The organism is Flavobacterium aeripolare (assembly GCF_013294025.1).
In the GTDB taxonomy this organism is placed as follows: domain Bacteria; phylum Bacteroidota; class Bacteroidia; order Flavobacteriales; family Flavobacteriaceae; genus Flavobacterium.
In genome coordinates this window covers 115,344-346,029 of sequence record NZ_JABSNL010000002.1, presented here as the reverse complement: position 1 = coordinate 346,029, position 230,686 = coordinate 115,344, and the positions used below count along the sequence as shown (strand labels likewise).

The following is a 230,686-nucleotide window of genomic DNA, read 5'->3' as shown; positions in this document are numbered from 1 at the left end:
ACCTTTTCAGTAACAATGCGTTTTGGAATCCCGTTGCTTACCCTACCATTCCTATCTTCATAATCCATACGTCCCGATTTAAATCCTGCCACAGTGGCTTTATTCATCTTAGTTTTTAAAGACAAAAACGGATTTAATCCAGCAGCATATCCTTCTAGGTAATCTTTTCTATAAGTAGCGTTAAATATTTTTTTCATGACTGTTAGGGAGGAGTTTTCAATAAAGATGCAAAAATACGCAGCAATTAGCAGCGCTCCCATTAATATCGTTTAAATGAAAATAAACTCTACAAAATACATAAATAGTAGACTCGACTCGTTATGTAGGATTAAATTTATACTTGAAGCACTGATAAAATAGGACTTTAGCTCTAAATTGAAAATAAAAAAACCCCTTTCTTACTATTGTAAAAAAGGGGGTACTGCTATTTTAAGATTGCCTATTTTAATCCCGAAAGACTATTTTCAATCGTATCTATTTTAGCTAATGCATCTGCTTCTTTTTGTCTTTCGTTTGCCAAAACTTTTTCTGGCGCACCGTTTACAAATTTCTCATTTGCTAACTTGTTTTGCACTGATTTTAAGAAACCTTTTGTGTACTCTAATTCAGCTGTCAGTTTTGCGATTTCTTCTTCTACGTTAATATTCCCAGTAATTGGAATAAAATACTCGTTTGAATTCACACGGTATGATAGGGCGCCATCTACTTTCTCTGTAACATATTCTAAGGTGGTGATATTCCCTAATTTGGTTACTACCGAATCAAAATAAGTCGATACCTTATCATTATTTATAGCTTTTAATTCAATCGCATCTTTAAACGGAATATTCTTGTCCTTACGAATCGTTCTTACTCCAGAAATCACTTCCATCGTGTTTTCAAAATCAGCGATTAAAGCGGCATTAAATGGCTTCATTTCTGGCCAAGTTGACACAATAAGCGCCTCTTCTTTTGTTCTTGGAGCTAGTATTTGCCAAATCTCCTCTGTTAAGAATGGCATGAATGGATGTAACAATTTCAGGTTATTTTCTAGCATTTCAATTGCTTTCGCAAAAGTTACGCTGTCAATAGGCTGCTGGTATGCTGGCTTGATCATTTCAAGGAACCATGAGCAGAAATCATCCCAAACTAATTTGTAAATTCCCATTAATGCTTCTGAAATTCTGTACTTCTCAAAGTTATCTTCGATATCCACTAATGTTTGTTGCAACTTAGCTTCGTACCATTCGATGGCTACCTTAGAAGATTCTGGTTGCGGTATCGCATCTGAAACTTCCCAACCTTTAATCAATTTAAAAGCGTTCCATATTTTATTAGTAAACCCTTTTCCTTGATTGCATAATTCTTCATCAAACATGATGTCGTTTCCTGCAGAAGCACTTAAAAGCAATCCTACACGAACACCATCGGCACCAAATTTTTCAATTAAATCTAATGGATCAGGTGAGTTTCCTAACGATTTAGACATTTTACGTCTTTGTTTATCACGAACTAAACCAGTTAAGTACACATTTGTAAATGGTTTTTTATCAGTGTACTCATAACCTGCAATAATCATTCTAGCTACCCAGAAAAATAAAATATCTGGACCAGTTACTAAATCGTTTGTAGGGTAATAGTATTTAAAATCTTCGCTTTCTGGATCCATGATACCACCAAAAACTGACATTGGCCACAGCCAAGAAGAAAACCAAGTATCTAAGGCATCCACATCTTGTCTCAGATCTTTTGTTTCAAGTTTAATGTTTAAAGTTTTCTCACGTGCTAACTTTAAAGCTTCTTCAATATTCTCAGCAACTACAAAATCTTCTTTTCCATCTCCATAGAAATAAGCTGGAATTTGCTGTCCCCACCATAACTGACGAGAAATATTCCAGTCGCGTATGTTGTTTAACCAGTGTGCGTATGTGTTATTAAAACGCGCAGGATGCAATTTAATATCTCCATCAACTAATACAGATTGAATTGCTGGTTTAACCAAGTCCTCCATTTTCAAGAACCATTGGTCAGATAATCTTGGTTCGATTACCGCCTTAGTTCTTTCTGAGGTTCCTACTTTATTTAAATGTGTTTCTGTTTTTGCAAGAGCGCCAATAGTTTCTAATTCTACTGCAACTTCTTCACGTACAACAAAACGATCTTTTCCTTGGTAATGCATACCAAAACTATTCATTGTAGCATCTTCATTAAAGATGTCGATAATTTCAAGGTTATGCTTCTCTCCTAGCGTTTTGTCATTCATATCGTGAGCAGGAGTCACTTTCAGGCACCCTGTTCCAAATTCGATATCAACATACTCATCTTTGATAATAGGAATTACTCTACCGCAAATAGGTACGATCGCTTTTTTACCTTTTAAATGTGCAAAACGTTCGTCATTTGGGTTGATACAAATAGCACTATCTCCAAAAATAGTTTCAGGACGTGTTGTTGCAATGGTTAAAAAGTCGTCACTACCTTCAATTTTATATTGGATAAAATATAATTTACCTTGTCTTTCTTCAAAAATTACTTCTTCGTCAGATAAAGTAGTTTTTGCTTCAGGATCCCAGTTTACCATGCGGTAGCCGCGATAAATCATTCCTTTATTGTATAAATCAACAAAAGATTTAATTACAGATGCAGACATATCAGGATCCATTGTAAACTTAGTACGTTCCCAGTCACAAGATGCTCCTAGTTTTTTTAACTGCTCTAAGATGACTCCTCCATATTTGTCAGTCCAGTCATAAGCATGCTTCAAAAACTCTTCACGAGTCAAATCGGCTTTATTGATTCCTTCTGATTTTAATTTGGCCACAACCTTAGCTTCTGTAGCAATTGATGCATGATCTGTACCAGGTACCCAGCAAGCATTGAACCCTTTAAGACGTGCACGACGAATTAAAACATCTTGAATAGTGTTGTTCAACATGTGCCCCATGTGCAAGACTCCTGTCACGTTAGGTGGCGGAATCACAATGGTATACGGTGTTCTATGGTCTGGCTCTGAGTGAAAATAGTTATTTTCCATCCAGTAGTCATACCATTTATTTTCTATCGTTTTAGCGTCAAATTGTGCAGGGATTGTCATTGTTATCTTGGATTCGATTAATCATTAATTTGTCGACCTGTCATCTCGCTATATCACTCAACGACAGTAAAACAAACACTATACATGACGTGCTATTTTACTTTGGTCTAATTATTGTAATTCTTATTGGGAACAAAAGTAAATAATTAAGTACACTATAAAAAGAGAAATAAAAATTTGTGCAGTAATTAAAACAAACTATATTTACTATATAAACACAATGAAAATGAAAAAAATAGCCACAGTAATAGCAGTAGCATTATTTAGCGGTATTGGATTTGCACAGAGCGGAGCTAAAATAGAATTTAAAGAAGATAACAATACCCTTGATTACGGAACCGTTAAAAAAGGACAAGACAGCGGAGTTCGCTCTTTTATATTTACAAACACAGGTAATGCGCCACTTTTAATTTCAGGAGTACAATCAACATCAAGTTGCACCATATTATCAAAGCAAAATGATACTATACTACCTGGAAAATCAGGAAAGATTGAAGTAAAATACAACATGGTTCCCGGACCAATAAGAAAAACAATTACAGTAGAATCTAATGCTGTCAATTATCCAGAAGGGAGAATTCCTTTAAAAATTAAAGGAGAAGTTGTCGCTAACTAATCGTAAGGAATTAACAATATAAAGCTCTTTGAACACCAATTCAAGGAGCTTTTTTTTATAATAAATCTTTTAATTCTATATTGAAATGATACAACTGATTGTTTCTACTTACTTCTACTGCCAGCCATTTTTCTTTTTGCGTTTTAATCAATGTACTCAATTCTTTTAAAGAGTAATGATTACTTTTTTTACCATTGATTCTAACTAAAATATCTCCGGGGAGGAGTCCACTATTTGCTGCGGGAGAATTTTTACGAAGCGCACTCACAACATAAATAGGTTTTAAGCTAAATTTAAATTTGTAATTACCGTCCTCGCTTTTGATTGTTTTGTAATCAGAGGTCGTCGATTCAAATTTTAAATGGACCGTCTCTTTTACCCACTCCATTCCAATATGTTTAATTTCGATACCGCTTTTATTATAAAAAAAAGGCAAGTTAAAATTACCGTTCTTTTTTAAATACATCGCATTATTTTTATAATCGAATACAACTTTAAAACGCTTAAATATTTCTCCACCGATGGATCCCATTCTATCTGCAACCATCTTTACATGTTTGGTCGAAAGGCTATCTGGGAAAGCGACTACAGGTGTTTTAAATGTATAGCCCGCCATTTCAAAACTACTAATTTTTGCTAGCTTACCAGTAATTTCTCCACTAAAGCCTTGACCTAAGTAATCGTCATAATTTTTATTAGGTAACGTCACTTGGTTATTGGCATCTTGAAACAACCACAAGGCATCACTATTACCTAAATCGGCAAGCAATTTTACGGGAATTTCTTTATTATTCAAGGTGACATTTTCATACAAGTATGGTTTTGAAGCTTCTATATTCAGCGGGATTTCAGTATATCTTTTGGCTATTTTTATACGGCGTTTACTACTTTCTTTGTACAGGAAAATTTTCTGCTTTTTATAGTTAATTTCGACCAAATGATTTTTTAAAAAAGAATAGCCAATAATACCATTTACAGGAATACCCACATGAGATGACAAGTTAAAATCCTGATTAAGTATTACATACACTAAGTGGTTAGTAGAACGTAAATTTTTAGTTTCAATAGTATTCCCTATAGATTTTAGTCCCTCTATTTCTTCATCGCTGCCTAATCCTACTAGGCGAATCGTTTTTTTATTCTTGAGCTCAACAGCTTTGTCTTCGAGGCTGAACAATACCGTTTCTTCAACCCCTGAGTCTACAATAAATGTGAGTTCGACACCATTTACAATTAATGGAATAAAGATGAGATTGTCTATAAGCTGGAACGGTATGGCAACGCGACTGTGAGCGTTTTTAAAAACAAAATCTGATTGTGCTTGCAAAGAGGTATGTGCTAGAAACAACAAAACAGTTAAGGCAAGAAGTCTCATAGTAGTTGATTTTCATAAAGTTAACAAAAAATAACCTTATATATTTTATTTTAACAATATTTACATCGATTGCGAATACTTAGTTCAAAAAAAAATTCGCAAATTTGCAATTCAACAATTATAACTATGCCTAAAATATCAAACAAAGGTGCTCAAATGCCTGAATCACCGATACGTAAATTAGTACCTTACTCAGAAATCGCTAAGAAAAAAGGAAACAAAGTATACCACTTGAACATTGGTCAACCGGATATTAAAACTCCTGAAGTAGCTATTGAAGCGGTAAAAAATATTGACATTAAAATATTAGAGTACAGCCATTCTGCTGGTTTTGAAAGCTATAGAAACAAGCTGTCTCAATTTTACAAAAATACAGGTTTACCTATAAACCCTGAAGATATCATTATATCAACAGGTGGTTCAGAGGCCTTACTTTTTGCTATGGGAAGTACCATGGATCAAGGTGATGAGATTATTATACCAGAACCATTTTACGCAAATTATAATGGATTTTCTACAGCATCAGGTGTAACAGTTGTTCCCGTAATCTCTTCTATAGATACTGGTTTTGCTTTACCTCCTATTGCAGATTTTGAAAAACTAATCACTGCTAAGACTAAGGCTATTTTAATTTGTAATCCAGGAAACCCAACAGGTTATTTGTATTCGAAAGAGGAAATGATGCAGCTTGCAGAAATCGTAAAGAAGCATGATTTATTTTTAATTGCTGATGAAGTATACAGAGAATTCACTTATGATGGTGATGTACACTACTCAGTGATGAATATTCCTGGATTAGAGGAAAACGCAATCATGATTGATTCGGTTTCTAAAAGATACAGCATGTGTGGAGCTAGAATAGGTTGTATTGTTTCTAAAAACAAAGAACTAATGGCGACGGCAATGAAATTTGCACAAGCAAGACTAAGCCCACCTACATTTGCTCAAATTGCAAGTGAGGCCGCATTAGACACACCACAAAGTTATTTTGACGAAGTAATTTCTGAATATAGAGAACGTAGAGACACTCTAGTAGCTGAATTAAATAAAATCGAAGGCGTCAAAGTAGCGAACCCTAAGGGAGCTTTTTATTGCATCGCAGAGTTACCAATCGACAATGCAGATATTTTTGCACAATGGTTACTTGAGAGTTACGATTTTAATGGTGAAACTGTTATGGTAGCTCCTGCTGCAGGTTTTTATTCGACACCAGGTGTTGGTTTAAACCAAGTAAGGATTGCCTACGTTTTACAAAAAGAGGACTTGATCAAAGCTGTCCAAATTTTAAAAGAAGCAATCGTAGCTTACAATGCTAGATAATTACAGTTTTAGCTTATAACAAGAGTGATGATTGCAAGTAATTACTAATAATCATCATTTGTCCCCACTTAAAAGGCAGTAGCAAGAAATTTGTTACTGCCTTTTTCTATGTTTTTAAGCTTGTTGTTGCCCCAATTCAACGGCAATAAAAAGACCTTATTAATTAATAAAACCTTTACAAATTGTTTGGTTTTTATTAATTATCTTTACGCCTTAAAAATATCCACACAATAATAGTAGCTTTTAATGATAAATAATGACGAATTACATGATGAAATAGGTGATAACCATATCGCTTCATGTGCAACAAATCCAGTAAGAGACGACGCATTTGACATTACTGATGATGAAAAAATTGAAAAAATAAAAAAAGACGTTGAAAGCATTCTATTGACTTTAGGTATGGACCTGACAGATGATAGCATGAAAGGAACACCTAATCGTGTTGCTAAGATGTTTGTAAAAGAAATATTTGGCGGTTTAAATCCTGATAAAAAACCAAAGGCTTCTACTTTTGAAAATAATTATAAGTATGGAGAGATGTTAGTCGAAAAAAACATCACCTTGTACTCTACTTGTGAGCACCATTTACTACCTATTATAGGAAGAGCACACGTGGCTTACATTTCTAGCGGAAGAGTTATTGGTTTATCTAAGATGAATCGTATTGTAGAATATTACGCAAAGAGACCACAAGTTCAGGAGCGTTTAACAATGCAAATTGTTCAAGAGTTACAAAGAGCTTTAGGTACTGATGATGTTGCTTGCGTAATTGATGCAAAACACCTTTGTGTAAATTCTAGAGGAATCAACGATATTGAAAGCAGCACCGTAACATCTGAATTTGGAGGAAAGTTTAAGGAACCGCAAGCTAGAAGAGAATTTTTAGACTATATCAAACTAGATACAAAGTTCTAAATAGCTATTTAATTGTCAATTTGTTTACTTGGTTAAGGCAAATCTCTGCCACGTTTTTTCGTTTAAATAACTTAATTTTCGTGCCATTCGAGAGCATTAGTTTTAGCAAGAATCAAATTGACAATTAGGTTTAAGTAGAGTCAAATCCACACTATAACTTCATAATGATTAGGAAGTTTATCATCAACTGCAATAAATGATACTATCGTTTATTTATTTAGTAGTAAAGTAACTAAACAGATAAACAATTCAAATAATTAAACGAATAAATACATGCCTTTATATACAAGTCAAACACTAAAAATATACAACTCTCTTTCGGGAGAAAAAGAAACATTTGTGCCCATCAACGAAGGAAACATTGGTATGTATGTTTGCGGACCTACCGTTTATAGCAATGTACACTTAGGTAATGTGCGTACTTTTATGTCGTTTGACGTTATATTTAGATACTTATTACATTTAGAATATAAAGTACGTTATGTTAGGAACATTACAGACGTTGGTCATATTGTAGATGATCAAGAAGACGGTGAGGATAAAATTGCAAAAAAAGCAAGGTTAGAACAATTAGAGCCAATGGAAGTAGTACAACGCTACACTATTGATTTTCATGACATTCTAAAAGCTTTTAATTTTTTACCACCAAGTATTGAACCAACAGCTACTGGACATATTATCGAACAGATTGAAATTATCAAGAAAATAGTAGATTCAGGGATTGGATATGAAGCAAATGGATCAGTTTATTTTGATGTTGTTAAATTCAATAAGACTAATCACTACGGACGTTTAAGTGGTCGTAACATCGAAGACATGCTAGCCAATACGCGTGATCTAGACGGACAATCTGACAAGAGAAACCCGCAGGATTTTGCGCTATGGAAAAAAGCCGAACCGCAACACATTATGCGCTGGCCGTCACCATGGAGCGATGGTTTTCCTGGATGGCACCTTGAATGTACTGCAATGAGTACAAAATATTTAGGGAATCACTTTGATATTCATGGAGGCGGAATGGATTTAAAATTTCCTCATCATGAATGCGAAATTGCTCAAAACGAAGCTTGTACAGGTCAAACTCCAGTAAATTACTGGATGCATGCTAATATGCTTACCTTAAACGGTAAGAAAATGGCAAAATCTACTGGTAATAATATCTTACCAAGAGAAATCTTAACAGGAGAAAATGCAATTTTAAGCAAAGCATTTTCTGCATCTGTGGCTCGTTTCTTTATGCTACAAGCACATTATAGAAGCATACTAGATTTTTCTGATGATGCAATCGTTGCCGCAGAAAAAGGGTACAAACGATTAATGGAGGCGCTTGATACAATGAAGTCATTGCCTAGTAGCGCTACAAGCTCGCTAGCAATCGAGGAATGGAAACAAAGCTGCTACGATGCCATGAACGATGATTTTAACTCGCCTATTTTAATTGCTAATCTATTTGAAGGTGTTCGTTTTATCAATCTAATCAATGATAAAAAAGAAACAGTGACCGCAGCTGATCTTGTAACATTAACTACGGCAATGCAAGCATTTGTATTTGACGTATTAGGATTAGAAGATGAAAAAGTTGCCGATAGTAATACTGACAAGCTAGAGGGAACTGTCAATATGTTAATTGCAATGCGCAATCAAGCTAGAGCAGATAAAAACTTTGCCCTGTCTGACCAAATTAGAGACCAATTAATTGTATTAGGAATTCAACTAAAAGACGGCAAAGAAGGTACTACGTTTTCGGTATAACGATTATTGAATTTAAAAAAAATGCTGAAAAAAATTCTCATTTTTCCATTCTTAGTGATCGTGCGCTTTTATCAGCTTGTCATATCACCATTAACGCCTGCTTCCTGTAGATTTGAGCCTACTTGCTCGACCTATATGATACAAGCATTGAAGGAACATGGATTATTTTATGGCGGCTATTTAGGGTTAAAAAGGATTGTAAGTTGTAACCCTTGGGGAAGAACTGGATATGATCCCGTACCTAAAAAAAATTGCAATCATTAGCATTGTCGTTTTATATGAAGCACTTAACTTTTTATAGTACTAAGACTTCAAAATGGATTCAAAAAATGTATTTTTACAAAAATTAAAAAATAATGACACACGCTTTAAATATTGTTTGGAATCCAATGGAGGGAATTGATTTAGGTTTCTTCGTGATTCGTTTTTACAGTCTCATGTTCGTAATTGCTTTTGGACTAGGCTGGTATATCATGAAAAACATCTTTGAACGTGAGGGTGAGTCAATAGAAAAATTAGATTCGTTATTTATATGGACTGTTCTTGCTACTTTAATAGGAGCTCGATTAGGACACGTGCTTTTCTACGATTGGGAATATTTTAGAAATCACTTAGTCGAAATCTTTTTACCCATTAGAGAAAATGTAAACGCTACATTATTTGGTTTCATCGATGGCTGGGAGTTCACCGGTTTTCAAGGTTTAGCGAGTCATGGAGCGGCGATATCAATTATATTAGCGATGTATTACTTTAGTAAAAAAGTATTACACAAACCGCTATTGTGGATTTTAGATAGAGTAGTAATCCCTGTAGCAAGTGGTGCAATATTTGTTCGTTTAGGAAACTTCTTTAACTCTGAAATAATCGGTAAAGAAACAACTTCTTCTTTTGGGATTAAGTTTTTACGTGAACAGTTTTCACCATTAGAAGCAATGAAACTAACACAAATTTCAGACTATAATGCGGCTTACGCTGCTATTGCGCACGACCCGAAATTTTCAGCAATTTTAGCTCAAGTACCCGTAAGGCATCCAGCACAATTATACGAAGCATTCTGCTATATTTTCGTTTTTGCGACTTTGTTCTTTTTATACTGGAAAACTGATGCTAGATTAAAATCTGGTTACTTATTTGGATTGTTCCTTACATTACTATTCACAGTTAGAATCGTTGTTGAATCAGTAAAAGAAAGTCAAGGTGGCTTTGAAAGCGACTTAGGAAACATCCTTTCTACAGGACAGTGGTTGAGTATTCCTTTCATAGTAATTGGACTTTACTTTGTGTTTTCGGCAAAAAAGAAAGCATAATTAGCATACAAAACCAAAAATCATAAAGGACGATAAGCATTTACTTATCGTCCTTTTTATTTAAGTGAATATAATCCTTCGATAATTAAAACACTTTTATTGAGCCCGTAAATAGTTGAAACAACTGTTAACTAGCTTAGCTATTATTATCGAAATCAAATCAAAGAGCAACATTCTAGCTAGCTCAAAAAACAGAAATGATTTCAGATTGCAGTACTCTAGTAACGACCTGTTTTTATTCTAATAATTAGCTGAATTTTCTCTTTCTAAAACTTGCTAAAATTCTATTACATTCTTTTTAGAACTTATAATCATCCAATGAACAAACTATTAATCGTATTAACATTACTCTCATTTAGCGGTTTATTTGCTCAAGTGAAATTGCTTTCTTGGAACATTGAAAATTTGGGTAAATCTAAATCTGATGCTGAAATAACGTATATCGCTGAAACAATTCGCAACTATGATGTAGTAGCAATTCAAGAAGTGGTAGCTGGTTACGGTGGTGCGCAAGCAGTTGCTAGATTAGCAGCAGCTTTAAATAGAAAAGGTACCCAATGGCAGTACGACATAAGCACTCCTACTGTGAGCAGTGCTTATAAAACAGAACGATATGCTTTTTTATGGAAACCGAGTGCAGTTAAAAAAATAGGGAAGTCTTGGTTAGAAATTAAATATCAAAACCAAATTGACCGCGAACCTTATTTTGCCACGTTTAGTTATCAAGGAAAATACTTTACAGTTGTCAACTTTCATGCTATTACAAAAAGCAAGCAACCCGAAACAGAAATAAAATATTTTAAGTTTTTACCACAAGAGTATCCAACATTAAATCTGCTATTTGTAGGGGATTTCAACTGCCCGCAGTCGCACAGTGTTTTCAATCCGTTGAAAAAAATGAACTACAAACCTATTTTTACCAATCAAAAAACATCATTAAAGCACCGCTGCATTAATAAAGACTGTTTAGCATCTGAGTTTGATAACATATTTTACAACTACAATCGAGTACAGCAAATTCAAGCAGGAGTTCTACCCTTTTATACCGATTTTAATTCGCTACAGCTTGCCCGTCAAATATCTGATCATACTCCTATCTGGCTATCTTTTAAACTACTTTAATGATTTTTTAATTATTTACACCACCTAAAACTGCCTGACGTTATATCTTATTAATTTTTAAATACAAATCAATAGGATGCCTTTTCTACAGGAGTTAATAACTAGAATATCGACATTTCGGTTTTTGTGGTTAGTAATTCTAAAGCTTGCATTCCTAGTTCTGAATTCCCCTTTTTATTTAGTTTGGGAGACCAAGTAGCCACCACAAAATTCTTAGGGTACAAAGCTACAATTCCGCCTCCAATTCCGCTTTTGCCCGGTAATCCTACCTTATAAGTAAATTCTCCCGACTCATCATAAAATCCACAAGTCTGCATAATAGCATTTAGTCTTTTTACTTGGCTGGTTGTCAAAATTGTTTGTCCTTCTCTAGTTTTACCTTCATTTGCAAAAAAGAAAAAAGCTGCCGCTAGTTCACTACAATTCATTTCAATCGAACACTGATGAAAGTAAAAATCTAGCACTTCGTCGACGTCATTTTCTATATTTCCAAAAGATTTTAAAAAATTAGCCAAAGCTGCATTTCTAAAACGAGTATCCTTTTCTGATTGCGCAACTGCAAGATTGAAAGTAATGTCTGGATTACCAGAAATCATGCGTATGAACTTTAAGAAATCTTCTTTGGGATTATCCAAGCAAGATACTAGCATGTCAGCAATCACAATAGCACCTGAATTAATAAATGGATTGCGAGGAATCCCTTTTTCGTATTCTAACTGTATCAATGAATTAAAAGCTGTTCCTGACGGCTCTACGCCTACTCGTTTCCATATCTTTTCGCCACCATGAGAAAAAGCGAGCGCTACTGTCAAAGCCTTTGAAATACTCTGAATCGAAAATCGATCTTGGCTATCACCTACTCCGTAGTTTGCTCCATCGATTGTAGTGAGATGCATACCAAATTTAGTAGGATCAACCTTTGCAAGTTCTGGGATTGTATTTGTGACAGCACCTGTAGAAACATAATCTTTTAGTTCGGTGGTAATGTCTCTTAATATATTTACGTAGTCCATTATCTAAAATTAGTTAAAGCATGAAAGCGCTATGTTTTTTGTTTCTTTTTTCGTGCGGCTGGAAAAAGCACATTATTCAATATCAAACGATACCCTGGTGAATTAGCATGTAGATCTAGTACGGTAGGTGAATCACCTACTCGATGCTGAAAATCTTCCGGGTCATGACCACCATAGAAAGTGAACATTCCTTTGCCTTTTTCACCATGAATATAGCGAGCCTCGCCGTTAAGTTCACACTTACCCATTACAAGTACATTCGACTTAATTCGATCTGGATTATACGCTGTGGTTTGCCCCATGAAACCTTTTACTAATTGGGTATGATTTTGACAAAGCATGCTTGAAATAGGATCCCATTTTGCTGAATATTCCATTAAGGTAAAATAATCTTTATCTGGGGTTACTAGCCTACTATCAGTATCATCAATATCTGAAAATTCATATTTTTCAGGGCGACGTTCGAGAATAAAATCTTTGAAAGCAAAGGAGTTATTGTAATCTAATTTAGATTGATAGTTAGGATCACTGCCATCACCATCAAACATAGGTTCGCAGATGTCTACTCCATCAGCCGCTAAGGATATATCAAAACTATCAGTAGCCGAACACATTGCAAACATAAAGCCTCCACCTATAACAAAATCTCTAATCTTTTTTGCAACTGCTGTTTTTTCTTCAGACACTTTACTGTAACCTAATTTTTGAGCAAGAGCTTCACTTTCTTTTTTTTGCTCTACATACCAAGGCGTATTGCGATAGGCACCAAAAAACTTACCATATTGTCCTGTAAAATCCTCATGATGCAAGTGTAACCAATCGTATAGTACCAATTGATCACTAAGAACCTCTTCATCATAAATAGCGGTAAAAGGTATCTCTGCGTACGTTAAAACTAGTGTAACTGCATCATCCCATGGTTTCTTTCCTTTTGGGGTGTAGACTGCTATTTTAGGTACGCGCTCTAGTAAAACAGTCTCCATATTTTGTGATGGACTCGCTATTTCATTGCTAATTTTCTCTTGCTCCGCGTCAGAGAGGATTTCGAAACTAACCCCTCTTATTTGGCATTCTTTCCTAATTTCGCTAGCATCAGGTAGCAAAAACGAACCGCCACGATAATTGAGTAACCAGCTTGCTTTGTAATTTTTAGACAAACTCCAAAAAGTTATCCCGTACGCCTTTAAATGATTTTTTTGAGAGCTTTCATCCATAGGTAGTAAAATGTAAGATGCGCGCACTGAAAAAGAAAATAGTATCAATAATAAAATCGTTAATCGTGTCTTCATTGTCGTCATTTGTTTAATATAGAGAAAGATACTAATTAAGCTACTCTCCCATTTGTTTAGCACGTATTATTTTGCAAACTATTAGAAAAATTAAATCACAATAGGGTATAAATACGCTTACACTATAGCAAGGGAAGCAGTAGATTTGAATATTACTAAAGTAGACCAAGGGCAAATGGAAAATTACAGAAATAATTTAGAAAATAAATATGTAAAATTATTTAAGAAGGGAGCTGTATGCCTTCTCGTTATTTGTATTATAACGTACTTTGCACTTGCAATTCACTTCATGTTAAGTTAAACCACTAAATAAGCACCACCTTATTTTGAATTGCATATACCACTAATCCTGCAATATTCTTAGAGGCTGTTTTCAATAATAAATTGTTACGGTGCCCCTCAACTGTGCGCGGACTTAAAAAAAGTAGATCAGCAATTTCGGAAGTAGTTTTTTGATCACAAATCAATTGTAGGATTTCACTTTCTCTTGTAGTCAGGTTGATTTCTAATGATTTTATATTAAGATTCTTATTAACCGTATCTTTAATAATTTCCATTACATAGCTGTTGTAGTAAAAACCCACGTGATATACTTCTCTGATCGTTTTTAAAAGTTCCTGTGGCGTGGCGTTTTTAATGAGATAAGAAACTGCGCCTACATCAATCATATTAGCCACAAAAGACTTACTATCGTAACTAGACAATGCGACAATCTTTATGTTAGGAAAGTGAGTATGAATATATTTTGTTGCCTCAACACCATTAAGATGTGGCATTTTTAAATCAGTAATAATCACATCAGGGTGCGTATCGTTATTTTCTAAAAACGATATAAGCTCGACTCCATCTGCTGCTTCATGTAAAATCGCAATATCTTCCTCTCGCTCTAAAATGAAACGAACCCCTTTTCTAAACAAGATTTCATCATCAACTAAAAGTACTTTTATAGTCTCTGCCATATTTTAATATTTAAAAATAACCTGAACTCCTTTTTTTTGTTCAGAGTGAATTGTAATCACTCCTTTTAAAAAACCTATCCTACTAGATATATTCTTCATTCCTAGGCCGTGCTGGTTTCGTATATCTAAAGCATCAAAACCACAACCATCGTCACTGTAGTTACAAACATTTAGTGTTCCTTCACGATCAAAGACGATTTTAATATGAGTCGCTGATCCGTGACGTATAGAATTATTAATCAATTCCTGCAAAACTCTAAAAACGTGCAAGTGTTTGTCTTTATCAGCAGCATCAAACTCAATATTATTTTCATACAATACTGTTACTTGTTTACTACTATTAAAATCCGCACACAGCTCTTCTATACCCGCATGCAAACCAAATTTATCTAATACTGCAGGCAGTAAATCGTGTGCAATCCTTCTCGTGCTTTCAAGCGCCTTTGCAGTCAAATTTACAATATTTGCAGTGATTTCTGTTGTTTCTGAGGCAGTTAAATTAGGACTATTTAGTAAATGGCTATTTAAAGAGACCACATTAAGCTTAGCACTAATATCATCATGTAAATCTTGTGCAATTCGTTTGCGTTCTTCTTCTTGCGTAACAATTACTGCATAGAGCTGTTGCTGCTGAAAATGCAGTTCTAAATCCTTTTTTTCTAGTTCATTTTTAATAATTCTTTTTCTCGAATAGTAAAAGAAAATGATCAACCCTACTGATAGAATTACAAAAAAGAGCGAAGTGTATAAAATTGCGGCTACAATTTCGGTTTCATAAGCGTGACTTACTTTCATGATAGACTGTTATTTTTTTTATTGTAAAAACTGACCTTCCATTCGAATAGAATAAAAAGATGATAGATCACAACCATACAAGCATTTAAGGTCCAAGGTAAGAGTTGGTATTCCTTACTTAAAAAAACAGTAAGATTACCCACAATAAACAACACGGTGCTACTGAACAAATAGAACAAGATACCAATGGTACAGTAATAGTACTTTTTATCTGTGGTGAGCATATTGAATAAATGCATGGCTGCCAATACAATTGTTAGAAATGCCGTTACGAAGATTTCGAATAAATTAAATCTAAACCATACGTCAGGCTGGATTGCATATTGAATAGCAAGTACAGCCAACCCCAAATACAGTAAATAGTTGGCTATTTTTTGTTGCGACCTTGACGGAAATAAACTTTTGAAAAATAAGCTCAATGCAACAAACTGCCCAACGAAATAAAAATGGGATAAAAATAAATTAGTCAAATTTATTTCAACTAAAACTTTTGAAATAATTTGGATTACAGCAGTACCTAATAAGTAAATCGTAAACAGCTTATAGGATTTGTCACCATGGACATACCCTTTACTATAAACTACAATGTTGATAAACAATAATAGGTAACCAAAATCAATGATGTAAAAATGCAAGGCGATACTTAGTTTAAGGGACTTTTATTATCTCCTTTACCTGGAGGATTAGGTTCTGAAAAATCAAAAACTATATCTGAATTTTCACCCTCAACACAGCTTTCATCGGTACCAAAGACATCTCTGTAAATAGCTGTTTTTTCTTCTAATTCAGCACCCACGAAAATTAAGGTATTTTCTTTTTTGTCGTTGACGCCAACATATACTCGCACCTTTGAAGTGTTTAATTGCAATACCTTTTCTAATGTCTCTCGATTTACTAGGTACGAATTAACTTTTTTATTTGGGCGATTACTACTTACATCATCTCGATAATTTTTTGTCCATACCTCAGCGGTTGTCAAAGGGACAGAAACATTCTTAGGTTTTTTTTCTTCAGCCATTACGTGGTTAATTTAACTGGTTAGAATACGTGTATAATTTGTTCCGCTAAGCTACAAATTTTTAAGGCTACTACCAGACGTATAAGTAGTAAACAATTGACCATTTACATATCTTCAAAAAAAAAGCCTGCATAAGCAGGCTAAATATTGTTAAAAAGGCATTTCGTCATCATCATCGTCATTCAGATTACTACCAAATGCTTCATTTGCAGAAGGAAGATTTTTAGTAATGAACGAATTGTCATCCTGATTCATCGAAGAAGGCAAATCATCGTAGCCTCCTGTAAAGTCCTCTAAGTTGTCAAATTTACCAAGATGTCCTATAAATTTAAGTCTCACGTTTTCAATACTACCATTACGGTGTTTTGCAATCATGATTTCAGCTTGACCTGCTGTAGGTGATGCTTCATCATCATCCCATTCATCAATTTTATAGTATTCTGGACGGTATAAGAACGATACAATATCGGCATCTTGCTCAATTGCTCCAGATTCACGAAGGTCAGACAGCAAAGGTCGTTTACTAGATCCACGCGTTTCTACAGCACGTGATAATTGTGAAAGTGCAATTACAGGCACATTCAATTCCTTAGCTAGCGCCTTTAAATTTCGAGAAATCGTCGAAATCTCTTGCTCACGGTTTCCGCCACCTTTTCCATTTCCTCCAGCTGTCATCAATTGCAAGTAATCTACAATGATAATCCTGATTCCGTGTTGTGATACTAAACGTCTCGCTTTTGCTCTTAAATCAAAAATGGACAACGAGGGTGTATCATCTATAAATAATGGTGCTTTTTCTAAGTTCTTAACTTTAGTACTTAGTTGCTCCCATTCGTGTTTTTCTAATTTTCCTGTACGTAATTTTTCTGAAGATAGTCCAGTCTCAGATGAAATCAAACGCGTAATTAACTGCACCGATGCCATCTCTAGAGAGAATAATGCTACTGGCATCCCAAAATCAATTGCCATATTACGTGCCATCGATAGTACGAAGGCCGTTTTTCCCATCGCTGGCCTTGCCGCGATAATAATTAAATCACTTGGCTGCCATCCGGAAGTAATTTTATCCAGTTTCTCAAAACCAGTCGCTACACCACTCAACCCTTCTTGACCAGCAATTTCTTCAATACGTTTCTTTGCTTGCAATACTAAACTTTGTGCCGTTTCAGAACTACGCTTGATGTTTCCCTGTGTAACTTCATATAACTTCGATTCAGCCTTGTCTAGTAAATCAAATACATCGGCAGAATCATCATAAGAATCTTCGATAATTTCAGATGAAATACGAATCAAACTACGCTGAATAAATTTTTGTAGAATAATACGAGAGTGAAATTCAATGTGAGCCGAAGATGAGATCTTTTGCGTAAGCTGAATCAGGTAAAAATCACCCCCAGCCAAATCTAATTTTCCATTTTTCTTTAACTGTGCAGATACGGTAAGTAAATCAATAGGTTGCGTCTCTGTAAACAGTTGCACAATTGCTTCAAAAATATGCTTATGTGCATCTTTATAAAAAGCGTCAGGCTGTAAGATATCAATGACATCATCCACCCCTTTTTTATCAATCATCATTGCTCCAAGAACTGCTTCTTCAAGCTCTAACACTTGTGGTGGCAATTTTCCTTTTTCTAGGCTGATTATTGTTGTTTTATCGACCTTTACAGGATTTATATTTTTGAAGTTTTCCATGTTGCGAAAGTACTATAAATTTAAAAAATATTACTCTTGAGTTATCACAAAAAATTGTTTATAAAGCGCTGTTTTTTGTTAACAACCCAAAAAAAAATCCGAAACTGTTAGGTTTCGGATCTATTTGTAATTAATAAGAATTTACTCTTTAAACTCACCCATTTTACTGTATTTGTCCATTCTTTGAGCGATTAACTTCTCTGTTGATAAGTCTTTCAATTCTTTGTATCCTTTTAATATATATTCCTCTACAGACTTAAAAGTAGTCTCTCTATCGTAGTGCGCTCCACCTAATGGCTCAGGAATAATATCATCAATTAATTTTTGTCGTTTCATGTCTGAAGAAGTCAATTTCAACGCTTCTGCAGCCTGTTCTTTGTACTCCCAGCTTTTCCACAATATTGACGAACATGATTCTGGAGAAATTACAGAGTACCACGTATTTTCTAACATGTAAACGCGATCTCCTACACCTATTCCTAATGCTCCACCAGATGCACCTTCACCTACAATAATTGTGATGATTGGTACTTTAAGGCGAACCATTTCAAAAATGTTTCTAGCGATAGCTTCCCCTTGTCCACGCTCCTCAGCTTCTAATCCTGGATAGGCTCCCGGAGTATCAATCAAAGTAAGTACAGGAATACCAAACTTCTCTGCCATTTTCATTAAACGCAAAGCTTTACGGTATCCTTCAGGATTTGCCATCCCAAAATTTCTATATTGACGTGTCTTAGTATTGTATCCTTTTTGCTGGCCTACAATCATAAACGATTGCCCACCTATTTTACCCAATCCACCTATCATGGCTTTATCATCGGCAAAACCTCTATCCCCATGCAGTTCTAGAAAAGTATCACCACAAATAGCTTTGATATGATCTAGTGTGTAAGGCCTACTTGGATGTCTTGATAATTGCACACGTTGCCATGCTGTCAAGTTCTTATAAATTTGTTTTTTGGTATCTATAAGCTTCTTGTTGATTTGTTTACAGGTATTAGAAACGTCAACATCTGATTCTTGACCAATAACAAGGCATTTATCTAACTGATCTTCTAGTTCTTTAATTGGAAGCTCAAAATCTAAATATTCCATAGTATTGTGCGTTTTTGTTTTTTATTTGGACTGCAAATATAAAATATTAAATGATTTACAACCCGATATTTTTCATTTTAGTAAAAGGACATAAAGGTACAATCTAAATTGAACTTTGATGTTAAAAGAATTTAAAAAATGCAATGCTTTTAAAATCAACTTAAAAGCAGGAGAACAGCAGGCTATTTTTGACCTTTCATTTTGTATTTTCTCTCCTGATACAAGTAGGAAGCGGCCGTTATATGTCCCAGCGCATCTTTTGCCATTTCAGGATTCAATTTTGTTGGCAATAACACGGTATCATTTTGCATTTTAAATTGCAATGGCTCTTTATTAGGCTGTAAAATCACTACTTCATTTCCTACCCTAAAAGCATTGTTATTATGAAATTGCATGATTGCTCTTCCAGGTGTAGCTGCTGGTAATTTCATTAAATTACGCCCCGGCATAGGGTTTTGCACATCCATACCTATGAAGTTCAATACTGTAGGTGCAATATCAATTTGGCTACACAGTTTAGCATAGTCAATTCCCTTAGGGACATTAGGTCCAATCAACAAAGCAGGAATATGAAATTTATTTATCGGCACTAGATTTTTTCCGTAGGTACGTGTATTGTGATCTGCAATTACTAAGAAAATAGTATTCTTAAAATAAGGCTCTTTCTTTGCCATTTCGAAAAATTTACCAATCGAAAAATCAGCATATTTCATCGCGTTGTTTACCGTATTTTTCTCTTTATCATATAACTTAATTCTACCATCAGGAAACTCAAAGGGTTCATGATTAGAAGTAGAAAACATCAGTGAAAAGAAGGGTTTTGAACCTTTAGACTTAAAATAAGCATTTGCTTTTACAGCAAGATCCTCATCAGAATAGCCCCATGTACCCTTGAATGCCGTTTTGTCATTTTTATAACTACTCTCATCAATAATAGTTTTGAATCCATTCCCATTGAAAAAAGCGGCCATATTATCAAAATTTGCCATTCCTCCATAGATGAAACTAGTATCGTAGCCGTGCTCTTTTAAATTTTGCGCAAGCGTATAAAAACCCGTTTGTGAATTACTCAACTTTACTACACTCTCTGATGGAGACGGTAAAAATCCGGTAATTACTGCTTCAATACCACGCACACTGCGCGTTCCTGTCGCATATAAATTTGTAAACAGTAGTCCTTCCTTAGTTAATTTGTCAAATTCTGGTGTTAAAGGTAAACCACCCAAACTGCCTACATACTCTGCTCCTAAACTTTCTTGAAGAAAAACAACCACGTTATAAGGTCTCTCCAGAATAGTATCGGCTTTTTGAAGGTGATACAATGGCAACTCTGGATCAGTAAAGTCTGTAGCCGCTACGTTCATGTATTTTTTAACACGGTCCAATGCTTCCTGAGGATCCATTTTACCATACATCTTTTCGGCATTTCCTTCATTTTTGATCGAATACAAAGCAAAACCAACAGTGTAAAGCGAATTCAATCCCAAATTATTTGTCAATTGATCTGTAGAAAAAATAGCATTACTCGCATTTATAGGTCGTTTTGAAATTAAACTAGAGCGCGCGCCAAAGAAAAGTAGGAAAGCTATTAAAGGAAACAAAATCAGTTTTGTTTTATACTTAGTATACTGCGGATAGAACAATAACGGTGCTTTCTTAATACTAATGTATAATGCAAGTCCAATTAGTACAAACGAAAAAATCATTGAACTAAGGTAGCTCTTAAACAAAGTACCTAAAACTTCTTTAGGATAGATTAAATAATCAATGAATAATTTATTAGGTCGTGTATCGTATTCATTAATAAAATCGTGACTTGCCAACTCCATAAAGAGTAATAAGAACAAGAAAGTTAAAAAATACCACGCAAAGAATTTCTTCATTTTAAGCAGGTAATCTTGTGGTACCACAGATAATAACAATCCCGGTAAAAAACCAATATAAGAGAGTAAGATTAGGTCCATACGAAGCCCTATTGGAAAAATCATCCAATAATCTTCTGTTTGCACCACTCTATCTTTATAAATTAGAAAAAGGATAAATCGGCTTATTGTTGTAATCAATAAACCCAAGAAGAAAAAATTAATTAAAGGCTTTAAGTAGCTAAGTTTTTTCATTTTTTTATTCGAAAATTAAAAAGGTAGTAGAAATAAATAGGAAACTACAAGATATCTGCAGCTGCTTGTTCTTTAGCGACAGCGGTTTCCTTCGGGGTCATTTTGTGCTTGATTATTCCATTTAAAACAACCGTGATAATGATAATAACAGCACCCACATAAAATGAAAAACTCATTTTTTCTTTTCCGCCAATGATAAAATAAGCAAGTACAATTCCATATACAGGCTCTAAATTTGTAGTCAACATTACGGTATAGGGACTCAGTTTCTCCATTACTTTGACTGATGCTGTAAAGGCATAAGCAGTACAAATCGAAGACAATATTAAAAGCAACACCCAATTGCGCATTGTTAATTCAAAAAAGTCCATTGTGAATTTTTGCTGTATTAGATAGTAAACAGTAATAAAAAATACTCCTGACATGAACTCATAGAAAGAGATTACCGAAGGATCGTGTTTGTGGATTAATTTGCCGTTCATTAAAGTAAACAACACACCTAGAATAATCGAAATAAGTGCAAAGACCATCCCTTCATAATAATTAACCTCAACTTTCATAATCATGGCTAAACCTGCTATGATTACGGCACCAAAAAAGACTTCGTACCACAGTATTTTTCTACCGTAAAACAGCGGCTCTAACAGCGAGGCAAAAAATGCTCCTAGTGAAAATATAGAGAGTGTTATGGAAACATTAGACACTTGAATAGCATGAAAAAACGTGATCCAATGTAATGCGATGAGCAAGCCCACAAAAACCAATTTTAACAAAGCAGTGGTAGGAACTTTAAATGATTTCTTTTTAAAAATGATAAATCCCCCTAAAAAAACTCCTGCTAAAAGCATGCGATACCATACAATAGCATCAGCTTGAACAGTTAGTAAAGCGCCTAGAATGGCGGTAAAACCCCAAATAAAAACTATTAAATGTAGGTTAAGGTAGCTCTTCAGCTTATCGTTTTGCATTGCGTAGTAAAAATATTGCGAGTACACCAAAAAACATATTAGGAAACCAAACAGCTAGAAAAGGTGAAAATGTCGATTTCTCAGCAATGGTTCCAAAGATCTTATCAAAAAACACGTAACCAAAAGCAATCGCGATCCCAATTGTCAAGTTCATTCCCATTCCTCCTCTTCGTTTCATTGCTGAAACTGACACGGCAATAATGGTTAAGATAAATGCCGATATTGGCACACTAAACTTTTTATAAAGCACTACCATATAGACGTTAATATCTGAGGATCCGCGCTTTTTTTGTTTATCAATAAAATCAATTAACTTATTTAAACTAAGGGTTTCTGCAATATACACCACCGGAGTCAAATCTTCAAGATCAAAAGTAAACTTAGATACCTTTTCTGTTTCTTTTTCGATTTTATCGTTGAGCACACCTACCGTTCTTTTACTGTAGTCGTACATGGTATACGTACTATCTTTAGGATTCCACTTAATTCTACTAGCAGTAATTTTAGAAACTAACTTGTCTTTTTCAAAGCGCTCTAGCACAAAGTTAAAGGCAACTTTAGATTCAGTATTAAAACTATTTACATAAATAAACTCGTTAGCATTAATCTGTCTGTAAACATCGGTATTGTTGCCCATCATGGCTTGCTTTCCACCACCTTTTAAATAGGTATACCTGAAATAATTAAATCCTTCACTGGATTTTGGGACCACATAAAACCCCATAATTAAAACAAATACAGATATAATGGAGGCCCCAATAATATAGGGCCTTAAAAAACGTGTGAATGAGATACCCGAACTCAATATTGCAATAATCTCTGTATTGTTAGCCAGTTTTGATGTAAACCAAATAATGGATAAAAACAGAAATATAGGAAACAGCGAATTAGCAAAATAAATAGTAAAATGGTAATAGTAAATTGCGATTTCGATAAAAGGTATGTCATTAGCGATCATTTTATTGATCTTCTCTGACACATCTATAATAATCCCAATAGGAATAAACATTAACAGCATAGCCGCAAATGTAGCCAAGTAACGCTTCAAGATATATAAATCTATAATCGTCAAGCCTAAAAATCCCCTACTGGGCAATTTGCTATTTGTTTTTTTTGTCATATTACAGTTTTACCAGTCTACTATTCCATCAATGAACTAGAAAGCTTATAAACGTTGGTTCATGTTCTTTACCATCATGTCTTTCCATGCTCTAAAATCTCCAGCTATAATACGTCTTCTTGCTTCACGTACTAACCACATGTAGAACCCTAAATTGTGAATTGTAGCAATTTGCTTTCCTAAATACTCATTAGCAGCAAACAAGTGACGTAAATATGCTTTTGTATATTCTGTATCAACAAAGGTATGCCCCATTTCATCTATTGGTGAAAAATCAGCTTCCCATTTTTTATTTTTAATATTGATGGTTCCATTTGCAGTAAATAACATACCATTTCTAGCATTACGTGTAGGCATTACACAATCAAACATATCTACTCCTAACGCTATATTTTCTAATATATTGATAGGTGTACCTACTCCCATTAAGTAACGTGGTTTGTCCTCTGGTAATATTTCGCACACAACCTCAGTCATGGCATACATTTCCTCAGCAGGCTCCCCTACAGATAAACCACCAATCGCATTCCCAACTTGATTAGAATTTGCAATATACTCTGCTGACTGCTGGCGTAAATCTTTATAACAACTTCCTTGAACAATAGGAAAAAATGCTTGATCGTATCCGTATTTTACCGGTACTTTCTCTAGGTGATTTACACAACGGTCTAACCAGCGGTGCGTCATTTTCATCGAGCGCTTGGCATAATTATAATCGCAAGGGTATGGTGTACACTCATCAAATGCCATGATAATATCAGCACCTATCGTACGCTGAATTTCCATTACATTTTCAGGAGTAAAAAAGTGGTAAGATCCATCGATATGCGACTTGAACTTTACACCTTCTTCTTTAATTTTTCTATTTGCAGAAAGCGAATACACTTGGTATCCACCTGAATCAGTCAAAATATTACGATCCCAATTCATAAATTTATGCAATCCACCTGCTTTTTCAAGAATTTCAGTTTGTGGACGCAAGTATAAGTGGTACGTATTCCCTAAAATAATATCAGGGTTGATGTCTTGTTTCAATTCTCGTTGATGCACTCCTTTAACAGAGGCAACAGTACCCACAGGCATAAAAATAGGTGTTTCTATAACTCCGTGATCTGTTGTAATACTTCCCGCTCTGGCTTTAGATAGCGGATCTTTTTTTAATAAATCAAATTTCATAATACCATTTTTCTACCGATTGTTCGGCGGGCAAAGATAGGTTAATTTGAAAACTAGAGAATTAGATAATTCAAAAAATTAAATAACATTTAGTATTTATTAGAATAAACAGCATCTAAATTGAAAATCTGCATTTAATTTATACCAGTTGGGCATGCCCTTCCCTGATTAGCATCTGGGCCGGTCAGGCTATTCGCTGTATTCCCGCTAAGATAAATTAGGGCTAAAAAACCCTATTTTTCTAAAGCGCACGATGCCGCTACTATCCTTCATGCAGTAAAAAGACCGTTGCCTACTCCCTACAAACTAGTCCAAAATCTTATTTGTAAAAAATCAAACATAAAATAGCGCGATTACAAGTAAATCCCGTTTTGGTTGTAGATATTTGCATAAAATTATAAACGATGAATTGGATTATATTAATTATAGCTGGATTATTTGAAGTTGCTTTTGCGTTTTGTCTAGGGAAAGCAAAAGAAACTAGTGGAGCAGAAACAATATGTTGGTACATAGGATTTTTACTAACGCTAACTATGAGTATGACCTTATTGATTAAAGCAACCCAAAACCTACCCCTGGGAACAGCTTATGTGGTCTGGACCGGTGTGGGGGCAATAGGGACAGTGCTGGTAGGGATTTTCTTTTTTAAAGACCCGGTTCACTTTTGGCGTATCTTTTTTCTAATCACCTTAATTGGATCTATTATCGGATTAAAAATGGTGTCTCATTAATAAGGGACAGACTCTCTTTAGCGAAAGCGTTACCATCTTCTTTCAAATTTTAAGCGTAATTACTTGAAAAAATAGTTACCTTAAAACCTTCAAAACTAACAAACAATGCCACATACAAAAACCACTTTGTACTTAAAAACCGTTTTCTTACTACTAGTACTGACTTTGATTTCGTGCGAAAAAGTAAGAAAAGCCGACTTAATAGTAACCAATGCAGTTATCTGGACTGGAAACGAAAAGCAGCAGACAGCGCAAGCGATGGCAATTGATAGCGATACTATTGTGGCGATAGGTACAGTTGAAGAAATTAATAAATACAAAGGCAAAAAAACGAAGATAGTAGACGCCAACGGAAAATTTATTACTCCAGGTTTTATCGACTCTCATGTACACTTATTGCAAGGAGGAAATAGTTTATCGAGTGTGGCGTTACGAGATGCTAAGACACCGGAGGAATTTGCAAAACGCATAAGCGATTATGCTAGAAAGCTACAACCAGGAGAATGGATTCTTGAAGGAAACTGGGATCATACTTTATGGGGAGGAACACTTCCTACAAAAGAATGGATTGATAAATACACCCCCGATAATCCCGTAGTCGTTTACCGCCTGGACGGACACATGATCCTAGCAAACTCAGCTGCAATGAAATTTGCTGGTATCGATAAAAATACGGCTGATGTAAAAGATGGCACCATTGTAAGAGATAAGGAAGGCAATCCTACCGGAATCTTTAAATCTAATGCGATGCCATTAATGCTGAACAAAATACCGGAGTTAACAAGAAAACAAAAAGAAGCAGCATTAACAGCAGCGATGAAATATTTTGCGGCAAATGGCGTAACTACAGTTCACGACTTAGATAGTTTATCAAGCTATAAAACTGCAAAAAGATTGAAAAAAAAGGATCAATTAACATTACGAATTTATAGTTCGCGCCCATTGAACAAATGGATCGAGCAAGCAAATGCCGATTTGAAAAATAGTAAATGGTTGAGACGAGGCATACTTAAAGGCTTTGTAGATGGCTCTTTAGGTTCGCACACTGCTGCTTTTATAGATAGTTACAGTGACAAAGTAGGAGACAGAGGTTTCTTGATAACTGATCCTAAAACTTTGACCGAATGGATTACGAGTGCAGACAAAGCCAACTTAAACATTACTGTTCACGCTATAGGAGATCGAGCAGTACGCTCTATTCTATCAATTTATGAAAAGGTAATTAACACAACTGGAAAAAGAGACCGAAGATTTAGAGTTGAACATGCGCAACACATTGCTGTCAGTGACATCCCTAAATTTGCAGAGCTTGGCATAATTGCTAGCGTGCAACCTTACCACGCTATTGATGATGGTAGATGGGCTGAGGGAGTTATAGGAACAGAACGCATTAAAACTACTTATGCTTTTAAATCATTGCTTGATGCAAATACTATTGTAGCCTTTGGTAGTGATTGGCCAGTAGCGCCAGGTTCTGCCATATTGGGTATTTATGCCGCCACTACTAGACGTACATTAGACGGTAAAAATCCAAACGGTTGGAATCCTGAACAAAAAATCACCGTAGAGCAAGCGTTAACAGCGTACACAAAAACGGGGGCTTACGCCTCATTTGACGAGAAAATCAAAGGAACCTTAGAGGTAGGTAAATTAGCTGATTTTGCTATTCTTAGTCAGGACCTAACTAAGATTGAACCTATAAAAATTAAAGATGTATACGTTCTTAAAACCTATGTGGGCGGAAAAAAAGTATACGATAGATCAAACAAAAAGAGCTATTAGTTATACTGGTAAAAAAAAAGAGAGAGCGATTTAATAGTAAATCGCTCTCTCTTTTTTTATTTTTTATTCTTTCTTATAAAATCGATTGTTTCCTGAAAACGGTCGCTGTATGGCCAGAAATATTGTGTCACCATAGGCACGTGTTTTTTATCAATATGAATCAATTCTACTGAGGGCTGGAACGGTTTCAACGCTTTTAAAAAGCGGTCGTTTGCTACGGTAATTGATGGATAAGTCTTATCTCCTACATAAATTAAAAAAGGAGGTGTATTTTTATTTAAGAAATAAATAGGAGACGCGTCTTTCCATTTTGCTGGATCTGCAGTCCAAGTAGCAAGGTAATCATCTTTTGTAGTTGGCGGATATTGCTCTAAATAATTATTCATATCTAATCCTGCAGCATCATTTAATATAATTCCAGCTATGCTTTTTTCGTCGATTCCGTATTTAGGATTCATTACTGCTAAGGCTGCTAGGTGTCCTCCCGCTGAGTGACCAGTCACATAAATTTGATTCACATCACCATGATAACTTTTAATATTAGCTTGCACCCACTTAATTACTGCAGCTACTTCTTTAGCCATGTCATTATAATTAGCTTTTGGACTCAAAGTATAATCAGGGATTACCGTTACCACTCCTGTTCTAGCAAAATTACGCCCTAATAAATTATAAGTATCCTTGTTTCCGCTATTCCAGTTTCCTCCATGTATAAAGATTAAAACTGGTGCAGAAACACTTTTATTTGTAGGTTCAAAAATATTTAATTTTGGCAATACAGCCGAGTCGACTACTGCAGCGGTAAGAAATGATTTGTCTTTAATTTTCTTTGAACTACAACCGGTAAAGAAGGTAAGTCCTAATAAAGTAAGTATTGTAAATGTATAGCGCATGATTTTTTTTTTAACAAATGTATCGATAATGATAAAAAAACAGCGAATGGCTCCTTTTAAATTATAGAACAATTAACATCTGTTGCAGATTGAGAGTTATTCATTATTTTTACCATAGAAATACAAACTAATCTTAATACTCATAATGGAATACACCCTATTAATCGTTCCTGGACTTGGAAATTCTGGAGTGCAACATTGGCAAACATACTGGCTTAAGTTATTTCCAAATTCGCAAAAGCTAATTCAAGAAAATTGGGACGAACCTAAACTAAAAGATTGGCTGGATGCCTTAAACAAAAAAATCGCTTCTATTGAAGGACCAATTGTATTAGTTGCTCACAGTTTAGGCAGTATACTCGTCAATCACTGGACTAAAACTAGCTATGATAACAAGGTAATTGCAGCACTACTTGTGGCACCCGCCGATGTAGATTCGATTACACATACACCTCCTGAAACATGGAATTTTGCTCCCATACCACAAACTCCTCTACCCTATCCTAGCATGGTAATAACTACAGATGATGATCCCTATATTGCTACGGAAAAAGCAAAACTACTAGCAGATGTATGGGGAAGTAAATTTGTGAATGTAGGGTTAAAAGGCCATCTCAACACCGCTTCTAACTTAGCATACTGGGAGGAAGGTCAGTTGCTGTTTCAAGAATTAATAGCTACTATAACGACATAAAAAAAAACAGTCTTAGATATGAAACTAAGACTGCTTTTTAAAGATTAACTGTAAGAACAGTTAATCCTCCCTTTTCAATTAACATACTAAAACTAACTAAAACAATTCAATAAGATTGCTACTAAATAATTAGCTGGTCGACAAACTCAACGTTACCGTAGCGCACCAAATTATAACTTCAAAGCTTGTATACATTTATAAAAATAACCAATTAAAATAAATATTTGAGCTTTTGATACTTCAAAGATACTACAACTAAACATCTAACAAATAATCATTTAGACTAAACCAAAGTAAGTAACGTCGAACGTCTTGTTTAGTGTAGACGAATGGTAAATTCACATCTTAATCAAACCTTAATTTATCGTATGCTGTTTTCCCGCTACATTTGATACTATATTTTATGTAGCACTAATAGCAACTGCGTTATGATAGAAAATGGCAATAAAGTAGCCGAAATAACTTTTTTATTTTGGGTAATGAAAATCGTAGCTACTACGCTAGGAGAAACTTTGGGAGACTATCTGGCGCAAACACTTAATTTGGGATATGCTGTAGGACTAGCGATTACTACTTTGTTTTTTATATGTGCTTTGTCTGTACAAGTACTGCAACAAAGATATAGCGCAGCAATTTACTGGATCGTAATTATTGCTACAACTACTTTAGGCACAGAAATATCTGATTTCCTAGATCGAAGTTTGCATTTAGGATACAGCCTAGGAAGCGGTTTGTTACTAATAGCGCTGCTCGCAACTCTAGGAATCTGGCAGGCAACTTTTAAAGCCATTACTGTGTATCCTTTGTATGGTCAAAAAAAAGAACTCTTTTACTGGATTGCCATTTTATTTTCGAATAGTCTAGGAACGGCTTTTGGAGATTTTTTAAGTGATATTCTGGGATTAAGTTATCTTACAGCAGCAATAATAACAGCTTCAGTTATTCTATTTATTATGCTGCTACACTATACAACTAGAATCAATGCAACTCTTCTTTTCTGGATTGCCTTTGTATTTACACGTCCTTTTGGTGCCACCTTTGGAGATTTTCTAACAAAGTCAACTAGCAAAGGAGGATTAGCAATAGGAACTAGTACCGCTAGTATCATTTGTGTGCTGTTAATGATTACTTTTGTTTTGATTTCGAGACAAAAAAAGAATCAGGTTTCTATATAGACCTTTGCTTTTTTTTGTGCGTTATTTTATTATTCGAAAATAAATCAAACACAAGCATAACTATGTTAAAGACTAAAAACTGGCACCAAAAACACCGAGAGGACTTAGATTACGGTAGCCGTATCGCAGATTCAGTAGCTAAAGGAATGGGGTCTTGGAAATTTATCATCATTCAAACAATCCTTGTAGCACTGTGGATGGGATTAAATTTGGTGGCCTTTGTACAGCACTGGGATGTGTATCCTTTTATTCTACTTAATTTACTATTTTCTACACAAGCCGCTTATGCTGCGCCCATTATCATGATGTCTCAAAACAGACAAAATGAACGTGATCGCGTACAAGCACAAGCAGATTACCAGACTAATATTGACGCAAAGTTAGAAATCGAGGCACTTGCTGCTAAATTAAATAGCATAGAAGTTGAGAAATTAGATAAAATTATGCGCATGCTTGAGGAGATGAAGTCCTAATTATTATGCTAGTAATTAGTAAAAAAAAAGTAATTGCTTCTTGTGTAACATATGTTACTGTAGGTCCTTTAAACAATAATTACCTTTGACCTATGGTTCAAATAAATTAACCCGTTTAAAAATAAAGAAAAGATGACTGTAGAAGAAATTATAAAACAAAAACAAGTAACAATTATCGATGTTCGTTCTTATGGTGAATTCATGGGCGGTCACGTTGTTGACGCTATAAATATCGCGTTAGACGAAATACCTGCACGAATAGACGAAATAAAAAACCTAAAAACACCCCTAATTCTTTGCTGTGCATCAGGAAACAGATCAGGTCAGGCACAGCAATTCCTTTCTCAACAAGGGATTGAATGCTACAATGGTGGCTCATGGCTTGATGTAAACTATTTTAAATCAAAATAAAAACCCATTATATGATCGCGTTATTAAAAAAAATATTGGGATTTGGAGCTGCTACAAACTACAAAGAATTGATGCAGCAATCAGCAGTAATTATCGATGTGAGATCGCCAGCAGAATTCAAGCAGGGACATATTAAAGGAGCCGTGAATATGCCTTTGAACGAAATAGTAAATCAAGTTTCTAAGATAAAAAAAGACCGCATAATTATCACCTGCTGTGCATCAGGAATGCGAAGTGCATCTGCAAAAAACCTGTTAAAAAATTCAGGTTATGAGAAAGTCTACAATGGCGGTAACTGGAGCAGTCTTGAACGTAAAATCTAATTAAGTACTAGCTTTAAAGCAAAAAGTCCCAACAAATCGTTGGGACTTTTATATTTTAATGAGATTTATAACTTTGTAACTTCCTGTTGCATTGCATCACAAACATTAGTTTACAAATAAAATCTCATTCACAAATTAAATTTCTAATTATTCCCCTAATTTAGGATAGTCATTGTACCCTTTGTCTGTAAAGGTGTAGAAAGTACTTCTATCTGCTTCATTAAGCGGCGCGTTTAATTCAAAACGTTTTACTAAATCAGGATTTGAGATAAATGGTACACCATAAGCAACCATATCTGCATCTCCATCTTCAATTACTTTATTACCTGTTTCTCTTGTAAACCCTTTGTTAATCATTAGCAATCCATTGTACATAGGTCTAAAGTGCTTAGCCACCTCAGTTACAGCATACGGCACTTCGCTTACATCAGTAAAAGGTTCTGTAAGGTGTAGGTAAGCCAATCCGTAGTCATTTAATCTTTTTACAATGTACTCATGTGTAGCTATTGTGTCTTTATCAAGCGTAGTCCCTTGTGCATTATGCAAAGAAGGATTTAAACGAACACCCACTCTAGAGTAGCTAATAACATCTTTTAAAGCATCTAAAGTTTCAAATAATATTCTAGCTTTATTTTCAATGCTTCCTCCATACTCATCAGTACGAACATTAGAAGTTCCTGTAAAAAACTGTTGGAATAAATACCCGTTTGCAGCGTGAATTTCGATTCCATCAAAACCAGCATCAACAGCGTTTTTTGCACTATTTTTAAAATCTAATACTGTTGCTTTGATTTCGCCTATAGTCATTTCCTTAGGAGTTACTGTATCAATAAAACCACTTTCTACATAAGCTTGAGCATGAGGATCGATTGCTGATGGTGCATGCGGTAATTCACCATTATGCAAGTCTGGGTGAGACAATCTTCCAGTATGCCACAATTGAACAAAGATTTTTCCTCCTTTATCATGAACAGCTTTTGTTACTTGTTTCCATGACTCTGTTTGTTCTTGACTGTAAATTCCAGGTACATTTATAAAACCTACCGCTTTTTTACTAACTACGGTACCTTCACTAATTAATAAACCAGCATCTGCACGATCAGCATAATAAATAGCCATTTGTTCTGTCGCTAAATTCCCTTCATTACCTGCGCGGCTTCTAGTCATAGGTGCCATCGCGATACGATTGTTATATTTTTCTGTTTGAAATGTATATGGCTTTAATAAAATAAGATCACTCATAATTTTTTGTTTATTTTTTTAATTGATTTGAGAAACGTATGTGTTGAAACCTATGCCTTCAAAAATACTTGAAACAGTATCTAAAGCATAAGAGTCGTGACCTTCAAGCAAGAATTCTTTTTCAACTTGATCGTCTGTACTTATATTGATAACTTCGATAATTCTAGAGTGTGGAAACAACAAGTCAAAACTCACTTGGTGGTTTATTGATTTTGTAAACTCATCATCATTTTCCATGATTACGATGATTTTTGCAGTAGCAACTTCCTTAATTGTTCTAACTATATTTTCGTCATTTATGCAAAAACCAGATAGAATAATCATATCGGCCTCCCAACTTGCATCTGTAGCGCAAGGCATTATTTCGATAGAAGCATAACGATTCTCAGCCAAAAGAGATTGTTGAATCTTATTGACATCGCTTGCATTTTTATCGAATAATAAAAGTTGGTATCGAGTAGACAACTCATTTAATACCGGAAAATTTCTTTTATCTGAGGCTCCAATAACGGCTATAGTTTTTATGTTTTGCATTTTTATCAGTTTTAATACTGCAAAGATACAAGCACATGCTATCGCTATCCATTGAGCTAAGTTAAGAAATGGTATTGATCTAGATCAATTATCTTTTCAAGCTAATTTGTTTTCTAACTCTACTTAGGGTTTCAGGAGTTAAACCTAAATAAGAGGCAATCATGTGCTGGGGTACACGTGCGACAACTTCAGGGTAGGCGCTAGTTAGTTTCAAATACTTCTCTTCGGCAGATGCGTTGAGCGCGGCATTAACGCGAGACTGAAATGAGATATACGCATTCTGTAATAAAATACGCTGGTAGCTTTCAAAAACTGGCAACTTTTTCATTAGATCCTCTCGAGCATTGTAGGTCAATAAAAGCAATTCAGAATCTTCAATAGCTTCAATTGTTTGCGTAGAATTTTTGGCCTGTAAAAAACTAGCCAAATCGCCTATCCACCAACCTTCAAATGCAAACTGAATTACATGCTCATTGCCTTTTTCATCGGTTGTATAGGATCTTAAAATCCCTTTTTCGATAAAAGCATTGTACGTACAAATATCCCCTTCAAGAAGTAAGGTTTGTTTTTTTCTTAATTTCTTAGGAATAAAAAATGCCTTACAGATTTCGAATTCTTCTGGAGTCATTTTGATTTTTTCTCCTATACTTAAAGCGAGTTGTTCATACATGATGGCAAGGTAATACTTCACCAGAAATTAAAAAAATCTTATTGTGAAAAACAAACTCTTTTAGCTAAAAACACCCCTAAAATCGTGGCGTGACCTGTTCTAGAAGCATACTATAAAGCACGAACTTGAGCTTATAACAAAATCAAAAATCATTTGTCTTACGGCAAAATAAAAATTACATTTGTAACAGTTTAACTTTTACACACAAAATGAAGCCTAACACACAACAATTAAACGATTTAACTATCCAAGTAAGAAGAGACATTCTTCGAATGGTACACGCTGTAAATTCAGGACATCCTGGAGGATCATTAGGCTGTACTGAATTTCTAGTCGCTTTATACCAAAACCTAATGGAACGCAAAGAAGGATTTGATATGGACGGAATAGGAGAAGATTTATTCTTCCTATCAAACGGACATATTTCTCCTGTATTCTATAGCGTCCTTGCAAGAAGTGGGTATTTTCCAGTTTCAGAATTAGCTACTTTTCGTTTAATCAACACGAGATTACAAGGCCACCCAACAACTCACGATAATTTACCTGGAGTTAGAATCGCATCTGGTTCACTAGGTCAAGGATTATCTGTAGCTATTGGTGCTGCTCAAGCAAAAAAATTAAATAATGACAACCATTTAATTTACACACTTCACGGTGATGGTGAATTGCAAGAAGGTCAAAACTGGGAAGCAATTATGTATGCCTCTGCTAAAAAAGTAGACAACTTAATTGCAACTGTCGATCTTAACGGAAAACAAATTGATGGTACTACTGATGAAGTATTAGCAATGGGAAGTATCCGTGCTAAGTTTGAAGCTTTTGACTGGGATGTTATTGATATCAAAGAAGGAAATAACCTAGAGGCTATTTTAGCAGGTATGAATGACGCTAAATCTAGAACAGGAAAAGGAAAACCAGTTTGTGTATTATTACATACTGAAATGGGTAACGGAGTTGACTTCATGATGCACACACATGCTTGGCATGGTAAAGCACCAAATGATGCACAATTAGAAAATGCATTGGGTCAAAATCAATCAACTTTAGGCGACTATTAATAATTTTAAATTTTGAATTGCAAATTTTGAATTACCACTCAAAATCTTTCAATTATTAAATTTTTAAATCTTTGAATTTAAAAAAATGAAAAAATATACAAATACAGGAAGTAAAGATACTCGTTCAGGTTTTGGAGCGGGAATGACTGAATTAGGTCAAAAAAACGAAAAAGTTGTTGCCTTATGTGCTGATTTAATTGGTTCATTAAAGTTTGATGATTTTAAAAAAAATCACCCAGAGCGTTTTTTCCAAATTGGTATTGCTGAGGCAAACATGATTGGAATCGCTGCAGGATTAACTATTGGTGGTAAAATTCCTTTTACAGGAACATTTGCTAACTTTTCTACAGGAAGAGTATACGACCAAATACGTCAATCAGTTGCTTACTCTGACAAAAACGTTAAAATTTGTGCATCACACGCAGGGTTAACATTAGGAGAAGATGGTGCTACACACCAAATCTTAGAAGACATTGGGTTAATGAAAATGTTGCCTGGAATGACTGTAATCAACACTTGTGACTACAATCAAACTAAAGCAGCTACATTAGCACTTGCTGATCACCATGGTCCTGCTTACTTGCGTTTTGGACGTCCAGTTGTGCCTAACTTCATGCCAGCTGATGAGCCGTTTGTAATAGGAAAAGCAATCCTATTGAGTGAAGGTAAAGATGTTACTATCATCGCTACAGGACACTTAGTATGGGAAGCACTTATTGCTGCAGAAGCATTAGAAGCTAAGGGAATCTCTGCTGAGGTTATCAATATTCACACAATTAAACCTCTTGATGAAGAAGCAATTCTAAAATCACTAGCTAAGACTAAATGTGTAGTTACTGCCGAAGAACACAATATACTTGGTGGTCTAGGAGAAAGCGTTGCTAGAGTATTAGCATTAAACACTCCTGCTCCACAAGAGTTTGTAGCGGTTAATGATAGCTTTGGAGAATCAGGAACTCCTGCTCAATTAATGGACAAATACAAATTGAACAATGAAGCAATTGTTGCTGCTGCTGAAAAAGTAGTTGCAAGAAAATAACAAAACTTCAATATCTAAACACAAAGCCGCTAAATCAATGATTTAGCGGCTTTTTTAATGGCTATATTGAAAAGCACCACTGTAATAAAAGGATCTATAAGTAGTGAATAAACATAGCGTATCTACCGTACTCTATATCGACAACCAAAGATTACTTTAAATTATTGTATTTGAAATAGCATTTTCTAGCATACAAAAAGTATAACTAAACATTGGGAAGTACCAATAATTGATAGAACAAAAAAAATCTCATTTCGATCGAAATGAGATTTTTATATAGCATAACAAATTCAGTATTAAGGATGACTGTTTTTATCAAGGTAATTAGTTCCCGCAGCAAGCTCTGCTTTAGTTGTGAATCCGTCGCCATCATCATCAACATCTAAAAAGTCTGGAACACCATCTCCATCAGAGTCATCTGGATTAACAGCATCTGTAGGCAGCTCATCTGCTCTCCATAAATAACCATCTCCATCAATATCTTCTAAGTAAGAAAGCACACCATCAGGATCTGAAAATATGTTCACTCCAACATTTTTTATTTCTAGATCGGACCTTACAAGACCATACAATTTAAAGCTAAACACTAACGGAGCATAAGACGGAATTATACCTGTAGATTGTGAAAAATAAGCTAATCCCGAAGGAATAAATATCATTCCTGCACCAAAGTCATTATACGAGACTGTTCCATCTGCATTACCTTTTGAAGTACCTATCCTAAATTGTGGAAAAACTTCTTTCCATCCTCTAATTGCTGTGTACAAGCTAAGTGTACTTTGAGGGAAAATTTGTTCTTCAAAATCTGTCGTTGTTAAAGTAGACACAGCATCTGTTCCTGTTACTCTACTTAAATACACTCCCTTGTAAGATGTTAATACAGCATCAACATTAGTAGGTCTATCTCCAGCACCTTCTCTTAAAGCCAGATAATACAATTTATAGGTTAAGTCGTGTAGCTTTACCTCTCTAACCAATAATTTAGGAAACGTACTTTTATTTAAATAAGACATTATAGAAGGCTGTGTACCTCCTGTTGGTATTTTAGTGATTGTAACATCTTGATCATCAGTAAAACCAGGATGATTAGTTACAGTGATATAATTAGAAGTCAAGTATTCTTCAATATCAGTAAGATCTGTAGGATATTGTACACTGTATTCTCTTGGAGGAGTCAATTCTATCGTATCATCACTTTTCGAACATGAAAATAAAGAGAGTGTTGTAATTGATAAAATAAAATAATACTTAAATTTGTTCATTATAGCTGATTTTTAAGTGCGCAAGATACAATATTGATTTATTTTTGTAAACTATTTAACTCTGATTTTATATTTTTTATGCGAATAGATAAATTTTTATGGTGTGTCCGATATTACAAAACTAGAAACATGGTTACTGAGGCCTGCAAGAAAAATCACGTCACAGTAAACGGACATGTAGCAAAGCCTTCTAAAGAGGTTTTTCCTACTGATAAAATCACCTTTAGAAAAGACCAAATCACCCAAATAATAACCGTCTTAGATATTCCTGACAACCGTGTAGGTGCGAAACTGGTGGATATGTATCGAAAAAACGAGACGCCAGCAGAAGCGTACCAACACTTAGAATTATTAAAACTATCCAAGGAACATTATCGCAAAAACGGAACCGGAAGACCTACCAAAAAAGACCGTAGGGACATTGACGAATTTGGAAACGAAATACATTCTGACGAAGACGAAGTAGAATAAATCAATAGCAATCGCTAAATAAGCAACACATGAGCAAGAATATTATATTGACGCATCAAGAAATCGAGCATAAAATTACCAGAATTGCTTACCAAATTTACGAAACCTTTGTAAATGAAGAAGAAGTCGTTCTAGCAGGAATTGCGGTAAACGGATATATTTTTGCCGAAAAAATAGCTGCAGAGTTAAAAAAAATATCATCACTCGAAGTACTACTATGCAAAGTATCGATTGATAAAACACATCCTGAAAATCCAATCACCACTTCTATCACAAAGGAAGCGTATGCAAATAAAGGATTAATCTTGATTGATGATGTATTAAATTCAGGAACCACACTTATATATACAGTACGCCATTTTCTAGACGTACCATTAAAGAAATTTAAAACAGCCGTCTTAGTAGATCGCAACCACAAGAAATACCCTGTAAAAGCTGATTTCAAGGGGATTTCCCTTTCTACATCGTTACTTGAACATGTACAAGTGGTTTTTGACGAAAACGATCAAAATTACGCTTATTTAAGCTAGAACATTCTCGATATCATTAACTGTGTCTGCAACTGTTTTATCATCTACTGATACAACATGTTTGGCTTGGTTATAAAAATAGCTTCTCTCAAAAAGATGCATTGCAATAAACTCCTTCATCTGCTCATCATTCATGGTAGCGATAAGGGGTCTTTTGCTTTTATTAGGAGACAGTCTATTAAATAGCGTAGCGATAGAAGCTTTTAAATAAATCGAAGTCACACCTTCTTCAGCTAATAGTAAATGATTATTAGCATAACACGGCGTCCCTCCTCCTAGCCCAATAATTAATTCCTCTTTAGACTGCAATAATTCAACAAGTGATTCGTGCTCCATCCTTCTAAATTTGATTTCGCCCAATTGCTCAAAGATATCTTTTACTGATAATTTAGCCTTGTTCTCTATATATTCATCTAAATCCACAAAGGGTATTTGTTTTTTTTGAGACAAACTTTTTGCGATTGTAGACTTTCCGCACCCCATGTATCCTAATAACACAATTTTATTCATATAATAAATAGCTATAAGTTAGACCGTTATAATTAATTGATAAAAAAAGACAAATTTAAAGCAAAAAACTTTGGAAAACATCAAATAAAGTCCTTATATTTGCACCCGCATTCAAGCAAAGAAATTATGACTCGATAGCTCAGTTGGTAGAGCACATCACTTTTAATGATGGGGTCCTGGGTTCGAGCCCCAGTCGGGTCACAAATAGTGATCAAACACATAATTTACTTGAAAGCAAGACTCGATAGCTCAGTTGGTAGAGCACATCACTTTTAATGATGGGGTCCTGGGTTCGAGCCCCAGTCGGGTCACAAATAATGGTCGAGTATCAACTACTTGACCATTTTATTTTCACGGCCACGTGGAGAAACGGTAGACTTGCCATCTTGAGGGGGTGGTGCTCGCAAGGGCGTGTGGGTTCAAATCCCACCGTGGTCACAAATACTGTTGATTATCAAGTAGTTACAGCTGTATTGTTTTACATTTGTTTTACATCTTGAAATTTTTATTAAAATAATGACTCGATAGCTCAGTTGGTAGAGCACATCACTTTTAATGATGGGGTCCTGGGTTCGAGCCCCAGTCGGGTCACAAGCATAAAAAAACCGCTCCAATAATAGGGCGGTTTTTTGCGTTAAATAAGATATCTTTATTTGATCCTTTTAATGTAATCGGCTAATTCACGTGTATTAACTCTTACTGCGGGCTTGTCTCGATTATGTCCAGCAAATAAGCGGTGCATCTCGTGAATGCCGTTAACATTCAAATCCAAACCTAATTCCTTTAATCGGTTCAGATCATCAACAACACGGTGTACAATCCCATAAACCTCATTTTGTGCCTCGCTAGTTGTATAAACTTTTACATTTTCTGTAATTTCCTGCTGCTCCTCCTCCGTAAAAGGTTCGAAGCGATAAAACGAACCGAAGCGGGAATAGTGTTCTTTAGCCTCGTTGTACTCCTGCTCAATTCCTTGCGCTTGAATGTTGAATAATAAAGTTGCTTTTGGATAAACTTGTTTTAAAGTATCTTCTATCTCGCTCCAGCTCGTGAAGCCGTCAAATCCTAAAGGTTTGATTAATGATAGGAATTTTTGCGCTGCAGCGATTTTCGTTTTCTCGGTCTGAATTAATTCGTTTGCTACTTTGGTATTTTCTGATAAAATATATTTTTTCATAATTTTAGTTTTTAATTGTTAATTGTTTTGTTTGTTGAAATGCTTTTGCTCTTGCAATAAGTTCATCGGTTGTTAATCTTGTCAAGTCTTCTTTATAAATTACCGTAAAGCCTGTATAATTGTTTTTTGTGGGGTTCGTGCGAATTTCATTAATTAGCCGCTTCATATTCTCAACCAACTTATTTTGATGGTCAACAATTTGATTTTGATTTTCATCTTTCACAATTACGACATAAAAACTAAAATCTTTTAAGGCTTCATTAAACACATCGAAACGATGTTCTTTGTTTAGGGCTTCATCTGAAATAAAAGCCTCTAAATCATTAAGGTTATTAATTTTTAATGTCTTCATACAGGTTTAGTTTTAAAGGTTCGGGCGGTGCTTGAATGTTGATAATTAAAGGCGTGAAACGCTTTTCTTCAATATCAATTTCGATTTTCGTTTGCTTGGGAACTACAAAGCTCATTAACTTAATCACTACGTCCAAACGGTCTTTGGGTTTTAATTTATCTAGTAATGCGGGAATCCTTGCAATTTCAGCATCTACGACGCTCCGAATTAACTCTTTAGCTTGTCCGTTTACTTTATTGGGTGTGTTGGCGGCTCGACCGCCTGTCTTTGTTCTTTTCATAATATTCTACTTAGTTCTACTTTTAGACAATTGTAAATCCTTTATTATTATTCTTAAAGCCTTGCACCTGTCCGTTTAATTGGCTGTACTGCTTTTGCCTGCTCTCTAAATCCTTTTTATTAAGGGCGTCGGTCAAGTCCTTTTTTAAGGCTTCCAACTGCTGCACCGTTAATTTATCTAGCTGCTGCCTTGTCGGTGGTGTAAAAGCTATAAAAATTGTACTGTTGTGCTTTTTATCGTTTAAAGCTAAAATGTCGTTAATCAAAGTTTGTTTTAAATTGTTCATTGTGTTTGTGTTTTAAATTCCCTACTCTAGTTTAAGCCTTTTGGGGTAACTGCTGTTATTAATTTTTTCAAAGTGCACAAAATGCAAGTAATGCAAAGTGCAAGCGTGTAAATAAGATTTTATATAAATTATCTTTTCATTTTACTAATATCATATAACTACTTAATAATTAGATAGTTATATATTTTAAAAATACTTATAGTAAAAATTTACATTTTTGCATTTTATATATACACTTTGCACTTCTTTCATTATGTGCATTATTGGCATTTAAGATAAATTCCGTGTTTGACTTTCTTAAATAGGCTGCTATCGGTCAGATAGTTTTTTACAGTTCGTTCAATCATTTCCAAACTCGCACCCGCTGCAATTGCTTCGGCTGTGGTAAACTGTTGATCCAGTCCATTAAATAACTGCTGTTTGTCCTGCGGTAATGATAAAAGATAACTTTCTTTATTCTGAATCTTTGCAAGAACCTTAAAAGCGCAATTCAAGTAATAATCACATAATGCCTTTGCAGCGTGGACGGCTTCAATTTCTATTTGGTCGTTGCTGCTATCGGTCATAATTTGCACTAATAGAGCCAGCCTTATAAAATGGTTGTCGTATTTGCTTAAAATTTCCCCTTTGATGCTGTTTTGATGCTCGTTTACCTGGTCGCAATTGTTAGACTGCCATTCATAAAAATAAGTCTTTGCCGCTGGGCTAAAGGTTAACGTCTTTGGCTCATCAATTTTAAATAGACCATTAATAAAAGCTTCATACTTTTGCGCTAAATGCGCATTAGCTACGTTATCATTCAGAGGCTCTTTTTTAGCGTCGTCAGGGTACGCAAATAAAAATCTTTGAAAGAACCCATTATTTAATTTATCGGGCGGGAATGCCTTGTTTAACGCTCTAGGCTGCAGCCCTCCAATAATTGACAAATAAGGGTTTGAAATAAATAACGGTATTGCATTACCAACACGGTCAACTGTCGTGCTTTGGTTGCTCCAAACAGATAAATAAAAGCCTATCTGATCGCTTTTGCTATAATTATTCATTCCCTCCAAAAAGCTTATTAATTCATCACTTACAACCGTGCAACCTCTCGGATTTTCAGATAGTCTTTTAAAAAGTATCTCAGTTGTAAAATTGCTTAAAATACTTTTTTCTAAAGTTGGTGCAAAAACGTTGTCAAGCGCTTCTTTATCTTTTTTAGATAGTTTATCATAGCTCGCATAAATATCATATTCAAATTTATAGTTGTCGTGCCTATCCTTGTCAATTGCTTTAATTGGTGCAAAAATTGTATTAATTGGGTGCGTCTTATTTGCTCCAGCGTTACCAAGTAGGCAACAAAATATAGAACCTTGCTCAATCCAGCCGCTTTTTACAATTACTTTTAAATTTGCGCCTGCTGCGGTGGCGGTGGCTGCTAACATAGCGGTTCCCGTGTAATCAATTGGATAATTTACCGTTTGTTTCAGATCGTTTGCATAATCTCTAAAACGTGGCGGGAAAACATCAATAGGAAATAGGTTTTTATTACTTTCAATGAATTTGCCAAAATTTAGAACACTAAGCCGTTTTGATGCTTCATAATCCGTTAATCCTGCTAATTCCTTGTATAGTTCGTAACAGTTATAAACATCTTTTAAAAGTCCCGTATTCGAGCTAAAGACTTGGAATTTAAAAATACCCTCGTTGTTGAAGCAAACCATACTTCTTAATTTGCCTCCTGGTCTTTGATACTCAAATAAAGCGGGAGTTTTGCCCGCTGTGATTGTGTAGCCTTGTTGCTCTAAAAGTTCGTTAATAACCTCAATACTTTTAGGATCATTATTAAAAGCCTGTGCGGGTGTATTTCCAGCTAGATCAAAATTATCTATTTGTTTTACAACTGGTTCGGGTTCTACCTCCTGCACAAATTCGTTATACACTCCAGCATTCCAATTGATATATGTGTTTTCATCAAAAGTATCTATTCGAAGACGTGCAACATCTTTAAGATCATCAAGCTTAATACCTAAAGTAAATTCTAAATCACTCTCGATATAGTCAAAGACGGCTTTTAGGTCATTATCTAAATTGTACCTCATAATAATAAATGCCCCGTCGCCACCTATTGACGTTGAGCCAATTAAAACAGGGTAATATTTACAAATAAGCTGTATGACTTCCTGCGGTGTTTTATTGTAGGTTTCTTTTATGTGGTCAATATCTAAAGTTAGTAAAGCCGTTAATTGATCGTTAACATCAATACTAATTGAATAAGCTTTAAATTTTGTAGTCTTTAAATTAGCTTTTTTTACTGGGTCGGTTAAGCTTCTTAAATTGTCAAACGGTTTTCTTTTTGCTTCATCTTTGAAGCCGTTAACCATATCAAACAAAGATATATTTGTTGCCTTATCTCGATTAGATTTTACATTAGGTAAAGACTTTAAAATGATTTGTTTAGGGTCAAAAGTATCTTTATATTTGGTGCTGAGGTTGTGGGCAATTGCGCTGTCCATAGCCTTATCTTTTTAAAGGCGTAACACTCGCCAAAACTTCGGATCGTTTATATAGCACTCGTGCCCCGATACCGTACGATTTTAACCGTCCCGATTTGGTATGTTTGTGTAATGTAGTTTTGTTGAAATTTAGCAATTTGCAAACTTCTTCACGGGTTATAAGTTCCGCTTCGGTTGTTGTGTTTGCTGGTTGAGTTGCACCGCTAAGAATTGCGGCTGTCGCCTCTGCTAGTTGCTGGAATGTACAGCCTTGGAATAAAATTTGTGCGTCCATAATTGTCAATATTTAAAGTATATTGGCAAAGGTGCAACTACATGAATGTTACTGTTTTGTGATACTGTATCAACTCAGTATCAAAATTCATTTGGGTACTTTTCAGTACATTCTTTCATAAATCTATCATCTATTGCAATACTTTTATCATTACAATAATCGATTATTATTTTAAGTCTTTCGAAGTATTCAAAGATATTTTTAGCCCCTTTTGAACTATTACCAATTGACTCTGAAAAATAAACGCCGTCGCTGCTTTTAAAACCTAATTTTACCGCAATATCTCTAAAACTCAATTTATCTTTTCTTAATTGGTAGGCTTTACCATTGGCAAGCTGCACGCCCGCTAAAAACCAAACATCTGTTTTATAGTCTTTCTTTAAATTATCTTTTTTCTCAATTACTAGCGGCGTTGGGTTTAAAAGTTGGTCCTGCTTTTCTTTTAAAAAATCTAATTCACTTTTCCAAAAAAACCAATCGGAAGCCGTCCCCGTTTTGGTAGTGATCAAATTACCGTTAACAAGCTCCATACCGTCCAGCTCCTCGCCTAAAAAATCAAAATCCGCTGTTTCCTCGCATTCATTAACAACCTTTGTTAAAAGCTTTATTTTAATTTCAAGATAATTTAATTCAGTTGCAGACGGGTTTTTATATCCAAACTCGATAAAGTCCGCTTGGTATTGCTGGTCTTTTTTTTGTGCTGCTGTCATTTGGTTCTGTCTAATTGTTAACTTTACAGTATTGCTATTTTTCATTTGATCCTGTATTTCTTATTACTTCCATTGCTGGACTTTCTTTTACTTTTGGTGCTAATTTATTGAAGTACTCCACCATTTGAAATGCGTTATCGTATGTAGTTTTACCGATATAAGATAAAAACATCCTTTCTGTTCCGTGGGCGGTTATGTTCATTAATACGGGCGTTGGAATGCGTCCGTAAAAATTAGTTGCAAAGCTCCTGCGGCAAACGTGCGAACTAATAACCTGCCATTTTGGGAATATATCTTTTGTATGCGGTGTTCCTTTAGTTTGTTTGATCCTTGCCTTTGTTGGTCCATCAATTCCAGCCGCTTTGCAAACGTCTTTAATGTATTCATTGAAACGGGACAAAGATATTTTATAAGGTAAACCATCTTTGATAATTTCCAACGCCTCAGGAAGTAAAGGAACTGCAACTAGTTTACCCGTTTTTTGCTGCTTTAATTCAATGATTTTTACGCCTCCAATCTCTTTTATATTTTTCTTAGTAATGTTCAGCAAATCGCCTGCACGCTGCCCGATTAAACAACCTAATAATAAAAATTTGCGTGCATTAATTAAAGCCTCTCGGAACAGTTCCGCTTTTTTGATTGCCTCCTGTTCGTCTTCATTTAATGTAATTATGTCCTCAGGTTCTCGGCTCTCTGAAATTCCCTCAAAGCTTTTGACTTGTGTGGAAATTTCAAAATCATTTTTTCCAGCATCTCGGCAAATAGTTCTAAAATTAGCAATGTTTTTACCGACGTAATTTGTCGAATAACCTTTGCCAAACATCCACATTTTATAATTTTCAAGAAATTTTAAATTAATCTCTTTCAATACTACGCTTTTACCTTTTAACTTTTCTTCTTCATACTTTAAAACTGTATTTTTAAAAAGCTTTAAATTTTGAATGCGCCCTTTGCTTAATCCTAATTCTTTTTTTGCATTCTTTTTGTAGGGTGCTTCATCAATATACTTTTGAATGTAGGTAGTCAAAATATCTAATTCTACTATCTCAGATTTTCCAAAATAAAAATTTACTTGGTCCTGCAGCCAGTCGGCTGTAATTTCAATTCCTGCAGGTTCATCTTTATCAAATCTTTCATTAACTGCAATTCTTAATTTTTCAAGATCAGTTTTAAGATTTTTAATTTCATCAGTCTTACCTTTAGGAAGCCCTTTTACATCGTCCCAAAATTCAAGATAAATTGTTTTACCCGTCTTTCTCTTAAATGCTTTGCCACGTCCAGCGGAAAGTGAAATATAAATATTAACAGGATCGCTTTTGCTTCGGATTTCGTACCTAATTTTCATACAGTTGATTTTAATACAAAGATAAGCATTAAATCAATCTTGTTTTACATTTGTTTTACATATTATGTATTTATGTGCATTTATTCGTACTTGCTTATTTTACCAAAACACTAATAATCAATAGTTTAATAATTTTAAGCTATAAGTAAATTCACATAAATACACGGGTTTTGTCCCCACCGTGGTCACAAAAGAATAAAATTAAATTACAAGAAGGAAAACACCAAGTATCCTTTTTTAGCAATACATAATGACTCGATAGCTCAGTTGGTAGAGCACATCACTTTTAATGATGGGGTCCTGGGTTCGAGCCCCAGTCGGGTCACAAAATGGTTAAGTATTTTACTTAGCCATTTTTTTTTGGCTTAAAGCCAAAGAAAACAATAAAGCACAAGAAAGGAATAGCTAAAAAATCCTAGAAATTCTCAATAGAAGAACACACCTAGAATTACCACAAACAGCTCAGCAGACCTCAACTCAAGACCAGCGAGATCGAAATACCTCAATGATAGAATCGCTCCTTAGTGAACACGTTTTAAACTTAAAAACGCTAGTAAAACAGAATCACCCTAGACAATAGAACAAGCTGAAGAGCAACGCCAATGTCAAGCACGCGCTAAACATCAATCTTCAAAACCACAAAGACTGTAACCTCTATTTCTAGCCTCAGCTACACTAACTTTTTCAATTTTGTGCGAACAACGGTTCAATCCATTGCACGACTCAGAATAATGGTATTTAGAAGCTGTTTTACTGACACAAATATAAACATCAACACTTTTTACTGAATAACCAATTTGAAAGCCAGGAAAACCACCCAAGGCTGACCAAGCGCACAACGAAATGACAAGTATAAAATGTCTCATATATAAACTGATTTATGCAGTAGCAATTACGATTCCTTCATTAGTATCAATCTTAAAGATCTTAAAAAAGCAAATAAACCCAACAATGCTTTACACGAACTTTTCTAAACACCATAACAGACTAATGATGGAATTTTCTAAAAAAACAAGGCACAAAAAAAAAGCCTTTCATTTCTGAAAGGCTTCCCCAATATTGCGGTCTGGACGGGACTCGAACCCGCGACCCCCTGCGTGACAGGCAGGTATTCTAACCAACTGAACTACCAGACCCACTGCTCTATTGCGGTGGCAAAGATACAACAGAAGTCGGATATCACAACTACTTTTTCCAAATAATTATTCGTTTTTTTTGCTTTAAAAACCAACTAACTGATTCCTAATACTAAGCAAACAAAAATATTTTACAGCTCTATCAGTATTCGTAAGAATTTACTACAAAAGCACATTTTCAATAATTATTTATCCGATTAATAAAGCTATATCTTAGTCAAAATAGCCGTAGTATAGCTACCATTCGACTATAAAACGCCAATTTTTTTACTAGTACCCCAATCTTTTTTAATGTAAAAGAAATACAACCGCTTTAAAATTGTGATGCTAAAAATAAACCCCATAAAAAACCCGACTCTCATTGAAAGTCGGGTTGATTAAATAACATTATTTGCTAATCATTATTTTGCTTTGCTCACATTTTTTAGATCAAGACCACCAGGTATCTTAATTTTATCTGTAAGGACTGAGAGTTCGTTTAAATTGAAATTACCAGTCAAAGACATTAAAACAGTTTCTTCACTACTATCTGTACCATCAATAAACATCAATAATTCATTTATCGATGTACCTGCACCTGATTTGACAGATATTTTTACGTTTTTTCCATTTTGATTTACTAGCATCAACTCTTCTAATCCCGCGCTACTAACATATTTATCTGCCGTAGCTTTCATGTCTTGCGTTCTCTTATTGCTAGTTGTAGTATATACCTTTAAATTGTCTAACTTTTTAATCAAAGCCATGTATTTTTGAGTTTCGACATCACTAGCATCAACTTTAACCTTGCTCATCAAGTCAAACATTTTTTTATTAACCACTACAGTTTTAATATCATCTTGATCATTATACTTATCAAAATTAGCTTGTGCAAAAAAACTACCACTATATAATAGAACGGTAAATAACACTATATACTTTTTCATTTTTATTTATTTAGTTGTTTTAAAAATTATATTCTTTGATTTCTCATATTCGTTTATATACAATACACTTTCTATGCCAGTGTTGATATTAGTAGACAGTAACCCTAAGGCCTGCTTGGTTTCTTGTAATGCTTCCTCAGGAGTTTGACAGGTTCCTAAATCTTTCTCTGCCCTTGTTTTTTCTTTGTTGCAACCAGCAACACCACAGCATAAAGCAAGCGTGAGCACTACAGTGGCTAACGTAAATAGTCTCTTAGTATATAGTGTGCTGCAATTCATAAATTAACTGATTATTTATCGAAACAAAGCTACTAAAATAATACGTGCTATAATTTAAAATAAAAAACATACTAGATAGGCCATGCCACCACTTACAGAAGTATCAGCTTACTTTTCCCCTACTAATAACAAATAGGTAACAAATAGGTAACAAATTTATAATTATTTTAATAATTCGTGATAACTGTAAAAACTAAACAACCTATTTTTACGTTACTATAGTTATAAAATACCACCTATGAAAAATACCTACAAATTTACCATACTATTTCTTTTAAGCGGACTATTGCTTCAAAGTTGTCAAGATGATAATGATGACGTTATCAAAACTACTGACCTAGAAGTACAAGACTTTATCTGGAAAGGCATGAATCAATATTATTTATGGCAAGCAGATGTACCTAATTTAGCCGATGACCGCTTTGCTAATCAAGCTGGACTAGATGCGTTCTTACAAGGATATTCAGAACCAGAGAACTTGTTTAATGCACTACGTGTTGACAAATCTATTGATAGATTTAGCTGGATCGTTGACGATTACCGCGATCTTGAAGGCGCACTAGGCGGAATCACAAAAAACAACGGTTTAGACTTTCAATTAGCCTACATAGCAAAAAATAGTGAAGATATCTATGGCTATGTACGTTATATTTTACCTAACTCTGATGCTGCTGCAAAAAATGTAACACGCGGAACTGTTTTTTATGGCATCAATGGCACACAATTAAATGTGAGTAATTACACTTCTTTATTATCGAATGATACGTACACGTTAAATCTAGCTGATTATAATGACGGGGTAGTAACTCCAAACGGAAAATCAATTACGTTAACAAAGGCTGTTGTCGCTGAAAATCCTATTTTTATTAAAAAGGTATTAACTGTTGGCACTCATAAAATAGGCTACTTAATGTATAATGGTTTTTTTAATGAATACGATCTTGAATTAAATGACGCTTTTGGGGAATTTAAAAGTGCGCAAGTAACTGATTTTGTATTGGATCTAAGATACAATGGCGGTGGATCTATATTGACAGCTACACGATTAGCTAGTATGATTTATGGAGAGGGTAAAGGAAAGATTTTTGCCAAGCAAGAGTGGAATGCAAAACTTAACGACTATTTTAAATCGAATAACCCAGAGCAACTTAACAACTATTTTACAGACAAAATTGACAAAACTACAATCAATAGCTTGAACCTAAATAAGGTATACATATTAACATCACCAAATACTGCTTCTGCGAGTGAGTTAGTGATTAATGGTTTAAAACCTTTCGTGAACGTAGTACAAATAGGGGGTACAACAGTGGGTAAAAATGTTGGATCTGTAACTATATATGACAGTCCTACTTTTGGCAAAACAAACATTAACCCAAATCACCGTTATGCTATGCAACCTCTAGTTTTAAGACTTGTGAATGCAGCTGGTTTTGGAGAGTACACAAGTGGCTTATTACCAAACATTGCAATTAGTGAAACAGCGTCAAATCTAGGTGTACTTGGGGACAAAGAAGAACCTTTCTTAAAAGCGACCATCAATGTTATAACAGGAGGATCTACAGCTAGAACTAGCGCTCCTAATAATGAGAAAGCAGCAATATACTTTAAGGATACTAAAACTATGAATGGTCAAAACCAAATGTTTATAGACAAAGCTCCAGAAGGATTACTAAAAGCATTGTAAGACACAACTATTTAAAGCAACAAAGAAAGCCAGTGAAGATTTTCACTGGCTTTTCAATTATCCTTTAGAAATACCACTTTCAAAGAACAGAAACAGGACTATGAACCTGTTTATTAGTTATTAGCATAAAAACCATTTGGTCCCATACCTACAGTAACCGTTTTCAAAACTGCTCCAGTAGTTGAGTAAACTACCACTTTACCATCGTTGATAAATCCTGCAGAATCAGCTGTATAAATTTGGCCATCGATTGCAGCAAAACCATATAATGCCGACCAGCTATTTGCTGTAACATCAAATAAAGGAGTTTCTGTAAAGGTAGTTGCTGTTAAATCCATGACATAAACACCTGTTCCGCTCGTATAATAAATTTTAGAACCATCGATATCCATCTTGACAGAATTTGTCAAAGTAGTAGTTTCAAATGATGTAGCAACATCTGTTGTAGTGTTGATCTTGAATAATTTACTTTTAGTATCATTTCCACATAATACATAAACACTACCATTGCTAGCTTCGATTGAATTAATTCCTTCTTCTACTGTGATTACTTTAGCAACCTTACCAGTAGTTACATCAATAACTGACACTTCATTTCCTTCACCATAACCACCATTCATTACATATAGTTTACCGTTTGCTTCAATAATACGTTCAGCCGTTTTACCTACTGCAATAGTTCTTACATAAGTATACGTTGAAGCGTTATAAACAGTCACAGCTTTAGAAATTGCATTTGTAACATATAACAATCCTTTATAAACTACACTATAACGAGGGTTTTTTAAGTTAGCAGTAATAGTAGTAATATTTTCTAAAGTATAACGATCTACAACTCTTACTTCATTAGAATTATTAACCACAATAAATGCTTTATCATTAAAAAATGACATTGACTGCGCTACATCTCCTAAAGTTTCATTAGGGTTCATTATTGCAAAAATCGAATTTTGAAAAGTAGTCAAATCATTCGATAAAAAAGAAATTGAAGCATTAGGGGTACCAAAGTTTCCTTCGTTCAAAATGAAGACCCCATTATCATAAGTACCCGTGCGTTCTACTGCACTATCGTCATCGTTTGTACAAGAGCTAAATACAAGGGCAAAAGCGGCAAGTCCTAAATAAAGTTTTTTTAATTTCATGTTTTAATAATTAAGGTTTAAATAAATTGTAAAGTTTCGACCAGGCATGTATCGGCTTGGCAGCGATTGGTATTCTTTGTTCCATAAATTAGCTACTTTAACGCCCACTTTGAAAGTGTTGTTTTTACTAAAATTATAGTCGGCTCCTATATTAGACACCATAAATCCTTCTAGAATATTTTTTGGATTATTATCTGAAGTGGTAAATACTTCACCTGTATACAGCAACTGATAATAGCTTGCAAATTTCTTGTAATTGTGAGACAAAGATCCCGTTAGTTTGTGATAAGGAACATAAAATAATTGCTTATTTGTGCGCTCATCTTTAGAAGAAGTATAGGCATACGTTCCGCTTAAATCAAAATAGTGGTTGTTCAGTTTTTTAGTCCAACCTAGCAGTACCTCAGCGCCATAAATTGTTACCTTATCTGTATTTATAGGGGACCAATTACCTGCGTTTGTAGGCAACCAGCGAATCATGTCATCAATTTTAGATCCGTATGCTGTTACCGAAAAACGCAAATTTTTAAATCTAAAATTATTTCCAACCTCTAATTGATACGCATTTTCTGGTTTCAAATCTTTGTTTCCACTACCCGCCCAATACAAGTCATTGAATGTTGGGATGCGATAATTTCTTGAGAAATTCAATTTTAGTTGGTACACCTCTGTGAAAATATATTTTGACCCTACAGAGAACAGTACCGGACTTTTATACACATCTGAGATTTCTTTTCGAATGCTAGCCTCAGTATTCCAGCGGTCACTTACATTGTATTTATAAAATAAACTTACACCTCCTATTTGGCGTGTGCTTGCACCAATTCCGTCTCCCTCACCATTGTTCTTTGTGTAATCTATAATTGCTGTTGCCATACTATTTTTAGAAAAAATATAATCGACATTGTATTTAGCAATAAAACTTTTAACACCACCACCAGTAAACCCATCACCAGTGGTATCTTCAAAATAATTATAATGCTCTGTGATATACGCCAAACGTAAATCAGTAGCAAAATTGCTGAATTTACTACTCCAGGTGATTAAATTACGAGTATTAAAATCTTGATATTTTGTACGTGTTGCATTAGGAGATGTGATCGAAAAATGGCGTTCTCCATCATATACTTCACTATAAAACTTGATACTATTTTGGTCATTGATTTTATAACCAAAAGCAACATTCAATGTGTTATTATAAAACTGTCCGTTAGCATTACGACCATTGCGACCAACAAATTTAAAATCATTATCAGAGCTATTGCGACTATAACTAGCATCAACGCTAATTTTATCTGTAGCAGCCGTGATACCATAAACAGCGCTCAGCGTATTAAAATCACCGTAGTACACTTGCAGATCACTTTTAAAGGTATTTGAGAATTTCAAATCATTGTTTAAGTGAATTGTACCTCCTATGGCACCACTACCATACATGATACTACCTCCTCCTGCTTTTACATCAATAGAATTATATGCACGAGTAGCTACCGTATTAAAATCTGTTTGACCTAGCAATTGTGAGTTAATATTGATTCCGTTCCACACTACAACAGTTTGCTGCGCGGTAGTTCCTCTAAATGAAGGAGACGAGACCATACCCAAACCATTTTCTTTAAAGAAAATAACTGTGTTGTAATTTAAAAGCGACGTTAAGGAAGATTGGTTTCTACTTATAATTGTATCACTTAGTCGCTGTACTGATTGCGTGTTTGAAGTTCCTTTTAACTGCTTATCAGATACAATTACTTCTTCTAATTGATTAATAGAATCATTTTGCGCCAATGCAAATTGACACAAGAATAGCAAACTGAATAAAATATGTTTTTTTATAGTCATAATTTCTGAGCCTTTTTTCCCGAAAGCACGATATTTGTTAAGAAAAAAGGCAGGTCTCCTGGCTTGCGTCTTGTTGTTTACCTTCCCAAGAAACCGAAAATTTCAGTTGGCTCAGTGGTTTTGTAGTTAACAACAAGCATAGTAGCTTACAGTTGCGGGAACAGCTTAGGTCTTGAACCTAATTCCCTTTTAATGTGATTCTAAAAAAGTTAAATCACAACCTTAATTCGGGTGCAAATATAGGTTTAACATTCGAATAAAAAATTAAATTTGATTTTTAAAAAGGATTAAATATACCTTTGTGAAATCAAAAATGCTATTTGTATGAAATGGAACACCTCGCTTTTAAGTTTGCTTTTAATGTTATGTATGGTCTTTGGATGCAAAAACCAAGATGCCTCTGAACAGTTGAAAAACAACGCTGTAAAGAACCAAATTCAATACGCTAAAGGATTCGAAATCTATAAATACGATGGCTTTTCAATAGTAAAAGTGACACAACCTTGGCCCAGTGCTACAAAGGCTTTTACTTATATTCTTAAAGAGAAAAACACCATTGTTCCAGATAGCTTAAAACAATACACTGCTGTAAACATCCCTATTAAATCTATTGTGGTTACCTCCACGACACACATCCCTTCTTTAGAAATTTTAGGCGTTGAGAATAGCTTGATTGGTTTTCCAAATACTGACTATATTTCCTCAGAAAAAACCAGAAAAAACATCGACGCTGGTAAAGTACGTGAAGTGGGTAAAAACGAAAACCTAAACACCGAAGTACTTATTGATATTGCTCCTGATGTTATCGTAGGTTTTGGACTGAATAACAGCAATCCGTCGCTAGATATTTTACAAAAAAGCGGACTCAAAGTGCTTTTTAACGGAGACTGGACAGAACAATCTCCACTAGGTAAAGCTGAATGGATCAAATTTTTTGGAGCACTTTACGGATTAGATGATAAAGCAAACAGCAGCTTTAAAGAAATCGAAAAAGAATACAAGCAAGCGATTAGCCTAGTCGAGAAAGTAACCAATAAGCCCACGGTAATGTCAGGCGCGATGTACCAAGATCAATGGTACGTACCACAAGGAGAAAGTTGGGCTTCACTATTTTTAAAAGATGCAAAAGCTAATTATTTGTGGAGTGATACTAAAGGAACTGGTGGTTTGCCATTGCCATTTGAAGTAGTTTTAGAAAAAGCACAAAAAGCAACTTACTGGATCGCACCTGGAGACTTTTCTTCTATGAAACAACTTGCAGATAGCAACCCGCATTACAAAGAATTTGATGCCTTTAAAAACAAAAAAGTATATTCTTATGCCATAAATAAAGGAGCAAAGGGAGGAATTGTTTTTTTCGAATGGTCTCCTACCCGACCTGACTGGGTTTTAAAGGATTTGATTAAAATTATTCATCCCGAATTACTACCTGATTACACTACTCATTTTTACCAACAATTACATTAATTTGGACGCTAATAAACGCAATAGTATTCTTTTTACCACTTTAATAATAGCTGCTTTTGCATTGTTTATTGTTAACATTAGCTTGGGTTCTATTTCCATTCCCTTAAAGGATGTTTTTAAGAGCTTAACGGGAGCTGTGGCAAGTAAAGAATCGTGGCAGTACATTATCCTCAATTACAGATTACCTAAAGCAATTACAGCCGTTTTAGTAGGAATGGGACTTGCTACAAGTGGTTTATTAATGCAAACATTGTTTAGAAACCCACTAGCGGGACCTTATGTTTTAGGACTAAGCTCTGGAGCTAGTTTAGGCGTTGCTACTATTATTTTAGGAGCTTCTATTTTACCAGCATCAATAAGTGCTTTTTTACTATCTTCTTACGGGATTGTATTGGCCTCTAGCTTGGGTAGTTTCCTTGTTTTACTAGCAGTATTAGCCGTTTCCTACCGCTTAAAAGATACCATGGCAATCTTAATCGTAGGTTTAATGTTTGGTAGTTTAACCAGCGCCGTGGTAAACACGCTAACCTACTTTAGCACTGCTGAGGAATTGCAAAAATTCACCTTTTGGTCTTTAGGAAGTCTCGGCAATTTATCTTGGACCGCCATTACAGTACTTTTTATCGCTGTTTTAATTGGATTAACACTAAGTCTTGTGAGTATAAAGTCCCTAAACGCCTTACTACTAGGAGAAAATTATGCTAAGAGTATGGGACTCAATTACAAAAAATCACGACTACTCATTATACTTGCTACCAGTGTCATGGCAGGAAGTATCACTGCGTTTGCTGGACCTATCGCCTTTATAGGACTAGCCGTACCGCACATTGCTAAGCTTGTTTTTCAAACTAGCAATCACAAAGTATTGTTCTGGAGCACGCTTCTTTTTGGTGCGATTATAATGCTCATTTGTGATAGCATTTCTCAGGTACCAGGAAAAGATTTCAGCCTACCTATAAATGCTGTAACTTCGCTATTTGGTGCACCAATTGTGATTTGGCTGCTTGTTCGAAAGAAAAAAATGATGGGATAATGCGACAACACACTTTCAATTAAAAACCAGCAAATGGACTCTACTATTTTAAGCACTTCAAATTTAAGTATTGGTTACAAGACCAAGAAAAGTGAAAACATCATTGCGGCAAATCTAAATTTAAATTTAGGCGCTGGCAAACTGACGGCTTTGATAGGTGCAAATGGAATAGGAAAATCAACATTGCTAAAAACACTAACCGGAATCCAAAAACCTTTGCAAGGAACAGTACAAATCAATGGTGAAGACCTACATAAAATGACTCCCGCAGCGCTCGCCTTGCACCTCAGCGTGGTTTTAACTGAGCGCTTACCTCCTAGCAATCTAACGGTATTTGAGTTGGTTGCACTAGGTAGACAACCGTACACAAACTGGATTGGGAAACTCAGTGAGACGGACATTGAAAAAATAAATGAAGCGATGGAGCGTAGTCAAATCACCCATCTAGCCGATAAAAAACATTACGAAATTAGTGACGGGCAGCTACAAAAAGTTCTTGTAGCTAGAGCGCTGGCTCAAGATTGCCCTATAATTGTGCTAGACGAACCTACAACTCATCTTGATTTATTTCATAAAGTAGCCTTGTTTAAGTTACTTAAAAAGCTAACACAAGAAACCAATAAATGCATCTTGTTCTCTACACACGATATCGATATGGCGATACAATTAAGCGACGAGATGATTTTAATGACTCCGGAATCAATCACACAAGATATACCTTGCAATTTTATAGAAAACGGAAGTTTTAACCGACTATTTAATGATGAAAACATTCAGTTTGATAGTCAAAAAGGGAAATTCATCATTAGCTAAAGTATTATTAGGAGCATGTTCCAGCTATACGCTATATCCTCAATAATAAAAGCTACGGCAAAAATGCCTTGTTTTATACTATTGAGGGATGCCGCTGCTATCTGGGCTAAACTATTGTAGTCCTATTTGGCGTTTTGCCTCCCCAATTACAAAAGCTACTGAGTTTGCAATATTAAAACTCCTGATATTAGTAGACATTGGAATTTTCAAGTGATTTTGAAATTGTGCTAATACCTCATCACTTAATCCTTTGCTTTCTTTACCAAAAACCAACCAGTCACCATCTTGAAAATTAATCTCTAGATAAGACTTTTCAGCATGTGAGCTCATTAAGAAAACACGGGATAAATCGGTAATTTGTGCTTTCCATTCAGCTACGTTCTGGTATTCGGTAACGTCAAGGTGTACCCAGTAATCCAAGCCAGATCTTTTTAAATTTTTATCATTTATTACAAACCCAAAAGGGTGTACGAGGTGCAACCTGCTTTCGGTACCCACGCACAAACGCCCTATATTTCCTGTATTATTAGGAATCTCCGGCTCGACTAATACTATATTTAACATCTTTATTTGATTGAATTATTATTAGAAGCATCAAAGTCAGCTACTTGAATTACCTCACCAGCTTTTAAATCGTTTAAAAAAACATTCCCTACACGCACACGCACTAAGCGTAAAGTGGGAAAACCAACAGCAGCCGTCATTTTACGTACCTGCCTAAATTTACCTTCATTAACGGTTATAGCAGCCCAAGATGTGGGTCCGTGACGTTCATCACGAATTTTTTTTGCTCTTTGTCCAAAATCGGGGACTTCTTGAACCAACCTTGCTTCACATTTTTTAGTAATGTATTTCCCGCCATCAAAACCTATTTCGACTCCTTCTTTTATTCTAGCAATTGCTTCCTCAGTCATCACGCCATCTACTTGAACGTAATATTCTTTTTCTACTTTTTTAGAGCGTATTATCTCGCTCATTTTGCCATCTGTGGTCAGTAGCAATAGCCCTTCAGAGTCTTCATCAAGTCTTCCTATTGCCATAGTACCTTCAGGAAAATCATGGAGTTCGCCTAATAATTTTTTCTTTCGTTTCAACTCATAAATGAACTGACTCAAATAGCCATAAGGTTTGTGCAGGATAAAATGAGAATGTGCCATTTGTAAAAGCTTGATTTACTTGAACTGCAAAGATAACGTTGTTTTTACAGCAACAAAATCTACTTCGCATTCGAATACAAAAAATTAAAGCGTATTATAAATACCAGTAATACGTGCACAACTTGTTAGAATAAAGTCTTATAACCTTTAAACAATAAAGCATAACAGCTAACAGCTTGTATATAAGTAATTTTAAAATAAAAACACATCATGGAAAATAAGCAATCAAATCAAGATAATAAACAACAGCAAAACGAAGGATTTAGTGGAGAAAATGTAGGTAAAAACAAGCCTTCAGAAAACCCAATGCTAAACAAAGAATTAGAAATTGACGAAGACGGAAAAGAAAAAGTAGTAGATCGTGCTCGCAATGCAGATGGATCAGCAGCTTTAATTCCTGAAGAAGATCGCACATGGAATGAGAATGAAAGCTTGAGCCGTGGCGTGAACACAGAAAAAGAGGCGATGAAAACAGTAGAAAACGAAGATCTAAACTCAGATATTACTGCAAAACGATACCCTGCATCTCATCCTGAAAATCATATTGATAGAGGAAACATGAATTTAGACGAAGACGACAAATAGACATGCGTTGCGCTAATAACGCTTCGTTACCACATTAAAAGTGGTGTTTTAAAGTGGAAAGTTGGTTACTCATTATATAGAGTAACCAACTTTTTTTATTACTCACACCGTACCTTCAGCAGTTCTAATTAGGTTGTTTATAGTTTTTAATTGTTTCCTATGTTAGCCATTTATATTATTGCTATTTTTACTTTCAAATTAAATAAATCACAATGCCTACCCTTTTACCTTCCTTTCTAATCGTATTTATTATTGCGCTAGTCATAGGAATCTTCCTTGGAAAATTAATTGGTTCGACAAGATCTAAGTTGGAACAAACCAGCCTTCAGGAAAAATTTCTTGCCTTAAATAATGCTATTCAAGACATGAAGGAGCAGCACATTAATGATAAAATACTGTTTGAGAATAAAATAAAACTTGCTAATACCGAAAAGGAAAGCATGCGCGACGAGAAAGACAGCTATGCAATGCATCTCTCTAAGAAAGAAGCTGACTTTGATAATTTATGGGAGCGCAATAAGGAACAGCGTGAAGAGGTCGAACAGCTGCAGCAAAAATTCAGCAAAGAATTTGAGAATCTAGCGAACAGAATCCTGGAAGAAAAGTCGACAAAATTCACTGAGCAGAATAGAGAAAATATGAAAAATATTCTATCTCCTTTGCAAGACAAAATTCAATTATTCGAAAAAAAAGTAGAAGACACCCATAAAGAAAGCATTGATTATCATGCCGCTCTACGCCAACAAATAGTAGGTCTTCAAGAAATGAACTTGCAAATGAGCAAGGAAACCATCAACTTGACTAAGGCATTAAAGGGCGATAGTAAAATGCAAGGCAACTGGGGCGAACTGATTCTTGAACGTGTACTCGAAAAATCAGGCTTAGAAAAAGATCGAGAATATCATGTACAGCAAGCATTTACTACTGCAGAGGGCAATCGCGTCTATCCTGATGTGGTGATCAATCTACCCGATGGTAAAAAGATGATTGTAGATTCTAAGGTATCCTTGACTGCCTATGAAAAATTTAGCAATGAAGAAGACGAAGCGCTCAAAATTACGTATCTCAAAGAACATCTGTTATCTATACGACGCCACGTAGAACAGCTAAGCACTAAAAATTACCACGATTTATATCAAATCGAAAGTCCTGATTTTGTATTGCTATTCATTCCTATCGAACCTGCTTTTGCTTTGGCTTTAAGCCAAGACAATAGTTTGTACAACAGTGCATTTGAAAAAAACATTGTCATTGTAACTCCCGCTACCCTACTAGCTACTTTGCGCACCATAGACAGTATGTGGACCAACCAAAAGCAACAGGAAAACGCTTATGAAATTGCGAGACAAGCAGGCGCTTTATACGATAAATTTGAAGGTTTTGTAGCCGACTTATTGCGAATAGGAAAAAAAATAGATGAAAGCAAATCAGAATATAGTAGCGCGATGAACAAACTAGTGGAGGGAAAAGGAAACCTAATTACTAGTGTTGAAAAATTAAAAAAGATGGGGGCTAAAGCTAAAAAAGCACTCCCTGAAAAAGTATTGCTACGAGCAGAAGAAACAAACCAAAACCAAATTTAAACCAAAAATCATGAAAAAAATAATTGGAATTATTACCGCACTATTCCTCCTTTCCATCATAGGCTATTTTACAGTAACCTATTATGCCACTTATAGCGAAGGAACACGATCAGGCCATCTTATCAAAATTAGTCATAAAGGAATGCTCTTTAAAACCTGGGAAGGCGAAATCAGTCAAGGGTTATCTGGATCACAAATTTTTTCGTTCTCAGTACTTGATAAAGACAAGCAAGTGATCACTGATTTAAAAGAAATGGAGGGTCAGTATGTAAAATTAAGTTATATTGAGCGTTATAGAACGTTTCCATGGTGGGGTGACACAAAATACTATATTACCGCTGTGCGAAAAGAAAATTCACCTTTAAAATTCAATTAACTATGAACAATACCTTTAAAACTGTTGCCTGCTCAGACATTAGCATCTCTGAATTGATGCTGCCGTCACACACTAACTTTAGTGGAAAAATTCACGGTGGTTATATTTTGTCATTATTAGATCAAATTGCGTTTGCTTGTGCTTCAAAATTTTGTGGTAATTACTGCGTTACAGCATCAGTAGATACTGTCAATTTTTTAAAACCTATTGAAGTGGGAGAGTTAGTTACGATGAAAGCTAGTGTAAACTATGTGGGTAAAAGCTCTATGATTATTGGGATTAGAGTTGAAGCAGAGAATATTCAAACCGGACATATCAAGCACTGCAATTCGTCTTACTTCACGATGGTCTCTAAGGATAAGGATGGCTCAAATGCACGTGTTCCAGGCTTGGTACTTTCTAATTTACAAGAGGTACGCCGTTTTACCAATTGCCTGAAACAAATTTCGTTGAAAAAAGAGAAAGACCGTCATGAAGAGAATTTTAACTACAGCTCTATTGAAGCATTAGCCAATCTAGAAAAATACAATGTAAGAATAGAACTAGGATAAAAGCTTTTTTGCCAGCATAAAAACCTGAATTACTTTACCTAACTTGAATTAAAAATAGTCGCTATAGAACACCACTAAATCACTAAAATTTTCGTAACTTTAAGAGAAGCCACAAATAAAAAGTTATGATAAAAAAACTACTTTTACTCGCCCTTTTACTTTCTGGGTCACTACAAGCTCAAGACAGGCTAAGTACTTCTAAAGGACATATATCCTTTGAAGCTTCCGTAGCTTTTTTTGAAGCTGTGACTGCAGAAAACGATAATGTATTGTGTACCATCAACGTTTCTCGCAGCCAAATTTACTTTACCGCTTTCATAACCGACTTTCAGTTTGAAAGGAGTTTAATGCAGGAGCACTTTAATGAAAATTATTTAGAGAGCAAGCGCTATCCAAAAGCCGTTTTTAAAGGTATTATTGAGAATTTCGATAAAAACGAAATTGCAACTACTGCAAAGGAATATTGGATTAGAGGAAAAATCAACATTCATGGTAAGACTAAAAAAATTCGGTTACCTGCGTCTATCGCTAAATCAAGTGCGGGCGTTTACTTAAAAGCTAATTTTTCTCTCAATACTGATGATTTTAATATTACAATTCCGTTTATGGTGCGTAGTAAAATTTCAAAAAAAGTAAATGTCGCTGTTGTAGCGACATTAAATTAAACGTATTAAATCACTTTTCTCAAAGCTTCTTCTATATCGGTTATTTTGAATTTGAAACCCGTTTTTCTAATTTTTTCTGAAGACACTCTTCGACCTGTTAATACGATTTTTGACATTTGTCCCATCCCTAATTTTATAATTGCAGCTGGTACATGTGGCAACCACATTTTGTAACCGTATACCGCTGCAAAGGTTTTTGAAAATGCGATATTATTAGTTTCGTCTTCTACTGCGGCATTATAAGGCCCATGCAAACTATCATCTACAATTGCTTTAAGGTAGATTGCGCACAAATCATCTATATAAATCCAAGGCATATACTGCTTTCCTGATCCTAATGGCGCTCCCAAGCGGTATTTAAAAATGGGTTTCAACTTTTTGATCAAGCCTTCTCCCTTCCCTAAAACTAAGCCGGTACGAACTTTAACGGTACGTATTCCCAATTTGCCAATCGTATCAACGGCTGCCTCCCATATCTGGCAGGTTCTGCCTAAAAAGTCAGCTGCAGGAGGCGTAGTTTCTTTACAAATCGCCTCTCCATTTATAGCACCATATATTCCTGTAGCTGATGCTGATATAAAAGCATGCAGTTTGTGATTTTGCTTTATAAGTACCTTGTGGATTACTTTAATAGAATTTTCTCTGCTGTCTACAATCGCTTCTTTTCGCTTTTTAGTCCATCTTGCTCCAGCAATATTCTCGCCCGCTAGATGAATGATGTAATCAGCGTTGTTTACAGCGGCTTCATCAATAGTCTGTTTTTCTACATCCCATATATAATAGGACACGTCTTTTTTATTGGCGCGCTTGCTTCTACTCAAGATAGACACGCTAAAACCATTAGCCACTAACATTTCAGTTAGATTACTACCTACAAAACCTGTACCTCCGGTAATTAAAACATTTTTTTTCATCTGTGTATCATTTGAGCTTAAACAAATATACAATTAATTTTGTTTAACTTTAACGTATTATTGTTAAACAATTTGTTATCTTTATACTCTCATTTAAAAACACGACAAATGGCTATTAAGAAAATGCAAATCACAAGAGATAAAATAGTTTCACTTTATATGGAATATACTTTGGAACACCATGCGAAACCAAAATCAGTATACCTATTTGCTAAAGAGAATAATTTTAGTGAAGCAGAATTCTACAGCTTTTTTGGAACGATGGAAAGTATTGAAAAAGAAATTTTCAAAATATTTTTAGAGAAGACAGTTGCCATGTTGCACCTAGACCCTAATTACCCGGGTTATGATATGAAGAGCAAGATGCTTAGTTTTTATTTCACCTTTTTTGAACTACTAACTGCAAACAGAAGTTACGTATCACAAAGTTTAACAGCAGATAAGAACCAATTGAAAAACTTAAAACAGCTTTCAAGTTTGCGAATGGCATTTTTAGATTACGTTACTTCTATAATCTCAGATGAATACCGCATTAAACAGGAGAAACTTCAAAAAATGCAGGAGAAAGCATTGCAAGAAAGTTCGTGGATTCAGTTCTTGATGACTATGAAATTTTGGCTTGAAGACGATTCAGCTGCATTTGAAAAAACTGATATTTATATCGAAAAATCTGTAAAACTAAGTTTTGAATTAATGAATATTGCTCCAATCGATAGTTTAATTGATTTTGGAAAATTCATGTTCAAAGAAAAAATACAAAATAGATAATGAAAACAATAGACTATATACCTACCTCAAAAATTGAAAGAGCAACTAAACTAGTGCAAACTGGTGCAAAAGTTGGTGTCAATTACCTAAAATATTACGGAGAAAAGATTGTAAATAGCGATTTAACTCGTGACAAATTAAATGAAGACAACGCCGAAGACATATATGATGGTTTAAAAAGCCTAAAAGGAAGCGCCCTAAAAGTGGCACAGATGTTAAGCATGGACAAAAACTTTTTACCACAAGCGTATGTGGAGAAGTTTTCATTATCTCAGTTTTCAGTACCGCCTTTGTCTGCTCCTCTGGTTTTAAAAACATTCAAGTCTAATCTAGGGAAAACACCTTACGAAATCTTTGATGAATTTGATGCTACCTCTATAAACGCAGCAAGTATTGGTCAAGTGCACCTAGCGGTTAAAAACGGAAAAAAATTAGCTGTAAAAATTCAGTATCCTGGTGTCGCTAATAGTATTTCATCTGATTTGGCTTTGGTTAAACCTATTGCAATTCGCATGTTCAACCTTCAAGGAAAGGATTCAGACAAATATTTTAAAGAAGTTGAAGATAAGTTAATCGAAGAAACTAATTACATTTTAGAATTAGAGCAAAGTCAAGCTGTGGTTGCCGCATGTAACCAAATTGAAAATCTGACTTTCCCTAATTATTACCCAGAGTACTCCTCTGAGAAGATCATAACAATGGACTGGATGACTGGTGTACATTTATCCGAATTTAAAAATACGGACCCTATTATTGCTAACAAATTAGGGCAAGCACTTTGGGACTTTTACATGTACCAAATCCATATTTTAAAGAAAGTTCATGCTGATCCGCACCCAGGAAACTTCTTGGTAAGCGATAAAAACGAATTGGTTGCACTGGATTTTGGTTGTATGAAAACAATCCCAAATGAATTCTACATTCCTTATTTCGAATTAATCGATGAAAAGGTAATCAACGACCCAAAAGCGTTTAGTGCTAAATTATTCGAATTAGAAATATTAAGAGCCGATGATACTCCGCAGGAAGTAACCTATTTTACTCAAATGTTCTTTGATCTACTGTCGCTATTTACAATGCCATTTCAGGAAGAAACATTTGATTTTGCTAATGAAACATTCTTTGATAATATCGCAAAATTAGGAGAACGATTTGCTAATGATACTAATCTTAAAAAGATGAACGGTAACCGAGGATCAAAACATTTTATTTATATGAACAGAACCTTCTTTGGACTATATAATTTAATGTTTGATTTAAAGGCTAAAATTGTTGTCAATCAATATACAAAATACCAAGCATGAGACCAGAATTAACTGATTTAGAAAAAGACCGAATTATTGAAATGGCATGGGAGGACCGTACCACATTTGAAGCTATCCACCTGCAATTTGGCTTAAAAGAACAAGAAGTTATTGATTTAATGCGTCTAGAGATGAAGCCTTCTAGTTTTAGAATGTGGAGAGCACGAGTTCAGGGCCGTAAAACAAAGCATGAAAAATTACGTGAATTTGACAAGGGCCGTTTTAAATGTAGCCGTCAAAGACAAATAAATAACAATAAGATTTCGAAGAGATAATACTAAAATTATGAAAAACATTTTAATTATAGGCGGTAGTAAGGGAATAGGAAATGCTATTTTATTACAGCAGTTAGAACATAATAAAATCTACAATATTAGTAGAAATGCCCCTGAGATTACACACGCTAACCTAACACATTTCTCATTGAATGTGTTAGAAGACGCATTACCTGAATTAGCAGCTATTGACACGATCATCTACTGCCCTGGTTCTATTAATTTAAAACCTATAGGTAGTTTAAGTATAGATGATTTTAGAAATGATTTTGAAATTAATGTTATTGGCGCAGTAAAAGTTATTCAAAAATATTTAGTTACTTTGAAGAAGGGTAACAATCCTTCTATTGTACTTTTTAGTACAGTGGCTGCCAAGTTAGGAATGCCATTTCATGCTAGTATCGCTACTGCAAAAGCTGGAGTGGAAGGATTAGTAAAGTCATTAGGAGCTGAGTTAGCAAGCACTGTACGCATCAATGCCATTGCCCCTACTATTACAGATACTACATTATCCGCAGGAATATTACGCAACGATCGCATGAAAGAAAACATGGTGGAACGACACCCTATGAAAGGCTATTTACAAGCTAGTGAAGTGGCTGATATGGCTGATTTTTTAATCTCAGATAAAGCAAAATCAATTTCAGGACAAGTATTTGAAATGGATTACGGAATTGTATCATTCAAAATATAACCAATATATACCACCACTTTAAAAAGTGAATCACAACCATGAAAAATTACGAAAAAAAAGAATTATATAATACTGAGGCAACCACAGCAATTGCTGACAACTATAGAAAAATAATTACAGGCATAGGCGAAGACGTAACTAGAGAAGGATTAGAAAAAACACCAGAAAGAGCGGCTAAAGCAATGCAGTTTTTAACGCACGGTTATGATCTAGATCCTTTAGAGATATTAAAATCAGCTTTGTTTACTGAAGATCATAGTCAAATGATTGTAGTAAAAAATATTGAAGTCTATTCTATGTGTGAGCACCACATGCTACCGTTTTTTGGAAAAGCACATGTTGCCTATATTCCAAATGGTAAAATAGTAGGTTTAAGTAAAATTCCTCGAATTGTAGATGCTTATGCACGTAGAATGCAGGTACAAGAAAGATTAACTGACCAAATCAAAGATTGTATTGAGGAAGCACTACAACCACTAGGAGTAGCTGTGGTTATAGAAGCACAACACATGTGCATGCAAATGCGTGGTATTGAAAAGCAAAATTCATTTACAACAACTTCTTCTTTTACAGGTGCATTCGAAAAAAATAAAACCAGAAAAGAATTCATCAGTTTGATTTCAAACAAATTGAGCTAAACAAAATAATAATATGAAAATTCTCTTAACAGGCGCAACAGGTTATATCGGGAAACGACTTTTACCTATTTTAATAGCACAAGGTCACGATATAGTTTGTTGCGTGAGAGATATCAATCGTTTTTTTGTTCCAATACAATATAAGGATAAGATCACCGTAGTGGAGGTCGACTTTTTAAAAAAAGAAACGCTAAATACCATACCTGTTGATATAGACGCTGTTTACTATCTTATACATTCTATGTCTAGCTCAGCTGATAACTATGATCAATTAGAAAAAACTTCGGCAGAAAATTTTGTCTCAAGAATCAACCAGACAAAAGCACAACAAGTTATTTACCTCAGCGGAATAATAAATGACAACTCACTTTCAAAACATTTATCCTCACGAAAAAAAGTCGAAGAAATTTTGACCACAGGAACGTATGCAATGACTACGTTACGAGCAGGAATAATTGTAGGTTCAGGTAGTGCTTCTTTTGAAATTATTAGGGACTTGATCAACAAGTTGCCTATAATGATTACTCCAAAATGGCTCAACACAAGGTGCCAACCTATTGCCATTAGCGATGTTCTGGAATTTTTATCAAAATCTTTATTGAATCCCTCAACTTATAACCAGAGTTTTGATATTGGTGGGCCAGATATTCTAACCTATAAGGAAATGTTATTGGCTTTCGCCAAAGCTAAAAAATTAAAACGTTGGATTTTTACGGTTCCCGTAATGACGCCTAAACTCTCCTCCTACTGGCTTTACTTTGTTACCTCAACTTCATACAAGCTAGCCTCGGCTTTAGTGAGTAGCATGAAGGTAGAAGTAGTTTGCAATGACACCCGAATTAATGATTTACTCCATGTAAAACCAATGCCTTATGAAGAGGCATTATCAAAAGCATTGATCAAAATTGAAGCCAATAATGTGGTATCAAGCTGGAAAGACTCCTTAGTTAGCGGACGCTTTAAAACCAACATCTCTACTTATCTTAATGTACCTGAAAAAGATTGTTTTTTTGACCGTAGACATAAAGAAATCATTGACAAGGACTATACTATCAACCAAATTTGGTCCATAGGTGGTGAAACCGGATGGTATTATGGTGATTGGTTGTGGGATTTACGCGGTTTTATTGATAAATTGTACGGCGGTGTGGGTTCCCGAAGAGGGCGAACAAACAAACATGAAATTCATGCTGGCGATGCCTTAGATTTCTGGCGCGTTTTATATGCCAATAAAGAAGAGGGGAAACTAATTCTCTTTGCCGAAATGAAACTCCCTGGAGAGGCATGGCTTGAGTTCAAAATTATAGGAAATACACTGTATCAATCAGCGACTTTCAAGCCCCGCGGTGTTTGGGGGAAATTATATTGGTATGCTGTTTTACCTTTCCACGGATTTATATTTGAAGGAATGTTAAAGAAATTGATCAAATAGTGCTTTTTCAAGGAGCTTAATCCAGCTATCCGCTATATCTTTTACTTTTTTAAATAAAAAAGAAAAGGATGCCGCTACTATCTGGGCTATGAGTTTATGGTTCGCAAGATATCTAGTCTTATATTTATATATCGTTTCAGAAAAAGAAAACAAAGCCATCAAGTTTATAATATCCGCATGAAGTATATTTTGTCACTACTTAGTAATAGAAAAAAGCGAAATCAAAATAGTAAATCAATAAGTAATTATACCACATTCAGTATGCACTATTTACTTTTCTTCATGCCTTAGTATTAAAAGCATCAACTCAAAAACCAATTAAACTGTAAAGAAATTGAGAGACATTCAATATGCAAACCACCTTCCTAAATGTCTCAATAATTGACAAGATTACCACCAAAACAATAAAACCATTAAAAAACAAGAATATTAAGCTTTTAATCTTAACTTTTCTTACTCTTTAATGGTTTGTTCCTTTAAAAATTATTGGATTTTTATATTTCTATTTTAAAATTCCTGCTTTATAGGTGCTAATAGCTCGGTCACGGGCCATAGCATGTTCTACCATAGGTTGACCATAACCCAAATCAAATTCTGCGATCCATTGACGAATATACACACCCTTTCCATCAAATTTTTTCAATTGAATTTCGGGATTAAACACTCTAAAATAGGGCGCCGCATCACAACCAGTACCTGCAGCCCACTGCCAGTTCCCCACGTTTGCAGACAAATCATAATCCAATAATTTTTCAGCAAAGTAAGCCTCTCCCCATTGCCACTGAATTAAAAGATGTTTGCATAGAAAACTTGCAACAACCATGCGCACTCTATTGTGCATGTATCCCGTTTCATTTAATTGTCGCATTCCGGCATCCACCATAGGATAACCAGTCTCACCCTTACACCACTTTTTAAATTCTTCTTCGTTATTGCGCCATTCTATTCCATCGTAAGCCGACTTAAAGTTATTAGTCATCACTTTAGGGAAATTAAAGAGAATTTGCATAAAAAATTCCCTCCATATCAATTCACTTAAAAAAACAGCGTTCTTTTTATTAGCCCAAGTAACTAATTTACGTGTGCTAACAGTTCCAAAACGCAAATGAGGAGAAAGATAAGACGTACTATCTAAAGCTGGAAAATCTCTTGTTTCGTCGTAATTTGAGATTTTAGTTAAATTATGCGGTTTAACTTGTATCGTACTCTCTGTAAATCCGATTGCTTCAAGAGTGGGAAATTCAAAATTAGATGGATAGAAGTTAGAAAATTGCTTCTCTTCACTGTAATCAGGAAAAGTCCCTATTTGCTTGAATTTATCTAGCCATTTGTTTTTAAAAGGAGTATAAATGGTATAAGGTAAACCATCTGCTTTTGTGATTTCGAGTTCTTCAAATATAACTTGATCCTTGAAGGCACTAACCGCAACATTATTTTTCAAAGCAAAATCAGCAATTGCTAGGTCTCTCTTTATAGCATAGGGCTCGTAATCTTTATTAAAGAATATAGATTGAATATCATACGCTTCAAAGAGCGCTTTCCAGACTGCTAACGTCTCACCATTTTTGACTAAAAGAGCACTATTAAACGCATTTAAATCAGCGTTAATCTTTTCTAGCGTTTGATGTATAAAAGTAACACGAGCGTCATTTTTAGCCAAGCTTTCTAAAATTGCGGTATCAAATATAAACAATGGAATCACTGGATAATCACTCTCCAATGCATGAAAAAGTCCCACGTTATCTTCTAATCGCAAATCACGACGAAACCAAAAAAAAACAACTTTTTGTTTACTCATAATTATTTCCCGTTAAAAAGTTTGTCAACCATTTTTTCTCTGTGAGCGAATATTTCGTTTAACTTCCCTTCTACTATTAAACTATTCATGATACGTCCTAAAAAACCTAATGGTAAGCCATAGTGCACCACGTCTGTCATTTTAACACCTTGTGGAGTAGCCTCAAAAAAATGCTTGTGGTGCCAGAAAGCGTAGGGTCCAAAACGTTGTTCATCTATAAAATGAGCTTTGTCTTTTACTTGAGTAATCTCTGTTACCCACGATATTTTAACTCCTGCCAATGGCGAGACTTTGTATTGGATTATTTGTCCTGCATACATGTCTTTTCCATCAAAATCAGTGATTTGGAAACCCATATCACCCGGAGTAATTTTTTGTAAATTTTTTGGACTAGAGAAAAAAGCCCAACATTCTTCTAGGCTAGCATTTACATACTGCACTGATTCTTTTTTATAAAGTTTCATGGTATTGTTCTTTAAAAATGAGATTTTCTCGCAGAATTTACTGCGTGAGGGATTGCAGGCGGTATCCTCGTAGTCCCTTTTATTTAGGGACGTAGAGATAAAGCCGTAAAGCCCGACTCTTCTAGATTTTTATCGAGAAGAGTCACGCCCTAATACTGTTATATCTTATAGTATTTAAAAGGTACAAATAACATCCCGAAACACTCTCCGTGTTCCTTACCTAAATGCTTGTGGTGCACTTTGTGGGCCTTTCTAAGACCTACTAAGTATTTGTTTTTTGTGTTCTTAAACCATTTAAAACGCTGATGAATTAATACATCGTGAATCATGAAATAGCAAAAACCGTAAGCGGTAATTCCTAGACCTATGAAGAACAAATAATTCATTCCACCTTGTACACCATAGTAAAAGAGCACCATGCTAGGAATCGCAAAAATGACAAAGAAAATATCATTTCGCTCAAAAGGGTGTGCGTATTTAGGTTGGTGATGGTCTTCATGAAAATACCACATTAAACCGTGCATAATATATTTGTGAGTAAGCCAACTTACACATTCCATAACTAAGAAAACGCTGATGAAAATTAAAAAAGAGATCATTGAATTTTATTTAATATTTTTAATCCGTTATTGTGGTTTTGATTACTGTACTAGCCTCAATTTGTACGTTACAAATGATTGAGCAAGTAATCCGGCTTTGGTATAGTTAGATACTCTAATTCTAGCATTCCCTATCTCGTGACAAGGCGTTTTTGCTAATTTTTTTAATAATTTCTTGTAATAAACATAAGCAGTGTAGACCCCAAATTTTGCTTCTATTGGTAATTTTTTAATCCCTTCATAGGCAACTTTAAAGTCTTCTTCAATTTCGGCAATGATTTGCGCTTTTGCTTTTTCATCAAAAGAATTTAAGTCTACTCCAGGAAAATAATTTCTATTTAAAACAAGATTATCATCTTTTAAATCTCTTAAGAAATTCACTTTTTGAAAAGCAGAACCCAATCGCATCGCTTCTCCTTTTAACTGTTCGTATCGGGCATTATCTCCCTTAACAAATACTTTCAAACACATTAGACCTACTACATCTGCAGAACCATAAATATAGTCGTCATATTCCTCTTTACTGTTATAGTCAGACTTAACTAAATCTAATTTCATACTTTTTAAAAAAGCTTGAATAAGATCATCAGTGATATTATTTTGCTTAACCGTAAATTGAAAAGAGTTCAAAATAGGATTCAAACTAATACCTGATTTATAGGCTTTATAATATTCTTTCTCGAAATCATTTATTAACTCTTCTTTATCATATCCGTGAAAAGTATCTACAATCTCATCAGCAAAACGAACGAAGCCGTAAATACTGTATATAGCGTCTCTAATGCTTGGTGAAAGCATGTACACTGCAGAAGAAAAAGACGTACTGTAGTTTTTTGTTACTAATTTACTACACTTAAAAGATACATCGTCAAATAATTGCTTCATAATTATTGTTCTAAGATTGCTTATTTATTAAATCTGAAACTAATTTCCCAGATATTAAAGCCGGAGGAACACCTGGTCCTGGCACGGTTAATTGTCCTGTAAAAAATAAATTTTCTACTTTTTTACTTTTAAGTTTTGGCCTTAAAAAAGCCGTTTGAAAAAGTGTGTTTGCCATTCCGTAGGCATTTCCTTTATAAGAATTGTATTCTGTAACGAAATCATTCTTGCAAAAGGAACGTTTAAATATAATATTTTTTCTAACACTTTGCTGTGTTAAATTTTCAAAACGAGAGATTATTTTATCAAAGTACTCTTCTCTTAATGCTTCTGTATCAGTAATTCCTGGTGCTAATGGCACTAAGAAAAACCCTGATTCCATTCCCTCGGGTGCGGCAGTTTTATCTGTTAACGATGGAAAATTTGCATAAAATAATGGTTCTTTAGGCCATCTAGGTTCGTCATAAATATCCTTAGCATGTTGCTGAAAATCAACATCAAAAAACAAGGCATGATGCGATATGTTTTCCACTTTTTTATCAAAACCTACATAAAACAACAGTGAAGATGGTGCAAACACCCTACTTTCCCAATATTTTTCAGAGTATGCTCTGTGTTCTTCATCTAATAAAGTTTCTGTGTGGTGATAATCAGCACCGCTCAATACAATATCCGAATCAATTCTTTTTCCGTTTACAACAACTGCTTTTGCTGTTTTATTTTCGACAATAATTTTATCAATACTAGCATTGACTTGGAATTTTACTCCCAACTCTCTTGCAAGACTTTCCATAGCTCTAACAACATCAAACATTCCCGTTTTAGGATGCCAAGTTCCTAGTCCAAAATCAGCGTAATTCATAAAACTATAAAACGAAGGCGTATCAGAAGGCTTCGCTCCTAAAAACAATACCGGAAATTCTAAAATTTGAATTAACTGCTCATTTTTAAATTTCTTGCGAATGTCTTTACTAATATTACTAAAAAACTGCCCTACCTTTTTAGCAGTCTCCACCGTTACTAACTCTAGCGGGGAAACTCCTGGACGATATACTAAATCTTTAATAGCTATATTATAATTGCTTTGCGCTTCCATCATGAAATCGTGCAATATCTTACCGCTGCCTTTTTCAATCTTTTCAAACGTGGCCTCGATTTCTGGTAAATTATCAGCGATGGCAATAAAATCGTCAACACCATAATATACGCGATACGCCGGAGAAAGTTTTACCAACTCGTAATAATCGCTAGTTTTTTTTCCAAAATCAGCAAAAAAACGATCAAACACATCTGGCATCCAGTACCAACTTGGTCCCATGTCAAAAGTAAATCCATCACTTTTTAATTGTCTAGCGCGACCACCTATTGAATCGTTCTTTTCGAAAACGGAAACATCATGTCCGCTTTTCGCTAAATAAGATGCCGCAGCCAAAGCTGAGAATCCAGAACCTATAATTGTAATTTTCTTTTTCATTTGTTTAGCAAATATACAAATTGTTTAAACAAAACATTACAGTTCATTCACTAATTCTGTGATAGAATTGAATGTACTCACGTTTTCATGAACTATTTCTTTATTTATAAATTCGATCATTCGACCAATATACCATAACTGCGTATGCTCATCTAGCAATGTATCAGACATTTGCGCTACAAATTCATCAACCGCATTACGATCAGGCTGCACTGTTAGGTACGAGACAAAAGTAATCGCATTAAAGTGTTTCTTGAGATCTTTTAAGTTTTCTATTGGCATGCTCTCGCCAAGGTAAATTACTTTGTACCCTTTTAAAAGTATTTCATAATTAATATACATTAAGCCTAATTCGTGAATTTCGTTCATAGGTAACGACAGTACAAAAACACGCTCTAAACGAGTTGGCGCTTGTGTTTGCAGTTTCTCAATGTTCACAACTAGTTTTAGCTTAATCAAATAACTCATGAAATGCTCGTGAGCTGGTGAAATTGTATCTGTTTGCCAGAGTACACCAAGCTCATTCATTAATGGAATAAACACTTGGTGAAAAATCTCCTTGAAAGATTTCTCAGCAATCAACCAGTCATATGTGTTAAAAAACAGCTCCTGATCAAAGTTCATCATTGCCATTTTAAAAGCACTGATTGCATGATTTTTAGCTGTCTTTGAAGAGGTAATTTGTTTTACTAAAAGAGGGATATCCTCCTCTTTATATGCAGCTATTTTGGAGATTTTATAGCCATATTCATGAAGTAAAGTAATATTCAAAAGTTTTTGCAAGCTCGCTAAGTCGTACAAACGAATATTAGTATCGGTTCGCATAGGCTCCAATACATTGTATCTCTTTTCCCAGATTCGGATGGTATGCGCCTTTATACCAGAAAGATTTTCTAAATCCTTTATGCTAAAAACGTTTTTTATATTGTTTATCATTTTCGAATATTTGATAAACAAATGTAAACGAAATTATGCTATAAAAGGCTGTTTAATTAAAAAAATATTTGATTAGGTTAAACTAAGCTTTTGAAATTCATTTAATTTATCAAGATTAAGAACAGTTTTAGAGTTGTCTGTGCTTCGGGTGTACATAGGTACAAATTTAGCCCCATACACAACCTCATCAAAAGTATAGGAAGAGCGCGCAGCTACAGTGGTACTAAACATATCATCAAATGTTTTAATGAAAACTAGAATTTCACCGTGTATTTCTTTAAAATCACTTTCGGTAAACTGATACAATGGACTGTTCTCTGTAATGGGATGTACTAAAGTCCAACTTAAGGTAAGTGTTGAAATTTTCTCAAGTTCAAGATCGAGTTGGTAAAACTTATTGGCTTGAACTCCATTTTCCATCACCGTCATTCCCAGAGTCATTTGCGCTTCGGCATCAGTAAAATTAGTGTTTTTAAAAGGAGACAAACGCATCATAAAAGCAGTACCATCACCATAAGGAGCAATAATCCCATTATGAGAAAATTTTAAAAATGCCGTAGGCTTGCTAAAACGCCCAAAAAATAGTCCTGTCGCAATGGCAAAACTTAACAATCCCATCAAGGCTTCGGCAGCTGAAAGCGCACTAGTTAAAAATCCTGTTGGACTTATGTGTCCATATCCTACCGTAGTAAATGTTTGAGCGCTAAAAAAGTAAGCTTGGCCAAATTGTACTATATCACTATCTGAAGAAGCAATACCGTCAAGATGTTCCATTCCTATACTATAATAGATACTGGCAAAAATAAAATTGATGGTAATATAAAAAAGCAGTATAATTCCTAAAAAGCGCCATCGAGGCATATCAATCATGGTATGGTACCAACTTATTCTATGAAAAGCATGCATTCCTATCTTTTCAACATTTGCCTTTCCGGTTTTATTGATGAAGCGCCCCCCATAACTACTCGAATTTGTTCCAAATCCTGAATTTCTATCAGCAACTGCTTTTTTATTTATTCCGTCTAGTGATGCCATATTAGTTCCTTAATTACGGAGTAAAGTTAGACAAAAATGCGTAATAAATTCTCAAGCGAGTTCTAATGGTCGTTTTAGATAGCAAAAATCTCTTGAAATGATTCTTAAAATGGTAGTTTGAACGCCACTGCTACGCATACTATTAAGTAGGCCACTTTTGAAAATCCGATAATATGGCTATATTTGAAATTATAAAAAGTACTTAAATGCCTGAAACAAAATTAATCGACGGTTTTCCTTATATAAAACATGAAAAACCAGTTCTTCCAGATGCCGAAGCAGTAACACTATCTCAATCATTTTATGAAAAAATGGATACGAGAAGATCAGTGAGAGAATTTTCAGATCGAGCAGTTCCAAGAGCTTTAATCGAAAATATCTTAAAAACAGCATCAACGGCACCATCTGGAGCGCACAAACAACCATGGACTTTTTGTGTGATCGAAAATCCAGAAATCAAAAAACAGATCAGAATTGCTGCTGAAGAGGAAGAGTATGAAAGCTATGAAAGCAGAATGTCAAGCGAATGGTTAGATGACCTTAAACCATTAGGTACTGACTGGAAGAAGCCTTTTCTTGAGATCGCTCCTTACCTAATAGTCGTTTTTAGAAGGATATACGAATTTGGTCCAGATGGCAAGAAAAAAAATAATTATTATGTTCAAGAGAGCGTAGGTTTAGCCAGTGGATTTCTACTTGCTGCAATACACAACGCAGGGTTAGTTTCTTTAACACACACGCCAAGTCCGATGAACTTTTTAAGCAAGCTCTTAGAACGCCCTGAAAATGAGAAACCGTTTTTACTAATCCCTGTAGGATATCCTGCAGCTGATTGCTGGGTTCCTGATTTAGGGAGAAAAGAACTGGCTGAAATGGCTAAGTTTTATTGATTTTCGAGTAATATAAATCTTAAAAATTACAAACTATTTTGATAATTAAATAACTTTATTATCCTTAAAAAGTAGTTTATTGCACCTACATTAATTAACAAATTATACAACACATGGCTTCAGGATTTTTTGCCCTTTTAGATGATATCGCAGCACTTATGGATGATGTGGCTGTTTTAAGCAAAATTGCTACTAAAAAAACAGCTGGAATTTTAGGAGATGATTTGGCTGTAAACGCCGAGAAAGCTTCTGGTTTTGTATCCTCACGAGAAATTCCTGTACTATGGGCAATCACAAAAGGATCCCTATTAAACAAATTAATCATTCTCCCCTTCGCCTTTTTATTAAGTGCTTTTGTCCCAGCTGTGATTTCGATCATTTTAATTTTAGGAGCTGTATACTTAGCCTACGAAGGAATTGAAAAGATATACGAATACTTTTTTCCGCACCATGACCCTGAAAAAGTCATTGAAACAGTTTCATTGAGTGAAGCAGCTATTTTATTAGTAGAAAAAGACAAAATCAAATCGGCTATAGTAACTGATTTTATTCTTTCGATCGAAATTGTAATTATTGCGTTGGGAACCGTTGAAGGTGAATCTATCTTAAATCAGATTATCGTTGTAAGTTTCATCGCCCTTCTTGCTACTGTGGGAGTTTATGGTGTGGTAGCTTTAATTGTAAGAATGGACGATTTTGGGCGTGTATTAAAAAAGACAAAAAGTAAAATTGTTCAAACAACAGGAGAACTTTTAATAAAGGCCTTACCTAAGGTTATAAAGATATTAGCCTTTGTAGGTACTATTGCATTACTACTTGTTGCAGGAGGTATTTTCTCTCATAAAATTGAAGCGGTGCATCACATGATGACGAGTTGGCCAGATATGTTGAAAGAGTTCACATTAGGTATTATAGGCGGAGTTATTGCATTTGCTATTGTCACACCTTTGAAAAAATTGTTTACTAAAAAGTCTGATCAAGCCACCGCAGAATAAGATTCCAATACGTACAATTTCCACTTAAAGAAAAGACTTAAATAGTATTTGAATTAAATTATCAACGCTTTCGCGAAAGCGAATAAGGCACGATAAATCGCGTACTAATGCTGTATGAATATAAGTAGTTTAGTAAAGTGGACGAAATTTAATGTTTAACGAAGTCATAAGATTACAACCACTTTGAAAATAGTGGCACATCACAATTATTTAAAGTACCTAAAAAACAGAATGAATATAGAAAACGCTACTTACGCAGAAGCTGCTATGCTAATAAATAAACCAATTGCAACAGTATTTAAAGCCTTCATAAATCCAGAAATCACTACACATTTTTGGTTCACAAAAGCAACTGGATCATTAGAAGAAGGGAAAACTATCGATTGGACTTGGGAAATGTACGGGAATCACGTAGTGACTGTAAAGGTGCTATCTATTAAAGACAATGAATCAATCGTAATTCAATGGGGTGAGAATGAACAAAATATTGTCGAATGGGAATTCAATGAATTGGTAAACAATAAAACATTTGTTACCATCACCTTTAATGGAATTATAGGTACTGTCGAAGAACTATGCTCACAAATAAGAGATACTACAGAAGGCTTTACTCTAGTGCTTGCAGGTTTAAAAGCCTATTTAGAACACAACATTGAACTCAACTTAGTTGCTGGCCGTTTCCCTATTGAACTGATTGAGGAATAATAACATAGCTCAATCAATACATTTTTTCATTAAATTAGTGGCACTAAAAAACCGCTATGAAAAAATTCACCCCAATTATTGTTCTTTCTATTTTAGCAACACAGCTACTTAGCGCACAATCCTCTGAAAGTTTAAAAATTAAAAAACAAAATCAGCAAAACGCAAAAGAAATAATAAACGAGTTTACTACTTTCTTGAGGATCCCAAATGTTGCAGAGAATCCTTCAAGCTTGCGTGAAAACGCTAATTTCATCATGGAAATGATGACAAAAAAAGGCATTAAAAACGTCCAACTTCTCGAAGGGAAAACTAAAAATGCTACTCCTGCAGTTTATGGAGAAGTAATAGTGCCAGGCGCTAAACAGACACTAATTTTTTATGCTCATTATGACGGACAGCCGGTAAATCCAAAACAATGGAATGAAGCTTTAAGTCCGTTTACGCCTCAACTTTACACAGGAGCTATCGATAAAAATGGCGTAAACATCCCTTTCCCTGAAGACGGAAAATACAATAACAACTGGAGAATTTATGCTCGAAGTGCCTCTGATGATAAGGCAGGAGTTGATGCTATTTTAAATGCTTATGATGCAATAAATAAAACGGGATTAAAACCTAGTTACAATCTCAAATTCTTCTTTGAAGGCGAAGAAGAAGAGGGATCAACACATCTGGACGAAATTTTAGAAAAAAACGCTTCTCTTTTACAATCTGATTTATGGATTATTTGCGACGGTCCAGTGCATCAATCAGGAAAAAAACAAATTTATTTTGGTGTGCGTGGAGATACAAATCTTGATCTAACCGTTTACAGCTCTAAAAGACCTTTGCATAGTGGCCATTATGGGAATTGGGCGCCAAACCCTGCAATGATGTTAGCACAATTATTAGCTTCTATGAAAGATGAAAATGGACGCGTACTTGTGAAAGGATTTTATGATGACGTCATTCCATTAAGCCCTTCAGAAAAAGCAGCGTTGTTAGAAGTACCCTCTGTCGATAAACAAATGACTATGGAACTGGGAATGGGTGATCCTGAAATGAAAGGAGTATCCTTAAATGAAGCAATTAACCTACCATCTTTAAATATTAATGGTATGCAAAGTGGTAACACAGGTATAATGGCTTCTAATCAAATCCCAACTACTGCAACAGCTGTACTTGATTTAAGACTAGTGTTAGGTAATCAATGGCAAAAACAACAACAAAAAGTTATTGATCATATTATAAAACAAGGCTATTACGTTACTAGCAGTGACCCTACAGACGAAGAAAGAAAACAATATCCAAAAATTATAAAAATAATCGCAAATCAAAGTGGGATAAATGCACAACGCACTTCTATGGATTTACCTATAATTAAGAAAGTAATTGCTGCTGTCAAATCAACTACTAATGAGCAAGTAGTACTACAGCCAACAATGGGTGGTAGTTTGCCATTGTACTTATTTGAACAGATACTTAAAGCAAAAACGATCTCAGTACCAATTGCAAATCACGATAATAACCAACATGCTGAAAACGAAAACATCCGTCTTAAAAATTTATTTGACGGTATAGAAACCATGGGATCGATTATGCTCTTAAAATAAAAAGCAACAATTTAATTTTACAAATGAAAGCCCCATCGAGGGGCTTTCTTTCTTCATAAATCAAGTAAATAGAAGGTTAGTATACTGCTGTGCTACTTTTTAATGCTTTAAGTTTAACTTTATAATATTTTTGATATTGAGGCTTAGGTAGCATCTGATCTACGCGATACAATTGCCAAATCAATTTTTCTTTAACGCCATCCCAGTCTTTTATTTGCTGATAAGGAAATGCCGCTTTTGGTTTACTCAAATAGGGAACCAAAAAATCGATTGCCTTAGTAATACTTCTTCCATCTTTAGATTCTGCTTTAAGTAAATCAACTTTTAGAGCGCTAGCAATTTTAGACATATCTAGAAAATGAGTCAAATTAAACACCGAATAACCAAACGCTGTCGTTCTCTCTAATTCTAATGGTTGCGAACCATCAGGATTAATTTGAGTAAACAATCTATTTTCTGCAAACTGATTGACAACTTTATGTGCCAAGTCTAGATCACCTATAAAAATGGCATAACGAGCTAATTGCACATCAAAAGCAGTTCCGTGATTATTTGTTGCTTGTTGCTCATCTGCTGCTACGGGCGACGTTTGTAACCAATTAACATACGATTTAAACCAATCTTCAATCGCCTCTTGATCTTCTAAACTAAATGATTCTGATTTTTTCAAAATCTCCACAGCATCTAACATTTCGAATAAAGAGTAGGTATCTAATATTCCTTCTCCCCTACCTAAACCATTATTGATGCCTGGAATTGTTTGTCCATAATTCATATTTGGATTCATTTTGGTATCTTCATTAATGAACCATACTTTTAAATTAGCGACGGCTTTCTCAGCATACTTCTCATTGGTAGTTAAATAATAGGCTAATGCGAGTGACTCAATACTGGTTGCGAAGTCACTTAGAGGATAACGGTCTAATTTTTCAATCTCTGGATTTGATTTTCCATCCTTTCGAATATAAGGTAAACCAGTCTCCTTTTTGGGGTCAGGCCACCAATATCTCCCCATACTCATATAATCGTGCTTGTCTCCGCTAGAAGGAGTCAGCTCTTTATCAACGACTGTACTTAAAGTTTTATCTAACTTGCTCTCAGCTTCTTTAATTATCACACGAATTTCTGGGCTGTTCTTTGCCTTGGCTTGATCTAGACTTTTTAAATTCCAGACGATTGCTTGTGCCGTTGCATTAGTAACTGCTAAAGTTACCAACAGCGATATTAGATTTATTGCTTTCATCATCACATATTAACTTAATCCGCTTGTAATTTAGTAAAAAACTAGCTGATAGAAATATTGGTTGACCAATTTTTTTTTCGAAAACAATTAGATATAAGTTCCTTCCTTTCTAAACACAAAAAAGCCCCTTAATAGGGGCTTTTTTACTATTTAATTTTGAAATTATTTACTCAAATACATTTTTCTTCTTGAGTATAACTCGTAAAACTGATCGTCTTTTAAGTCATCAATAAACAAGATACTCTCTCCTGTTGATTTCATCTCTGGCCCTAATGCTTTGTTCACATTATGGAATTTACTAAAAGAGAAGACAGGTTGCTTGATAGCATATCCTTTCAACTGAGGATTAAAAGTAAAGTCGGTTACTTTATTATGTCCTAACATAACCTTAGTAGCATAGTTCACATAAGGTTCGCCATATGCTTTTGCAATAAAAGGCACCGTACGAGATGCTCTAGGGTTTGCTTCAATAATGTACACTGTGTCATCTTTGATGGCAAACTGTATGTTAATTAATCCAACTGTTTTAAGACCTAAAGCTATTTTTTTAGTATGGTCTTTAATTTGCTGCATTACAAACTCACCTAAATTAAAAGGAGGCAATGTAGCATTACTATCTCCAGAGTGCACTCCACATGGCTCAATATGCTCCATGATTCCTATTATGTACACATTTTCTCCGTCACAAATTGCATCAGCCTCAGCTTCGATAGCACCATCTAAATAATGGTCTAATAGCAATTTATTACCAGGAATAGTTTTCAATAAATTTACAACGTGCTCCTCTAATTCTTGCTTGTTAATTACAATTTTCATTCCTTGACCACCCAACACATAAGAAGGACGAATCAATAACGGAAAATCTAAAGTATCTGCTAATGCTGCAGCCTCATCTGCTGTTTCTGCAATTCCAAACTGTGGGAAAGGAATTTGTAGCTCTGTTAGCAAGTCAGAGAAACGTCCTCTATCCTCGGCTAAGTCCAGAGCGTCAAAGCTAGTTCCTATAATTTTTATGCCGTATTTAGATAGTTTTTCAGCTAATTTTAAAGCTGTTTGACCACCTAACTGCACAATAACACCTTCTGGTTTTTCATGTTTAATGATATCATAAATATGCTCCCAAAAAACTGGCTCAAAATACAACTTATCTGCTGTATCAAAGTCGGTAGATACCGTTTCAGGATTACAATTGATCATGATGGTTTCGTATCCGCATTCTTTTGCAGCTAGTACTCCGTGCACACAAGAGTAATCAAACTCAATCCCTTGTCCAATTCTATTTGGGCCTGACCCAAGAACTATAATTTTCTTTTTATCGGTAACGACACTTTCATTATCAACAAAACGAGTTCCATCTGCTTTTTCAATCTCAGCTTCAAATGTAGAGTAGTAATAAGGTGTCTTAGCTTTAAATTCAGCCGCACAAGTATCTACTAATTTAAAGACACGATTAACATTAAGATCCATACGTTTAGTATGCACTTCGCTTTCAAGACATCCCATCATGTGTGCGATTTGTCTATCAGCAAAACCTTTTTGTTTCGCTTCAAGTAGTAGTTCTCTAGGTAAGGTATCTACTTTATAGTTCGAAATTTCTTTCTCAAGTACATAAAGCTCCTCATATTGCTTTAAGAACCACATATCGATTTTAGTAATTTCGTGAATACGACTCAACGGAATTCCCATTGCGATAGCATCATAAATTACAAAAACACGATCCCAACTAGCATGCGTTAATTTGTCTATAATTTGTTCGTAGTTTGTGTAGCCTTTTCCGTCAGCACCTAAACCGTTTCTTTTTATTTCTAATGATTGCGTTGCTTTGTGCAATGCTTCTTGAAACGAGCGTCCAATTCCCATCACCTCACCTACCGATTTCATTTGAAGTCCTAATGTTCTATCAGCACCTTCAAATTTATCAAAGTTCCAGCGAGGAATTTTCACGATAACATAATCCAAAGTTGGTTCGAATAAAGCCGAAGTAGACTTTGTAATTTGGTTTTGCAATTCATCAAGATTGTATCCTAAAGCTAGTTTAGTTGCAATCTTAGCGATAGGATAACCTGTTGCTTTTGAAGCTAATGCAGAAGAACGAGACACACGAGGATTGATTTCGATAGCTACAATATCTTCTTTTTCGTCAGGCGAAACTGCGAATTGTACATTACAACCTCCAGCAAAATTACCAATGCTTCTCATCATTAGAATGGCATAATCACGCATTCTTTGAAAAGTAGAATCTGATAAAGTCATTGCTGGAGCTACCGTGATTGAATCTCCAGTATGAATTCCCATTGGGTCCATATTTTCGATCGAACAAATGATAACAACATTATCATTTTTATCTCTCAACAATTCTAATTCATATTCTTTCCAGCCCATTAAAGCCTTGTCAATTAAGACCTCATGTATAGGAGACGCTTCTAAACCTCTAGTTAAAAGTTCGTCAAAATCCTCTTTTTTATATACAATTGCAGCTCCAGTTCCTCCAAGGGTAAAAGAAGGACGAATTACTAATGGAAAACCATATTCTTGTGCAATTTCTTTTCCTCTTAAGTAAGAAGTACAAATTTCAGCAGGAGCTGATGGCACATTTATTTTTTTAAGCAATTGCTTGAACTGCTCTCTATCCTCAGTGATATTGATTGCATTTACATCAACACCTATCATTTTTACATCAAAATCTTTCCAGATTCCTTTTTCCTCTGCTTCTAAGCACAAGTTTAAAGCCGTTTGTCCTCCCATTGTAGGCAGCACTGCATCGATTTGCGGGTGTGCTTTAAGGATTTCAATGATTGACTTTGTTGTCAAAGGTTTCAAATAAATATGATCGGCCATTGATGGGTCGGTCATAATGGTCGCTGGATTAGAGTTTATTAAAATAACTTCTATTCCTTCTTCACGAATGGAACGTGCAGACTGTGATCCTGCGTAGTCAAATTCACAAGCTTGACCAATAACAATAGGACCTGAGCCTATTATTAACACTGATTTTATTGAGGTATCTTTTGGCATTTTATTATAATTATGTGTAGTTGTTGTTGTAGTTGTTCTTTGAATCTCTCCTTCTGAAAATCTATTAAATAGTCTTTTTAATTGTTACAAAAATCAAGAAATGCATCTATAAAAAATAATAATTTAACGACAAGGTATAAAAAAAGGCGATACTAAAAAAAGTAACGCCTTATTTATGTTTATTCAAACATTATTTTTTGTGTCTTGGGTCACAAGAAACAGTCAATTTATGTCTTCCTTTAGCTCTTCTTCTAGCAAGAACTTTTCTTCCATTCGCAGAAGCCATTCTGTCCATAAATCCGTGCTTATTTCTTCTTTTTCTTTTCGATGGTTGAAATGTTCTTTTGCTCATTGCTTTGTATCTTTAAATCTTAGTTATTTGTCTTCTTCCGGTTTGAATAATTGTTATTCTAAAACCGAGTGCAAATATACAAAGACTTTTTTTTCTCGCAAGTAGTTTTATAAAAATATTTTTAATTCCTTTTACTATCTTTGCAAAACTAATTAAACACGTACTATGTTTCACAAGAATATTAAACTAATTATCGCTGGACTTATAACAATTACTGGCATTTGGCAATTTACAGAGAACAATATTGGGAACGGAATATTCCTTTTACTATTAACAGCGATTCCTATTTTCCTCTATTTTAAGAATGAATTCATCTTATTAGCCTTTTTAAAATTAAGAAAACAAGATTTTCCAGGTGCTCAAAAATGGTTATCTTTCATTAAAAACCCAGAAACAGCCTTAGTAAGAAAGCAACAAGGATACTTTAATTACTTACAAGGTATTATGGTTTCTCAAACAAATATCAATCAAGCAGAGAAATTTTTCAAAAAAGCAATCGAGTTAGGTTTATCTATGGACATGGATTTGGCTGTAGCCAAATTAAACTTAGCAGGAGTTGCAATGTCACGCAGAAGAAAACTTGAGGCGACTAACTTATTAAACGAAGCCAAACGTTTAGACAAACAAGGCATGCTAAAAGAGCAAATCGTAATGATGAAAGACCAAATGAAGAAAATGTAATTGGTCTCACATTTTATTTTATACTAAAACATCCGCAATTGCGGATGTTTTTTTTTTAATACCCACTAAGAGGGATTTCAATAGTATACTTTTTATTTGTCGTGTTTTCTAGTTTTCGATCACGCAACCATGGATTGTGAATTTTCAAAATCTTGTAATTAATTCCTTCCGCCTTAGCAAAAGCTGTTAAATTACTGATTGTACTGTCTATTTCTACTTTTCTTGTTGGAATCAACGGATACATTTCGGCTTTATTTATTTCGAAACCAAATTTAGCGGGGCTTTTCATAATCTCTTTTAAAGCTAGTATTCTGAAGACGTATCGAGACGTCTCTTCGGTAAGCAGCAAATCGTAATAATTTTGCTCCTGCTGGATATCCATTTGTTTATTCACGCCACCCATTCCGCCATTGTAAGAAGCTGCCGCTAACGTCCAGCTACCAAACTTTGCTTTAGCGCTTAACAAATAACTACAAGCTGCTTCTGTAGCTTTCACAAGATCATATCGCTCGTCAACAATATCATTTACTTCCATACCGCGTTCTTTTGCTGTTTCAGGCATGAACTGCCACACCCCTCTTGCACCTACGGGTGAGACTACATTCACTAAGCCACTTTCTATAACCGCGAGGTATTTAAAATCATCTGGAATACCATTTTTCTTTAAAATAGGCTCAATCACAGGAAACGCTCGATTTGCCCTCTTTATAGCTAAAATCGTTGAAGCATGTAAATTAATATTCACAATCAACTCTCTATCTAGTCGTTCCTTAACATCGGCAATTTTTAAAGGGGTATTTTCACCAGCAAAATTTGCCTGAGTCGGAAAATAATGTTCTGGTTCTACTGCCGCTTTTTTATCAGAATCCTTAGGTACCGCAAATATTAACAAGCCACTTACTAAGATAAAGGCAGTAAGCAACATTATTCTCTCTATACTTTTCATTTTTTTCCACATTTTAATTTAGTTTTCACTAGCAACATTGCTACTAACATCTGCATCTAGCTCTTAATCACCATCTTGATACGTACCTAAAATAATCGCTGGTAAATGACTATTTAACCATTTGTATTTACTTAATATCATGATGTGCGTTCCTCCTTTTACAACAATGCAATTTGCTATATTTTTAATAGGAAAAACATCGTCCATATCACCATGAACATGTACCACAGACTCATCGATAACGGTACGTTCCCACATGATCACTTTTTCCACAGCCCACTCTAAGTAATATAAATCCCTAACAGATAAGAACTTCTCGTATAACTTGATTCTTTTATTTATCTTTTCGCCAAAAGAAAACTTTGCTAAATTTTCAATGTTTAAAATCAAGCGCATTGGCAATAACTTATACGCTTTTGTTGTTTTTGCAATTTTCATCCTCTTAGGAAACTCAAGTGAGCTTCTCACACTCGAAATGATAATTACCTTTCTTGTTACTATAAACTTAGCCATTTCTTGCACTAGAATCCCTCCAAAAGACACCCCTATCAATACTGGAGAATCATGTTTTATAGCTTCGGCTATTCTTTTTGCATATTCTTGTAATGATTCCTGCTGCAATGGAATTTGCCATTCTAAAAGATGCACCTCAAACTCTTCTTCAGGAAGTGCTATTCGCTCAAAAATTGTTGTGCTGGCTGCTAAACCAGGCATGAAATAAACTGCTATTTTACTCATTTTTTGTGTACGTTTAATTCTTTAAAGTTAACTAGAATAAAAAATATCTGTTTATAAAAATACTTTATTTATTGAAACTAGCTGCCTTAGTAAAATTATATTAGGATTAAATTATGAGGACGCTAATACGTAGTGCGTGGCTGTAACTTTAAAAAAGGCATACAGCTAGCAAAGGAAGCGTTAAAATCATTTGATATTGAATATCAAATTGATACCTTTGAAAGTACCATTAATTATAGATTGTACAAGCTGTTTTTAGACTTTCATAGCAGCCACCTTCTCAATTTGCTATAAAGCGATTAAATTTTCCTGACCAAATAAATTTAAAATAGCAGCCGTTTTGAAAGTATTGTTTGATACAAATTATAATTACAAACGCTCACTTATTAATTAAAACAGTAGGAAACAATTATTATCATGGAAATTAAAGACAATACGTTTGCAAGACAATTTGAAACAACGACAGCCTCTGGATTACTTGCAGTAGAATACTCTTTACAAGAGAAGAAAATTTTTCTAACAAAAATTCACGCACCAGAGAATTATGATGATGAGGATACGATTTCACTATTCTTATCAAAAATAATGGCTTTTGCCATTGAAAACAAATTTAGAGTAGTGCCTATACTTCCTAAAATTGTACTTTTTTTCAAAAAGAATCCTGAGTACAAAGAACTCTTACCCCCTGGAATAAGATTATAAATCTACACTAAATAAATTTGCCCCCAACAAGCTTCTTGCTCGTTGGGGGCAATTTATTACACCAGTAGCAGTACTACTATTTTTCGATCTCTCTCATGTTTTCCATTTTCTTATTAGCTAGAAACCCGCTAATATCTTCAAAATGTTCTACTACTCGCTTGTTACCAAATTCAAATACTTTAGTTGCCAGACCGTCTAAAAAGTCACGATCGTGCGATACTAAAATCAAAGTCCCATCAAAGTCACGCAAGGCGTCTTTAATAATATCCTTTGTTTTCATATCTAAGTGATTTGACGGCTCATCTAGAATTAATAAGTTAACCGGCTCTAACAATAATTTAATCATCGCTAGACGCGTTTTCTCACCTCCTGAAAGTACTTTAACCTTTTTAGTAATGTCATCTCCTTGGAACATAAATGCACCTAGAATATTCTTTATTTGCGTACGCACATCTCCAACAGCAATTCCATCAATAGTTTCAAAAATAGTAGCATTCTCATCTAATAATGACGCTTGATTTTGAGCAAAGTATCCTATTTGAGAATTATGTCCTATTTCTAGAGTACCGCTATCAATACCAATTTCTTTCATGATCGCTTTGATCATTGTAGATTTTCCCTCACCATTTTTACCTACAAAAGCCACTTTTTGACCTCTTTCAATAACAATATTAGCATCTTTAAAAACTACGTGATTACCGTACGATTTACCTAAATCCTTCACAATAACAGGATATTGTCCTGAACGTGCTGCAGCCGGAAATTTCAATCTTAAAGAAGAGTTATCCACTTCATCCACTTGGACAATTACTAATTTCTCCAACATTTTAACACGCGATTGCACCGCATCTGTTTTAGAGAAAGTACCTTTAAAACGGTCAATAAAAGTCCTATTATCAGCAATCATTCTTTGCTGTTCATCGTAGGCTTTTTGCTGGTGTATTCTACGATCCTTACGCAACTCTAAGTAATGTGAATACTTAGCTTTGTAATCATAAATACGTCCCATTGTTACTTCAATAGTACGGTTTGTTATATTATCTACAAAAGCTCTATCGTGCGAAATTACCACAACTGCTTTTGCTTCATTCATTAAAAATTCCTCTAACCACTGAATACTTTCAATATCCATGTGATTTGTAGGCTCATCTAGCAAAATCAAATCTGGTTTTTGCAATAGAATTTTGGCCAGTTCAATACGCATTCTCCAACCTCCAGAAAACTCCGATGTTTGACGCGTAAAATCCTCACGTTCAAAACCCAGTCCTGTAAGTATTTTCTCTACCTCAGCCTCATAATTTACTTCTTCAACAGCGTAGTACTTCTCACTTAAGTCAGAAACTCTTTCGATCAATTTCATGTACGCATCACTTTCATAATCAGTACGTATTGTTAATTGCTCATTGATTTCGTCAATCTCCAATTTCATTCCTAGAATTTCTCCAAAAGCTTTTGACGCTTCTTCCATTACAGTCGCACCATCAGTTGTAAGAAGATGCTGCGGTAAATAAGCAACAACCGCTTCTTTTGGGGCAGATACATTTCCTGTTGAAGGTTTACTTTGTCCAGCAATAATTTTAAGAAGCGTTGATTTACCCGCTCCGTTTTTACCCATAAGGGCGATTTTATCATTTTCATTAATTGCAAATGAAACGTCGCTAAATAGCGTAGTACCACCAAAATGTACCGAAACATCGTTAACTGTAATCATTATAGTATTGATTTGTAGATTTACTTACCTTAGATTCAAACTTAAAGTAATTTTTAAAAATGCAAAGATAGCTTAAATCACTAATTAGACAATTTTTATACTGCAATTGAAGCATATCACCATCAAAGCATTAAAAGGAATCGCTAAAGCAGTTTTTTTTTCGAAAATAAAAACCTAACAACCTACCTTTACTTTTCTATCACAAATAATGAAGCAATGAACATACTATACTTACACGGCTTAGAAAGTAAACTAAGCGCACCTAAGAGAGCATTATTAGCAATTCACGGAACCGTTTATGCTCCAGATATGGATTACAAAGCAAATCAAAACATGATTGCTACTTTGCAACAAGAATACAAAGACAAGAATATTGATGTTATAATTGGCAGTAGCATGGGCGGATTTACAGGTTTTTATTTATCGAAATTAATGCAGACACCGGCACTACTTTTTAATCCAGCACTACCTTATAGACTCAATATTCCACAAGTGATTGCTGAGAGCACATTAGAACACGACAAAGCCATTCACATTGTGATAGGTGCTCAAGATGATGTTATAAAAGCTAGCGATAACATTGCACACATTACCGCTTTACTGCCTTTCACAACAGATTTACGTTTAAGTATCCTCAAAGAACTTGAACACAGCATTCCGCTAAGCGTTTTTAAAAAAGAGATTGATTTGTTTTTTAAAGCGCTATAACATAGTTCTACTTATAAAAAAACCTCTAAAAACGATTGCTGTCGTTGTTAGAGGTTTTTCAGTATATAAGAAGTAGTTATTTTTTCTCTTCATTCCAAATTTCAGCATTATCAACACCTATATCTTTTGGATTAAAAACAGGATCTTTCCCTTCTTTCTTCTGTTTTTCATAATCTCTTAATGCCGCTAATGCCGGTTTTTGCAACAATAATATTGCGATAATATTAAACCAAGCCATTAAACCTACTCCAATATCTCCAATCGTCCAAGCCAATTTTGCCGTATTGATACTACCATAAATCATTACAGCAATCATCACAGCGCGCAACGCATAATTAAACATAGGCGTTTTAAACTTTCTCGTCAAATAAGATACATTAGTTTCAGCAATATAATAATAAGCTAATATGGTTGTAAAGGCAAAGAAAAATAATGCAATGGCAACAAAGTACGAACCAACACCTGGAAAAACGGTATCCATAGCACTCTGCGTGTAACCAGCACCCGGAGTAACACTTGCTAGACCACTATATAAAAACTCAGAAGCACCTTGCTTATTACCAAAATTAGGGTTTTGTACATTATAAGTACCCGTAATCAAAATCATGAACCCAGTTGCAGAACAAACTAAGATAGTATCAATATACACAGAGAATGCTTGAACTAGACCTTGCTTTGTAGGGTGAGATACATTTGCAGCTGCCGCAATGTGAGGAGCCGATCCTTGACCAGCCTCATTAGAATAAATACCTCTTTTAACACCCCATTCTACAGCCAAACCAAATACAGCACCAAAACCCGCTTCCATATTGAAAGCACTTTTAAAAATTAATGAAATAATTCCAGGAAGTCTATCAAAATCAATCGCAACGATCGCAATAGCAGCGATAATATAAGCAATAGCCATAAAAGGCACGATCAACTCTGTAAATTTGGCAATACGTTTCACACCTCCAAAAACAATAGCAGCAAATATGACTGATAAGGCTATACCTGTAATTAAAGGGTCAATTTGAAAAGCATTATCTATTCCCTCTGCGACAGAATTTGCTTGAACCCCAGGTAATAAAACCCCCATGGCAATAACAGCTACAATAGCAAAAGCTGTTGCAAACCATTTTACTCCCAATCCTTTTTCTATATAAAACGAAGGCCCTCCACGAAGCGACCCTTTATCTTTCTCTTTGTATATTTGAGCTAATGTCGCCTCTATAAAAGCAGTACTAGCGCCAAAAAAAGCGACGATCCACATCCAGAATAAAGCTCCTGGACCACCAAAAGCGATAGCAGTTGCAACACCAGCAATATTACCAGTCCCTACTCTACCCGCTAAAGACATTGACAAGGCTTGAAAAGATGACACACCAGACTCTGAACTTTCTCCGTCAAATAATAAACGAACCATTTCTTTAAGATGTCGAACCTGTAAAAAACGAGTTCGGATAGAAAAATAGAGCCCCGAACCTAGGCATAATACGATTAAAGCATAACTCCATACTAAATCATTTAACATCCCAATAACCTCTTCCATAAATATGTTTTAAATTAATAATTATCAAAAAATCAGCAAATTCAATTCTTTTCGATTTTTTGTTTATAAAACTATAACATATGAAGAGAATAAACTAGCAAAGCAAGATATAAATGCGATTTAAAGCCCTAAAAAGACAATCATCTCAACTGTGCATTTTTTAACATAAATGGATAATTTTAAGACTTAATAACAATTATTACATAGTTTTTAAAATTTGACAATGAAATTAACTAAAAAAAACTACCAGATAGTAGCTATCTGGTAGTTTTTAAAATGGTATCTAACTTCTATATTTTGATTAAGAGCTTACTCTTTTCTCCATTTTTTTGTTGTCTCAAATACATGCTCTAAAATTGCCGCTTCTTGATCGTCAAACTCCGTGTTTCTACGACTCATTACGATTTTAGCGGTTTGAAATGCTTTCTTAGTAATATACGTCGTAAAACCAGACGCTCCGCCCCAAGAAAAACTAGGCACAAAGTTACGAGGGAAGCCACTACCAAAGATGTTTGCACTTACCCCAATTACAGTTCCTGTATTAAACATAGTATTGATTCCGCATTTACTATGATCACCCATCATTAATCCGCAAAATTGTAAGCCTGTTTTAGCAAAACCTTCCGTTTCATAACTCCATAGTTTTACTTCTTCGTAATTATTTTTTAGATTCGAATTATTACTATCTGCACCTATATTACACCATTCCCCAAGAACAGAATTTCCTAGAAAGCCATCATGCCCTTTATTTGAATTATTGAACAATACTGAATTATTCACCTCTCCACCCACTCTTGAATTTTCACCTACAGTTGTAGGTCCGTAAATTTTTGAAGCTAATTTAACGACAGCGCTTTCACCTAATGAAAACGGCCCTCTAATTACTGAACCTTCCATTATTTCAGCATTTTTACCTATATATATAGGACCCGTTGAAGCATTCAAAGTTACAAACTCTAATTTAGCTCCTTCTTCGATAAAAATATTTTCAGGTGCAATTACATTAACACTTTTAGGAATTGGTAGCGATTGCCTATCTTCTGTGATATATTCAAAATCTTGCTGGATAGCCTGACCATTTTTCGAAAAAATATCCCAAGTATTCATTACCGTGATACACTCTCCAGTGTATTCGATAATTTCATAATCATCAAAATCTACTTCTTCTTGTTCTTCATTTGAAAAAAAAGCGACCACTTCTTCTCCTTTGAAAATTGCTTGCCTATCTCCTAAATCGCAAATAAGATCAACTAATTCTGGCGTAGGCAAAAAAGAAGCATTAATCATAACATTTTGCTCTAACTCCACCATAGGATATTTATCAGATAAATATTCTTCTGTAAGCGTTGTAGTTGTTGAACCTAGGTGCATTTCCCACTTTTGACGTATACTAACAATACCAATGAGGATATCAGCAACTGGACGTGTAAAAGTAAAAGGTAATAATGCATTACGAGCAGGCCCGTCAAAAAGTATGTAGTTCATTTTATAGCGTTTCAAAGTTATACAGCACCAAAGTTACAAAGTTTTTCCTTCTATTATCAAGAAGTTCATTTGTTAAATACTCCAATTATAGCAATAAAAAAGCCTTCCGATGTGGAAGGCTTTCTATTATAATCAAAAACAAGTTAAAATTATTTAACGTGTTTAGCGTATTTAGTTTTGAACTTGTCAATACGTCCTGCAGTATCGATAAGTTTGTTTTTACCTGTGTAAAAAGGGTGAGAAGTTCTTGAGATCTCCATTTTTACAACTGGATATTCAACACCATCAACTTCAATTGTTTCTTTTGTATCTGCTGTAGATTTAGTGATAAAAACTTCGTCATTTGACATGTCTTTAAATGCAACTAATCTGTAATTCTCTGGGTGTACACCTTTTTTCATCTTGTAATTCTTTTTTATTTGTTTGGCTATAATTCCTTTTGAAGCTTTCCTTGTTCAAGGGAAAGGTATAAATTCATTATAACTTTTTGTTTTATTCTGTTATTTTGAGTTTGCAAATTTACAATTATTTTTCAATAAACAATTCTTTGACTTCTTTTTTTTATAAAATAGTAAAATTATTTTTTTCCTATCTATATATTGGAATTACTATCTTTGCACACTAATGTAAAACCTTATAAATATGATCAGTCCTATTATTAAAAGAAACAGTACAACTTATGGTGTTGTGGCAGGAATTGTCTTATCATTAATTACAGCCGTAGTATATGCCATCGATTATAAATTGCTTCTCTCATTCTGGGTAACATCATTAAGTTTGTCTGCTTTTGTAATAATTTCTATCATTATGCTAATGCAAACTAAGAAACAAACAAGTAACCAACTTTCATTTAAGGAAGCTTTTACAACCTTTTTTATCTACTCCTTAGTAAGCATTATCATTATTATAGCATTCAAGACATTATTATATAATGTAATTGACCCTACATTAACGGATAATTTATTAGAACTTACTATAAAATATTTAAAGGATACTTCCAATCAATACGGCGTGAGTGCTAGTACATTAAATGGGATGATTACAAATTTAAGAAAGACAGATCCATTTTCTATTTCTGAGCAGCTTAAAGGAGGGTTTATAAATTTATTTATTGCTTGCATCTTTGGATTACTTATGGCACTTATTTTTAAATCAAAAAACACATCACAAGATTAATAATGAATTTATCTATCCTTATTCCCCTTCTTAACGAAGAAGAATCTTTGCAAGAATTATATACTTGGATCATTAAGGTGATGCAATCAAACAACTACAGTTACGAAGTTATCTTTCTTGATGACGGTAGCACTGATAAGTCATGGTCTATTATCGAAGGGTTTTCTAAACAAAACCCGCATATTAAAGGGATTAGATTCATGAGAAACTTTGGTAAATCGCAAGCTTTACATGCTGGCTTTGCAAAAGCGCAAGGAGATGTTATCATCACCATGGATGCCGATTTACAAGATAGCCCTGAAGAAATTCCGGGTCTTTATAATATGATTACAAGCCAGGATTATGATTTAGTTTCAGGATGGAAAAAGAAACGTTACGACTCTGTGGTAGCAAAAAACTTGCCTTCTAAATTATTCAACTGGGCTGCCAGAAAAACCTCTGGAGTACAATTGAATGACTTTAATTGTGGATTAAAAGCATATAAAAATATTGTCGTTAAAAATGTTGAAGTATCTGGTGAAATGCACCGATACATCCCTGTTTTAGCAAAGAATGCCGGTTTTGGAAAAATAGGCGAAAAAGTAGTGCAACACCAAGCGAGAAAATATGGTGAAACTAAATTTGGCATGGAACGTTTTATAAACGGTTTTCTAGACTTAATCACTATTTGGTTTCTATCACGTTTTGGAAAAAGACCGATGCACTTATTTGGCGCTATGGGATCTTTAATGTTCATCATAGGTTTTTTACTTGCAGGATATATTGGGGTTTCTAAACTATACCATATGTACAATAACATGCGTTATAACTTAGTTACAGATAATCCTTGGTTTTTTATTGCATTGACAACAATGGTTTTAGGAACTCAATTATTTTTGGCTGGTTTTCTAGGCGAAATTATATTACGTACTAAAAACAACGAAGAACGTTATAAAGTTTCGAGCGAACTTAATTTGTAACTTTACCTAGCCCTGATAGCAGCGGCATCCTTTTTAACTTGTTTAAGTTGAAAAGATACAGCGAATAGCAGGAAACAGCTCCTTATAAAAAATATAATTAACTGATAATAAATAGACATATGGATATCAAACAAAACATTTTAGACGCAGTAAATGAATGGTTAACACCATCATTTGACACGGCTACACAAGCAGCAGTAAAAGAATTAATTGCCTCATCACCAAAAGAGCTTGAGGAGAGTTTTTATAAAAATCTTGAATTTGGAACCGGCGGAATGCGCGGGGTAATGGGCGTTGGGAACAACCGCATTAACAAATATACGCTTGGAAAAAGCACACAAGGATTGTCTAATTATTTAAAAACTAGCTTTCCTAACCAACCTTTGAAAGCAGTAATTGCTTATGACTGTCGCCAGAATAGTGATACGCTTGCTAAGACCGTTGCTGATGTATTTTCGGCAAACGGAATTGAAGTTTTCTTGTTTTCAGAGTTAAGACCTACTCCAGAATTATCATTTGCAGTAAAACATTTGGGATGCCAATGCGGAATCGTACTTACAGCATCACACAATCCACCAGAATATAATGGATACAAAGTGTACTGGCAAGATGGTGGACAAATTGTACCACCAGAAGATGCTGGAATTATCAATGTTATTGAAAATTTAGATTATAGCGAAATAAAATTTGGCGCTAACGAGGATTTGATTCATTATATCGATAAAGATTTAGATGCTGCTTTTATAAAATCATCTATTGCAAACGCAAGTTTTAATACACCGCAGGAAGCTAAAGACAATTTAAACATTGTTTTCACTTCGCTTCATGGAACATCAATCACAGTTATTCCTGAAACTTTGTCACAAGCTGGTTATAAAAATGTAAACATCGTAGAAGAGCAAAGAATTCCAGATGGTAGTTTCCCTACTGTTAAATCTCCTAATCCTGAGGAACCAGAGGCACTTGCTATGGCACTTGCTCTTGCTGAGAAAACAAACGCTGATATTGTAGTGGGAACTGATCCTGACTGCGATCGTCTAGGAGTAGCAGTGCGCAATAACGAGGGTAAAATGATCTTGCTTAACGGAAACCAGACTATGGTTTTAATGACAGCATTTTTACTGGAACAATGGAAAAAATCAGACAAAATCAACGGAAAACAATTTATAGGATCAACTATAGTTTCTACACCTATGATGATGGAGCTTGCTTCTAATTATGATGTAGAATGCAAAGTAGGTTTAACTGGATTTAAATGGATCGCTAAGATGATCAAAGATTTTCCAGAGTTAGAATTCATTGGTGGTGGAGAAGAAAGTTTTGGTTTCATGGTAGGAGATGCTGTGCGCGATAAAGATGCTGTTGCGGCGACTTTATTAGTATGCGAAATTGCAGCTCAAGCTAAAGCAAACGGAAGCTCTCCTTATAAAGAACTAATCAAGTTGTATGTTGACAATGGATTCTATAAAGAACATTTGATTTCGATTACTAAAAAAGGAATGGAAGGCTTACAACAAATCACTCAAATGATGATTGATTTGCGTGAAAACCCATTAAAAGAAATCAATGGTCAACGTGTAATTATGGTTGAAGATTACCAATCATCTATCGCTAAAAATTTACTTGACGGATCAGAATCTACAATGAGTATTCCTAAATCAAATGTATTAATTTATTACACCGAGGACGGATCTAAAATTTGTGCTAGACCCAGTGGAACAGAGCCAAAAATTAAATTCTACATCAGTGTAAATGCAGTATTAGAAGCTGTGGGAGACTTTAATGAAGTTGAAACTGTTTTAGACCAAAAAATAAAAAATATCATTGCTTCAATGCAATTGAATTAAGCACTTTAATTCACCTATAATAATAGCAGACCCGACAACTTTCCTGAAAATTGTCGGGTCTTCATAATATCTATTCTAATGAATAATTTTAAACGAATATTCTCTTTTCTTGTCCCGTATAAAAAGTATGCGTATTTAAACATCTTTTTTAATGTACTGTATGCTCTTTTTAGCACACTATCGTTTATGTCATTGATCCCAATGATGCAGGTTTTATTTGACCAAACAAAGAGAAACACCATTGAACCCGTTTATACAGGACTTGGAGGAATTAAAACGTATGCCGAAAATTTCATTAGCTACTTTATTACGCATGCCACAGATACGTATGGTGTAGGCTACACCTTATCTGTAATGGTGGGTTTAATTATTACCATCTTTTTATTAAAAAACCTGAGTGATTACCTAGCTATGTTTTTTATTACTTTTCTTCGAAACGGTGTCCTTAGAGACATGCGTAACGCGATGTATAAAAAAACTATTGAATTGCCACTAGCGTTCTTCTCTGAGAAAAGAAAAGGAGATGTTATTGCCAGAATTTCTGCTGATGTCAACGAAGTTCAAACTTCGTTTTTATCCATATTAGAACTAATTGTAAAAGAACCTTTGACAATAATTTTCACTATTGCAGCCATGCTTTCGATAAGTGTTGATCTAACCTTATTTGTATTTATATTTATTCCGGTTTCTGGATATGTTATTTCATTGATAGGTAAACAATTAAAGAGAAAATCTACCGAAGCGCAAGAAGAGCAAGGAATATTTTTATCTACGATTGAAGAAACTTTAGGCGGACTAAAAGTGGTCAAAGGATACAATTCAGAATCGTATTTCAATACTATTTTCTCTAGCTCGACACAGCGTTTTTTTAAATTATCTAACAGCATTGGAAACAGACAAAATCTAGCTTCGCCTACTAGTGAATTTATGGGAATCATGGTTATTGCTATACTGTTATGGTATGGAGGAAATATGGTTTTGATCGAAAAAACATTAAATGGCGCTTCGTTTATTGCCTATATGGGATTAGCGTATAACATTCTTACTCCAGCAAAATCAATTTCTAAAGCTTCTTACAGTGTAAAAAGAGGAAACGCTGCAGCAGAACGAGTACTTGAAATCCTTGACCAACAAAACCCTATTACCTCAAAAGAAAATGCGATTGAGAAAACGACTTTTGAATCGGCTATTTCTATTAAAAATATCAACTTTAAATATGAAGATGAAATCGTTTTAAAAGACTTTTCGCTGGAGGTTAAAAAAGGACAAACAGTTGCTCTTGTAGGACAATCAGGTAGTGGAAAAAGTACTATTGCTAATCTACTTACTCGTTTCTACGATGTAAACGAGGGCTCGATTGCTATTGACGGAGAAAACATAAAAGATTTTAATTTACAATCGTTACGCGGTTTAATGGGATTGGTAACTCAGGACAGCATTCTATTTAATGATACCATTAGAGCTAATATAGCACTTGGAAAACAAGATGCCACTGATGACGAAATTATCGAAGCTTTAAAAATTGCTAACGCATATGAGTTTGTAAAAGACTTGCCTAACGGCATTAACACTAATGTAGGAGACAGCGGAAACAAACTTTCTGGCGGGCAAAAACAACGTTTGTCGATTGCTAGGGCGGTGCTTAAAAATCCTCCTATTATGATCTTAGATGAAGCAACTTCGGCATTAGACACTGAAAGTGAGAAATTTGTACAAGTAGCCTTAGAAAACATGATGCAAAATAGGACTTCGATCGTAATTGCGCACCGTTTATCGACGATTCAAAAAGCAGACACTATTATTGTAATGCAAAAAGGGCGCATTGTAGAGCAAGGTACACATGAAACTTTGATTGCATTGAACGGCACTTATAATAAATTAGTAACCTTACAATCATTTGAATAAAAGACAACAGTTGTACTTTTATAGTGTGAAATTTTTGAGAAAATCCAGTAGTAGGATGTACTAATTATAAAATACCAAGAAATGTACTTGAACAATCCCGATATAAAGCTTCCTGAAAATCCTGATACTATTATTTGGAAATACTTAGATCTATCAAAATTTCTAGACCTGCTTATGTCTAGAAAGCTATTTATGTCACGATCTGATAAATTTGAGGATCAATATGAAGGTACGTTTAGCGAACCCACATTTGAAGAGATCAGGAAACTCTCTATTGACAATCCTGATTTTTTAAAATTTTACAAAACCCATCGTGAGCGCGTGGCCATTAGCAGCTGGCATATCAACGAATACGAATCCTTTGCCATGTGGCAAATCTTCACACAAAACAGTGAAGGTTTAGCCATTCAATCTACCATAGGACGATTGCAAGAATCGTTACATCTTGAAAATAACTACAAACAATATATAGGCGAGGTAAATTACATTGACTACAAGAAGGAATACATTCCTTTTGACGATATGTTTTTTCCGTTTTTATTCAAGCGAAAAAGCTTTCAATATGAGAGAGAAGTACGTGTGATTACAGATGTAAAAGAAAACAAAATCACATTAAACGACGGCTTAAAAATTAGTGTTGATATCGATAAATTAATCGAGAACATCTATATTCACCCCAAGTCAGAGAACTGGTATAAAAACCTAGTCATTCAATTAGTGAAGCAACTAGGTTTTGACTTTAATATTGAAAAATCAGATTTAGAAAGTGATATCCTGATTTAGTATTTTATTTAAATTGGCATGTATGTTGACACTTCCCAACCCGCTTTAGACAGATCGATGAAGTTATAATGTAAGACATCGTTTTTATCAAATTGCCCATTTTTATTGGTATCTTCTACTGTTCGAAAGTACAGTTTATTATTCGATTCAATTAAATTCCAGTCGATCAACTCCTGAAAATCTGCTGAAACTTTTGTGAAATTAGCACCACTAATATCACTTAAATACAATGATTTTATATCACTCGCATCTAGACGCCCATCTCTATTAGTATCTACATCATACATGGTATACACCATGACTTGCTTTCTAAGTTGGTTAGAAACCGAGCGTAAAAACGTAGCCGTTTGAATTAAGGCTGGCTTATCTGTTAACGGTCTAATAGAATCTGAACCTATTTTTTGAAATTTTAAGTTTTGTAAATAGCCTGTAATTTCATCTTCACCATAGTTTGAAATAGTGAAACTCAAATCGATCACACTAGAGGAACCGTATCTTGATTTAGTGCCGCGTTCATAAACTCTTAAATCGGCAACAGGATGAATAAGATAATCTGTGCCATCCATTTGTATCGGTAAATCAGCAATTGCTACCTGAGCAGAATCTACTTTAGTGGACGCTTTTGACTTATTTGCCGCATCATAAATTACTTTAGGCTTTTCTTCTTCTTTCTTGCAACTAACAACAAGTAAAACAGAAAGACTTAATAATGCTATATGTAATTTTTTCATAACCGTGTAATATTAAAATATAAAACCAAATGTAATCATTTTTAAAAACCAATTTATAATTTAACAGCATTTTATGCACTTTAAATAGGCAGCAACCCTCCTAAAAAGATAATAATCAACAGCTCTATACTCATAAATAAAATAGACTATAGATTTCCAATATTCGATAAAAAAAATTGCAGTTAAAAACGATATAATTATTGTTGACTTCTAAAAAAGCGAGTTTCAAATGTTTTAATATTCCCTACTTTATCCTCTACAACAACCTTAAGTTCGTTTGCCCCTTCAGCGACATTACCATTACTAAAATCGTGTGTAATCTTTCCAGTTTTATAGTCATATTCGAATAAAACCCATTTTCCGTTTAAATAACCGTTATACGATTTAAGTCCCGAGCCACTGTCACTAATACGCAATTGAATAGTTTTTTGACTACTAATCCATTTACCTTCGATTGAAGATGTAATCGCAATAGAAGGCGCTGTATTGTCGCTGTAAAGACGGTATCTTCCTAGTGAACGAACCTTAGCAGAAAAAACATTTCCCTTGATCCAAGTATAATTATAACCCGCTCTACCTCTACTGTCAATATCTGCGATGTACATTTTTTCCTTTTGGGCATCAGTATAAGAATCATCTTCAATAGTGATTGTGAAATTTGACTGTACAGGAGTACTTTCACTACCTATATATAATGTCTTAGATTTCACATTAAAATCCATTTCAAAATCATCATAAAAAGTACCTGCAGGAATATCTACAGTAAAATTATCTTTAGAAAAAATATTATCCTTACCTACTCTCACGAAATATTGCGAATGTGTTTGCTCTTTTTTCACAATAGGGTTTGTGAGATCGTAGTTTACTGGAACAGTAATAACAGTAGTGTTTCCAAAAAAATCTGAAACTTCAATACGGTACACAGAAGCCAAATTAGGCAAAACATCAACCACACCATTATCTTTATCAGCTTTGATAATACTTAGCGGGTATGGCGTTTTCATGAACAACTTTTGCACTCTCTGTGAGTTAGCACGGTATTTAGGATAATCAATTAACGCATTGATGTATCGCATTTCGTCAAACGAATACGTATCTAATTGATAACCAAAACTAGGACTACCGTTTAAGTATGTTTGTACTTTATACACCCCGTTCTTATTATAAGAAACATTATCATAATCAGCAGCTGTAATCCCAAAACCAATTTTACCATTTGCCTTCACACTATTTGCTAAATAAGTACCATCTTTTTGAAGAGACAAACTTAAAAGCAGTGGCCTCTTTGACTGATTGACGATAGCGTCATCTTCAACAGGATATACATATAAAGCAGAGACAACAGGTTTTTTAGTGTCTTTTATAGCACTATCAAAACCAAACAATAATGGATTAATAATTTTTTCTGTTTTACTATCTCTGAATTCGAAATGTAAATGTGGCCCTTGAGATGACCCTGTATTTCCTGACAAAGCGATTACTTGTCCTTTTTTTACAGGCAATTCATTAGGTTTAGGAAATAACTCAATTTCGTAGGCTTCCTCCTTATAATAGGCATTGTATATGTATTCTTTGATTTCGCCGCTTGCATTTTGCAAGTGACAATAAACAGATGTATAACCATTAGGATGGGTGATGTAAATAGCTTTTCCGTTACCATACGGTGACATTTTTATACGAGAAACATAACCGTCTGCGACGGCGTGAACATCTAGTCCTTCACGCTGTAATGTTTTAAAGTCAAAGCCAGTATGAAAATGGTTAGGTCTTAATTCTCCAAAGTTTCCAGAGAGCTGCACAGGAACATCTAGCGGCAATCTAAAATAATCTTGAGGGTACTTTGTTTGGGCAATAACACTAGTAGAAAGCACTAGAAATAATCTTAAAAATTTCATGATATACATTTTTGCTAAGGTAAAAAAAGTAATTCGTTATCGTTTATAAAAAAACACAAATCGTAAACATTTACAAGTCAATAATTTGACTATTTTAAAATAAAAAAACCAATAAAATATTGTAATAATAAAAAGTAATACTAAATTTGTAATATTAAGTAATGAATAGAAAATATAATGAGTGTAATTGTAGAAATAATTGATACTCTTGAATATAAAATCGAAAAACTTATATCAAAAATTGAAAGTTTAGAAAAAAATAATCAAGAAATAAAGGTCGAATTAACAAAATCTGCAGCCGTTATACAGTCTCAATCAAATGAAATTGAAGCACTTAAAGTGCAATATGACACACTAAAAATTGCTAACTCATTACTGGGCAGTGACGACAATAAAAGAGATACTAAGCTTAAAATAAATTCATTAATTCGAGAAATTGATTATTGTATTGCACAACTTTCAGATTAAGAAAATATGGACGAAAAGCTGAAAATAAAAATATCAATCGCAGACAGAGTTTATCCTCTTACAGTGAATTTTTCTCAGGAAGAAGGTCTTAGAAGCGCATCTAAGAAAATCGATGTGATGATGAAACAGTTTGAAGAAAATTACGCTGTTCGCGACAAGCAAGATGTTTTAGCCATGTGTGCTTTGCAGTTTGCTTCTCAAGTAGAACAAAAACAAATTGATAATTCGATCAATGGTGAAGAGACTATCGAAAGAATTAAAAAATTAAATGCGCTTTTAGATCAATATCTCGACAATTAAACGTTCTTTACAGAAACTAAGATACTGCCTACATTAGTTCACATTTGGTAAACTCAACACTAACATTTTAGGATGAGCGAATCATCACTACTATAGCATGCCACGCCTTGGCGAGGAAACTTGAACAGTGAGTTAGCTCAAAACTTGTCTTTTCGAGTTTATGCAATCCGGCTAATGTAGGCTTTTTTTATATATAAATTTTAAACAAACATGGACATAGTAACAATCATTGCAGGAATAATAGGGATAATAGTTGGTTTTGGAATTGCCAAAGCAATCGAAAAAAGTAACATCTCTAACTACCTGAAAAATGCTAAAAAAGAGGCATCATCTATTTTAAAAGATGCAAAAGTAGAAGCTGAAAACATCAAGAAAGATAAAATCTTACAAGCAAAAGAAAAGTTTATCGAACTTAAATCTGAACACGAACAAGTAATTCTTTCTAGAGATAAAAAAGTTGCTGAAGTTGAAAAAAGAATTAGAGATAAAGAGTCGCAAATCTCAAATGAACTTTCAAAAGCTAAAAAAGTAAATGACGATTATATCAGTAAAACTAACGATATTACTTCTAAAATTGAAGTTTTAGACAAGAGACAGTTAGAGGTTGAAAAATTACATCAAAGTCAATTACAGCAGTTAGAATTAATTTCTGGATTATCTGCTGATGAAGCTAAAAGCCAATTAGTAGAAGGCTTGAAAGCTGAGGCTAAATCTAAGGCTATGTCTTTAATACAAGACACAATCGAAGAAGCAAAATTAACAGCACAACAAGAAGCTAAGAAAATCATTATTAATACAATTCAAAGAGTAGGTACAGAGGAAGCAGTTGAGAATTGCGTATCTGTATTTAACATTGAATCTGATGACGTTAAAGGTAGAATCATTGGTAGAGAAGGAAGAAATATCCGTGCCCTTGAAGCTGCAACTGGAGTAGAAATTATTGTTGACGATACTCCTGAAGCTATTATATTATCATGTTTTGATCCTGTACGTAGAGAAATTGCTCGTTTAGCATTACACAAGCTGGTTACTGACGGTCGTATCCACCCTGCTCGTATTGAAGAAGTAGTGGCAAAAACAGCTAAACAAATTGATGACGAAATCATAGAAGTTGGTAAGCGAACAGTAATTGATTTAGGAATTCACGGCTTACATCCTGAATTGATTAAAGTTGTAGGTAGAATGAAATACCGTTCTTCTTACGGACAAAATTTATTACAACACTCTCGTGAAGTATCTAAACTTTGTGGTATCATGGCAGCCGAATTAGGACTGAATGTTAAACTTGCTAAAAGAGCCGGTTTATTACACGATATTGGTAAAGTTCCAGATGCAGAAAGTGATTTACCTCACGCTTTATTAGGAATGCAATGGGCTGAGAAATATGGTGAAAAGGAAGAAGTATGTAACGCGATTGGAGCGCATCACGACGAAATCGAGATGAAATCATTACTTTCTCCAATAATCCAAGTTTGTGATGCGATATCAGGAGCAAGACCAGGAGCAAGAAGACAAGTATTAGATTCATACATACAAAGATTGAAAGATCTTGAAGAAGTAGCTTACGGATTCACAGGTGTGAAAAACGCTTATGCAATTCAGGCAGGTAGAGAACTACGTGTAATCGTTGAAAGTGAAAAAGTTTCTGATGATAATGCAGCAAATTTATCATTTGAAATCTCTCAAAAAATACAAACAGAAATGACTTATCCTGGACAGGTAAAAGTTACTGTTATTAGAGAAACTAGAGCTGTGAACATAGCCAAGTAATCTTTACTCTATTATATAAAAATCCCTTTGAACACTTATAAAGTTGTTTAAAGGGATTTTTTTTGTGCTTTTTTAATGCCTACGATTTCCGAGGATGGTAACTATTAACAACCTCTTTTAGAAACTTTCTATCTAGGTGCACGTAGATCTCAGTAGTTGTGATAGACTCGTGCCCTAGCATTAATTGAATAGATTTTAAGTCGGCGCCATTTTCTAATAGATGCGTCGCAAAAGAGTGTCTAAAGGTATGTGGACTTATTTTCTTTGTGAGTTCGATCTTAACAGACAACTCCTTTATAATCGTAAAGATCATAGCTCTGGTAAGCTGCCCTCCTCTCCTATTTAAAAACAAAGTATCCTCTGCTCCTTTTTTAATAGTAAGATGTGTGCGTACGCCTTCCCTATAGAAGCCTATATACTTTTGTGACAGTTCACTCACTGGAACAAAACGTTGTTTATTTCCCTTACCTGTAACTTTGATAAAACCTTCGTCAAAAAATAAGTCAGATATCTTTAATTCTACTAACTCTGAAACCCGAAGTCCACAGCCGTACAAGGTTTCAAGCATAGCTCGGTTGCGCTCCCCTTCATTTGAACTCAAGTCAATCGCAGCGATTAAAGCATCAATTTCTTCTACAGATAATGTATCAGGGAGTTTCCTAGAAGTACGTGGAGATTCAATTAAAGCGAGTGGGTTATCGTCCCTATAATTTTCGAAAATTAAAAAAGAAAAAAAGCTTTTTAAGCCTGAAATAATACGTGCTTGCGATCTAGCATTCACTTCTGAAGAAATAGTGTAGATAAATTGCTGTAATTCATTCTCTGAGATTTTTAAAGGAGACACTGAAATGCTATTGGCATCTAAAAATAAAAGCAGTCGCTCTATATCATAGCTGTAGTTTTCGACCGTGTTCTTTGATAAGCCACGCTCAATTTTTAAATAGGCTTGATATTCCTTTATGTAAGTATCCCAATTCATAGTACAAATTAACGCAATTATTAGCCATAAAAAAACCTCCCAAATAGGAGGTTTTTATGATCAACTTATTATGTGAGTCAATTAGAATTTGTAATTGAATCCTAAATTTAATGAAGAAAATGAACCTCCGTCTACAGAGATCCCTTTGTAACCTGCATATAATTCTATTTTCTCATTTTGATAACCAAATTTTGGTTGGTAATAAACACCTCCATCAGACTCCCCTTTTCCAGTGTATATCCCGTAACCTAAGTCTGCACCTAAGAATAGATTATCTGTTAGAGAATATTGAGCAGTGGCTGCAACAGGTATAAAACCAACAGCTTCTGATTTAATTGTAAACGAATTAAAACCATCACTAAATGTAACGTCTTTTCCAGAATATGAAGTATACCCTGTAGTTACACCCACTTTAAATTCATCTGCAACATTCCACAAATACGCAACGTCAGCTCCAAGGTTAATAGAAGTGACATCTTTGATATCTCCCATAGGTAAACCTACATGAACACCAGCTTTAAATTGTCCATCTTGTGCATTAGCAAATCCAAAAGCTAATACCGCCGCAACAGTTAAAATAATTTTTTTCATTTTGTTTGTTAGTTTAATTAATTTGCCACAAATGCATGTAAAACATTACCTAAATCGCCTATTTTAAGTAGGAAAAAAGCTTCTTATAAACAAATTTTAAACAATATGTATCTTTTAATCAACACATTACAATTTGCAAAATCACCAAATTTGGTGAGAAAGATACATCCTACAATTACCGTGTAATTATTACACTATAACTAAATATTTATTTACAATGATCATTAAATTAAATTCATGAACGACAATAAAACTTTTAAAAAAGAGTTAATATTGCACAACAAACATTAAGACTAACTAAACATTAAAACAATGAAAAAAGCATTTATGATTGCTGGAGCATTTTTGGCATTTTCTTTAGGAGCTCAAGCGCAATTGGTAAAATTTGGATTAAAAGGAGGATTGAACTATGCTAACTTAACTGGAGCTGAGATTCAAACTGATGCGATTACTAGCTATCACGTAGGTCTAGTTGCTGAAGTTAAATTAACCGATAAATTCAAAGTACAACCAGAGCTTTTATATAGTACGCAAGGAGCATCATATGATAGAGCTGGAGAAGAATTCATTAACGAATTAGGCTATTTAGCAATACCTGTATTAGCAAAAATATCTTTAAGCGATGCTTTTACTTTAGAGCTAGGACCGCAAGCTTCTTTCTTATTGAGCGAAAAAGACAACTTTGATGTTAAGGATTCTAAAACATTTGATTTTTCGGTTAATGCTGGTTTAGGATTTAATATAACTAAGAGTATTTTTATTCAAGGTCGTTATAATTTAGGATTGACAGATACTAAAGTTTCTGAGGCAAAGACTAAAAATTCAGTAGTACAATTATCTGCTGGTTTCTTCTTTTAAAAATATCACAAACAATATTTAAAAACCGCTCTTTATTAAGAGCGGTTTTTTTATTTTTACAAAAACAAGAAGTATGAAAATTTGCATTATCAACGGACCTAACTTGAACTTGCTAGGAAAAAGAGAACCTGAAGTTTATGGTAAATTAACTTTTGAGGAGTATTTCACTTCGCTTCAAATTAAATTCCCTACAATTCAGTTTAGTTATTTTCAAAGTAATATTGAGGGAGAACTAATAGGCAAAATTCAAGAATGTGGATTTGATTATGATGGGATCATTTTGAACGCAGCTGCTTATACACATACCTCTGTAGGGATTGGGGACGCTGTAAAAGCAATCACTACTCCCGTTATTGAAGTCCATATTTCTAATACTTATTCTCGCGAAAGCTTTAGACATCAATCGTATATTTCAGGTAACGCTAAGGGTGTTATTTTAGGTTTTGGACTAAATAGCTATGAACTAGCCGTACACTCTTTTTTAATCTAAATAGTAAGCTATTCATATGAATCTGGCTCAACATGAATGAGTACGTGCCCCAATTCAGGAATTTGACTTAGTAATACATCATTCAATTTATGGGCTAAATCATGTCCCTCTTTTACTGATATTTTACCATCTACGATAGCATGCAAATCCACATGAAATTGCATTCCTGCCTTTCGAATAAAACATTTTTCGGTATCAATTATACCTTCTACTGAACGAGCCACTTTTCGTATTTCTAAGATCAAATCGTCATAGAGATGCTCATCCATAATTTCGCCTAGAGCGGGTCTAAAAATGAGGTAACTGTTGTATAAGATAAATGCCGAAGCAAATAAAGCCGCCCAATCATCTGCAGATTCGTAACCCTTACCTAAAAAAATCGCTATAGAAATCCCAATAAAAGCCGCTACTGAGGTAATTGCATCACTTCTATGATGCCAAGCATCTGCCTTTAGTGCTGAGCTATTTGTTTCTATACTTCTTTTAATTACAACGCGATAGGAGTACTCTTTCCAAATAATTATTAGTCCCAAAACGATTAACGTCCACGGTTTTGGCATTTCGTGCGGCCTTTGAATATTTAGAATACTCTCATAAGCTATTATGGTTGCCGAAGTAATTAGAAAACCAACAACTAGAAAAGTAAATAAAGGCTCTGCTCTTCCATGTCCGTAGGGATGATTCTCATCTGCTGGTCTGTTTGAATATTTAATTCCGAACAAGACAAGAACTGATGCAAATATATCCGTTGTAGATTCGATTGCATCGGCGATTAAAGCATAAGAATTCCCAAAGAATCCCGCAAAACCTTTAATTACAGCCAAGCATAAATTGCCTAAAATACTGAAATAGGTTGCTTTTATCGCTGTTTTTTCTCGAGTCATAATTTGAGATTATTCGAATTAAAAAATCGTTTAAATAATACTTTTAAGAGTGTAAAAGAATTATTTAAACGATTAGTAAAAAATTTATTATTGAATTTATGCGCGTACTATATTAGCACCGATGGCTCTTAAACGCTCATCGATATTTTCATATCCACGATCGATTTGCTCAATATTTTGAATAGTGCTCGTTCCTTTTGCTGAAAGTGCTGCTATTAATAAAGAGATTCCTGCACGAATATCAGGAGAAGACATCGTAGTTGCTTTTAACTGAGACTGAAAATTATGCCCCATAACAACCGCCCTGTGCGGATCACACAACATGATTTTTGCCCCCATATCAATAAGTTTATCTACAAAGAACAAACGGCTTTCAAACATTTTTTGATGAATTAGCACATCTCCTTTAGCTTGTGTTGCTACCACTAAAACGATGCTTAACAAGTCAGGCGTAAAACCTGGCCATGGTGCATCTGCAATAGTCAATATTGAACCATCTATATCTGTTTTGATTTCGTACCCATCTTCGTGAGAAGGAATGTAGATATCATCACCTCTTTTTTCTAATGTAATTCCAAGTTTTCTAAAAACAGAAGGTATTACTCCTAGATTTTCCCAACTTACATTTTTTATTGTAATTTCACTTCTCGTCATAGCAGCAAGACCAATCCAACTTCCTATTTCGATCATATCAGGTAAAATTCTATGCTCACAACCGTTTAAACTTTCTACACCTTCAATAGTAAGCAAGTTTGAACCTACACCTGTGATGTTTGCCCCCATAGAGTTCAACATTTTGCATAGTTGTTGTAAATAAGGTTCGCAAGCCGCATTGTATATTGTTGTCGTTCCTTTTGCAAGAACAGCAGCCATAACGATATTTGCAGTTCCTGTAACAGATGCTTCATCAAGTAACATTGATGCCCCATGAAGACCATCAGGAGCTTCAACACCATAAAAGTGATCTTCTCTATTGTATCTAAATTTTGCTCCTAAATTAATAAAACCTTCAAAATGGGTATCAAGACGTCTTCTACCTATTTTATCACCACCTGGTTTTGGGATATATCCTTTACCATAACGAGCTAATAATGGTCCTACAATCATAATTGACCCTCTAAGAGAACCACCTTCTTTTTTAAAGGCTTCAGTTTCTAAGTAAGCAATATTAATATCGTCTGCTTGAAAAGTATAAGATCCGCCTCCGTTTTTTTGGATTTTAACTCCTAAGTTGCCTAAAAGAACAATTAACTTATTGATGTCAATAATATCAGGAATATTATTGATTATTACTTTATCTGAAGTTAATAGCACAGCACACAAAATTTGTAATGCTTCATTTTTTGCTCCTTGTGGAGTAATCTCTCCTTTTAGACGAATGCCTCCTTCTATTTTGAAAATTCCCATATATTAGTTTATCGTTTTTTAATATTGCTTGCAAAAATATCAATTACAATTGAATATTTGATTTGGTTTTGCAATGCTTTATTGTTGTTTCTTATATTTTGGTTTTGCTGTCTTACTATTCTTATTACTTTGAATTTTTGGTTGACTAACAGCTGATATTTTATTCGAAATTCTTTTATTCGTGCGCAACAAATCTGTCGTATTCAATAACTCTTCAGAGCTTTGTAGTAAGTTCAATTTACCATCTGAAAGTTCGTAAAGATGTTCAAAAATAACATCATCTTTAACAGTGTCTTTATTCCAACTCAAATAAGACTTTTTCATATGATTAGCAATTACTTTTACTAATGCATTTTTCATGTCGCCTTCCTCCCATTTATTAGCCACATCAATCATATACTTGATATTATTACCATAATACCTGTATTTAGGAAAGTTTTGTGGATACTGTAAAACATCTGGCTTAAGTTGTAAAACTTCACGCGAAGGAATAGGATACGGTGAAGACACATCTAATTTAAAATCAGACATGATAAACAATTGATCCCATAATTTGTGTTGAAAATCTAAAACATCACGCAAGTGCGGGTTTAAACTTCCCATTACTTGAATTATGTATTTAGCCGCTTTGTTGCGCTCCTCATCATCTTCAATAGCCGTTGCTTGATCGATCAATTTTTGTAAATGACGGCCGTATTCTGGAATAATCAAGTGTGACCTTTCGGCGTTGTATTCCAAATGATGCACCACATCATTCGCATTTTCTTTTGTATATTTTGAATTCATATTCGAATTTTATTTAGAAGAAACGTAGCAATCAAAGGCTATTAATAAGTAAGCATACCTTTATAGTAAGCGGAGGAAAATCTTAAAGTGAAACGATACCTTCAATTGTCGCCAATTCCTGGTATTTTTGAATGATTTCTTTAGCATTTTTCATTGTAACATCTACAGAAACACTTGTAAACTTACCTGTTTTTGATTTTGTAGTTTTGATAACAGCACCCATACAATCAAATGCAAGAGCTACTTTTTCAACATTATCTGCAACTGTAGGCACAATAAATTTATATAAATACAAGGCTGGCCACTCATTACTTTTATCCAACTCTGCTTCTAACCTTTCGTAGAATTCTTCGGTTTTCTTATCCATTTTTTGTATAAAATTAAAGCAAAGATACATTTTCAAACGCAAAATATGAATTCTCAAATATGAAATTTTATCAAATTGGTAAATTTTATGGCTATCATTTTTCGATTTACAATAAGTTTGAGTAAGTTTGCGCCTTATTTCCAAAAAGTGCATAAAGAAATCATCATAATTATCGGCGGTCCTGGAACAGGAAAAAGTACTCTTATTAACGGATTAGTAGCTAAAGGTTATTGCTGCTATCCTGAAATTTCAAGGGAAGTTACCCTAGAAGCAAAAAAACAAGGTATCGAGCAGTTGTTCCTTGAAAAACCTTTGCTATTTAGCGAATTACTACTTGAAGGAAGAAAAAAACAGTTCATAAGTGCTCAAAATGAATCACATGAAGTTGTCTTTATCGACCGCGGTATACCAGACGTACTTGCTTACATGCATTATATAGGTGATAGTTACCCTGCTTCTTTTGACGATATTTGTAAAGAATATAAATATTCAAAAATCTTTATTCTACCACCATGGGAAGAGATTTATGTAAGTGACGACGCGCGCTACGAGAATTATGAGCAAGCAAAACTTATCCAGAATCACTTAATTGAAACATACGAAGGCTACGGATATAATTTAATTGAAGTCCCTAAAGACACTGTGGATAACAGAATTCTTTTTATCTTAGATAAAATTTCTGGGTAATTACAGCAATTAAAAATCAAAAAGAGTACTTTTCTTACCCTTCAGAATATAAAATTCAAAATTAAAATGAATGTCTGAAGCACTAAAGATTCTTCAAAAATATTGGCAACACCAAGAATTTCGACCACTTCAAAACGACATCATAACGTCTGTTTTAAATGGTCAAGATACATTTGCACTACTCCCTACAGGTGGTGGAAAATCAGTATGCTTTCAAATTCCTGCATTAATGAGACCTGGACTTTGTTTAGTGATTTCGCCATTGATCGCATTAATGAAAGATCAAGTAGCCAATTTAAACAAGCGCAACATAAAAGCCATTGCTTTAACAGGAGGCATTCGATCTGATGAAATGATTGATTTGCTTGATAACTGTCAATATGGAAATTACAAATTCTTATATTTATCACCAGAGAGGCTACAATCTGACTGGATATTAGAGAGAATAAAAAGACTACCTATAAATCTTATTACTATAGACGAAGCACATTGTGTATCGCAGTGGGGACACGATTTTAGACCGGCTTACTTAAAAATTAGCAATTTAAAAGAACACTTTCCTAATACTGCATTTCTAGCACTTACCGCTACAGCAACAGCAAGGGCTCAGGAAGATATTATTTCTCAATTAGGATTAGTGCAACCTGCCCTCTTCCAAAAATCATTCGTTAGAAAAAACATTGCTTACATGGTGTTCCAAACGGAGGACAAACTGTATCGAATAGAACAAATTCTTAAGAAAAATTCCGCATCTTCAATAATTTACGTTCGAAACAGAAAATCATGCACGACGATTTCAAATCAATTGAATGCTCTAGGATTTAAAGCTACCTACTATCATGGAGGGTTGAGTTCGAAAGAAAAAGATAAGAATATGAATCTATGGATGCAAGACAGCGCCCAAGTGATTGTAGCGACAAATGCGTTTGGAATGGGAATAGACAAGCCCGATGTAAAGACGGTTATTCACATTCAATTACCTGAAAACATAGAAAACTATTATCAAGAGGCAGGTCGAGCAGGACGCAATGAAAATAAAGCATTTGCAGTTTTACTTACAAATCCATCAGATATTATTCAGGCAGAAAATCAGTTTTTCAATATTCTAGCTGATAAAACTTTTTTAAACGCTATCTATAAGAAGCTCTGTAATTATTTACAAATCGCTTATGGAGAAGGGATTAACGAACAGTTTTCTTTTAATTTAAATTCTTTTTGTGTCAAATATAATTTCCCTGTATTAAAAACTTATAATGCCTTTCAATTTCTAGACCGTCAAGGAATCATCACGCTATCACAAGAATTCTCAGAGAAAATTAGTCTACAATTTATTATCTCTTCAAAAGAGGTTTTGCGATACACTAGCCTGAATCCTAATGATGAAGAAATCATTTTAACAATATTGAGAACGTATCCAGGTATTTGCGAAATGAAGACCGCATTAAATCTTTTTTTAATTGCGAAGAAATCAAATCACACACAAAAACAGGTGAGCGATTTATTGCACAAATTAAATGAGAAAGACATTGTCGATTTTACAGCAAAAGCTGCCGATTCATCACTTACTTTTAACGAAATTAGAGAAGACGAGCGTACCATAAGTAAAGTCGTGAAATACTTAGAAAACCAAAATAATCTCAAAAAAGAGCAATTTAAAGCAGTACTTGACTATGTTCAAAACGAACAAGAGTGTAAAAGTAAAAGTATTGCTGCTTACTTTGGAGAAGAAGTACTGGACGATTGCGGCATTTGCTCTTACTGCGTTACCAAAAAAAGTAAACCCACAAGTGTCGATTCATTATTTACAGCAATCGTTAGTCATCTATCTGAGTGCGACTTAAACTCAAGAGAATTAGCTATAAAATTAAATAATAGTAGCAAGGAGCTTATCTTTGCATTACAGACGCTTTTAGAAAGCGAGAAAATCATCATCAAGTCTAACAACAAATACGCTCTAAAATAATAATGGAAAAACTAAAAATTGTATTTATGGGAACACCCGAATTTGCGGTGGCGATCCTAGATAGTATTATAAAAAATGATTATGAAGTAGTTGGAGTCATTACTGCAGCTGACAAACCTGCAGGAAGAGGGCAGAAACTTAAATTTTCGGCGGTCAAAGAATATGCAGTAACCAACGATCTAAAGTTATTACAGCCCACAAATTTAAAAGACGAAACTTTCCTAGAGGAACTACGAGCTTTAAAAGCCAACTTACATATTGTTGTTGCCTTTAGAATGCTACCTAAGGTGGTATGGGATATGCCAGCATTAGGAACTTTTAATCTTCACGCCTCACTCCTTCCTAATTATAGAGGAGCGGCTCCTATAAACTGGGCCATAATAAACGGAGAGACAAAAACTGGAGTAACAACATTTTTTATCGATGATAAAATAGATACCGGTGCAATAATACTTAGTGATGAAACAGCTATCGACCCTAAGGAAAGTGCTGGAGAATTACACGACCGTTTACAAGAATTAGGATGCGAAACTGTGAATAAAACATTGCAACTAATAGCTAAGTCTGAGGCTGAACCTACTATTCAAGAAGAAACAGCTGATACTAAAACTGCATACAAGTTAAATAAAGAGAACTGTAAAATTGACTGGACTAGACCCGCTATAGATTGTTTCAACCTGATTAGAGGTTTAAGTCCGTATCCTGCGGCATGGTGTTATCTTGTTGATCAAGGCGAACCACTTTCTATAAAAATATACGAAGCTGAGATAGCTCAGGAAGAACATAGTTTCACCACTGGACAACTATTTTGTACTAAAAAAGAAATGAAGGTCGCAGTAACTGGTGGGTACTTATTAATTAAGAGTTTACAGCTTCCAGGCAAAAAAAGAATGAAAATCACCGAATTATTAAACGGAGTAACATTTTCTGAGAACGCAAAACTGCAGTAAGATCAATAAAATAAGGACTTTGTCTAAAAACAAGCGCACACTTCCAGCTTTTATCAACAAATGCCTTAAGTTATTAACAAAACATGGTAAAATAACAGAAAACTCTTGTGTGGTAAGGATTTCCTGCTAAATTTGTTATCGACAATTTTTTTAACCAACAATTAATAACTATTATTATGAACAAATCAGAATTAATCGATGCTATCGCTGCAGATGCAGGAATAACTAAAGCTGCTGCTAAATTAGCTTTAGAGTCATTTTTAGGAAACGTAGGTGAGACTTTGAAAAAAGGTGGAAGAGTTTCTCTTGTAGGATTTGGATCTTGGTCTGTATCTGCTAGAGCAGCTAGAGACGGTAGAAACCCTCAAACAGGTAAAACAATTCAAATCGCTGCAAAAAATGTTGTAAAATTCAAAGCTGGTGCTGAATTAGAAGGAGCAGTAAACTAATTAAAGTTTTCTACCTTATGATATAATTAAAAACCCTCAATTTTGAGGGTTTTTTTATACACTTTAAGTAACGAAATTCGTTTTTATTAAAAAAATTTCTTAATTTTAATAAAAAAATCGCAGTAAATATGATTTCAGAAACACTCATAAAAGGACAACTGCTTATTTCTGAGCCTTCTATAATTGGAGATTTATCATTTAATAGATCTGTGATTTTGTTGGCTGACCATAATAAGGAGGGCTCTGTAGGTTTTATTATGAATAAACCTTTAAAGTACACCATAAATGATTTAATCCCTGAGATTACCTCTAAGTTCAAGATTTATAATGGTGGACCGGTAGAGCAAGACAACCTATATTTTATACACAATGTGCCGGAATTGATTCCTAACAGTATTGAAATCTCAAATGGTATCTACTGGGGAGGTGATTTTGAGTCTACTAAAGAGCTATTAAATACAGGACAAATAGATAAAGAGAACATACGCTTTTTTCTAGGATACACTGGTTGGGATGAAAATCAATTAGAGACCGAGATGAGCACAAACTCGTGGATCATTACAACAAATAACTATAAAAATAAAATTATAGGAAAGGCAGCAACACATTTCTGGAAAGAACAAATCATCGAGCTAGGTGGAGATTATCTCATTTGGTCAAACGCACCTGAAAACCCTTATCTAAATTAGGCGGTAATCATCTCGTTAAGCAAATTAGTCAGCTCAGCAGCAAGTGCTATAGCAAATTCTTTCTTTCTATATTTAGTAATAGGCTGAATTCCTTTAATAACATTTGTAATAAAAAGTTGATCTGCTTTTTGTAAATCAAATGGTGAAATAATTTCTTCTACAACGGTTAACTGAGGTATCTTCTTAGCTAATGCTAAAACTTGCTTGCGCATTACACCATTTAAACAACCCTCTGAAACTGGCGGTGTCGTCAATGTATTACCTACAAGCATAAAAATATTTCCTTGAATAGCTTCAACAACATTTTTAGCATCATTAAGAAGGATGCAATTATCTAAACCATTTTCACTTGCATAGATACTAGCCGTAATATTAAGTAGCTTATTTGTCGATTTTATGGACGATAACAATTGTCTTGTAATATAGAAATCTTTGAATAAATCAACCTCATATAGAGTTTCCTTCACACTATACAGCGTTTGTTCTAAGGGAGTAGCGTGAATGATATAAGAGACTTCGTTAGAAACAGGCAAATAATACCCACCATCATTTCTATACATCGTAATTCTTGCACGAGAAGACTGTGTCAAATTATTTCTTTGAACTAAAGATAAGATCTGCTCTTCAAAGAATTCCATGGTGAAATTCATAGGGATTTCCATTCTTACCACTCGCATAGAAGCCATCAACCTGAAATAGTGATCTTCTAAAAAAAGTATTTTACTATTTACAATTTTCACTGTTTCAAAAACGCCATCTCCGTATAGGAAAGAGCGGTTTTCAGTTAATATATTGCTATCTTTAAGTACGATGTTCCCGTTAAAATTAATCATAAAAAAACCCTGAATTTTGTTCAGGGCAAATATAAGTTTTAATATGGAATTTTACTATACAGAACCAATCAGATGTTTCAAATCTGAGATTTGATTTTCCCATAATAGTTTTGCTTCATCAATTTCGTCTTCTTCAGCAAAATCAACAACCATTATAGAAACATCTTTTGTAAGTTCATCAACGAGAATATGGATTTCAAAAAAGTATTCAGTGTCTTTATTTTTATCATCCACCCATTTGAACTTCACTTTTTCTCCAGTTTTCTTTGAAGCTAAACGTGCTTTTTCTTCAGAACCGTCCCAAATAAACGTAAAAAACTCACCACGTGAATTCACATTATCAGCAAACCATTCAGACAGGCCAGACGGAGTTGCAATGTATTGATATAATAACTGTGGAGATGAGTTAATTGGAAACTCTATTTCGTAACGTATTTTCTGGTCCATGAGCGCATTTAATTTTTTTCGAATATATAGAATATAAAGCCTAAAAAAAAATCTTTTTAAATTTATTTTATTTTTTTCAAAAACGCTTGTAAAGACTAATATTATTTATATCTTTGCACCCGCAATCAGGGATGGTTGCAACAATAACCTCTGGCGAGGTAGCTCAGTCGGTTAGAGCGCAGGATTCATAACCCTGAGGTCACGAGTTCAAATCTCGTTCTCGCTACACAATTCAAACCCTTTAACAGCAATTGTTTAAGGGTTTTTTATTGGAAACAACTCTGACAATACTGTAAGGTCTACCCTTAATTTCGAATTATAGAAAGAAACCATGAATTATCTTATACACTATTCTCGTATTTAGAAACTGATTCATTCATCTGATTTAAAACAATTCATTGTAAACCATATAGTTCTTCATGTTTACAAAAACCCATTAAAATGCAGCAATTAAATCATAGGATCTATTGCCGATAGCGGTTTCTTTAAAGAAGGTGAAATTCATAAGTATAACAATAAAAAAAAACATTAAATCATTCAAACCTCTCACTTCTTGAATAAAAACAAGGTTACAGAACCTATTAAAACCATTTCATTATCCACAAATAACCAATTACATACACCAAATTATAAACCTACAGTGATTTAGAATTGTAAATAATAAAAATCAGTCAAAAAAAATGCCTCAATATTGAGACATTTTTTAGAAATATATAATCTGTTTTACTTTTTCAAACGAACACTCCATTCAAAGTCCATTTCAGAGACCTGAACTCCCTCTTCGTTTAGTCCTATCGACTTCATCCAAAAAGTTTGCCCCTCTCCTGTTGCAATTGTCTCTTTAATTGCGTTTTCGATTACCAAGCCATCCTTGCAAATAAAATTGATTCTTCCAGTTGCTTTTTTTGTAAAGTTACCCTTATTATTAGCAACGAGCATCGATATATTTCGACCACTTTTTTGTATTTGATACATAACAAGAGCACCCGTTGATAATTCGGCTGCCATAGCTTGAACAGCAAAATACATTGAATTGAATGGATTTTGATTAATCCAACGATGTTTTACAGATACTACACATTGCCGTTCATCAATTTCTTTTACTCTCACTCCTGCGATAAAAGCTGATGGTAATTTAAATAGCAAAAATTTATTGAGTTTTGAGGCTGTAAGAGTCATTTGGATTATTTTTTTTTGCTAATCTACAAAAAAATACTATGCATACATATAAAACATAAATGTTAAATAAATGTTAACATATGGTACTATGCGATACAAGATACTGTCTTTTAACCATATATTTGCATAAGAGATTACCTCATGCTAGCAATCTAGTCAATCAAGTGGAGTTTCAATCATCAATCAATCAAAATCAAGTTTTTATGGTAACGCAATCAGAAAAGAACACTGCAACCTTCATTCACCTTAGTTTACTTACTAAGTATTTTATTCCTTTTGGGAATTATTTGTTTCCTATTATTTTATGGAATTTAAAAAAGGATAAGGCAGCCTATATTGACCAAAATGCGAAGCAAGCATTAAATTACCAACTAAGCCTTTTACTCTATGTTGTGATTTTAATTATTGTTGCTATACCCTGTTTTTTTGCTTCAATTTTGCAAAACATTTCATTTAACACTTTAATTACTGACAATGATTTTAGTATTACAAATTTAAACTTAGGAGGAAACACTGGCTTCTTAATCACTGGAATTATTGCGTTACTTATAATAGTAGTAATAAAAATCACCGAGTTCTTTTTTATTATTTATGCAGCAGTTAAAACCTCAAATGCTGAAAATTTTAATTATCCATTGACAATCAACTTTATAAAATAGTAATAAAAGCATCATAAATACCACTAATCATCAAATCAATCAAAGAATGAACAGTTTAATCCAAAAACAAAGAAAAAATTATGAACATTGAAAACACAAAAGCCCAAATGCGCAAAGGTGTTCTTGAGTTTTGCATCTTATCTGTATTAAAAGAGAAAGACGCTTATACATCAGAAATATTAGACACTTTAAAAAACGCAAAGTTACTGGTAGTTGAGGGTACAATATATCCGCTGCTTACAAGACTAAAAAATGATGGACTACTTAGTTATCGCTGGGAAGAATCTACATCTGGACCCCCTAGAAAATATTACGGTCTCACCGAAGTAGGACAAACATTTTTAACCGAATTAAATGGCACTTGGACTGAACTATCTGATGCTGTAAATTTAATAACCAACCAAAAGAAATAACCATGAACAAAACAGTAAATATTAATTTAGGAGGAATGTTTTTTCACATAGATGAAGATGCCTATCAAAAACTAAGTCGCTACTTTGACGCTATTAAGAGATCGTTGTCAAACTCATCTGGTAAAGACGAGATCATCAAAGATATAGAAATGCGAGTATCTGAATTATTGACAGAGAAGCAAGTTAACCTTAATCAAGTGGTAAACATTAAAGATGTCGATGAGGTTATTGCCGTTATGGGTCAACCTGAGGATTATATCATTGAGGATGATGCATCAACGCAGCAAAATTTTAATCAGCAATCTTTCTCTTCTACTACTACATCGCGAAAATTATATCGTGATACTGATGGCGGAATGATTGGTGGGGTTCTTGCTGGATTAGGACACTATTTTGGAATAGACAAAGTATGGTTGCGAGTAATTCTTTTATTACTTGTATTTGCATTTGGTACTGGACTTTTAGCTTATTTAATCCTTTGGGTAGTGATGCCTGAAGCAAAAACCACTGCAGAAAAGCTAGAAATGCATGGTGAACCAGTCAATATTTCGAACATCGAAAAAAAAGTTAGAGAAGAATTTGACAATGTTTCTGATAAATTCAAAAACGTAGATTACGATAAATACGGAAATCAATTTAAGTCTGGTGCTAACAAAGTAGGTAGTACTTTTAGTGATATTTTAATGACCCTATTCAAGATTGTTGCTAAATTCATGGGGATTATTTTAATCATTTCTGGTCTAGCATTAATAGTTGTCTTCCTTATTGGTGTATTAACACTTGGATCTACTCATTTTAATGACTTCCCATTTCATCAATTCATCGAAACTGGTAATTTTACCGATTATCCAATATGGGTTTTTGGATTAGCATTTTTTCTAGCTGTTGCTATTCCTTCGTTTTTCTTGATTTTATTAGGATTCAAGTTAGTTTCTCCAAATTTAAAATCGATTGGAAACATTGCTAAATATTCTTTATTAGCCTTATGGATCATCGCTATAGCTTTATTAATTTCGATAGGAATCAATCAAGCCTCAGCATTTGCAAATGACGGTCGTGTTGTAAAAAAGCAGAATATCGCATTACAAAGCATCGACACTTTAAAGATTAAATTTATTCACAACGATTACTATGCTAAGAATGTGAATGATCGAAGAGAATTTCGCATTACCCAAGACTCTCTAGGCAACGATGTAATTTATTCAAATGAGGTTCGTTTCAGAATAGAAAGCACAGACAGTAAAACAGCCTATGTACAAATTGAAAAAGAAGCTAAGGGAAAATCACTATCTGAAGCTAAACGAAGAGCTAACCAAATTAAATATAAATACCAATTGAATGGGAATCAGTTGATTTTTGACAATTACCTGGTTACTGATATTTCGAACAAATTTAGAGATCAAGAAATCGAAATTACCTTATTTTTACCTACAGGAACAGTTTTTCAAGTAGACAAAAGTGCTCAAAACTACGACCGCTCAAATGATGAGTATTTTGATCTTAATGAAAACTCAGATAGCTACACTTACCAAGTTTTTAATTCGAAAGTAAAATGCATTGATTGTCCAGCAGATGATTATGACTATGATGATGAAGATGTAGATAGTGATGTAGATGTAGACGGTCAAGTTGACATTAGACTTAATGAAGGAGGAAATAATAGTATTTCGATCAATAAAAACGGAATCACAATTAACAATGATACTATTGTAAAATCGACTACAACTCAGCACGAATTGCGAATTAATAAGGACGGAATCATCATTAAAACTAAATAATTATGCTAAAACTTATCACTCTCATTACTAAGATTATTCTAGTTACACTTGCTGCGCTCCTAGTAAGCTCCTGCAACTATTCTGTAAATATGAATGCTGTTAAAGGAAGCGGCAATGTTACCACAGAGACCCGTCAAATAGACCAAGATTTTAATTCGATCGATGTGAGCAACAGTATTGATGTTATCATAGAGCAAGCTGATAATTTTGAAGTAAAAGTTGAAGCTGACGACAACCTCCAAGATGAAATTAAAATCAAAGTAGAAAACGGAGTTTTGATAATAGAATCTGATGATCGTTCGTTTATGGACGTAAGCGCAAAAACAGTCTTTGTAAAAATGCCGTTAATTCAAGATTTACACGCATCATCTTCTGCAACGATAAAAAGTGCAAAAACAATTAAAGCAAGTAACATAGACATCAGCAGCTCTAGCGCAGCAGAGATCAACATAGCAGTTGAGGCAGATAACATAAAATGTAAAGCGACCAGTGGTAGTGATATTTACTTAGAGGGATTAGCACTTGCTCTTGAGGTGACAGCTAGTAGTGGTAGCGAAATCAAAACAGCTGATTTACCAGCAAACGAAATTACAGCAAAATCATCAAGCGGAGCTTCGATAAAAGTACACCCAATTTTAAGTTTGAAGGCAAGAGCATCAAGCGGAAGTGAAATAACCTATGTTAAAACGCCAAAAACAATTGAGAAAAAAGAGAGCTCTGGAGCAAGTATCTCTAAGGAGTAAGACCTCCTTTTCTCATTTATTAAGAAATCATCCATAATTCATGGATGGTTTTTTATATTTTTACCAACTCTAATTTAAATCAAAACATGAAAAATTTTACAGTAGCCCTATTCTTATGCTTCATATCGTTTACAGCATCTGCTCAAAAAAGTGAAAAAATCAAAGGATCCCGCAAAGTCACGACAGAAACAAGGAATAGTTATGCTTTTAATTTACTAGAGGTAGACGACAATTTAGAGGTTTATTTGCAACTTGGAGACAACACCGCTATTAAGGTAGAAGCCGATGATAACTTACAAGATGTGATCGAAATTACTTCAAACGGTAAAGCGCTTCATATTCATACTACAAAAGATGTTACGAGATACAAGAAAATGATTGTTCGCATCACCTATACAAGTGAATTAAACAAAATAATCTCAAGAGGAAAGAGTGAAATTAATGTCATTCAAGGCATTACCGTAGACACTCTTGATGTACGCACTTATGATAAATCAAAGATGTTTATGAACGCTACTGTTTCTAATTTTAGTCTAGAAGGAGATGATAAATCTACTACTGAATTAAACCTTAAAGCAATGAACTCTAAGATTGTCATGAGTAAAGACAGCGAGATAAAAGCATTAGTAACAGCAACGGATCTTACTTGTGATTTATATCAAAATGCTTCAGCAAAAATTGAAGGAGATGCAGCAAATGGAACAATAAGAGTTGACAATGGTTCAAAATTAACTGCTGACAAACTGAATATTAAAAAGCTTACCATCCTTTCTGAAGGAACATCGCAAGCTGCTGTTAATGCAGTAGAATCTGTTGTAATTGAGGCTTATAACAAATCAGAGATTGACCTTTATGGAAATGCAAAAATAGATTTGCGTAATCTAACCGAAGAAGCTAAATTGTTTAAAAAGATTAAGTAAAATCAAGAAATAAACGCACACTTAAGTATAATAAAACAGCCCCATTTATCAGTTGATCAATGGGGCTGTCTTTATTTATTATAGATATTGGGTTACTCCTTTGAAGCTAAATATCTTTCTGCATCTAGCGCAGCCATACAACCTGTACCCGCAGCAGTAATTGCTTGACGATACACGTGATCTGCAGCATCACCAGCTACAAATACACCAGCAACATTTGTTTTAGAAGTTCCCGGTACGCTTACAATATAACCTGTTTCATCAAGTGTAATGTAATCCTTGAAAATATCTGTGTTTGGTTTATGCCCAATCGCTACAAAGAAACCAGTTACTGGAATCTCATAAGTCTCTTCGGTAGTTTTATTTAAAACCTCTACCCCTGTTACCACTTGTTCATCTCCTAAAACTCTAAGAGTATCATGGTTTAATAAAATTGTAATATTTTCTGTTTTACGTACGCGTTCTTCCATGATTTTAGAAGCTCTAAATTTTTCGCTACGCACTAACATAGTAACCTTTTTACAAAGTTTAGATAAATAGTGTGCTTCTTCACAAGCAGAATCTCCTGCACCTACAATAACTACTTCTTGATTTCTATAAAAGAATCCGTCGCAAACAGCACAAGCAGAAACTCCACCACCCATTTGCAAGTAGTGTTGCTCAGATGCCAATCCTAAATATTTAGCTGAAGCTCCTGTAGAGATAATTACCGTTTCACAATGCAATTCGATAGTATCATTAATCCATACTTTGTGAATATCACCACTAAAATCTACTTTAGTAGCCCATCCGTCACGTACGTCAGTACCAAAACGTTGTGCTTGCTCTTGCAACTGCACCATCATTTCTGGTCCTGTAATCCCAATTGGGTTTCCTGGCCAGTTTTCAACTTCGTTTGTAGTTGTCAATTGTCCACCTGGTTGCATTCCTTGATATAAAACTGGATTCATGTTTGCTCTAGCAGCATAAATAGCAGCAGTATACCCTGCAGGACCTGAACCTATGATAAGGCATTTTATTTTTTCGATAGTATGTGACATAATAAATGTGTTTTATTTCTAATTTAATAGTACAAATGTAGTTTTTTTAATAAAATTGTTTGCCATAAAAACATCAATTTTAGCTATTTAAAAATAATCGCATTCTATTTTTATCGAATGCTTGGAAAACTAAATAAATGTTATATCTTTGCATCCGAATTACGGGGTGTAGCGTAGCTCGGTTATCGCGCCTGCTTTGGGAGCAGGAGGCCGCAGGTTCGAATCCTGCCACCCCGACAAAAGTCTTTTCATTTATTTGAAAAGACTTTTTTGTTTTATGATAATTTAGAAATTAGTGTAACACTGCATGAATATTCTATCTCCTTTTAAGAGTCAATAACAACTTCACTCTTAGCATTAACCTCAACTGCTCGCCGCTACCCCATATACATCCTTACTATCTTTTACTTTCGATAAAAACAAAAAGGAATGTTTGCAGTTTTACTTTCGATAAAAAATATATTATTACTCTCAATCAATAATAGCACAAATACTTAGGTCATTCAAAATCTTTAAATAAGAACTGTGATTTTATAACTACACCTATATATAGGACTGTCAAAAGTCATCGAAGCAACGTTTCGCAAATGTTAACAAAATAGATTTTTAGAAACCATAATAAATTGTATTTTTACGGTTCAAAATTTATAAAAACACATGGGTAAAATCATTGCAATTGCTAATCAAAAAGGAGGAGTAGGAAAGACTACAACATCAGTAAATCTAGCTGCTTCCCTAGGCGTATTAGAGAAAAAAGTATTACTCATAGATGCTGACCCTCAAGCAAATGCTAGTTCAGGATTAGGCATTGATGTAGAAAATGTCGAAATAGGTACTTACCAGATCCTTGAACATAGTAATACTCCAAGAGAGGCTATTATTAAATGTAGTGCTCCTAACGTAGACGTTATTCCTGCACATATTGACCTTGTTGCTATCGAAATAGAATTAGTAGACAAGGAAAACAGAGAGTACATGCTTAAAAAAGCACTTGAAAGCGTTAAGGATGATTATGATTTTATCATTATCGATTGTGCCCCTTCTCTAGGATTGTTAACATTGAATGCGCTAACAGCTGCAAACTCTGTGGTAATCCCTATTCAATGCGAGTATTTTGCTCTTGAAGGTTTAGGAAAATTATTAAACACGATTAAAAGCATTCAAAAAATTCATAATCCTGATTTAGATATTGAAGGGTTGTTATTAACAATGTACGATTCAAGACTACGCTTATCAAATCAAGTGGTAGAAGAGGTTCAAAAACATTTTAACGACATGGTTTTTGAAACAATTATACAGCGTAATGTAAAACTCAGTGAAGCTCCTAGTTTTGGTGAGAGTATTATCAATTATGATGCTACAAGTAAAGGAGCAATAAATTACCTGCACCTAGCGCAAGAAATTATAAAGAAAAACAGCAAATAGTTTTATGGCAAAAGCAATTAAAAAACAAGCCTTAGGGAGAGGATTATCAGCATTATTAAAAGATCCTGAAAATGATATTCAATCAGTTAATGATAAAAATGCCGACAAGGTTGTAGGGAATATTATTGAGCTTGAAATTAGTGCTATTGAAATAAACCCGTTCCAACCTAGAAGTAATTTCAACGAAGATTCGTTAAAGGAATTAGCAATATCTATTAAGGAGCTAGGAGTTATTCAACCAATCACTGTTCGTAAATTAGAATACAACAAATTTCAATTAATATCAGGAGAGCGTCGTTTACGTGCCTCAACTTTAGTAGGATTAACAACTGTACCTGCATACATTAGAATCGCAAACGACAATGAATCGCTAGTAATGGCGTTAGTTGAAAATATTCAACGTCATGACTTAGATCCTATTGAAATTGCACTTTCATACCAGCGTTTGATGGATGAAATTCAATTAACACAAGAGCAAGTAAGTGACCGTGTGGGTAAAAAGCGTTCAACTATTGCTAATTACCTACGCCTTTTAAAATTAGACCCTATTATTCAAACAGGAATTAGAGATGGGTTTATAAGCATGGGTCATGGTCGCGCCATAATCAATGTTGAAGATTTAGACAAGCAAACAGATATTTACCACAAAATTGTGAGTGAAAATCTTTCGGTACGTGATACAGAAGCACTAGTAAAGAGCTACCAAGAAAGCCTAAAGCCTAAAGCAGCCCAAAAAGCAAAAGTTGCTTCGTTTATTATCGAAGAAAACGAAAAAAATGCCTTCAATAGTTATTTTGGAAACAAAGTTGATGTAAAGGTAGCTGGTAACGGAAAAGGTAAAATTACCATCCCTTTTCAATCTGAACAAGATTATCAAAGGATACTAGAACTAATTAAAAAATAAGTGAAGAAATTACTTTTTATAGGATTTTGTATTCTTCTTTTAAATAAGACAGCTGTATTTGCTCAGGCAAGTACAGCTGTTCCTGTTGTGACTGTAAAAGACACATTGAAATCTACAAGTAACAACATCGACCCATTAACTCCTGCAAAAGCGGCATTTTTCTCAGCCATATTACCAGGACTAGGTCAGGCATATAATAAGAAATACTGGAAGATTCCATTAGTATACGGTGCTATGGGAACAAGTTTGTATTTTTACTTAGATAGTAATAAAAAATACCATCAATTTAGAGATGCTTACAAGAGAAGACTAGAAGGGTATAGCGATGATGATTTATCCTATCTTGATGATAGCCGTCTAATAGCTGCCCAAAAAGTGTATCAAAGAAATAGAGACCTATCTGGTTTAATCACACTAGGTTTCTACGTTTTAAACATCATCGATGCTAATGTTGATGCTGCATTAATCCAATTTAATGTAGATGAGAATCTTACCGTTAGGCCTCTTATTTATCCTAACGATGTAACATTTAAGGCAAACGTAGGACTAACTGTTAATTATAGTTTCTAAAACTGAACAATTCCTACTACATTTAAATTACCTAATAAATTATCACATGAAAATTGCGCTTTTAGGATACGGCAAAATGGGTCAAGTAATTGAACGAATTGCACTAGAAAGAGGACACGAAATTGTCTTAAAAAAAGATCAAGATAACGACTACAGCGGTTTAGAAAATGCCGATGTTGCTATTGACTTTAGCGTTCCATCTGCAGCTGTTGAGAATATCTCTAGCTGCTTCAATACTAATGTACCTGTAATCTCTGGTACAACGGGATGGTTAGAACATTATGATGAGATGGTAGGGCTATGTACTGAGAAAAATGGTGCATTTATATCAAGTTCTAATTTTAGCTTAGGAGTTAATATATTTTTCGAAATCAATGCTTACTTGGCTAAAATGATGGCAAAACTCGACAGTTACAAGGTAACGATGGAAGAAATTCATCACACCCAAAAACTGGATGCCCCTAGTGGAACAGCAATATCATTAGCAAAAGGAATTATAGAAAACAGTTCTTATACAGACTGGACCTTAGAAAACCCAACAGCTAATCAAATCATGATTGACGCAAAAAGAATAGGAACCGTTCCTGGCACACACACTGTAGAATATAGCTCAGAGGTGGATTCTATCGAAATAAAACATACTGCAAACAACCGTGAAGGCTTTGCTCTAGGAGCAGTTATCGCTGCAGAATGGATTATTGGGAAGCAAGGTGTGTTTGACATGAAAGACGTCTTAGATTTAAAATAAAAAAATATCATTTTAGTGTTCGTTATAATATGAAATACTAATATTAAAAAATAACAGTTATGACACTATATCAATGGTTTGTGTTTTTTTTACTAGTACAAATAATCCATTTCTTAGGTACTTGGAAATTGTATGAAGCAGCAGGTAGAAAACGTTGGGAGGCAGCAGTGCCAGTTTACAATGCAATTGTTTTAATGAAGATTATTAACAGACCTACTTGGTGGACATTTTTACTTTTCATTCCGGTAATCAATTTGATTATTTTTCCAGTTGTATGGATAGAAACGATACGTAGTTTTGGCAGAAGATCTGCACTAGACACTTTTCTAGTATTAGTAACCTTTGGGCTGTACATCTATTATATCAATTATACACAACCATTAACGCATATCCCAGATAGAAGTTTGCACCCACAAAACAAAACGGCAGATACTGTTAGCTCCTTTTTGTTTGCCATTGTCGTAGCTACTTTTGTGCATACTTATTTTGTACAACCATTTACCATTCCCTCTGCATCGCTAGAAAAGTCATTATTAATTGGTGATTTTCTATTTGTAAGCAAAGTAAATTATGGAGCTAGAGTCCCTATGACTACAGTTGCTTTACCAATGGTGCACGATTCAATACCGGGTACAAAGAAAAAATCATACTTAAAATGGCCTGAATTACCATACTTTAGATTACCTGGAGTAGAAGATATTAAACGAACAGATATTGTCGTTTTTAACTGGCCTGTTGATACAGTACACTACTTCTTTGAACCAAAGGGAAGACCCGGCGTAATCAAACCTGTTGATAAGAAATCAAATTATGTTAAAAGATGTGTAGGTGTTCCTGGAGACAGCTTGTCTATCAAAGACGGCCTAGTGTACATTGACGGAAAATTATTAGCATTACCAGAACGTGCAAAACCTCAATATGCTTACAAAGTAGCCGTTGATGGAAAAACAAATATAGATTTTGAATACTTACTAAAACAAATGGACGTTACAGATCCTGTTTACTTCTTAAACAACGATCGTAAGGATACTTTGATTTTTAGAGCGCTTACTGCAGCATCTGCAGATCAGTTGAAGAATACTCCTGGAATCACTGGCGTTTTTAGAGAAATTGCAACTGCGCCAGAAGCAGCTGTTTTTCCACAAGACAATAAATGGAATCAAGATAATTATGGTCCTATTTACATTCCGCAAGCTGGAAAAACAGTGGTACTGAATACAAAATCACTACCCTATTACCAGCGAATTATAACTGATTACGAACCTAAAGAAGACGGATCTAAAAATGACCTGACCGTAACTGGAAACGAAATCAGAATTAATGGTGAGGTAGTCACTAGTTATACTTTCAAGCAAAACTATTACTGGATGATGGGTGACAACCGTCACAATTCAGAGGATAGTAGATATTGGGGATTTGTACCAGAGAACCACATTGTAGGGAAACCAGTATTTATCTGGATGAGCTGGGATACTAATGGAAAAGGATGGAAAAAAGTGCGATGGGATCGCGTGTTCACAACTGTTAATGGAGAAGGGCAACCGCAATCGTACTTTAAATATTTCTTAATTGCATTAGCTGCTTTCTTTATTGGAGAGTACTTCTGGAAAAAAAGAAAAGAGAACAAAGCATAATAATTCAAACATATCAATAACAAAGTCATAAAGCTATTCCTTTTAGAGTACTTTATGACTTTATTTTTTTTACCATTATAAATTTCTAGTAAGATGACCACACTATTGCACCCTACCTATTTCCCTTCAATTAGTCACTTTGTAGCTATGGAACAAGCAGATAACATCTTATTTGAAGTAGAAGATAATTTTCAGAAACAAACAAATAGAAACCGCACGTACATCTATAGTCCGAATGGTCTACAACTACTAAATATTCCGGTAAAGCACAATAAAACCAATCTTCAAAAAACTAAAGACATCATAATCGACACTGATTATGACTGGCAAAAGCAGCACTTTAAATCATTAGAAACGGCTTACAGAGGCTCGCCTTTTTATGAATATTTTGAAGATGACTTAAGAGCGCTATTCGAAAAAAAACACCACTTTTTACTTGATTTAAATTTTGATACTCTTGCGTTTATAGAGCAATCATTACGTCATAAATTCGCTTACGCAAAAACTAAGTCGTATGAAGGAATTGTGGATAGTAGCACATTTAATGACCGTCGCTCCCTTGTTGATGGAAAAAAAGACCCATCAACTTTCACGAGATACATTCAAGTATTTGAAGAAAAACATGGATTCTTAAATAATCTCAGCATTCTCGACTTGTTGTTTAGTGAAGGAAAATATACAATCGATTACCTTAGAGAGCAACAACAATTGTAAAGAGCAATTAGAGTAAGCTATTAATTCATTGAAAACTGCGCCATAATCGGGTAATGGTCTGAATTTTCGAAATCAGAGAAAGTTTCAAGTTTTTGAACTGTCATGCTTGCATCGGCAAATATGTAGTCAATCCTAGCAGGATAATATCTAAATTTATATGTTTTACCAAAACCAAGTCCCGCCTCCTCAAAAGAGTCTTTTAAATCCCCTCTAATATCGCGATAAACATAGGAATACGCACTATTATTCATGTCTCCACATATTATAATAGGATATTTACAATCTTTTTTGTGCTCTTTAAAAATTTCGGCTTGTATTTGCTGCTTTTTGAAAGCTTTACTCATTCGACCAAGCATCTTTTGCGATTTATCTTGGTTAATAGCATCGATATTTTCAGATATTTCAGTAACGTCGGGCGAAATCTTAATTGATTGCAAGTGCATATTGTATACTCTAATAATGTCTTTTCCACGCTTGATATCAGCGTAAATGACATTATTATTCGAATTAGGAAAAGTGATATTCCCTTCATTAATAATCGGGAATTTAGAAAAAATAGCTTGACCCGTTCTAATTTTATTACCCTCCATCAATATAAACTTATGCTTGTATACTTTCAAGTCAATTTTTGCTGATGTAGAAAATTCCTGAATACACAGAATATCAGGATTTTTATCATTTACAAACTCTAAGATTTCGCCTGCTACATCTTCTTTGTCTAACCATTTAAATAAGTTAAATAGTCTGACATTGTAACTCATCACTTTGAAACTTTTATCGTCGTCAACATACTCCTTTTCATTAAATTTGTAGAACTTATTGATAAAGGTAATACCCATTAATAAAACCAAGCCTGAAAGAATCAAGCGTTTCTTAAACTGAATTAACCAGTAAACGAAAAACAAGGCATTGAGGACAAAAAAAGCTGGAATAATTAGCGTTAATACAGATAAGATAGGAAACATTTTTGGCGCAAGATAAGGCAACACATACGCGATGAAGGTCACCATAATAAGTACAATGTTAAAAAAATACATCAGTCTGTTGAACCAAGAAAGGTTTTTCATAATTTATGTATATGTTGTCTTACGACGTTTACTATTTTATACGTTTCAATTTATTTACCTGTCTTAAACAAGAATTCTTTCTCGTCTTGTGATAAACTATCATAACCAGACTGACTAATTTTATCTAAAATCGCATCAATCTGTTGTTGGTTTCTATCTTTTGTGATAATTTTAGAAGTCGGTTTTTGCTCTCGAGGAGCTTTATAATTTTTATGTACTTTTTTGAAAGGCGTACTTGGCGATTTCTTGAACAAATTTGTAAAGAAACCAATAATTTTAGAAACTCCTACCGTGAGATCAGTTCCGTTTTTTAGCAACGTAATAAATAAGTACCCGAAAAAAGCACCCGCTAAATGCGAAATATGGCCACCAGTATTACCTGCTCTAAATTGCAATAAATCTAATAAAATAATCACTCCCGTAATATGCCACAACTTTACATTCCCAATTAAAAACATCCTTATATTCATCAAAGGCTGATAGGTTGTAACAGCAACTAGTATTGCCATAATAGCTGCAGATGCTCCTACAATAGAAGCATTGTATCCCATAATAAAATAAGAAAGTACAAAAACTAATCCTGCAAAAATAGCACTGAGAATATATACGCCTAATAACTGTTTTTGTGTAAAATAAGTCAAAAACAATTGGCAGGCAAAATTCAAGATAATCATATTAAAAAACAAATGGAAAAAGCCATCATGAAAGACAGCGTAAGTCAAAAATGTCCAAGGAAAGATTAAAAAATTTGAAACATCACTATTTAAGGCAACCCAATTAGGGTATGAAAATTGTTGAGACTGGAAATTATAAAAAAGGATTATAGCAAGTATGAAACAGCCTATATTCCAATAAATCAAGCGCTGCGAAATGCCACCTGTCCTGTATTGCATTTTCAAATCATCTATTATATTCATCTGCTTAATTTAAAAGTTTCTAAATCCCCTTCTTTTCTTTACAACTACTTCCAACGTTTGTCATTGAACTGATTTTTTTTCCAATAATAAACCATAATAAAACCTGTAATGGCACCACCTATATGAGCATAATGTGCAACACCTTGACCAATACCCATAAATGAATTTCCTAATATTCCAAAGAAACCATCGTATAGCAACATCCAAACCGGTACAAAATATTTAGCTTTAATAGGCACTGGGATAAACATAAGTGCTAACTCAGCATTTGGAAACATAAAAGCAAATGCTACTAGTAAACCATAAATTGCACCAGAAGCTCCCACAACATTACCCAAAAAAGCTCCAGTAAAATTCTGAAATTCTGATACGCTCATTAGCTCTTGCCATCTCGTATCGATCTTCCCTTCGTTTAAAATTTGTAAAATTTCAGTTTTAGAAAAACCACTACTAGCAAGAGTTGTTAGCCCTTCATTAAAAAAGTAATAGTTAATTCCGGTATGTAATGCTATGGCACCAAGACCACATGAAAAATAGAAAAACAAGAATTTTTTACTTCCCCAAATATTTTCTAGCACCGATCCAAAAGAGTACAATGCAAACATATTGAAAAAAATATGCATAAAACTACCATGCATAAACATGTGTGTAATTATTTGCCAAAAATGAAAATTATCATTTCCAGGAAAAGACATCGATAATAGTCTAAATGCGGGATTACTAAAATCAAAACTCCCTAGTAACATTGTCCCTATAAAGAAGAGCACGTTGACTATCAATAACTGTTTAACTGTTTCGGTTAAATTTCTCATAATGCAAATTTTTTATCAATGTCTTCCACACGCATAGTAATGAAAGTTGGTTTTTGAAATGGGGAAACGTTTGGATCTTTACACGCAAAGAGTCCGTTTACTAAATTCTCTTGTTCTTTAACACTTAAAACGGTACCTGTTTTCACAGCCAAGCTTCTTGCCATAGACTTTGCTATAGTATCGTTTTGACTAAAACTACTGCTGGGGATGCCGTCTTGTAAATCACTTAGCAACTGCTCTAATACAATTGACACTTCGCTTTCAGTTACATTTACTGGAATACCTGAAATTACAATATGGTCACCATGAGTATCTTCAAAAACAAATCCTGTATTAATTAATGATTGCTTTAACTCAGCAATAAGTTCAATTTCAACCGTAGAATAATACAAGTCTAATGGAAACAACAGCTGCTGGCTAGACGCTTGTTGCACCGTCATGTTTACTAAAAACTGTTCATATAGAACACGTTGATGCGCACGTTGTTGATCCACAATAACCATCCCCGATTTTATAGGAGAAACGATATATTTTTTGTGAATTTGGTAGGCTATATTAACAGATTGCTCTACCTCCTCATCATTAAATAATGAGGCTGTTACGGTTTCACTTTCAAATGACATTTCACCCGCTTCTGTTTCAAATTCAGCCTCTTGTTTTAACCCTACATATAAACTTTCCCAGTTTGCAGTAGATTCTGTTTTACGGCTGTAACTACTAGGAGCCGCATAGTGTTTATTCACCTTATCATCAGAAAAAGGATTAAAACTTCTATCAACTTGAATTGTAGGCGTTGCGCCTTTCATATCTTTGTAACTGTATGGCGTATCAAGATTAGCGTCTCTATCAAAATCTAATACGGGAGCAACATTAAACTGTCCCAAACTATGCTTTATAGAAGCTCTTAAAATAGCATACAATGCATGCTCATCATCAAACTTAATTTCTGTTTTAGTTGGATGAATATTGATATCAATAGTATTAGGCGGCACAGTTAAGTACAAGAAGTAACTAGGCTGTGCACCATCCTTCAAGACACCATCGTAGGCAGCCATAACTGCATGATGCAAGTAGCCACTTTTTATAAAACGATCATTTACAAAAAAGAACTGCTCTCCCCTATTTTTTTTGGCAAATTCAGGCTTCCCTACAAAGCCTTGAATTATAATAATATCTGTTTCCTCTTGAACAGGAACCAATTTTTCATTGGTTTTACCAGCAAATACATTGACTATTCGCTGTCTTAAAGAGGTAGCTGGCAAATTAAACATTTCACTACCATTGTGATAAAATGTAAAATAAATATTAGGATGCGCTAAGGCAACACGCTGAAACTCATCAACGATGTGGCGGTATTCTACAATATCTGATTTAAGAAAATTACGTCTTGCTGGAATATTAAAAAATAAGTTTTTGACTGCAAAGGAAGTTCCCCTAGGCAGTACAGCTACTTCTTGAGAAATAAACTTACTTCCTTCAATGACAATTTGAGTACCTAACTCATCTTGGTCTTGCTTGGTCTTCATTTCAACATGCGCAATTGCTGCAATAGAAGCTAGTGCTTCACCACGAAAACCCTTTGTGTTTAACGAAAATAAATCTTCAGCTAATCTAATTTTTGAAGTAGCATGACGTTCAAAACATAAACGAGCGTCAGTAACACTCATTCCTTTACCGTTATCAATTACTTGAACTAATGCTTTTCCTGCATCTTTTATAATCAATTTAATATCTGTGGCATTTGCATCAACGGCATTTTCTAATAGTTCTTTAACCACCGAAGCGGGTCTTTGAACTACTTCTCCAGCAGCAATTTGATTTGCAACATGATCAGGAAGTAACTGAATTATACTCGACATTACTGAATTTAATTTTAAAGTTTACGGTTTCAAATTTTTAAAACCAAGAAGCACAAATTTAAGGAATTTCTATTGTCTTTACCGCCTTAAGGCATCATAAATAAAACAAAAAACCTATACTATTTTGACAAACAGTATAGGTTTAAATTGGTATTATTTAATGACTTATTCTCCTATTTTTAAAGGCAAATCTTCAATTTGTAATTGACCCGACGAAAGTACTTTTTGTGTATCATAATTATGAGTCAAAGAAGCTTGTTGACGTATAAATGCCATTTTAATAGCTGCTATTGCCGCTTCGGTACCTTTGTTTCCATGAATACCACCACTTCTATCAATCGATTGTTGCATTATGTTGTCTGTTAATACACAAAAGATAACTGGAACATCTGTTTGAACGTTCAAGTCTTTAATTCCTTGAGTAACACCTTCACACACAAAATCAAAATGCTTTGTCTCGCCTTGGATTACACATCCTATTACGATTACTGCATCTACATTTTGCGTTTGCAACATTTTTTTTGCGCCATATATCAATTCAAAACTCCCAGGTACATTCCAGCGAATAATGTTTGAATCTTGCACTTCATTGTCAAGGAAAGCATCATAAGCTCCCTTGTACAACCCTTCAGTTATAGTATCATTCCACTCAGAAACGACAACTCCAAAACGAAAATCCTTTGCTTTAGGAAGTGTACTTTTATCGTAATTTGATAAATTTTTATTTGCTGTAGCCATACTATTATTATTTTATTGAGAAATTAATCTACAATATTAATTATTGTGCTAATCCTATTAAAGCGTCAACTGAAGCAGCTTCTGGTGCTGTGTCAAAGTTTTCTTTAATATCCGTGAAGTATTTTAAAGCATCTTCTTTTTTTCCTAATTCTAAAGCTGTTTTACCTGCTTTTAATAAAAATCTAGGAGTAGTAAAATCATTTTTGTTAGCAGCAACTGCTTTCAAATAATTATCTAACGCTTCTTTTGGTTGGTCTTTTTGAGCATATGCGTCTCCAATAGCTCCTTTTGCCAATGCGCTTAATACAATATCTTCTGATTTGAATTTCTCTAAATAGTCAATTGCTTCAGCATATTTCCCAGTGTTCAAGTACGCAACTCCTGCATAGTAATTTGCTAAGTTCCCTGCATCTGTTCCTGAATATTCATCAGCAATTTTGATAAATCCAAATTTACCTTCAGATCCATTAAGTGACAATGTGTATAATGAGTCACTTGCAACCCCATCAGTAGCTAACTTAAAGTTTTGTTGCGCTACAAACATTTCATCTGCTGCTTCTAACTGCTTAGGCTCAGCAATAAATTTTTGGCATACTACGTAACCAACAGTGAATAAAGCCACTGCTCCCACAATTCCAATGATAATTTTTTGATTCTTGGCAACCCAGTCTTCTGTTTTAGAAGCAGTTTCGTCTAACTTTGTAAAAACTTCAGCAGTTGTGCTTTCAGTATCTTCAATTGTAACGCCTTCTACTGTGTCTTTTACTTCTTTTTCTTTTGGAGTTTTATATCCTCTTTTATTGTAAGTAGCCATTTAAATTTCTATTTAGTGAACCGCAAAAATAAAATTTTTATTCAAACCCACGCAAAAAAATAAGATTTTTATATTTAATTTAAAAAAAAGTATTTTTTTACTACACAGCCGTACCTTTGTAACCTAGGAAATCGCAATAGTATTATATAACTAAGAGGGCATATTTACACCACTTTTTTCTGTTGTACACATTAATAAAAGCACTCCTAAATAACTAGTGAACACCATAATATAGTCGCATATAAAATGTATTTAAAAAAAATATCTTTATTCAATTATAAAAATTTTGACGAGGCAAGCTTCGAATTCAAAGAGAAAATCAATTGTTTTGTTGGCAAGAACGGCATAGGAAAAACAAATGTACTCGATGCAATTTACCACTTAGCTTATGGAAAAAGCTATTTTAACCCTCTTGCAGTTCAAAACATCAAGCACGGTGAAGAGTTTTTTGTGATAGACGCCGAATTCGAAAAAAATGATAGAGCTGAACATGTTGTTTGCAGTTTAAAGAAGGGTCAAAAGAAGATTTTGAAAAGAAACGGCAAGGCTTATGAAAAATTTTCTGACCATGTAGGCTTCATTCCGTTAGTAATTATTTCTCCTGCTGATAGAGATTTGATCGTTGAAGGAAGCGAAACGCGAAGAAAATTTATGGATAGCGTGATTTCGCAATCTAATCCTGAATACTTACAAAAGCTCATACAGTACCAAAAAGTAATGAGCCAGCGCAATGCTCTTTTAAAGTATTTTGCTCTTAATCATTTATTCGAAAAAGACACAATAGCAATATATAATGAGCAACTTGATGCCTTTGGAAGTTATATTTTTAAAATCAGACAAGAATTTATCGCTGAATTCATTCCCATATTTAACAAGCACCATCACAATATTGTAGGAACTGAAGAAGTGGTTCAAATAGTTTATGAAAGTCATTTATTCGAAAAAGATTTATTAACACTTTTTCAAGAAAATATAAATAAGGACCGCGCGCTACAGTATACCAGTGTGGGAATTCACAAAGATGATCTTGCCTTTGAAATTGACGGCCATCTAATTAAAAAGTTTGGATCTCAAGGACAACAAAAATCATTTTTAATCGCGTTAAAATTGGCTCAATTTGAATTTTTAAAAAAACAGAGTGGTGTGAAACCTATTTTGTTATTTGACGATATCTTTGACAAATTAGATGAAAATAGGGTTGCAAAGATTGTCGACATGGTAAATGGAGATACCTTTGGACAATTGTTTATTTCAGACACACATCCAGAACGAACCGAAGCAATTGTAAAATCAACGCATCAGTCTTATCAAATATACAACCTGTAACACACTAGAAAACAAATTTTTATAATATTTAAAAGCAAAATTAAATAATCATGAAAAAATCATTTTACCTATTTTTACTTTCAAGCATTTTATTTCTAAGCTGCCAGAAACAGTATTCTCAAAATACAAACACAGTATCTCCTGATGTTTTTGCCAGTAAAATTGAAAAAACAGCAAAACCGCAAATTCTAGATGTGCGCACAGCCGAGGAATTCAACGCAGAGCATTTAGCCAATGCAAAAAACATCGACTGGTTAGGAACAGAATTTGACACTAAGAGCGCCACATTAGATAAAAACAAAGACGTTTATGTTTATTGCCGTAGTGGTGCACGCAGTAAAAAAGCATGTGCTAGATTAAAAGAGCTAGGCTTTACTTCAATCTATGAATTAGATGGTGGTTTTGTCAAATGGAGCACCGAAGGGCATGCTAGTACTAAAGAATAAACCTTAATTATGTTAACACCAGATAGTTTACAATTTCTAGACGATTTAAAAGCAAATAACAACCGCGATTGGTTTACAGCAAATAGAAAAAGGTACGATAATTTTAAAGCAGATTATCACCAGATGGTAGCTCGTTTTCTTGAAGCGATGAAACCTCTCGATCCTTCTCTAGGAATGCTAGAAGTAAAGAACTGTACTTTTAGAATCAATCGAGACATACGATTTTCAAAGGATAAATCACCTTATAAATCACACATTGGGGTCTGGCTATCTTCTGGCGCTAAGGGAAATAATAGAGCGGGATATTATGTCCATATAGAACATGGAGCAAGCTTTATAGCGGGCGGATTTTATGCACCACTCCCTGATGACTTAAAAAAAGTACGCAAGGAAATCGCTTTTTTTCACGAAGATCTGGAAGCAATTCTCAAGGATAAAAAATTCAAAAAAGAATTCGGAACTTTTGCTCGTAATGAAAAAACAGCACTAAAAAATCCACCAAGAGGCTACGACAAAGAACACCCCGCAGTTGAGCTGTTAAAACTTAAGAGCTTTGAAGTCATGCAGCCTTTTGACATTAACGAAATCACAGTAGAAAATTTTGTTGCAGAAAAAGCAAAAAAATTAATAGTGTTAAAACCTTTGAATGAATTTATGAATCGCGCATTAGAAGCAGAAGAAAATTTCTAGTCTAAAGTAGTTGATCAAACTAATTTTTTTACTCTAAATTCTTGTAGTTTGAATGTTAACATAATATATAATCGCTATTTTTGATCTCATTTTTTAAGCAAGCAAAACCATCATTTCCATGGAAATTTATAATAATATCTCTTTAAAGAATTACAACACTTTTGGCATAGAAGCAAAAGCACAACAATTTGTTGCTGTACACACAATCGCCGAATTGAAGACTGTTCTAGCAGAACAGCATTCAAAACCTAAATTCATTCTTGGTGGTGGTAGTAACATGCTGTTAACGCAGGATATAAAGGCACTAGTAATTCATGTAGACTTAAAAGGAAAGCAAATTATAAATGAAGATGATGATTTTGTTTGGGTAGAAAGCATGGCAGGAGAAAACTGGCACGAGTTTGTTTTATGGACCATCAGTCAAGATTTTGGCGGACTCGAAAATATGTCGCTAATCCCCGGTAATGTAGGTACAACCCCTGTACAAAACATTGGTGCTTATGGCACCGAAATCAAAGATACTTTTGTATCATGTGAAGCAGTTGCTATAAAAGATCAAAGTATTAAGGTCTTCAATAAGGAAGAATGCAATTTTGGCTACCGTGAAAGCATCTTCAAAAATGAGATAAAAGATCAATATATAATCACATCAGTAGTATTTAAGCTGAGTAAAAGAAATCACAAAATCAGTATTTCTTACGGCGATATTGCGGCCGAATTAGCTCAAAAAAACATTACAACTCCATCACTTAAAAATGTGAGCGATGCCGTGATTGCTATAAGAAGAAGTAAATTGCCAGATCCTAAAGAGCTAGGAAACAGTGGTAGCTTTTTTAAAAACCCTATCGTTTCTAAAAAAGACTTTGCTCCCATTCTAAGTAAATTTCCTGATATGAAATACTACGAAATATCAGACACCGAGGTAAAAGTACCTGCGGGATGGCTTATTGAACAAGCTGGTCTCAAAGGAAAGCGCTATGGTGATGCAGGAATACATAAAAACCAAGCCCTAGTATTAGTAAATTATGGTACTGCAACAGGGCAAGAAATTCTAGATGTGTCTAAGCTAGTTCAAAAAACTGTTTATGAGCGATTTGGAATAAAAATTGACGCCGAAGTAAACATTATCTAATTCTTTTTATAAGCATCAGCTGAAACTGCTAGATTGTTTGGAGCGACGTTAATCGTATGTTTGACAGGGGTAATACGTTTGTTTTTAAAAGAAGTTTTATGTCTTTTATTTTCGAATAAAATTCATAATTTATACTCCTTTTTTACTAATTGTATTCTTACCTTTGCCGATGATTTAAAAACCATATTAAACTCTGATGCTTATACTGATCCTCTACTTTTTTATATTTATTGTTGTCCTTCAGTTGTTTTATTACTTAGTGATTTTTGGGAAATTTGCTTTCGCGAAAGCGCAAAAAATAACACCTAAGAAATTACCTATTTCGGTAATTGTATGTGCAAAAAATGAGGAGGAGAACGTAAAAAAATTCATTCCGCTTTTAGCTGAGCAAGACTATCCTGATTTTGAAATAATCTTAATCGATGATGCTTCTAGTGACAATACGCTAGAAGTATTTGAAGAATTCGAACAAATCTATCCTAATGTCACCCTAGTAAAAGTTCAAAACAACGAGGCTTTTTGGGGAAATAAAAAATATGCTTTAACGCTAGGGATAAAGACCGCTAAAAAAGAATATTTATTATTCACTGATGCCGACTGCTACCCTACTTCAAAGGACTGGATTAGCACTATGAGTTCGCAATTCACCATGCAAAAAACGATTGTTTTAGGTTATGGTGGTTATGAAAAAATAGCCAAATCATTTTTAAACAAACTAATTCGTTTTGAAACAGTTTTAACAGCAACACAATATTTTTCTTGGACAAAATTAGGCCGCCCTTACATGGGTGTGGGTCGCAATATGGCCTATAAAAAGGAGGAGTTTTTTAATGTAAACGGATACATTAACCACATACAAGTGCGCACAGGAGATGACGACTTATTTATAAATGAAGCCGCGACAGCTAAAAACACGACGGTAATATACGCTCCTGAAAGCTTCACTTATTCGACACCAAAGACAACATATAAGGAGTGGAAAAACCAAAAAAGACGCCACTTATCTACAGTAAGTCATTATAAAAAGCAAGATAAATTTCAAATGTCCCTGTTTTTTATATCACAACTTTTGTTTTTTATTGTACCAAGCATCTTGTTAGCTTACGAATTTCAATGGATTATCGTTCTAGCAATTATTGTTGTAAGATATGCTGTGGCATGGACTGTAGTAGGCTGCGCTGCACGAAAATTAAAGGAAAAGGATTTAAAATTTTTATTTCCTATTATCGAAATCGTTTCTATTTATTTCCAAATCAATACCTTTATAGCTAACCTTATTTCAAAGCCAACACATTGGAAATAATTACCCAAATAGAAAAAGCTAAAAAAGGCGATCAAACAGCGTTTACTTTTCTTCTGAATTTTTATTGGAACGAAGTCTATGGCTTTATGCTTAAACGAACAGAAAATGAAACTAGTGCTGAAGATATTACCATTGAAACTTTTTCAAAAGCATTTGATAAAATAGCTTCCTACAATCCTGAATTTCAATTCAACACTTGGCTTATCAGTATTGCTAAAAATGTTCATATCGACCTACTTCGTAAAAAGAAATCCAGCCTTTTTATCGAAATCACAGATAGAGAAGACCAAAAAGCATACAATATTGCAGATACTACCCCATCTGCAGAAGATGAACTAATTACCGAGCAAAATTTATCTCAACTATTGCGTTACATAAAAGAATTGAAACCACATTATCAAGAAGTGATTCAATTGCGCTATTTTCAAGAAATGAGTTACCAGGAAATCGCTACCGCTATAAACGAGCCTTTGAGCAATGTAAAAATAAAGTTGCTACGCGCTAAGAAACTATTAGCCGAGATTATTAGAAATAAAAGATAGAATGATTTGTCATTAACAACATAAAAAGCGGTGCACTTAAAAAATGCACCGCTTTTATTTATTAGAGCACGCACCACTTTCTTAATGACTAGCTGCGCAAATCTTACACAATATCTATAATCATATTTAGCTCGGCCCTTTATTACTCTTCTAATTTTAAAAATTGCGACTAAGTTCCTTATAGATAATTATGTAACGTAACTTAATTCTCAGCTCCCTATATAACCTAAGAAACATCTAAACTACCCCAAAATAACATTGTTACAAATTCAATTATTTAACATTAAAAGAACTTATTACATACTACAAAAAAGTATTTAAGTAAAATATATTTTAATTTTCAGCAATAACATTAGATTTAATGAAAACAATAAAGTAATTTTATCATAGTACTCTTACTAATGTTCCTATCAAGCAATGCCTTTCTTAATAATTATCTAACCTCTAAATATATTATTATGTCTAAACCTAGCATTTACGAAACCAGTTGGATTGATTTAGTTTTCGAAAACAGAAACAAAGAATACGGCGCCTATCGATTGCGTCAAGAAAGTACTAAGACCGGAATATTTTCATTATTTGTCGGTTTGCTATTTTGTGCTGCTTTAATGACAATTCCTAAACTGATGAGTTTCTTCAAGATTTCTAGCAGTACAGTTGTAACAACTAGCACGAATACTATTGATGAAATCGTCGAATTAACAGCGATAATTCCTCCGGTTAGTAAGCCATCTCAACAAATGCCTGTAGCGCAAGCAACTATTGAAAAACCTACAGCCGTAATAATGAAAAAGCAACTTTCAAACCCCACGATTGTAAAACCTGAACTAGCATTAAATGAGATCCCTACAAATATAGAGGCAATTTCAATTAAAAGACCAACCATTGAAGGAACTGGTATTTCTAGTGGTGTTACAAATGCAAGTACAGGATCTGGAACTGCCAGTACCGTAGCCACTGATTACGGTAATACTACAGTAACAACTGCAGTGCTAGATAAGTTACCGCAATTTCCAGGGGGAATGGATAAATTTTACAGCTACGTAGTAAATAGATTTAGAACTCCTGAGGTAAACAACGAAAAATTAATCAAAATTTACGTGTCATTTGTTGTTGAAAAAGACGGTACAATGAGCGACATTAAAGTAGTCAATAATCCTGGTTACGGACTCGATAAAGAAGCCATTAGAGTATTACAATCAATGAAAACAAAATGGTCACCAGGAATGATAGGTTCAAAAGCGGTAAGAACGGCTTACAATCTACCTATAATAGTTCAAGTAAATTAATTGTCTAAAAAAAAGCAGAATTTTATAAATTCTGCTTTTTTTATCCTCCACCTCTATAACTTTTCACTACTAGAAAATCTTATCAGGAAATCTCTTATCATTAAAAAAATTCCCCAACCTATAATCGCTAAAGCCCTTGTATTTAATACACATTCATTATCTTTGTATATTGAAAATTAATATATGGAAACTGTTTTAGATAAAAATTTACCTGTAGGGAAACCAAAATGGTTAAAGGTAAAACTCCCAATAGGTCAAAAGTACACTGAACTTCGCGGTTTAGTAGATAAATATAGCTTAAATACAATATGTGCGTCTGGTAGCTGCCCCAATATGGGTGAGTGCTGGGGAGAAGGTACTGCAACATTCATGATCTTAGGAAATACCTGTACTAGATCATGTGGTTTTTGTGGTGTAAAAACAGGAAGACCTGAAACGGTTGACTGGGACGAACCAGAAAAAGTAGCGCGTTCTATTAAAATCATGAATATTAAACATGCTGTTATCACTAGTGTGGATAGAGACGATTTAAAAGATGGTGGCTCTATTATATGGATTGAAACTGTGAAAGCTATTCGTAGAATGAACCCAAACACTACACTTGAGACTTTGATTCCTGACTTTCAAGGAATAGAAAGAAATATCGATCGTATTATTGAAGCTAATCCAGAAGTGGTTTCTCACAATGTTGAGACAGTAAGAAGATTAACTCGTGAAGTTCGTATTCAAGCAAAATATGATCGTAGCTTAGAGGTTTTGAGATATTTAAAAGAAAAAGGAATCAATAGAACCAAATCTGGTATTATGCTAGGCCTAGGCGAACAAGAAGAGGAAGTTTTTCAAACTATGAGAGATTTGCGTGACGCGAATGTTGATGTAGTAACTATAGGTCAATATTTACAACCAAGTAAGAAACACCTTCCAGTGAAAGAATTCATAACGCCAGAACAATTTGCTATATATGAAAAATATGGTTTAGAACTTGGATTCAGACATGTTGAAAGCGGACCTTTAGTTCGTTCTTCTTACAAAGCACAAAAACACATTTTATAAAATATTTAATCGATTACCACTGTAATCGATTGAGAGATCAATCCACAAAAATTGAAAACAAGAGTTGCCATAAATGGATTTGGAAGAATCGGTAGAAATTTATTTCGCCTACTTTTAAACCATCCTAAGATTGAAGTAGTTGCTATTAATGACATTGCCGATACAAAGACAATGGCACATTTATTAAAGTACGATAGTATTCATGGCGTATTAAAAAAGACTATTGAAACTAACGATACCGGATTTTTAATTGAAGGGCAACAATTTGCTTTTTTTCACGAAAAAGAACTTTCTAATTTAGACTGGGCAAGCTTAAATGTAGATTACGTTATTGAATCTACAGGTAAATATAAAACTCATGAAGAGTTGCATCAACATATTTTAGCAGGCGCAAAAAAGGTTATCCTTTCTGCGCCTTCTGAAGTAGATACTATAAAAACAGTTGTTCTCGGGGTGAATGAGCACATCTTAGACGGTACAGAGCAGATTATATCTAATGCGAGCTGCACAACAAATAACGCAGCTCCTATGATTAAAATTATTAATGATTTGTGTGGAATAGAGCAAGCCTATATTACAACCATACATTCATATACCACTGATCAGAGCTTACACGATCAACCGCACAAGGATTTACGACGAGCTCGAGGAGCTAGTCAATCAATTGTTCCTACAACTACAGGTGCCGCTAAGGCATTGACAAAAATATTCCCTACATTAGAGGGCAAAATAGGCGGTTGCGGCATTCGAGTTCCTGTTCCAGATGGTTCATTAACAGATATCACCTTCAATGTAAAGCAAGCTGTTACCATAGAAGAAATCAACCTTGCCTTCAAAAATGCTGCACAAAGCAAATTAAAAGGCATCCTAGATTATACCGAAGACCCTATTGTTTCTGTAGACATCATTGGGAATACTAATTCATGTGTATTTGATGCACAATTAACGTCGGTCATTGATAAAATGGTGAAAGTCGTAGGATGGTATGATAATGAAATAGGCTATTCATCTCGATTAATCGACCTGATATTGATTACTAGCTCGTAAAAATAAAACTGAATGAAATATTTTTTGGTTTTTCTTCTTCATTTTTCTGTACTACTATATTCGCAAAAAAATGCGGATGTAGATAGCACTTCTATTTATAGTAAATTAGCAACAAAGAACACCGCAGAAGACAACTATAAAAATGCCATTTATTATACTCAAAAGGCAATTAATTACAGCGAGCAAAATCAAGACAGTTACAATAAAGCATGTCAAACATTTGTTTTAGGGAAGCTTTATTTTGATCTTAATAAAAATGAAGATGCCGAAAATTTTCTAACTGAAAGCATTGCAATTTTTAAAAAGCAAGCTGCTTCGGTATCGTATTCAGATGCCTATTACTACCTTGGCTTAGCCAAAATAAGAAAAAAAGATTACAGTTCTGCCAAAAGATATATTGATAAAAGCTTAGCTATTAGAAGAGCTTTACCCATACCAAACCATGATTTAGACGATGCTATAACAGTACAAAAAGGAATTATTTTCAGGTCTGTTGGAAAACCAAAAATAGCCACTAACTTATTCAATAGTATCATCGCAACAAATCCTACAGCTGAGAACACCACCATTAAAGCCGAGGCTTACTACCAAGTAGGTTTGATTGAATTAGCAAATAATCGCTACAACGTTGCTCTAAATTATTTTTCGAAAGCTTTTGAAGAAAATTCCAAAAGTAAAAATATCGATCAAAAATCAGAGATTGCATTTGCATTAAGCACCGTTTACGAAAAACTACTAGAGAAAAACAAAGCGTATTCTTTTTTAAAATTACACCTCAATTTAAAAGAAAGCTTACGAATTTCAAACAATCAGAAATTAAGAATTGACGATTACGACCAGTTTAAAGAAAGCCAGAGACTTAAATCTATCGAGCGAGCAAATAAAGAACTAGCAGACGAAGAAAGGAATAATAAATTCTCTAAGCTAATCAATATTTTAGCCATTGCTCTTATTTCGATTTTATCATTGCTAAGTTTGTCTTTATATAAAAATAATGTCATCCGTACTAAGACTAATTTACTACTTAAAGAAAAGAATAAGGAACTAATTTTAGAAAAAGAAAAAACAGAAAAAGCGTCAAGAGCTAGATCGGAATTTTTATCAACAGTAAGTCATGAACTTAGAACTCCGTTAAATGCAATAAATGGAATCACACATTTACTGTTAGAAGAAAATCCAAAAAAATCACAGCTTCACTACTTGGCATCATTAAAGTTTTCTGGTAATTACTTAGCTACCTTTATCAATGAAATTTTAGAAATAAATAAAATTGAGTCTAATAAAATTGATGTAGAAAACATTCCTTTCGATTTAAAAGAACTACTAACTGATATTAAGAGTTCCTTAAATGGTCTCGCGATTACAAACAACAACTATTTCAACGTTCTATTTGACGAAAAAATCCCAAAAACATTATTAAGCGATCCAACAAAGCTCTCTCAAATCTTTATGAATTTGATCAATAATGCTTTAAAGTTCACTCAAAATGGCGCGGTTACTATTTCAACTACAGCAAATTTGATTTCAGAGAACACAGTTACAGTCTACTTTACAATTACCGATACAGGAATAGGAATTGCTGATGATAAACTTGAAACAGTATTTGAAAGCTTCTCTCAAGGCTCTGTAGAAATCAACAGAAAATATGGTGGCACTGGATTGGGATTGACAATCGTTAAAAAGCTAGTTTCTGTATTAGGAGGAGAAATTGAACTTAAAAGTAAATTAGGAGAAGGCTCTGCATTTAGCTTTGAACTTGAATTTAATATAGATAAAAATTCAGACGAAATGAGTGCAAATTTATTAAATGAAGATCATTCAGTATTGTTAAATAAAAACATATTAGTGGTTGAAGACAACAAAATTAACCAAATGATTACCGTTAAGATGCTGCAAAATAAGGGTGCAAATTGCACTGTTATAGACAATGGTGAGGAAGCAATTACAAATCTCGCTAACAATCACTACGACATTGTATTAATGGACGTGCATTTACCCGGAATTAATGGAACTATTGCAACGCAGGAAATTAGAAAATTCAATACATCGATTCCTATTATTGCCATAACAGCCATTTCTCTAGATGAAAATAGAGAAATGCTATTATCTTACGGCATGAATGATGTAGTTACAAAGCCATTCTCTCCAGAGAATTTTTACAATGTAATTTCAAAAAGTCTTGTACTAACTAGTAGTTAATAATCAACTCTCTAATTAATTTTCTCACGTTTGGCTCTGCACTTTGCGCAGCTTCTAATACTTCGTCATGCGAAATAGAATCAATATTAGCCTCATCACCTATATCTGTAATTACTGATACGCCAAAAGTTTCAAGATCCATATGACGCGCTACAATTACCTCTGGCACCGTTGACATACCTACACAATCAGCACCAAGAATTTTAACCATTTTGTATTCTGCTAGCGTTTCAAAACTAGGGCCTTGAAGACCAAGATAAATCCCATCTTTTACTTCTATAGATAGTTTTGCGGCTAACTCTTTAGCTTTAATAATCATTTTGCGAGAGTAAGGCTCACTCATGTTTACAAATCTAGGACCAAAACGTTCATCATTTGCTCCTCTTAAAGGATGCTCTGGTGTGAAATTAATATGATCTTTAATAATGATAATTTCACCTATCTTATACTCAGGATTAACTCCTCCAGAAGCATTAGAAACGATCAGTTTTTTTACCCCTAAATATTTTAAAACACGCACAGGAAAAGTTACTTCTTTCATAGAATAACCTTCATAAAAATGAAAGCGCCCTTGCATTGCAACGACTTTTTTATCTCCTATTGTTCCAAAAACCAATGCTCCTTTATGTCCCTGAACGGTAGATACTGGAAAATTAGGTATATCGCTATAAGGTAATGTAAATTCGATTTTGATATCTTCAGTAAAACTACCAAGACCTGATCCTAAAATAACACCGTACTCAGGATTAAAATGATTGATGTTGTTAATATAATTAACCGTTTCTTGTACTTGTTCCCACATAATTTAAAATTGTTTTATCAAACAAATCAGCTGCTGTTAGAAAATTACTTTTAATAGGCAGGTAATACAATTGTCCATCCAGAGCACTCCCTTTTAACCTAACAAAATCCTTTTCAGTCGTTACGATGATGTTGTTTTTTGATTTATTTTTTATCGCTATAATATCGTTATCTGTAAAATGATGATGGTCTGGATATACCATCGTTAAATCATTTGCAGCCTGCAAATATGCAAAAAAAGACTCGGGTTTAGCTATTCCTGCCAAAAGTAATTTGTCTTTTTTAAGGATTTCGCTAACCGCTAAGCTATTATTTATAGAATGCACCGTGTCGTCGTAAGCAATGGTAGTGAAAAATAATTGTTGCCCGCGCGACAACTTGAGCTTGATTCTTATGGTTTCTTGTTCTGCTGTAGATAGCGCAGCAGGACACTTTGTGACCACAATTACATTGGCACGTTTTGCGCCACCTTTATACTCTCTTAAATTTCCAGTAGGTAGCATGAAATCATCCGCATACAAGTCGCCGTAAGCCGTAAGCAAGATGTAAAATCCTGCTTTTACCTTTCTATGTTGGTAGGCATCATCTAGCAGTATAATTTCAGGCTTTTGTTTTTGTGACAGCAATTGCTCTATTCCGTTTTTTCTACTAGCATCGACTGCTACTTGTATTTTATTGAATTTTTGGAAATATTGAAAAGGCTCATCACCTATTGTCTTTGCTGTTGCATTATCATCTGCTAAAATATACCCTTGAGATTCTCGCTTGTATCCACGGCTTAAGGTCGCTACTTTATAATCATCTTGTAGTAAACGAATTAGATATTCAATTTGAGGCGTCTTGCCCGTTCCCCCTACGCTTAAATTACCCACAGCTATCACCGGAATAGAAAATGAAGCTGATTTAAATACCCCTATATCAAATAAATAATTTCGAATAGCAGTAATCAAACCATAAATAATAGCAAGGGGAAAAAGGATTTTGCGCAGTAAATTCATTATACGAAAGTATATTTTTTATTTTAAAGTTGATTTGTTTATTCGTTAATTTGTTTATTCGAAAAAATCAAAAATGAAGATAAAAGAGATTCTTACAGTACTAGAAGAGATGGCACCATTAGCTTATGCCGAAGATTTTGATAATGTAGGCTTATTAGTAGGAGATCAAAATCAAGAAGCAACGGGAGTTTTAGTTTGTCACGATGCCTTAGAGAATGTTATCGACGAAGCAATCAGCAAGAACTGCAATTTAGTCGTATGCTTTCATCCTATTCTATTTGCAGGATTAAAAAAAATCACTGGCAAGAATTATGTTGAGCGTGCCGTTATAAAAGCAATTAGAAATGACATTGCGATTTTTGCGATTCATACCGCTCTTGACAACCATCAACAAGGGGTAAATAAGATATTTTGTGATGCCCTAGGACTAAAAAACACAAGCATATTGATTCCTAAACAAAATTTTATTCGAAAATTAATCACCTTTACCGTACCCGAAAATGCCGATCAAGTGAGAAAAGCATTATTTACTGCAGGAGCCGGCAGTATAGGTAATTATGACGAATGCAGCTTTAGCTCTACAGGTAGTGGTACTTATCGCGGTAATGAAAACAGCAATCCTGTGATAGGAGAACAATTTCAAACGGTACAAACTAACGAACTCAAGATCGAAGTTACTTTTGAAAAATATTTAGAATCTAAGATTTTAAAGGCCTTATTTGAGAGTCATATATATGAAGAGGTTGCATACGAAATCTATGAATTACAAAATACCCATCAAAATATAGGTTTAGGAATGGTAGGTTCATTTGAAGAAGCAATGCCAGAAGAAGCATTTTTACAACTTGTAAAAGATAAAATGATAGCTGGAGGTATTCGTCACTCTGCTTTTACTAATAAAAAAATAAAAAAAGTTGCCGTTTTAGGTGGATCAGGTAGTTATGCTATAAAAAATGCAATTATGGCTGGTGCCGATGCTTTTTTGACTGCCGATTTAAAGTATCACCAGTTTTATGAGGCCGAAAATCAGCTATTATTAGCCGATATTGGACATTTTGAGAGCGAACGCTATACAAAAAATTATATTGTTGATTATCTTCGGAAAAAAATCCTTAATTTTGCAATCATTTTATCTGAAGAAAATACAAATCCAGTTAAGTACTTATAGAATATGGCGAATACGAAAGAATTAAGTGTTGAGGACAAGTTAAGAGCAATTTACGATTTACAATTGATTGACTCTAGAATTGACGAAATTAGAAATGTAAGAGGAGAACTGCCTCTAGAAGTGGAAGATTTAGAAGATGAAGTTGCTGGTTTGAGCACACGTTCTGAGAAATTGAAAGGGGATTTAGAAGTAGTTGAAGACCTAATCAAATCAAAAAAGAATGCGATTGATGAGCACAAAGAGGCTATCAAAAAATACACAAAACAACAAGAAAGTGTTCGTAACAATAGAGAATTCAACTCTTTAACTAAAGAAGTTGAGTTTCAAGAACTTGAAATTCAATTAGCTGAAAAGCAAATTAAAGAAATGAAAGCTTCTATTGAAAACAAGAAAGCAATTATTTCTCAGTCAAAAGAAAAGTTAGAAACAAAAGCTAACCACTTGAAGCACAAGAAATCTGAGCTTGAAGCTATCATGGCAGAAACTGCTAAAGAAGAAGCTTACTTAACTGAAAAATCTCTTGAATTTCAAAACTTAATTGAAGACAGACTTTTAGCTGCTTACACTAGAATTAGAACAAGTGTTCGTAACGGATTAGCAGTTGTTTCTATCGAAAGAGGAGCATCAGCAGGGTCGTTTTTTACGATTCCACCACAAACTCAAGTAGAAATTGCTTCTAGAAAGAAAATCATTACTGATGAGCATTCAGGAAGAATTCTAGTTGACAGTCAACTTGCAGACGAAGAAAAAGAAAAAATGGAAAAATTATTTTCTAAATTTTAATTATATTTAAGTCCCGATACACATCGGGACTTTTTTATTATGAAAAAAATCTTCAAAACAATTTTTACAAAGTCTATTGGTCTTTACATCAACATCCTTAGTTATGTAAATCCTGCAAAAGCCATCAAACTCGCTTACTCCCTATTTAGTGAACCACGAGAGGGTCGATTAGACAAAAAAGCGCTTCCTACAATTTTACAAGAAGCTTCCACAGAAACACATTACAATAACGACGACTACTTTCAAAGTTATACCTGGAAAGGAAACAACACCGTAATACTATTAGTTCACGGATGGGAAAGTAATGCTTCACGCTGGGAAAATATAATTCCGTATTTAAAAAAATCAGGAAGTACTATTATTGCATTAGATGGTCCCGCTCACGGATTATCCAGCGGAAAAGAATTTAATATTCCTCAGTATGCAACTTTTATTGACCAGATCGCACAACAATATAAGCCCACTTATTTACTTGGACATTCTCTAGGTGCTAAAACCTGTTTGTACTACCAAGCCAAATATCAGAATTCGGATATAAAAAAAATGGTGATATTAGGTTCTCCTAGCGACTTTAAGGTTATTCTAAACAATTACATTGCCATGCTTAGCCTAAACAATACCATTTATAAGGGCCTCAAAAACCACTATCTCAATCATTTCAATCTTAATATAAATCAATTTTCTGGTACGCTGTTTGCTTCACAAATCGCCACCACGGGTTTGATCGCACACGATATTGATGACAACGTTGTCTTATTTGCAGAAGCAACAAAAATAGCTTCAACCTGGAAAAATGCCGTATTAATAGAAACAAATGGTCTTGGACACAGCATGCATGACGCGACTTTATATAACAAAGTATATCAATTTTTATTTGAATCGAAATAAAATACAGCTCAACACCCTTACAATTTTCAACAAGCACTAAATAAATATTCGAGCGAGTAAACGATTTAACAATTTAGTACTACTTTTGTGCTATGGAAGAAAATCTAAAACGACTAAACAAATTTATTGGAGAAACTGGTTTTTGTTCTCGCCGAGAAGCCGATAAAATCATCGAGCAAGGTCGAGTTACAATAAACGGTGTCGTTCCAGAATTAGGGACCAAGGTATCTATGCACGATGAAGTGCGTATCGATGGTAAACTAATTAGAGAAAATAGAGAAAAATCTGTTTATCTCGCTTTCTATAAACCTATTGGGATTGAATGTACTACTAATTTAGATGTACAAAACAATATTGTTGATTACATAAATTACCCAAAGCGCATCTTCCCTATTGGTCGATTAGATAAAGCTAGTGAAGGATTGATATTTATGACCAATGATGGAGATATCGTAAATAAAATTTTGCGCGCCAGAAACAATCATGAAAAAGAATATACTGTTACCGTAGACCGTCCAATTACAGATCGTTTTATTGAAAGAATGGGAAATGGCGTACCTATATTAGATACGATTACCCGTAAGTGTAAAGTTGAACAAATTAGCAAATACACTTTCAAAATTATTTTAACACAAGGATTGAATCGCCAGATTCGTAGAATGACTGAATATTTAGGATACGAAGTAACTGCTTTAAAAAGAATTCGTATCATTAATATTTCACTTGACGTACCAGTAGGTCGTTACCGCGATCTTACTGATGCAGAGATTAAAGAGCTCAACGAACTTATAGAACCTTCAAGTAAAACAGAAGAAGCTAGCTTACCTAAAACAGAAGCCCCTAAAAGAAGAACTGAATTCATCAAGAGAGATGATCCTCGATTTAAAGATCGTAATGACTACTAAAATTTACAAAAAACTAAATGCTCCAAATTACACTTTTAATTTGGAGCATTTTTTTTAACCATATTCACACCTAAATAAATAGTAAACGTTAGCTGATATTTATCATTTTTCAACGTTACTAATTTGATCATATTTGTATCTAATTTATTTTAAAATTTACATTTTATGACAGCAAATAAATCAACACACACATTCCATATACCTGTAATGGGGCTAGCATACACAATTGACAGCCCTATTAGAGTAGCACACTACGGGATCTCATCAGTGATTTCAATAATCGACGATGATTTAATTGAACGAATGCGCAGTTTTTACAGTAAAAAGTGTGCTATCCCCTATCAAGAAATCACTCAAAAAGCAGTCGATCATCGTGCAGAACGCATTAGCACTTACCTCAATTTAGTGAACACAATTGTAAAGGATAAGTTTGAAAATTTTAAAGATGAACTAGCAGAAAGCAAGCAAAATTTAGCCAACTATATCGCCATGCTGCCTAATAAATCTGAAATTAAGCAAGGACTACTTTCGATAATGGATGAAGGTAAGGAAACAGTTAGGCAATACCTAGAGTCCCATTTATCTCCGGGAGCAATTGACGTAAATATTATGACAAAAGTTGATAAGGATAATTTTGTAAAGAATGAACAACTACCAACAACTTTTAACGACGCTCATGCTTCTCTTCGTGGTTTTGCAAATAGCAGCTTAAATTCTTCGGTTGTTTTATCTGCTGGGATGAACCCTAGACTTTATAGTTATTTTGAAAATTATGAGGCCTTTTATCCCGATGAAAATAATTATCTAAGCAAGAAAATTACTTTAAAAGTGAGTGACTTTAGATCGGCTATGATACAAGGGAATTTCTTAGCTAAAAAAGGATTATGGGTTTCTGAATATCGAATAGAATCTGGCTTAAATTGTGGCGGACATGCCTTTGCTACAGAAGGTCACTTATTAGGCCCTATATTAGAAGAATTCAAAGAAAAGAAAGCGCAACTTATACAATCTGCGCATGATTTAATGGTTAAAGCGCTAACGATTAAAGAAAAACATGTTCCCGTAAACCCATTAGAATTAAAGATTACCGTGCAGGGAGGCGTGGGAACAGCAGAAGAGCATGATTTTTTATTAAACCATTTTCAAGTAGATTCAGTAGGATGGGGAAGTCCGTTTTTATTAGTTCCCGAGGCAACTTCTGTCGATGCACACACACGCGAACTATTGGCTAAAGCCAAAGAAGAAGACTTGTACTTAAGTCCCATATCACCACTAGGAATTCCGTTTAACACCTTAAAAGGAACAACTAATGAAGCCCTGAAACAAAAACGCATACTAGAAAATAAAGCAGGAAGCTCTTGCCCAAAAAGATTTTTGGCGTTAAGCAAAGAACTAGGTCCAGAAGGAATATGTACTGCCTCTAAGAAATATCAAGATGTAAAACTTAAAGAATTAGAAGCTACAAAAAAGACCTTATCTGCTACAATGTATGAAAATGCTAAAAATAAAATAACCGATAAATCTTGCCTTTGTGTTGGTTTAGCCAATGCATCTTATCTAGAAAATGATATGCAAATAAAAGGGCAAGCTCAAGGAGTAGTGATCTGCCCAGGACCAAATATGGCGTACTTTGATCAAGAAGTATCCTTGTCAAAAATGACACAGCACATCTACGGAAACGATTCGGTATTAACAAATACTAACCGACCAAATATGTTCATAAAAGAACTAAAGATGTATGTGGATTATTTACAAAACGAAATCAACACTGTTTCAGAAACACTTACTAGTGGACAACTTAAAAAGTGGCATGCATTTAAAAATAATCTATTAGTGGGAATTGACTATTATAAAGAGTTATTCAACGGAAATTATTTTTCGAAAGTAGAAAATCAAAAAGCGCAAAAAGCAATGGAAATAGTAAAGCAAGAGCTACTGCAACTTGCTATACCAGAACTAGAATTGGTTTAAAAACAAAAGCGACTTGTCTAAATAACAAGTCGCTTTACAACTTCTTATCATAATTAAACTTAAATTAGTTCCAGTTAACTAAATTAAAATCAATCAAAACTTTCTATGAAGCCAATTACTAAAAACCAACATACTAAGATTGCTTTTTTCTCGACACAGCCTTACGACAAGACTTTTTTCGAAAAATATAATTCTAATTTTAACTTTGCACTTACATTTTTAGAACCGCAATTAAATAGTAAAACGGTTGCTTTACTTCAGGACGAAACCATCATTTGCGTTTTTGTAAATGACATTGTAGATGCGGCAGTTATCGCACAACTAGCTCAGAAGAAAGTGAAGATAATAGCACTTCGTTGTGCAGGATTTAATAATGTAGATTTAGAAGCTGCTAAGAAGTTCGGAATTCATGTTTGTCGTGTTCCCTCCTATTCTCCAGAGGCCGTTGCTGAACATGCCATGGCAATGATTTTAACGTTAAATAGAAAAACACACAAAGCTTATAATAGAGTTCGAGAGCAAAATTTTTCACTGAACGGTTTATTAGGTTTTGACCTGCACGGGAAAACCATTGGTATAATTGGAACAGGAAATATAGGTAAGGCATTCGCCAAAATAGTAAAAGGGTTTGGCTGTACTATTTTAGCTTACGACATTACTACAGATCCTGAGATGCAGAAAGAAGCTGTCGTATTCACTGATTTAAATACTATTTTTAAGCAAGCAGATATCCTTTCACTACATTGCCCTTTGAACGAGCAAACCAGACACTTAATCAATAAAGAAGCGCTTTCGATCATGAAAAATAACGTAATGATTATCAATACTAGTCGTGGTGCTTTAATCAACACATTAGACATTATTACAGCTTTGAAAGAGGGGAAAGTGGGCTATTTAGGTATTGATGTTTACGAACAAGAAGAAAAACTGTTCTTTAAAGATCTGTCTGATGATATTATTCAAGATGACGAAATTCAGCGCTTGATGAGTTTTCCTAATGTTCTCGTGACGGCGCATCAAGCTTTTTTTACAAATGAGGCTTTAACACAAATTGCATTGACTACTTTAAGTAATATTGAATCATTATTGTCAAAAGATAATATCGATAATAAATTGGCGCTTTTAGCATAAAACTAGAAAAGGAGCTTCATCAAGAAGCTCCTTTTTCAAATATATAATTTAGTATAAAGAATTATCCTTTCAATCTACAAGCTTTTACGTCACCTTCAACAACAACTTCTGTCATACCTAAAGCGGATAGATTTTTCATGGCTTTGTCCCATTTTTTACCGCTTAATTCTGATTTAATTTTCAGTAAACCAAATTCCATTTGGTTTTCATTCGCTTGTAAAATAGCAACAATTGTTTTCTCGTCTGCTTCAAGCTCAACAGTAATTTGTTTTTTCTCCGGTCTCATTTGTGGGAAAAACAATACTTCTTGAATTGATGCATTATTGGTTAAGAACATCATTAAACGATCCATTCCTATTCCTAATCCAGAGGTAGGTGGCATTCCGTATTCTAATGCTCTCAAGAAATCTTCATCAATAATTCCAGTTGCTTCATCATCTCCTTTTTCAGCTAAACGCATTTGGTCTTCAAAACGCGCTCTTTGATCAATTGGGTCATTTAATTCAGAATATGCATTGGCAACCTCTTTACCACAAACCATTAATTCAAAACGCTCTGTTAACTCCGGATTGTCACGGTGCTCTTTACAAAGTGGCGACATTTCCTTAGGATAATCAGTAATAAATGTTGGCTGAATGTAATTTCCTTCACATTTTGCTCCAAAAATCTCATCAATCAATTTTCCTTTACCCATTGTAGCATCTACTTCGATACCCATTCCTTTTGCAGCATCAAACAATTCTGCTTCTGTTTTACCAGAGATATCAAATCCTGTAAAATGCTTGATAGAATCAGTCATTGTTACACGAGCATAAGGAGCTTTAAAGTTGATTTTGTTCTCACCAAAAACTGCTTCACTAGTCCCATTAACGCTCACAGCGCAATGTTCTAATAAATTCTCAGTGAATTCCATCATCCAGTTGTAGTCTTTGTAGGCTACATATATTTCCATGGCAGTAAACTCAGGATTGTGCGTTCTATCCATTCCTTCATTTCTGAAGTTTTTAGAGAACTCATACACTCCATCAAAACCACCTACAATTAATCTTTTTAAGTACAACTCATTAGCGATACGCATGTACAAAGGCATATCAAGTGAGTTATGGTGAGTAATAAACGGTCTTGCCGCAGCACCACCAGGAATTGATTGTAAAACCGGAGTTTCAACTTCTAGATATCCTGCATCATTAAAGAAACCACGCATGGCGTTGAACAATTTTGTTCTCTTAATAAAGGTCTCCTTTACGTTTTGGTTTACCGTCAAATCTACATAACGCATTCTGTAACGCAATTCAGCGTCATTAAAAGCATCATGCACTTTTCCGTCTTCATCTACCTTTGGTAATGGCAACGGACGTAATGTTTTACTTAAAAAAGTAAATTGGTCTACACGTATGCATTGCGCACCAACTTTTGTAGTAAATAATTCCCCTTCGATACCTATAAAATCACCTAAATCGGTTAATTTTTTAAATACTTGGTTGTACAACGTTTTATCATCACCTTCACAAAGCACATCACGATTCACATACAATTGAATGCGGCCTTCGCTATCTTGAAGCTCAGCAAAACAAGCTTTTCCTTGATCACGCACACTCATCAAACGTCCGGCTACAATAACCTTCTTACCTTCTTCAAAGCTTTCCTTCACTTGCTTCGAAGTATGATTCACAGGGAAAAGATTTGCTGGATAAGGGTTGATACCCAAATTACGTAAGGACTGTAGTTTTTCTCTACGGATAATTTCTTGTTCTGATAGTGCCATTTTACTCTAATTTTAAGAGCGCAAAGATAGTCTTTATGTGTTAAAGTTGCAAAGTGAACAAATGCTAAAAATCATACATCATTAAAGTAAATTTCTGGAGCAGTACTTTTTCGAAAATAAACAACGCTCCTCCCGCTTTCCGTTTTATCCACGCCAATAAAAGGCGCGGGATACCACTTACAATCGGGGCTATTTTAGCACAAGAATTTTTCACAAGAATATATAGCCAAAAAAAGAAATTAGAATATAAAAGTCATGTATATTTAGACCATATAAAATCAATGATTCTAACATGAAAAAATATTTTCTTCTACTAGTTGCGCTTCCATTATTAATCAGTTGCGAAGTCACAGAGACAGTACATATTAATGATGATTACTCCGGAACAGTAGTATTTGACAGTCATAGAAACGAAAATAGTTACCTGCAAATCGCAGGAGAAAATTACACTAAGGAGACAGCGGAGCAAGACACGACTTATGTATTCAAGGACTATATAACCAAGTACAATACTAATTTTGTAAAATATACCGAAACAGAAAAAGCACTCTTTAATAGATTTAAAGAGGTGACAGTTCATCTTAAAAAAAGTGCTTTTGAAAAGGAGTTTCGCACAACCATATCTCAAGAATTTCAAAAGGTAGAAGATGTAGCCGATCTCTCTAAAACCGAAAATTACGTAAGCGACATCGTGCACAATTACGCATTAACAGCCGAAGAACATTATTATACTATACAATACACATTACAGAACAAGCAGTTTAATAGAATAGTTACCATCACAAATGATACTATTTTAAAGAAAGAAAAAGAAAAGCTATCGTCTTACAATAAAATTTACGACTTAAAATTGATGCAGTCCTATATACTGGAATATCATTTTCCAACTAAAATCAAATCAGTATCAAATAGCAGCGCGGTAATTAGTGACGATAAAAAATCCTTAAAATTACAATTCGCCATTTTAGACTTTCTAAAAGATCCTCTTAGTACAAACTTAACAGTAACCTTAGAGTAATCACCAGCAAACAGTACCTTCTTTATAAAGTAGAGTTTGTATCTTTGCAATAAAAAAAGATGAAGAAACTTTTACTACTGTTACTGTCAATTTTTGTTTTTACAAGTTGTACCATAAAGGAAAAAATGGTTATAAATGAAGATGGCTCAGGTACATTTTCATATGGTTTTGACGTATCGGCTCTCATGAAAATGGGAAAATCAACCGACTCGACAAAAGTGCCAAAAGTAATGGATTCTGTTTTTACTTTTAAAGAGCTTATGCTACCTCTCAAGGATAGCATTTCTAAATTATCTGAAATCGAACAAGCACAGTATAAAATGCTTGAACGTTTTAGAGTTAAAATGAAAATTAACGAAATAGAAAAGGAATTTAGCTATGATATGGAATTTGACTTTCCAGCAGTAGATAGTATGGCTAATATGGTATCACCCACAAAAGCAGCGTCACTCTTATCGCTCACCGATAAAAAAATTGCTAGCAACAAAATGAAACCTTCAAAGGAAAAAAATTCCAGCAATACAAGTTTTAGTTATGACGGCAATTTTTTCACAAAGACGGTTAGCTTAACAAAAGACCAACAAAAGAAACTTGACAAAGAGAAATCAAAGACAAAAGTTAAGAAGGAAGAGGAACCAGAGGATGAATTTTCTAAGAAGTTGGGAGATTTTTTAAAAGAATGCAAGTATTCGATAGCGTATCATTTCCCAAAAAGAATCAAGTCAGTATCCATCCCAGACGTTATAATAGCAGCAGATAGAAAGAGCTTTACAAAAGATATCGCTATGGAAAATCTATCAGAAAATATGGATTTAAGTTTTAAAGTAGAATTTGAATAAAATGAACAAAAAAATACAGCTTCAGGATCTTGCAAACAAAGATTACCAAGCAACTTGGGAATACCAAGAAGAACTATTTAAAGGTATCGTAGATATCAAAATTAGAAATCGTAGAGAAGAATTAGAATTAGAAACTCCTAATTACTTTTTATTTGTAGAACACCCTCATGTTTACACCTTGGGCAAAAGTGGAGACTTGAGCAACCTACTTCTATCTGAGAAACAACTCGCAGATAAAGGAGCTACCTTCTATAAAATAAATCGTGGAGGTGACATCACCTATCACGGACCAGGACAAATTGTAGGCTATCCTATTATAGATTTAGAAAACTTCTTTACAGACATTCATAAATACCTTCGCTTTCTAGAAGAAGCGATTATTTTAACGTTACAAGAATACGGTTTAGAATGTGGTCGTAGCGAAGGAGAAACTGGTGTATGGTTAGGCGTAGGAACGCCATTTGCTAGAAAAATTTGCGCTATGGGTGTACGAGCATCTCGCTGGGTTACTATGCATGGCTTTGCATTAAACGTAAATGCTGATCTAGGTTATTTTGACAACATCATTCCTTGCGGAATTAGAGGAAAAGCGGTGACCTCTTTAAATGTAGAATTAGGAATTGACCGTGTAGATGAGCAAGATATAAAATCAAAAATACTAAAGCACTTTTCGCAATTGTTTGAAAGTGAATTCATATAAGGTAACAACAAACTAATACTTACCTAGTACCACCGCAATTCTTAGGCTAAAACGAAAACGTTTTAGCCTATTTTTTTTACATATTTCAAACTTTTTTATCTTTTAGCACAACTAACATTTTTAAAATTAAAAATTATTAACCACACTATTATTAAAACATTTTATCCGTTAAAAAACATCTAATTATTCAATAAATTAAGAATTTTAGGCCTAAGATCAAATAGCAACCTAAGCCAAGAAAGACAACAGTTAATTTACTTAACCTTAACATAAAGTTAACAATAAAAGCTTGTTAAGCCTTGTCATTATTGAGATTTTGATGAAAATGAAATTTAATAATAAATCGATTTTAATGTAATAATTTAGATAAAAAATTCTTTTTTAACCTTTTTAACTATTTATTTATTAGCGAATGTTAAACTTTGTTTTTAATCGCGTGCAACCACTCGATATTTAAGCTTTTATTATGAGTTTTGTATAAATAATTAATTCAAAAATTCAAATAATGAGATTAAAATTCAAATGGATTTATGCGCTAGTAATGGCGATGTCTATTCAGTTTGCTTTTGCACAAGAGCAAACGATTAAGGGTGTTGTTTCGGATGCAATGGGTTCTATACCCGGAGTTAATGTAAACGTAAAAGGAACAAAGAATAGTACTCAGACAAATTTTGATGGAGAATATACTATCAAAGCAAAAACGGGTGATGTTCTTGTGTTTACCTTTGTAGGTATGCAAAATGCTACTGCAACTGTTGGTACCACTTCTAAAATCAATGTTACGATGAAGGAAGAAGGAAAGCAATTAGAAGAAGTAGTGATTTTAGGATACGTCTCTAAAGGTAAAAACGAAGTAACAGGAAGTGTGAAACAAATATCTGGAGATATCTTAAAAGGAGTTCCAGTAGTTTCTGTAGATCAAGCTTTACAAGGTAAGGTTGCTGGTTTACAAATTTCGCAATCATCTGGAACACCGGGATCTGTACAAGATATCCGTATTAGAGGTGTGGGTTCTGTATCTGCAAGTAACCAACCTTTATATGTGATTGATGGTGTACCCGTTATTAACGATGCTTTTGCAGCTAGTGATAACGTATCTACATTATCTCCGCTTGCGTCTATCGCGAGTAGCGATATTGAAAGCATGACAGTACTTAAAGATGCTTCTGCAACTTCAGCATATGGAGCTAGAGGATCTAATGGTGTAATCATTATTACAACTAAAAAAGGAAAATCAGGAAAAACAGTATTCAACTTGAATACGTCTATTGGTTTCCAAAACAATGCCGTTAAAGGGCAAACTCCTTTAACAGGAGAACAAAGAAAAGAACTATATCTTGACGCTGTATACAATACTTATGGTGCAGATAACAGTTTTACAAGAGCAAATGCTGAAACATTTTTATTAGGTACTGCTCAAGGATTAAATATTGACAATAACTTTGCTGGATTACAGTATTGGGATGGTAAAGAAGGAAACTGGCCTGAATTGTTACAAAACAAAGACGCTATTTTAAGATCTTACGATATCTCTGCTAGTGGTGGTGACGAAAAATCAACTTTCAACGTGTCGTTAGGATACAACAAGACAGAAGGTACCGTAATTGGATCAGAGTTTAGACGTCTTACAGCTAAGATTGGTATGTCAAGAAAATTAACTGAAAACGTGAAATTTTCGACAAATAATAGTTTTGCAGACTCAAAACAAAATGGTGTACTTGAAGGTGGTGGATTCTTTTCTAACCCACATTTAGCGCGCTATTTTATGACTCCATGGGCTAACCCATACAATGCTGATGGTTCATTAAACATTACCGATATTCAAGACTATACAGGGGTGCCAAATACACTGTATGTTGTGAAAAACAATTTAATCGAAAATGATCTAGCTAGAATTATCTCTAACAATACATTAGAATGGAGAATTTCAGATAGATTTAAATACAAGTCAGTTTTTGGAATTGATTACAACTTAGCAACATTTCACCAATATGATAATCCAATTCATGGTGATGGAGCAAACGTAAATGGTGATGCACAACAAACGGTATCTCGTAACTTAAATTTAGTAGCTCAAAACTCTTTGAACTATAACTATAGATATAAATTACATAGTTTTGACGCAACGGCATTATTCGAATACCAAAAAAATACCTTTAGTCAATTAGGCGCTTACGGAGAAAATTTTGCTTCGGAAGGGTTACAATATGTTGACAACGTGGTTAGAAACATTAGTGTAAACGGAAGCTATGACGACTGGTTAAACGTTTCTTACTTAGCGTTACTTAACTACAACTACAACGGTAAATATGTACTTGACTTTACCTATAGAAAAGAGGGATCTTCTCGTTTTGCTCCAGGAAAACGTTTTGGTGATTTCTGGTCTGTTGGTACTGCTTGGAACATCAACAAAGAGGAGTTCATGAATGACGGAATCTTTAGCGAATTAAAACTAAGAGGTTCTGTAGGTTCTTCTGGAAACAACGCTATTGACTTGAATCAATACCAAACATTGCTTGCATACAATACAAATTATGCTGGAGACCCTACGATCTATCCTTCTACATACGGTAACTTAGACTTACAGTGGGAGAAAAACAGAACAATCGATTTAGGAGTTGATTTTGCTATATTAAACAACCGTATTTCTGGTAGTTTAGGTGTATACAATAAAAAAACATCTGACTTATTGCAAGACGTTCCTTTATCTAGAACAAGTGGTTTTACAACAGTATCTTCTAATGTAGGTGAAATCGTGAACAAAGGAGTTGAAGCTGATTTAACTTTCAACGTGATTCAATCTAAAAACTTCAATTGGAACGTATCTACAAACTATGCTTTCAATGACAACGAAGTAACTAAACTTGCAAAAGATCCAGCCGGAAACGATATTAATATCGCTACAGGAACAAAAATCACTAAAGTAGGTGAAGCTGTTGGAACTTGGAATATGAGAAAATGGGCTGGTGTAGATTCAGCAAACGGTAACCCACTATGGTTTGTAAATGGTAAAGATGGCGCAACTACAAGCAACTATAACGAGGCTCAAATTGCTATTCAAGGTAAATCATTACCTACTTACACAGGTGGAGTTAGTACGCATTTAGATTTCAAAGGAGTGTTTTTTGACGCAAGTGTATACTTTGCAGGTGGAAACAAAGTTTTTGAAGACTGGGCTTCTTACACACAAAGTTCTGGAACAAGAACTACAGTAAACTACAATGGAGTTGAAGCTTTATTAAACAGATGGCAAAATCCTGGAGACATCACTGATGTTCCTAAAATGGATCTAACATCTACAGGAAATAACTCTGCTGCTACTTCTACACGTTTTTTATATGACGGAGATTATATCAGAATTAAAGATTTAACTCTTGGTTACTCTTTCAACAAAGAGGTATTAGAAAAAATTAGTTTAGATGGATTAACATTATCTGTAAGAGGAACTAACTTATTCACTTTTGTTAAAGATGGTCGTCTTAAATATGACCCAGAGGTAAGAGCTGACGGTTTTACTCGTTTGTCTACTCCTCCTGTTAAATCAGTAACTTTTGCAATGAACTTTAAATTTTAAGAAATGAAAATAATAACAAAAAGCATATTAGCATTGTCCCTACTGCTTACAGTAGCTTCATGCGATGATTCAGATTTAGACCCAACATTGACAGTTAATAAAGAGGTAACAACAATTAAATCTGCTAACGACTTGAGATTAGTACTTTCTGGAGCTTACAATAGAATGACTAGTGAGTTTTACTATGGTCGTGACATGTTAGTCTTTGGTGACGTACGCTCTGACAATGCCTTTTCAACTGGAAACTCTGGACGTTTTGTAACTCCAGGATCTATGGATATGGTAAACTCTGACGGCTACGCTAGAGATACTTTTACTCAAATATATGCCGTAGTATCAAGTACTAATCTTGTAATTAACACAACTATTACAGGAGCAAATGCGGAGGAAACTGCTCAAATCAACTATTACAAAGGGCAAGCTTTGATGTTAAGAGCTTTAGCTCATTATGATTTACTTCGCTTATATGGTCAGCAAAACGTAAACGGTGGCGGATTATCTGCTGATGGTGTTGCGTACATTACTGAGTTTAAAAGCGCTAATTTAAGTCCGGCTAGAAATACAGTAGGAGAAGTTAAAAACTTCATCTATGCTGATTTAGACAAAGCCTTAACTTTGATGGATGCAGAATTAGACGATTCTACAGAAACGGTGACAACACCAGCTGTAAATGGTCTTAAAGCGAGAGTAGCATTGTATTTTGAGGATTGGGCAATTGGTAAACAAGCATCAAGCGATGCAATGAAGCAAGCAACAATAAACGGTAAACGTATTGCACAAGCTAGTGAGTTTGTAAATACCTACACTATCCCTAAGCCTATCAACACTATTTTTGAATTGGCATTTAGAGATAACGATAACAATTCTATCGATGGGTTGTACAACATCTACGCATCAACTACTTATGGAGACATTGTTGTTTTAGACAACTTCAAGAATCTTTTCAGTAAAACTGACGTTAGAGGAACTACGGCAATGTTAGCTATTGATGGCAAAAACAGATTAAGAAACGTGGGTAAATTTATCGCCTTTGAATCAAATGTTCCTTTAATTCGTTTTGAAGAAATGGTATTAGTTAATGCTGAAGCTTCTTTCATGATTAACAATGCAGATGCAACCGTTCTAACTTCGATCAACTCAATTGCTACTAATAGAGGTGCTGCTGCTTACACTACAGTGACTCGTAATGACATTTTAAATGAGCGTCGCAAAGAGTTAGCTTTTGAAGGGTTTAGATTTGATGATATCGCTAGAACAAAGCAAAACATGCCTATTGTTGATGCGTTAAAGCAAACCTATGATGACAAAGGGGCAATCCTTTTTGGTAGCTATAAATATGCTTTCCCTATTCCATTAGTGGAAACTAATGCTAATGCAAACACAAAACAAAATGCAGGGTACTAATTTAAAAAAGTAGTTTCTGTTTTAAATAAAAGAGAGGATATAGCAATATATCCTCTCTTTTATTTTGTATTAATTTTTATTTTTTATTTTTCGAAAACAAAGCAAAAGTTCCACCTTTTAAAACCATCTTCTTCTTTTAAAAAGAAACACACCCACAGCAGATAACAAAATCGAAATCAACACCAGTATCCACAAACCCATAGGATTGTCTTGTAAAGCATTAGGAACGTTCATACCGTAAAAACTAGCGATCACTGTAGGAATCATGAGTATGATCGAAATCGACGTCATCTGCTTCATTATGGTATTCATATTATTAGATATCACAGACGCATAAGCATCCATGGTTCCTGTCAAAATATCACTATAAATATTAGTAGTTTCTTGTGCTTGTCGCAATTCGATTTCGACATCTTCTAATAAATCAGAATCGTACGTTTCTCTCTGTGATTTTATATTTTTTATGCGGTGCAATAAAATATCATTCCCTTTTAAAGAAGTCATAAAAAATACCAAGCATTTCTCAATTTGCAGTAAAGCTTGTAACTCTTGATTTTTTATGGATTTCTCTAAGTTGTCTTCGGCTAGCCTAATCTTCTGATTGACTAGTTTTAAATATTTCAAGTACCAGACGCTAGAGGATAATAAAAGACGTAGAACCAAATCAAAATTATCTTTTAAATCAATGTTTTTTCTCTTAGTATAAGCGACAAAGTCAGTGAGCATTTCCGTTTTATAAAAGCTAATTGTCACGCATACCTCTCCTTTAAAAACCACGCCTACTGGAATGGTATGAAAAGGTAATTTTATATCATTACTTTTCACTGGTATACGCATAATAATAAGCGTCCAGCCGTTTTCGACCTCAATACGTGGTCTTTCGTCTATGTCTTCAATATCGTTGTAAAAAGCTTCTGGAATTTGTAGTTCTTCCAGTAAATATCGTTTTTCATCAGGAGATGGACACTCAATATTTATCCAGCTGTTAGGAAACCATTCAGCCACCTCAATTAATCCATTGTTGTTTTTGTAAAAAGCTCTCATTTCAAAATTCTATAGTATTAGTATAGCCTCTTGAAATTGATCAAGGGCCACATTTAGTTAAACATTTTCGAATAATAATCGTCCATTAGGTAAGTCTCTTTTTTAAGTGGCACAAAAGTATTGTTTATTTCTAAGGCCAACTCTGTACTGTTGGTTTTTTATGTTTTATTTAATACCAAAAAAAAACCTACTCGTTAGAGTAGGTTTAGATAGTTCTTATAATTTAGCCATTTTCATTTCTCTAGCTAATAAAGTATTTTTCATTAACATCGCAATAGTCATTGGACCAACACCTCCAGGAACTGGTGTGATAAAACTCGCTTTTTTACTTACATTTTCAAAGTCAACATCACCAGTAATAACATATCCTTTTGCATTTGTATCATCACTTACACGTGTAATACCCACATCAATTACGACAGCACCATCTTTAACCATTTCTGCTTTAAGATAATTAGGAACCCCTAACGCTGTGATGATGATATCTGCTTGTGTGGTAATTTGAGCAATATTCTTTGTATAACTATGTGTTAATGTCACTGTAGAGTTTCCAGGAAAACCCTTTCTACCCATTAAGATACTCATTGGTCGTCCTACAATATGGCTACGCCCTATAACAACAGTGTGCTTTCCTTGAGTTTCGACACCATAACGTTCTAATAATTCTAAAATCCCAAAAGGTGTTGCAGGAATAAATGTACTCATATCTAAGGCCATTTTCCCAAAGTTCTCTGGGTGAAAACCGTCAACATCTTTGCTTGGATCAACTGCCATCAATACCTTTTGCTCATCAATTTGAACAGGTAATGGCAATTGAACAATGAATCCATCGATATTATCATCTTCGTTTAATTCCTTAATTTTTTTAAGCAATTCCGTTTCTGATGTTGTGCTAGGCATTTTTACTAAAGTAGATTCAAACCCTACTCTTTCGCAGGCCTTCACTTTACTTCCTACGTAAGTTAAACTTGCGCCATCATTCCCCACAATAACTGCGGCAAGATGAGGCACTTTTTCCCCGTTTTTAATCATTTTTTGTACCTCAATAGCAATTTCGCCTTTAATGTCTTCTGCAGTTTTTTTTCCGTCTAGTAGTTGCATTTTTTAATGTAGTTTAAAATTTTAGAAATTTAAAAGTCCTCCCTCATAAGTACCTAAAAATTGTAAAACCGAATAGTAGTTGTTGTAATTTGTAGCAAAAATTTAAGGTTTAAAATTCCGTACAGAATCTTAAACCTTAAAATATTATTTTGGCATTCCTCCAGGCATACCGCCTTTCATTCCGCCCATCATTTTCATTAAATTTTTTCCTCCCGGACCTTGCATCATTTTCATCATTTTGCTCATTTGCTCAAACTGTTTCATCAATTGATTTACTTGCTCAATTTTTGTTCCAGATCCCTTAGCAATTCGCGCTTTTCTTTTCACATCGATCACAGATGGCTTGCTCCTTTCAATTGGAGTCATTGAGTGAATAATCGCTTCTATATGTTTGAAAGCATCATCTTCAATTTCGACATCTTTCATTGCTTTTGAAGCACCTGGTATCATTCCTACCAAGTCTTTCATATTACCCATTTTTTTAACTTGCTGAATTTGTGACAAGAAATCATCAAAACCAAATTCGTTTTTAGCAATCTTCTTTTGGATTTTTCTAGCCTCCTCTTCGTCAAACTGCTCTTGTGCTCTTTCCACTAAAGACACAACATCTCCCATTCCTAGGATACGCTCTGCCATACGCACAGGATAAAAAACATCTAGTGCTTCCATTTTTTCTCCAGTACCTACAAATTTAATTGGTTTGTTAACAACAGTTTTAATAGATAAAGCAGCTCCTCCACGAGTATCACCATCTAACTTAGTCAGTACAACTCCGTCAAAATTCAAGATATCGTTGAACGCTTTTGCTGTATTAACCGCATCTTGTCCTGTCATGGCATCCACAACAAATAAAGTCTCTTGTGGTTGAATTGCTTTATGAACTAATGCAATTTCGTCCATCATTTCTTTATCTACAGCAAGACGTCCTGCAGTATCGACAATAACAACATTGAATCCATTTGCCTTAGCATGCTTAATTGCATTTTGTGCAATTTCAACTGGATTTTTATTCTCAGGCTCTGAGTATACCTCAACACCTATAGAATCTCCTACAACATATAACTGCTGGATTGCCGCTGGACGATAAATATCACAAGCTACCAAAAGTGGTTTCTTAGCTTTCTTAGTTTGCAAGTAGTTTGCTAATTTCCCTGAGAAAGTAGTTTTACCTGATCCTTGTAAACCTGACATCAAGATAACAGTAGGCGTACCAGAAAGATTAATTCCTGCTACATCACCACCCATCAATTCTGTCAATTCATCTTTTACAAGTTTTACTAACAGTTGCCCTGGTTGAAGCGTTGTTAAAACGTCTTGCCCCAATGCTTTTTCTTTTACTTTAGTAGTAAAATCTTTAGCAATTTTAAAGTTAACATCGGCGTCAAGTAACGCACGACGAACCTCTTTTAAAGTGTCAGCTACGTTTACTTCAGTTATTTTTCCGTGCCCTTTTAATATATGAAAGGCTTTATCTAGTTTATCGCTTAAATTATCGAACATGTAATTGTTGTTTTAGGAATTGCAAATATAATATAAAGTTCTGTAGGTACAAAGGCTCAAAGTAGCAAAGAAACAAAGTTTTACTGTGTTTTAAACATTCAATAAAATGAAGCAATCAGATTAATTTTCGATAAAAAAAATACAACTGATCTCAATAAAACAGGAAACAACCAAGCAACAAATCAGGATTTTTTTATTTTAATAGCCATGGGATAGTAACAGCGTTTAAAGTAACATACTATGTCTTCCTTGAAAATAAAAACGCCGATAATTATAAAATTATCGGCGCCTTTAACTATTTGTATGAATCCATTACATTCTCTCAGGAACGTTAATCCCTAATAATTTGAATGAAGCAGCAATAACATCAGCTACTTTCTTAGAAAGTTGTACTCTAAAAATCTTTTTACTAGCCTCCTCTTCTCCTAAAATAGGCACTGCTTGATAGAACGAATTGTACTCACGAACTAAATCATAAGTATAATTAGCTAATAAAGCCGGACTGTGATTGTGCGCAGCGTTCTGAATTACTTCTGGAAATAATTCAATTTGCTTTAACAGTTGCTTCTCTTTATCATGCAATTCAACCATTCCTGAATTTCCTGAGAAATCAAAATTGGCTTTACGAATGATCGATTGAATTCTAGCATAGGTGTACTGAATAAACGGACCTGTATTTCCAGCAAAATCAACTGATTCTTCAGGATTAAAAAGAATACGCTTTTTTGGATCTACTTTCAAAATATAATATTTCAAAGCACCTAGACCAATTGTACTATATAAAGCTAATTTTTCATCATCTGAATAGCTGTCTAACTTTCCTAAATCTTCAGAGATTTTTTGAGCAGTCGTTGTCATTTCGTTCATCAAGTCATCAGCATCAACTACTGTTCCTTCACGACTTTTCATTTTTCCAGATGGTAAATCTACCATTCCATATGATAAATGATTCAAGCTTGAAGCCCAGTCAAATCCCAATTTTTTCAAGATTAAAAACAATACTTTAAAGTGATAATCTTGTTCGTTTCCTACCGTGTATACCATCCCACCTACATCAGGCATGTCTTTTACACGCTGGATCGCTGTACCTATATCTTGCGTCATATAAACTGCAGTCCCATCAGAGCGAAGTACAATCTTGCGATCTAAACCTTCATCAGTCAAGTCAATCCAAACCGAACCATCAGGATCTTTCTCAAAAATTCCTTTTTCAAGACCTATGTTTACAACATCTTTTCCTAGCAGGTAAGTATTGCTTTCGTAGTAATATTTATCAAAATCTACTCCTAAGTTTTTATAAGTAATCGCAAAACCGTCATAAACCCATTGGTTCATTTTTTCCCAAAGCGCTTTTACCTCAGCATCTCCAGCTTCCCATTTTTGCAGCATTTCTTGTGCTTCAAGGATAATTGGCGCTTGCTTTTTAGCCTCTTCTTCCGTTTTACCTTCACTCATTAACTGAGTAATCTCTTCTTTGTAAACTTTATCAAATTTCACATAGTAGTTTCCTACTAGCTTGTCTCCTTTTTGATTAGTAGATTCAGGCGTTTCACCGTTACCAAACTTTTGCCAAGCCAACATCGATTTGCAAATATGAATTCCTCTATCGTTGATGATTTGTGTTTTGTATACTTTTTTACCTGACGCTTTGATTATTTCGGCTACTGAATATCCCAAAAGGTTATTACGCACGTGACCTAAGTGCAAAGGTTTGTTAGTATTAGGTGAAGAATATTCGACCATAATTGCTTTATCCTCTGGATTAGGCGTTACAAAACCGTACTGCTCGTTTGATCTAATTCCGTTGAAGAAATTAAGGTAATAAGCATCTGAAATAACAATGTTTAAAAAGCCCGAAACTACATTGAATCTACTCACCTCATCAAGGTTTTCGACTAAATAATTCCCTATTTTATTTCCTAATTCTACAGGATTACTCTTCACTACTTTTAATAAAGGAAAAATAACCATTGTTATGTCTCCTTCAAATTCTTTCCGAGTAGTTTGAAATTCAACTTTGTCAATGGCAACGTCAAATAAAGCTTTAATTGCTTTCTCAATAGATGGTGTAAGAATTTCTGGTAATGTCATGAATATAATTTTAGAAATGCAAAGATAATTCTAATTAACTAATTTGACCTTAAAAAATCATTTTTAGACTTTAAAATTGTCAAAATAACAGTCATAATCCTGCTCTACTTTCCCTTATTTGGTTTTTCATAAGATTCAAAATAATATTTTTCGAATGTCACTACGCCCAAAGCCAAATTTCATAATGATAAACGTATTAAAAAAAAGCGCTTTTAAATAGCTGCAGAATTCATATAATATAAGTTTTTACCTATAAATTAATTTTGATTGAGAAATAATTCAAAATTTTTTTATTCGAATGACAGCCTTATTTATCAGCACTTTTAAACTAATTATATGATTCAAATTAATTATATAAAACAGTACTATGTATTGCATAATATTATGATTAAAACAATACCTTTGAAAAATCAATCAATCAATCAAAATCAATCAATCATGAAAATCAAACTATTAGTTGTTTGTTTATTCGGAACAATGCTTTCGATGCAAGCTCAGAACTCAGTTAAACCTGAATTCACTGAAAAATCAGGGACAATTACAGGAAAAGTAATTGACAAGAAAACCAGCGAACCCTTGTCATACGTGAATGTAGTTGTCAAAGCAGCCGATAAATTTGTTAATGGCGTTATCACCTCTGAACAAGGGACTTTTGTAATTAAGAATTTGGACTCTAAAGATTATACGGTAGAATTTCAATTCATGGGCTACAAAACAGTACGTAAAGCAATTACAATTACCGCAGAAAAATTAGCTATCAACTTGTCTACAATCGCCATAGAAGAAGATGCTATAGAATTACAAGGCGTCAATATTGTGAGTGAAAAATCGACTATCGTTCAAAAAATTGATCGAAAAATTATCAACGTTGGACAAGATTTGATTTCGACCGGAGCTACTGCTAGCGAAATCATGAACAATGTGCCGTCAGTAAGTATTGATCCGCAAACAAATGCAATTAGTCTAAGAGGAAACTCCAATGTAAAAGTTCTCATTGATGGAAAACCGTCAACGATTGATGCATCTCAAATTTTGCAACAGATTCCGTCAGCTTCAATCAAACAAATTGAGTTGATAACAAATCCTTCGGCAAAATACAATCCTGAAGGAATGAGCGGAATCATCAACATTATCCTGAATAAAAACAGCAAAATAGGATTTAACGGAAGTATTAATAACGGAATCACCTTTGGCTTAACGCCCAAAGTAAATTCTGCTTTCGATCTTAATTATCGCAATGGAAAATTCAACTTTTATGGAAATTATGGATTAAATCACGGGAACCAGAACAATCGAGGTATAATCGACAGTCAAGAAGAAAATAGAGAAAGTACCCAGACATTTAAATTCGATAATTTAAGTACTTCGCATCTGGCAAAAGTGGGTGTCGATTATTACTTAGACGATAACAACACTTTATCGTTCTACACTAATCAGGTTTTCTATAAAGAAAAGGGTAATGGAGCTACTGCTGTCGATTATATCACCAATAACACCAATGTTGACCTGATACAACCATACCAAAATAGCGAGAACAATCAAGGACAAACTTACAATTTTGATTACAAACACAATTTTAAAAAAGAAGGTCACACACTAGAGTTGGAAGCAAACTATGGGGAAGACGGTAGTAGAGAAAATGCCATTTACACTAACTTATTAAGAGACGATCGCCGTTTGATTAACAGCTTTACAAATGATGTTAGTGTATTAAGCAAGAGTACTATAGTTAACTTAGATTATGTGAATCCCCTGACTGAAACTGTAAAATTAGAGTTGGGTTTAGAGTTAAGAGATGAAACGACAAACGATAACTTGTATAGAGATGCAATGTATGGTTCAAACTTTATTTATGATCGCAATATTTATTCAGGATACGCAACTTTAGGAAAACAATGGAAAAAATGGAGCTTTCAGGCTGGAGCGCGTATAGAACAATATGATGTGACGGCTTTGTTCCAACAACTAGCAGAAAATGACGGACAATTTAAAGACGATATTTTAAGCATCTACCCTTCTTCTTTTTTAAATTATAATCCTAGTGAGAACAACTCTTTTAACTTGAGTTTTTCTCGAAGAGTGGACAGACCAAGTATTGACCAAGTGAATCCTATTAGAGAATGGAGTACGGCTACTTTAGACTCAGAAGGGAATCCAAACTTGATTCCGCAATTCACTAATTCATTCGAATTAAATTATACTAGAAAAACAAAAATAGGTTCGATAACCTCAGGTGTTTTCTATCGAAGAATTGAAGATGAAATTACCAGAGTCCTTTTTACTAATATTGAAAACCCAAACAAACAAATTCTTTCTTACGCTAACTTTGACAATAACAATGCTTACGGAATTGAGGTTTCAGGGAACTTAGACTTTAAAAAATGGTGGAGTGCAAATATCAGTGTAGATGCCTACCAGAAAAAAGTAAAAGGAACTATTGAAATCGCTCCTGGAACGTATGCTTTTGAAGCTATTAATGCGACTGCTTTTAATGCTCGAATTAACAACACGTTTAAAATTACCAAAGATTTTAAAGCACAATTATTTGGAATGTACCGTGGGAGAGATCGCAGTATTCAGTTTAATGTTGCCGATATGTGGAAAATGGATATAGGAACTAGTTACAGCATTTTAAAAGGGAACGGAACCATTAGTGCACGTTTTAGCGATGTATTCAATACCATGCAATTTTCCTTTGATAATGACCGCCCTTATAAAGCTCAAGGACAGTTCAACTGGGAAAGTCAAACAGTTTACGTAGGATTCAACTACCGTTTTGGTAGCGGAAAAAATAAAGCAATAGAAAGAAAGCAAAGAGATAGCAACGAAGCACAAAGCGGCAGTGGCTTGTAAAATTAGCTTGCATGAAATTATAAAAAAACCCGAAGCCTTTTACGAGACTTCGGGTTTTTATTTATTTATAAAAAAAACTTAGTATAAATTTATTACCACTTGATAATGGCACTAGCCCAAGTAAATCCACTTCCAAAAGCAGCCAAAACTACTGTATCTCCAGATTTAATTTTGCCGTTTTCCCAAGCTTCAGTTAAAGCAATTGGAATAGATGCAGCGGTTGTATTACCGTATTTTTGAATGTTATTGAAAACTTGGTCATCGCTCAATTCAAATTTCTTTTGGATATACTGAGAAATTCTCAAGTTGGCTTGATGCGGAATCAACATATCAATATCAGAAACTTTTAAATCATTAGCTTCTAATCCTTCGTTAATAACCTCAGCAAAACGCACTACTGCATTTTTAAATACAAACTGCCCATTCATATGAGGGAAATAGCTAGTATCTTCTGGATCGTTATCGGCAATAATATCAGTTACCCATCTTGCTCCCATTCCCGGTGCGATAAGCGCTAGCTCTTCTGCATGTTGCCCTTCTGAGTGTAAATGTGTAGAAAGAATCCCTTTAGTCAAGTCTTCTTCTCTACTCAATACTGCAGCTCCTGCTCCATCACCAAAGATTACAGAAACACTACGACCTCTAGACGTCATGTCTAAACCTGTAGAATGTACCTCTGATCCTATCACTAATATGTTCTTGTACATTCCTGTTTTGATATATTGATCAGCAACAGACAATGCATATATAAAACCCGAACATTGGTTTCTCACGTCAAGCGCTCCCACTGTTCTTAAACCTAAATCACGTTGTACTAAAACTCCAGGTCCTGGAAAATAATAATCAGGACTTAGTGTAGCAAAAACCACAAAATCGATATCTTCCTTAGCCACTCCTGCGCGTTCAATAGCAATTTCTGCTGCTTTGACACCCATTGAAGTAGTAGTATCTTCTCCTCTTATTACATGCCTTCTTTCTTGAATTCCTGTTCTTTCTTGAATCCACTCGTCATTAGTATCGATGATTTTTGACAAATCATCGTTTGTGACAACATTTGAAGGAACATAATATCCTAATCCTGCAATTTTTGAATGATACATATTATTGTTTTATTAAAATAAGTTTGCAAATTTAAGCATACTTTAAATTATATAGTTACAAATTACTGATTTTTTAGCAAATAACGATTTATTAAAGCAAACTACAGCTTAAAATTACAAATATAGCCTACACCGCTGTAACAATTAACCAAGAAAACCGACAAATAACTTTTAATCCCTAACCCAAAAACTTACTTATGAGACTTAAAACGACTCTGCTTCTCTTTTTAGGAATAAGCATTCATTCTTTTGCACAAGAGAATGTAACCTACCAGAAACCGTCAAAATCCATAATGGATTTAGTAGATTATGAACGCGCTCCTTCTGTTTCTATGGATACTAAAAAAGAGTACATGCTACTCATGTATAGAAACACGTACAAAACATTAGACGATTTAAATCAAGATGAAATGCGCCTTGGAGGACTGCGAATCAATCCTGTGACAAATATTTCGAGTACAACAACCTACAGCAACAATATCAAGCTTAGAAAAATTAAAGACAAAGCCGAAACGCAAATAAGCGGTTTGCCTGAGAACGCTAAGATTAGCAATATCTCTTGGTCTCCTGACGAGAAAAAAATTGCTTTTTCAAACACTTCTGAAACTGGGGTGGCCTTATGGGTAGTAGATGTCGCTTCTGCGAAAGCAAAAAAGCTTACAGAAGATAGTGTAAATGCAAACCTGGGAAATCCTTTTAGCTGGTACAATGACAACGAGAACATTTTAGTTAAAATGTTACTTGTGAACAGACCCGCTTTATTAGACGGAAAGAAAAACTTGCCTACTGGACCAATCGTTTCTAATGCTACCGGTTCTATCTCACAAAATAGAACGTATCAAGATTTATTAAAAAACAAAACTGACGAAGCTAATTTTGAAAACGTTTTAACTGCTGAATTATATAAAGTAAACCTAAACGGATCAAAAACATTATACAAAGGAGCTGGTTTATATGCTGGAGAGAATTTTTCTCCTGACGGAAAGTATTTAATGGTGAGTACTATTTTAAAACCATTTTCATACATCGTTCCGCTTAGCCGTTTTCCATCTAAGACCGTTGTTTATGATCTAGAAGGAAATGAAATAAAGGTCGTAAACGAAATGCCGTTAAACGAAATCATGCCTAAAGGTTTTATGGCAACACGCACAGGAAAAAGAAGCATGAACTGGAGAAACGACGAAGCAGCAACTTTATATTTTGTGGAAGCGCTTGATGAAGGAAATCCTGAAAACAAAGTCGAGTACAGAGATGTGGTTATGGAGTGGAAAGCACCTTTTGACCAACAACCAACAGAAATCTTAAAAACCAAACAGCGTTACGGTGGCATTATTTGGGGAAATGCGACAACAGCAGTTGCATTTGACCAATGGTATGATACGCGTAATACTAAAACCTATTTATTCAATCCTTCAGATGCTTCACAAGAGCCAAAAGTAATCTCAGATAGAAACTCGCAAGATATTTATGCTGATCCTGGAAACTTTGAAACGGTAAAAAATAGCTATGGTAAAAATGTTTTAGCTATCGAAAACAACAATTTGTTTTTACTAGGAGACGGATTTACTAAAGAAGGTCAATTTCCTTTTATAGATGAATTCAATATCAAGAGCCTACAAACAAAAAGATTGTACACCTCAACTTACAAGGACAAAAAAGAAGATTTATTGTCTATCGAAGACTTTAAAAAAGGAGAAGTACTGGTAAAAATCCAATCTAAAAATGAGTATCCTAATTACTATTTTAGAAACATTAATAAAAAAGACGCTTTAACGCCAATCACAACGTTTGCAAATCCGTTCGAAAGCATTAAAAATGTAAGCAAAGAATTGATTCAATATAAAAGAAAAGACGGCGTACAACTTTCTGGAACATTGTATTTGCCTGCAGGCTATGACAAAAAGAAGAAAGAAAAATTACCATTGTTGATTTGGGCCTACCCAACAGAATACAAAGACAAAAATTCAGCAGGACAAACCGACCAAAATCCAAACGAATTCACATTTCCATATTATGGATCGTTTGTTTACTGGGTAACTAAAGGATATGTAGTACTTGATGATGCTGCCTTCCCAATCATAGGTGAAGGAACAACAGAGCCTAATGACACTTTTATCGAACAGTTAGTTGCTAATGCTGAAGCGGCAATCGATGCGGTTGATGCGTTAGGATATATCAATAGAAAAAAGGTCGCTGTAGGTGGACACTCTTATGGTGCTTTTATGACTGCTAATTTATTGACACATTCTGATTTATTTGCCTGCGGAATTGCAAGAAGTGGCGCATACAATAGAACGCTTACTCCTTTTGGTTTTCAATCTGAGCAACGTAACTATTGGGAAGCACCAGAGATTTACAATACGATGTCGCCTTTTATGAATGCCAAGCAAATGAAAACACCATTATTGCTAGTTCACGGTGAAGCAGACAATAACCCAGGCACGTTTACCTTGCAAACAGAACGCTATTTTCAGGCCTTAAAAGGTTTAGGAGCACCAGCGAGAATGGTTATTTTACCTAAAGAATCTCATGGCTATGCAGCCAAAGAAAACATCTTACACCTGTTATGGGAGCAAGATCAATTCTTAGAAAAATACTTGAAAAACTAACTTAATTAGTTGGACAAAATTATAAATGAAAAAGCCTCAAATAAAATTTGAGGCTTTTTTTTATGACATCATTAATGTAACTATCTCATTTGCCGCAAGCGGACTATCGTGTTCAAAAAATAACACCCGGCGATCATAAACTGCTTTCACTAAGTAATATCCTCCCTTGAAGTACGATTGTTTCACGACAGCTTGTAGCAAACCGCTATCCACAACTTTAAGTTGGTTAGGATACAGCAACAACACTTTATCCTCCTCCTCTAGTGGCACTAGCTCAGAAAGATATAGTTCGTTTACTTCCCCAAACAAAGAAGCTACATATTTATTAATAGGATTATTGTACAAACTAAAGGAATTAGCTTTATCAATTAGCACCCCTTTTTGTAAAACAATTGTTTCATCAGAATAGGAAAGCGCATCGGTACTATCGTGGGTTGCAACAATACAGGTAATTCTTTGTCCCTTCAAGTAGGCAAATAAATTGCGTCGTAATGCGTTTTTTCTAAAATTATCAATGTGACTAAAAGGTTCGTCCAGTAACAAAATTTCCGGTTCTTGCGCTAATACTCTCGCTAGAGCCACTCGTTGTTGTTGTCCTCCACTTAAATACTTGGCTTGCACATGAGCAAACTCGGTCATTTCTACCATTTCCAGTAATTGCTGTACGCGCTCTTTCTTATTGCTATTAGCACTATTCGATAAAAACTTCCCTACATTCTCTGCAACAGTAGTATAAGGCATTAAATCAAAATCCTGCGCTAGGTATTTTATAAAAGGCATTCCAGGAACGAGGTGATATTTAGGACCAGTTATCTTTCTATTTCCCCATGTTATAGTTCCTTCATTAAGATCATACAAACCATAAATCAGTTTTAGCAAGGTACTTTTTCCGCAACCGCTTTCTCCTATTATGGCCACGTTTTGCCCCTTCTCGACAGAGAAATTAATACTTTTTAAAACCGGTTTTTCATCGTAACCAAAAGAGATGTTTTGAACTTGAAGCATTTGTATAATATGAAATTTTGAGAGTACAAAGATAGATTTCTTTCATAGAAAATATTGAAAGTAAATACTAATTAAAATAAAAAAAAGTCGTTCCATTTAGAATGAAACGACTTTTTGTATGTTGTAAAAACAAGAACGTTGCTTATTGTCCCGCTTCTTGTTGCGCTTCTTGTAGCATTTTTTCGTTTGCAGTAATAGCAAACTCAACACGACGATTTTCAGCTCTACCAGAAGTAGTTTCGTTAGAAGCAATTGGATCAGCAATTCCCATACCTGTTACAGTAAATCTTCCTGTATTTAATCCTTTAGATATTAAATAATTACGTACTGAAGCCGCTCTTTCACCCGATAGTTTCAAGTTAAAATCTGCTGGACCTGTACTATCAGTATATCCAAAAATTGTAATATTAGTTTCTGCGTACTCCTGAAAAACAGGAATTAATTTGTCAAGATTCGCTTTTGCAGCAGCGGTTAAAGTAGATTTGCTAGTATCAAAACGTACTGCATTTTCATTCAATACTAATTTGATTCCCTCTCCTACTCTTTCAACCTCAGCACCTGGAATAGCTTGATCAATTTGTCTTGCTTGTTTGTCCATTTTGTTACCAATAACTCCACCGGCAACACCACCTACAACACCACCAAGTACAGCACCTACAGCACCATTACCACCTTTTCCTAAGTTGTTACCTAAAACCCCACCCAAGACAGCTCCTGCAACAGCACCTATTCCAGCACCTTTTTGAGTGTTATTTGTATTTTTTACTGCTTCACAACTTGTAAACATTGATCCCATAGCCATAACTAGTGACAATGAAAGTATAGATATCTTTTTCATAATTTGATTTTTATTTTATTTTATTAGTTTGATTTTTGGAATTGGTATACTACATCAGTCATTTTACCACCTACGTTGATTTTGTCAACTAACTGAAAAGAAGTTTCTGTTTGATTAGCAACATTCAAAATGTAACCATCTCTTACTTTTTTAGCTTTTTCACCAGCGTCAAGTACTTTTAATATAAATTGTCCTTCTTTATTGATGTACCATGTAATAGGTGAACTAAAAGCAGGACAGTCATAGCTAGTTAAAGCCATTTCCCCTTTATTATTATTCGAAATAAATTTCCAAGTACTACCTACAAAACATTTTGAATCGGCAAGCTGGAATGAATTTACTTTTATAACTTCTGATCCTGGATAATTAACAGATGTAATAGTCCACTCTCCTTTTACAGCGACTTGAGAATCTCTATTTAATTGTGTATTGGCAACTGATGCAGACTTGCACGAGAAAAGCATTACTGCTACTGCCGCTAAAAAAATTAGTTTTTTCATTTTGGTTTTCTTTTTATTATTTAACTGAGACAAAGATACAATGCTAAGGCCTGTACAACGTATCAAAATTGATTTTAATTGTTGTAAAATTAACATTTACGCCAATTTGTCACTTAAATGGCTATTGGTATTCTATTTGAATGTTGTATTTCAGATTGTAAAACCCTAATAAATTTAAATATGACAACAGGAAAAATTAATGTATCGGTAGAAAACATCTTCCCATTAATCAAAAAGTTCCTTTATAGCGATCACGAAATATTTTTACGTGAATTGATTTCGAATGGGACAGATGCAACTTTAAAATTAAAACATCTAACAAATATTGGCGAAGCCAAAGTAGAATATGGCAACCCAGTTATCGAAGTAAAAATTGATAAAGAAGCTAAGAAATTGCACCTGATCGATCAAGGAATCGGAATGACATCTGATGAAGTTGAGAAATACATTAACCAACTGGCTTTTTCTGGTGCTGAAGAATTTTTAGAAAAATACAAAGACACTGCAAAAGATTCTGGTATTATTGGTCATTTTGGTCTTGGTTTCTACTCGGCTTTTATGGTAGCTTCAAAGGTGGAGATTATCACTAAGTCGTATAAAGACGAGCCAGCCGCACACTGGATTTGTGATGGTAGCCCAGAGTTCTCTCTTGAACCAGCTGACAAAACAACACGTGGTACTGAGATTATCTTGCACATCGCTGAAGATTCATTAGAATTTCTTGAAGAGTCAAAAATCAAGGAACTTTTAAATAAGTACAACAAGTTCATGCCTATTCCAATTAAATTTGGAACAAAAACAGAAACGTTACCTAAAGCCGAAGATGCTCCTGAAGATGCTGTTGCTGAAACGGTAGAAGTTGATAATATCATCAACAATCCTAACCCAGCTTGGACAAAACAACCTACTGATTTAAATGACGAAGACTATAAAACGTTCTACCATGAATTGTATCCTATGCAATTTGAAGAGCCTTTATTTCACATTCACTTAAATGTAGATTACCCATTCAACCTTACTGGTATTTTGTACTTCCCTAAATTAAGTGGTGATTTACAAATCCAAAAAGATAAAATTCAGTTGTACCAAAACCAAGTTTACGTTACAGATAACGTAGAAGGAATTGTACCTGAATTCTTGATGATGCTACGTGGAGTAGTAGACTCGCCAGATATTCCTTTGAATGTTTCTCGTTCAGGATTGCAAGCAGATGGTGCTGTAAAGAAAATTTCGAATTATATCACTCGTAAAGTAGCTGATAAATTGAAATCTTTATTTACTGAAAACCGTGCTGACTTTGAAGCTAAATGGAATGACATTAAAATCGTTCTTGAATACGGAATGCTATCTGAAGATAAATTCTATGAAAAAGCTGGCGCCTTTGTTTTATACCCAACGGTAGACAACAAATACTTCACGCTTGAAGAATTGAAAGAGAATTTAAAAGATAAGCAGACTAATAAAGATGGTAAGCTAGTTGTTTTATACGCTGGAAATAAAGAAGCGCAACACTCTTACATCGAGACAGCACAAGAAAAAGGATACGAAGTATTGTTACTTGACTCTCCTATTATCTCACACTTGATTCAAAAAATCGAAGGAGATAACAGCGATATCACTTTTGTACGTGTAGATTCTGACCATATTGATAACTTAATCAAAAAAGACGAAACTACAATTTCGAAATTATCAGAAGAAGAGCAAACAGGTTTAAAAACAGTTTTAGAAACAATCGTTCCTAAACAAACCTATACAGTACAACTAGAAGCTATGGACAGCCAAGCAGCTCCTTTTATCATCACGCAACCAGAATTCATGCGTAGAATGAAAGAGATGAGCCAGTCAGGTGGTGGTGGCGGAATGTTCGGGATGGGTAATATGCCAGAGATGTACAATCTAGTGGTAAATACCAACTCGCCATTAGCGTCTACAATTTTAAACACAACAGACAAACCAAGCCAAGAGCACTTAGTAAAACAAGCGCTAGACTTAGCTAAATTATCTCAAAACCTTCTTAAAGGAGAAGCATTAACTGCTTTTGTGAAACGTAGTTTTGAAATGATCAAATAATACCAGCATCAAGCTACACTAAAAGCTGTCCTTCATTGGCCAGCTTTTTTTTTGGAGCAGAACGAATAATTTTCATAAGAAGTTCCCTCCCGCTATTCGTTGCAATCTTTACTTTTGGCTAGCGCCACAGCAAAGGATTTCCACTGCTATCGGGGCTATTTTTGAACTTTTAAATTCCAAAAGATTTTTTTGTAAGAAAAATTAAATATATTTGAGAAATACGTTAAGGTTAAATTACCTGGAAAATAAATAAGACAATCTGATTAAAATAGATGCGGAATAATAGTAGATAAGAGCGAATTTTTATTGAAAAATTATTCGAATACGTTTGACGTTAAATTCATCTTTCAAAATCAACTAGTTAACATTGAAAAGATTAGTTATGATAAAGGCAACTATTCACTTCTCACAATTGTTGCAAAGCAAAATGAAGATCAAACTCTCCAACTTGCACTTGATATAAGAAATTTACTATCACTTGCTTTAGGAACGAGAATAATCTTCGACAAACATTCTTTCTGGTCAGGTAAAAATGAAAGAGTCGTCAACAGAACAATGCAAAACGGTATTAATGCCGGTTTTCAAATTATACCTGATGGGGAAATCTCTATTTTTTTGAAAAGTACATTATCTGTATGGTTCAAACTCAGTGGGGAAGAAAAGAGGGAATTTTACATAGTAATAGATTTTTTGAATAAGACACGAAAGGATTTTGTAGAAGATCGAGTTTTAAAACTTATGCAAGCTTGGGAGTGTTCAGCTGTTTATTGGAGTAAATCTAATGAATTGTCTGATGATTTATTAAGCTTACAAAGTAAAATAATGAAAGTTTTTAAGGATTGGAAGAAAGAAAGTGGATTCAAGGACGAAAATGGAGTCTTAGGTGCGAATCTAAAAATATCTATGAATCAAGAAAGTTTAATGTCGAGAATAGAAAAATTTATAGTTGAGAAAAAGTATAAGTCACAGCAACTAATATCACAGTTAAAAGATGTAAAGAAGATGAGAGATCAGACCGTCCACTCTGGTCAAATTAAAAAATCAGGAGAAGAGGTAATACTCATTATGGAGCCTGTGATCAAGGCTTTACAATTGATAATCTTATATAATTTAGGATATCAAGGACTGATAATCGATACAATTGACAACTGGGTAGCATGGAAAGACATTAGTGAATATTTTGATTAAACAAGTGAAATTCTTGAAGACGAAATGAAAGCTCGAAATTTGAAATGATTAAATAATTACTTTCCCCATCCTATCATAGGAAGAACATAAGCAAATAAAATTAAGACCCGTAAATGAAAATTTGCGGGTCTTTTTTTTTGTAGCGTAGCGACTGATTTATATAAGAACGTTCTTCCCGATATCGAGATCTTAAAACGCAACAGATTTCACTTTTGGTTAAATCAATAACAAAAATACTTTTGAAACTTCAGAAAGTTTTCTGAAATTGCAAAACGGAGAATAATTCGCCAATCCAACTTGACCCTTTAAATACCAAAAAAAATGAAAAAGCTGCTAATAATATCGTTCTTACTACTTTTTGTAATGAACGCCAACTCACAAAATAAAAAAAAATACATGCCCTTTAAACACAACAGTCTCTGGGGTGTTGTTGATTCTACTCAAAATACCATTATCAAACCTAAATACAAACGTATAAGAATTTTAGGCGACTTAGATTATGTTGCTCTTGATAACGAATTAATTTTCGACTTGGAAAAAGGAACTCAGCAAAAATCTCCAGGGTCATATATTACTGAAATTATGGTAAACAATCAACGGTTTTACCATTTTAACAACAATAAAAAATCGGTATTAATAGACTTAAAAAACAATGAAAAGATATCGCTATCACTACATTACATAAATTTTGAAAACATAACCTTATTGGATCCCAAATCTAAGATTGAGAACAAGTACATTGTTGGTAAATTAGACTACGATAGTTATATTTTATTACAAAACACTAAAAATTTACCTGCAGCAATAGCAGGTAAATTTGCAGAACCCGATTTAATATTTGATCGATCTTCAAACAAAAACCTGTATTTCACAACTACTAAAAATTCAAAAATATATGTATATGACAGTAATTTAAAAATTGTAAACACATCTCTAGACGAAGATAAATTACAAGAGAACTTACCTAAATTAGCAAAAAAAGCAAACAGTGAAGAAGTAGGACAGAGATGTTTTATTTGTGCAGAAGTAATGGGTCAAGGTGCCTTTAGCGACGACCCTGTTTTACCTGAAATATTCGATGTTTCCTATAAAGCAAATCGTCTTCTCGTTGTATACAAAGATAAACAGGGCAAAGAAGTAGACGTTCGTCCCTATCAAACTTTTGAGAAAGGTTGTGGCTATTTGGATGGAGTAACCTTTGGTAAAAACTTATTATTTATAGATTATCAATATGTTACACCTAGAACGCTAATGTTCCCTACAGAATATTTAGATTAAGTAATTTTTCAAAAAACATCATTGCTAGAATATTTACCGCCTACAACGATACATAACTCCGTTACGATTGATAGCATGAAATTGTTTTAAATTACTTTACGTATCTTGTGAATTACTTCATCAGCGCTGCTTTTACCTTTAAATTATCGCAATAAAATAGATACCATGAATACATTTCTAAAAGTCTTCTGCTGCCTAAGCATCGTCACTTTATTCAGTTGTCAATCAGATCAAAAAGTACCTAAAGATCAAGACAGCATAAAAAGCAGTACCCCTTTAACCAAGGAATTTAATGAGTATTGGTATTCTGGTAAAGCAGAATTAAGCAGTTATGAACTAGAACAATCTCGCTATGGCGAAATACGCAAGGGCGAAGTAGTGCTTGTATTTGTAACAGAACCCTTCTCGATAAAAAAACAAGTCAAATTAGACGATCCCGAAAAAGCAGGAAAAGACAATATCTCAGTGATGAAACTAAATCAAGTTAGAAAATTCACAACTGGTATTTATGATTATTCTATTGTGAGCTCTACCTTTACGCCTGTTGATCTAAGCCGATATCCACATACTTTAAAATCAAATACAAGTATTCAAGAATGGTGTGGTCATACTTTTACACAGTTCAATCTGGGTAAAAATAAGTACCATATGAAGCAATTCTCTTATTTTGAAGCCGATGGTGATACAGAGAAAGACCTGCCTATTGCACTACTTGAAGAAGAGCTAATGACCCGTTTACGAATTAACAAAGCACAGCTTCCTCTTGGCGAAGTAGACATGATATTCTCAACGGTTTACAGTCGCTTTTTTTATAAAAAATTAGAGGCTACGAAAGCCGTAATTAGTAAAACTGAATCTGATACGCTATTTACTTATACTATTCAATATGCTAAATATGATCGAAAGGTGACAATTGATGTTCAAAAAACGTTTCCGTACAAAATTGCATCTTGGACAGAAGATGACGGTGACGGACTGATCACAAAAGCAACTTTGAAAAAGAGCATAAATGAACCTTATTGGGAACAAAAAAAGACCTCAGACGAAGCAAAAAGAGAAGAACTCCAATTAATGAAATAAACACACCCGCAGACAATTACAACATACAATGAAAACATTAAAAGAACAAACCAACGCTAAAATGGAAGCAGGACGCCAAGCCAATCCTGATTTTATGAAAGGAGTCGATATCGAAATTGCCAAAGCAAAAGAATTTGAGCAAGGTGCAAATGCTTTAAAAATAGGAGATGTAGCGGTAAACTTTGAGCTACCTAATCAACAAGAAAATCTAATCTCACTAAGCGATTTAGTAGAAAAAGGGCCTGTTGTTGTTACTTTTTACCGCGGTGATTGGTGTCCGTATTGTAATTTGCAATTAAGAGCGTTGCAAGCCAGATTGGATGAGATTCAAGTACTAGGTGCGACACTCGTTGCTATAAGTCCACAAGTTCCTGATGGTTCTTTGACCAAATCTGAAATTAGCGAAATGAACTTTACCGTTCTATCCGATCAAAATGCAACAGTAGCTTCTCAATATGGTGTTGCTTGGGAGGTTCCAGAGTTTTTGCTCGAGCACATGCGTAAGGATAGAAACTTAGACTTGCAACAAATAAATAATGGAAACGGAACGGTACTCCCTATTCCAGCCACTTTCATCATAAACAAAGATGGCATCGTAGTATGGAACTATGTTAATGTCGATTATAGAACACGCTCTGAACCAGAAGAAATTATTGAAGCGCTTAAAAAATTGGTTTAAAAAAGCGCACTTTATAGAATTAGCAATAGTGTGCCAAATTAAAAGTTACACCTAATCCTGCAAAATTACAGTTTGCGGGATTTTTTTTGAAGCATCAAGAATTATTTTTCAAGAACTTCTACTCTCGTTATTTGCTACAATCATTACGTTTCTAAAAAAGAAATAAAAAGGTTTCCTTCGACGCTTCAGGACAATCGGAGCTATGGAGAATAAGCGGTGTTTCAATAATTACATAATCAAATACAGTGAATAATTCACACCTATGTAAATAGTTATGCATAGTCAATAAATACCATTTACGATACCCCAGGGATGAATAACCGTTTAGCTTTTAATTATGTAAGATTAAAAAAATAAGCTATAACGTATCGATGCGCTATATAAAATACTTTTACTAAAATTTAAATACCATGAATAATAGTGCATCGAGGCCATTTTATCGCAAGAAGAAATACCAAATTACAGCATTCGTAATTCTTTTACTAATCGCTTTTAGAATATACTTACCTACCCTGGTTAAAAACCAAATTAATAAAACGCTAGCCACTATTCCAGGTTATTATGGTCATGTAGAAGATGTAGAAATCAACTTATATCGAGGTGCCTATGTCTTAAACGGACTATACCTCAACAAGGGGACGGCAAAAACGCAGGTGAAATTTTTAAACTTCCCTCAAACTGATATTTCGATCGAATGGAAGTCTATTTTGAAAGGTAAGATTGTAAGCGAAATTATAATGGCAAGTCCAGAAGTGATCTACATATTTGAAGATCAAAAACAAAAAACCTCAGATGCTGACGTTGAGGATTGGACAAAAGCATTAACTAATATTGTCCCAATTGACATCAACCATTTTGAAATCCACAAAGGCAAGTTAGCATTTGTACAATTACAAGCAGAGCCTAACATCGATTTACAAATTACAAAACTCGAAATGTATGCAGACAATCTAAGAAATGTAGCGAGTGTTGATAAAACATTGCCATCTCCCTTTAAAGCGACGGGAGTTTCTTTTGGAAATGGAACTATAAACATAGATGGAAACATTAATTTAATCAAGCAAATTCCCGATATGGATTTGTCACTTGCATTAAAATCAGCTGATGCGACAGCTCTAAACGATCTTACCAATCACTATGTAGGGATTGATTTTGACAAAGGAAAATTTGAACTGTATAGTGAAATTGCCATTGCTGATGGGTATTTAAAAGGATACATAAAACCATTGCTTTCTCACAGTAAATTAATAGGAAAAGAAGATGGAATACTAGAAACGATTTGGGAAGGTTTTGTTGGTTTCTTTAAATTTGTTTTAAAAAACCAGAGAACAGATACCTTAGCGCTGAAAATCCCAATTGAAGGTGATTTAAAAGAGGTGAAAACGAGCAGCTGGGCCACTTTTATAAGTATTATTCAAAACGGATGGATCAAGGGATTCAAAGGAGAAACAGACAACGAAATTTCATTCAAAGACGCTTTTAGAGATGCTAACAAGCCCACAGATAAAAAAGAACTTAGAAAAGAACGACGCGAAGAAAGAAAAGAAAAGCGCGCTGAAAGAAGAGAGCAGAGAAAGTAGCCTTAAATATCCTGCTTTTTCTCATCATCTACTCCCCATTGATCTAAGCTTCTTAAAATAGCTTCTAGTGATTGGCCTCTTTTAGTAAGCGCATATTCTACTTTTGGTGGAACGACCGGGAAAACTTTTCTAGATATAAGTCCGTCCTTTTCTAATTCACGCACGGTTTCTGTAAACATTTTATTCGAAATTCCTTTTACTTCCCCTTGCAAAACACCGGAACGTAAAGCCCCATTTAATAAATGAAATAGCACTAACGGTTTCCACTTAGTACCTATTAAGTTCATTGTATAATGAAGCGGACAACTATTATTTTCGATTATTTTACTCATATAAGTTCTTGTAAATTAGCAAATTACTCCTTTAAGTAACTATGCTACTTTTGTGTAAGTTATTGTGGCTCTTGCAAATGTAACGTAATTTTGTACTCTAAAACAATACATTATGACAACAGATAACACTTATCCAAAATCTTTCTCACACATTGGACTTACAGTTCCTGATATTAAAAAAGCCGTTCAATTCTACTCTGAAGTAATGGGCTGGTACGTAATCATGGAACCTTCAACTGTAACCAAAGAGAAGGAAACTGCTATTGGCCAAATGTGCATTGATGTTTTTGGTGAGGATTGGGAGACATTCGAAATTGCACACTTATCGACTTCTGACGGAACTGGCGTTGAGTTATTTTCGTTCCCTAATGGCGTAAAAGAAGCCGTTCCATTTAATCCGTTTCAAACCGGTCTTTTCCACTTTTGCATTCAAGATCCAAATATCGAAGCATTAGTTGAAAAAATTGTCGCTAACGGTGGTAAACAAAGAATGCCTATTCGCTCGTATTATCCCAATGATAAACCGTACCAAATGTGTTATGTCGAAGATCCATTCGGGATTGTATTTGAAGTATACACCCACAGTTACGAATTAACCTATTCTTCTGGCGCTTACGCAAAATAAAAACCTAAAGAGCTGTTCTATAATTGTTAAAGAAACTATTTATAATAATTGATAGAAAAAGCTATCTTTGATTGTAACCAAAAAACAGTTTATGACATTACATATTGAAACTCCTGCCCTACTGTTCTCTGCAACATCATTAATTCTATTAGCATATACTAATCGATTCTTGACAATTGCAACAATAGTGCGGGGATTAAAAAAAAAATATGATGAGAAAGAAAATAAAAGTATTCTTATCGAAATAGCCAACCTCAACTTGCGACTCACCTTGATACGCTACATGCAACTTTTTGGAGTAGCAAGCTTATTTTTATCAGTGTTTACCATGTTGGTTTTGTTTTTTGACTTTCAAATTGTCGGGCTCTATTTTTTTGGTTTTAGTCTCTTTAGTTTGCTCGTTTCTCTGGCACTATCCTTCTGGGAAATCAGTATCTCAGTAAAAGCATTACAAGTACATTTAAGCGATTTGATTTCGTAACAACAATTGAGACAAATCATATCAAACCACTTTAATAAAAAAAAGAGCTGTAAAATAAATTTACAGCTCTTTTCTATTTGTCATTCTACTAAGAAGCTTAGTTTACAAGACCGCTTTCTTCTTTTTTCTCATTGTTTAGCAAACTTGGTGTTTCCTTAGCTAATTTATTTTTAGTAGGGATCTTATAGTTGATGCTAAAACCAAATCTACGCGTATCTGTTTTATTGCTAATTAACAATGGGGTTTGGTAGGAGTTGAACGCGTTCCGATTTACATTTAAGATATCATCGGCGTAGACCGATAGCGTAAGCTGATCTTTTAAAAATTTCTTAGAAAAGTTAAGATCTAACGAATTTCTAAAAGGCTTCACTGCAATAAAATAAAAGTAATTCCCTTTTGGGACGATATAACTATAAGTAGCTACAAACTTTATTTTTTGAGGTAAAACTAACTGTGACATTAGGTTAAACATCCAAAATCCTTTTGTATCCACCTTAGGAATTTCGTGATATTGATATCCTGCATACACATATAAAAAGTTCATCGTATCAGGGTTGACATTCATCTTCATCGTCTCGGCTAGCCCTTTAGTAAACAACATATAAGGAATAGGCATCCCCATACTGAAATTATGAATTTTTATCGCTTCTAAATTTTCGTTAGTATTAATTACGACATCATCTTGCAAACTCACTCTATTGATCACCTGATTCTTAGCCGAACTAATACTATAGCTAATAAAAGCATAGTCAAAAGCACTAATTTTTGCCTCATAATTATTGTAAATCGTAGGCTGTAAGTTTGGGTTTCCAGAGTAATCTATATTTGGATTTTGGTAATTTGTATTGTTGGGATTCAGTGAAGAGGTGCTTGGCAACGTAATCTTCTTGTTGTAATTCACATTAAAATTCACCATTTTACTAAAGTTATATTGCGCACTTGCATTAGGGAAAAAGCGAAATTGCTTGAATGAGGTGAGTTCCGCTACATCTGTGTTTCCTGTGATATTGTAGTTTTCTGCGCGACCACCTACAACAAAATTCATTTTATTAAATTTAGATTGCACTTCAATATATGATGCTGCCGTTTTTCGAGTGTAATCTAAATTTGTAATTCCTTTACTTGCTGCCTCAAATAATAGCTCTTCATATAAGGCTCCAAAGCTTAGTTTTCCCTCATCTGAAAACTTTATTGGTTGCGAATAATCCACTTTTGCATTGTATAAATTTTGATTAGATGTATTAGCGAGTGTTGCCACGTTGCTACCAATAGGGCTTAATGCAAAATCATTATTGTTATTGTTGTAATTAAATTTAAATTCTAATTTTTGAGCAGGATCATCAAATTTCTTCTGGTAGGTAACTACGGCATCTTGGCGCAAGCCTGAATTCACTGAGGCATCATTTGTTGTAAAGCCCACACCGTTTCCTAAGGTGTAGCTATCATTATTATTTTTGGTAATATCATAATTTAAAAGCAACCTGTCTTTTCCTATATCAAATGTCAAAGCTGATTTAAGGTAGTTGTTTCTCCCTACTCGATCTGCATTTGTTGCAGAAAGTAATGCGTTTTCATTTTCTAATTGCTTCTCTAATGTGTTCCAGTTAGCACTTTCTCGATAGCTTTGTCCTAAATTTAGCTGCCAACCAAAGTACTTATTCTTAGCGTTTAGCAACACACTATTATTTAATCTCCAGCGTAAATCGTCGTAGTTAGTAAAACTAGTGCTATTAGAATACGTGGCACTCAAATAATTTTTAGCATTTCTATTAGTGATAATGTTCAAGATTGCTCCACCAGAAGTTGCTTGAAACTCGGCTCCCGGCTGTGTTATGATTTCGATTTTTTCGATAGCATTAGCTGGCATTCCTTCGAGAAAAGCGTTTAATTCGTTTGTAGAAATATTCAAAGGACGACCATCCATAAAAACATCTAGTTGTTTTCCTTGATACATCATTCCTGCAATATCAGAAGCGATCAAACCTGGTAATTTTTTAAGCCCCTCCATTACAGAGCCCGTATTCAAGCTAGGCTGATCAGCAAAATTAAATATGGTGCGATCTGCTTTTTGCTCTACAAGCTTTTTAGTTTTTATAATAGCTACTTCTTCTAGCTCTGTAGTTTTCTCAACTGGTTTTTCAGGAGTGGTTTGTGCTGTTGTAAATGTGACACTACCTAAAAGCAGTAAGGCAGCAAAAGAAATATTTTTCATGTTAATTGTATCATATTCCCTATCAGTCAGCGTTATGTATTATATGTTACATTTTAATTTTAAAAAATTTAACTTTTGGCTATTAAACTATATGCTCATATAATTATCTTACAAAGTACCCCAGCTAACAAATATCACTTCTTATGAATAAAAGTGCATTATGGTCCCTTCGTTTGGGATTTTCGAACAAAGAAAATAAAAAAATTAGTCAACAAGGTTTACCCTCTTTCTTGAATGAATCTTTTAAAGTTTCATTTTCAGATGCGATTCCTGATTTTCTATCAGACAGTCCTAGAACTACCGCGTCCTTAAAAGAGGCCCGTAAAAAGTTAAAGGTGAGTTCGAAACAAGAGCAGCAAGAAAAAAGAAAAGCAGACAACCTCGTTTCAGAGTCTATGAAGCAATGGTGGATTGATCGAATGATCACTGCAGAATACCCGCTACAGGAAAAAATGACTTTAATGTTGCACAATCATTTTGTTGCTACATTCCAAAAAGTACGTGTCAACCATTGGGTTTTTCAGCACAATCAAATTTGCCGTAAAAATGCTTTTGGGAATTATAAAACGTTAACCAAAGAAATGGTAAAGAGTAATGCGATGGTACGCTACCTAGACAATTCTCAAAATAAAAAAGGCAGAATCAACGAAAATTTGAGTCGGGAATTGCTGGAATTATTCACCCTAGGTATAGGTAATTATAGCGAAGATGACATTAAAAATGGTGCGAAAGGATTAGCAGGTTTGAATTATGATGACGACCAAGCAAGCTATCAAAAGCAAACTCAAGATGACAGCGTGATTAGCTATCTTGGAAAGAAAGGTGTTTTCAAAGCAGATGATATTGTGGATATTATTTTCGAACAAAAAAACATTCCGTATCGCATGACGCGCAAAATACTGCAGTGGTTTATTTATGACAACCCTGATGAATCGCTAGTAACGTATTATGGGGATTATTTTCGAAAGGTAAACTTTGAGTTCCAACCATTATTAGTGAAAATTTTTACTGAAGAGTATGAAAAAGACAATGCTGGATCAAAGATAAAAAATGCCGTAGAATACAATTTACAGCTATTAGATGAACTGCAAATTGAAAATATAAAGAGTGCTACTATTGCTAATTTCTTGAAACAGCAAAGCATGGATTTATTTAACCAAGCTAATGTAAAAGGATGGGAAGGGGGAAAATCGTGGTTAACTACACAAATTTTCTTGCAACGTGCTACACTTGCTGACGCTTACTGTCAAGGACGAGCTTTTAGCAAGAAAGCGATGAATGCTAAGGAAGCGATGAAGCGGGCAAACGACATTGAATTGAAATGGGAAAAAGGAGACAACAAAACAATTATTGCAGCACTCACTGATCGACTACTATTTAATGTAAGTCCTGAATCACAAAAAGATTTTGAGACCCTACTGCGACATGATTTTGACCCTAACATTCCTAATGCTAATCAAGCAGTATTGCGCTTATTTAATACTATTGTCAAAGAACCTGAATTTCAATTAATCTAGCAATAGCTAGTAATACCTACCCTTATGAACAGAAGAAACTTTTTATCATTAACAGGTACTTTTACTGGCGGAACGCTTTTATTACCTGATTTTTTATTCTCGTTTAGTAAACAAAAAAACGTAATTATAGGAGAGCAATGCGTTGTCTTTGTACAATTGAATGGAGGAAACGACGGCTTAAACACTTTCATTCCCTACCAAGATCCATTATATTATGAAATGCGTCCTAAAATTGCTATCTCAAAGGAAGATGTAATTGCTGGAGATAAAGAAATGGCTTTTCATCCCGCCTTAAAAGGCTTTGCTCAAATGCAGCAAAACGGAGACTTGAGCGTGATTCAAAATGTAGGTTATCCTGAGCCTAATAGATCCCACTTTAGAAGTCAAGAAATCTGGCAAACTGCCTCGGCTTCTACAGAATATCTAGATGAAGGCTGGCTAGGTCGTTATCTTGATTTGCAATGCACTACGCACACGCCTACAGCCGGAGTAAATATTGATAATCTAGATAATTTATCGCTACGAGGCGAAGTCCCTAATGCCATTACAATCAAGGATCCTGAACGTTTTATAGTAAAAAACGGAAAAGAAGAAACGACGGTGTTGTCTGACAATCCTGAACTAGATTTTGTTCGAAAAATAGCCAATTCTGCCGTAGAAGGGTCAGAACAAATCCAGAAAGCATTGGCTCATGCCACAGATGAAAACTCTTATCCTAAAACGGGTCTGGGTAAAAACCTCTCCTGGATAGGCCGATTGATAAAAGGAAATTTGAATTCGAAAGTATACTACACTTCCTTAAACGGTTTTGATACACATGATAACCAGTTAGCCTTGCATAAAGGAAAACTTTCAGAATTGAACGATGCCTTGTTTAGTTTTTACAGTGACATGAAAAATGCCAAACTTTTACAAAATGTTACTGTGGTTGTTTTTTCTGAATTTGGTCGTCGCGTTCACGATAACGGAAACGGAACAGATCATGGAACTGCAGCACCTATGTTTATCATTGGCGGAAGCAACAAAGGTAGCGTAATGGGCAACAATCCTAATTTATCTGATTTGCAGCAAGGTGATTTAAAGCATCAAGTCGATTTTAGGAGTGTGTATGCAACTCTTTTAAAGGATAAATTAAATTTTGACCCAACAAATATTGGAATTAAAAACCCACTAGTAACCGACTTATTTTAAAAATAATCCCACTGTTAAAGTAAGCTTAGAGATGAAAGTGTATCTTTGCCCCTCTAAAAAAATAACAATGTCGAATAATACAGTTTTAAAAGGAGTTTTTCTAGTGGGTCTAGGCGCTACAAGTTATGGTATGCTAGCCACTTTTGTGAAGCTTGCTTATGGTGATATAGGAATTACCGGAAATCCATATACCACTGCAGAGGTTACCTCATCTCAGTTTATCTTAGGAATCATAGGGATTCTATTGATTAATTTATTTCAAAAAAGTAAAAACAAGAATACCGTAAAAAAGGCGAGTTCTCGTAATATTTTTCAGTTAATGTTAGCCGGAACTTCGTTAGGGATGACTAGTGTTTTCTACTACTTAGCTGTGCGTTACATTCCGGTTTCAATAGGAATCGTTTTATTGATGCAAACCGTATGGATGGGAGTAATTCTCGAAATGATATTAGAGAAAAAACTACCCTCTAAGCAAAAAGTGATTTCGGTATTCATCGTTTTAATAGGTACTGTACTTGCTACAAATCTTTTGAAAAACGAAGTTCAATTAGACTGGCACGGACTTATGTGGGGAATGTTTGCAGCAGCATCATTCACAACAACCATGTTTACAGCTAATCGTGTCGCTACCGAGATTTCTTCAGCACAACGTAGTTTATACATGTTACTAGGTGGAGCGGTAATCGTTTTTGGTTTCTCAATAGCAACACAAACTACACCCTTTAACTATGACATTTTTTACAAATGGGGAATAATAATGGCTTTGTTTGGAACAATCATCCCGCCTTTGTTGATGACTGCAGGATTTCCATTAACGGGAATTGGTTTGGGAAGCATAGTCTCAGCGTTAGAATTACCTATTTCTGTAATGATGGCCTATGTATTATTAGGTGAAGAAGTGATCGCCACACAGTGGATGGGTATTGCATTAATCATCATTGCCATTGTGATCATGAATGTTAATTTTAAACGTAAACAGGCGTTGTAATTTTACATGACACAAAAAAAAGAGTACTTTAGGTCTTCTTATAAATACACAACAATATGACTTTTCCTTGGCATTTATATTTGATGGCTTTTATTTACTTCGTAGCAGGCCTTAATCATTTTAGGAGTCCTAGAATGTATCAAAAGATTATCCCTGATTACTTGAGCAATCCAAAGTTACTTAATGAAATTAGTGGTGTAGCTGAGATTATATTAGGAATAGCATTAGTCATACCTCTAGTCTCAGCTTATGCAGCTTGGGGAATTATTGCTCTGCTGATTGCTGTTTTTCCTACACATATTTACATGTATAGCAATCCTAAAGTACGAATGGGCTTACCCAAATGGATATTGCTCTTACGCATGCCTTTACAACTAGCTCTAATTTATTGGGCTTATCAATATACTTAACTTTCCATTTACACATTTAAGAAAAACCTTTATTCATTAAAACCGAATAAAGGTTTTTTTTATACATTTTAGATGATTAACGCTCTAGAGAGGTAATTATCTAAAACTACCTCTAATTTATCAAACGAAAAAACTGTTAGAATTTACTAGGTCTATTCAATAAATTTAGACGCTATAGATAAACACATTTAGCAAGATAATTAGCAAATGATGCGTTTTTACGCTATTAATATTTAATATGAATCTAATTTGCAAAAAAAGATAGTATTTTCCTGCGAAGTGAAAATTATTTTTATTAATATTGGTATCTAATTTAGAATCAATTATATTAATCATTAAAACTTATTTGAATTAATTTTCACATGATGAAAAAGAGTAACCGCAAAGAACTGAACTGGGAGCAAACAGAAAAACTTGTAGCATTAGCATTAGAAGAGAAAAATCCTTTTGAGATTATTAAAAAAGAATTTGGGCTCGCTGAAAAAGAAGTTTTGGAGATAATGAAGAAAAAGCTACCCGCTGAAAAATTTGAAATGTGGAAAAAGAAAGCTAGTTCCAATAAACCAAAACCAAAGCCGATTAAAATCGATGATTTTGATGAAGATTTGGATGGTAAATACTATATAAAAAACAAATTTGATTAATCAAATTTCTAAAAGACACACTGAAAAGCGTGTCTTTTTTTTATGCAAAAAAGTAGCTCTTTAAGTGTAACAGTTGCGCATTAAAGTAGACTTATAAATAAAATCTCAATAAATGAAAAAAATAGCATTTGTATTTTCTGCTGCCCTATTATTAGCAGCTTGTAAATCAACAAGTACAGCAGTAAACACCACCGTTAAGGAGGAAGTTAAAGTAGCAATCGACTTAAACAATGTCTCAGATGACAAAGTACAAGTAGCTATAATGACCCCTAAATTTAAAACGAATCAGGTAACTTACAGTATTCCAAAAATAATTCCTGGAACCTATTCTATCGATGACTATGGAAAATACATCGAGAACTTTAAAGCATACAATGCTAAGGGAAGCGAACTTACAGTTGCTAAAAGTGATGATAACTCTTGGATCATTCAAAATGCAAAAGAGCTAACTAAGATTAGCTATGCTGTAAACGATACCTACGACATTGAAGGAACTCACGAGATTTTTTCTCCTGCAGGAACAAACATTGAAGCTAATAAGAATTTCATGTTAAACATGCATGGCTTTGTAGGTTATTTCGAAAACAAAAAAGACATACCTTACACGGTTTCCATAGCGCATCCAGAGACCCTATGGGGAGCAACTTCTATGGTAGATTCAGATACTACAGCTACGAATGATGTTTTTACAACACCTCGCTATGCTGAACTTGTTGAAAACCCTATCATGTATGCCAAACCAGACTACACGACTTTTACTGTGAATGGAATGGAAATCCTGATTAGTGTTTATTCTCCTTCTGGAACTGTAACTGCAGAAAGCATTACACCAGAGATGAAAACAATGATGACTGCTCAAAAAACATTTTTGGGAAAAACGAACTCCACAAAAAAATACAGCGTTTTACTTTATCTATCAACAACGAAAGAGGATGATGCTAGGGGCTTTGGGGCGTTAGAACATCCTACGGCTACTACAGTAGTTTTACCTGAGATGATGCCAAAAGAAGAGTTAGTTAAATCAATGAAAGATGTCGTGTCACACGAATTTTTTCATATTGTAACGCCGTTGACTATACACTCAAAAGAGATTCAATTTTTTGATTACAATACACCTAAAATGTCTGAACATTTATGGATGTATGAAGGAGTAACAGAATATTTTTCTAATTTGTTCCAAATTAACCAAGGTCTAATCGACGAAGCTGATTTTTATGACCGTTTGGCAAAACAAATTGAACGTGCAAATAGTATGAACGACACAATGTCGTTTACTCAAATGAGCGCGAATGTACTGACTGAACCATACAAGACACAATACATCAATGTGTATCAAAAAGGATCTTTAATAGGAATGTGCATTGATTTGATCATTAGAGAGAAAAGCAATGGTGAAAAAGGTATTCTTGACTTAATGCGCAAATTAGCGGCAGAGTACGGAGTAACAAAGCCATTTGATGATAAAGATTTGTTTGCAAAAATCACCAGTTTATCATACCCTGAAGTAGGCGCGTTCTTAGATAAATATGTAGCTGGAACCACTCCTATTCCTTACGGAGAATACCTAGGAAAAGTAGGCGTGGGTTTATCAAGCTCAAAAGTTCCTGGAAACGTTTTCTTAAAAGGACAAGTCCCTTACATCACAGTTAACCCAGAGACTAAAGAAATCATGGTGCTTCCTGAGATTGAATTGAATCCGTTTTTTAAAGCGCTAGATTTAAGAGGTGGTGACACAATTCTTGCTATAAACGACAAACCATATTCACTTGTTAATATCTATGATATGATTACAGAAAGCACAAAATGGAAAGAAGGTGACGCAATAAATGCAAAAATAAAAAGAGACAATAAAGAGCAAACTATCACTGGTAAAGTTGCATTCCCTTATATAGATACAGAAATTATAGAAGTAAAAGACCCTAGTAAAAACAGCTTAAAAAACGCTTGGTTAAAAAACTAATTTTAATCTCGTCAAAAAGAATCCCAAACTGAAAAGCTTGGGATTTTTTTTTGGAAAATTACATGAAGCTACGCTATCTAGTTTCCAACTATTTTCTTTATTTTGCACCAAAATTATAACCAATGAAAAAATCAATTCTTGCATTTGCTAGCTTACTGATACTAGCATCATGCAACAAAACCGAATCAAATGCCGACTTGTACATAACAGGGAACATAAAAGGATTAAAAAAAGGAACTTTATACATTCAACGCCTTGTTGACACCTCACTAGTTGCAATTGATACAATTGCCATTGATGGTAAGTCTACATTTGAAGCCGAGCTAGATTTAAAATCACCAGAGATGCTTTATTTATTCTTAGACAGAGGTGTAAGTAACTCAAAAGACAATAACATTGCATTCTTTGCTGAGCCTGGAAAAATGAACATTGAAACAACTTTAGATTCTTATTTAGTTGATGCTAAAATCACAGGATCTAAAAATCAAGAGCTGTTAGAGGAATACTCAAAAATCAACTCAAAATTTACTGAGGAAAGTCTAGATTTGATTGAGAAAAAATTCAAAGCAATTAAATATAAAAAAGAATCTACAGTTGATAGTTTGACTAAAAAACAAGAGTCTAATATCAAACGAAAATATTTGTTTGCTACTAACTTTGCTATTAACAATAAAGATCATGAAATAGCACCTTATATCGCTTTATCTGAGATCTACGATATCAATCTTAAATATTTAGATACAATACAAAAATCAATGACTCCAAAAGTAGCACAATCGCTTTACGGAAAGAAATTGACCACTTATGTAAACGATATCAAAAAGCAGTAACTACGTTTAAAAATCTCGAAAATAATAAAAGGCCTTGTAAACATTTACAAGGCCTTTTTTGTATGCAAAAAAAAACCATCTAACAAAAGTTAGATGGTTTTACGATGAGCCGGCGGAGGGACTCGAACCCACGACCTGCTGATTACAAATCAGCTGCTCTAGCCAACTGAGCTACGCTGGCGTCTCATTTCGAGTGCAAATATACAGATGAATTTTGATTATGCAAACATTATTTTAAATAAAATTCAACATATTTTTCAACTTGTTATTTCTAAGATATTTAGCTCTTTTAAATAAAAAAACCACCTAATAAATTAGGTGGTTTTGCGATGAGCCGGCGGAGGGACTCGAACCCACGACCTGCTGATTACAAATCAGCTGCTCTAGCCAACTGAGCTACGCTGGCGTCTCATTACGGGTGCAAATATACAGATGAATTCGTGTTTACCAAAATAAATCTGCTATTTTTTATCGTTTTTTTTGACTACAATTCGTTGATTTTAGCAATCAATTGATTTGCAGTTTGTTCCAATTCAACATTGATTTGTTTGAAGTGTGCTTTTTTGTTTTCAACATTTTTAGCGTTCACTTTTGTGATCAAAACATCAAATGCAGCGATAGCTTCATCAATTAAATTATTAGTTTCTGTAGTTGGTTTCCCAGTAGTAGAAATTTCAAATAAATAAACTGCTTCAATAATATCTCCTAATACGTAGTTGATGTCTTTCTTTAAATTCTTAATGTTTGCCATTTTTTTTAATTTTAATTTGCGTCTGCAAAAGTACATATAATCTTTCTATTACTAACTATGAAATGTATATTTCTAAAATAGAAGCTTTTCCAGTCAATATATAATAATCCATAGCAGCTGGTATTAAGACAGTATCTCCTTGTTTGTAGCTATAAATTGTTTTGTCGTACTCTAATTCAAAGGTTCCATCAATACACATATAAACGGTAAAGCTATTTCCGGTTTTACCTACTTTCATCTCTTCTGTCAAAGGGATAAAATTAGTCGTGAAATAAGGGCAATTAACAATAGAGTTTGACTGATTCTCTTCTTCTAAATAAGGCTTTCTAGTATTAAATTTCTTGTAATTAATTGCCTCTAGCGCTAGATCTACATGCAATTCTCTAGTATTACCTTGTGCGTCTTTTCGATCAAAATCATACAAGCGATACGTAATATCAGATGTTTGCTGAATTTCTGCAATTAGCAATCCGGCACCAATAGCATGAACCGTTCCTGTTTCAAGAAAATACGCATGTCCTTTTTTAACCGGCACAGTGTCTAGAATAGACAACAAGCTATTATCATTTAAGTGCTTTAAATATTCTTCTTGAGAGGAATCTTCTTTGAACCCTACAATAATATTCGAATCTGCATCTGCTTGCATCACGTACCACATTTCTGTCTTACCAAAAGAGTTGTGACGTTCTTTTGCTAAGGCATCATTGGGATGAACTTGAATAGACAAATCCTCTCTTGCATCTAAATATTTGAACAGCAACGGAAATTGATTTCCAAATTTAGAATGAACCTCTGTACCTAAAATGGCATTGGGATTTTCCTCAATAAGCTGCGTTAACGATTGCCCTTTTAAATCTCCATTAGCCACAACACTTACATCACCTGCAACCGTTGACAACTCCCAACTCTCACCAGTTATAGCAGAAGTAATAGGTTTATTTAAAACGGTCTTTAATTTTTCACCACCCCAAATTCTATCTTTCAAAATAGGGTCAAACTGTAACGGATATACTTTTGTGCTCATAATTAAACTATTTCTTTATATTACCTACTTGCAATTTTTTTACTTCCTCGAGCGCTCGCACGATATGCTGCCCTCCTAATAAATTATTAAAAATCATTGTAATCACTCCTTGTCTATTAATTACATAAGTGATTCTTGCTGGCAACAAACCAAACAACGATTTTTGAAAACCAAAAATACTCTTTACAGCACCGTCTTGATCAGATAATAAAGTAAAAGGTAATTTATGTTCATTAGCAAAAACCAGGTGAGATGCTGAATCATCAGCACTCACACCTATAACTTCAGCTCCCAAATCTTGAAACTCTTGATAGCGATCTCTAAAACTACATGCTTGAGCGGTACAAATAGCCGTGTTGTCTTTTGGATAAAAATAAAGAACGATTATTTTTTTTCCTATAAAATTCAAACTATCAAACATTTTACCATTCGAATCTATCGCTATAAAATGCGCTACCGTATCACCTACTTTTAAAACCATTATTCGCCTCTGTAGGTTACAAAATTCCTAGCTGTTTCATATAAAACCACCTCAAGATCAAATGAAGTTTCTATTCTTTTACGAATTTTATTCCAGATCACAACCGCGATATTTTCTGCAGTGGGATTCAAATCTTTAAATTCAGCTACATCAACATTCAAATTTTTATGGTCAAATTGATCTTCAACTTCTTCTTTTATAATATCTGCAAGAAATTTTACATCCATTACAAAACCTGTTTCTGGATCAATAGCCCCGGTTACACTCACGGTTAGATCATAATTATGACCGTGAAAACTAGGATTGTTACATTTTCCAAAAATCGCATCATTTTTTTCATAAGACCAATCTTTTCTATACAACCGATGCGCCGCATTAAAATGTGCTTTTCTACTTATCGTAACTCTCATAAATTTGCTTTTTTGTTTTAGATTTTTATTCGAATAAAAACCTTTTATCCACAATTATAATTGCTTAGTATTATAATTTATGGTCTTCTAAAAAATGATAGAACTCGTCAAAAATAATCTTGAACCATACCGTATATAGTTCAGGAGACTCTTGCATATCTTGTTGGACCGCTTCGATACTCATCCATTTCCAGTTTTCAACCTCATCAGGATTGATAACAGGGGCATCATTATAATACCCTATCATTACATGATCTAGCTCATGCTCTGTCAATCCATTATCAAAAGGCGCTTTGTAGATAAAATGAAACAGCTCTTTAAGCTCAGCCGTGAAACCCATCTCCTCATTTAACCTTCTTGTTCCCGCACCTATATTTGTCTCACCTTCACGTTGATGACTGCAACAAGTATTTGTCCATAGTAAAGGAGAGTGGTATTTATGATGCGCTCTTTGCTGCAACATCATTTCGTTTTTACTGTTTAAAATAAAAACAGAAAATGCCCGATGCAAAACTGCTTTTTCATGTGCTTCTAACTTAGGCATAAGCCCAATTTGCTCGTCTTTTTCGTTTACTAGTATTACGTTTTCTTCTATCATAATTATTTTTAGCCAAACAAAAATACAAAAAGATCTAGAATAAAGTAGGGGTTTAACGTTCTGTTTATAATTGTTAAAGACTATTTATATTCAATCAAAAATCAGACTCCAATAAGCTTAAAATAATTTACTTATATTTACTAAAGACACTATATAATTCTCCTAATTATGAATGAAATCCTTGTTAGAAAAGCTACCCTGATAGATTTAAACATACTACTCACATTTGAGCAAGGCATTATTGAAGCAGAACGCCCATATGACCCCACTTTAAAACCAGAAAAAATAAGCTATTACGATATAAAAGAAATGATTGATGCTCATGATGTACAAGTCGTTGTAGCAGTAATTGACGAAGTTATAGTGGGATCTGGATATGCCAGAATAGAAAAAGCTAAACCATATTTAAAGCACAATAACTTTGGTTATCTTGGTTTTATGTACACTGTCCCTGAATATCGAGCTCGAGGTGTCAATAAAGCCATTTTAACTTTCTTAGAAAAATGGTGCCTAGAGAAAGAGATTACTGAGTTGCGTTTAGATGTTTATAATGATAATCTTGCTGCCATAAAAGCATACGAAAAATCAGGTTTCAAGAAACATTTAATCAATATGCGTCTTGGTATTTAAAGGCAATACGCAGCCCAGAATTATTTAGCGAGATCAAAATTATCAATACGTACACAATCTAAACTAACCATTTAACTTACAGTTTTTTACACTAGCACTAACCAAATTTTACTTTTATGAAAAAACCTCTTTTTTACCTTGCATTTCTTTCCCTTTCCTTTATTGCAACAGCTCAAAATGCTGCTTTAAAAGCAAAAACAGACAAGAAAGCCGAGTCAGTTGAGTCTAAAGTCATTGCTTTTAGGCGTGATTTTCATCAAAATCCCGAATTAAGCAATAGAGAATTTAAAACTGCCGAAAAAATTGCTACACAACTGCGTGCCCTAGGATTAGAAGTACAAACGGGAGTGGGAAAAACAGGTGTAGTAGGCATTTTAAAAGGAGGAAAACCAGGGCCAGTTGTAGCTCTGAGAGCAGATATGGATGCATTACCTGTTGTAGAAAGAGTCGACATTCCTTTTGCGTCTAAAGCGACTGGAGAATATAACGGGCAAGCTGTGGGCGTAATGCATGCTTGTGGACACGATTCACATATGGCTATATTATTAGGAACAGCAGAAGTTTTAGCATCAGTCAAGAATGATTTAAAAGGTACTGTAAAATTTATTTTTCAACCTGCAGAAGAAGGTGCACCAGACGGCGAGGAAGGCGGAGCAGCTTTGATGGTAAAGGAAGGTGTGCTGCAAAATCCAAATGTTGATGTAATTTTTGGATTACACATAAGTGCTCAAACAGAGGTTGGAAAAATAAACTATCGCCCAAAAGGCGCCATGGCCTCATCTGACTGGTTTAAGATAAAAATAAAAGGTAAACAAGCTCATGGAGCCAGCCCGTGGCAAGGTATTGACCCAATTGTCACTGCATCTCAAGTAATTTTAGGCCTACAAACAATAGTCAGTAGAAATGTAAACATTACTGAATCGGCAGCTGTAGTAAGTGTTGGAAAAATAACATCAGGAGTTCGAAGCAACATTATACCTGAAGAACTTGAAATGGATGGAACCATTAGAACATTAGACAGTGACGTGCAAGAAATGATTCACGCTCGAATGAAACAAATTGTAACTAATATTGCCGAAAGTGCGGGAGCCACAGCAGAGGTAAATATCACAAAGCAAACATTAATTACTTACAACGATCCTGATCTAACCGAGGAAATGCTACCTACGTTACAAGCAACTGCTGGAAAAAACAATGTTATACTAGCGCCAGCTATGACTGGAGCTGAAGATTTCTCATTTTACCAAGATAAAGTACCTGGCCTATTTATTTTTTTAGGCGGAATGCCAAAGAATAAAAACGTAGCTGAAACTGCTTCACACCACACACCCGATTTCTACATCGATGAAAGTGGGTTTGTGCTTGGAGTAAAAGCGCTAACTAATTTAACCGTAGATTATATGGAAAAGAATCCTTCAAAAAGTTCTAAATAAGAAAGCATCACCACACGTTCTTAGCTGTATAAAAGCCCATCAAAGCACTTTAAATCCTGTTGCTATTTCATTAAAAACAGCCACAATTCAAGTGAGACTTACTACAACTACATCCCTTTAATCTACTTTGAAAACAACAAAGAGGTCGTTTGAATATTTAATTTTCAAACGACCTCTTTTATATTGGATGCAGCTGCAAAGCAATTATCATTTTAGTAAGCCACTCTGTTACCTTCTACTTCGAACAGCATCTTCTTAACTTATTTTCACTAGAATCGCACTTGCTAAAAATTACAAAAAGGATGAGAGCATTTTACGCTTTCGCGAAAGCTAAATTCAAAGAACACTTCTGCGGCATCAGGCTTGACGGGGATTGACAACGATTAATTTACCATAAAGTTATGATTGCGCTCCCTCTTTATACTTTGAAAATGTACTTACTTTGCATTTTTAAAATAGTTATCAAAATGAAAGCACTTACTTTTTCTGAATTTGGTTCTTCAAAAGTTCTTAAATACGCTACAATCCCCACTCCTATCCTTAAAGAAAATGAAATATTAATCGAGATGAAAGCCATAGGTTTGAATTTTGCAGATATTTACAGGAGAAAAGGTAACTATTATCTAACCGGAGCACCACCATTTATAGCAGGTTATGAAGGTGCAGGTGTCGTAATTGACGCTAATAATACGTCTTACAAAGTAGGCGATCGAATTGCCTTTGCCGATGTTCCTTTAGCAAATGCTGAGTTAGTTGCTGTCCCTATCGACAAAGCAATTCCGCTTACAGACGCCATTAGTTTTGAAACCGCAGCATCTGTATTACTACAAGGATTAACAGCGACTTATTTAGCAACTAATAGTCACAAAACAATCGCTGGAGAAACGGTGTTAATTCATGCCGCCGCCGGAGGTGTAGGTCAGTTTTTAATTCAAATAAGTAAATTACTAGGCGCAACAGTTATCGGACTTACCTCTACGAAGGAAAAAGCTGATTTCGCCAAATCAAACGGAGCCGATTACGTCTTTTTATACGAGGATGACTGGAAGAAAAAAGTACTTGATTTAAACCCTGCAGGAGTTGCAGTTGCTTACGACAGTGTGGGCAGTACGCTGAGCGACAGTTTTGAAATCACAAAAGAGTGCGGACAGGTTGTGTTCTTTGGAATGTCAGGAGGAGATCCCGATTTTATAAACCCCAGAATGCTAATGGACAGTTCAAAAACGCTTACTGGTTGCGATTTATGGAGCTACCTCAACACTAAGGAAGAAAGAATAAGTAAGGCAAATCAATTATTTAACTGGATTAGTTCAGGGCAAATAAACATTAGCCCTGCCACATCATTCAAATTATCCAAAGGAAGAAAAGCACACGATTTCTTAGAAAGCCGAAATAGTACTGGGAAAATTATTCTTATTCCTTAAACCTAGTACCATTGCGATAAAAATATAAATTACTTTTTATTTAAGACAGCAGCAATCATCAGTGCGCATTTCTCACCATCTATTGCAGCCGATATAATTCCACCTGCATAACCCGCACCTTCACCACAAGGATACAATCCTTTTATCTGGAGGTGTTCATAAGTAATCCCATCTCTAGGGATACGCACAGGAGATGATGTTCTAGATTCTGGTGCGTGTAAAACAGCATCATTAGTCAAATAGCCTTTCATTGATTTTCCAAATTCAGTAAAACCTTCGCGCAATATTTGCGTTAGAAAACCCGGAAAAACCTGCCCCATTTCTACTGATGTTGTTCCTGGAACGTAAGATGTTTTAGGAATTTCTGATGAAATCTTACTCTTAGTGAAATCAATCATTTTTTGCGCAGGCACTTTTTGGCTTTCACCTGCAAGATGCCACGCTTTTTGTTCGATACTTTTTTGGAATTCTAATCCCGCAAGAGCACCAAATTTGGCAAAAGGTTTAAAATCTTCTAGTTTTAATTCAATTACAATTCCTGAATTTGCCGTAGCCTGATCTCTTTTTGATGGTGACCAACCGTTTGTAACAACCTCACCTGGGCTGGTTGCACATGGAGCAATCACACCACCTGGACACATACAAAACGAATACATTCCACGACCTCCTACTTGCTTTACAATACTGTAGGGCGCTGGAGGTAATAACTCACCGCGGTAATCACAGCTGTATTGAATGCTATCAATCAATGATTGTGGATGTTCTGCTCGTACACCAAGCGCAAAAGGTTTTGCCTCGATAAATATCTTTTTTCGATCTAATAATTCATATATATCTCTTGCAGAATGCCCCGTTGCTAATATCAATTTATTAGCTGAAATAGTTTGCCCGTTTTGAGTAACAATTCCTTGAACTTCATTCTGCTTTACTAAAATATCCGTAGCACGAGTTTCGAATAAAACTTGACCACCACATTCAATAATTTTATCTCTAATATCTTGAATAATTTGGGGTAATTTATTAGTACCAATGTGTGGATGTGCGTCTACTAGAATATCTGGAGTAGCACCATATGCGACCAATAATTCTAATATTCGCGTAACATCACCACGTTTTTTTGACCTAGTATACAACTTCCCGTCAGAATAAGTTCCTGCACCACCTTCACCAAAACAATAATTAGAATCTTCGTTTACAAGATGATCTCTATTAATGGCTTTCAAATCGCGACGGCGTCCGCGTACATCTTTACCGCGTTCTAATACAATTGGCTTTAAGCCTAACTCAATTAATTGTAAAGCTGCAAATAATCCCGCAGGACCTGCACCTACAACAATTACCTCTTGCTCATTTGCAACATTGGGATAATCAGGCAGCATAATTAGCTGTTCATGAATTACATCAGCCTGCATGTAAACCATCAGTTTTAAATTGATTTTTATCGCTTTTTGACGCGCATCAATTGAGCGTTTTAAAATCGTTATGTGTTTGATTTCTTTAGTTGAAACTTTCAATAGTTTCCCTAAATGGTCTTTTAACAACGATTCATTTGCTGCAGTTTCTGGTGTGACTTGTATGAGTAATTCTTGAGACATGTGCTTGATGTAAAATTTGAACCAACTTGTAATACCTACAAGCATTTTGCAAAAATACTATTTTGAACTGAATTCTGCTTGCGCAAAAGTGAATCCGTTTCAAATAATACTTTTGCTATTTAAATTGTCTTGATACTTTGTAACTTTGAAACATAATAAAAAAACACATTATGTCTCGACAAATAAAAATGATATGGGATTTTAGAGGTCCTGCCGCTTTAAAAACAGCTCAACACCACGAAATACATCTAAAAGAATACATCGTAGCCGAAAACATTGCGCTAAACATCACCGGTTTCCAAGAGAAATCAGAGATGCACGCTATTGCCTACATGGTTGTTACGGACGAACACATGATTGCTGTAAGGGATAATTTAAAGCCACATCGCGCTGAAATATATACTGGCGCATAACTTTTCTCCGTTTTTTTTTCGAAAATTTAACGTTCTTTCATTTCTGTCATTATGCTTAAAAAGCTCTTGAGGTAAATACTAATGTCTTGTTAAAGTTGGCATACGACAGCATCAATAAAAAACTAATCCTAGTTTATTACGTACATTAGAGAAACAAACATACGATTATGAAAAAAATATTTTTACTATTAGCAGTGCTTTTTATCCATATAGGATTTGCACAAGAGAATGACTATGTCGCTATCTCAAAAAAATTAGTTGAATCAGTAAAATCAAAAGACGGTAAAGCGCAATCCTACGTAGATTTAATTGCAAATGCAGATGAAGACACACTTTTAAAGCAGTTAAAAACAGACAATGAACGAAAAGCATTTTTCATTAACACCTACAACAGTTTTGTAATTGTTTCTTTGCAAAAAGACCCAAAGCAATACGAAGATAGAAATGCTTTTTTTAAATCGGAACAATTTGTAATTGCCGGGAACAAACTTAGTCTAGATGTTATTGAACACGATTTTTTAAGAAGGTCTAGCATTAAATTGAGCCTTGGTAAACTACACAAATTATTCCCATCTAAGTTAGAGAGAAAATTTAGAGTAGATGAGGTTGATTACCGCATACACTTTGCCTTAAATTGTGGTGCAAAAAGCTGTCCTCCTGTTGGCGTTTATGATGCTGCAAATATCGATAAGCAATTAAACGCTTCGGCAAATGCGTACTTGAAAGAAAAATCTACTTACAATAAAAAAGAGAATAAACTAACCGTAACGCCATTGATGAGCTGGTTTAGAGGAGATTTTGGAAACAAAAAAGGGGTGAGAGAAATTTGTAAAAAATTCAATATTATCCCTAATAATGTAAAGCCAGATCTAGACTATGCTGATTATGACTGGACCTTAGACATTGATAATTTCAGATAATATAACACGACAACCTCAAGAATTTATTTCTATTAAAAGCACTACATGAGTACAGCAGTATATTCCTTTTTTAAACTAGGCGCCAAATTAGCCTTGAAGATTTACTGTGGTAAAACTGTTGTTCACTTTGACGAGGCTACGTCGTATACTGCACCTAAAATAATAGCATCAAATCACCCGAACTCGTTTTTTGATGCTATTGTTATAGCAGTAAATTATCCCAAACCAATTCATTTTCTTGCACGTGGAGACGCCTTTAATAAACCTCTTGTAGCCAATTTTTTAAATGCTTTACAACTAATACCAATATATCGTTTAAGCGAAGGAAAAAGCAACTTAATTAAAAATGAAGATACTTTTAAAAGGTGCATTTCCTTGTTTAAAGAGAACAAAACCATTTTAATCTTTTCTGAAGGTTTGTGTATCAATGAATGGAAATTGCGCTCCTTGAAGAAAGGTACTGCGCGACTAGCATTACTGGCATTGAATGAGGGGGTGGATAATTTACAAATCCAACCTACAAATTTAAATTACTCTTCGTTTTCTAAAAATCCTAAGAAAGTACTGATCAATTTTAATCAAGAGTTTAACGCAAGTGTACTCACATTAGAACAAGACAATTTTTTCTACACTACTTTCAATAGCAAGTTGAAAGAAGGAATTCTAGATCATTTGCAAGTTGCTAAAAAAGAGGAAGACGTTGCTGCATTGTTTTATGAAAAAAAATCACATGCACAAAAAGTAGCACTGACAATCCCTGCACTTTTAGGTTATATTTTGAATGCACCAATCTATCATTTCTTTAAAAAAATAGCACAAAAAAAAACCAAAAATACCGTCTTTTATGATTCGGTTCTTTTTGGTTTGTTATTAATTTGCTATCCTATTATTGTAGTATCAATAGCTGTTTTAGTGGGCTTGTTTGCTGGCCTACTTCCTGCTGTCATTCTATTTTTTATCTTCCCTATCACCGCTTTTTGTTATAGTCAATATAAAAGCTAGCTTTATTTGACCTTGCTAATAGCAAGCATTTTAATCATCCAGTTGGGTAACGGTTTTTCAATGTTTCTTTTTCTAAGATCCAGATACCATCCTATTTTCTTTAAGATAGGCACTTTGTGTGTTTCTACTAGTTCTATCAATGTACCATCTGGATCTTCGATGTAACAAAAACGACCAGCTGCGTGATCCATAGCAAATGAATCACTACTATCTACAGAAAAATCGTGTCCTTTACTAATCGCGTGTTTTTTTAACGCTTGCATGTCTAAAACATCAAAACATAAATGAATAAACCCACAATCACCCCAGAACCGGTCTTGGTAAATTTTGGCAGGAACGCGATCTAACACCTGAACTAGTTCGATCACAACATCTCCTAACAGTTTATTGAATGCTCCTTTACCGGTAGCTTTTTTACTAATTCCTACTTTTCGAATGCGCTGTTTATTCTCTATAGCTTCGGTGTCGTATAAAATAACATCAATCCCCAGAACACTTTGATAAAACAAAATTGCTTTCTCCATATCTGAAACACCAATTACACTACCTACTATTCCGCCCATATCGTGGTTTCCAGTCTGGAACCAATCATTAGAGGCAATAATTTTAAACGTATTTTTGTTGGCATCAGTTAGCCAAAAGTAATTACCGCTAGCCTCTGACTTAAAAATATCAGAAACTACAACCTCATCGATTTTTGATAAACGTTGATGCGATTGCTCTAAATTCACCGACTTAATAATTGCCGCAAAAATCCCCAAATCACCTAATTGTATCGTACTCGCGGCTGCGGGATTCCGATTTAAAAATTGCCACAATTCTAAACCACCGCCCCCTTGCAAATTCATGGTTAATATAGCTCTACGCTTATAAACATCGCCACCAGTATATTGCGTCATTAAAGTAGCACTCGCTTCGTCGTCAAAAATGAGTACATCCATACCAAATAAATGTTTGTATGTATGCATTGCACTGTGCGCATTTTTAACTCCAATCCCAATTTGTTGTACTCCTGATAAATAGTGGTGCATGCCTGTTCTTTTATTTTTATATTTTACTGCTATTATTTTGCGCCCTTTGCGTGCGCTATCTTGTAATACAAACTTGGAATATACCACCAAAGCCATAACAAAAGCCGCTCAGCTTTTAAGATATAAATCGCCTTTTGCTTCTTCCTTAATCCAGCAATTATTTTTTTACAGCAAACTGCAACCGGCATTCCTGCCTCACTATTTTCATCTGTATCGCCATATTGCTGACCATCACCCGCTAAGGCATTTTTTGAAATATTTGTATTTATTCTACCAGGATATACGATAGAAACATGGATATTGGTTTTATATAATTCACATTGCAATGTCTCTAAGTATCCTTTGATCGCATGCTTTGAAGCAGCATAGCCCGAACGCAAAGGAAAACCTATTAGACCAGCGATACTACTGATTACACAAATACTTCCATAGCCTTGCTTTTTAAAATGTGGCAGTATCGCTTGTGATAAGGCGACGGGAGCATAAAAATTTAAATCCATTAATTTTTTATACACGACAATATCAGTTTGATCCGCCATTGCACGTTGACTTTTTCCAGCGCTTTGTATAACATAATCAATACGACCTTCTAGAAGCATCGCTTGGCTTACTAAGTTAGAAATCCCCTCAATATCTAGAAGATTGTAAGTAAGAATGTGTGATTGCGTGTTTCCTAACTCAACTTTTAAAGAATTTAAAGCATCTAAATTTGTAGCTGTTAAAATCAATATAGCCTCTTCGCGAGCTAATTGCAATGCTAACTCTTTACCAATACCTGAAGAAGCGCCAGTAATCCAGACTACCTTATTTTTAAAATGCATTTTTTCTATAGCTTAAAAGTTCTTTATACTTAACTAACATCTCCTGCTGAGAAGCACCCTTTTTATACATTTTCACGATTTTCAAGTTGGCTAATTGCACTGTCAACCAACTATTTTCTTCGTATTTCCTAGCCGAAACAAGAGTTGCTTTTGGTATTAATTTAAACTTTCCTTGTTGCCAAATTCGAGCTAAGAAATCATAGTCCTCCATTATAAGCATCGACTCTTTATAATGACCTACTTGCTGCCATAATTCTCTGGTGATAAAAATACTTTGATCACCACCACGAAAAAATAAATAATTAAATCGTGTGAAGAAGGCATTAAATTTAAGAAGCCACATTGCATTATCAAATTTTGTTCTAAAACTGCCGCAATCATAACCACCCGATACAGCAGATGTAATATCTTCATAAAAGCTGGCTACTGGTAAACTATCTGCATGCACAAAATAATAAATAGTTCCACTCGCATTCTTTACACCACAATTCATTTGTCCTGCCCTCCCTTTAATTTTTGAAACTACAGTTTTTACCCCTAGCGTATTTGCGATTGCGACTGTTTCATCTGTACTACCACCATCAGAAATAATAATTTCATATTGCTTCCCTAGCAAACAGTGCTGTAAGTGTGTGATTACTGTGGCGATTGTACTTACCTCATTGTAAGTAGGGATAATAATACTTAAATGCATTTATAGTTATTCTTTGTTTATATATAAAAAAAGAGAAGTTACAATAACTTCTCTTTTTAATTTTATGTTCTAATTAGCTACTTCGCTAATAAATTTTATTCGCATCAGCCGCAGTTCGTCGATATCATAATCTCCTTCAAACTCTTTAAGAGCACCTTCGATCTTATCTGACTCAGATTCCATGAAATAATCATAGATCTCTTCTTGCTGTTCTTCATCGAGCATGTCATCAACCCAATATTTTATATTCAGTTTTGTCCCTGAATATACTATTTGTTCCATTTCCTTAATTAGCAAGTCCATTGTTAGGCCTTTCGCTTTAGCGATATCATCTAATGACAATTTACGGTCAATATTTTGAATAATATAAAGCTTGTTTGCTGAGTTAGTTCCTGTAGATTTTACCACCAGATCTTCTGATCTAACGATTTCATTCTCGTTTACATATCTATTGATTAACTCAACGAAATCACTACCATACTTTTTAGCTTTTCCTTCCCCTACTCCATGAATATTAATTAATTCATTTAGCGAAATTGGATATTTCAAGGCCATATCTTCTAATGAAGGATCTTGAAACACTACAAAAGGAGGCACACCTATTTTCTTGGCCACTTTTTTACGCAAGTCTTTTAACATGTTCATTAGAACCGTATCTATCGCAAGCGTTACTTTTGAAGCAGTCACAATAGCTTCATCAACAGTCTCGTTGTACTCATGATCTTCAGACATCAGGAAAGATGAAGGCTTTTTAATAAAATCAAGTCCTTTATCTGTGATTTTCACAATTCCGTAGGTTTCAATATCTTTCGATAAATAACCTGCCACTAAAACTTGTCTCAATAATGCCATCCAATATTTTTCATCGAAGGAAATCCCAGAGCCAAAAAAGGGTTGCACATCTGTACGATGCGCTTTTATAACAGCATTCACTCGACCTATTAACGTAAAAACAATCTCTTTGGATTTATAAAGGTGTTTTGTATCGCGAACAACCTCTAATAATTTAACGACTTGCTCTTGCGCTTCAATCTTAGTTTTTGGATTTCGAACATTATCATCCATATCAGCACCATCACCGTTCTCGCTGTCAAATTCTTCACCAAAATAATGAAGCAAGAATTTTCTCCTTGACATCGATGTTTCGGCATAAGCCACCACTTCTTGTAACAAGGCAAAACCAATCTCTTGTTCTGCTACCGGTTTCCCTGACATGAATTTCTCTAACTTTTCTACATCTTTGTATGAATAGTAAGCGAGACAATGCCCTTCACCACCATCACGACCTGCGCGACCCGTTTCTTGATAATAACTTTCAAGCGATTTAGGAATATCGTGGTGTATTACAAAACGAACATCTGGCTTGTCAATTCCCATACCAAAAGCAATAGTTGCTACTACAACATCAACATCTTCCATAAGAAACATGTCTTGGTGTCTCGCCCTAGTTTTTGCATCAAGACCAGCGTGATAAGGAACAGCACTTATTCCGTTTACTTGTAAAACTTCGGCAATAGCCTCCACTTTTTTACGACTTAAACAATATATGATACCTGATTTCCCTTTATGCTGTCTAATAAAACGAATAATATCCGATTCGATATTTTTTGTTTTAGTACGTACTTCGTAGTATAAATTGGGTCTATTAAACGACGCTTTAAAAGTTTTGGCTCCGGTCATATCCAGGTTCTTCAAGATATCCTCTTGCACTTTTGGAGTTGCGGTAGCCGTTAGCCCGATGATAGGAATATCACCCAACTGTTTTATAATATTTTTTAGATTTCGATATTCAGGTCTAAAGTCATGACCCCATTCAGAAATACAGTGCGCTTCATCAATAGCAACAAACGAAATTTTAACTCCTTTTAAAAAGTTAACATTTTCTTCCTTTGTCAATGACTCTGGCGCTACATAAAGTAGCTTAGTTAATCCAGATGTAATATCTTTTTTAACTTGTGTAATTTCAGTTTTAGTAAGGGAGGAATTTAAGACATGTGCGATACCATTTTCTGAAGACAAACTTCGAATAGCATCAACTTGGTTTTTCATTAAAGCGATTAGAGGCGAAACGACAATTGCGGTCCCTTCTTGTATCAAAGCGGGTAACTGATAACACAGTGATTTTCCACCTCCAGTAGGCATGATAACAAAGGTATTTTCCTTGTTAAGCAAACTTTTGATGACTTGTTCCTGCAGCCCCTTAAATTGGCTAAAGCCAAAATATTTCTTTAATTCCGTATGGATATTAATTTCGTTTGAATTCATTCTTTATTATATGGTATTTTGTATAAATTTGCATTATAAAGATACTACTTTCTTTTACACTTACAAATTTTAAACATTCTGTTTTGATATCAAACGAAAATATATTGGCCATAGCCAAAAAAACCATCATGACTGAAAGTGAGTCGATTATAAAGCTCACAGACTTTTTAGATGATAATTTTTCAAATGCAGCGCAAGCAATCTATAATTCTAAGGGCAGATTAGTTGTAACAGGAATAGGAAAAAGTGCCATTATCGCACAAAAAATGGTTGCTACATTTAACTCAACAGGAACTCCTTCTCTATTTTTACATGCAGCAGAGGCTATTCATGGCGATTTAGGAATGGTACAAAAAGAGGATGTTATTATCTGCATTTCTAAAAGCGGAAATAGTCCTGAAATTAAAGTTCTGGTTCCGTTGCTTACCCGTTTTGGGAACACCCTAATTGCAATTACAGGGAACATGACTTCTTTTTTAGCCAAAGGATCAAAATACGTCTTGAATACGACCGTTGATAAAGAAGCTTGCCCAATCAATCTAGCTCCCACAAGTAGCACTACAGCCCAATTAGTAATGGGAGATGCACTTGCTGTTTGCTTGATGGAAATGAGGGATTTTAAACCCGAAGACTTTGCAATTTACCATCCGGGAGGCGCACTTGGTAAAAAATTATTATTACGTGTAAAGGATATGCTAGAACATACCTTGAAACCTATGGTTGCTCCCGATGCTTCTATCCAGCAAGTAATCTTTGAAATTTCAGAAAAACGATTAGGCGTAACTGCTGTTGTTGAAAATAACGCTGTAATTGGGATTATAACTGATGGAGATATTCGAAGAATGTTAAGCGAAAGAGATCACTTCAAAGATCTAGTTGCAAGTGACATCATGACTAAAAATCCTAAGTTAATTCAGGCAACAGATATGGTGACAGATGCCTTGAATACATTGGAAGATTTTTCTATTACACAATTGATCGTTGTTGAGAACAAAGAATACAAAGGAGTGTTACATTTACACGACATTTTAAAAGAAGGAATAGTATAATGGCAAAGAAAAACCAAAACGAGATGTCGTTTTTAGATCATCTTGAAGATTTAAGATGGCTGTTAGTAAGAAGTACAATTGCCATTATTATCATGGCATTTTTTACTTATTTTATAAGTGATTATTTATTTGATGTTATCATTTTTGGTCCTACAAGACCAACGTTTTTCACCTATGTTTATTTTTGTGAATTATCGCATTCACTAGGAATTGCAGAAACGATTTGCATCACCGAAATGCCATTCATCATCCAGAACACAGAGATGGAAGGACAGGTAAACACCTTTATCTGGATATGTATGTTAGCTGGATTTATCTTGAGTTTCCCTTATATACTCTGGGAAGTATGGAAATTTATTAGCCCAGCTTTATATTCGAATGAAAAGAAAAATGCAAAAGTATTTATCTTCTTTTCTTCACTACTATTTTTCATAGGCGTACTGTTTGGTTACTTTGTAGTTATCCCTATGTCGGTAAACTTTGTGGCTACTTTTACAGTGAGTTCTGTAGTGTTGAATCAATTTACACTAGACTCTTATATTGGGATGGTAAAAACATCTGTATTAGCAAGTGGATTGTTTTTTGAATTACCAATAATCATTTATTTTCTAACCAAGTTAGGATTAGTAACTCCGGCTTTTTTAAGAAAATATAGAAAATATGCAATTGTATTAGTCCTGATTATCGCGGCAATTGTCACACCTCCAGATGTGGTAAGCCAGACTATTGTTGCAATACCAATGTTATTAATCTATGAAGCAAGTATTTTCATATCAGTATTTGTTCATAAAAAAGAAAAAGAGTAAAGATGGCAGCTATTATCGAAGAATTTAATGAGTACCGTTCTAAAATGAACGAAAAATTGTTAGCAGATAACAATAAAATTGTGAAAAGAATATTCAATTTAGATACAAATGCTTATGCTGCAGGTGCACTAGATGTAAAAACTAAAGAGCTACTAGGACTAGTTGCTTCGGCAGTTTTACGTTGTGATGACTGCGTAAAATACCACCTAGAAACTAGCCACAAAGAAGGTGTAACTAAAGAGGAAATGATGGAAGCAATGGGAATCGCTACACTAGTAGGAGGAACAATTGTGGTACCACATTTACGTAGAGCATACGAATTTTGGGAAGCTCTAGAGGAGTCTAAATAATTGTTAATAGCAGGACATGTTGATTTGTTTATTCGTTAATTTGTATCGAATAAACAAATCAACTTTTACCGCTATAGTAGAATGATTTAAAACATAAAATATGATCTTAAGAGCTGATAATTTAATAAAAACATACAAAGGAAGAAGTGTTGTAAAAGGGATTTCTGTAGAGGTAAATCAAGGAGAAATCGTTGGGTTACTAGGACCTAACGGAGCCGGAAAAACAACCTCTTTTTACATGATTGTAGGTTTGGTAAAACCCAACTCTGGAAACATTTATTTAGATGATTTAAACATTACTGATTACCCTATGTATAAGAGAGCCCAACAAGGTATAGGGTACTTAGCACAGGAAGCTTCGGTTTTTAGAAAATTAAGTATCGAAGACAATATATTGAGCGTTTTGCAACTTACGAAGCTTACGAGAGAAGAGCAAGTTGCTAAAATGGAAAGCTTGATCGATGAGTTTAGTTTAGAACACATTAGAACTAACCGTGGTGACTTACTATCTGGTGGAGAACGCCGTCGTACAGAGATTGCGCGCTGCTTAGCTACAGATCCAAAGTTTATTTTACTAGACGAACCCTTTGCTGGAGTTGACCCTGTAGCAGTAGAAGATATTCAGAGAATTGTAGCACAGTTAAAAAATAAAAACATTGGTATCTTAATTACTGATCACAATGTTCAAGAGACGCTTGCTATCACTGACAAAACCTACCTAATGTTTGAAGGAGGAATACTTAAAGCCGGTATACCAGAGGAATTAGTCGAAGACGAAATGGTACGTCGTGTGTATTTGGGTCAGAACTTTGAACTACGTAAAAAGAAAATAGAGTTTTAATTTAACTACTAATCCCATGAAGCAAGATAAACCTTCACAAGAAACCTTAGACAGATGGCACCAAGATCCTAATAACTGGATTTTGGGGATTTTTTACTTCAACAGAGAAGATCCTAGAATATTTCCCCCTAAAAGGATTGCTTACCTAGGATGGACGGTTAACTTTGCAAATACCTATTCAGTATCCATTTTTTTAGCACTTATAACAACAGCTATACTCGTAGCATTCTTCTACAATTAATACACATTACTCTATAGTAATAAACTGCAGTTGCTGTAGATCACCGTTAAAGATATTAACATCTACATTACCTTCAATTCCAGGTAAACTGGCTCGCTCTGTAAATTGCCAGAACAGCCAATTATCTTGAATTTTTTCCCTGTAAAAATTATAGTTTGCAATCCAAAATAGGTAATCGCTAAACTCTTCTTTCAAAAAACTATCATAGTATTTCTCGCCAGTATAAATAATCGGTCTTACTTTATAGTGCGCTTCAACAGCTTGTAGCCATTTACGCAAACCTACTTTTAATTGCTCGATAGATTGATTTTTAGGTAATTGCTCTATGTCTAACACCGGTGGCAAATCTCCTTTTGACAGCTGCACTGATTTGATAAACAATTCTGCCTGATCTAGCGAGTTTTCATTGGGTCTGTAATAATGGTAAGCACCTCGAATAATTTTATTTTCTTTGGCTTGAAGCCAGTTTTTATTGAATTTTCTATCCAATCGATCATCACCGACAGTTGCCCTTATAAAAACAAAATTTATAGCATAAGTCTCTTCAATTGCACCTAGATCTTGCCACTGAATATTTCCTTGATACTCTGAAACATCTATTCCTAAAGCCTTGCCTTCATGCCTATTTAAGACCTGAAAATTACGCACATCAGAAAGTCGTTTTTCCTCCAACTGCTCTTTAGTGGGAACGTGAGATTTATAACCTAGATAATACAATAATCCCTCCCGATAATGATAAATCCCAAAAACGATGGCTGCAATAATAGCAAACGAAGCGATTACTTTAAGAAACAACTGCCTTGGAAAAAAGGACTTCTTTTTAGCTTTTTTATAAACGGGCTTTTTCCTGACTGTCTTTTTCCGCATTAAAAAGTTGCTTTTTTTGCTCTAGCATTATTTATTACAGATAGCAAAACATAACTAACGATCACTAATGCCACTCCTAGGTACTGAAAGAAACCCAATAACAACAATGAGAATAATAAAAATCCTATTTGCAATGCATTATCTTTTAGCGTAAACTTTTTAATTTTAAGCGAAAATAAAGGTACCTCAGCATTTAAGATGTAAGCACTTGCAATTGCAATCACTAGCAAGAACCATTGATTGGTAAGCACTTCTAATACAAGTATCGATTGAGAATATTTTAAAATTAAAGGTAGACTTAATATAAAAAGTGTATTAGCAGGTGTAGGTAATCCTATAAAAGATTCCGTTTGGCGGGTATCAATATTAAAATTAGCTAAGCGGTAGCATGACCCTAGGGTAACAATAAAACCCAGGTAATTCCATATTTCATGAGAGCCTATTTCGTGCTGGCTATTTTTCATCATAAAAAACATTACAAATCCTGGTACCACTCCACTTGTAACCATATCAGCAAGAGAATCTAACTGTAAGCCTAACGGACTTGCAACCTTGAATAATCTTGCAAAAAAACCATCAAAAAAGTCTAAGAAAATCCCTAGACACACAAAGTAAAAAGCTGCAAAATAGTTGCCATTTGAAGCATAGACTAAAGCAATACAGCCACAAAGCAAGTTGAGTAAAGTAATTAAATTGGGAATGTGCTTTTTAATATTCATGGTTATGTTATTTTAATAATAAGAAAGCAAATTTACTATTTTAACTTCTTGATATCATTCTTTTTTTTAGGAGATTTTCATTAAGCTGTGAGTAGTCTCAATACCCAGGCACAATCAACAACAGCAATAATTCAATCTTACAAATAACTATCAACCAACACATAACTCTAGCAAAATTTAAGTAATCATTTTTAAGCAATAAATAATTCTCACAGACTTAAAAAAGACGGAAGATAATTTAGGAATGTTATGTGCTACTTCTTGTTGATTTATCATTAAACATTTATCTTAGCACTAAATTTTACCAGTATGAAATTCACTACGCTTCTATTAGTAGCTTGTTGTATGTTAGGATTATTTTTTACTTCAAACATGCATAGTCAAGAAAGCCCCTTATCTCCTAATGCAAAGGTAAGCGTATTGACCTGCGGTACAGCCAACGAAGTTTATTCTCTTTTTGGACATACAGCAATTCGCATTTCAGATCCTGAAAACTTTCTAGATGTCGTCTATAACTACGGTGCCTTTGATTTTAGCACGCCTAATTTTGTATTAAAATTTGTTAAGGGCGACTTACAATATTTTGCAGCCGTACATCCATACAGCGATTTTATTAATGAATACACGTATGAACACCGAGATGTATACGAGCAAGAATTGCAAATCTCTTTACAATTGCGTCAAGAATTATGCAATAATCTAAAGCAATCACTTACCTCAGGTGACAGTTATTACACCTATAAATTTATCGATAAAAATTGTACTTCAATGGTTGTGGATATCATTAATAAATCCTTGAAACAAAATGTAGTCGTTAAAAAAGAAAACACAGACACCACTTACAGGTCTATCTTGTACCCGTACTTCGACAATCACTTTTATGAAAAATTAGGTACTAGTATTATTTTCGGGAAGAAAGTTGATCAGGACGGAACTCAAATTTTCCTTCCTTTTGAGTTATTAGAAAGCTTGAAAAAAGTAACCTTTAATGGCCAAAACCTAGCTCCTCAAACCACTCCCGTTTTGACATTCGATAAAGAAATACCAACTTCTTGGTGGAACAATCCCTATAGTTATTTAGCTGCTTTACTCCTTATATTACTTTTGAATATTAAAAAACTTAATCAATTTTACTTGTTACTTTTAAGTTTAATAGGACTCTTCTTTGTGTTTGCTGGATTTTATTCCTTCCACGAAGAACTCGCTTGGAATTACAATGTATTACTTTTTAATCCCTTGTTACTGCTGCTATTATTTTTCACTTTAACTAACAATTGCCGTTACATTTATAAACTAGCAGTGGCAAATTTAATCTGTTTATTAATCTATCTTGTACTATTAGTAAACAAAGCGCATTTACTTATTGTACTACCCATGATCGTTACAAGTGCCGTAGTACTGCTAAGAATTGCAATCAAAAACAAAAAACGCATCCCGATTATAATTTAACTAGAAAAGGAGGCTGTTTAAAAACATAATACCTATCGAATTTACTTCTTAAAGAAATCACGTACAACTATTGAAGTAAATTGTCTAGCGCCGGCATCGTTCATGTGTCCGCATGAGGAGAAGTACTTGTTGTCGATAACAGTATTCTCATAATTATGAATTTCCGGATAGTTCTTCTTCACTTTATCGAAATAACTCATTCCTACCACATTTTCACACATAGGAGTCATAACAGGAATAAAATTAATGTTATGAGCTTTGCATAGCGCTTTGATCTCTTCGTAAAACTTATTCTTTTTCAATGGGTTAAGATTTACGATATTGTTCTTCATATTCCCTTTTTTACCAACAGCTAGCGCATAGTAACCGCCATTAGAAGTTGCAGCGCTCTTTTTCTGGATGAGTGTATGAAATATTTCTCTACTACCTATTTTTGAATCAAATTTCAAATATCTGTAAAACGGAATGTAATACAATTCGTTGAAATTGGCCTCTTGCTCAAAATGATTTTTAATTACATTTGAATGGTGTATGTATGGTAAAAATTTAGCCGCCACTCCTTCAGACTGTTTGTCATTCGATAAATTCAAATCGGCTTCTAAAATCAAGTTTTTAATTTTATAATTGCATTCTATCATCAATTTAAGTAAAAGTGATGCTTCAAAAAGATGTCCGCCGCTCATTCCGTAATTAAAAGTTCTGAGTCCATTTTTCTCGAATATATCCGTGACAAAATGATTATTAGCTCTAGAAGAACCTAGGATTACAACATCATAAGAAGTTGCACTTGAATTAAACACATAAGCAACTTTATCTCTACTCTTTGATTTTACAAATACAGTAGTATAACCGTAATCAAGAATAGCGGCTATAATTAAGGTAACTGCAAGGATCTTTACTATAAAAATTAAAAATGTTTTCATCTTTTGAAAGCTAAATTTTAGAACTGAAAATAAATAAACTCTTTGTAATCAGAGAACGTGCCAAGTGCAATAATTGCGGCAATAGCCAACCCCAATTTCAAACCACTATTTTTACCAGATATGGGTTCGACACTAAATCTATTATTCCATTCGACAATAATAAAAACTACTACGATAGCAAGTAGTTCATAGTTGTATCGTTCGTTTGCAAGATACTGAGAAGCAAAATCTCCATTACTACACATTCTCTTGATGTATGCAACTGCGTCAGTTATCGTGTTTGCTCTAAAAAAGATCCATGCTAAACAAGCTAACATGAATGTATAGAAAATACCACCTATCTCTTTTAAAGAATTAAAATTCCACTTTAAGTCTACCATATCAATATTTGATCGGTTCTTATTTAAAAGTAAGAGCGGTAAAAAGTAGAGTGCATTGATAAATCCCCAAGCCAGATACGTCCAATTTGCACCATGCCAGAAACCGCTTAAAACGAAAATGATAAACACGTTACGTACTTGTTTAGCTTTACTTCCTTTGCTCCCTCCTAGCGGAATATACACATAGTCTCTAAACCAAGAGGATAGCGAAATGTGCCAGCGCCTCCAAAACTCAGCGATGTCTCGTGAAAAATAAGGATAGTTGAAGTTGCGCAATAAATCGATTCCGAACAATTTAGACATCCCTAAAGCCATGTCTGAATAACCAGAGAAGTCACCGTAGATTTGGAATGCAAAATAAATAGCTCCCAAGATTAGTGACCAACTATTCATTGCAGGATAATGATCAAAGATTGCGTTTGCATAGGTCGCACAACCATCAGCTATAACTACTTTTTTAACCAATCCCCATGTAAATTGATATACGCCTTCCTTTGCTTTTTCGAAATCAAAATTTCTTTTAACTTTTACCTGTGGTAATAAGTGCGTCGCTCTTTCTATAGGACCAGCGACCAAAAGCGGAAAATAACTAACAAAAAGGGAGTAATCGACAAAGTTATATTCTGCTTTGATCCTTTTGTAATAAATATCGATAACATAGGATAGCCCATGAAAAGTATAAAAGGAAATCCCAACAGGCAGCACAACATCTAATAAGAAAGGAGAAGATTTGAGTCCGAAATCAGTCAATAAAGCAGCGAATGAGTTAGCAAAAAAGTTATAGTACTTAAAGACTGCGAGAAAGCCTAAGTTGATACCCACACTTAACCAAAACCAAAATTTACGGGTAGCTACTTTTTGTGTTTTCTCAATTTGGATCCCTGTAGCATAATCTAAGAAAGTAGAAAAAACCAATAAGAATAAAAACCGCCAATCCCAGCAAGAGTAGAAATAGTAGCTTGCGAGAATTAGAATCAAATTCTGACTGCTTTTTGTTTTATTAAATACAAACCAGTATAAGAAGAAAACTATAGGCAAGAAAATTGCAAACGTCAGCGAATTAAAAAACATAAGGCAGCACTAATTTAGCTTGCAAATATACTATATAGCTATCGTTAATTTAAAAGTATGTTTGATATAAATATACCAAAAGAACCACAGGATGTAAGGGATCTAATTTATACGTATTTAATAGGTAGCAGCGATTAGTATTTGCTGTAAAACAAAAAAAACACAAAGGGTTACTTTGTGTTTTTTTTATACGTGAGAAATATGTTATTATTTTGCGTCTAGTGTTTCAAAAGTGGAATTCATACTTTTAAATTCAGGAACAATTTTTTTCATTTGGAACACAATAGCGCTATTATCAAATTTATTTGCGATAGCAATTAAATCATTAATCTCTGTATGCAATAGTGCAAATTCGCTTGAAAGTTCCTCTGCAATCATAATCTTGCTATGATGTGTAGGTATCGTCTTAGAGGTATCGTTCAATAATTCTTCGTATAATTTTTCACCCGGTCTAAGACCAACGATTTTGATCTCTATATCTTTATCAGGTATAAAGCCAGCTAGCTTAATCATTTTTTTAGCTAAATCTATTATTTTTACTGGTTTACCCATATCAAAAATGTAGATTTCCCCTCCATTACCCATTGCACCAGCTTCTAGAACCAGTTGACAAGCTTCTGGAATGGTCATAAAATACCTGATGATGTCTGGATGGGTGATTGTTAAAGGTCCACCAGCTGCTATTTGTTTCGTAAACAATGGAACAACAGATCCGTTTGACCCTAAAACATTTCCAAAACGTGTTGTAATGAATTTAGTTGCCAAGTCTAAGCCTTGTTCTCTACTACGTAATTGCAATGATTGCACGTATTTTTCGGCAATCCTTTTACTAGCTCCCATCACATTACTTGGGTTCACTGCTTTATCTGTAGAAACCATCACAAACTTTTTTACGTGATGTAAACAAGCTAAATCAGCTAGATTTTTAGTTCCTTGAACATTTGTATGAATGGCTTGCGCCGGATTGTCTTCCATTAAAGGAACGTGCTTGTAAGCTGCAGCATGATACACTACGTGTGGCTGGTATTTTCTAAATATTTCGTCAAGCGCTTCTCTATTTCGAACATCAGCAATTACACTGTAAATCTTCGTTTTGGTTTTTACATTTCCAATTTCTAAAGCCAAACTATGCAAAGGTGTTTCTGCTTGATCTAAGATAATAACACTCTTTGGGTTGAAATTCAACACCTGTCTCACAATTTCGCTACCAATAGAACCAGCACCACCTGTAATTAATATAGTCTTATCTTTTAATTGTTTGGATATTGAATTATTATCTAATACGATGGGCTTTCTATCTAGCAAATCTTCAATTTCGATTTTCTTAACCTTTTGAGAAATCTCTTTTTGATTTTCCCAGTTTGAAATTACCGGTACATTAAATACTTTGTAGTTGTGCTCTAGGCATTGATCCACTATAACCAGCTGTTCGTCTTTAGATAAACTCTTGTCTGCTATAATTACTGCGACAGCACCTACAGTTCTCATCAAGGTAGGTAATTTCTTTTTTTGAATAAGGATGGGTAAATCCAACATTCTCTTAGAAGCATTCTGGTTATTTTTATCTACAAAACCAACAATTTTAAAACGCGACGGACTCTCAAATTTCAATGCATTCGCCACTGAAATAGCATTAGCATCTGTACCATAAATTACTGTTCGAATAAGATTTGAAGACGTATTATCTGCAACGTACATATCAAAAGATTGCTTCACGATTACACGATATAGAAAGAGGCCACAAAACGATAACACCGTATTAATGAATAACCCTGTATTTAAAACAATTTTAGTATCAAAAAGTACAACACATATAAAATTGATGAAGATAAAAACTAAGAATACTGAAGACTGAGAGAATAAAATTTTAACAGCATCTACAAAAGAAGAATGCCTAACAATCCCAGAATAGGTACTGTAAAGCCAGAAGAAAAATATATTCAATCCAAAAAAGCTGCACAAAAAAAGCACATTATGATTAGTCAAGATATACTCTAAGCCAGTGCCTTTAAAAATAAGGTAGGTGAAAATAAATGCAAAAACCAATACAAAAACATCAAGCATAATAATAATCCACCTTGGCAGGTAGCTTAAATTGCTGATATTAAGTTTTAGTAGTTTCTCAAAAAACTTATTCTTGATCTGTTTTTTGAAATATTTCTTTACGTTGTTATCCATTGTATTCTAGTATGCCAATTAATTAAAATTATCAATTATTTTATACAATTAAATTTTAAATTTTAAAAGTTTCAAAAGGTATTCACCATATCCGGATTTTCTCAAAGGCTCTGCTAATTGCCTTAATTCTTGTTCCGTTATAAATTCTTGCCTCCAAGCAATTTCTTCAATACAACCCACTTTTAAACCTTGACGTTCTTCTAAGACCTGAACAAACTGTCCTGCTTGCATCAAACTATTAAAAGTTCCAGTATCTAGCCATGCCGTCCCGCGCCCTAGAATTCCAACTTTTAATTTGCCTTGCTCAAGGTACGCTTTATTAACATCAGTTATTTCATATTCACCGCGAGAACTTGGTTTAATATTTTTAGCAATTGCCACAACTGAATTGTCATAAAAATATAAACCTGGCACTGCATAATTAGATTTTGGTGCCGAAGGCTTTTCTTCGATTGACAGCGCTTTAAAATTTTGATCAAAATCCACTACACCATAGCGTTCAGGGTCTGATACATGATAAGCAAAGACTACTCCACCTACTGGCTTAGTATTAGAACGCAACAATTCTTGCATGTTTGCCCCAAAGAAAATATTATCTCCTAGAACAAGAGCGACGTCATCATCACCTATAAATTCTTCTCCAATAACAAAAGCTTGGGCTAAACCATTTGGAATAGCTTGCTCCGCATAAGTAAATTTGCAACCTATAGCTGAACCATTACCTAGCAACTTTTCAAAATTAGGCAAATCATGTGGTGTTGAAATAATTAAAATTTCATTGATCCCTGCCATCATTAAAGTAGACAATGGGTAATAAATCATCGGCTTATCATAAACCGGCATCATTTGTTTGCTCATCGCTAAGGTAAGTGGGTGTAAACGTGTTCCCGATCCTCCTGCTAATATAATCCCTTTCATAGTAGTGCTAATTTGACGAATTACTTCGAATTTCTCTAATTAATTACTCTTTTATAAGTTAATGAAGCTGTTCCAAAGTTAACTAAAATACCTAATTCCAATTTTGTGCATTTTAGATAATTTTTCAACTGCGAGTGAAATATAATTGGCATTTGTGATACTGCTTTAATCTCTACAATAATTCTATCATAGCAAACAAAGTCAGCTCTATACTGCTTCTTTAATTTCTGACCATCATAATATAAATTTAATTTTACCTGCCTTTTAAAAGGGATTTTCAAAATATGAAATTCCCTTTATAATGCCTCTTCATATACTGCTTCCAAAAACCCAACTCCTAATACCCGATGTACTTTCATACACGCTCCAATAATGGCATAACTTTCTTCTTTGTAAATTATTTTGTCGGTTGTATCCATTATTGAAATTCGGATTAATTCGAACTAAATTTGTTTTATTTCGCGTATTGTTTCTCGTAATAAGTAGCGTAATCTCCTGATGTAATGTTATCCAACCAAATTTGATTATCTAAGTACCAATTCACCGTTTTCTCTAATCCTTGTTCAAAAGTTACTGACGGTTTCCAACCTAATTCTTTATTTATTTTAGTTGCATCAATGGCATAACGTAAATCATGTCCTGGACGGTCTTTTACATACGAGATTAATCGCTCCGAGGTTCCTAGCTCACGACCTAATTTCTCATCCATGATTTTGCAAAGCAATTTAACCAAATCGATATTTTGCCATTCGTTAAAGCCACCAATGTTATAGGTATCGTGATTTACTCCTTTGTGAAATACTAAATCGATAGCAACAGCATGATCTTCAACAAATAACCAATCACGGGTATATTTACCGTCACCATAAACAGGTAAAGGTTTGTTTTGAATAATATTATTAATAAATAACGGAATCAATTTTTCAGGAAAATGAAAAGGCCCGTAATTATTTGAGCAATTGGTCAAAACATAAGGCAAACCATAAGTTTCTCCATATGCACGAACAAAATGATCTGAACTTGCTTTTGATGCAGAATAGGGAGAATTAGGATCGTAAGATGTCGTCTCCGTAAACAAACCTTCTGCGCCTAAACTTCCGTAAACCTCATCTGTACTAATGTGATAGAACCTTTTTTCATCCATATTGTCTTTCCAAATTGTTTTTGCAGCATTTAGCAAGTTCATTGTACCAATAACATTTGTTTTTACAAATGATAGTGGATCTGTAATAGAACGGTCAACATGTGACTCTGCCGCCAAATGTAGCACCCCATCAAACTGATGCTCAGCAAATAAAGAATCGATAAAAGCAGCATCAACAATGTCCCCTTTTATAAACGTGTAATTCGGTTCGTTTTCAATATCTTTAATATTTTCTAAATTACCCGCATAAGTTAAAGCATCTAAATTAAATATTTGACACTCTGGATATCTTTTTACAAAACGACGTATCACATGTGAACCAATAAATCCAGCACCCCCGGTAATTACTATTTTTTTCATTTCTTTATCTCTTGTATTTTTCAAGTTTACAATTTAAAATTGAACTATTAAACAGTTTTTTAAACTTTCTTTATAATTAGGCACCGTAATACCATAAACTTCTTTAATCTTTGATTTATCTAACAGTGAAAAAGCAGGACGAGCTGCAGGAGTTGGATAAGATGATGTAGGTATACCTTTCACTTCGCATTTATCTCCCGTAATTTCTTGAATTGCTAACACAAATTCACACCAACTTATTGCGCCTTCATTTGAATAATTGTAAACTCCAGGAATCCAATTATCATGTTGCAATATATCCATCATTACTTGTGCTAAATCAGCCGCGTAAGTAGGAGAACCTATTTGGTCATCTACCACACCTAAACTATTACGTTCTTTAAGCAAGCGTCTCATTGTTTTGACAAAATTGTTACCAAAACGACTATATACCCATGATGTTCTAATAATTATTACATTAGAATTGATAGACAAAGCTGCTGTTTCTCCAGCACGTTTAGTCATCCCATAAACATTGATTGGATTAGTCAATGCATCCTCTTTCAAAGCAATCGATGATGTTCCATCAAAAACGTAATCAGTTGATATATGAATTAACTTAATGCTATTCTCTGTTGCGTATTTAGCTAAGATACTAACAGATTGATGATTTACAATGTCTGCTAATTCATTCTCTGTTTCTGCTTTATCCACAGCAGTGTACGCCCCGCAATTTAAAATGATATTAGGCTGAATATTCTTCAATTGTTCTCCTAACAAATTAATTTTATCCAAGGATACTTGCGTTCTATCTGCAAAGAACCATTCAAATTGTGGATAATTCTTAGACAAAACTTTGAATTCAGAACCTAACTGTCCTGTTGCTCCAGTAACTAAAATTTTTTGCATTAAAACTTACTATTGCATTCGTTAATAAATGGTAAAATTTGATCTTTTTCAGATACTATTGCATTAATTGGATTCATACCCCAATCAATTCTTAATGATGGATCATCATATTTTATACCGCCTTCAGATTCTTTATTATAAAATTGATCACATTTGTACATAACAGATGCCGTTTCACTAATTACTGAAAAACCATGTGCAAAGCCCTGAGGAACTAGTAACTGTTTTTTATTATCTGATGAGAGTAAAATGCTAAAAGCCTTTCCAAATGTAGGCGATTCCTTTCTTAAATCTACAGCTACATCAATAATTTCCCCCTCTAAAACACGCACTAATTTAGTTTGAGCATAAGGCGGATTTTGATAATGCAATCCTCTTAAGGTACCTCGTTTTGAAAAAGATTGATTATCTTGAACGAAATCAATATTGATCCCTAATCCCTTAAACTTAATTTCACTATATGATTCAAAAAAAAATCCACGCTCATCACCAAAAACAGTAGGCTCAATTACAATAAGGTCTTCTATAAAAGTATTTTCAATTTTCATTTTCGTTATAATTCTTTATTTTTAAAAAAAGCAGTAACAGAAGATCTAATACGTTCCCTATCTTCATTTGTTAAGTTAGAACCAGAAGGCAAACACAAACCATTTTCAAATAAACGTTGCGACACAGTGGCTCCATAGTAGGGATAGTGCTCAAATATAGGCTGTAAATGCATCGGCTTCCATAAAGGACGTGATTCAATATTTGCTTCATCTAAGAATAGTCTAAGTTGTTCACTTGTTACTCCTATTTCATTATTACCATCAATTTCGATAGCACTCAACCAATAATTTGAGAAAGAAATATTTTCGTCTGTTTTAAAGACAGTCACAGCAGGTATATCTTTAAATAAATTCTCATAAAAAGCATTCATTTCTCGACGTAAGCCAACATGCTTATCTAACACTTCCATTTGCCCACGGCCTATACCTGCGCAAATATTACTCATACGATAATTATATCCTATTTGGCTGTGTTGGTAGTGAGGCGCGTCATCTCGAGATTGAGTTGCAAAAAAAACAGCCCTATCCTTTAATTCTTTACTCTTAGTAACTATCGCACCACCTCCAGATGTTGTTATAATCTTATTACCATTAAATGACAATACACCTATATCACCTAGAGTACCGCACTTTTGTCCTTTATAAGAACTTCCTAAAGCTTCGGCACTGTCTTCTAAAACCGGAATATTGTATTTTCTAGCAATAGCATTAACCTCATCAACTTTATATGGCACACCATATAAGTGGACTGCAATAATTGCTTTTGGAGTTTTCCCTTTAGCAATTCTGTCTACAATTGCCTCTTCCAAGGCAACTGGACAAAGATTCCAAGTATCTGATTCACTGTCTATGAATACAGGCGTTGCCCCTAAATATAATATAGGATTCGCTGAAGCTGAAAATGTCATACTTTGACAAATCACTTCATCGCCGGCCTTAACACCTAGCAATATTAAACCTAAATGTATGGCAGCAGTTCCTGAACTTAAAGCACCAACATGTGCATTATTATCTAAATATAATTCTAAATCTTTCTCTAAGCCATTTACATTAGGCCCAAGAGGTGCTACCCAATTAGTATCAAAAGCTTCTTGTACAAATTTTTGTTCACTTCCTCCCATATGTGGAGATGAAAGCCATATTTTTGAGTTATTCATGTTCTTGATTATATTTTATTATTTTACCAGGATTTCCTACTACAACAGCATAGTCGGGTACATCTTTCAAAACGACAGATCCTGCTCCAATTGTACACCACTTGCCAATTTTCACACCTTGAATTACACAAGCTCCAATTCCTATTTGAGTACCTTCACCAACATTTACATTTCCTGCAAGAGCAGCATTAGGAGATATATGTACAAAGTCCTCTATTACATTGTCATGTTCTATGACAGCACTGGTATTAACTATACATTGTTTACCAATTCTTGTATCTGGATTAACAATGGCTCCTGCCATTATAACCGTACCATGAGCTATACTTACATTAATTCCTATGATTGCATTAGAATGAATTAATACTGGATAATTAAGATTGCTGTATTTGCTACTTATTTTTTTTCTTATTTTGTTATTTCCTATTGCAATGAAAAGTACGTCATCATCATTAAATTTTATTTCTCTAACAATATTAATTCCAAAAATTTTATCTAAAATAGGATTTTCGTCTATTATTGATGTAATCTCATATGAATTATTATTATTTTTTATAACATCTATTATAACTTTGCAATGTCCACTTCCACCAAATAAGTACATTTTAATTTCCTTTAAATGCTTCTGCAGTTGCCTGCCCTTGCATGTTTATACCTTCACTAATAAATACTTTCTTAATAGTCATAAAGAAAATCTTCACATCTGTAGCCATTGAAAAATTATCAACATACCAGACATCATATTCAAATTTTTTTTGCCAAGAAATAGCATTCCTTCCATTGACTTGTGCCCATCCTGTAATTCCAGGCTTGACCTCATGTCTCCTACTTTGAAAATCACTGTATAATGATAAATACTGCGGTAATAATGGTCGGGGACCTATCAAGCTCATATCTCCTTTTAACACATTTATCAATTGCGGAATTTCATCTAATGATGTTTTACGTACAAAAGCTCCTATCTTGGTAAGTCTCTCCTGGTCCGACAAAAGTAAACCCGAAGCATCTTTCTTATCGTTCATCGTTTTGAACTTTACGATTTTAAAAATCACTCCATTTAATCCAGGTCTTAACTGAAAGAAGAAAGGCTTTCCTTGATTTGCAAAATACAGACCTATCGTAACGATTAGCAATAATGGACTTAATAGCATTAAGCCAATAAGTGCAGCTAAAAAATCAATAACTCTTTTTACAATACCTTTATACATTAATTTCTATACTTTTATATTCTTTTAATAAAGCTTGCCATACAACGCTTTGCTCATAGTTTTCAACTATTCTTTTTCTTACATTTTTCTTCAAACTCATGTAATATTCTTCATCTACCATCATTTTTTTCATGGCTATAAAAATAGCATCAGCACTTTTTACAGGTATTATTATTCCAGTGTAGTCTTCTATTACAATTTCATTACAACCATTAATATTTGATACAATACTAGGTAGCCCCATAGCTCCTGCCTGCATAACAACATTAGGAAAGCCTTCTCTATAACTTGGAAAAACTAGAGCATTAGCTAAAGCAAAATATGGACGAACATCATTTTTATACCCTACCGATATGATTTTATTATTACTGTTAATTTCATCAACTGTTTTTGGAAGTAGGGGATCTAGATCATTCTCAAAACCTCCAACCAAAAGTAATTTGACATTGTTATATTCTGCACTTAAAATCTTAAAAGCTTGAACTAACTCATTCAACCCTTTGTCTGAAACCAACCTTCCTACAAAAATAAACACAAATTCACTCTCAAAAATACCCAATTGTTCCCTATTAACAACTTTGCTAGCAGCAACCTCACTATTAAAATAATCAGTGTTTATACCATTAGAACTACCATTTGCTATTACTTTTAATTTTAGGGCTCTACAAAATTTCTCTTTTATAATTATTTCTTTTAAACCAAATGAATTGGGATAAACTTTAGTAGCGCAGCCATAAGTAATTTTCTCAACAAAATTCAAAAGTCTTCTTTTATTACCTGTAACTTCGAGTAAAGGCAGGCCTGCTACAGTATGTAATCTATTGGGAACTCCTGCCATTTTTGCTGCAATCATCCCTACAGTTCCTGCTTTTGGTGTATGGGTGTGGACAATAAATGGCTTTTCTCTTTTAAAAATTCGAAATAAATTATAAACTGCTACAAGATCCCTAACCGGAGATATTACTCTAGTCATTTGAACTGGAATTACTGTAATATTCTCGTCTAAAGCTGTTTTCTGTAACTCTGAACCATCTGAGGAAATACCAATGACGTCATAGTAATCAGACATGAATTTACATTGCC

Annotated in this window: 223 protein-coding genes, 10 tRNA genes, 1 pseudogene and 1 riboswitch (2 of these 235 only partly in view); of the genes and pseudogenes, 123 read left to right on the top strand and 111 right to left on the bottom strand. The window is 34.4% G+C overall.

Going from position 1 to position 230,686, the window contains the following annotated elements; genetic code table 11:
• On the bottom strand, nt 1–197 hold the 5' portion of the coding sequence (locus HNQ00_RS03925) for a hypothetical protein (protein ID WP_173837025.1). It extends 181 nt beyond the left edge of the window; the window shows 197 of its 378 coding nt (coding positions 1–197); it begins with the start codon at nt 195–197; its stop codon lies beyond the left edge, outside the window.
• Nucleotides 198–439: 242 nt separating this feature from the next.
• The gene (locus HNQ00_RS03920) at nt 440–3,073 is read right to left on the bottom strand and encodes a valine--tRNA ligase (RefSeq protein WP_173837024.1); all 2,634 of its coding nucleotides are present in this window, start codon (nt 3,071–3,073) and stop codon (nt 440–442) included.
• 226 nt (nt 3,074–3,299) lie between these two features.
• On the opposite strand from HNQ00_RS03920, the gene HNQ00_RS03915 reads away from it, so the two are divergent.
• A complete protein-coding gene (locus HNQ00_RS03915) occupies nt 3,300–3,689 on the top strand; it encodes a DUF1573 domain-containing protein (RefSeq protein ID WP_173837023.1) in 390 nt (129 codons plus the stop codon).
• 55 nt (nt 3,690–3,744) lie between these two features.
• Here the strand turns inward: HNQ00_RS03915 and HNQ00_RS03910 are convergent, their stop codons facing one another.
• Nucleotides 3,745–5,064: a retropepsin-like aspartic protease gene (locus HNQ00_RS03910; protein WP_173837022.1), complete on the bottom strand. Its 1,320-nt coding sequence runs from the start codon at nt 5,062–5,064 to the stop codon at nt 3,745–3,747.
• A gap of 126 nt (nt 5,065–5,190) precedes the next feature.
• Between HNQ00_RS03910 and HNQ00_RS03905 the strand changes: the two genes are divergently transcribed.
• From HNQ00_RS03905 to HNQ00_RS03880, 6 genes are all read left to right on the top strand, one after another.
• The gene (locus HNQ00_RS03905) at nt 5,191–6,384 is read left to right on the top strand and encodes a pyridoxal phosphate-dependent aminotransferase (RefSeq protein ID WP_173837021.1); all 1,194 of its coding nucleotides are present in this window, start codon (nt 5,191–5,193) and stop codon (nt 6,382–6,384) included.
• A gap of 246 nt (nt 6,385–6,630) precedes the next feature.
• Nucleotides 6,631–7,302, top strand: a complete 672-nt coding sequence (gene folE, locus HNQ00_RS03900; protein ID WP_173837020.1) for a GTP cyclohydrolase I FolE — start codon at nt 6,631–6,633, stop codon at nt 7,300–7,302.
• Between the two features lie 273 nt (nt 7,303–7,575).
• Nucleotides 7,576–9,054 (top strand): cysteine--tRNA ligase, encoded by a 1,479-nt coding sequence (cysS, locus tag HNQ00_RS03895; protein WP_173837019.1) that lies wholly within the window; start codon nt 7,576–7,578, stop codon nt 9,052–9,054.
• Between the two features lie 21 nt (nt 9,055–9,075).
• On the top strand, nt 9,076–9,318 hold the full coding sequence (yidD, locus tag HNQ00_RS03890; protein ID WP_173837018.1) for a membrane protein insertion efficiency factor YidD: 243 nt from the start codon (nt 9,076–9,078) through the stop codon (nt 9,316–9,318).
• 92 nt (nt 9,319–9,410) lie between these two features.
• Nucleotides 9,411–10,361 carry a prolipoprotein diacylglyceryl transferase gene (lgt, locus tag HNQ00_RS03885; protein ID WP_173837017.1) on the top strand — a complete coding sequence of 317 codons (951 nt, stop codon included), beginning with the start codon at nt 9,411–9,413 and terminating at the stop codon, nt 10,359–10,361.
• Between the two features lie 318 nt (nt 10,362–10,679).
• The gene (locus HNQ00_RS03880; protein ID WP_173837016.1) at nt 10,680–11,483 is read left to right on the top strand and encodes an endonuclease/exonuclease/phosphatase family protein; all 804 of its coding nucleotides are present in this window, start codon (nt 10,680–10,682) and stop codon (nt 11,481–11,483) included.
• A 101-nt stretch (nt 11,484–11,584) separates the two neighbouring features.
• Here the strand turns inward: HNQ00_RS03880 and HNQ00_RS03875 are convergent, their stop codons facing one another.
• From HNQ00_RS03875 to tgt, 12 genes are all read right to left on the bottom strand, one after another.
• Entirely contained in the window at nt 11,585–12,496 is a 912-nt protein-coding gene (locus HNQ00_RS03875) for a glutaminase (RefSeq protein WP_173837015.1), read from the bottom strand.
• 29 nt (nt 12,497–12,525) lie between these two features.
• Complete coding sequence (locus HNQ00_RS03870; protein ID WP_173837014.1) at nt 12,526–13,785, bottom strand: asparagine synthetase B; 1,260 nt, start codon at nt 13,783–13,785, stop codon at nt 12,526–12,528.
• A 305-nt stretch (nt 13,786–14,090) separates the two neighbouring features.
• A complete protein-coding gene (locus tag HNQ00_RS03865) occupies nt 14,091–14,744 on the bottom strand; it encodes a response regulator transcription factor (RefSeq protein WP_173837013.1) in 654 nt (217 codons plus the stop codon).
• 3 nt (nt 14,745–14,747) lie between these two features.
• Nucleotides 14,748–15,539, bottom strand: a complete 792-nt coding sequence (locus tag HNQ00_RS03860) for a sensor histidine kinase (RefSeq protein ID WP_173837012.1) — start codon at nt 15,537–15,539, stop codon at nt 14,748–14,750.
• On the bottom strand, nt 15,536–16,174 hold the full coding sequence (locus HNQ00_RS03855; protein WP_254598434.1) for a hypothetical protein: 639 nt from the start codon (nt 16,172–16,174) through the stop codon (nt 15,536–15,538). The genes HNQ00_RS03860 and HNQ00_RS03855 overlap by 4 nt, the downstream gene beginning before the upstream one ends.
• An 8-nt stretch (nt 16,175–16,182) precedes the next feature.
• The gene (locus HNQ00_RS03850) at nt 16,183–16,557 is read right to left on the bottom strand and encodes a hypothetical protein (protein ID WP_173837011.1); all 375 of its coding nucleotides are present in this window, start codon (nt 16,555–16,557) and stop codon (nt 16,183–16,185) included.
• A 150-nt stretch (nt 16,558–16,707) separates the two neighbouring features.
• Nucleotides 16,708–18,249: a replicative DNA helicase gene (dnaB, locus tag HNQ00_RS03845; protein WP_173837010.1), complete on the bottom strand. Its 1,542-nt coding sequence runs from the start codon at nt 18,247–18,249 to the stop codon at nt 16,708–16,710.
• 141 nt (nt 18,250–18,390) lie between these two features.
• Complete coding sequence (locus HNQ00_RS03840) at nt 18,391–19,344, bottom strand: acetyl-CoA carboxylase carboxyltransferase subunit alpha (RefSeq protein ID WP_173837009.1); 954 nt, start codon at nt 19,342–19,344, stop codon at nt 18,391–18,393.
• A 182-nt stretch (nt 19,345–19,526) separates the two neighbouring features.
• A complete protein-coding gene (locus HNQ00_RS03835) occupies nt 19,527–21,461 on the bottom strand; it encodes an LTA synthase family protein (RefSeq protein WP_173837008.1) in 1,935 nt (644 codons plus the stop codon).
• 44 nt (nt 21,462–21,505) lie between these two features.
• Entirely contained in the window at nt 21,506–22,429 is a 924-nt protein-coding gene (locus tag HNQ00_RS03830; RefSeq protein WP_173837007.1) for a DMT family transporter, read from the bottom strand.
• Nucleotides 22,416–23,549: an LptF/LptG family permease gene (locus HNQ00_RS03825; RefSeq protein ID WP_173837006.1), complete on the bottom strand. Its 1,134-nt coding sequence runs from the start codon at nt 23,547–23,549 to the stop codon at nt 22,416–22,418. The genes HNQ00_RS03830 and HNQ00_RS03825 overlap by 14 nt, the downstream gene beginning before the upstream one ends.
• A 45-nt stretch (nt 23,550–23,594) precedes the next feature.
• Nucleotides 23,595–24,725: a tRNA guanosine(34) transglycosylase Tgt gene (gene tgt, locus HNQ00_RS03820; RefSeq protein ID WP_173837005.1), complete on the bottom strand. Its 1,131-nt coding sequence runs from the start codon at nt 24,723–24,725 to the stop codon at nt 23,595–23,597.
• Between the two features lie 404 nt (nt 24,726–25,129).
• Between tgt and HNQ00_RS03815 the strand changes: the two genes are divergently transcribed.
• Both HNQ00_RS03815 and HNQ00_RS03810 read left to right on the top strand, forming a co-directional pair.
• Nucleotides 25,130–25,456, top strand: coding sequence for a DMT family transporter (locus tag HNQ00_RS03815; protein ID WP_173837004.1), 327 nt, complete (start codon nt 25,130–25,132; stop codon nt 25,454–25,456).
• Nucleotides 25,457–25,561: 105 nt separating this feature from the next.
• Nucleotides 25,562–27,238: an amidohydrolase gene (locus tag HNQ00_RS03810; protein WP_173837003.1), complete on the top strand. Its 1,677-nt coding sequence runs from the start codon at nt 25,562–25,564 to the stop codon at nt 27,236–27,238.
• A 56-nt stretch (nt 27,239–27,294) separates the two neighbouring features.
• Here the strand turns inward: HNQ00_RS03810 and HNQ00_RS03805 are convergent, their stop codons facing one another.
• Nucleotides 27,295–28,131: an alpha/beta hydrolase gene (locus tag HNQ00_RS03805; protein WP_173837002.1), complete on the bottom strand. Its 837-nt coding sequence runs from the start codon at nt 28,129–28,131 to the stop codon at nt 27,295–27,297.
• A 145-nt stretch (nt 28,132–28,276) separates the two neighbouring features.
• Here HNQ00_RS03805 and HNQ00_RS03800 point away from each other — a divergent pair, with 145 nt between their 5' ends.
• The 5 genes from HNQ00_RS03800 to HNQ00_RS03780 all read left to right on the top strand — a co-directional run bounded on the left by HNQ00_RS03800 (nt 28,277) and on the right by HNQ00_RS03780 (nt 31,207).
• Nucleotides 28,277–28,825 carry an RBBP9/YdeN family alpha/beta hydrolase gene (locus HNQ00_RS03800; RefSeq protein WP_173837001.1) on the top strand — a complete coding sequence of 183 codons (549 nt, stop codon included), beginning with the start codon at nt 28,277–28,279 and terminating at the stop codon, nt 28,823–28,825.
• 428 nt (nt 28,826–29,253) lie between these two features.
• Nucleotides 29,254–30,000, top strand: coding sequence for a COG4705 family protein (locus HNQ00_RS03795; RefSeq protein ID WP_173837000.1), 747 nt, complete (start codon nt 29,254–29,256; stop codon nt 29,998–30,000).
• Between the two features lie 62 nt (nt 30,001–30,062).
• Entirely contained in the window at nt 30,063–30,473 is a 411-nt protein-coding gene (locus HNQ00_RS03790) for a DUF1003 domain-containing protein (protein ID WP_173836999.1), read from the top strand.
• A gap of 132 nt (nt 30,474–30,605) precedes the next feature.
• Complete coding sequence (locus HNQ00_RS03785) at nt 30,606–30,884, top strand: rhodanese-like domain-containing protein (RefSeq protein WP_173836998.1); 279 nt, start codon at nt 30,606–30,608, stop codon at nt 30,882–30,884.
• 11 nt (nt 30,885–30,895) lie between these two features.
• Entirely contained in the window at nt 30,896–31,207 is a 312-nt protein-coding gene (locus tag HNQ00_RS03780) for a rhodanese-like domain-containing protein (RefSeq protein ID WP_173836997.1), read from the top strand.
• Nucleotides 31,208–31,354: 147 nt separating this feature from the next.
• Here the strand turns inward: HNQ00_RS03780 and HNQ00_RS03775 are convergent, their stop codons facing one another.
• The 3 genes from HNQ00_RS03775 to HNQ00_RS03765 form a co-directional block, all read right to left on the bottom strand.
• Entirely contained in the window at nt 31,355–32,449 is a 1,095-nt protein-coding gene (locus HNQ00_RS03775; protein ID WP_173836996.1) for an alkene reductase, read from the bottom strand.
• Nucleotides 32,450–32,467: 18 nt separating this feature from the next.
• Nucleotides 32,468–32,983: a hypothetical protein gene (locus tag HNQ00_RS03770; protein ID WP_173836995.1), complete on the bottom strand. Its 516-nt coding sequence runs from the start codon at nt 32,981–32,983 to the stop codon at nt 32,468–32,470.
• Nucleotides 32,984–33,071: 88 nt separating this feature from the next.
• Nucleotides 33,072–33,653, bottom strand: a complete 582-nt coding sequence (locus HNQ00_RS03765; protein ID WP_173836994.1) for a Crp/Fnr family transcriptional regulator — start codon at nt 33,651–33,653, stop codon at nt 33,072–33,074.
• A gap of 209 nt (nt 33,654–33,862) precedes the next feature.
• On the opposite strand from HNQ00_RS03765, the gene HNQ00_RS03760 reads away from it, so the two are divergent.
• The gene (locus tag HNQ00_RS03760) at nt 33,863–34,711 is read left to right on the top strand and encodes a transketolase (RefSeq protein WP_173836993.1); all 849 of its coding nucleotides are present in this window, start codon (nt 33,863–33,865) and stop codon (nt 34,709–34,711) included.
• Nucleotides 34,712–34,796: 85 nt separating this feature from the next.
• Nucleotides 34,797–35,750: a transketolase family protein gene (locus HNQ00_RS03755; RefSeq protein ID WP_173836992.1), complete on the top strand. Its 954-nt coding sequence runs from the start codon at nt 34,797–34,799 to the stop codon at nt 35,748–35,750.
• A 296-nt stretch (nt 35,751–36,046) separates the two neighbouring features.
• Here the strand turns inward: HNQ00_RS03755 and HNQ00_RS03750 are convergent, their stop codons facing one another.
• Nucleotides 36,047–37,012, bottom strand: a complete 966-nt coding sequence (locus HNQ00_RS03750; protein WP_173836991.1) for an FKBP-type peptidyl-prolyl cis-trans isomerase — start codon at nt 37,010–37,012, stop codon at nt 36,047–36,049.
• A 78-nt stretch (nt 37,013–37,090) separates the two neighbouring features.
• Between HNQ00_RS03750 and HNQ00_RS03745 the strand changes: the two genes are divergently transcribed.
• The gene (locus HNQ00_RS03745) at nt 37,091–37,483 is read left to right on the top strand and encodes an RNA-binding S4 domain-containing protein (RefSeq protein ID WP_173836990.1); all 393 of its coding nucleotides are present in this window, start codon (nt 37,091–37,093) and stop codon (nt 37,481–37,483) included.
• Between the two features lie 29 nt (nt 37,484–37,512).
• Nucleotides 37,513–38,013, top strand: a complete 501-nt coding sequence (locus tag HNQ00_RS03740; protein ID WP_173836989.1) for a phosphoribosyltransferase family protein — start codon at nt 37,513–37,515, stop codon at nt 38,011–38,013.
• Here the strand turns inward: HNQ00_RS03740 and HNQ00_RS03735 are convergent.
• Nucleotides 38,005–38,523 (bottom strand): shikimate kinase, encoded by a 519-nt coding sequence (locus HNQ00_RS03735; protein ID WP_173836988.1) that lies wholly within the window; start codon nt 38,521–38,523, stop codon nt 38,005–38,007. The two genes, HNQ00_RS03740 and HNQ00_RS03735, sit on opposite strands and share 9 nt — an antisense overlap.
• A gap of 128 nt (nt 38,524–38,651) precedes the next feature.
• Between HNQ00_RS03735 and HNQ00_RS03730 the strand changes: the two genes are divergently transcribed.
• The 4 genes from HNQ00_RS03730 to HNQ00_RS03715 all read left to right on the top strand — a co-directional run bounded on the left by HNQ00_RS03730 (nt 38,652) and on the right by HNQ00_RS03715 (nt 39,114).
• A tRNA-Lys gene (locus tag HNQ00_RS03730) sits at nt 38,652–38,724 on the top strand.
• Between the two features lie 37 nt (nt 38,725–38,761).
• Nucleotides 38,762–38,834, top strand: a tRNA-Lys gene (locus HNQ00_RS03725).
• A gap of 44 nt (nt 38,835–38,878) precedes the next feature.
• A tRNA-Leu gene (locus HNQ00_RS03720) sits at nt 38,879–38,961 on the top strand.
• 80 nt (nt 38,962–39,041) lie between these two features.
• Nucleotides 39,042–39,114: transfer RNA gene (locus HNQ00_RS03715), tRNA-Lys, on the top strand.
• A gap of 58 nt (nt 39,115–39,172) precedes the next feature.
• On the opposite strand, the gene HNQ00_RS03710 is transcribed toward HNQ00_RS03715, so the two are convergent.
• From HNQ00_RS03710 to HNQ00_RS03675, 8 genes are all read right to left on the bottom strand, one after another.
• Nucleotides 39,173–39,700, bottom strand: a complete 528-nt coding sequence (locus HNQ00_RS03710) for a hypothetical protein (protein WP_173836987.1) — start codon at nt 39,698–39,700, stop codon at nt 39,173–39,175.
• A 4-nt stretch (nt 39,701–39,704) separates the two neighbouring features.
• Entirely contained in the window at nt 39,705–40,052 is a 348-nt protein-coding gene (locus HNQ00_RS03705; RefSeq protein WP_173836986.1) for a hypothetical protein, read from the bottom strand.
• Complete coding sequence (locus HNQ00_RS03700) at nt 40,033–40,332, bottom strand: hypothetical protein (protein ID WP_173836985.1); 300 nt, start codon at nt 40,330–40,332, stop codon at nt 40,033–40,035. The genes HNQ00_RS03705 and HNQ00_RS03700 overlap by 20 nt, the downstream gene beginning before the upstream one ends.
• A gap of 22 nt (nt 40,333–40,354) precedes the next feature.
• Complete coding sequence (locus HNQ00_RS03695) at nt 40,355–40,618, bottom strand: hypothetical protein (protein WP_173836984.1); 264 nt, start codon at nt 40,616–40,618, stop codon at nt 40,355–40,357.
• 260 nt (nt 40,619–40,878) lie between these two features.
• Nucleotides 40,879–43,113 (bottom strand): DUF3987 domain-containing protein, encoded by a 2,235-nt coding sequence (locus HNQ00_RS03690; protein ID WP_173836983.1) that lies wholly within the window; start codon nt 43,111–43,113, stop codon nt 40,879–40,881.
• Nucleotides 43,114–43,117: 4 nt separating this feature from the next.
• Nucleotides 43,118–43,387, bottom strand: coding sequence for a helix-turn-helix domain-containing protein (locus HNQ00_RS03685; protein ID WP_173836982.1), 270 nt, complete (start codon nt 43,385–43,387; stop codon nt 43,118–43,120).
• A gap of 80 nt (nt 43,388–43,467) precedes the next feature.
• A complete protein-coding gene (locus HNQ00_RS03680) occupies nt 43,468–44,142 on the bottom strand; it encodes a hypothetical protein (protein ID WP_217425245.1) in 675 nt (224 codons plus the stop codon).
• A complete protein-coding gene (locus HNQ00_RS03675; protein WP_173836980.1) occupies nt 44,132–45,442 on the bottom strand; it encodes a phage integrase SAM-like domain-containing protein in 1,311 nt (436 codons plus the stop codon). Before HNQ00_RS03675 ends, HNQ00_RS03680 begins: the two co-directional genes overlap by 11 nt.
• Before the next feature lie 252 nt (nt 45,443–45,694).
• On the opposite strand from HNQ00_RS03675, the gene HNQ00_RS03670 reads away from it, so the two are divergent.
• A tRNA-Lys gene (locus HNQ00_RS03670) sits at nt 45,695–45,767 on the top strand.
• A gap of 298 nt (nt 45,768–46,065) precedes the next feature.
• Here the strand turns inward: HNQ00_RS03670 and HNQ00_RS03665 are convergent.
• From HNQ00_RS03665 to HNQ00_RS03650, 4 genes are all read right to left on the bottom strand, one after another.
• Nucleotides 46,066–46,308 (bottom strand): hypothetical protein, encoded by a 243-nt coding sequence (locus tag HNQ00_RS03665; RefSeq protein WP_254598432.1) that lies wholly within the window; start codon nt 46,306–46,308, stop codon nt 46,066–46,068.
• 196 nt (nt 46,309–46,504) lie between these two features.
• Nucleotides 46,505–46,578: transfer RNA gene (locus HNQ00_RS03660), tRNA-Asp, on the bottom strand.
• 401 nt (nt 46,579–46,979) lie between these two features.
• Nucleotides 46,980–47,504, bottom strand: a complete 525-nt coding sequence (locus HNQ00_RS03655; protein ID WP_173836979.1) for a DUF4252 domain-containing protein — start codon at nt 47,502–47,504, stop codon at nt 46,980–46,982.
• A 6-nt stretch (nt 47,505–47,510) separates the two neighbouring features.
• Nucleotides 47,511–47,783, bottom strand: coding sequence for a hypothetical protein (locus HNQ00_RS03650; protein WP_173836978.1), 273 nt, complete (start codon nt 47,781–47,783; stop codon nt 47,511–47,513).
• Nucleotides 47,784–48,021: 238 nt separating this feature from the next.
• Between HNQ00_RS03650 and HNQ00_RS03645 the strand changes: the two genes are divergently transcribed.
• Nucleotides 48,022–49,470: a S41 family peptidase gene (locus HNQ00_RS03645; RefSeq protein WP_173836977.1), complete on the top strand. Its 1,449-nt coding sequence runs from the start codon at nt 48,022–48,024 to the stop codon at nt 49,468–49,470.
• Nucleotides 49,471–49,583: 113 nt separating this feature from the next.
• Here HNQ00_RS03645 and HNQ00_RS03640 read toward each other — a convergent pair whose 3' ends face one another.
• Together HNQ00_RS03640 and HNQ00_RS03635 are read right to left on the bottom strand one after the other, a co-directional pair.
• Nucleotides 49,584–50,612, bottom strand: coding sequence for a DUF5074 domain-containing protein (locus tag HNQ00_RS03640; RefSeq protein WP_173836976.1), 1,029 nt, complete (start codon nt 50,610–50,612; stop codon nt 49,584–49,586).
• Between the two features lie 3 nt (nt 50,613–50,615).
• Complete coding sequence (locus tag HNQ00_RS03635; RefSeq protein ID WP_173836975.1) at nt 50,616–52,451, bottom strand: TonB-dependent receptor plug domain-containing protein; 1,836 nt, start codon at nt 52,449–52,451, stop codon at nt 50,616–50,618.
• Between the two features lie 31 nt (nt 52,452–52,482).
• A riboswitch (cobalamin riboswitch) is annotated at nt 52,483–52,691 on the bottom strand.
• 84 nt (nt 52,692–52,775) lie between these two features.
• Between HNQ00_RS03635 and HNQ00_RS03630 the strand changes: the two genes are divergently transcribed.
• Genes HNQ00_RS03630 through HNQ00_RS03620 form a run of 3 tightly spaced genes read left to right on the top strand, consistent with a single transcriptional unit; the run spans nt 52,776 to nt 55,764 of the window.
• Nucleotides 52,776–53,918 carry an ABC transporter substrate-binding protein gene (locus HNQ00_RS03630; protein ID WP_173836974.1) on the top strand — a complete coding sequence of 381 codons (1,143 nt, stop codon included), beginning with the start codon at nt 52,776–52,778 and terminating at the stop codon, nt 53,916–53,918.
• Between the two features lies 1 nt (nt 53,919).
• Nucleotides 53,920–54,951, top strand: a complete 1,032-nt coding sequence (locus HNQ00_RS03625) for a FecCD family ABC transporter permease (protein WP_173836973.1) — start codon at nt 53,920–53,922, stop codon at nt 54,949–54,951.
• A gap of 33 nt (nt 54,952–54,984) precedes the next feature.
• The gene (locus tag HNQ00_RS03620; RefSeq protein ID WP_173836972.1) at nt 54,985–55,764 is read left to right on the top strand and encodes an ABC transporter ATP-binding protein; all 780 of its coding nucleotides are present in this window, start codon (nt 54,985–54,987) and stop codon (nt 55,762–55,764) included.
• 111 nt (nt 55,765–55,875) lie between these two features.
• Here HNQ00_RS03620 and HNQ00_RS03615 read toward each other — a convergent pair whose 3' ends face one another.
• Both HNQ00_RS03615 and HNQ00_RS03610 read right to left on the bottom strand, forming a co-directional pair.
• Complete coding sequence (locus tag HNQ00_RS03615; protein WP_173836971.1) at nt 55,876–56,328, bottom strand: tRNA (cytidine(34)-2'-O)-methyltransferase; 453 nt, start codon at nt 56,326–56,328, stop codon at nt 55,876–55,878.
• Nucleotides 56,329–56,330: 2 nt separating this feature from the next.
• Nucleotides 56,331–56,921 carry a pseudouridine synthase gene (locus HNQ00_RS03610; protein ID WP_173836970.1) on the bottom strand — a complete coding sequence of 197 codons (591 nt, stop codon included), beginning with the start codon at nt 56,919–56,921 and terminating at the stop codon, nt 56,331–56,333.
• A gap of 210 nt (nt 56,922–57,131) precedes the next feature.
• Here HNQ00_RS03610 and HNQ00_RS03605 point away from each other — a divergent pair, with 210 nt between their 5' ends.
• From HNQ00_RS03605 to HNQ00_RS03585, 5 genes are all read left to right on the top strand, one after another.
• Nucleotides 57,132–57,506 carry a hypothetical protein gene (locus HNQ00_RS03605; RefSeq protein ID WP_173836969.1) on the top strand — a complete coding sequence of 125 codons (375 nt, stop codon included), beginning with the start codon at nt 57,132–57,134 and terminating at the stop codon, nt 57,504–57,506.
• 212 nt (nt 57,507–57,718) lie between these two features.
• Nucleotides 57,719–59,089, top strand: a complete 1,371-nt coding sequence (locus HNQ00_RS03600; protein ID WP_173836968.1) for a DNA recombination protein RmuC — start codon at nt 57,719–57,721, stop codon at nt 59,087–59,089.
• Between the two features lie 10 nt (nt 59,090–59,099).
• Complete coding sequence (locus tag HNQ00_RS03595; protein WP_173836967.1) at nt 59,100–59,465, top strand: 6-phosphogluconate dehydrogenase; 366 nt, start codon at nt 59,100–59,102, stop codon at nt 59,463–59,465.
• Nucleotides 59,466–59,467: 2 nt separating this feature from the next.
• Nucleotides 59,468–60,016, top strand: coding sequence for an acyl-CoA thioesterase (locus HNQ00_RS03590; RefSeq protein WP_173836966.1), 549 nt, complete (start codon nt 59,468–59,470; stop codon nt 60,014–60,016).
• A gap of 125 nt (nt 60,017–60,141) precedes the next feature.
• Nucleotides 60,142–60,681, top strand: a complete 540-nt coding sequence (locus tag HNQ00_RS03585) for a YceI family protein (RefSeq protein ID WP_173836965.1) — start codon at nt 60,142–60,144, stop codon at nt 60,679–60,681.
• Nucleotides 60,682–60,686: 5 nt separating this feature from the next.
• Here the strand turns inward: HNQ00_RS03585 and HNQ00_RS03580 are convergent, their stop codons facing one another.
• The gene (locus HNQ00_RS03580) at nt 60,687–61,595 is read right to left on the bottom strand and encodes a TIGR01777 family oxidoreductase (RefSeq protein ID WP_173836964.1); all 909 of its coding nucleotides are present in this window, start codon (nt 61,593–61,595) and stop codon (nt 60,687–60,689) included.
• Between the two features lie 108 nt (nt 61,596–61,703).
• Between HNQ00_RS03580 and HNQ00_RS03575 the strand changes: the two genes are divergently transcribed.
• Genes HNQ00_RS03575 through HNQ00_RS03550 form a run of 6 tightly spaced genes read left to right on the top strand, consistent with a single transcriptional unit; the run spans nt 61,704 to nt 66,706 of the window.
• On the top strand, nt 61,704–62,363 hold the full coding sequence (locus HNQ00_RS03575; protein WP_173836963.1) for a TetR family transcriptional regulator C-terminal domain-containing protein: 660 nt from the start codon (nt 61,704–61,706) through the stop codon (nt 62,361–62,363).
• On the top strand, nt 62,363–63,667 hold the full coding sequence (locus HNQ00_RS03570; RefSeq protein WP_173836962.1) for an ABC1 kinase family protein: 1,305 nt from the start codon (nt 62,363–62,365) through the stop codon (nt 63,665–63,667). Before HNQ00_RS03575 ends, HNQ00_RS03570 begins: the two co-directional genes overlap by 1 nt.
• A complete protein-coding gene (locus HNQ00_RS03565) occupies nt 63,664–63,942 on the top strand; it encodes a TIGR03643 family protein (protein WP_173836961.1) in 279 nt (92 codons plus the stop codon). Before HNQ00_RS03570 ends, HNQ00_RS03565 begins: the two co-directional genes overlap by 4 nt.
• Before the next feature lie 10 nt (nt 63,943–63,952).
• Complete coding sequence (locus HNQ00_RS03560) at nt 63,953–64,636, top strand: SDR family NAD(P)-dependent oxidoreductase (protein WP_173836960.1); 684 nt, start codon at nt 63,953–63,955, stop codon at nt 64,634–64,636.
• A 38-nt stretch (nt 64,637–64,674) separates the two neighbouring features.
• Nucleotides 64,675–65,274 carry a GTP cyclohydrolase I FolE gene (gene folE, locus HNQ00_RS03555; RefSeq protein WP_173836959.1) on the top strand — a complete coding sequence of 200 codons (600 nt, stop codon included), beginning with the start codon at nt 64,675–64,677 and terminating at the stop codon, nt 65,272–65,274.
• Between the two features lie 13 nt (nt 65,275–65,287).
• Nucleotides 65,288–66,706 carry an SDR family oxidoreductase gene (locus tag HNQ00_RS03550; RefSeq protein ID WP_173836958.1) on the top strand — a complete coding sequence of 473 codons (1,419 nt, stop codon included), beginning with the start codon at nt 65,288–65,290 and terminating at the stop codon, nt 66,704–66,706.
• Between the two features lie 502 nt (nt 66,707–67,208).
• Here HNQ00_RS03550 and HNQ00_RS03545 read toward each other — a convergent pair.
• The 7 genes from HNQ00_RS03545 to HNQ00_RS03515 all read right to left on the bottom strand — a co-directional run bounded on the left by HNQ00_RS03545 (nt 67,209) and on the right by HNQ00_RS03515 (nt 73,894).
• A complete protein-coding gene (locus HNQ00_RS03545; RefSeq protein ID WP_173836957.1) occupies nt 67,209–68,504 on the bottom strand; it encodes a cryptochrome/photolyase family protein in 1,296 nt (431 codons plus the stop codon).
• Between the two features lie 2 nt (nt 68,505–68,506).
• Nucleotides 68,507–68,968, bottom strand: a complete 462-nt coding sequence (locus HNQ00_RS03540; protein ID WP_173836956.1) for an SRPBCC family protein — start codon at nt 68,966–68,968, stop codon at nt 68,507–68,509.
• Nucleotides 68,969–69,126: 158 nt separating this feature from the next.
• Nucleotides 69,127–69,567 (bottom strand): sterol desaturase family protein, encoded by a 441-nt coding sequence (locus HNQ00_RS03535; RefSeq protein WP_173836955.1) that lies wholly within the window; start codon nt 69,565–69,567, stop codon nt 69,127–69,129.
• 42 nt (nt 69,568–69,609) lie between these two features.
• Entirely contained in the window at nt 69,610–70,452 is an 843-nt protein-coding gene (locus HNQ00_RS03530; protein WP_173836954.1) for a phytoene/squalene synthase family protein, read from the bottom strand.
• Nucleotides 70,453–70,462: 10 nt separating this feature from the next.
• A complete protein-coding gene (locus tag HNQ00_RS03525; protein ID WP_173836953.1) occupies nt 70,463–71,923 on the bottom strand; it encodes a phytoene desaturase family protein in 1,461 nt (486 codons plus the stop codon).
• Between the two features lie 36 nt (nt 71,924–71,959).
• The gene (locus HNQ00_RS03520) at nt 71,960–72,859 is read right to left on the bottom strand and encodes a MerR family transcriptional regulator (RefSeq protein WP_173836952.1); all 900 of its coding nucleotides are present in this window, start codon (nt 72,857–72,859) and stop codon (nt 71,960–71,962) included.
• Nucleotides 72,860–72,931: 72 nt separating this feature from the next.
• The gene (locus HNQ00_RS03515) at nt 72,932–73,894 is read right to left on the bottom strand and encodes an ion channel (RefSeq protein ID WP_173836951.1); all 963 of its coding nucleotides are present in this window, start codon (nt 73,892–73,894) and stop codon (nt 72,932–72,934) included.
• Nucleotides 73,895–74,100: 206 nt separating this feature from the next.
• Between HNQ00_RS03515 and HNQ00_RS03510 the strand changes: the two genes are divergently transcribed.
• The 4 genes from HNQ00_RS03510 to HNQ00_RS03495 all read left to right on the top strand — a co-directional run bounded on the left by HNQ00_RS03510 (nt 74,101) and on the right by HNQ00_RS03495 (nt 78,076).
• A complete protein-coding gene (locus tag HNQ00_RS03510) occupies nt 74,101–74,784 on the top strand; it encodes a nitroreductase family protein (RefSeq protein WP_173836950.1) in 684 nt (227 codons plus the stop codon).
• A 113-nt stretch (nt 74,785–74,897) separates the two neighbouring features.
• A complete protein-coding gene (locus HNQ00_RS03505) occupies nt 74,898–75,779 on the top strand; it encodes a DUF808 domain-containing protein (RefSeq protein WP_173836949.1) in 882 nt (293 codons plus the stop codon).
• Nucleotides 75,780–76,010: 231 nt separating this feature from the next.
• Nucleotides 76,011–76,484 carry an SRPBCC family protein gene (locus HNQ00_RS03500; protein WP_173836948.1) on the top strand — a complete coding sequence of 158 codons (474 nt, stop codon included), beginning with the start codon at nt 76,011–76,013 and terminating at the stop codon, nt 76,482–76,484.
• Between the two features lie 56 nt (nt 76,485–76,540).
• A complete protein-coding gene (locus tag HNQ00_RS03495) occupies nt 76,541–78,076 on the top strand; it encodes a M20/M25/M40 family metallo-hydrolase (RefSeq protein ID WP_173836947.1) in 1,536 nt (511 codons plus the stop codon).
• Between the two features lie 76 nt (nt 78,077–78,152).
• Here HNQ00_RS03495 and HNQ00_RS03490 read toward each other — a convergent pair whose 3' ends face one another.
• From HNQ00_RS03490 to rpmH, 3 genes are all read right to left on the bottom strand, one after another.
• Nucleotides 78,153–79,322 carry an alginate lyase family protein gene (locus HNQ00_RS03490; protein ID WP_173836946.1) on the bottom strand — a complete coding sequence of 390 codons (1,170 nt, stop codon included), beginning with the start codon at nt 79,320–79,322 and terminating at the stop codon, nt 78,153–78,155.
• Between the two features lie 159 nt (nt 79,323–79,481).
• Complete coding sequence (gene carB / locus HNQ00_RS03485) at nt 79,482–82,334, bottom strand: carbamoyl-phosphate synthase large subunit (RefSeq protein ID WP_173836945.1); 2,853 nt, start codon at nt 82,332–82,334, stop codon at nt 79,482–79,484.
• 190 nt (nt 82,335–82,524) lie between these two features.
• Entirely contained in the window at nt 82,525–82,686 is a 162-nt protein-coding gene (gene rpmH, locus HNQ00_RS03480) for a 50S ribosomal protein L34 (RefSeq protein WP_026706823.1), read from the bottom strand.
• A 165-nt stretch (nt 82,687–82,851) separates the two neighbouring features.
• Between rpmH and HNQ00_RS03475 the strand changes: the two genes are divergently transcribed.
• Entirely contained in the window at nt 82,852–83,367 is a 516-nt protein-coding gene (locus tag HNQ00_RS03475) for a DUF2892 domain-containing protein (RefSeq protein WP_173836944.1), read from the top strand.
• Between the two features lie 55 nt (nt 83,368–83,422).
• Here HNQ00_RS03475 and HNQ00_RS03470 read toward each other — a convergent pair whose 3' ends face one another.
• Both HNQ00_RS03470 and HNQ00_RS03465 read right to left on the bottom strand, forming a co-directional pair.
• The gene (locus tag HNQ00_RS03470; protein ID WP_173836943.1) at nt 83,423–84,313 is read right to left on the bottom strand and encodes a lytic transglycosylase domain-containing protein; all 891 of its coding nucleotides are present in this window, start codon (nt 84,311–84,313) and stop codon (nt 83,423–83,425) included.
• 63 nt (nt 84,314–84,376) lie between these two features.
• Entirely contained in the window at nt 84,377–85,051 is a 675-nt protein-coding gene (locus HNQ00_RS03465; protein WP_173836942.1) for an alpha/beta hydrolase family protein, read from the bottom strand.
• Between the two features lie 417 nt (nt 85,052–85,468).
• Here HNQ00_RS03465 and HNQ00_RS03460 point away from each other — a divergent pair, with 417 nt between their 5' ends.
• The gene (locus HNQ00_RS03460) at nt 85,469–85,753 is read left to right on the top strand and encodes a GNAT family N-acetyltransferase (protein ID WP_173836941.1); all 285 of its coding nucleotides are present in this window, start codon (nt 85,469–85,471) and stop codon (nt 85,751–85,753) included.
• Nucleotides 85,754–85,829: 76 nt separating this feature from the next.
• On the opposite strand, the gene abc-f is transcribed toward HNQ00_RS03460, so the two are convergent.
• Nucleotides 85,830–87,464 carry a ribosomal protection-like ABC-F family protein gene (abc-f, locus tag HNQ00_RS03455; protein WP_173836940.1) on the bottom strand — a complete coding sequence of 545 codons (1,635 nt, stop codon included), beginning with the start codon at nt 87,462–87,464 and terminating at the stop codon, nt 85,830–85,832.
• A gap of 216 nt (nt 87,465–87,680) precedes the next feature.
• Between abc-f and HNQ00_RS03450 the strand changes: the two genes are divergently transcribed.
• Nucleotides 87,681–88,172, top strand: coding sequence for a YqiA/YcfP family alpha/beta fold hydrolase (locus tag HNQ00_RS03450; RefSeq protein ID WP_173836939.1), 492 nt, complete (start codon nt 87,681–87,683; stop codon nt 88,170–88,172).
• 76 nt (nt 88,173–88,248) lie between these two features.
• On the opposite strand, the gene HNQ00_RS03445 is transcribed toward HNQ00_RS03450, so the two are convergent.
• The 3 genes from HNQ00_RS03445 to HNQ00_RS03435 all read right to left on the bottom strand — a co-directional run bounded on the left by HNQ00_RS03445 (nt 88,249) and on the right by HNQ00_RS03435 (nt 91,589).
• Nucleotides 88,249–89,703 carry an alanine/glycine:cation symporter family protein gene (locus tag HNQ00_RS03445; protein ID WP_173836938.1) on the bottom strand — a complete coding sequence of 485 codons (1,455 nt, stop codon included), beginning with the start codon at nt 89,701–89,703 and terminating at the stop codon, nt 88,249–88,251.
• A 309-nt stretch (nt 89,704–90,012) separates the two neighbouring features.
• Nucleotides 90,013–91,188, bottom strand: a complete 1,176-nt coding sequence (locus HNQ00_RS03440) for a GlmU family protein (protein WP_173836937.1) — start codon at nt 91,186–91,188, stop codon at nt 90,013–90,015.
• Between the two features lie 149 nt (nt 91,189–91,337).
• Nucleotides 91,338–91,589: a type B 50S ribosomal protein L31 gene (locus HNQ00_RS03435; protein WP_173836936.1), complete on the bottom strand. Its 252-nt coding sequence runs from the start codon at nt 91,587–91,589 to the stop codon at nt 91,338–91,340.
• Nucleotides 91,590–91,830: 241 nt separating this feature from the next.
• On the opposite strand from HNQ00_RS03435, the gene HNQ00_RS03430 reads away from it, so the two are divergent.
• From HNQ00_RS03430 to HNQ00_RS03410, 5 genes are all read left to right on the top strand, one after another.
• Nucleotides 91,831–92,364, top strand: a complete 534-nt coding sequence (locus HNQ00_RS03430) for a DUF4199 domain-containing protein (protein WP_173836935.1) — start codon at nt 91,831–91,833, stop codon at nt 92,362–92,364.
• 2 nt (nt 92,365–92,366) lie between these two features.
• On the top strand, nt 92,367–93,323 hold the full coding sequence (locus tag HNQ00_RS03425; protein WP_173836934.1) for a glycosyltransferase family 2 protein: 957 nt from the start codon (nt 92,367–92,369) through the stop codon (nt 93,321–93,323).
• Nucleotides 93,324–93,442: 119 nt separating this feature from the next.
• On the top strand, nt 93,443–95,170 hold the full coding sequence (locus HNQ00_RS03420; protein WP_173836933.1) for a phospho-sugar mutase: 1,728 nt from the start codon (nt 93,443–93,445) through the stop codon (nt 95,168–95,170).
• Between the two features lie 78 nt (nt 95,171–95,248).
• Nucleotides 95,249–97,075 (top strand): ABC transporter ATP-binding protein, encoded by a 1,827-nt coding sequence (locus HNQ00_RS03415; protein ID WP_173836932.1) that lies wholly within the window; start codon nt 95,249–95,251, stop codon nt 97,073–97,075.
• Between the two features lie 81 nt (nt 97,076–97,156).
• Entirely contained in the window at nt 97,157–97,858 is a 702-nt protein-coding gene (locus tag HNQ00_RS03410) for a hypothetical protein (RefSeq protein WP_173836931.1), read from the top strand.
• A gap of 8 nt (nt 97,859–97,866) precedes the next feature.
• On the opposite strand, the gene HNQ00_RS03405 is transcribed toward HNQ00_RS03410, so the two are convergent.
• On the bottom strand, nt 97,867–98,589 hold the full coding sequence (locus tag HNQ00_RS03405; RefSeq protein WP_173836930.1) for a hypothetical protein: 723 nt from the start codon (nt 98,587–98,589) through the stop codon (nt 97,867–97,869).
• A gap of 197 nt (nt 98,590–98,786) precedes the next feature.
• Nucleotides 98,787–100,484, bottom strand: a complete 1,698-nt coding sequence (locus HNQ00_RS03400; RefSeq protein WP_173836929.1) for a M23 family metallopeptidase — start codon at nt 100,482–100,484, stop codon at nt 98,787–98,789.
• Between the two features lie 177 nt (nt 100,485–100,661).
• Here HNQ00_RS03400 and HNQ00_RS03395 point away from each other — a divergent pair, with 177 nt between their 5' ends.
• The 3 genes from HNQ00_RS03395 to rny all read left to right on the top strand — a co-directional run bounded on the left by HNQ00_RS03395 (nt 100,662) and on the right by rny (nt 103,022).
• Nucleotides 100,662–100,952, top strand: coding sequence for a hypothetical protein (locus HNQ00_RS03395; RefSeq protein ID WP_173836928.1), 291 nt, complete (start codon nt 100,662–100,664; stop codon nt 100,950–100,952).
• A 6-nt stretch (nt 100,953–100,958) separates the two neighbouring features.
• Nucleotides 100,959–101,252 carry a cell division protein ZapA gene (locus tag HNQ00_RS03390; protein ID WP_173836927.1) on the top strand — a complete coding sequence of 98 codons (294 nt, stop codon included), beginning with the start codon at nt 100,959–100,961 and terminating at the stop codon, nt 101,250–101,252.
• Between the two features lie 210 nt (nt 101,253–101,462).
• The gene (rny, locus tag HNQ00_RS03385) at nt 101,463–103,022 is read left to right on the top strand and encodes a ribonuclease Y (RefSeq protein ID WP_173836926.1); all 1,560 of its coding nucleotides are present in this window, start codon (nt 101,463–101,465) and stop codon (nt 103,020–103,022) included.
• 79 nt (nt 103,023–103,101) lie between these two features.
• On the opposite strand, the gene xerD is transcribed toward rny, so the two are convergent.
• Together xerD and HNQ00_RS03375 are read right to left on the bottom strand one after the other, a co-directional pair.
• Complete coding sequence (xerD, locus tag HNQ00_RS03380; protein WP_173836925.1) at nt 103,102–104,001, bottom strand: site-specific tyrosine recombinase XerD; 900 nt, start codon at nt 103,999–104,001, stop codon at nt 103,102–103,104.
• A gap of 81 nt (nt 104,002–104,082) precedes the next feature.
• Nucleotides 104,083–104,592 carry an outer membrane beta-barrel protein gene (locus HNQ00_RS03375; RefSeq protein WP_173836924.1) on the bottom strand — a complete coding sequence of 170 codons (510 nt, stop codon included), beginning with the start codon at nt 104,590–104,592 and terminating at the stop codon, nt 104,083–104,085.
• 312 nt (nt 104,593–104,904) lie between these two features.
• Between HNQ00_RS03375 and HNQ00_RS03370 the strand changes: the two genes are divergently transcribed.
• Both HNQ00_RS03370 and aroQ read left to right on the top strand, forming a co-directional pair.
• On the top strand, nt 104,905–105,450 hold the full coding sequence (locus HNQ00_RS03370) for a porin family protein (RefSeq protein ID WP_173836923.1): 546 nt from the start codon (nt 104,905–104,907) through the stop codon (nt 105,448–105,450).
• Nucleotides 105,451–105,523: 73 nt separating this feature from the next.
• Nucleotides 105,524–105,940 (top strand): type II 3-dehydroquinate dehydratase, encoded by a 417-nt coding sequence (gene aroQ / locus HNQ00_RS03365; RefSeq protein WP_173836922.1) that lies wholly within the window; start codon nt 105,524–105,526, stop codon nt 105,938–105,940.
• Between the two features lie 8 nt (nt 105,941–105,948).
• Here aroQ and HNQ00_RS03360 read toward each other — a convergent pair whose 3' ends face one another.
• The 4 genes from HNQ00_RS03360 to HNQ00_RS03345 form a co-directional block, all read right to left on the bottom strand.
• Nucleotides 105,949–106,824 carry a cation diffusion facilitator family transporter gene (locus HNQ00_RS03360; protein WP_173836921.1) on the bottom strand — a complete coding sequence of 292 codons (876 nt, stop codon included), beginning with the start codon at nt 106,822–106,824 and terminating at the stop codon, nt 105,949–105,951.
• A gap of 96 nt (nt 106,825–106,920) precedes the next feature.
• The gene (gene murA, locus HNQ00_RS03355) at nt 106,921–108,231 is read right to left on the bottom strand and encodes a UDP-N-acetylglucosamine 1-carboxyvinyltransferase (RefSeq protein WP_173836920.1); all 1,311 of its coding nucleotides are present in this window, start codon (nt 108,229–108,231) and stop codon (nt 106,921–106,923) included.
• Between the two features lie 78 nt (nt 108,232–108,309).
• Nucleotides 108,310–109,017 carry a DUF4290 domain-containing protein gene (locus HNQ00_RS03350; RefSeq protein WP_173836919.1) on the bottom strand — a complete coding sequence of 236 codons (708 nt, stop codon included), beginning with the start codon at nt 109,015–109,017 and terminating at the stop codon, nt 108,310–108,312.
• Between the two features lie 82 nt (nt 109,018–109,099).
• Entirely contained in the window at nt 109,100–109,384 is a 285-nt protein-coding gene (locus HNQ00_RS03345) for a DUF493 family protein (RefSeq protein ID WP_173836918.1), read from the bottom strand.
• A gap of 87 nt (nt 109,385–109,471) precedes the next feature.
• Between HNQ00_RS03345 and HNQ00_RS03340 the strand changes: the two genes are divergently transcribed.
• The 5 genes from HNQ00_RS03340 to HNQ00_RS03320 all read left to right on the top strand — a co-directional run bounded on the left by HNQ00_RS03340 (nt 109,472) and on the right by HNQ00_RS03320 (nt 114,122).
• Entirely contained in the window at nt 109,472–110,071 is a 600-nt protein-coding gene (locus HNQ00_RS03340; RefSeq protein ID WP_217425244.1) for an AAA family ATPase, read from the top strand.
• 70 nt (nt 110,072–110,141) lie between these two features.
• Nucleotides 110,142–112,034, top strand: a complete 1,893-nt coding sequence (locus HNQ00_RS03335; RefSeq protein WP_173836917.1) for a RecQ family ATP-dependent DNA helicase — start codon at nt 110,142–110,144, stop codon at nt 112,032–112,034.
• Nucleotides 112,035–112,036: 2 nt separating this feature from the next.
• Nucleotides 112,037–112,984, top strand: coding sequence for a methionyl-tRNA formyltransferase (gene fmt / locus HNQ00_RS03330; RefSeq protein ID WP_173836916.1), 948 nt, complete (start codon nt 112,037–112,039; stop codon nt 112,982–112,984).
• Nucleotides 112,985–113,160: 176 nt separating this feature from the next.
• Nucleotides 113,161–113,433, top strand: coding sequence for an HU family DNA-binding protein (locus tag HNQ00_RS03325; protein ID WP_026706853.1), 273 nt, complete (start codon nt 113,161–113,163; stop codon nt 113,431–113,433).
• A 128-nt stretch (nt 113,434–113,561) separates the two neighbouring features.
• The gene (locus tag HNQ00_RS03320) at nt 113,562–114,122 is read left to right on the top strand and encodes a YqgE/AlgH family protein (RefSeq protein WP_173836915.1); all 561 of its coding nucleotides are present in this window, start codon (nt 113,562–113,564) and stop codon (nt 114,120–114,122) included.
• Here the strand turns inward: HNQ00_RS03320 and HNQ00_RS03315 are convergent.
• Together HNQ00_RS03315 and HNQ00_RS03310 are read right to left on the bottom strand one after the other, a co-directional pair.
• Entirely contained in the window at nt 114,119–114,955 is an 837-nt protein-coding gene (locus HNQ00_RS03315) for an aminotransferase class IV (RefSeq protein WP_173836914.1), read from the bottom strand. The genes HNQ00_RS03320 and HNQ00_RS03315 overlap by 4 nt on opposite strands.
• Before the next feature lie 54 nt (nt 114,956–115,009).
• The gene (locus HNQ00_RS03310; RefSeq protein ID WP_173836913.1) at nt 115,010–115,402 is read right to left on the bottom strand and encodes an START-like domain-containing protein; all 393 of its coding nucleotides are present in this window, start codon (nt 115,400–115,402) and stop codon (nt 115,010–115,012) included.
• A gap of 152 nt (nt 115,403–115,554) precedes the next feature.
• Here HNQ00_RS03310 and HNQ00_RS03305 point away from each other — a divergent pair.
• Nucleotides 115,555–115,628: transfer RNA gene (locus HNQ00_RS03305), tRNA-Met, on the top strand.
• A 497-nt stretch (nt 115,629–116,125) separates the two neighbouring features.
• Here the strand turns inward: HNQ00_RS03305 and HNQ00_RS03300 are convergent.
• A complete protein-coding gene (locus HNQ00_RS03300) occupies nt 116,126–116,581 on the bottom strand; it encodes a DUF4442 domain-containing protein (RefSeq protein WP_173836912.1) in 456 nt (151 codons plus the stop codon).
• 122 nt (nt 116,582–116,703) lie between these two features.
• Between HNQ00_RS03300 and HNQ00_RS03295 the strand changes: the two genes are divergently transcribed.
• The 5 genes from HNQ00_RS03295 to HNQ00_RS03275 all read left to right on the top strand — a co-directional run bounded on the left by HNQ00_RS03295 (nt 116,704) and on the right by HNQ00_RS03275 (nt 121,094).
• Complete coding sequence (locus HNQ00_RS03295) at nt 116,704–117,240, top strand: DUF4870 domain-containing protein (RefSeq protein ID WP_254598431.1); 537 nt, start codon at nt 116,704–116,706, stop codon at nt 117,238–117,240.
• An 80-nt stretch (nt 117,241–117,320) separates the two neighbouring features.
• Nucleotides 117,321–117,653: a PadR family transcriptional regulator gene (locus tag HNQ00_RS03290; RefSeq protein ID WP_173836911.1), complete on the top strand. Its 333-nt coding sequence runs from the start codon at nt 117,321–117,323 to the stop codon at nt 117,651–117,653.
• Nucleotides 117,654–117,655: 2 nt separating this feature from the next.
• Entirely contained in the window at nt 117,656–119,431 is a 1,776-nt protein-coding gene (locus HNQ00_RS03285; protein ID WP_173836910.1) for a PspC domain-containing protein, read from the top strand.
• Nucleotides 119,432–119,433: 2 nt separating this feature from the next.
• Entirely contained in the window at nt 119,434–120,174 is a 741-nt protein-coding gene (locus HNQ00_RS03280; protein ID WP_173836909.1) for a head GIN domain-containing protein, read from the top strand.
• A gap of 86 nt (nt 120,175–120,260) precedes the next feature.
• Nucleotides 120,261–121,094, top strand: coding sequence for a GIN domain-containing protein (locus HNQ00_RS03275; RefSeq protein ID WP_173836908.1), 834 nt, complete (start codon nt 120,261–120,263; stop codon nt 121,092–121,094).
• A gap of 92 nt (nt 121,095–121,186) precedes the next feature.
• Here the strand turns inward: HNQ00_RS03275 and trxB are convergent, their stop codons facing one another.
• The gene (gene trxB / locus HNQ00_RS03270) at nt 121,187–122,134 is read right to left on the bottom strand and encodes a thioredoxin-disulfide reductase (protein WP_173836907.1); all 948 of its coding nucleotides are present in this window, start codon (nt 122,132–122,134) and stop codon (nt 121,187–121,189) included.
• Between the two features lie 162 nt (nt 122,135–122,296).
• Between trxB and HNQ00_RS03265 the strand changes: the two genes are divergently transcribed.
• From HNQ00_RS03265 to HNQ00_RS03235, 7 genes are all read left to right on the top strand, one after another.
• Nucleotides 122,297–122,371 (top strand) — tRNA-Pro (locus HNQ00_RS03265).
• Nucleotides 122,372–122,791: 420 nt separating this feature from the next.
• Complete coding sequence (locus HNQ00_RS03260) at nt 122,792–123,559, top strand: ParA family protein (protein WP_173836906.1); 768 nt, start codon at nt 122,792–122,794, stop codon at nt 123,557–123,559.
• A gap of 4 nt (nt 123,560–123,563) precedes the next feature.
• Entirely contained in the window at nt 123,564–124,463 is a 900-nt protein-coding gene (locus HNQ00_RS03255) for a ParB/RepB/Spo0J family partition protein (protein ID WP_173836905.1), read from the top strand.
• On the top strand, nt 124,464–125,033 hold the full coding sequence (locus tag HNQ00_RS03250; RefSeq protein ID WP_173836904.1) for a DUF5683 domain-containing protein: 570 nt from the start codon (nt 124,464–124,466) through the stop codon (nt 125,031–125,033).
• Nucleotides 125,034–125,079: 46 nt separating this feature from the next.
• A complete protein-coding gene (gene dapB, locus HNQ00_RS03245; RefSeq protein ID WP_173836903.1) occupies nt 125,080–125,781 on the top strand; it encodes a 4-hydroxy-tetrahydrodipicolinate reductase in 702 nt (233 codons plus the stop codon).
• Between the two features lie 59 nt (nt 125,782–125,840).
• Complete coding sequence (gene lepB, locus HNQ00_RS03240) at nt 125,841–127,415, top strand: signal peptidase I (protein WP_173836902.1); 1,575 nt, start codon at nt 125,841–125,843, stop codon at nt 127,413–127,415.
• A 93-nt stretch (nt 127,416–127,508) separates the two neighbouring features.
• Nucleotides 127,509–128,129: a WbqC family protein gene (locus tag HNQ00_RS03235; protein WP_173836901.1), complete on the top strand. Its 621-nt coding sequence runs from the start codon at nt 127,509–127,511 to the stop codon at nt 128,127–128,129.
• Nucleotides 128,130–128,149: 20 nt separating this feature from the next.
• On the opposite strand, the gene HNQ00_RS03230 is transcribed toward HNQ00_RS03235, so the two are convergent.
• The 6 genes from HNQ00_RS03230 to HNQ00_RS03205 all read right to left on the bottom strand — a co-directional run bounded on the left by HNQ00_RS03230 (nt 128,150) and on the right by HNQ00_RS03205 (nt 134,336).
• Nucleotides 128,150–129,196, bottom strand: coding sequence for an endonuclease/exonuclease/phosphatase family protein (locus HNQ00_RS03230; RefSeq protein ID WP_173836900.1), 1,047 nt, complete (start codon nt 129,194–129,196; stop codon nt 128,150–128,152).
• 50 nt (nt 129,197–129,246) lie between these two features.
• Nucleotides 129,247–130,113, bottom strand: a complete 867-nt coding sequence (locus HNQ00_RS03225; protein ID WP_173836899.1) for a rhomboid family intramembrane serine protease — start codon at nt 130,111–130,113, stop codon at nt 129,247–129,249.
• Between the two features lie 44 nt (nt 130,114–130,157).
• Nucleotides 130,158–130,925 (bottom strand): rhomboid family intramembrane serine protease, encoded by a 768-nt coding sequence (locus tag HNQ00_RS03220; RefSeq protein WP_173836898.1) that lies wholly within the window; start codon nt 130,923–130,925, stop codon nt 130,158–130,160.
• Nucleotides 130,922–132,784, bottom strand: a complete 1,863-nt coding sequence (mutL, locus tag HNQ00_RS03215; RefSeq protein WP_173836897.1) for a DNA mismatch repair endonuclease MutL — start codon at nt 132,782–132,784, stop codon at nt 130,922–130,924. Before mutL ends, HNQ00_RS03220 begins: the two co-directional genes overlap by 4 nt.
• 165 nt (nt 132,785–132,949) lie before the next feature.
• Nucleotides 132,950–133,522, bottom strand: coding sequence for a 6,7-dimethyl-8-ribityllumazine synthase (gene ribH, locus HNQ00_RS03210; protein ID WP_173836896.1), 573 nt, complete (start codon nt 133,520–133,522; stop codon nt 132,950–132,952).
• Between the two features lie 40 nt (nt 133,523–133,562).
• On the bottom strand, nt 133,563–134,336 hold the full coding sequence (locus HNQ00_RS03205; RefSeq protein WP_173836895.1) for a tetratricopeptide repeat protein: 774 nt from the start codon (nt 134,334–134,336) through the stop codon (nt 133,563–133,565).
• Between the two features lie 246 nt (nt 134,337–134,582).
• Between HNQ00_RS03205 and recF the strand changes: the two genes are divergently transcribed.
• From recF to HNQ00_RS03155, 10 genes are all read left to right on the top strand, one after another.
• Complete coding sequence (recF, locus tag HNQ00_RS03200; protein ID WP_173836894.1) at nt 134,583–135,662, top strand: DNA replication/repair protein RecF; 1,080 nt, start codon at nt 134,583–134,585, stop codon at nt 135,660–135,662.
• Between the two features lie 50 nt (nt 135,663–135,712).
• Nucleotides 135,713–136,108, top strand: coding sequence for a rhodanese-like domain-containing protein (locus HNQ00_RS03195; RefSeq protein WP_173836893.1), 396 nt, complete (start codon nt 135,713–135,715; stop codon nt 136,106–136,108).
• Nucleotides 136,109–136,117: 9 nt separating this feature from the next.
• Entirely contained in the window at nt 136,118–136,798 is a 681-nt protein-coding gene (locus HNQ00_RS03190; protein ID WP_173836892.1) for a DUF2461 domain-containing protein, read from the top strand.
• 118 nt (nt 136,799–136,916) lie between these two features.
• Complete coding sequence (gene murB, locus HNQ00_RS03185; protein WP_173836891.1) at nt 136,917–137,930, top strand: UDP-N-acetylmuramate dehydrogenase; 1,014 nt, start codon at nt 136,917–136,919, stop codon at nt 137,928–137,930.
• Nucleotides 137,931–138,126: 196 nt separating this feature from the next.
• Nucleotides 138,127–139,233, top strand: a complete 1,107-nt coding sequence (locus tag HNQ00_RS03180; RefSeq protein ID WP_173836890.1) for a glycosyltransferase — start codon at nt 138,127–138,129, stop codon at nt 139,231–139,233.
• The gene (locus HNQ00_RS03175; protein ID WP_173836889.1) at nt 139,224–139,775 is read left to right on the top strand and encodes an RNA polymerase sigma factor; all 552 of its coding nucleotides are present in this window, start codon (nt 139,224–139,226) and stop codon (nt 139,773–139,775) included. The genes HNQ00_RS03180 and HNQ00_RS03175 overlap by 10 nt, the downstream gene beginning before the upstream one ends.
• Nucleotides 139,776–140,233: 458 nt before the next feature.
• Nucleotides 140,234–141,064 (top strand): energy transducer TonB, encoded by an 831-nt coding sequence (locus tag HNQ00_RS03170; RefSeq protein ID WP_173836888.1) that lies wholly within the window; start codon nt 140,234–140,236, stop codon nt 141,062–141,064.
• Nucleotides 141,065–141,247: 183 nt separating this feature from the next.
• The gene (gene lipA / locus HNQ00_RS03165) at nt 141,248–142,117 is read left to right on the top strand and encodes a lipoyl synthase (RefSeq protein ID WP_173836887.1); all 870 of its coding nucleotides are present in this window, start codon (nt 141,248–141,250) and stop codon (nt 142,115–142,117) included.
• A 51-nt stretch (nt 142,118–142,168) separates the two neighbouring features.
• Nucleotides 142,169–143,164, top strand: a complete 996-nt coding sequence (gap, locus tag HNQ00_RS03160; RefSeq protein WP_173836886.1) for a type I glyceraldehyde-3-phosphate dehydrogenase — start codon at nt 142,169–142,171, stop codon at nt 143,162–143,164.
• Nucleotides 143,165–143,176: 12 nt separating this feature from the next.
• The gene (locus HNQ00_RS03155; RefSeq protein ID WP_173836885.1) at nt 143,177–145,363 is read left to right on the top strand and encodes a tetratricopeptide repeat-containing hybrid sensor histidine kinase/response regulator; all 2,187 of its coding nucleotides are present in this window, start codon (nt 143,177–143,179) and stop codon (nt 145,361–145,363) included.
• On the opposite strand, the gene HNQ00_RS03150 is transcribed toward HNQ00_RS03155, so the two are convergent.
• Nucleotides 145,353–146,165, bottom strand: coding sequence for a purine-nucleoside phosphorylase (locus HNQ00_RS03150; protein WP_173836884.1), 813 nt, complete (start codon nt 146,163–146,165; stop codon nt 145,353–145,355). The genes HNQ00_RS03155 and HNQ00_RS03150 overlap by 11 nt on opposite strands.
• Nucleotides 146,137–147,162 carry a tetraacyldisaccharide 4'-kinase gene (gene lpxK, locus HNQ00_RS03145; protein ID WP_173836883.1) on the bottom strand — a complete coding sequence of 342 codons (1,026 nt, stop codon included), beginning with the start codon at nt 147,160–147,162 and terminating at the stop codon, nt 146,137–146,139. The genes HNQ00_RS03150 and lpxK overlap by 29 nt, the downstream gene beginning before the upstream one ends.
• A gap of 73 nt (nt 147,163–147,235) precedes the next feature.
• Here lpxK and HNQ00_RS03140 point away from each other — a divergent pair, with 73 nt between their 5' ends.
• From HNQ00_RS03140 to HNQ00_RS03115, 6 genes are all read left to right on the top strand, one after another.
• Nucleotides 147,236–148,330 carry a Nif3-like dinuclear metal center hexameric protein gene (locus tag HNQ00_RS03140; RefSeq protein WP_173836882.1) on the top strand — a complete coding sequence of 365 codons (1,095 nt, stop codon included), beginning with the start codon at nt 147,236–147,238 and terminating at the stop codon, nt 148,328–148,330.
• 3 nt (nt 148,331–148,333) lie between these two features.
• Nucleotides 148,334–149,113, top strand: coding sequence for a zinc ribbon domain-containing protein (locus HNQ00_RS03135; protein WP_173836881.1), 780 nt, complete (start codon nt 148,334–148,336; stop codon nt 149,111–149,113).
• A gap of 39 nt (nt 149,114–149,152) precedes the next feature.
• On the top strand, nt 149,153–150,001 hold the full coding sequence (locus HNQ00_RS03130; RefSeq protein WP_173836880.1) for an alpha/beta fold hydrolase: 849 nt from the start codon (nt 149,153–149,155) through the stop codon (nt 149,999–150,001).
• Nucleotides 150,002–150,093: 92 nt separating this feature from the next.
• A complete protein-coding gene (gene rluF, locus HNQ00_RS03125) occupies nt 150,094–150,906 on the top strand; it encodes a 23S rRNA pseudouridine(2604) synthase RluF (RefSeq protein ID WP_173836879.1) in 813 nt (270 codons plus the stop codon).
• A 165-nt stretch (nt 150,907–151,071) separates the two neighbouring features.
• Nucleotides 151,072–152,877 carry a hypothetical protein gene (locus HNQ00_RS03120; protein WP_173836878.1) on the top strand — a complete coding sequence of 602 codons (1,806 nt, stop codon included), beginning with the start codon at nt 151,072–151,074 and terminating at the stop codon, nt 152,875–152,877.
• 105 nt (nt 152,878–152,982) lie between these two features.
• A complete protein-coding gene (locus HNQ00_RS03115) occupies nt 152,983–154,008 on the top strand; it encodes a 2-hydroxyacid dehydrogenase (RefSeq protein ID WP_173836877.1) in 1,026 nt (341 codons plus the stop codon).
• 61 nt (nt 154,009–154,069) lie between these two features.
• On the opposite strand, the gene lysS is transcribed toward HNQ00_RS03115, so the two are convergent.
• Nucleotides 154,070–155,773 carry a lysine--tRNA ligase gene (lysS, locus tag HNQ00_RS03110; protein WP_173836876.1) on the bottom strand — a complete coding sequence of 568 codons (1,704 nt, stop codon included), beginning with the start codon at nt 155,771–155,773 and terminating at the stop codon, nt 154,070–154,072.
• 292 nt (nt 155,774–156,065) lie between these two features.
• Between lysS and HNQ00_RS03105 the strand changes: the two genes are divergently transcribed.
• The 5 genes from HNQ00_RS03105 to HNQ00_RS03085 all read left to right on the top strand — a co-directional run bounded on the left by HNQ00_RS03105 (nt 156,066) and on the right by HNQ00_RS03085 (nt 163,308).
• Nucleotides 156,066–156,791 (top strand): hypothetical protein, encoded by a 726-nt coding sequence (locus HNQ00_RS03105; protein WP_173836875.1) that lies wholly within the window; start codon nt 156,066–156,068, stop codon nt 156,789–156,791.
• Between the two features lie 59 nt (nt 156,792–156,850).
• Nucleotides 156,851–157,630, top strand: a complete 780-nt coding sequence (locus HNQ00_RS03100) for a hypothetical protein (RefSeq protein ID WP_173836874.1) — start codon at nt 156,851–156,853, stop codon at nt 157,628–157,630.
• Between the two features lies 1 nt (nt 157,631).
• Nucleotides 157,632–158,330 carry a lipoyl(octanoyl) transferase LipB gene (lipB, locus tag HNQ00_RS03095; protein WP_173836873.1) on the top strand — a complete coding sequence of 233 codons (699 nt, stop codon included), beginning with the start codon at nt 157,632–157,634 and terminating at the stop codon, nt 158,328–158,330.
• A 505-nt stretch (nt 158,331–158,835) separates the two neighbouring features.
• Nucleotides 158,836–161,904, top strand: a complete 3,069-nt coding sequence (locus HNQ00_RS03090; RefSeq protein ID WP_173836872.1) for a SusC/RagA family TonB-linked outer membrane protein — start codon at nt 158,836–158,838, stop codon at nt 161,902–161,904.
• A gap of 3 nt (nt 161,905–161,907) precedes the next feature.
• Nucleotides 161,908–163,308, top strand: a complete 1,401-nt coding sequence (locus tag HNQ00_RS03085; RefSeq protein ID WP_173836871.1) for a RagB/SusD family nutrient uptake outer membrane protein — start codon at nt 161,908–161,910, stop codon at nt 163,306–163,308.
• A gap of 117 nt (nt 163,309–163,425) precedes the next feature.
• Here HNQ00_RS03085 and HNQ00_RS03080 read toward each other — a convergent pair whose 3' ends face one another.
• From HNQ00_RS03080 to argS, 4 genes are all read right to left on the bottom strand, one after another.
• Nucleotides 163,426–164,352, bottom strand: coding sequence for a magnesium transporter CorA family protein (locus HNQ00_RS03080; RefSeq protein WP_173836870.1), 927 nt, complete (start codon nt 164,350–164,352; stop codon nt 163,426–163,428).
• A 216-nt stretch (nt 164,353–164,568) separates the two neighbouring features.
• Nucleotides 164,569–165,453 carry a bifunctional 5,10-methylenetetrahydrofolate dehydrogenase/5,10-methenyltetrahydrofolate cyclohydrolase gene (locus tag HNQ00_RS03075; protein ID WP_173836869.1) on the bottom strand — a complete coding sequence of 295 codons (885 nt, stop codon included), beginning with the start codon at nt 165,451–165,453 and terminating at the stop codon, nt 164,569–164,571.
• 144 nt (nt 165,454–165,597) lie between these two features.
• Nucleotides 165,598–166,953, bottom strand: a complete 1,356-nt coding sequence (gene ffh, locus HNQ00_RS03070) for a signal recognition particle protein (protein WP_173836868.1) — start codon at nt 166,951–166,953, stop codon at nt 165,598–165,600.
• 312 nt (nt 166,954–167,265) lie between these two features.
• Complete coding sequence (gene argS / locus HNQ00_RS03065) at nt 167,266–169,044, bottom strand: arginine--tRNA ligase (protein ID WP_173836867.1); 1,779 nt, start codon at nt 169,042–169,044, stop codon at nt 167,266–167,268.
• A 336-nt stretch (nt 169,045–169,380) separates the two neighbouring features.
• Between argS and HNQ00_RS03060 the strand changes: the two genes are divergently transcribed.
• Nucleotides 169,381–171,897: a TonB-dependent receptor gene (locus tag HNQ00_RS03060; protein WP_254598429.1), complete on the top strand. Its 2,517-nt coding sequence runs from the start codon at nt 169,381–169,383 to the stop codon at nt 171,895–171,897.
• Between the two features lie 92 nt (nt 171,898–171,989).
• Here HNQ00_RS03060 and HNQ00_RS03055 read toward each other — a convergent pair whose 3' ends face one another.
• A complete protein-coding gene (locus tag HNQ00_RS03055) occupies nt 171,990–172,997 on the bottom strand; it encodes a 3-oxoacyl-ACP synthase III family protein (protein WP_173836866.1) in 1,008 nt (335 codons plus the stop codon).
• A 197-nt stretch (nt 172,998–173,194) separates the two neighbouring features.
• Between HNQ00_RS03055 and HNQ00_RS03050 the strand changes: the two genes are divergently transcribed.
• Complete coding sequence (locus HNQ00_RS03050) at nt 173,195–175,606, top strand: S9 family peptidase (protein WP_173836865.1); 2,412 nt, start codon at nt 173,195–173,197, stop codon at nt 175,604–175,606.
• A 60-nt stretch (nt 175,607–175,666) separates the two neighbouring features.
• Here HNQ00_RS03050 and HNQ00_RS03045 read toward each other — a convergent pair whose 3' ends face one another.
• The 3 genes from HNQ00_RS03045 to HNQ00_RS03035 form a co-directional block, all read right to left on the bottom strand.
• On the bottom strand, nt 175,667–176,611 hold the full coding sequence (locus HNQ00_RS03045) for an ABC transporter ATP-binding protein (RefSeq protein WP_173836864.1): 945 nt from the start codon (nt 176,609–176,611) through the stop codon (nt 175,667–175,669).
• A 142-nt stretch (nt 176,612–176,753) separates the two neighbouring features.
• On the bottom strand, nt 176,754–177,449 hold the full coding sequence (locus HNQ00_RS03040) for a YiaD family glycine zipper/OmpA-like lipoprotein (RefSeq protein WP_173836863.1): 696 nt from the start codon (nt 177,447–177,449) through the stop codon (nt 176,754–176,756).
• 23 nt (nt 177,450–177,472) lie between these two features.
• Nucleotides 177,473–177,949 carry a lipocalin family protein gene (locus HNQ00_RS03035; RefSeq protein WP_173836862.1) on the bottom strand — a complete coding sequence of 159 codons (477 nt, stop codon included), beginning with the start codon at nt 177,947–177,949 and terminating at the stop codon, nt 177,473–177,475.
• Nucleotides 177,950–178,129: 180 nt separating this feature from the next.
• Between HNQ00_RS03035 and htpG the strand changes: the two genes are divergently transcribed.
• The 6 genes from htpG (at nt 178,130) to HNQ00_RS03005 (ending at nt 185,824) form a co-directional block, all read left to right on the top strand.
• Nucleotides 178,130–180,019: a molecular chaperone HtpG gene (gene htpG, locus HNQ00_RS03030; protein ID WP_173836861.1), complete on the top strand. Its 1,890-nt coding sequence runs from the start codon at nt 178,130–178,132 to the stop codon at nt 180,017–180,019.
• Nucleotides 180,020–180,325: 306 nt separating this feature from the next.
• Nucleotides 180,326–181,207 carry a hypothetical protein gene (locus tag HNQ00_RS03025; protein ID WP_173836860.1) on the top strand — a complete coding sequence of 294 codons (882 nt, stop codon included), beginning with the start codon at nt 180,326–180,328 and terminating at the stop codon, nt 181,205–181,207.
• 321 nt (nt 181,208–181,528) lie between these two features.
• Nucleotides 181,529–182,485, top strand: coding sequence for a hypothetical protein (locus HNQ00_RS03020; RefSeq protein WP_173836859.1), 957 nt, complete (start codon nt 181,529–181,531; stop codon nt 182,483–182,485).
• 165 nt (nt 182,486–182,650) lie between these two features.
• A complete protein-coding gene (locus HNQ00_RS03015; RefSeq protein WP_173836858.1) occupies nt 182,651–183,565 on the top strand; it encodes a hypothetical protein in 915 nt (304 codons plus the stop codon).
• A gap of 28 nt (nt 183,566–183,593) precedes the next feature.
• A complete protein-coding gene (locus tag HNQ00_RS03010; RefSeq protein ID WP_173836857.1) occupies nt 183,594–184,244 on the top strand; it encodes a peroxiredoxin-like family protein in 651 nt (216 codons plus the stop codon).
• Between the two features lie 410 nt (nt 184,245–184,654).
• On the top strand, nt 184,655–185,824 hold the full coding sequence (locus HNQ00_RS03005) for a DUF748 domain-containing protein (RefSeq protein ID WP_173836856.1): 1,170 nt from the start codon (nt 184,655–184,657) through the stop codon (nt 185,822–185,824).
• 2 nt (nt 185,825–185,826) lie between these two features.
• Here the strand turns inward: HNQ00_RS03005 and HNQ00_RS03000 are convergent, their stop codons facing one another.
• The gene (locus HNQ00_RS03000) at nt 185,827–186,156 is read right to left on the bottom strand and encodes a winged helix-turn-helix transcriptional regulator (RefSeq protein WP_173836855.1); all 330 of its coding nucleotides are present in this window, start codon (nt 186,154–186,156) and stop codon (nt 185,827–185,829) included.
• Between the two features lie 112 nt (nt 186,157–186,268).
• On the opposite strand from HNQ00_RS03000, the gene HNQ00_RS02995 reads away from it, so the two are divergent.
• Both HNQ00_RS02995 and HNQ00_RS02990 read left to right on the top strand, forming a co-directional pair.
• Nucleotides 186,269–186,781 (top strand): VOC family protein, encoded by a 513-nt coding sequence (locus HNQ00_RS02995; RefSeq protein ID WP_173836854.1) that lies wholly within the window; start codon nt 186,269–186,271, stop codon nt 186,779–186,781.
• A gap of 91 nt (nt 186,782–186,872) precedes the next feature.
• On the top strand, nt 186,873–187,262 hold the full coding sequence (locus HNQ00_RS02990) for a DUF2721 domain-containing protein (protein ID WP_173836853.1): 390 nt from the start codon (nt 186,873–186,875) through the stop codon (nt 187,260–187,262).
• A 97-nt stretch (nt 187,263–187,359) separates the two neighbouring features.
• Here HNQ00_RS02990 and HNQ00_RS02985 read toward each other — a convergent pair whose 3' ends face one another.
• Nucleotides 187,360–189,474 carry a TonB-dependent receptor domain-containing protein gene (locus HNQ00_RS02985; protein ID WP_173836852.1) on the bottom strand — a complete coding sequence of 705 codons (2,115 nt, stop codon included), beginning with the start codon at nt 189,472–189,474 and terminating at the stop codon, nt 187,360–187,362.
• Nucleotides 189,475–189,617: 143 nt separating this feature from the next.
• Between HNQ00_RS02985 and HNQ00_RS02980 the strand changes: the two genes are divergently transcribed.
• From HNQ00_RS02980 to HNQ00_RS02950, 7 genes are all read left to right on the top strand, one after another.
• Nucleotides 189,618–190,991, top strand: a complete 1,374-nt coding sequence (locus tag HNQ00_RS02980) for a DUF1800 domain-containing protein (protein WP_173836851.1) — start codon at nt 189,618–189,620, stop codon at nt 190,989–190,991.
• Between the two features lie 24 nt (nt 190,992–191,015).
• Nucleotides 191,016–192,182 (top strand): DUF1501 domain-containing protein, encoded by a 1,167-nt coding sequence (locus HNQ00_RS02975; RefSeq protein WP_173836850.1) that lies wholly within the window; start codon nt 191,016–191,018, stop codon nt 192,180–192,182.
• 67 nt (nt 192,183–192,249) lie between these two features.
• A complete protein-coding gene (locus tag HNQ00_RS02970) occupies nt 192,250–193,170 on the top strand; it encodes an EamA family transporter (protein ID WP_173836849.1) in 921 nt (306 codons plus the stop codon).
• 56 nt (nt 193,171–193,226) lie between these two features.
• Entirely contained in the window at nt 193,227–193,580 is a 354-nt protein-coding gene (locus HNQ00_RS02965) for a DoxX family protein (protein ID WP_173836848.1), read from the top strand.
• A 365-nt stretch (nt 193,581–193,945) separates the two neighbouring features.
• A complete protein-coding gene (locus tag HNQ00_RS02960; protein ID WP_026706933.1) occupies nt 193,946–194,224 on the top strand; it encodes a DUF2805 domain-containing protein in 279 nt (92 codons plus the stop codon).
• 112 nt (nt 194,225–194,336) lie between these two features.
• Nucleotides 194,337–196,184, top strand: coding sequence for a M61 family metallopeptidase (locus HNQ00_RS02955; RefSeq protein WP_173836847.1), 1,848 nt, complete (start codon nt 194,337–194,339; stop codon nt 196,182–196,184).
• Between the two features lie 122 nt (nt 196,185–196,306).
• Nucleotides 196,307–197,014 carry a DUF4369 domain-containing protein gene (locus HNQ00_RS02950; protein ID WP_173836846.1) on the top strand — a complete coding sequence of 236 codons (708 nt, stop codon included), beginning with the start codon at nt 196,307–196,309 and terminating at the stop codon, nt 197,012–197,014.
• 107 nt (nt 197,015–197,121) lie between these two features.
• Here the strand turns inward: HNQ00_RS02950 and HNQ00_RS02945 are convergent.
• The 7 genes from HNQ00_RS02945 to idi all read right to left on the bottom strand — a co-directional run bounded on the left by HNQ00_RS02945 (nt 197,122) and on the right by idi (nt 200,278).
• Nucleotides 197,122–197,195: transfer RNA gene (locus HNQ00_RS02945), tRNA-Thr, on the bottom strand.
• Between the two features lie 151 nt (nt 197,196–197,346).
• Nucleotides 197,347–197,420: transfer RNA gene (locus HNQ00_RS02940), tRNA-Thr, on the bottom strand.
• Between the two features lie 78 nt (nt 197,421–197,498).
• A complete protein-coding gene (locus HNQ00_RS02935; RefSeq protein ID WP_026706936.1) occupies nt 197,499–197,765 on the bottom strand; it encodes a hypothetical protein in 267 nt (88 codons plus the stop codon).
• A 55-nt stretch (nt 197,766–197,820) separates the two neighbouring features.
• Nucleotides 197,821–198,789 (bottom strand): type I phosphomannose isomerase catalytic subunit, encoded by a 969-nt coding sequence (locus tag HNQ00_RS02930; protein ID WP_173836845.1) that lies wholly within the window; start codon nt 198,787–198,789, stop codon nt 197,821–197,823.
• A 7-nt stretch (nt 198,790–198,796) separates the two neighbouring features.
• On the bottom strand, nt 198,797–199,270 hold the full coding sequence (locus HNQ00_RS02925) for a peroxiredoxin (protein ID WP_173836844.1): 474 nt from the start codon (nt 199,268–199,270) through the stop codon (nt 198,797–198,799).
• Nucleotides 199,270–199,680 carry a 6-pyruvoyl trahydropterin synthase family protein gene (locus HNQ00_RS02920; RefSeq protein WP_173836843.1) on the bottom strand — a complete coding sequence of 137 codons (411 nt, stop codon included), beginning with the start codon at nt 199,678–199,680 and terminating at the stop codon, nt 199,270–199,272. Before HNQ00_RS02920 ends, HNQ00_RS02925 begins: the two co-directional genes overlap by 1 nt.
• A gap of 70 nt (nt 199,681–199,750) precedes the next feature.
• Nucleotides 199,751–200,278 (bottom strand): isopentenyl-diphosphate Delta-isomerase, encoded by a 528-nt coding sequence (gene idi / locus HNQ00_RS02915; RefSeq protein WP_173836842.1) that lies wholly within the window; start codon nt 200,276–200,278, stop codon nt 199,751–199,753.
• A 168-nt stretch (nt 200,279–200,446) separates the two neighbouring features.
• Between idi and HNQ00_RS02910 the strand changes: the two genes are divergently transcribed.
• From HNQ00_RS02910 to HNQ00_RS02900, 3 genes are all read left to right on the top strand, one after another.
• Nucleotides 200,447–200,908 (top strand): GNAT family N-acetyltransferase, encoded by a 462-nt coding sequence (locus HNQ00_RS02910; RefSeq protein WP_173836841.1) that lies wholly within the window; start codon nt 200,447–200,449, stop codon nt 200,906–200,908.
• Between the two features lie 116 nt (nt 200,909–201,024).
• Nucleotides 201,025–202,341 carry an amidohydrolase gene (locus HNQ00_RS02905; RefSeq protein ID WP_173836840.1) on the top strand — a complete coding sequence of 439 codons (1,317 nt, stop codon included), beginning with the start codon at nt 201,025–201,027 and terminating at the stop codon, nt 202,339–202,341.
• Between the two features lie 467 nt (nt 202,342–202,808).
• The gene (locus HNQ00_RS02900) at nt 202,809–203,765 is read left to right on the top strand and encodes a quinone oxidoreductase family protein (RefSeq protein ID WP_173836839.1); all 957 of its coding nucleotides are present in this window, start codon (nt 202,809–202,811) and stop codon (nt 203,763–203,765) included.
• Nucleotides 203,766–203,794: 29 nt separating this feature from the next.
• Here the strand turns inward: HNQ00_RS02900 and HNQ00_RS02895 are convergent, their stop codons facing one another.
• Complete coding sequence (locus HNQ00_RS02895) at nt 203,795–205,360, bottom strand: NAD(P)/FAD-dependent oxidoreductase (RefSeq protein WP_173837118.1); 1,566 nt, start codon at nt 205,358–205,360, stop codon at nt 203,795–203,797.
• 170 nt (nt 205,361–205,530) lie between these two features.
• On the opposite strand from HNQ00_RS02895, the gene HNQ00_RS02890 reads away from it, so the two are divergent.
• From HNQ00_RS02890 to HNQ00_RS02880, 3 genes are all read left to right on the top strand, one after another.
• Nucleotides 205,531–205,773, top strand: coding sequence for a hypothetical protein (locus HNQ00_RS02890; RefSeq protein WP_173836838.1), 243 nt, complete (start codon nt 205,531–205,533; stop codon nt 205,771–205,773).
• 167 nt (nt 205,774–205,940) lie between these two features.
• Entirely contained in the window at nt 205,941–206,693 is a 753-nt protein-coding gene (locus tag HNQ00_RS02885; protein WP_173836837.1) for a DUF547 domain-containing protein, read from the top strand.
• Between the two features lie 45 nt (nt 206,694–206,738).
• Complete coding sequence (locus tag HNQ00_RS02880) at nt 206,739–207,695, top strand: 1-acyl-sn-glycerol-3-phosphate acyltransferase (RefSeq protein ID WP_173836836.1); 957 nt, start codon at nt 206,739–206,741, stop codon at nt 207,693–207,695.
• 2 nt (nt 207,696–207,697) lie between these two features.
• On the opposite strand, the gene HNQ00_RS02875 is transcribed toward HNQ00_RS02880, so the two are convergent.
• The 4 genes from HNQ00_RS02875 to HNQ00_RS02860 all read right to left on the bottom strand — a co-directional run bounded on the left by HNQ00_RS02875 (nt 207,698) and on the right by HNQ00_RS02860 (nt 212,506).
• Entirely contained in the window at nt 207,698–208,726 is a 1,029-nt protein-coding gene (locus HNQ00_RS02875) for a VOC family protein (RefSeq protein ID WP_173836835.1), read from the bottom strand.
• Nucleotides 208,727–208,758: 32 nt separating this feature from the next.
• Nucleotides 208,759–209,547 (bottom strand): SDR family oxidoreductase, encoded by a 789-nt coding sequence (locus HNQ00_RS02870; RefSeq protein ID WP_173836834.1) that lies wholly within the window; start codon nt 209,545–209,547, stop codon nt 208,759–208,761.
• Nucleotides 209,537–210,241: a TIGR04283 family arsenosugar biosynthesis glycosyltransferase gene (locus HNQ00_RS02865; RefSeq protein ID WP_173836833.1), complete on the bottom strand. Its 705-nt coding sequence runs from the start codon at nt 210,239–210,241 to the stop codon at nt 209,537–209,539. The genes HNQ00_RS02870 and HNQ00_RS02865 overlap by 11 nt, the downstream gene beginning before the upstream one ends.
• A 69-nt stretch (nt 210,242–210,310) precedes the next feature.
• On the bottom strand, nt 210,311–212,506 hold the full coding sequence (locus tag HNQ00_RS02860) for an ATP-dependent DNA helicase RecQ (protein WP_173836832.1): 2,196 nt from the start codon (nt 212,504–212,506) through the stop codon (nt 210,311–210,313).
• 83 nt (nt 212,507–212,589) lie between these two features.
• Between HNQ00_RS02860 and HNQ00_RS02855 the strand changes: the two genes are divergently transcribed.
• The 5 genes from HNQ00_RS02855 (at nt 212,590) to HNQ00_RS02835 (ending at nt 215,793) form a co-directional block, all read left to right on the top strand.
• Nucleotides 212,590–213,555 carry a KpsF/GutQ family sugar-phosphate isomerase gene (locus tag HNQ00_RS02855; protein ID WP_173836831.1) on the top strand — a complete coding sequence of 322 codons (966 nt, stop codon included), beginning with the start codon at nt 212,590–212,592 and terminating at the stop codon, nt 213,553–213,555.
• Entirely contained in the window at nt 213,555–214,361 is an 807-nt protein-coding gene (gene tatC, locus HNQ00_RS02850) for a twin-arginine translocase subunit TatC (RefSeq protein WP_173836830.1), read from the top strand. Before HNQ00_RS02855 ends, tatC begins: the two co-directional genes overlap by 1 nt.
• A gap of 2 nt (nt 214,362–214,363) precedes the next feature.
• Nucleotides 214,364–214,711 carry a carboxymuconolactone decarboxylase family protein gene (locus HNQ00_RS02845; RefSeq protein ID WP_173836829.1) on the top strand — a complete coding sequence of 116 codons (348 nt, stop codon included), beginning with the start codon at nt 214,364–214,366 and terminating at the stop codon, nt 214,709–214,711.
• Between the two features lie 100 nt (nt 214,712–214,811).
• Nucleotides 214,812–215,552, top strand: a complete 741-nt coding sequence (gene lptB / locus HNQ00_RS02840) for an LPS export ABC transporter ATP-binding protein (RefSeq protein WP_173836828.1) — start codon at nt 214,812–214,814, stop codon at nt 215,550–215,552.
• A 16-nt stretch (nt 215,553–215,568) separates the two neighbouring features.
• Nucleotides 215,569–215,793 (top strand): DUF5808 domain-containing protein, encoded by a 225-nt coding sequence (locus HNQ00_RS02835; RefSeq protein WP_173836827.1) that lies wholly within the window; start codon nt 215,569–215,571, stop codon nt 215,791–215,793.
• Nucleotides 215,794–215,799: 6 nt separating this feature from the next.
• Here the strand turns inward: HNQ00_RS02835 and HNQ00_RS02830 are convergent, their stop codons facing one another.
• Nucleotides 215,800–216,660 carry a glycoside hydrolase family 25 protein gene (locus tag HNQ00_RS02830; RefSeq protein WP_173836826.1) on the bottom strand — a complete coding sequence of 287 codons (861 nt, stop codon included), beginning with the start codon at nt 216,658–216,660 and terminating at the stop codon, nt 215,800–215,802.
• Nucleotides 216,660–217,379, bottom strand: coding sequence for a CDP-alcohol phosphatidyltransferase family protein (locus HNQ00_RS02825; protein WP_173836825.1), 720 nt, complete (start codon nt 217,377–217,379; stop codon nt 216,660–216,662). Before HNQ00_RS02825 ends, HNQ00_RS02830 begins: the two co-directional genes overlap by 1 nt.
• Nucleotides 217,380–217,688: 309 nt before the next feature.
• Here HNQ00_RS02825 and HNQ00_RS02820 point away from each other — a divergent pair, with 309 nt between their 5' ends.
• A complete protein-coding gene (locus HNQ00_RS02820) occupies nt 217,689–218,828 on the top strand; it encodes a lipoprotein N-acyltransferase Lnb domain-containing protein (RefSeq protein WP_254598428.1) in 1,140 nt (379 codons plus the stop codon).
• Nucleotides 218,829–218,869: 41 nt separating this feature from the next.
• On the opposite strand, the gene HNQ00_RS02815 is transcribed toward HNQ00_RS02820, so the two are convergent.
• The 12 genes and pseudogenes from HNQ00_RS02815 to HNQ00_RS02760 form a co-directional block, all read right to left on the bottom strand.
• Entirely contained in the window at nt 218,870–219,751 is an 882-nt protein-coding gene (locus HNQ00_RS02815; protein ID WP_173836824.1) for a hypothetical protein, read from the bottom strand.
• 17 nt (nt 219,752–219,768) lie between these two features.
• Nucleotides 219,769–221,202, bottom strand: coding sequence for an MBOAT family O-acyltransferase (locus tag HNQ00_RS02810; protein ID WP_173836823.1), 1,434 nt, complete (start codon nt 221,200–221,202; stop codon nt 219,769–219,771).
• Between the two features lie 207 nt (nt 221,203–221,409).
• Nucleotides 221,410–223,380 (bottom strand): polysaccharide biosynthesis protein, encoded by a 1,971-nt coding sequence (locus HNQ00_RS02805; RefSeq protein ID WP_173836822.1) that lies wholly within the window; start codon nt 223,378–223,380, stop codon nt 221,410–221,412.
• 48 nt (nt 223,381–223,428) lie between these two features.
• Entirely contained in the window at nt 223,429–224,298 is an 870-nt protein-coding gene (rfbA, locus tag HNQ00_RS02800) for a glucose-1-phosphate thymidylyltransferase RfbA (protein ID WP_173836821.1), read from the bottom strand.
• A 35-nt stretch (nt 224,299–224,333) separates the two neighbouring features.
• Nucleotides 224,334–224,717: pseudogene (locus HNQ00_RS16280) on the bottom strand (GxxExxY protein).
• Nucleotides 224,718–224,752: 35 nt separating this feature from the next.
• The gene (gene rfbB / locus HNQ00_RS02790) at nt 224,753–225,802 is read right to left on the bottom strand and encodes a dTDP-glucose 4,6-dehydratase (protein WP_173837116.1); all 1,050 of its coding nucleotides are present in this window, start codon (nt 225,800–225,802) and stop codon (nt 224,753–224,755) included.
• Nucleotides 225,803–225,835: 33 nt separating this feature from the next.
• Entirely contained in the window at nt 225,836–226,690 is an 855-nt protein-coding gene (rfbD, locus tag HNQ00_RS02785) for a dTDP-4-dehydrorhamnose reductase (RefSeq protein WP_173836820.1), read from the bottom strand.
• On the bottom strand, nt 226,690–227,238 hold the full coding sequence (rfbC, locus tag HNQ00_RS02780; protein WP_173836819.1) for a dTDP-4-dehydrorhamnose 3,5-epimerase: 549 nt from the start codon (nt 227,236–227,238) through the stop codon (nt 226,690–226,692). Before rfbC ends, rfbD begins: the two co-directional genes overlap by 1 nt.
• Nucleotides 227,239–227,243: 5 nt before the next feature.
• Nucleotides 227,244–228,395 (bottom strand): DegT/DnrJ/EryC1/StrS family aminotransferase, encoded by a 1,152-nt coding sequence (locus HNQ00_RS02775; RefSeq protein WP_173836818.1) that lies wholly within the window; start codon nt 228,393–228,395, stop codon nt 227,244–227,246.
• Nucleotides 228,388–228,999, bottom strand: a complete 612-nt coding sequence (locus tag HNQ00_RS02770) for an acetyltransferase (RefSeq protein WP_173836817.1) — start codon at nt 228,997–228,999, stop codon at nt 228,388–228,390. The genes HNQ00_RS02775 and HNQ00_RS02770 overlap by 8 nt, the downstream gene beginning before the upstream one ends.
• Nucleotide 229,000: 1 nt before the next feature.
• Complete coding sequence (locus HNQ00_RS02765) at nt 229,001–229,603, bottom strand: sugar transferase (RefSeq protein WP_173836816.1); 603 nt, start codon at nt 229,601–229,603, stop codon at nt 229,001–229,003.
• Nucleotides 229,596–230,686 carry the 3' portion of a glycosyltransferase family 4 protein gene (locus HNQ00_RS02760; protein ID WP_173836815.1) on the bottom strand. The gene runs 58 nt beyond the window's last position, so 1,091 of the gene's 1,149 nt are visible here — the last part of the coding sequence; the start codon falls outside the window, past its right edge; it ends in the stop codon at nt 229,596–229,598. Before HNQ00_RS02760 ends, HNQ00_RS02765 begins: the two co-directional genes overlap by 8 nt.

Excerpts from the sequence above, each read along its gene's own strand:
- HNQ00_RS03920 (WP_173837024.1), bottom strand. The coding sequence starts at position 3,073 with ATGACAATCCCTGCACAATTTGACGCTAAAACGATAGAAAATAAATGG.
- HNQ00_RS03915 (WP_173837023.1), top strand. The coding sequence starts at position 3,300 with ATGAAAAAAATAGCCACAGTAATAGCAGTAGCATTATTTAGCGGTATT.
- HNQ00_RS03910 (WP_173837022.1), bottom strand. The coding sequence starts at position 5,064 with ATGAGACTTCTTGCCTTAACTGTTTTGTTGTTTCTAGCACATACCTCT.
- HNQ00_RS03905 (WP_173837021.1), top strand. The coding sequence starts at position 5,191 with ATGCCTAAAATATCAAACAAAGGTGCTCAAATGCCTGAATCACCGATA.
- folE (WP_173837020.1), top strand. The coding sequence starts at position 6,631 with ATGATAAATAATGACGAATTACATGATGAAATAGGTGATAACCATATC.
- cysS (WP_173837019.1), top strand. The coding sequence starts at position 7,576 with ATGCCTTTATATACAAGTCAAACACTAAAAATATACAACTCTCTTTCG.
- yidD (WP_173837018.1), top strand. The coding sequence starts at position 9,076 with ATGCTGAAAAAAATTCTCATTTTTCCATTCTTAGTGATCGTGCGCTTT.
- lgt (WP_173837017.1), top strand. The coding sequence starts at position 9,411 with ATGACACACGCTTTAAATATTGTTTGGAATCCAATGGAGGGAATTGAT.
- HNQ00_RS03880 (WP_173837016.1), top strand. The coding sequence starts at position 10,680 with ATGAACAAACTATTAATCGTATTAACATTACTCTCATTTAGCGGTTTA.
- HNQ00_RS03875 (WP_173837015.1), bottom strand. The coding sequence starts at position 12,496 with ATGGACTACGTAAATATATTAAGAGACATTACCACCGAACTAAAAGAT.
- HNQ00_RS03870 (WP_173837014.1), bottom strand. The coding sequence starts at position 13,785 with ATGAAGACACGATTAACGATTTTATTATTGATACTATTTTCTTTTTCA.
- HNQ00_RS03865 (WP_173837013.1), bottom strand. The coding sequence starts at position 14,744 with ATGGCAGAGACTATAAAAGTACTTTTAGTTGATGATGAAATCTTGTTT.
- HNQ00_RS03860 (WP_173837012.1), bottom strand. The coding sequence starts at position 15,539 with ATGAAAGTAAGTCACGCTTATGAAACCGAAATTGTAGCCGCAATTTTA.
- HNQ00_RS03850 (WP_173837011.1), bottom strand. The coding sequence starts at position 16,557 with ATGGCTGAAGAAAAAAAACCTAAGAATGTTTCTGTCCCTTTGACAACC.
- dnaB (WP_173837010.1), bottom strand. The coding sequence starts at position 18,249 with ATGGAAAACTTCAAAAATATAAATCCTGTAAAGGTCGATAAAACAACA.
- HNQ00_RS03840 (WP_173837009.1), bottom strand. The coding sequence starts at position 19,344 with ATGGAATATTTAGATTTTGAGCTTCCAATTAAAGAACTAGAAGATCAG.
- HNQ00_RS03835 (WP_173837008.1), bottom strand. The coding sequence starts at position 21,461 with ATGAAAAAACTTAGCTACTTAAAGCCTTTAATTAATTTTTTCTTCTTG.
- HNQ00_RS03830 (WP_173837007.1), bottom strand. The coding sequence starts at position 22,429 with ATGCAAAACGATAAGCTGAAGAGCTACCTTAACCTACATTTAATAGTT.
- HNQ00_RS03825 (WP_173837006.1), bottom strand. The coding sequence starts at position 23,549 with ATGACAAAAAAAACAAATAGCAAATTGCCCAGTAGGGGATTTTTAGGC.
- tgt (WP_173837005.1), bottom strand. The coding sequence starts at position 24,725 with ATGAAATTTGATTTATTAAAAAAAGATCCGCTATCTAAAGCCAGAGCG.
- HNQ00_RS03815 (WP_173837004.1), top strand. The coding sequence starts at position 25,130 with ATGAATTGGATTATATTAATTATAGCTGGATTATTTGAAGTTGCTTTT.
- HNQ00_RS03810 (WP_173837003.1), top strand. The coding sequence starts at position 25,562 with ATGCCACATACAAAAACCACTTTGTACTTAAAAACCGTTTTCTTACTA.
- HNQ00_RS03805 (WP_173837002.1), bottom strand. The coding sequence starts at position 28,131 with ATGCGCTATACATTTACAATACTTACTTTATTAGGACTTACCTTCTTT.
- HNQ00_RS03800 (WP_173837001.1), top strand. The coding sequence starts at position 28,277 with ATGGAATACACCCTATTAATCGTTCCTGGACTTGGAAATTCTGGAGTG.
- HNQ00_RS03795 (WP_173837000.1), top strand. The coding sequence starts at position 29,254 with ATGATAGAAAATGGCAATAAAGTAGCCGAAATAACTTTTTTATTTTGG.
- HNQ00_RS03790 (WP_173836999.1), top strand. The coding sequence starts at position 30,063 with ATGTTAAAGACTAAAAACTGGCACCAAAAACACCGAGAGGACTTAGAT.
- HNQ00_RS03785 (WP_173836998.1), top strand. The coding sequence starts at position 30,606 with ATGACTGTAGAAGAAATTATAAAACAAAAACAAGTAACAATTATCGAT.
- HNQ00_RS03780 (WP_173836997.1), top strand. The coding sequence starts at position 30,896 with ATGATCGCGTTATTAAAAAAAATATTGGGATTTGGAGCTGCTACAAAC.
- HNQ00_RS03775 (WP_173836996.1), bottom strand. The coding sequence starts at position 32,449 with ATGAGTGATCTTATTTTATTAAAGCCATATACATTTCAAACAGAAAAA.
- HNQ00_RS03770 (WP_173836995.1), bottom strand. The coding sequence starts at position 32,983 with ATGCAAAACATAAAAACTATAGCCGTTATTGGAGCCTCAGATAAAAGA.
- HNQ00_RS03765 (WP_173836994.1), bottom strand. The coding sequence starts at position 33,653 with ATGTATGAACAACTCGCTTTAAGTATAGGAGAAAAAATCAAAATGACT.
- HNQ00_RS03760 (WP_173836993.1), top strand. The coding sequence starts at position 33,863 with ATGAAGCCTAACACACAACAATTAAACGATTTAACTATCCAAGTAAGA.
- HNQ00_RS03755 (WP_173836992.1), top strand. The coding sequence starts at position 34,797 with ATGAAAAAATATACAAATACAGGAAGTAAAGATACTCGTTCAGGTTTT.
- HNQ00_RS03750 (WP_173836991.1), bottom strand. The coding sequence starts at position 37,012 with ATGAACAAATTTAAGTATTATTTTATTTTATCAATTACAACACTCTCT.
- HNQ00_RS03745 (WP_173836990.1), top strand. The coding sequence starts at position 37,091 with ATGCGAATAGATAAATTTTTATGGTGTGTCCGATATTACAAAACTAGA.
- HNQ00_RS03740 (WP_173836989.1), top strand. The coding sequence starts at position 37,513 with ATGAGCAAGAATATTATATTGACGCATCAAGAAATCGAGCATAAAATT.
- HNQ00_RS03735 (WP_173836988.1), bottom strand. The coding sequence starts at position 38,523 with ATGAATAAAATTGTGTTATTAGGATACATGGGGTGCGGAAAGTCTACA.
- HNQ00_RS03710 (WP_173836987.1), bottom strand. The coding sequence starts at position 39,700 with ATGAAAAAATATATTTTATCAGAAAATACCAAAGTAGCAAACGAATTA.
- HNQ00_RS03705 (WP_173836986.1), bottom strand. The coding sequence starts at position 40,052 with ATGAAGACATTAAAAATTAATAACCTTAATGATTTAGAGGCTTTTATT.
- HNQ00_RS03700 (WP_173836985.1), bottom strand. The coding sequence starts at position 40,332 with ATGAAAAGAACAAAGACAGGCGGTCGAGCCGCCAACACACCCAATAAA.
- HNQ00_RS03695 (WP_173836984.1), bottom strand. The coding sequence starts at position 40,618 with ATGAACAATTTAAAACAAACTTTGATTAACGACATTTTAGCTTTAAAC.
- HNQ00_RS03690 (WP_173836983.1), bottom strand. The coding sequence starts at position 43,113 with ATGGACAGCGCAATTGCCCACAACCTCAGCACCAAATATAAAGATACT.
- HNQ00_RS03685 (WP_173836982.1), bottom strand. The coding sequence starts at position 43,387 with ATGGACGCACAAATTTTATTCCAAGGCTGTACATTCCAGCAACTAGCA.
- HNQ00_RS03680 (WP_217425245.1), bottom strand. The coding sequence starts at position 44,142 with ATGAAAAATAGCAATACTGTAAAGTTAACAATTAGACAGAACCAAATG.
- HNQ00_RS03675 (WP_173836980.1), bottom strand. The coding sequence starts at position 45,442 with ATGAAAATTAGGTACGAAATCCGAAGCAAAAGCGATCCTGTTAATATT.
- HNQ00_RS03665 (WP_254598432.1), bottom strand. The coding sequence starts at position 46,308 with ATGAGACATTTTATACTTGTCATTTCGTTGTGCGCTTGGTCAGCCTTG.
- HNQ00_RS03655 (WP_173836979.1), bottom strand. The coding sequence starts at position 47,504 with ATGAAAAAGTATATAGTGTTATTTACCGTTCTATTATATAGTGGTAGT.
- HNQ00_RS03650 (WP_173836978.1), bottom strand. The coding sequence starts at position 47,783 with ATGAATTGCAGCACACTATATACTAAGAGACTATTTACGTTAGCCACT.
- HNQ00_RS03645 (WP_173836977.1), top strand. The coding sequence starts at position 48,022 with ATGAAAAATACCTACAAATTTACCATACTATTTCTTTTAAGCGGACTA.
- HNQ00_RS03640 (WP_173836976.1), bottom strand. The coding sequence starts at position 50,612 with ATGAAATTAAAAAAACTTTATTTAGGACTTGCCGCTTTTGCCCTTGTA.
- HNQ00_RS03635 (WP_173836975.1), bottom strand. The coding sequence starts at position 52,451 with ATGACTATAAAAAAACATATTTTATTCAGTTTGCTATTCTTGTGTCAA.
- HNQ00_RS03630 (WP_173836974.1), top strand. The coding sequence starts at position 52,776 with ATGAAATGGAACACCTCGCTTTTAAGTTTGCTTTTAATGTTATGTATG.
- HNQ00_RS03620 (WP_173836972.1), top strand. The coding sequence starts at position 54,985 with ATGGACTCTACTATTTTAAGCACTTCAAATTTAAGTATTGGTTACAAG.
- HNQ00_RS03615 (WP_173836971.1), bottom strand. The coding sequence starts at position 56,328 with ATGTTAAATATAGTATTAGTCGAGCCGGAGATTCCTAATAATACAGGA.
- HNQ00_RS03610 (WP_173836970.1), bottom strand. The coding sequence starts at position 56,921 with ATGGCACATTCTCATTTTATCCTGCACAAACCTTATGGCTATTTGAGT.
- HNQ00_RS03605 (WP_173836969.1), top strand. The coding sequence starts at position 57,132 with ATGGAAAATAAGCAATCAAATCAAGATAATAAACAACAGCAAAACGAA.
- HNQ00_RS03600 (WP_173836968.1), top strand. The coding sequence starts at position 57,719 with ATGCCTACCCTTTTACCTTCCTTTCTAATCGTATTTATTATTGCGCTA.
- HNQ00_RS03595 (WP_173836967.1), top strand. The coding sequence starts at position 59,100 with ATGAAAAAAATAATTGGAATTATTACCGCACTATTCCTCCTTTCCATC.
- HNQ00_RS03590 (WP_173836966.1), top strand. The coding sequence starts at position 59,468 with ATGAACAATACCTTTAAAACTGTTGCCTGCTCAGACATTAGCATCTCT.
- HNQ00_RS03585 (WP_173836965.1), top strand. The coding sequence starts at position 60,142 with ATGATAAAAAAACTACTTTTACTCGCCCTTTTACTTTCTGGGTCACTA.
- HNQ00_RS03580 (WP_173836964.1), bottom strand. The coding sequence starts at position 61,595 with ATGAAAAAAAATGTTTTAATTACCGGAGGTACAGGTTTTGTAGGTAGT.
- HNQ00_RS03575 (WP_173836963.1), top strand. The coding sequence starts at position 61,704 with ATGGCTATTAAGAAAATGCAAATCACAAGAGATAAAATAGTTTCACTT.
- HNQ00_RS03570 (WP_173836962.1), top strand. The coding sequence starts at position 62,363 with ATGAAAACAATAGACTATATACCTACCTCAAAAATTGAAAGAGCAACT.
- HNQ00_RS03565 (WP_173836961.1), top strand. The coding sequence starts at position 63,664 with ATGAGACCAGAATTAACTGATTTAGAAAAAGACCGAATTATTGAAATG.
- HNQ00_RS03560 (WP_173836960.1), top strand. The coding sequence starts at position 63,953 with ATGAAAAACATTTTAATTATAGGCGGTAGTAAGGGAATAGGAAATGCT.
- folE (WP_173836959.1), top strand. The coding sequence starts at position 64,675 with ATGAAAAATTACGAAAAAAAAGAATTATATAATACTGAGGCAACCACA.
- HNQ00_RS03550 (WP_173836958.1), top strand. The coding sequence starts at position 65,288 with ATGAAAATTCTCTTAACAGGCGCAACAGGTTATATCGGGAAACGACTT.
- HNQ00_RS03545 (WP_173836957.1), bottom strand. The coding sequence starts at position 68,504 with ATGAGTAAACAAAAAGTTGTTTTTTTTTGGTTTCGTCGTGATTTGCGA.
- HNQ00_RS03540 (WP_173836956.1), bottom strand. The coding sequence starts at position 68,968 with ATGAAACTTTATAAAAAAGAATCAGTGCAGTATGTAAATGCTAGCCTA.
- HNQ00_RS03535 (WP_173836955.1), bottom strand. The coding sequence starts at position 69,567 with ATGATCTCTTTTTTAATTTTCATCAGCGTTTTCTTAGTTATGGAATGT.
- HNQ00_RS03530 (WP_173836954.1), bottom strand. The coding sequence starts at position 70,452 with ATGAAGCAATTATTTGACGATGTATCTTTTAAGTGTAGTAAATTAGTA.
- HNQ00_RS03525 (WP_173836953.1), bottom strand. The coding sequence starts at position 71,923 with ATGAAAAAGAAAATTACAATTATAGGTTCTGGATTCTCAGCTTTGGCT.
- HNQ00_RS03520 (WP_173836952.1), bottom strand. The coding sequence starts at position 72,859 with ATGATAAACAATATAAAAAACGTTTTTAGCATAAAGGATTTAGAAAAT.
- HNQ00_RS03515 (WP_173836951.1), bottom strand. The coding sequence starts at position 73,894 with ATGGCATCACTAGACGGAATAAATAAAAAAGCAGTTGCTGATAGAAAT.
- HNQ00_RS03510 (WP_173836950.1), top strand. The coding sequence starts at position 74,101 with ATGCCTGAAACAAAATTAATCGACGGTTTTCCTTATATAAAACATGAA.
- HNQ00_RS03505 (WP_173836949.1), top strand. The coding sequence starts at position 74,898 with ATGGCTTCAGGATTTTTTGCCCTTTTAGATGATATCGCAGCACTTATG.
- HNQ00_RS03500 (WP_173836948.1), top strand. The coding sequence starts at position 76,011 with ATGAATATAGAAAACGCTACTTACGCAGAAGCTGCTATGCTAATAAAT.
- HNQ00_RS03495 (WP_173836947.1), top strand. The coding sequence starts at position 76,541 with ATGAAAAAATTCACCCCAATTATTGTTCTTTCTATTTTAGCAACACAG.
- HNQ00_RS03490 (WP_173836946.1), bottom strand. The coding sequence starts at position 79,322 with ATGATGAAAGCAATAAATCTAATATCGCTGTTGGTAACTTTAGCAGTT.
- carB (WP_173836945.1), bottom strand. The coding sequence starts at position 82,334 with ATGCCAAAAGATACCTCAATAAAATCAGTGTTAATAATAGGCTCAGGT.
- rpmH (WP_026706823.1), bottom strand. The coding sequence starts at position 82,686 with ATGAGCAAAAGAACATTTCAACCATCGAAAAGAAAAAGAAGAAATAAG.
- HNQ00_RS03475 (WP_173836944.1), top strand. The coding sequence starts at position 82,852 with ATGTTTCACAAGAATATTAAACTAATTATCGCTGGACTTATAACAATT.
- HNQ00_RS03470 (WP_173836943.1), bottom strand. The coding sequence starts at position 84,313 with ATGAAAAGTATAGAGAGAATAATGTTGCTTACTGCCTTTATCTTAGTA.
- HNQ00_RS03465 (WP_173836942.1), bottom strand. The coding sequence starts at position 85,051 with ATGAGTAAAATAGCAGTTTATTTCATGCCTGGTTTAGCAGCCAGCACA.
- HNQ00_RS03460 (WP_173836941.1), top strand. The coding sequence starts at position 85,469 with ATGGAAATTAAAGACAATACGTTTGCAAGACAATTTGAAACAACGACA.
- abc-f (WP_173836940.1), bottom strand. The coding sequence starts at position 87,464 with ATGATTACAGTTAACGATGTTTCGGTACATTTTGGTGGTACTACGCTA.
- HNQ00_RS03450 (WP_173836939.1), top strand. The coding sequence starts at position 87,681 with ATGAACATACTATACTTACACGGCTTAGAAAGTAAACTAAGCGCACCT.
- HNQ00_RS03445 (WP_173836938.1), bottom strand. The coding sequence starts at position 89,703 with ATGGAAGAGGTTATTGGGATGTTAAATGATTTAGTATGGAGTTATGCT.
- HNQ00_RS03440 (WP_173836937.1), bottom strand. The coding sequence starts at position 91,188 with ATGAACTACATACTTTTTGACGGGCCTGCTCGTAATGCATTATTACCT.
- HNQ00_RS03435 (WP_173836936.1), bottom strand. The coding sequence starts at position 91,589 with ATGAAAAAAGGTGTACACCCAGAGAATTACAGATTAGTTGCATTTAAA.
- HNQ00_RS03430 (WP_173836935.1), top strand. The coding sequence starts at position 91,831 with ATGATCAGTCCTATTATTAAAAGAAACAGTACAACTTATGGTGTTGTG.
- HNQ00_RS03425 (WP_173836934.1), top strand. The coding sequence starts at position 92,367 with ATGAATTTATCTATCCTTATTCCCCTTCTTAACGAAGAAGAATCTTTG.
- HNQ00_RS03420 (WP_173836933.1), top strand. The coding sequence starts at position 93,443 with ATGGATATCAAACAAAACATTTTAGACGCAGTAAATGAATGGTTAACA.
- HNQ00_RS03415 (WP_173836932.1), top strand. The coding sequence starts at position 95,249 with ATGAATAATTTTAAACGAATATTCTCTTTTCTTGTCCCGTATAAAAAG.
- HNQ00_RS03410 (WP_173836931.1), top strand. The coding sequence starts at position 97,157 with ATGTACTTGAACAATCCCGATATAAAGCTTCCTGAAAATCCTGATACT.
- HNQ00_RS03405 (WP_173836930.1), bottom strand. The coding sequence starts at position 98,589 with ATGAAAAAATTACATATAGCATTATTAAGTCTTTCTGTTTTACTTGTT.
- HNQ00_RS03400 (WP_173836929.1), bottom strand. The coding sequence starts at position 100,484 with ATGAAATTTTTAAGATTATTTCTAGTGCTTTCTACTAGTGTTATTGCC.
- HNQ00_RS03395 (WP_173836928.1), top strand. The coding sequence starts at position 100,662 with ATGAGTGTAATTGTAGAAATAATTGATACTCTTGAATATAAAATCGAA.
- HNQ00_RS03390 (WP_173836927.1), top strand. The coding sequence starts at position 100,959 with ATGGACGAAAAGCTGAAAATAAAAATATCAATCGCAGACAGAGTTTAT.
- rny (WP_173836926.1), top strand. The coding sequence starts at position 101,463 with ATGGACATAGTAACAATCATTGCAGGAATAATAGGGATAATAGTTGGT.
- xerD (WP_173836925.1), bottom strand. The coding sequence starts at position 104,001 with ATGAATTGGGATACTTACATAAAGGAATATCAAGCCTATTTAAAAATT.
- HNQ00_RS03375 (WP_173836924.1), bottom strand. The coding sequence starts at position 104,592 with ATGAAAAAAATTATTTTAACTGTTGCGGCGGTATTAGCTTTTGGATTT.
- HNQ00_RS03370 (WP_173836923.1), top strand. The coding sequence starts at position 104,905 with ATGAAAAAAGCATTTATGATTGCTGGAGCATTTTTGGCATTTTCTTTA.
- aroQ (WP_173836922.1), top strand. The coding sequence starts at position 105,524 with ATGAAAATTTGCATTATCAACGGACCTAACTTGAACTTGCTAGGAAAA.
- HNQ00_RS03360 (WP_173836921.1), bottom strand. The coding sequence starts at position 106,824 with ATGACTCGAGAAAAAACAGCGATAAAAGCAACCTATTTCAGTATTTTA.
- murA (WP_173836920.1), bottom strand. The coding sequence starts at position 108,231 with ATGGGAATTTTCAAAATAGAAGGAGGCATTCGTCTAAAAGGAGAGATT.
- HNQ00_RS03350 (WP_173836919.1), bottom strand. The coding sequence starts at position 109,017 with ATGAATTCAAAATATACAAAAGAAAATGCGAATGATGTGGTGCATCAT.
- HNQ00_RS03345 (WP_173836918.1), bottom strand. The coding sequence starts at position 109,384 with ATGGATAAGAAAACCGAAGAATTCTACGAAAGGTTAGAAGCAGAGTTG.
- HNQ00_RS03340 (WP_217425244.1), top strand. The coding sequence starts at position 109,472 with ATGGCTATCATTTTTCGATTTACAATAAGTTTGAGTAAGTTTGCGCCT.
- HNQ00_RS03335 (WP_173836917.1), top strand. The coding sequence starts at position 110,142 with ATGTCTGAAGCACTAAAGATTCTTCAAAAATATTGGCAACACCAAGAA.
- fmt (WP_173836916.1), top strand. The coding sequence starts at position 112,037 with ATGGAAAAACTAAAAATTGTATTTATGGGAACACCCGAATTTGCGGTG.
- HNQ00_RS03325 (WP_026706853.1), top strand. The coding sequence starts at position 113,161 with ATGAACAAATCAGAATTAATCGATGCTATCGCTGCAGATGCAGGAATA.
- HNQ00_RS03320 (WP_173836915.1), top strand. The coding sequence starts at position 113,562 with ATGATTTCAGAAACACTCATAAAAGGACAACTGCTTATTTCTGAGCCT.
- HNQ00_RS03315 (WP_173836914.1), bottom strand. The coding sequence starts at position 114,955 with ATGATTAATTTTAACGGGAACATCGTACTTAAAGATAGCAATATATTA.
- HNQ00_RS03310 (WP_173836913.1), bottom strand. The coding sequence starts at position 115,402 with ATGGACCAGAAAATACGTTACGAAATAGAGTTTCCAATTAACTCATCT.
- HNQ00_RS03300 (WP_173836912.1), bottom strand. The coding sequence starts at position 116,581 with ATGACTCTTACAGCCTCAAAACTCAATAAATTTTTGCTATTTAAATTA.
- HNQ00_RS03290 (WP_173836911.1), top strand. The coding sequence starts at position 117,321 with ATGAACATTGAAAACACAAAAGCCCAAATGCGCAAAGGTGTTCTTGAG.
- HNQ00_RS03285 (WP_173836910.1), top strand. The coding sequence starts at position 117,656 with ATGAACAAAACAGTAAATATTAATTTAGGAGGAATGTTTTTTCACATA.
- HNQ00_RS03280 (WP_173836909.1), top strand. The coding sequence starts at position 119,434 with ATGCTAAAACTTATCACTCTCATTACTAAGATTATTCTAGTTACACTT.
- HNQ00_RS03275 (WP_173836908.1), top strand. The coding sequence starts at position 120,261 with ATGAAAAATTTTACAGTAGCCCTATTCTTATGCTTCATATCGTTTACA.
- trxB (WP_173836907.1), bottom strand. The coding sequence starts at position 122,134 with ATGTCACATACTATCGAAAAAATAAAATGCCTTATCATAGGTTCAGGT.
- HNQ00_RS03260 (WP_173836906.1), top strand. The coding sequence starts at position 122,792 with ATGGGTAAAATCATTGCAATTGCTAATCAAAAAGGAGGAGTAGGAAAG.
- HNQ00_RS03255 (WP_173836905.1), top strand. The coding sequence starts at position 123,564 with ATGGCAAAAGCAATTAAAAAACAAGCCTTAGGGAGAGGATTATCAGCA.
- dapB (WP_173836903.1), top strand. The coding sequence starts at position 125,080 with ATGAAAATTGCGCTTTTAGGATACGGCAAAATGGGTCAAGTAATTGAA.
- lepB (WP_173836902.1), top strand. The coding sequence starts at position 125,841 with ATGACACTATATCAATGGTTTGTGTTTTTTTTACTAGTACAAATAATC.
- HNQ00_RS03235 (WP_173836901.1), top strand. The coding sequence starts at position 127,509 with ATGACCACACTATTGCACCCTACCTATTTCCCTTCAATTAGTCACTTT.
- HNQ00_RS03230 (WP_173836900.1), bottom strand. The coding sequence starts at position 129,196 with ATGAAAAACCTTTCTTGGTTCAACAGACTGATGTATTTTTTTAACATT.
- HNQ00_RS03225 (WP_173836899.1), bottom strand. The coding sequence starts at position 130,113 with ATGAATATAATAGATGATTTGAAAATGCAATACAGGACAGGTGGCATT.
- HNQ00_RS03220 (WP_173836898.1), bottom strand. The coding sequence starts at position 130,925 with ATGAGAAATTTAACCGAAACAGTTAAACAGTTATTGATAGTCAACGTG.
- mutL (WP_173836897.1), bottom strand. The coding sequence starts at position 132,784 with ATGTCGAGTATAATTCAGTTACTTCCTGATCATGTTGCAAATCAAATT.
- ribH (WP_173836896.1), bottom strand. The coding sequence starts at position 133,522 with ATGGCTACAGCAAATAAAAATTTATCAAATTACGATAAAAGTACACTT.
- HNQ00_RS03205 (WP_173836895.1), bottom strand. The coding sequence starts at position 134,336 with ATGGCTACTTACAATAAAAGAGGATATAAAACTCCAAAAGAAAAAGAA.
- recF (WP_173836894.1), top strand. The coding sequence starts at position 134,583 with ATGTATTTAAAAAAAATATCTTTATTCAATTATAAAAATTTTGACGAG.
- HNQ00_RS03195 (WP_173836893.1), top strand. The coding sequence starts at position 135,713 with ATGAAAAAATCATTTTACCTATTTTTACTTTCAAGCATTTTATTTCTA.
- HNQ00_RS03190 (WP_173836892.1), top strand. The coding sequence starts at position 136,118 with ATGTTAACACCAGATAGTTTACAATTTCTAGACGATTTAAAAGCAAAT.
- murB (WP_173836891.1), top strand. The coding sequence starts at position 136,917 with ATGGAAATTTATAATAATATCTCTTTAAAGAATTACAACACTTTTGGC.
- HNQ00_RS03180 (WP_173836890.1), top strand. The coding sequence starts at position 138,127 with ATGCTTATACTGATCCTCTACTTTTTTATATTTATTGTTGTCCTTCAG.
- HNQ00_RS03170 (WP_173836888.1), top strand. The coding sequence starts at position 140,234 with ATGTCTAAACCTAGCATTTACGAAACCAGTTGGATTGATTTAGTTTTC.
- lipA (WP_173836887.1), top strand. The coding sequence starts at position 141,248 with ATGGAAACTGTTTTAGATAAAAATTTACCTGTAGGGAAACCAAAATGG.
- HNQ00_RS03155 (WP_173836885.1), top strand. The coding sequence starts at position 143,177 with ATGAAATATTTTTTGGTTTTTCTTCTTCATTTTTCTGTACTACTATAT.
- HNQ00_RS03150 (WP_173836884.1), bottom strand. The coding sequence starts at position 146,165 with ATGTGGGAACAAGTACAAGAAACGGTTAATTATATTAACAACATCAAT.
- lpxK (WP_173836883.1), bottom strand. The coding sequence starts at position 147,162 with ATGAATTTACTGCGCAAAATCCTTTTTCCCCTTGCTATTATTTATGGT.
- HNQ00_RS03140 (WP_173836882.1), top strand. The coding sequence starts at position 147,236 with ATGAAGATAAAAGAGATTCTTACAGTACTAGAAGAGATGGCACCATTA.
- HNQ00_RS03135 (WP_173836881.1), top strand. The coding sequence starts at position 148,334 with ATGGCGAATACGAAAGAATTAAGTGTTGAGGACAAGTTAAGAGCAATT.
- HNQ00_RS03130 (WP_173836880.1), top strand. The coding sequence starts at position 149,153 with ATGAAAAAAATCTTCAAAACAATTTTTACAAAGTCTATTGGTCTTTAC.
- rluF (WP_173836879.1), top strand. The coding sequence starts at position 150,094 with ATGGAAGAAAATCTAAAACGACTAAACAAATTTATTGGAGAAACTGGT.
- HNQ00_RS03120 (WP_173836878.1), top strand. The coding sequence starts at position 151,072 with ATGACAGCAAATAAATCAACACACACATTCCATATACCTGTAATGGGG.
- HNQ00_RS03115 (WP_173836877.1), top strand. The coding sequence starts at position 152,983 with ATGAAGCCAATTACTAAAAACCAACATACTAAGATTGCTTTTTTCTCG.
- lysS (WP_173836876.1), bottom strand. The coding sequence starts at position 155,773 with ATGGCACTATCAGAACAAGAAATTATCCGTAGAGAAAAACTACAGTCC.
- HNQ00_RS03105 (WP_173836875.1), top strand. The coding sequence starts at position 156,066 with ATGAAAAAATATTTTCTTCTACTAGTTGCGCTTCCATTATTAATCAGT.
- HNQ00_RS03100 (WP_173836874.1), top strand. The coding sequence starts at position 156,851 with ATGAAGAAACTTTTACTACTGTTACTGTCAATTTTTGTTTTTACAAGT.
- lipB (WP_173836873.1), top strand. The coding sequence starts at position 157,632 with ATGAACAAAAAAATACAGCTTCAGGATCTTGCAAACAAAGATTACCAA.
- HNQ00_RS03090 (WP_173836872.1), top strand. The coding sequence starts at position 158,836 with ATGAGATTAAAATTCAAATGGATTTATGCGCTAGTAATGGCGATGTCT.
- HNQ00_RS03085 (WP_173836871.1), top strand. The coding sequence starts at position 161,908 with ATGAAAATAATAACAAAAAGCATATTAGCATTGTCCCTACTGCTTACA.
- HNQ00_RS03080 (WP_173836870.1), bottom strand. The coding sequence starts at position 164,352 with ATGAGAGCTTTTTACAAAAACAACAATGGATTAATTGAGGTGGCTGAA.
- HNQ00_RS03075 (WP_173836869.1), bottom strand. The coding sequence starts at position 165,453 with ATGCAACTACTAGACGGAAAAAAAACTGCAGAAGACATTAAAGGCGAA.
- ffh (WP_173836868.1), bottom strand. The coding sequence starts at position 166,953 with ATGTTCGATAATTTAAGCGATAAACTAGATAAAGCCTTTCATATATTA.
- argS (WP_173836867.1), bottom strand. The coding sequence starts at position 169,044 with ATGACATTACCAGAAATTCTTACACCATCTATTGAGAAAGCAATTAAA.
- HNQ00_RS03060 (WP_254598429.1), top strand. The coding sequence starts at position 169,381 with ATGATTCAAATTAATTATATAAAACAGTACTATGTATTGCATAATATT.
- HNQ00_RS03055 (WP_173836866.1), bottom strand. The coding sequence starts at position 172,997 with ATGTATCATTCAAAAATTGCAGGATTAGGATATTATGTTCCTTCAAAT.
- HNQ00_RS03050 (WP_173836865.1), top strand. The coding sequence starts at position 173,195 with ATGAGACTTAAAACGACTCTGCTTCTCTTTTTAGGAATAAGCATTCAT.
- HNQ00_RS03045 (WP_173836864.1), bottom strand. The coding sequence starts at position 176,611 with ATGCTTCAAGTTCAAAACATCTCTTTTGGTTACGATGAAAAACCGGTT.
- HNQ00_RS03040 (WP_173836863.1), bottom strand. The coding sequence starts at position 177,449 with ATGAAAAAGATATCTATACTTTCATTGTCACTAGTTATGGCTATGGGA.
- HNQ00_RS03035 (WP_173836862.1), bottom strand. The coding sequence starts at position 177,949 with ATGAAAAAACTAATTTTTTTAGCGGCAGTAGCAGTAATGCTTTTCTCG.
- htpG (WP_173836861.1), top strand. The coding sequence starts at position 178,130 with ATGACAACAGGAAAAATTAATGTATCGGTAGAAAACATCTTCCCATTA.
- HNQ00_RS03020 (WP_173836859.1), top strand. The coding sequence starts at position 181,529 with ATGAAAAAGCTGCTAATAATATCGTTCTTACTACTTTTTGTAATGAAC.
- HNQ00_RS03015 (WP_173836858.1), top strand. The coding sequence starts at position 182,651 with ATGAATACATTTCTAAAAGTCTTCTGCTGCCTAAGCATCGTCACTTTA.
- HNQ00_RS03010 (WP_173836857.1), top strand. The coding sequence starts at position 183,594 with ATGAAAACATTAAAAGAACAAACCAACGCTAAAATGGAAGCAGGACGC.
- HNQ00_RS03005 (WP_173836856.1), top strand. The coding sequence starts at position 184,655 with ATGAATAATAGTGCATCGAGGCCATTTTATCGCAAGAAGAAATACCAA.
- HNQ00_RS03000 (WP_173836855.1), bottom strand. The coding sequence starts at position 186,156 with ATGAGTAAAATAATCGAAAATAATAGTTGTCCGCTTCATTATACAATG.
- HNQ00_RS02995 (WP_173836854.1), top strand. The coding sequence starts at position 186,269 with ATGACAACAGATAACACTTATCCAAAATCTTTCTCACACATTGGACTT.
- HNQ00_RS02990 (WP_173836853.1), top strand. The coding sequence starts at position 186,873 with ATGACATTACATATTGAAACTCCTGCCCTACTGTTCTCTGCAACATCA.
- HNQ00_RS02985 (WP_173836852.1), bottom strand. The coding sequence starts at position 189,474 with ATGAAAAATATTTCTTTTGCTGCCTTACTGCTTTTAGGTAGTGTCACA.
- HNQ00_RS02980 (WP_173836851.1), top strand. The coding sequence starts at position 189,618 with ATGAATAAAAGTGCATTATGGTCCCTTCGTTTGGGATTTTCGAACAAA.
- HNQ00_RS02975 (WP_173836850.1), top strand. The coding sequence starts at position 191,016 with ATGAACAGAAGAAACTTTTTATCATTAACAGGTACTTTTACTGGCGGA.
- HNQ00_RS02970 (WP_173836849.1), top strand. The coding sequence starts at position 192,250 with ATGTCGAATAATACAGTTTTAAAAGGAGTTTTTCTAGTGGGTCTAGGC.
- HNQ00_RS02965 (WP_173836848.1), top strand. The coding sequence starts at position 193,227 with ATGACTTTTCCTTGGCATTTATATTTGATGGCTTTTATTTACTTCGTA.
- HNQ00_RS02960 (WP_026706933.1), top strand. The coding sequence starts at position 193,946 with ATGAAAAAGAGTAACCGCAAAGAACTGAACTGGGAGCAAACAGAAAAA.
- HNQ00_RS02955 (WP_173836847.1), top strand. The coding sequence starts at position 194,337 with ATGAAAAAAATAGCATTTGTATTTTCTGCTGCCCTATTATTAGCAGCT.
- HNQ00_RS02950 (WP_173836846.1), top strand. The coding sequence starts at position 196,307 with ATGAAAAAATCAATTCTTGCATTTGCTAGCTTACTGATACTAGCATCA.
- HNQ00_RS02935 (WP_026706936.1), bottom strand. The coding sequence starts at position 197,765 with ATGGCAAACATTAAGAATTTAAAGAAAGACATCAACTACGTATTAGGA.
- HNQ00_RS02930 (WP_173836845.1), bottom strand. The coding sequence starts at position 198,789 with ATGAGCACAAAAGTATATCCGTTACAGTTTGACCCTATTTTGAAAGAT.
- HNQ00_RS02925 (WP_173836844.1), bottom strand. The coding sequence starts at position 199,270 with ATGGTTTTAAAAGTAGGTGATACGGTAGCGCATTTTATAGCGATAGAT.
- HNQ00_RS02920 (WP_173836843.1), bottom strand. The coding sequence starts at position 199,680 with ATGAGAGTTACGATAAGTAGAAAAGCACATTTTAATGCGGCGCATCGG.
- idi (WP_173836842.1), bottom strand. The coding sequence starts at position 200,278 with ATGATAGAAGAAAACGTAATACTAGTAAACGAAAAAGACGAGCAAATT.
- HNQ00_RS02910 (WP_173836841.1), top strand. The coding sequence starts at position 200,447 with ATGAATGAAATCCTTGTTAGAAAAGCTACCCTGATAGATTTAAACATA.
- HNQ00_RS02905 (WP_173836840.1), top strand. The coding sequence starts at position 201,025 with ATGAAAAAACCTCTTTTTTACCTTGCATTTCTTTCCCTTTCCTTTATT.
- HNQ00_RS02900 (WP_173836839.1), top strand. The coding sequence starts at position 202,809 with ATGAAAGCACTTACTTTTTCTGAATTTGGTTCTTCAAAAGTTCTTAAA.
- HNQ00_RS02895 (WP_173837118.1), bottom strand. The coding sequence starts at position 205,360 with ATGTCTCAAGAATTACTCATACAAGTCACACCAGAAACTGCAGCAAAT.
- HNQ00_RS02890 (WP_173836838.1), top strand. The coding sequence starts at position 205,531 with ATGTCTCGACAAATAAAAATGATATGGGATTTTAGAGGTCCTGCCGCT.
- HNQ00_RS02885 (WP_173836837.1), top strand. The coding sequence starts at position 205,941 with ATGAAAAAAATATTTTTACTATTAGCAGTGCTTTTTATCCATATAGGA.
- HNQ00_RS02880 (WP_173836836.1), top strand. The coding sequence starts at position 206,739 with ATGAGTACAGCAGTATATTCCTTTTTTAAACTAGGCGCCAAATTAGCC.
- HNQ00_RS02875 (WP_173836835.1), bottom strand. The coding sequence starts at position 208,726 with ATGCACCACTATTTATCAGGAGTACAACAAATTGGGATTGGAGTTAAA.
- HNQ00_RS02870 (WP_173836834.1), bottom strand. The coding sequence starts at position 209,547 with ATGCATTTTAAAAATAAGGTAGTCTGGATTACTGGCGCTTCTTCAGGT.
- HNQ00_RS02865 (WP_173836833.1), bottom strand. The coding sequence starts at position 210,241 with ATGCATTTAAGTATTATTATCCCTACTTACAATGAGGTAAGTACAATC.
- HNQ00_RS02860 (WP_173836832.1), bottom strand. The coding sequence starts at position 212,506 with ATGAATTCAAACGAAATTAATATCCATACGGAATTAAAGAAATATTTT.
- tatC (WP_173836830.1), top strand. The coding sequence starts at position 213,555 with ATGGCAAAGAAAAACCAAAACGAGATGTCGTTTTTAGATCATCTTGAA.
- HNQ00_RS02845 (WP_173836829.1), top strand. The coding sequence starts at position 214,364 with ATGGCAGCTATTATCGAAGAATTTAATGAGTACCGTTCTAAAATGAAC.
- lptB (WP_173836828.1), top strand. The coding sequence starts at position 214,812 with ATGATCTTAAGAGCTGATAATTTAATAAAAACATACAAAGGAAGAAGT.
- HNQ00_RS02835 (WP_173836827.1), top strand. The coding sequence starts at position 215,569 with ATGAAGCAAGATAAACCTTCACAAGAAACCTTAGACAGATGGCACCAA.
- HNQ00_RS02830 (WP_173836826.1), bottom strand. The coding sequence starts at position 216,660 with ATGCGGAAAAAGACAGTCAGGAAAAAGCCCGTTTATAAAAAAGCTAAA.
- HNQ00_RS02825 (WP_173836825.1), bottom strand. The coding sequence starts at position 217,379 with ATGAATATTAAAAAGCACATTCCCAATTTAATTACTTTACTCAACTTG.
- HNQ00_RS02820 (WP_254598428.1), top strand. The coding sequence starts at position 217,689 with ATGAAATTCACTACGCTTCTATTAGTAGCTTGTTGTATGTTAGGATTA.
- HNQ00_RS02815 (WP_173836824.1), bottom strand. The coding sequence starts at position 219,751 with ATGAAAACATTTTTAATTTTTATAGTAAAGATCCTTGCAGTTACCTTA.
- HNQ00_RS02810 (WP_173836823.1), bottom strand. The coding sequence starts at position 221,202 with ATGTTTTTTAATTCGCTGACGTTTGCAATTTTCTTGCCTATAGTTTTC.
- HNQ00_RS02805 (WP_173836822.1), bottom strand. The coding sequence starts at position 223,380 with ATGGATAACAACGTAAAGAAATATTTCAAAAAACAGATCAAGAATAAG.
- rfbA (WP_173836821.1), bottom strand. The coding sequence starts at position 224,298 with ATGAAAGGGATTATATTAGCAGGAGGATCGGGAACACGTTTACACCCA.
- rfbB (WP_173837116.1), bottom strand. The coding sequence starts at position 225,802 with ATGAAAAAAATAGTAATTACCGGGGGTGCTGGATTTATTGGTTCACAT.
- rfbD (WP_173836820.1), bottom strand. The coding sequence starts at position 226,690 with ATGCAAAAAATTTTAGTTACTGGAGCAACAGGACAGTTAGGTTCTGAA.
- rfbC (WP_173836819.1), bottom strand. The coding sequence starts at position 227,238 with ATGAAAATTGAAAATACTTTTATAGAAGACCTTATTGTAATTGAGCCT.
- HNQ00_RS02775 (WP_173836818.1), bottom strand. The coding sequence starts at position 228,395 with ATGAATAACTCAAAAATATGGCTTTCATCTCCACATATGGGAGGAAGT.
- HNQ00_RS02770 (WP_173836817.1), bottom strand. The coding sequence starts at position 228,999 with ATGTACTTATTTGGTGGAAGTGGACATTGCAAAGTTATAATAGATGTT.
- HNQ00_RS02765 (WP_173836816.1), bottom strand. The coding sequence starts at position 229,603 with ATGTATAAAGGTATTGTAAAAAGAGTTATTGATTTTTTAGCTGCACTT.